Raw genomic sequence first — 230686 nt, 5'->3', positions numbered from 1 at the left:
CCTTCCCGTCCTCTCCCTCCTCCTCCCGCAACGGCGTCCACCCGAATCCCATCGCGCTGCCCGCGATGCCCAGTCCCATGCCCAGCAGGAACCCGCCCAGGTTGGTCGCCGCGAACGACAGGACGGACAGGATCAGCGCGTGCAGGCTCACGTAGTGGTGCGCGGCCGGGCGCAGCCACAGGAACAGCCCGGCCACGATCAGCGCCAGCCCGATGCCGATCGCGGCCAGTCCGCCCAGGCCGAGGCTGATCAGTACGGTCAGCGGCGACAGCGGTACGAGCAGCAGTTCCGCGCCGCCCAGGACCAGCAGCAGCCCGGCCCAGAACGGCCGGGTCCGCCGCCAGCCGCGGAACGCCGCCCGCCGCTCGGGCCAGGGGAGCCTGACGGCCGGACGCCGGGTCGTCAGAAGCACTTCTTGCCGTCCAGACTCACGTCCAGCCGGAGGCCCTTGAGGCGGAAGTTGCCACCGGTGGCGGACCACGCGTGGGATCTGACCCCGGCGACCTCGATGTCCCCGGCCTGGAGGCCGAACTTGCCCTTCTCGCCCTGGACGCCGGGCACCTGGTCGAGGGTGGAGGCGTCCCGCCCGATCTGCGCCGTGCCGAAGCGGGCGTCGCCCACCAGGTCCTCGGCGTCGATGACGAGGCTGTCGGCGGTGACCTGTCCGGCGTCGCCGCCCGCGGTCAGCTTGAACACCACGGTGCCCAGCGGCGTCTTGACCTCGGCCGCCTGGCAGATGTCGCTCAGGGTGGCCCTGCCGAGGCCGAGCAGCGCGACGGAGTGTCCCTTGCCGCTCACGTCGCGGTCGGTGTGTACGTACGAGGCCAGCCCCTGGCTGGTCAGCTTGCCCGATGAGACCTGGAAGTTGGTGCCCGAGACGGCGAACGACGCGGCGAGTGCGCCCTCGGCCATCACCGAGGCCATCGCGCCGACCGCGAGCACCGCGGGGATCGCCGTGACCGCGGTCTTCTTCCAGGAGGTGCGTCCCTGCGGCAACGGCCGCCTTTTCTTGCTCACTGCTTCCTCCCCGGGGCAGCGATGGGACGGCTGCCGGCGCAGCCGTGGACACGTGCGAGCGCGCGAGGGAAGTGCCTGGTGGAGCTGCCGCAGGACGAACCCGCAGGTGGCGTACGTCTGCCATACTGCGGAAAATCCGCGGCAGTTGGAGACTAGGGCTCGAATTGAATAAGAGTCAACAGCGCGGACCCGGTGTCCCACGGGTCGCCCGCGTCACCGAGCGTTCGCAGGCACGTCGTGCCGAACTGATCGCCACCGGAAGGAGACTGTTCGCCGACACCTCCTACGACGCCCTGTCCATGGACGACATCGCCCGCCAGGCCGGTGTCGCCAAGGGCCTGATCTACTACTACTTCAAGAGCAAGCGCGGCTACTACCTCGCGATCATCGAGGACGCCGTCGCGGAACTGGTCCGGCGCGCCGCGAGCACCCACGACCTGCCGCCCGTGGAGCGGGTGCAGCACACGATCGACGGCTATCTGCGCTACGCCCAGCACCACCAGGCGGCCTACCGCGCCATCGTCACGGGCGGTGTCGGCTTCGACGCGCAGGTGCTCGCCATCCGGGCGGAGGTACGGGAACGGCTGCTCGGCACCATCGCGCACGCGGCCTGGGGGCGCGAGGACATCCCCGCGCTGGCCCGTACGGCGCTGGTCGGCTGGCTCTCCAGCGTCGAGGGCGTCACTCTCGAATGGATCGCGCGGCAGGAGCTGGACCGGGAGACGGTCGGATCGCTGCTGGTCCGGGGGCTGGGGGACACCCTGCGGCTGATCGAGGAGTACGAGCCCACCTGCCCTGCGCCCAGTCGGCCGCCCGTCAGCTGAGGGGTACGGGGGCGCGGCCTCGCTCCGGGGGCGGGAGTGGGCGAGCGGGAGGGGCAGGGGAGGGGGAAGGGGGCGCGGACGCGGGCGTGTCGTACGGCGGGTCGCGCCCCCCCGTGCGACGGGCGCCGTGCCCCGTACCCCGAATGACGCCGCGGGCTGCCCCCTGCGCGGGCGGTGCAGGGCCGCTGCCCGTGGCGCGGTACCGCTTCGCGTTGAACAGTGACCGGGAATGGCCGAACGCTGCCCGCTGACGGGCCAATTCTCGTGCAGAACTGTTGTTTTGCGGTGCTCGTTGTGCCTAACTGTTTGACTATGTTTCCTTCTTCGTGTCGTCTGAGCCTGCGTGCCAGAGGTGTCCTGCACCGAAGACACCGCGTGAGACGCCCCCGGCACTCGCCCCCTCAACTGCTCCTGCGGGCCCTCCTGTTCGCCCTCGCCGTAGCGCTGCCGGTCAGTAGCCTCAGCCTCGCACCGCCTGCGCGTGCGGTGGGGGAGGGGGCCGACCGCGTGACAAAGGCTGCGAAGGGAGACGGGCGCGGCCTCAAGGGCGAGTACTTCCGGATGTCCGAGCCCGGTGCCCGCGACTTCGCCGAACTCGGCGGGACGACCCTGGAACCGGCCGTCGACTTCCCCGACCTGAGTTCCGTCTTCCGGCTCACCACCGGGCGCACGGAGCACACCACGGCGCGGTGGAGCGGCAAGATCGAGGTGCCCAGGAGCGGGAAGTTCACCTTCTTCGCCAAGGGGGACAACGGCTTCCGGTTCTTCATCGACGGCAAGCCGGTCATCGACCACTGGAAGCCCGATTGGGACGTCGAGGTCAAGAGCGAACCCCTCGAACTCACCGCCGGCCGGCAGTACGACTTCCGGTACGAGATGTTCCAGGACACCGGCGGTTCCAACATGGTGCTGAGCTGGCAGAGCCCGGACGTAGGGAGGCAGCCGGTCCCGGAGTCGGCCTTCACCCTGCCGGACGGCTTCGAGCCGTACCCGGTGGACCTCACCGTCGGTGCTGACGGGCGCCGGCTGCGGGCGACGTTCGAGGGAGAGGCTCGTGGGACCGAGGCGCTCAAGGAGCACCTGATGCTGGCGGTCGACAGCACGCAGATGCCCGTGGAGTCGGTCGTCAGGGACGGTGACGACCCGCGCTCGGTGGTCCTCACGCTGGCCGGGCCCGTCCAGAAGGGGCAGCGGGTACGGTTCGGTTACGACGGCAAGGGCGGGCTGACCAGCGGTGGGAAGCCCGTGCCGGTGGTGATCCGCGCGGCCGGGAATCTCTCCACCCACCGGCTCACCACCGAGTGGGGCGACAGGGTCGACCCGGACAACCCGCTGCCCGAGTACCCCCGGCCGCAGGAGAAGCGGACCCAGTGGAAGAACCTCAACGGACGGTGGGAGTTCGCAGGCGCCCGTAAGGGCGAGCAGCCCGCGTTCGGCAAGCGGCTGGCTGAAAAGATCACGGTGCCGTTCCCCGTCGAGTCGCAACTCTCGGGGATCGAGCGGCACGAGGACCACATGTTCTACCGCAGGCTCGTCACCGTCCCCAAGAGCTGGCACGTCGGCAACGCGCGGCGCCTCAAGCTCAACTTCGGTGCCGTCGACTACGAGGCGCGGGTGTGGGTCAACGGCAAGCAGGTGACCCGGCACACCGGCGGCTACACCGGGTTCAGTGCGGACATCACCGACGCGCTCAAGAAGGGCGGCCGGCAGGAGATCATCGTCGGCGTCACCGACACCGGCGGCGCCAACCAGCCGAAGGGCAAGCAGACACCGCGCCCCGGGGGCATCTTCTACACCCAGTCCTCCGGTATCTGGCAGACCGTCTGGATGGAACCCGTCGCCAGGAAGGCCATCGACAGGATCGTCAGCACCCCAGACATCGGCAGCAGCACCCTGAAGGTGACGGCGGAGTCCCGCAACGCCTCCTCACGGGCGAAGGTCACGGCCGTGGCGCGGAACAAGGACGGCAGGGTGGTCGGCAGGGTCACCGGGCCGGCCAACGCGGAGCTGAACCTGCAGGTGCGGAACCAGCACCTGTGGTCGCCGGACGACCCGTACCTGTACGACCTCGAAGTCACCCTGCGCGACGGCGGGCCGAAGGACTCCGTCAAGAGCTACTTCGGGATGCGCTCCATCGGCGTACAGAAGGTCGGCGGTCACCCCAAGCTCGTACTGAACGGTAAGCCCTTCTTCTCCCTCGCCATGCTGGACCAGGGCTTCTGGCCGGACGGCCTGCACACCCAGCCCAGCGACGAGGCGCTCCGCTTCGACCTGGAGGGGCAGAAGCGGCTCGGTTTCAACGCGGTGCGCAAGCACATCAAGGTCGAGTCGCCCCGCTGGTACTACCACGCGGACCGGCTGGGGCTGCTGGTGTGGCAGGACTTCGTCTCCGGCACCATCACCGACGAGCGGGGGCAGCGGGCCTTCACGGACCAGGGCAGGGAGATGATGCGGCAGACGCACAACTCACCGGCTGTCGGCGGTTATGTCGTCTTCAACGAGGGCTGGGGCGAGTGGGACCGTGTCGCCACCGGCCGGCTCGCCGAGACCGTCAAGGCCGCCGACCCCTCGCGTGTCGTCAACGCGCACAGCGGCGTCAACTGCTGTGACTCCAAAGGCGATTCGGGCAAGGGTGACATCATCGATCACCACGACTACAACAACGTGGACCCGCCCGCCCCCGACGACCGCCGGGCCGCCATGGACGGCGAACACGGCGGCTTCACCCTGCGCACCCCTGGCCACATGTGGCCCGGCACCCCCACCGTGATCTACAGCGGGGTGGCCGACCCGGAGGCGCTGACCCGGAAATACGTCGACAACACCCGGAGGTTCTACCTGCGCCAGGCAGGCGAGGAACTGTCCGGCTCGGTCTACACGCAGGTGTCCGACCTGGAGAACGAACTCAACGGTTTCTGGACGTACGACCGGCGGAAACTCAAGGTCGATCCGGCACGCGTCAGCGCCGTCAACCGCGAGGTCATCGCCGCTGGAGCGGCGGCGGGAGGGTGACGGTCCCGCGCGTCCCGGGCGCTGTGGCCAGCCGGGACGCGCGGGAACCCCCGAAGGGTGGTGCTGGGCGCCGCCGACGGGCCGGGACCTGCACGGCGTGCGCCGAAACGCCGTCGGCACCGTTCGTTCGGGGCAGTGCAGGGACGTTTCTCCATCACTCGTGAGGGTGATGCATGGGTGCGCGTCCGCCGGGGTGGGCAGAGGTGCCTGCGGCAACTTTCCCACCTGCAGAAAGACCCGCTGATGCGTCTTCGCTCCGTCATCACCGCCGTGCTCGGCGCCGCCGTACTCCTGGCCGCCACCCCTGGTTCGGCTGCCGCAGCGACAGGGCAGTTCCGGTACTCCTACGAGACTGTGGAGGGATACGAGGCCAGCGGCTTCCTCAACAACCCGCCCAGCGGTCGCTGTATCAACCTCCACGGCGTCGGCCAGGAGAACCCACAGCCAGGCCATTCACCGAAGAACCGCACCGATGCCTGGGCAACCGTCTACACCGGCACCGATTGCCGGGGCGACTCCTTCCGCCTGCGGCCACACACCGGTGGTGCCTCAGAGCGCCTCAAACTGCGGTCGGTCATCTTCAACTGACCCGCACAAAAAGACTCGGACCGCTTCGTGTGACTGAGTGCTTCAGTTGGCGAGTGAGCGCGCGAGTTGGCAACTGAAGGGGGCGGCGTCGACGGCTCGGGCGAGCTGGACGGTGTAGGCGGCAGGAAGCGGTTTGAGCCGACGGCGGTTGAACCGGCAGTTCACCGTGCAGGAGTCCCGCCACGAGCTCACCCGGGGCATGCGCCACGGCAAGCGCGGCGCCATCCACCAGGTGTACCCCGACGGTATGGCGGGCCCGCTCGGCGCACGCTTCGCCTGGACCGAGTCTCGGTGCCCGGAGGGGCTTCCGCGGAGGCGGCCCTGTACCGCTCGTCCCGAGGGTCGGGTGTTGCGGGTCGGCGGCGCCTCCTTTACATTACGTGTCGTAACGTAAAGGAGGTGGAGATGCGCCATACCCCGCTCGGAACGCTCCAGGTCCCGGGCAGCCCGGAGCACGTGGCTGTGAACCCGGCCGCTCTTACGATCCCGCTGAACGACGCGGTACTGACGCGACTCGATCCGCTCGCTCGGGAAGTGTCCGGCGAGCGGCACGGCCCATTGCGGGCTGTCCGATCCCGAGCTCAGCTGTGACCGGCCCGCAGGCCCGCGGGCGGGGACGGCCTCGCGAGGCCGCGCACGAAGAGCGCGTACTCACCGCCGCCGCGCAACTGCTCCTGGAAGGCGGCGTCGCCGCCTGCACGGTCGAGGCGGCGAGCCGCCGCAGCGGGGTGAGCAAGCCCACGATCTACCGGCGCTGGCCGCACCGCACTGCGCTGGCGATCGAGGCCTTCGCCGCGCACATCGACCGCCTGGTGCCGCTGGTCGAAACCGGCGACAGCGCGCACGACCTGGTCCAGGCCGTCGCCCACCTGGCCGAGTACTACCAAGGCCGCGACGGCATCGTCTTCGCCCAACTCGTCGCCGCCGCCGTACTGGAACCCGGCACCGCCGAGCTGCTCAACGCCCGGTTCTTCGCCCCACGCCGCGCGGCGCTCCGGGCGCTGTGGGAGCGCGGGGTCGCGCGCGGCGAGCTCGACCCGCACGTCGAGCCTGACGCGGCGATCGATCTGCTGTTCGGGCCGGCGGCGTTCCGCCTGCTGCTCGGCCACCAGCCTGTCGACGTGGACTCCTGCGTGCACCTGGCCCGCACCGCCGTACAGGGCTTGCTCCTCACCCGACCGACCACCCCGCCCCCGCCGACGGCAACCGGAGGTTAGAACCATGCTTCCCCTCACCGACACTCCCCAGCAGCCCCATGCCAAGCATCCCGGGCGCACCCTGGTGACCTCGCATTCGTTCAGCTTCGCCCGCCGTGAGTGGATCGAGGCGAGCGCGCCACTGTCGGAGCAGTTCCGGGTCGTGGCGGTGGACGCACCCGGCCACGGCGAGGCCCACGCGATCCCGGGCTACACGATGGCCGAGATGGCCAGCGCGTTCGCCGCCACGATCAACGAACTCGGCCTGACCGACTACGTACTGGTCGGCCACTCGATGACCGGCAAGGTCATGCAGATCCTTGCCAGCCGGGCCGGCGCCGGGCTGGGGCTCGCGCATCCGCCGGCGAAGCTCGTGCTGATCACCCCCACGCCGCTCGGGCAAGAGGTCGGCGGCGAGGACCTGCCGCGCGAACTGTTCGAGAGCCGCAGGGACCGCACAGACGCCAGGAAGTTCGTGCTGGACCGCACCGCGCTGCCGCTGGAGCCGAAAGTGTTCGACCGTGCCTGCGAAGACTACGCGCGGATGAACCGCAAGGCCTGGGACGCCTGGCTGAAGGAAGGGATATACGAGGACTGGACCGAGCGCGCCGCACCGATCGACGTCGAGACCCTGCTGATCGTCGCGGACGGCGACCCGACCTGGGGCCTGGAGATGCAGAAGAAGCTGACGGTGCCCCACCTGACCAACGTCACGATCGCGTCCATCGACTGCGGCCACCAGGTACCGATGGAGGCGCCGCAGGCCCTGTCCGGCCTGATCACCGCCTTCGCCGCGTCATGACCGGCGCCGCTCAGCCCTCGGCTGAAGACCGGGACTGGGGCGGGCGACTGCCCCTGACCTCTTCGCGACACTACGCCGTTCAGCTCACCTGAGCCGTCGACGCCGCATGCTCCAGCCGCCGACTCGCGCGCTCACCCGCCAACTGAAGCACTCAGTCACACTTCGGCGCCCCGGCTCGTGAACACCTTTACAGCCGTCCCGACTGCATCGACGGGAGGTGGCGCGCTGGGGCGGAACGGCGCCTGCGCGGGGAGATGCTGGTAGAGCCCCGCACCCGCGGGGACCACTCCGTGGAGTTCATACGCACGCGAGATCCGAGGGGAACACCCCCGCACCCGCGGGGACCACGGTGACTCCGCTCGTGCCCCTGGCTGAGGGGTCGGAAACACCCCGCACCCGCGGGGACCACAGGCCCTGACCAGCAGCTTCAGCAGGCGGAGCTGCTGATTTTGCTTACTTCCGCTGAATTCGACATAGCCGGCATATGTGCAGGCGTCGACGGGCTGCTCCGATCGTGCGTGTGTATGGGTGTGATGTATGGAGATGAAGCCGAACCCGTGGAGAACGGGCCCGGCTTCATCGTCATTTCCTGACCTCGCGTTTGCAAGGGGACGCGCCCTGTCCGGGCGCACCGGCCCTGCCTGTCGTGACCGCCTACTTGATGGACTTGATCAGCTCACCGTTCGCCGTGTCGCCGCTCAGCTCCCAGAAGAATGTGCCGCCCAGGCCTTGCTGGTTCTTGTACGCCATCTTGGTGCCGATGGTCTCCGGGGTGTCGTAGCTCCACCACTGGCTGCCGCACTTGGCGTATGCCGTGCCGCCGACCTTGCCGGTTGCCGGGCAGCGGGTCTTGAGGAGTTTGTAGTCCTCGATGCCGGCCTCGTACTTGCCGGGCGCCGCGCCGGTCGCCGTGCCGCCCGGTGCGTCTTGCGTCACGCCCTGCCAGCCGCGTCCGTAGAAGCCGAGGCCCAGCAGGAGCTTGTTGGCCGGGACGCCCAGGCTCTTGAGCTTCTTGATGGTGTCGGTGGTGTTGAAACCGGCCTTTGGGATGCCGTTGTACGAGGTCAGTGGCGAGTGCGGTGCCGTCGGCCCCTTGGCGTCCCAGGCGCCGAAGTAGTCGTACGTCATCGGGTTGTACCAGTCGAGGTACTGCGCGGCGCCCTTGTAGTCGGCGGCGTCCAGCTTGCCGCCGGCCGAGGCGTCGGCGCTGATGGCCGCCGTCACCAGCTTGCCGCCGAACTTCGAGCGCAGCGCCTTGGCGAGGTTGGTGAACGCTTCCCGGCCGCTGGTGTCGCAGGTCAGACCGCAGGCGTTCGGGTACTCCCAGTCGATGTCAATGCCGTCGAAGACATCGGCCCAGCGCTTGTCCTGGACGAGGTCCAGGCAGGACTGCGCGAACGCGTTGGGGTTCTTGGCGGCCTGGGCGAAGCCGCCGGACCAGGTCCAGCCGCCGAAGGACCAGATCACCTTGAGGTTCGGGTGCAGCTTCTTGAGCTTGCGCAGCTGGTTGAAGTTGCCGCGCAGGGCGCCCGCGTCCCAGGTGTCGGCCTTGCCGTCGACGCTCTGGTCGGCGGTGTAGGCCTTGTCGTAGTCGGCGTACGCGTCGCCGATGGTGCACTTGCCGCCCTGGACGTTGCCGAAAGCGTAGTTGATGTGGGTCAGCTTGCCGGCGGACCCGGACGTCTGGATGTTCTTGACGTGGTAATTGCGGTCGTAGACGCCCCAGTTGGTGAAGTAGCCGACCACTTTGTTTCCGGCGGCCTGGATTCCGGCCGGTTGAGCGGCCGCGGGGGCCGCGGGGGTGGCGCTGCCGGTGGGGTCGGCGGCTGCGGTGCCCGCGAACAGGGTGCCGGCCAGGGCGGCCGTACACAGTGCGGTGGTGGCGGCGATCAGCCGGCGCGGTGATCGCGTACGGACGGGTCTGGGCATGTCGTCTCCTCGGAGGGGGGTCGAGGGCGGGACGGACACGCGTTCCGAATTGGCATGAACGCGTTGAGTATTGCGGGGAGAACGTAGAAGGACTAGACCAGTGCGGTCAATGGTTTGGACCAATTTCATGGTGCGTACAGCTCCCGGCCGCCGGGGGGCGTACGGGAGGACGTAGGGGGATGTAAGGAGCCGTAAGGGGCTTGCGGGGGGATGCGCGCGGAAGGGGGTGCGGGGGAGGCGCGGGTGGCGGGGCGGGGCTCTGGCCGGGGCTGATGACGGTGGGAGCCCGTCGGTTCCGGTGCTGACGAAGTTCCGGCCGCCCGGAACAAGATCTCGATCAACCAGTGACGTGACGCTGTCGATCGGGCATACTCACAGCGCCACAGCTGCAGGTCACCGCCCTCCGCGATCCGGTGGGGGATCATCTGCTGAGCACTGTGCGAACTACCGGCGGCGCCGCCTCACCCTCGCGGGCGCCGTCGCAGCGCCCGACAGGGAGGAGAGCGCCGCCATGACCGAGTACGGCCCCCGGCCGGTGGACCGCAGGCTGCCCACGGAGGAGGCCCGCGATCTGCTGACCTTGGTGCGGGATCTCCTCGACCGTGAGATCAAGCCGGTCGCCGCCGAGCAGGAGGAGGCGGGGCGGTTCCCCCGGGAGACCTTCGACCTACTCTCCGAGTCCGGTCTGCTCTCCCTCCCGTACGCGGAGGAGTTCGGCGGCGGGGAGCAGCCCTACGAGGTGTACCTCCAGGTGCTGGAGGAGCTGGCGGCCGCGCGGCTGACCGTGGGCCTCGGCGTCAGTGTGCACACCCTCGCCTGCCATGCGCTCGCCGCGTTCGGCACCAAGGAGCAGCGCGCCACCCACCTGCCCGCCATGCTCGGCGGTGGCCTCCTCGGCGCCTACTGCCTCTCCGAGCCCGCGTCCGGTTCCGACGCCGCCTCCCTGACCACCCGGGCGGTACGCGACGGGGACACCTGGACCCTGGAGGGCACCAAGGCGTGGATCACCCACGGAGGCGTCGCCGACTTCTACACCGTGCTCGCGCGCACCGGCGACAAGGGCGCCCGCGGCATCACGGCCTTCCTGGTGCCCGGCGACGCGGAAGGGCTGACCGCCGCCGCGCCCGAGCGCAAGATGGGCATGAAGGGCTCGCCCACGGCCCAGCTGCACTTCGACGGCGTACGGATTCCCGACGCCCGCCGTATCGGGGACGAGGGGCAGGGGTTCACCATCGCCCTGTCCGCGCTGGACTCCGGCCGTCTCGGGATCGCCGCCTGCGCGATCGGCATCGCCCAGGCCGCCCTGGACGAGGCGCTGGAGTACACCGCCTCCCGGCAGCAGTTCGGCCGCCCGATCGCCGACTTCCAGGGCCTGCGCTTCATGATCGCCGACATGGCCACCCAGATCGAGGCCGGCCGTTCGCTCTACCTGGCCGCCGCCCGCCTCAAGGACGCCGGCCTGCCGTTCGCGAAGGAAGCGGCGATGGCCAAGCTGTTCTGCACGGATGCCGCGATGCGCGTCACGACGGACGCCGTCCAGCTGCTCGGCGGGTACGGCTACACGCTCGACTTCCCGGCCGAGCGCTACATGCGGGAGGCCAAGGTGCTCCAGATCGTCGAGGGCACCAACCAGATCCAGCGCATGGTCGTCGCGCGGCACCTGGCGGGGCCCGAGTCCCGCTGAGGTGCGTGGCCCGGGGGCACCCGCGGGAACCCGGGGGAAGAGTTTCCTTACGGTGGACGGGCAGGAAGCCGTCCGCCGCCCGGGGCGGCGGGCCTGGCGCTGTGGTGCCGTCACTCGCCTGCCGACGCCAGCTCCTTCATGCCCGTCGCCGTACCGATCGCCACCACCAGTTCCGGCAGCTCGCGCAGCATCCGGCGGGCCACGGAGACCGCTACGGCGGAGGACGCCTCCAGCAGCAGGCCCTGTTCGGCGAGGCGCCGCTGTTCGGCCACGAACTCCTTCTCGGCCACGGCGACGGCCGTGCCGCCGGACCGCCACAGCGCGTCCAGCCCCTGCCAGCACGGGCGTTCCTCGCCGAGTGAGAAGGCGGCGGTGGGGCGGCTCTCCACGCGCGTACGCTCCTGAGCGGCGCGGTCGGCGTGGCGCAGGGCGGCGGTGAAGGGCGCCGCCCCGGCGGGCTCGGCCGCCACCATCCGGGGCGCCGCGGACACCAGACCGGCCGCGGCCAGCTCCCGGAAACCGCGCTCGATCCCGGACAGCAGGTCGGCCCGGCAGGTCGGTACGACCACCGCGCCGATCCGCCGCCCGGCGAAGTCGCGTGCCAGCTCGTACGCCACCGATTTGTAGCCCTCGTCGGCGTACGGATTGCCGCCGGGGGAGGGGGCGGAGAAGCTGGTGAGCGGATACCAGCCGTGTTCCTCGACGGCCCGCGCCATGGCGGCGTTGCGGGCCAGGAAGCCGCCTTCGCAGCGCACCAGTTCGGCGCCCAGCTGATCCATCTGCGCGGCCAGCGCGGGCGGCAGGCCCTCGTCGGTGAAGACCACGCACCGCAGCCCGGCCCGGCCCGCGTAGGCGGCCGCCGCCGCGCCCGCGTTGCCGGACGACGCGGCGACCACGGTGTCGGCGCCGGTCTCCAGCGCGGCCGCCACACCCACCGCCATCGCCCGGTCCTTGTGCGAACCGGTCGGGTTGCCGCCCTCGTACTTGACCCACAACTCGCTGCCGCACTCCGGTGCGAGCCCGTCGCCGAGCGCGGCCGCGTCGGTGCGCAGCCGTATGTTGGGGGTGTCGCCCTCGCCGAGCGTCACCGGCGGGCCGCTGACCGGCAGGGTTTCCGGCCAGCCCCACGGGCCGCCCGGGTACGAGGACAGCTCCAGGCCCTCCAGGTCGGCCAGCGGCGGCATCGCGTTGGCCCCGATGCCCTCCGCCGCGCACCGGGGGCAGCCGGTGAACCCTCTCACCTCCAGGCCGCAGCGCAGGCAGTGCAGGCTGCTCGGGCCCTGTGCGGAGCCGGCCGTCGTCATGGTGCCCCCTCGTTCCGTCACCGTTTCGTCGCCGGTGCCCGCGATGGCTTACGCCTCCCACTGTACGGCGGTGTGTCCGCCGTACAGCGCAACGGGAGGCGCCGTGTCCGCCGGAGCTGGAACCGGAGCCGGATCTGGAACCGGAGCCGGCTCTGGAGCCGGAACCGGATCTGGAGCCGGAACCGTAGCTGGGGCGACCGGAGCGGGCGTTGCTTCCGTGGCGTGGTGCCGGCCGTCCCGGTCCGGGGCCGCCCGGACGGGCACGGGTACGGCCCCCTGCCCGGCCGGACGCCGGTACGGCTATGGTCCCGCGCGTACTCCTGACGTACCGTCAATTCCTTCCGCGGAAACGGTCGCCGCCGAGGCGGAACCGCACGCCCCCGTGGCCACCGGACCGTGCCCGCCCGCGCGTCCAGGAGGTGTCCCGTGACCGACCGGCCGATCGCGCTCGACGAATACCCGGTCCATCAAGTGCCGCTGTCCATGCGGTACGTCGCCACCGGCGACCGCAACGCCTACGACCGCTGCATCTTCCACGTCATGGACCACACCGGCCGCGCGCTGCTCGTCGCCGGCCTCGGTGTCTACCCCAACACCGGTGTCATCGACGCCTACGCCACCTTGCGGCTCGGCGACCGCCTGCACGCCGTACGGGCCTCCGACGCGCTCACCGACGACCGCCTCGCCCTCGCCGTCGGACCGTTGACGATCACCGTCGACCGGCCCCTCGAACGGCTCCGGCTGCACTGCGCCGCCGACCCGGCCGACCCCGACGGCCTCTCCTGCGACCTCGTGTGGCACGCCGCCTTCCCCGCCGTCTGGGAACCGCATCACACCCAGTACCGCGGCGGACGGCTCGTCCTCGAAGGGCGCCGATTCGTCCAGGCGGGAACCTGTACCGGCACCATCCACGCCGGCGGCGAGCGGCTGACCGTCACCGCGGGGGAGTGGACCGGCACCCGGGACCGCAGCTGGGGCGTGCGGCCGATACCCGGCGAGGACGGCGGGCGGGCCGCCGAGGAAGCGCGGCCGGAGGGGTTCCACTGGATCTGGTGCCCGGTCCGCTTCGACGACCGGTTCGTGATGGTCGTCGTCCAGGAGGACGCCGACGGGCACCGAACGCTCAACGAGGCCCTGCTGGTACGCAACGGCACCCACGACGTCCAACTCGGCTGGCCGCACGCCGACATCACCTACCGGCCGGGCACCCGCCACCCCGAGCATGCCGTGCTGCACCTCACCGGCCCGTCGCGCGAACCGCTCGAACTCTCCGCCGAGATCCTCACCTCCTCACCCCTGGCCGTCGGCGCGGGCTACCCGCCCGCCGACGACTGGCAGCACGGCACCTGGCGCGGACGCGGCTGGACCGACCGCCGCACCTACGACCTCGCCGACCCCGCCGCCCATCCGCGGGCGGCCTACGGGGTCACCGACCACGCGGCCCGCTTCACCCTCGACGGCCGTACCGGATACGGGATCTTCGAGCACGGCAGCTTCGGCCGCCACGATCCCAGCGGCTTCACGGGGCACGCCGATGCGGCGGCGGCCGTCGGGGCATCGCCCGATGAGGCACCGGACCGCTCGGAGGGCCCGGCCTCCCCGAAGGAGCGGTCATGAGCGGCGCGTCCCGGCCCCGCACCACCACGCGCGACCCGGGCGAGCTGACCCGGCGGCTGTCGGCGTGGCTGGCCACCCGCCTGCCCGGTGCCCGTGCGGTCTCCGCGACCGTCCCCGCCTCCAACGGCATGTCCAGCGAAACCCTGCTCTTCGACATCGACCACCCCCGTCCGCCCGTCCACTCCTGTGCCTTGCGCCTGGCTGCCGACCCTGCCGCTTACACGGTATTCCCCACCTATGACATGGCCCGTCAGTACCGCACGCTGCGCCTGGTGGCCGAGCACACCGACGTGCCCGTGCCGCGCACGCTGTGGCTGGAAGAAGACCCGGGGCCGCTCGGCGCACCGTTCTTCGTGATGGAGCGCGCCGAGGGCCGCGTACCGCCGGACGTCATGCCCTATACGTACGAGGGGAGTTGGCTGCACGCCGCTACCGACGCGGAGCGCGCGGAACTGGAAGCGGGCACGGTCTCCGTCCTCGCCCGGATCCACGATCAGGTGCCCGTCGGAGAGACGGACTTCCTCGCCCTGCCCGGCAGCGGGAGCGCACTGCGGCGGCACGTGGCGGCCCAGCGGGCGTACTACGCCTGGGTGGTCACCGGACGGGAACCGTCCCCGCTGATCGAGCGCGGCTTCGCCTGGCTCGCCGAGCACTGGCCGACGGAGTCCGAAGAAGCCGACGAGACCGTACTGACCTGGGGCGACGCGCGGATCGGCAACATCGTCTACGACGGTTTCACGCCCGCCGCCGTGCTGGACTGGGAGATGTCCGTACCCGGACCGCGCGAACTCGACCTCGGCTGGATGGTCTATCTGCACCGGTTCTTCCAGGACCTGGCGGAGAGCGGCGGCCAGCGGGGCCTGCCCGGCCTGCTGCGCCGCGACCGGGTCGAGGAACGCTACGCCCGGCTCACCGGCCACACACCGCGCGCCATGGACTTCCACACCCTCTACGCGGCCCTGCGGCACGCCGTCGTCATGCTGCGCGTGGCCTACCGCCAGGTCCATTTCGGCGAGGCGCCCGTACCCGCCGACCCGGACGCGCTGATCATGCACCGGGCCACACTGGAGGCGATGATCGAGGGCCGTTACCGGCGCTGGTGAGGACCGTTACGGGGGGCTGTGACGGGGAGGCCGTTACGGCAGAGAAGCCGTTGCCGGCGGGGGCCGCGTCACGGGGGCGGGCCGGGTCCTCCGGCATTCAGCCTGGACCGTTTGCCCGGTGAACTTGGACGGCCAGGCATGATCACCACATGGAAAAAGCGGAACAGTTGACACGGGCCGCCAAGGACGGCGATGTGGCTGTGGTGGCGCGGTTGTTGAGCGAGGGTGCATGGGTGGGTCCCCCGAACGCGGCCCTGCACACCGCACTGGATCTCGCGGCGGGGGAGGGGCACGCCAAGGTCGTCCGGCTACTGCTCGCGGCGGGGGCGGACCCGCAACAGCAAACAGGTGAGTACGAGGAGACGACGCCTCTGTGCCAGGCAGCGATGCACGGGCACACAGAAGTGGTGAGGGCCCTTCTGGGTGCCGGTGCCGCTCCCTGTGCCCAGGGCAGGCTGGGTTACGTGCCGATAGTGCTGGCAGCGACCTCCGGCGACCACGGTCACCCGCAGACTGTGGACCTGCTCTTGGAGCATGGGGCGGACATCGATGCGGTGATGAAGGGCAGGACGCCACTGGAGTGGGCGGCCCTCTTCGGACAGGTGCAGATGGTGCACCATCTGCTCACTCGCGGCGCAGCACCGACGGGGAAGGCACTGCGGGAGGCACGCCACCGCGCGCAGCGGTTCCCGGAGGCCGCAGAGCGGTACGCGCTCATCATCGATGCCCTGCATGCCGCCGGTGCCGAGGGCTGAACCACCCGCGGTCCAACCTCGCCGGCAAACGGTCCAGGTTCGTTGTCAGCGGACACCGGGAATGGCCCCGCGGCGCTCCGCAAGCGGTGCCGGGACGGCGCGGGAGCGGCCGCCCGCTCCCGCCGGTCGGGCGCGGGCCTCAGGGCCGGCGCATCCGTGGCACCCGCGACGGCCGCGTACCCGGCCCGCCCACGTGCGAGAACGGCTGTCGGCGCCAGTCCAGCCCCTCCGGCAGGTTCAGCAGCACACCGGCGTCCTGCTCCTGGGCCTCCAGCGAGTCGTCCGCCGAGGAGGCGTCGGCCACCGGCCGCCCCGAGCCCTCGCACACCGACAGGCAGAAGGGGTTCCAGGGCGTCGGGCACAGCGCGTGCTCGGGCAGGGTGTCCTCGTCGGCCAGCATCGCGATCGGCTGGGCGCAGTCCGGGCAGGTCACCCGGAAGATCTCCATGGTCTCGAAGGAGTCGTACGGATCGTCCTCGCCGGCGAAGCCGGGACTGTCGCCCTCCTGGGCATCGAGGCCGAGCAGCGCGGATTCGGTCTTCAGACGTCGCATGATGGTCATCCCCCTCGGGTGGGCCGCACGGCCGCCGGCTTCCGATGTCGGGCGGCTCCGGCCAACACGAGCAATTCCCCTCATGCCCCGCGCATAATCGCCGAGCCCCGCGGGATACGGGAGCACGTGTGTGGCATTGGTCACACAAGCCGCGCGAGCGCGTCCACGAACCGGCGTACGGTGCGCACACGCGCCCGAGCACAGTAGGTTGATCGGGTGGAGGAGTTGGACCGACAAATCGTGGATCTGCTCGTCAAGGACGGGCGGATGAGCTACACCGACCTGGGCAAGGCCACCGGCCTGTCCACTTCGGCGGTGCACCAGCGGGTGCGCCGTCTGGAGCAGCGCGGCGTCATTCGCGGCTATGCCGCCATCGTGGACCCGGAGGCGGTGGGGCTGCCGTTGACCGCGTTCATCTCGGTGAAACCCTTCGACCCCAGCGCCCCGGACGACATCGCCGACCGCCTGGCCGAGGTGCCCGAGCTGGAAGCCTGTCACAGCGTCGCGGGCGACGAGAACTACATCCTGAAGGTGCGGGTGGCCACGCCCCTGGAGCTGGAACACCTGCTGACCCGGATCCGCACACTGGCCGGGGTCTCCACCCGGACCACGGTCGTGCTCTCCACGCCGTACGAGGCCCGGCCGCCGCGCATCTGACCTCCGCCCGGCGCGCACCGGCACCCGTCCGGCGCACGCCCCGAGTGTCCCGCCCGGCGCACGGTCAGGGCACTCGAAGCGTGCGCCCCCGGCGTGCGCCGTGTCCGGGCGCTCCGGCGCGCGTGCGCCGTGCGTCGAGATCCCGACCCCGCGCGCGGGCCCGCCGCCCGCAGGGGCCAAACTGTCCGCTATGAGTGAGCGCACCCCCGATCCGGCCCGGCCCCGAACCGTCCTGCTGCGCGGCGGAGAGGTCCACAGTCCCGCCGACCCCTTCGCCACCGCCATGGTGGTCGAGGGCGACAGCATCGCCTGGGTGGGCGAGGAGGGGGCCGCCGACTCCTTCGCCGACGGCGTGGACGAGGTCGTCCACCTCGACGGCGCGCTCGTCACCCCGGCGTTCACGGACGCACACGTGCACACGACGGCCACCGGCCTCGCGCTCACCGGCCTGGACCTGTCCGGAGCCCGCGCGCTCCCCGACGCGCTGGCCCGGGTACGGGAGTACACGGCGGCCCGCCCTGCCGACCGCGTCCTCCTGGGGCACGGCTGGGACGCCACCGCCTGGCCCGAGGACCGGCCGCCGTCCCGCGCCGAGCTGGACGCGGCCACCGGCGGCCGCCCGCTCTACCTGACCCGGGTCGACGTGCACTCCGCGGTCGTCACCACTGCCCTGCTCGACCTCGTACCCGGCATTCGTGACCTGCCCGGATTCCACGCCGAGCAGCCGCTGACGGGCGACGCGCACCACGCCGTGCGGGCCGCCGCGTACGCCACGGTCGCCCCCGCCCAGCGCGACGCCGCCCAGGCCGCGGCGCTCGCGCACGCGGCCTCCCGGGGCATCGGCACCCTCCACGAGTGCGCGGGACCCGACATCTCCAGCGAGGACGACCTCACCGCCCTGCTGGCCCGCGCCGCCCGTGAGCCGGGACCGCGCGTCGTCGGTTACTGGGCCGAAACCGTCACCAACGCAAAGGACGCCGACCGGATCCGCGCCCTCGGCGCGATCGGCGCCGCCGGTGACCTCTTCGCGGACGGCTCCCTCGGCTCGCACACCGCCCACCTGCACGCCCCGTACGCCGACGCCGGCCACACCGGCACCGCCCACCTGGACGCCGACGCCGTCGCCGCCCACGTCGCGGCCTGCACCGAGGCCGGACTCCAGGCCGGGTTCCACGCCATCGGCGACGCCGCGCTGACCGCCGTCACCGACGGCGTGCGGGCCGCCGCCGACCGCGTCGGCCTCGGCCGGATCCGGGCCGCCCGGCACCGCGTCGAGCACGCCGAGATGCTCACCGGGGCCACCGTCGCGGCCTTTGCCGAGTTCGCCCTCACCGCTTCCGTACAGCCCGCCTTCGACGCGGCCTGGGGCGGCGAGGACGGCATGTACGCCACCCGGCTCGGCGCCGAACGCGCCCGCACCCTCAACCCGTACGCCGCGCTGCTGCGGGCCGGCGTCCCGCTCGCCCTGGGCTCCGACAGCCCCGTCACCCCGCTGGACCCGTGGGGCACCGTCCGGGCCGCGGTCTTCCACCGCACCCGCGAGCACGGCATCTCCGCCCGCGCCGCCTTCACCGCGCACACCCGCGGTGGCTGGCGCGCGATCGGCCGCGACGACGCGGGCGTCCTGGTGCCCGGCGCGCCCGCCGACTACGCGGTCTGGCGCACCGGCGACCTCGTCGTACAGGCCCCCGACGAGCGGGTCGAGCGCTGGTCCACCGACCCCCGCTCCGGCACCCCGGGCCTGCCCGACCTGACCCCCGGCCGGGAGCTGCCGGACTGCCTGTGGACGGTGGTCGGCGGTCGCACGGTGTACGGACGGCCGAACGAGTGACTTCACGCGGGCGCGTACCACCGCGGGACGCGCCCGTGGGCGCCTGCCCCACCTGGGAGAGCGGGCGCCGGCCTGGGGCGACGCGAAAACCACGCGGTCCGGGCAACTGTTGACAGCAGACGGTCGGCGGCCGGTAGGTTCGGCCGGGTCCACCACCAGGACGTCAGACCGGGAGACCGCCGCGCAGTCGTCGAACGCAGCTGGGCCATGGGACGTGTGCCGCACCGGCACACCGTCACTGGGAGCCAGGTCCAGCACCTGCGGAACGGGGACGACGGAAAGGTTTCGTCCGGATGGGGGTCCCTCCCTGCTCGTCACGAGCCAGGGGGAAGGTGCGACCCGGGTGGGGCCCGGTTGCTCAGTAGACAACGGCTTTCGGTCGACCCGCAGCCAGCGGGTCCCAGGTCGGCCCGAAGGGCGCCGGGCCCCGATCCGCACCGCTGGGCGGTGCCCGCTCTCTCCCCCCGCCGCGCGCGGGCGGCGCAGCTTATACCCGTCGGCACCCCCGGTCCGCAATCGCGCAACCCCGTTGTACGGTCTGCACACCACCGCATGACCTGCAAGGAAGGCCGCGACCGTGCCCGACACCACCGCACGACCTGCAAGGAAGGCCGGGACCGTGCCATCGGGCTCCGACACCGCCGCACCAGCCGTGCCAGGGCGCGGCCGCCGGTTCGCGGCGCTGGTCCGCCGCGAGGTGCCGCGTACGGCGCTCGCCGTGCTCAGCGGTCTCGCTCTGGCGCTGGCCTTCCCGCCGTACGACCTGTGGCCGCTGTCCCTCGTCGGTGTCGCGGCCCTCGGGCTGCTCACCCGTGGCAGGACGGCCCGTCAGGGTGCCTGGACCGGCTTCGCGTTCGGGCTGCCGTTCTTCTTCATGCTGCTGAAGTGGCTGCACGTCGTCGGCTGGGACGCGGTGTTCGGGCTGGCCCTCGTGCAGGCGCTCTACACGCTTCTGCTCGGTGCGGGCCTCGCCGTCACCTCCCGCGTGAAGTACGCGCCCGTATGGGCCGCCTGTCTGTGGGTCACCGAGGAGTGGGTCCGCGACCGGGTGCCCTTCGGCGGCTTCCCCTGGGGACGGCTCGCCTTCGCCAACACCGGCTCGCCCTTCACCCCGCTCGCGGCCCTGGGCGGCGCGCCGCTGGTGACGTTCGCCGTCGCGCTGAGCGGCGCTCTGCTGGCCGCGGCGGCCGCCGTCCTGTGGCGGCTGCGCCGCGGGCCCGGCAGGTCGGTGCGGGCGGCTCTGCCCGCCGTGGAGGCCGTCGGCCTGGCCGCCGCGGTCACGGTCTCGGGACTCCTGGTCCCGGTGCACACCGACGCGGACGACCGCGTAGACATCGCTGTCGTGCAGGGCAACGTGCAGCGGCCCGGCATGGACTTCCTCGGCCGGCCGATGCAGATTCTGGACAACCACGCCACCGCCACGGAGCAGCTGGCCGCCGACGTGAAGGCGGGCAAGGCCAAGAAGCCGGACCTGGTGATCTGGCCGGAGAACGCCTCGGACCTGGACCCGTTCCGCTACCCGCAGGCGTACGACCGGATCGACGAGGCGGTCAAGGCGATCGGCGTGCCCGTCCTGGTCGGCGCCCTGGTCGACCACCCGGACAAGCCGGGCTACGTCTTCAACCAGGGCATCGTCTGGGACCCGAAGAAGGGCCCCGGCGCCTCGTACACCAAACAGCACCCGGTGCCGTTCGGCGAGTACGTGCCGTTCCGTGAGCAGCTCAGCAAGATCATCACACGGTTCCAGCGGGTGCCGCGCGACTTCTACCCCGGCGACCACACCGGCGTCCTCGACGTCGGGTCCGCCCGCCTCGGCGACGTCATCTGCTTCGAGGTCGCCTACGACGAGATCGTCCACGACACCGTGAACGCGGGCGCCCGCGCCCTCGTCGTCCAGACGAACAACGCCACCTACGGGCGCACCGGACAGCCCGAGCAGCAGCTCGCCATGTCCAAGCTGCGCGCCGTGGAACACGGCCGTGCCGTGGTCACGGCGGCCACCAGCGGCATCAGCGCGGTGGTCGCCCCGGACGGTACGGTCACCCACAAGATCCCGGAGTTCACCCGGGGGGTGCTGCAGGCGAGCCTGCCGCTGCGTGACGAAAAAACCGTGGCCGACCGCGTCGGTGCCCTTCCCGAGTGGGTGCTCGCTATCGTGGGACTTCTGTCCTGCGTGGCCGCGGCAGTGATCGGCCGGCGCGGGCGTACGAAGGACGAGAAGGGGCAGCAGTGACAGACGGCGGTCAGCGGAAGTACGGTCCGCTCGGGACCACCTTGGTGATCATTCCGACCTACAACGAGGCGGAGAACATCAAACCGATCGTCTCGCGGGTACGGACCTCCGTGCCCGAGGCGCACATCCTCGTCGCGGACGACAACAGCCCGGACGGTACGGGCAAGGTCGCCGACGAGCTGGCGGCGGCGGACGATCACGTCCAGGTGCTGCACCGCAAGGGCAAGGAAGGGCTCGGCGCCGCCTACCTGGCGGGCTTCCGCTGGGGCATCGAGCACGGCTTCGGCGTCCTGGTGGAGATGGACGCGGACGGCTCCCACCGCCCCGAGGAGCTGCCGCGGCTGCTCACCGCCCTCAAGGGCGCCGACCTCGTGCTCGGCTCCCGCTGGGTGCCCGGCGGCCGGGTGGTCAACTGGCCCAAGCACCGCGAGTACCTCTCCCGCGGCGGCAGCACGTACTGCCGGGCCATGCTGGAGGTGCCGCTGCGCGACGTCACCGGCGGCTACCGGGCCTTCCGCAAGGAGACCCTGGAAGGGCTCGGCCTGGACGAGGTCTCCTCGCAGGGCTACTGCTTCCAGGTCGACCTGGCGCGCCGTGCCGTCGAGGGCGGCTTCCACGTCGTCGAGGTCCCCATCACCTTCGTCGAACGCGAGCGCGGCGACAGCAAGATGAGCAAGGACATCGTCGTGGAGGCCCTGTGGCGGGTCACCGGCTGGGGAGTCGGCTCCCGGGTCAACAAGCTCCGCGGGCGCTGAGGGGAGCGCCGGGCCCCGGACGGGCCCGGCCCTCGCCGCCGTAGCCGGACAAGGGGCGGCGGGGTGGCTGTCGTTCGCGTGCGCACACGCTAGGCCGGTCGGGCGGAGTCTTCCGGGCCCGGCCGGGCATCATCGCAAGGACCGAGTTTTGCGGTCGCATGATCGGGAAACTCGCGCCATATGGTGCAAATCGGCTACACGATGATGACTGAGCAAGCCGGCCCGCGTGATCTCGTCGACCACGTCGTCCGGGCCGAGGAGACCGGGTTCGACTTCTCGGTGACCTCCGACCACTACGCCCCCTGGCTGGAGTCCCAGGGCCACGCCCCGTACGCCTGGAGCGTGCTGGGCGCCGCGGCGCAGGCCACCTCCCGCATCCCGCTGATGACGTACGTGACCTGCCCGACCGTGCGCTACCACCCGGCGGTCGTCGCGCAGAAGGCCGCGACCATGCAGCTGCTCTCCGGCGGCCGCTTCCGCCTGGGCCTGGGCGCGGGCGAGAACCTCAACGAACACGTCGTCGGACACGGCTGGCCGGGCAAGACCACCCGGCACGAGATGTTCACCGAGGCCCTGGAGATCATCCGGGCGCTCTTCGAGGGCGGCACCGTCAGCTACCACGGCAACCACTTCGACGTGGACTCCGCCAAGCTCTGGGACCTGCCCGACCAGGCCCCGCCGATCGGCGTCGCCGTGTCGGGGGAGCGGTCCTGCGAGATCGCCGGCCGCCTCGGCGACCTGGTCATCGCGACCGAGCCGAAGGGCGAGCTGATCAGCTCCTTCGAGCAGCACGGCGGCCAGGGCAAGCCGCGGGTGGGCCAGCTGCCCATCTGCTACGACCCCGACCGGGACGCCGCGGTACGCCGCGCCCACGACCAGTTCCGCTGGTTCGCCGGCGGCTGGAAGGTCAACTCCGAGCTGCCGGACCCGGCCGGTTTCGCCGGGGCGACCCAGTTCGTCCGGCCGGAGGACGTGGCCGAGACGATTCCCTGCGGCGACAACGTGGACGACTTCGTCGAGGCGGTGCGTCCGTACGCGGAGGCCGGTTTCACGGAGGTCGCCGTGGTCCAGGTCGGCGGCGACCATCAGCGCGAGTTCTTCGACTGGGCGGAGAAGAAGCTGCTGCCCGCGCTGCGGGAGCTGTGACACGGGCTCCGGGCGCGCCGGGAGCCCCGCGGGTCCGATGACCGCGGGGCCCCGGCCGCCCGGCAGGGAGCGCGCCCCTGGGCGCACGGGCCCGCCGCATCAGTCGGCGGGCTCGTCCGGGGTCGGCTCGTCGGTCTGCGTGTCGCGGTCGTGTGCCGCGCCGCGGCGGCCCGTGCCGGAGACGTCGGTGTCGGGCACGTCGGTGTGCTCCGAGCGGTCGTCCCCGTCGTCCGGGCTCCGGCCCTCCCAGGGGTCCGGCGTGCTGCCGTGCGGGTCCGCCTGCTGGTCCGGCAGATCCCGGGGAACGGCGCCGCCGCCCTGCTCCGGTGTCTCGCTGCGCTTGTCCATCGTGTTCGGCCTCCTGGTGAGAAGGGCGGGTAGGGGTTCCGGTACGGGTGCCCGACGGGGGCGGCCACATGCGTTTCCGCGGCGATCAGGACCGCACCGGAACGGCCGCGCGCGGGGGTACGGGCGAGAGGAGACGGCGATGACAGCGGTGACGTCGAAGGAACTGGTCATGGTGCTGGACTGTGCCGACCGAAAGGCGCTGGCGGACTTCTGGAGCCAGGTCCTCGGCTACCGGATCACGCGCACCACACCGCCGTACACCGCCCTGACGGACCCGGAGGGCGGCGGCCCCGAGCTGCTGCTCCAGCAGGTGCCCGAGCCCAAGCAGGGCAAGAACCGGATGCACCTGGACCTGCGGGTGCCCGCCATGGAGCCCGCGCTGAGCAGGGTGGTGGCCCTGGGCGCGCGGGTGCTGCGCGGCCCCTTCGACGACGCGGGCTGTCCGACCACGGTCCTCGCGGACCCGGAGGGCAACGAGTTCTGTCTGATCGTCTTCGAGGACGCGTGACGTGCCGGGAGGCCACCCGCGGGCGGGCGCCGCGGCCGGGGCCAGGCACACTTGAACCATGACGTTCGCAGCCACGCCGCCGCCCCGGTCCCGTCCGCCCCAGCGCTCGCGCGCCCGCCGGTTCGTCCCCTTGGGCATCGCCGCCTGGCTGGTGCTGGAGATCTGGCTGCTGACCCTGGTCGCCGACGCCGCGGGCGGCCTGACGGTGCTTCTGCTCCTGCTGGCCGGTGTGGTCGCCGGCGGATACGTGATCAAGCGGGCGGGCCGGCGGGCCTGGAAGAACCTCACGGAGACCGTGCAGGCGGGCGGGGGCCCCGCGGCCTCCTCGGGCGCGACCGCGAAGCCGGGGGAGCGGACCTCCTCGGACAGCGGGAACACGCTGCCCATGCTCGGCGGACTGCTGCTGATGTTCCCCGGCCTGGTCACCGACGTCGCCGGGCTGCTCTGCCTCTTCCCGCCCACCCGCAAACTGCTCCACCGCCGCGCTGAGCGCCTCCTGACCCGCCAGGCGCGCCGTACGCCGGGCTCGCTCGGCGACGCCTTCCAGCAGGCCCGTATGCACCAGCCGGACGGCAAGGTCGTCCAGGGCGAGGTCGTGCGCGAGGACGAGGGGCCCGCCCCGCGGCGTGAGGACCCGCCGCTGACGCGCTGAGCGCGGTAACTGAGAGCGGCACAGGGCGGATTGAGCGCCCGGACGTACTCCGTGTGTGCGATCCGTCACGCGGTGTGGTGGCGGGGAGGAGTGGACGGAACCCGCAGGGCGTCGGGACATGCGGAAGCCCCGGCCGATCGGGGGGAACCGGCCGGGGCGGTCTGAGGGTGCGGATACCGGTGGCGGTCGCCTCTCGGCGAAAGGCTCCGTGGGGCTTCAGCCGAACGATCGTCCCCACGGGCGAATGGTGAGGCCCGGGGACACTGTCCCACCGGCACCCGCACCCGTTACAGCGTCCCGGCTGCCCGGATGATTCCGCAGGTGGAGGGTGACCTGACGCACACCCGGGGAGGGGCGGGCGGGGCTGCCGACGGTGGGGTGCGGGGCGCGTCGGCGGCCGGGTGCGTACGGGGTCGAGCGGGGTCGGGCGTGTACCGGGGCGGGTGTGTACGCGGAACGGGCCGTACGTGGGCGCAGAAACGGGCCGGGGCCACTGCGTGGTGCAGTGGCCCCGGCCCGTTCGCGCGTCCGTTCGTCAGGCGGACTTGCGATTGTTGTTGTTGTCGCGCGGATGCACGGCAATGTTCATGGTGCCGGAGCGCAGGACGGCCAGCCGTTCGGCCAGCACTTCCTCCAGCTCCTCGCGGGTGCGCCGCTCCATGAGCATGTCCCAGTGCGTACGCGCGGGCTTGCCCTTCTTTTCCTCAGGGCCATCGCCATCCACCAGGAGGGCTTGTGCACCACAAACCTTGCACTCCCACTCGGATGGAATCTCGGCCTCTACCGAGAACGGCATCTCAAAGCGATGTCCGTTCTCGCATGCGTACTCCACCGCCTGGCGCGGGGCCAGGTCGATGCCGCGGTCGGTCTCGTAGCTGGTCACCACAAGTCGCGTGCCGCGAAGAGCTCGCTCACTCATGAATCGTGCCTCCCGGGCTTGTCGCCCACAGGACAGGTGTCGCTGTCGTCGTCATCCGGTCAACGTCCGGTCGGCGGTGAAGATTCCCGTTCACCGGGAGATGTGCCCACTCGTCGCCCACCACCGCCTGATGGAGGCGCTGCGCGCCGCTGCCTTCCTTCGTGCCGCCCCTTGTTGTACCCACCAATGCCCGGTTTGTCACATCTGGCAGCAGATGTCACCCAGCGCTTTCCACAGTTCAGCGCGCAGTAACGGTCCGCCTGGTGAGCCAAAGGCGTACACTACCGGCCCGCAGCCCCCACGCCTAAATCCGGGTCCCCCTCGGCGCGACCGCCCCACTGCGGTAACGGCTCGTCAGGACGGCGCGGACGGCCGTTCCGAGGGGCGGGCCTCACTCCGCGGGCCAGGATCCCCGGGCGGTGAGCACCTCCCGCAGCGCGCCGATGTCGTCGGTCATGATCCCGTCGACACCGAGGTCCAGCAGGGCTGCCATCCGCCGCGGATCATTCACCGTCCACACGTGCACCTGCAAACGCCACGCGTGCGCGGCCCGGATCAGCAGCGGATCGACCACGCGGATGCCGGACTGCCGCTCCGGCACCTGCACACACACCGCGTTGCGCCGGACCGCCGCCCCCAGCAGCCGGTCCAGGGGCACGCCCCGGCCGTACGAGCGCATCCGCAGTCCCAGCACGCCGCGCGTCCCGAGCGAGGTCGCCAGCCGCGGGCCGGCCAGCCGCTGGGCCCGCGCGACACGGGCCTCCGAGAACGAGCCGACACACACCCGGTCCCAGGCGTCCGTACGGCGCAGCAGGTCCAGCAGCGGCCGGAGCGCCGCCTCCGCCTTGATGTCGACGTTCCAGCGCGCCTGCGGGAACTCCTCCAGCAGCTCCTCGAAGAGCGCCAGTGGCTCCCGTCCCGCCACCCGGGCCCGGCGGACGGCCTGCCAGGGGAGCCGGCCGATCGCCCCGCCCCGGTCGGTCACCCGGTCCAGTGTGGCGTCGTGGAAGGCCACGAGCCGGCCGTCCGACGTGGCGTGCACGTCGGTCTCCAGATAGCGGTAGCCGAGCGCCACGGCGCGCCGGAAGGCCGCGGCGGTGTTCTCCAGCCCGTCCGCGGCGCCGCCCCGGTGGGCGAAGGCGAGCGGGGCCGGGTGGTCGAGGTAGGGGTGCCGTACGGGGAACCCGCGGGTGGTCAACTGCTGGGAGCGCATTGGCCAGAGGATATACAGGGCGGGCGGGCCGGCCGACGGTGACCGGCCACGGGCGCGGCCGGCCTTCGGCGCCGCGCCAAGGCGCCGGTGCGACCGCTGCCCGGCCTGCTGCTCCCCGCGGTCCTCAGCGCAGCGTCTCACCCGGAAGATCGAGGATCCGCTCCGCCGCGGTCTCCAGCTGGGCGAGGTCGTGCCGGGGGCTCTCCTCCGGCGGGACCGGTCCGGCATAGCTGGACAGGTACGTGTCCAGGACGACGTACGGCACGCCCAGCTCCGCCAGCGCCTCCAGGTCGGCGCGGACCTGGTCGACCGTGCCGTGGCCCGGCAGCCGGGACTCCGCCACCACCGGCCGTTCCGTGAGGTGCAGCGCGATCCGGGGTGTCACCGCGGGCGTCGGCCGGCCGGCTGCCTCCGCCGCGGCCTCCAGGACCGGCAGCCGCGCACGGATCGCGTCCGCGCCCAGGGTGTACGGATGCCAGGCGTCCCCGAACCGTCCGGCCCGGCGCAGCGCGGCGTCGCTGAGGCCGCCGACCCAGACCGGCGGATGCGGGTCGCGGACCGGTCCGGGCCCGGTGGTGATGTCCGTACAGGCGACGTACTCGCCCTGGAAGGAGACCACCGGCTGCGTCCAGTGCTCCTTGATGCAGGCGAGGTACTCGTCGGTGATCCGGCCGCGGGACGCGTAGTCGACGCCGAGCGCCGCGTACTCCTGCCGCGACCAGCCGAGGCCCACGCCGAACACCAGCCGCCCGCCGCTGAACCGGTCCAGGTTCGCCGTCACGCGCGCCGTCTGCAGCGGGTGGCGGTACGGGAGGACCACGACCGTCGTGCCCAGCTCGATGGTGCTGGTCCGGCCCGCGAGCCAGGCCAGCGTGGTGAACGGGTCGTAGAACGGCGGCGGGAAGGCGCCCGCGACCTCCGGGGGCAGCGTCACATGATCGGAGATCATCGCCAGGTGGTAGCCCAGCTCCTCGGCACCGCGCACCCATGTCTCGATGCTTTCGGGGGTGGTGCCCTCCCCGTAGTTGAGGACGTTGATCCCGATCTTCACAGTCGCTCCCCTCGGTTGCTGCACCCCTCGACGCCGGGCAGCAAAAGGCCAGGTCAGAGGGGTGATTGAGAGGGCGAGCGTAACAGTTGGCGCGGTCGGGGGCGGGGGCGTGAGGTGATAAATCGGTACAAGGGTAAGGGAGTTGCCCTCGGAGGAGCGGCGAAGGGACGGGAGCCCGAGGGGCGGGAGTCCGAGGGGCGGGGGAGTCAGGAGAGCGGCGCGGGCGCGGAGGCGGGAGCCGGCTCGGACGACGCCACCACGCGCCCGCGCTGCCCGCCGATCGTGAAGAAACGCAGCGAGAACTGGGCCAGCGGCCCGATGGCCAGCGCGTACAGCACGGTGCCCACGCCCACCGAGCCCCCGAGGAGGAAGCCGACGGTGAGCACGGCGACCTCGATACACGTCCGCACGAGCCGCAGCGGCCGCCCCGTACGGCGGTGCAGGCCGGTCATCAGCCCGTCCCGCGGGCCGGGCCCGAAGCGGGCGGAGATGTAGAGCCCCGTCGCCATGCCGTTCAGCAGGATCGCGAAGGCGAGCAAGGGGATGCGGACGGCGAGCGTGGTGATCTCCGGTACGAGGCCGAGCGTCGCGTCCATCACCAGGCCGAGCAGCACGGCGTTGGAGACCGTCCCGAGTCCGGGACGCTGCCGCAGCGGGATCCACAGCAGCAGGATCAGCGCGCCCGAGACGATCGTGACGGTGCCGATCGACAGGCCGACGTGCCGGGAGATGCCCTGGTTGAGGACGCTCCACGGCTCCAGGCCGAGCCCGGCACGCAACTGCAGGCCCATGCTGAGGCCGTACAGGACCAGTCCGGTGTAGAGGTGGACGAGGCGGCGCGGCAGCCGCCGGGCGGGCGTGGGGTCCGCGCGGCGTCCGGACGCCGCGTCCACCTCGCTGTCACTCGCGCCCTCCACGGCGCCGGACCTCCGTGTGCTGAACAAGACCTTCCCCCTCCTGGCATGATTGGACTGGCGCGTGACACTCTGTGGCTCGGAGATGATCAGTTTCCAGGGCCAATCCGGGAAAGGTGGACTGCTTACGATGGCGCAGTGGACTTCAGCAGTGGGGGCGTCGCAACTCGCCCGGCTGCTCCGGTCGCAGGACACCCGCGACGCCGTGGCGCCGGCCGGCCGCCGCATCCCCGCCTACCGCGGCCTCGCGGACGGCGTCCGCCTCCTCGTCCTGGAAGGCCGGGTGCCGGTCGCCGCCCGCCTCCCGGCCGAACGCGAACTGGCCGCCGCGCTGTCCGTCAGCCGCACCACCGTCGCCGCGGCCTACGAAGCGCTGCGCGCCGAAGGCTTCCTGGAGTCCCGCCGCGGCTCCGGCAGCTGGACCGCCGTCCCCGCGGGCAACCCGCTGCCCACCCGCGGCCTGGAACCGCTGCCCCCGGAGGCGGCCAGCTCCATGATCGACCTCGGCTGCGCGGCCCTCCCGGCCCCCGAGCCCTGGCTGACGCGCGGCGTGCAGGGCGCCATGGAACACCTCCCGCTGTACGCGCACACCCACGGCGACTACCCGGCCGGCCTCCCGGCCCTGCGCCAGGCGCTCGCCGACCGCTACACCGCCCGCGGCATCCCCACGATGCCCGAACAGATCATGGTCACCACCGGCGCCATGGGCGCGGTGGCCGCCCTCTGCCGGCAGATCACCCGGCCCGGCGAACGGGTCGCGGTCGACTCCCCGTCGTACGCCAACATCCTCCAGCTGATGCGCGACGCCGGCGCCCGGCTCGTCCCCGTCGCCCTCACCGACCGCCTCGCCGGCTGGGACGTCCCGGCCTGGCGCCAGGTCATGCGGGACGCCGCGCCCCGGATGGCGTACGTCGTCGCCGACTTCCACAACCCGACCGGCACCCTCGCCACCGAGGACCAGCGCCGGCGCCTGGTGGACGCCGCCCGCGCCGCCGGTACGGTCCTCGTCGTCGACGAGACCATGGCCGAACTCCGCCTGGACGACGTCGAGATGCCGCGGCCCGTCTGCGCCTTCGACCCGGCGGGCAGCAACGTCATCACGGTCGGCTCCGTCAGCAAGGCGTTCTGGGCGGGGATGCGCATCGGCTGGGTCCGGGCCGCCCCCGACCTCATCCGCAGCCTCGTCGCCGCCCGCGCCTTCGCCGACCTCGGCTCGCCGGTCCTCGAACAGCTCGCCATCGTCTCGCTCCTGGAGGGCGACGGCTGGGAGCAGGCCGTGCGGATCCGCCGCGACCAGGCCCGCGAGAACCGCGACGCGATCGTCGCCGCGCTCCGCCGCCACCTGCCCGACTGGGAGTTCAGTGTGCCCGCCGGTGGCCTCACCCTGTGGGCCCGGACCGGCGGCCTGTCCGGCTCGCGGATCGCGGAGGCGGGGGAGCGGCTCGGCGTACGGGTGCCCTCGGGGCCGCGGTTCGGCGTGGACGGCGCGTTCGAAGGGTTCGTCCGGCTGCCCTTCACCGTCAGCGGAGCCGTGGCCGACGAGGCCGCGTCCCGGCTGGCCGCCGCCGCACAGCACGTGGCGTCCGGGACGGCCGCCGGAGAGGTGGAGACGCCGCACAGCTTCGTGGCGTGAGGGGGCGCGTGCGCGGTCCCCGGGTGTGGTCAGTGGTCGCCTCGTGCCGGTAGGCCGGTCCGTAGCCACTGGTCGAGGGCGGCGAAGTCCGCCTCCCCGAGGCCTCGTCGGGCATCCACGTGATGGAGGAGGGCGCGCCCCGGATGGTGTGCCGCCACGCATGTCCGGTCGGCGTCGGTGATCTCGTCGTCGACCCAGGCGAACGGACGCCCGGCGGCCCAGTCGACAAGGACGCGGGTCTTCCCGTGCACCCGCCCCGCTCCGCCCCCCTCGGACGGCTCCGGCCAGCTCACCACCGGGAGTTCCGGCAGGCCGAGCCACGGTGCGACGCAGTCGTTCGCGTCGGACATCCACGTCGTCGCCCACACCAGCGCGCACGGCAGGGCCGACAGCCGGGGGCCGTGGGCCGGATCGATCCTGCTGAGCAGCGGGTTCGTGCCGGCTCCCCGGGGCTGCCGCCGCCCCGGGCCGTACGTCGGGTACCCGCCGGGAAGCTGTCGCGGGGACGCCCCGAAGGGGATGAGGGGGCCGTCGACGTCGAGGAAGAGGAGGGGAAGCCGGGGATCGATCACGGGGGCACGGTACCGGGACCGCTCCGGCTCCCGCCGGGGCACGGGCGGCCCGGGATGGTGCACCGCGTGGCCCAGTAGGGTCGTGACCATGGACGCGACCCTGCCGTTACTGATCATCATGGGCTTCTTCGCCGCGGCTCTGGGCGGCTGCACGTGGCTGGCCGTGCACATCCGCCGCCGGGGCCTCGCCGGCGGGGCCATGAGCGGGGCCCTGGCCTCGTACGAGGAGGCGTTCCGCGTCACGGCTCACGAGTCGCACCTGGAGATCCGGGCCCAGGCGGAACGTACGGCACCGGCCCTGTCGCCTGACGGCCCCTGGGGACGGAGCCCCGGCGGGAGCGGGGCGGCGAGCGCGGCGGAGGGCCGGTCGTACCAGCGGCGTCCGCGCCGCGTACGGCGGGGAGCCGGCCACTGGGCGGCGCGGCTGAGGCGCGGTCGCTGACCGGCCTGCAAGAAGCTTCAGCTGCCCCGCGCCTGGCGAAGCTCAGCCCTCCGCGCGCCCCGCGTCGACCGTACGGTGTGCCGGCGCCGGCCCGGACGGCTCGGTGACCGCCTCGGAGCCGGCCGGCGCGGCCGGGCCGACGGCGCCGAACAGGACGTCGACCCCGACGGCACCACCCGCGACGGTTCCGCCCTCCGCGCCCGCGACGACACCATCCGTCCCGCCCGTGACGGTGTTGTCCATCCCGCCGGTGACGGCGCTGTCCACCCCGCCCGCGACGGTTTCGTCCGTCCCGTCCGCGGCGTCCGCCCTGGCCAGGCCGGCTGCCGCGCTCAGGTCTTCGGTCGCGTCCTCCTCCACCGAGGCCGCCGGTTCCGGAAGCAGGTCCAGTACGGCCTGCCGGTGCGCCTCGCTCGTGGCGTCGTCGTACGGGTCGGGTGTGGCCGGGACCTGGAGGCGGAGCACCGGTCCGGTGCCCAGCCGCGCGTAGCCGCGCCCCGGCGGTACGTCGGCAGCTGGTGTGGTGTGCGGCGGCGCGCCGAGTACCGCCTGCACGTCCTCCGGCGTGGCCGGTCCCAGTACGACCCTGGCCCGCGTGTGCGTCAGCACCGGCTCGCTCAGCAGCCCGGCACTGTCGAGCTGGTCGGCCACCACCACCGTGACGTAGGCCGCCCGGCCGTGCCGCAACGGCACGTGCAGCAGGTTCTGCGGGTCGTCCCGCCCCTCGGCCACCGCGAGATGGGCCAGCGCGGAGGGCCGGTCCAAAATGATCCACAGCGGCCAGCGGATGTCGTCCGGGGCCTGCCGCCCGGCCTGCCGCGCCCGGTTGGCGGTGATCAGCCGCCGCTCGGTCTCGTGCGCCGCCCACTCCAGCGTCGCCAGCGCGCCCGACAGCCCGGACTCGACGCCCATGACACCGGTCCGTCCCGCCAGACACGCGTACTCGCCGGTCCCGCCGCCGTCGATCACCAGGACGTCGCCGTACGGCAGGGCCTGCAGCGCGATGGACCGCAGCAGTGTCGTGGTGCCGGCCCCCGGCTGCCCCAGCACGAGCAGGTGCGGCTCGGTCGAGCGCAGACCGGTCCGCCACACGACGGGCGGCACGTCCCGGGTCTCGTCACCGGCCTCCACCGGCAGCGTCCGCTGGACGGCTTCGGGGTCGGTGAACCCGAGGACGGTCTCGCCGTGCGTCGTCACGAACCGCTGCGCCGCGATGTCGGCCGGCAGCGGCGGCAGCACCGCCAGCGTCAGCTGGTTCGACTCCTCGTCCCACGCGAAGCGGTACTCCCTGCCGCGCCCCGACTTGGCGTACAGCACCTGCTCGATACGGGCCCGGGACGCCGCGTCGCCGTCGGTGAAGTACGCCGGGTAGCGCAGCGTCAGCCGGGCCGGGCGCCCGGCCTCGTCGAAGGCGTACTCGGTGAAGGCGCTCTCCCAGTCCCCGTCGTGGGCGTACAGGGGGCTGGGATCACCCTCGATCGCGAAGTACGGCACCAGCGCCTCGTACAGCGCTTGCAGGCGGCCGGTCTCCGCCTCCCCCGGACCGGCGGCGGGCTCCTCGGCCGGCTGCTCCCGGCCCGCCCACGCCGCCGCTGCCATCACCGTGACCAGCGCGAGCACGGGCCCGTACGGGACGAGCGCCACGGCCAGGACGCTGCCGGCGGCGACGAACAGCAGGGAGCCGCGCCGCTCCTTGGGCGTGGCGGACCAGCGCCGGCGTCCGGCGGCCAGCAGCCGGCGCAGCCCGCGGCTGATGGTGATCAGCGGATGGAACACGTCGGCCGCGCCGTCCGCCGCGGTCCGCGCGAACTCGCGCCCGCGCGCGATCGGCGCACTGTCGGTCAGGATGCGGGGCAGTGGACGCCGGGCCACATCATCTCCTGGGGGATCGTGCGGTAGCCGCTCCACCCTCCGGGGACCGCGGGCGACCGGATGCCGCCCGCCAGGCGGGGCGCAAGGGGGAAGAGGACCGGAGGTCAGAGTTTGATGCCGCCCAGGAGGTTGGCCAGGCTCGCCCCGCCGGCCTTGATGCTCGGGGCGATCGCGGAACCCGCGAGGTAGAAGCCGAACAGGGCGCAGACCAGGGCGTGGGACACCTTGAGCCCGTCCTTGCGGAAGAACAGGAAGACGATGATGCCGAGCAGAACGACGCCGGAGATGGACAGAATCATGGAGTTCTCTCCTCGGTGGTGGGGACGGTCACCTTCAGTCCTTCCAGCCTCACAGCACGTATCAAGCCGCAAAAAGCTGCGAACGGGTGATTCACCGGCGAAACCCCCCGGCCGGCGCAACACAACTGCCCGGATGGCCCTCAGGGACCGCATAATTGCAGGTCAGGTCGCTAGTGGCGGGAGCCGCAGAAAGCCCGGCGGACGAGGCCGTCCGGTGGGCGCGGGGGCGCGGGCCCGGGGCGCGCGGTGGTGCGGTTCCGGGCCGGGCGGCGGATCTGGCACCGTGGGGGCAGCGGCGGCCGGTGACCGCCGCGCCGGACCGCAGGAGCTCTTGTGCCAGCTGTGCTCTCCGCGCTGTTCGCCCTGCTGACGGCCGTGGCCAACGCCACGGGCACCGTGCTCCAGCGGATCGCGGCACGCAAGGTGCCGCCGGGCGACGCCTTCAGCGTCCGGCTCTTCCGGCATCTGCTGCGCAGCCCGGCGTGGCTGGGTGGGATCGCCGTCATCGTCGGCGCCGCGGCGTGCCAGGCCCTGGCGCTGACGCTGGGTTCGCTGTCACTGGTGCAGCCCATCCTTGTCACCGAGCTCCCGTTCACGCTGCTCATCGCCAGTGCGGTGGCACGGCGGCGGCTGCCCGCGGCCGGCTGGGCGGCCTCGGTCGCGGTGGCCGCCGGGCTCGGGCTGGGGCTGGCCGCGGCGGCACCGCACGGCGGCGGCACCGACGTACCCGCCGGGAAGTGGGTGCTGACGCTGCTCGTCTCCGGGGGCGTCATGGCCGCCTGCGTGGTGGCCGCCCTGCCGAGGCCCCGCGGCAAGGCCCGTGCGGCCCTGTTCAGCTCCGCCTCCGCGATCGGGTACGCCTTGACCGCGACGCTGATGAAGGCGGCGACCGACATCTTCGCCCGGCACGGGCCCGGCGCGTTCTTCGCCAGTTGGCAGACGTACGCCTTCGTCGCGGCGGGCGGGTGCGCGCTGTTCCTGCTCGCCAACGCCATGGAGTCCGGCCCGCTGGTGGCGTCGCAGCCCGCACTCACCTTGGGCGAGGCGCTGGTCAGCCTGGCCCTCGGGATGGTGGTGTACGGGGAGCGGGTGCGCACCGGCTGGTGGCTGGTCCTCGAAGGGGTCGCGGCGGTCATGGTCACGTGGGGTGTCGTGGTGCTGCCCCGCGCTGACACGGAAGGGGCGGAGGACGAGGAAGGAAAGGGAGTTGAGGAGGGGGAGGGGGGCGAGGGGAAGGGCGGGGTGTCCGCCGGGCGGCCCGGCAACTGACCGGCGCCCGGGGGCTCGCGGAGAAAAACGGTGTCGTGGACCGGGGGCGACGGCTACCTTCCCGTCCATGGACGAACTCGCCTTGCTCAAGCGCTCCGACGGCCCCGTCACCCGTACCCGCCTCGCCCGGGACCTGACCGCGCTCGGCCTCGGCGACGGCGACACCGTGATGTTCCATACGCAGATGTCCGCCATCGGCTACGTGTCAGGCGGCCCGGAGACGGTCATCGGCGCCCTCCGCGACGTCGTGGGCGAGCGCGGAACCCTGATGGTGACCTGCGGCTGGAACGACGCCCCGCCGTACGACTTCACCGACTGGCCGCAGGCCTGGCAGGATGCCCTGCGGGCCGAACACCCGGCGTACGACCCCGCGCTGAGCGAGGCGGACCACAACAACGGCCGCCTTCCGGAAGCGCTGCGCCGTTGGCCCGGAGCCGTCCGCAGCCGCCATCCCGACGCGAGCTTCGCGGCGCTCGGCGCGGCGGCCACCACATTGACGGCTGACCACCCGTGGGACGACCCGCACGGCACGGACAGCCCGTTGGCACGGCTGGTCGCGATGGGCGGCCGGGTACTTCTGCTGGGCGCCCCGCTGGACGCGCTCACGCTCCTGCACCACGCCGAGGCCCTGGCCGAAGCGCCCGGCAAGCGGTTCGTGGACTACGAGCAGCCGATCCTCGTCGACGGGGAACGGGTCTGGCGGCGGTTCCACGACATCGACTCGGAGAACGGGGCGTTCGACTACTCCGCCCTCGTGCCCGAAGGGACGGAAGCCTTCGAGATCATCGGACGGGACATGCGCGCCGCGGGCATCGGCCGCAGGGGGACGGTCGGAGCGGCCGACAGTCATCTCTTCGAAGCCCGTGACGTGGTGGACTTCGGTGTGGCCTGGATGGAGGAGAAGCTGGGCCGGGGACGGCGGCCCGGCAAATGATCACTTGGCGACGGGTCACCGAGGCGGACTTCCCGCTCCTGCGGCACTGGCTGGCGCAGCCGCACGTGGCCCGGTGGTGGAACCACGACACCTCGGAGCAGGGCGTGGCGCGCGACTTCGGCCCGGTGGCCAGGGGCGAGGAGCCCGCCGAGGACCTGCTCGTCCTCCTCGACGGCCGCCCCCTCGGCCTGGCCCAGCGGTCCCGGTTCGCCGACTACCCCGCCTACCGGGACGAGTTGGCCGCCGTCACCGAGGTGACCGGCGAGACGATGACCCTCGACTACCTCATCGGCGATCCGGAACAGGCGGGGCGGGGGCACGGCCCGCGCATGATCCGGGCCGTCCTCCGGGCGACGTGGCGCGACCATCCGTACGCACCGGCCGTCCTGATCCCCGTACCGGTCGCCAACCGGGCTTCCTGGCGGGCCCTGGAGAAGGCCGGACTGTGCCGTGTCGCCGAAGGTGAACTCGAACCGGACAGCCCCGCCGCCGGTCGCGCGCACTATGTCTACCGTGCGACGCGGCCGGCGGCGCAACGGACGTGGCCGGACAGCTGATGACACGCGGCCGGTCAACGGGTGACATGCGGCCGGTCAGCGGGTGACCCGGGCCGGACGGCGGATGGCCCCGGCCGAACAGCAGGTGACGCGGACGTCAGCCCTGGGCCGGTGACGAGCCGGGCAGGTGGCCGAGGAAGTCGAGCAGCGCGGCGTTGACCTCGGCGGGCCGTTCCTGCTGGGTCCAGTGTCCGCAGCCGGGGAGGGTGATGCTGCGGTGCAGCTTCGGCGCGATCGTCTCCAGCGAGGCGAGGAGTTCGCCGATGCCGTGCAGCGACATCACCATGTCGCGGTCCCCGCCGACGTACAGCGCGGGCTGGTCGATGCCGCGGCCCCGGAAGGCGGCCAGCAGCTCGTGGTTCCGCTGGATGTTCCGGTACCAGTTGAGCGGGCCGGTGAACGCCCGCTCCCCGTGGTCCGCGTAGTCGCGGACGAACGCGTCGATGTCGTCCGGGGTGAGCCAGGCGGGCAGGTGCTCCGGTTCGGGGACCGAGTCGATGAGGGTCGTACCGTCGGGAACGATCCACGGGCGCGGAGTGCCGGCGCCGGGGTTGTCGCCCGAGCCGCTGGCCAGGATGCGGCGGAACGTCGAGGCCGGATCGCGCGCCAGCTCCGCGTCGGCGACGCCCGGCTGCTGGAAGTAGCACTGGTAGAAGCCGTCACCGTAGAGCCGTCGGGTGACTTCCGGCGGCGCCATGCCCGCGGGCAGGACGGGCGGCACGCTGAGTCCGGCCACGGCCCGTACGACGTCGGGACGGAGCATGGCCGTGACCCAGGCGACGGGCGCGCCCCAGTCGTGTCCGACGACGACGGCCTGCTCCTCGCCGAGCGCGTGGATCAGGGCGATCACGTCACCGGCCAGATGCAGCACGCTGTACGCGTCGGGGCCCTCGGGCTGCTCGCTGCGCGCATAACCTCGCTGGTCCGGCGCCACCACCCGGTACCCGGCCGCGGCGAGCGGGGCGAACTGGTGGCGCCAGGAGTACCAGCTCTCCGGGAATCCGTGCAGCAGCAGGACCAGCGGCCCCTCGCCCTGCTCGGCGATGTGCAGCCTGACTCCGTTGACTTCCACGGAGCGGTGCTTGACGGTGACGGTCACGTGTCCTCCGGCATCTCGGGGCGGCGGCTGGCGCCGTTGCCTGTCGTCCAGCACGGGAAACCGATCGGTTTCCCGTGGGAGAACGGTAGACCCTGTGATGCTTCCGTACTGCACTCGGGGGTACACCGGGCGGTTTCCGTGAGGCGCGCGGGGCGGTAGTCTCCCCGCATGTCCAGTACAGGCGCGGCGTCCACCCGGGACCGGCTGCTCGACGCGGCGGCCGAACTCTTCTACCGCGAGGGTGCCTCCATCGGGGTCGAGACGCTGTGCAGGACGGCCGGGGTCTCCAAACGCTCGATGTACCAGCTCTTCGACAGCAAGGACGAGGTCTTCGCGGCCAGTCTGCGGCGGCGCGCACCCGCCTACGAGGAGCAGCTCGCCCTGCGTACCGTCGAGGCGGGCCCGCCGCGTACGCGCATCCTGTACGTCTTCGAACGGCTCGAAAAGCTGGCGGAGACGGCCGACTACCGGGGCTGCCCCTTCCTGGCCGCACAGGTCGAACTCAAGGACCCCGGGCATCCGGCGAGCATCGTCGCCGAGGAAGTGAAGCAGCATCTCACCGACGCCTTCCGGGCGGAGGCCGAGCGGGGCGGGGCGCACGATCCCGGGCTGCTGGCGCGTCAGCTGACCCTGGTCTTCGACGGCGCGAGCGCGCGTGCCGGAGCGCGGGTGGAGAGCCTGGCCGGGCTGGCCGTGACCACGGCGGCCGCCCTGCTCGACGCGGCGGGCGTGGCCTGACCGGTGGTGGCGGCGGGGGCGGCGTTCCCGCGCCGGCGCGGCGTCACCAGGCGGCCGGCAGGGGCAGCTCGTTCGCACGACGTCTCATCGGCCGCTGCCCTGGGCCGCGGCCGGGCTCCGGCACAGGTACCGGCGTGGAGGCGGCGCGCGCCTGTGCGAGGTCCGTGCCGAGCGCCGGGTCCGAGCTACGTGCGCCCGTGAATGCGCCCCCTTAACCACCGGTGAGAGGGCACCCGTGGGGTGTCCCGCTCACTCCACCCGACAGAGGTGATTGCTGTGCCCCATGGCGTCGTCAAGTGGTTCGACCACGAACGAGGTGCCGGTCTGGTCGCCCAGACCGGCGGAGGACCGGACGTCCTCGCCTACCGTTCGGCGATCCAGGGGGACGAACCGGCCCGCACGCTGACGTCGGGGGAGCGCGTCTCCTTCAACCTCGTGGAGGACTTCGAGGGCATCCGGGCGGAGAACATCTACCGTCTCCCGGGCCGGTACCGTTCCCCTGCCTGACGGTGACCGTCCGGCTGCGCCGTGCGACTGTCTCACGATTCCAGGCGTAACCGGGCGGAAAGCAGAAAGGTTCAGTCCGGTGTTGTACAAAGGTGAACAAGGCCGGTGATGCCGGGCGGCGCATGCTCCAATGTCCGCACTCTCGCAGGCACGGGTTTGCGGGGCACGGCGGGGACGTACTCGGGCCGGCTGCGGGTGCCGTGACGGGAGGTCGTCACTCTCGTTGCCCGGGGCGTCGATGCGTCATGAAGTGAGGCACGGATGACGGCAGTGGGTGCTCCGCGGAACGGCGCGGGCGAGCAGGAGCTGTTCCGGGGGCTGGTGGAGTGTTCGCAGGACGCGATTCTCACCAAGACGCTGGACGGGCAGGTCACGTTCTGGAACGCGGCGGCGCAGCGGTTGTACGGCTACCGGGCGGAGGAGATGGTCGGCCGGCACATCGGGCGGCTGATCCCGCCGGACCTCAAGGACGAGGAGGCCGGCCTGCTGGAGCGGATCGGCCGGGGCGAGCGGATCGAGCACTACGAGACGCGTCGGGTCGCGAGCGGCGGCCGGGTGCTGGACGTGGACGTGTCCCTGTGGCCGGTTCGTTCCCGGCGCGGGGTCGTGCACGCCGCCTGTTCCATCACCCGGGACATCACCGACCGCAAGAGGGCGGAGGCGCGGATCGACGAGCTGGCGGTGGTGGTGGAATCGGCGCAGGACGCGATCCTCATCAAGACGCTGGACGGAGAGATCACGTTCTGGAACGCGGCGGCGCAGCGGTTGTACGGCTACCTGGCCGGAGAGGTGGTGGGGCAGCACATCGGGCTGCTGATCCCGCCGGACCTCAAGGACGAGGAGGCCGGTCTGCTGGAGCGGATCGGCCGGGGCGAGCGGATCGAGCACTACGAGACGCGTCGGGCCACCAGTGGCGGCCGGGTGCTGGACGTCGACGTGACCCTGTGGCCGATCCGCGACCGGGACGGAGTGATCACCGGCGCCTGCTCCACCATGCGGGACATCACCGAACGCAAGAAGGCCGGACGGGAACTCGCCGAACTGTACGCACAGCAGCGGCACATCGCCCTCGCCCTGCGTCTGATGGGCGCCTCCGAGCAGATCCCCGGAGCCCGCGCGGCCACCCGCTACCTCCCCTCCACCCAGGGGCAGGGCGTGGGCGGCGACTGGCTCGACCTGATCGACCTGGGCGCCGGACGGGTCGGCGTGATCATCGGGGACGTCATGGGGCGCGGCCTGGACGCGGCCGTGGTCATGGGCCAGCTCCGCTCCGCCGCCCGGGCGCTGGCGCTGGCCGGAACACCGCCGTGCGAGCTGATCCAGACGCTCGACACGTTCACCCGTGGGCTGCCGGAACAATTCGTCACCTGCACCTACCTGGAGGCGGACCCGGCGCTCGGCGAGGTCACCGCCTGCTCGGCCGGGCACCTGCCGGTCTGGCTCGTCGCCCCGGACGCGACGGTCGGCGCGCTGCCGGTGCCGACCGGTATCCCCCTGGGGGTGGGCGGCGTACCGCACCAGGAGGTCCGCCTGCCTCTACGGGCGGGTACGACGCTGGCCCTCTACACCGACGGCCTGGTGGAGACGCCGCACAGCGACATCGGGACCCAGCTGGACCTGCTGACCACCACCCTGAGCGAGGTCTTCACCGTCACGACGGACCTGGAGGAGGCCGCCGACCGCGTCCTGCGCACCCTGCTCCCGAACACCGCGACGTACGCCGACGACGTCACCCTCCTGCTGGTCGGCTTCCCCGCCGCCCCGCTGGACACCGCCGCGATGGACCTGCCGGGCGAGCCGTCCTCGGTCCCGGAAGGACGCCACTTCCTGCTCCGCACCCTGCGAGCCTGGGGCCTGACGGCGCTCGCCGACACGGCGCTGCTGCTGTCGTCGGAGCTGCTGACCAACGCCGTGTGCCACGCGCGGGGGCCGCTGACGCTGCGCGTCTGGTACAGCGCCCGGGAGTTGGGTGTGGAGGTCGTCGACGGCAGTACGCCCCGGCCCCGGGCCCGGCTCGCGGACAACGCCGAGGAGAGCGGCCGCGGCCTGATGCTCGTCGAAGCGCTCGCCGACGCCTGGGGCACGCGCCCCGGCGTGGCCGGAAAGACCGTCTGGTTCACGCTGCTGACGGCTCCGGCCCTGGCCGCCGGTGCCCGGCTGCGCGACACGGCTCCGGCTCCGCGCGGCGGCGAAGAGGCGGTGGCGGTGGCCGATCCGGTCTCCTGACCGGGGAAAAACGCTTCACGAAGCGGCCGCACCGCTGCCGCGGCACGGGGGCCGCGCCCGCAGGGGCCGGTGGCCGGGGCGCTCACCCGTGGGAGGCTTCGGCCACGGCGACCGCTTCCAAGCCTTCGCGACGCACCCGCTCGGCACCCCACACGCCGAGCGGTCCGAGCGCTTGATTGAGCGTGTGCCCGTGCTCGGTCAGGGAGTATTCCACCCGTGGCGGCACCTCGGCATGGACCTCGCGGTGCACGAGACCGTCCTCCTCCGTCTCGCGCAGATGCTGTGTCAGCATCTTCTCGCTCACTCCCGGCAGACCGCGCCGTAGCTCGGCGAAGCGGCGTATCCGGTGGGAGTCGAGCTCCCGGACGACGTCGTCGCCGACGGAGCGACGCTCGCGGCGACACCCGGCGAAGCGGTCGAAGCGAGTGACCTGGTGATCCTCAGCCTCACCGACTACCAGGCGATGTACGACATCCTCGGCAGCGCCCCCGCATCGCTCGCCGGCCGGACGCTGGTCAACCTCAGCTCCGACACCCCCGACCGCTCACGCGAGGCAGCGGCCTGGGCAGCGGGCCACGACGCCGCCTTCCTCACCGGAGGCGTCATGGTCCCCGCGCCGATGATCGGCACGGCGGCGGCCCATGTCTACTACAGCGGCCGCGACCCGGTGTCGAAGAGCCACCTGGCCGTGTTGGAACTGCTGGGAGCGCGGAGGCATCTGGGCGAAGACCCGGGCCTCGCCCAGATGATGTACCAAGCCCAACTCGCGCTGTTCCTCACCATCTTGTCCGGACTGTTGCACGCGACCGCGATGCTCGGCACCGCGGGAACGACGGCCATGGAGGCGCTGCCGGAGCTGCTTTCCTCCGCCGACGCGATCGGCGGCATCCTGAGGGCCGGCGAAAAGAACCCGGGCACCGCGCTTGACGCCGGCGAACATCCCGGCGCCCTCGGCACGGTCACCATGATGGGCGCCACGTCCGACCACATCGTCGGGACCAGCACATCACTCGGCCTCGACCTCGCGCTCCCCCTGGCGGTGCAGTCCCTGTCCCACTACCGGCGCGCGATCGAGAAGGGGCACGGCGGCGACAGCTGGACCCGCATCATCGACAGCATCCGGGGACCACGCTGAGCACGTGCGGAGTCGATGAGCAGGGCGACGGACACACGCCCCGGTCGTGAGCCCGCCCAGGCTCCGGAGCGTGGCCGAGCAGAGCGAGGCCGAAGGCTCGGGTTGTGCCGGAACCGGCGCGCCATCAGGTCTCCGGTCATGGCCGCCGCCGGTGCTGCGCCGACCGGGTGATCGTTGCGGTGGTGCGCATGGGGGCCGGGGCGGTGGGCAGTATCGCCTCGCTTCGTTCCTCGGGGAAGATGAACGAGGCCCAGGCGGGCCGGGGTCGTTCGGCGGCAGAAGGCCGGTGACGACGGCGCCCCGGTCCGCCCTTTCCGTGGCGGCGTCGGTCAGGGCCGCCGCCCCGTCGGAAACGTCGGCGGCGCCACCGGAGTCGGGTGAATCGGGGATGCGGGCGGCGTCGTGCAAACAATTCGTTTGCAACGAAGCGTTGACACGCTTCCGTAGTGGTTCCATGCTGCCTCCATGGCATCCACCTCAGAGCAGAACGACGGACCGTCCGGTACGGACCCCTTCTCGCTGCCGGACGCGCAGCAGGCGCGTGCGCAGCGGGTGCACGCGGCGCTCTTCCGTGTCGCGGAGCGGCATGCGGCCACCGAGAAGCAGCGTGCGCGGCAGACGCATCCGGCCGTCCTCGGCCCCCACGAGGCCGTACGGCTGGTGGCGTTCCTGATGAGCGGGGCGGCACGGCTCGACGAGGGCGAGCCGGAGGTGGACCGGGCGGACATCACCGCCGCGTTGAGCCTGCTGCCACTGGTGCGCGGCGAGCTGGACGAGCTGGAGGCCGGGCTGCTGCGGATGGCCCGGGGGCGCGGCATGACCTGGCCCGAGGTGGCTTTCGGGCTGGGCCTGGGCACCCCGCAGGCGGCCCGGCAGCGCTACGAGCGGCTGGCCGGCCGGGTCCGCGCCACGGGGGAGACGGAAGAGGAGTAGCGGACGGCGGCGCGGTCACGGAAGGTTCGGCCGGGACCGACCCTCCCTGAAGGCCGGGCGTCTGCACTAGCCTGACGTGTCATCACAAGCGGTACGGTCGGTGACGCATCGGGGGACCCGTGCCAGACGATCTCGGATTCGACAAGCTGCTCGACGACGACGGCTTGGTGGCCAGGCTGCTCGGCAAGACCCGCGCGGGCCGCAACCGCAAGCTGCTGTACGGCCCCGACCTGCCCGTGGTCCTGCTCGTCGGCGGCCCCGGCACGGGCAAGGGCCGGCTCCTGCAATGCGTACGGGGCGAGTTCGGCCGCCACGTACCGACGGCGCACATCGACTGCGGGCTCCCGGTGTACCGGGAGCAGGCGGAGCAGCACCCGCAGACACGCTCGGTGCCGACGGAGGTGCTGCGCGAGGTGGCCCGGCAGTTCGGCGCCTGGCAGGGCGACGGCGGGGCGGTCGCCACCCCGCGCCTGTACGCGGGCCTCGCGGCGGTCGCGGCCAGCGATCCGCTCGCCGACACCGCCACCCTGGTCAGCGAGGTGCAACGGCACGACGAGCTGCTGCCGCGCGGCTCCTTCTGGCGGGGTGTGCTGAACCGGGCGGGCCGGGCCTACGTCGGTGTCGTCGCGGGGCTGGTGGCCCACCCGGGGGCCGTACCCTTCATCAACGCCGTACTCGACGAACTGCTCGCCCGCACCTCCCAGGAGGGCAAGGCCCTGCTGGCCGCGTGCTACGGCGAGTACACGGGCGCGGGCGGTCACCCGAAGCTGGGGCTGCACTCGCTGGCCTCGCACTTCCAGCAGGGCGGCGAAGCACGCGAGGTCGCCGAGGGCTTCCTCTTCCGCGCGCTGCGGCAGGACATCGAAGCCGCGTACGTGTCACTGCTGGGCCGGCTGTCCCGGGCCGGGCGCCCCGCCCTGCTGCTCGACCACGCGGACAACGCCCTCGGCAGACGGCTGGTGCGGCCGGTGCTGGAGGACCGCGAGCGGGGGCATCACGACCGGCTGGTGGTCATGGCGACCGCCCGGCGGGAGGACGGCGGGCGCTTCCTGTACCACCTCGGCGGCGCCGCCGGTACGGACGACGACGCGCCCGTCAGCTGGCGGCCCTCCGACGGCGGTCTGCCGCGGTGGAGCCGCCCCTCGGGCGGCGTACCCGGTCTGACGCCCTTGTCGCGCGGCGTCCTCCTCGTCCGTATGCCGATGCTCACCCGCGACCAGCAGTCCAGGGAGACGGCCCGCCTCCAGGTCCGGCGGGTACTCGGCGACAACGCCGCCCAGCTCCGCATCGACAGCGGCATCCACCGGCTGAGCGGCGGACGCCCGCTGTTCGTGACCCGGCTGGGCGAGGCGACCGCGGCTCGGACGTTCCGGGAGCCGGGCGCGGGCACCGACTGGGCCCTGCTGGACGCCCGGGTGCGCTCCGGGGAGGACGCGGAGGGCCGCCCGGTGGCGGAACTCCTGCTGGACGACCTCATCGTCCGCCAGCCGCCCGAAGAACTTCCGCCGGAGCAGCGCGGGCACTGGCTCGACCTGCTCAGCCATCTGTCGGTGGCCCACGACGCGGAGTGCGCCCAGATCCTGATGCGCGAGGTGCAGGCGGGCCGGGACGAGCGCCTGTCCGCCTACCGCATCGCCGAGCTGCTGCGGGACAGCGGCTGGCCGCACTGCTCCCGGCACTTCATCGGCGACCTCGGACTGCGACGCCTGCTCATGCGGCGCCTGTACCGGCTGCGCGCGAACGGCGCGGCCTGGCTCGGCGATCACACCCTGCTGCGGGAGCACTACCGCGCTCTGGAGGACGACGAGGCCGACGAACTCTTCGGCTCCGCCGCCGCGCACGGCATGCACCACCACCTGGCGGTCGGTGACGCCGAGGCGGTCACGGACTACCTCGACCGCACTTTCCTCACCCGCAGCGCGCGGGTCTGGTGCGACGAACTCCTGGCCATCGCGGAGGCGCCGCTGCTCGGCCGCACCGACGACCGGCGCGCGCGGGCGCTGGGCGAGGCAGAGGTGACCGGCGACGTGCGGCACAAGCGCATCGACCGGCTGCTGCACGCCGTACGGCTCTGCGAGGACCGTACGGAGCCGCTCGACGAGGCCGTGACCGACACCCTGCCCAAGCTGCTGGAACGGCTGGGGGAGGAACCCGCCGCCGGGGCCGGCACGCTGACGCAGACGGCCCGCGAGTGGGGTGACCGGCTCGCCCACAAGCAGCCGCTCAGACCGTGCACGTGCACGAGACACATCGGATGAGACGAAGGGGGAGGGCGCGGCGGTGCTGAACTTCCTGTACAACACGTTCTGGGCCACCTGGATCCGCAAAGCGTGCACGATCCTCGTCGTACTGGCCGTGGTCGTCCCCCTCGCCATCATCATTCCGGGCCGGATCGGGGCCCCCGAACGCTGCGCCGAGGGAGTCGAGCGGAGCGCCGGTGAATGCATCGGCGTCAACGGATCCGGTTACGACTTCGGGACGGAGGAGATTCATCAGGTGGCCGACGCGATCGGCCGGGAGAACGAGCGCATCGCCGGGGACAAGGACATCGTCAGTGTCGCGATGATGCTGCCGTTGCAGCCGAAGTCCGAAGCCGAAAGCGCCCAGCTCCGCAGCGAACTGCAGGGCGCCTACCTGGCGCAGTACCGTGCCAATCGCTCGGAGAACAAGCCGCTGCTGCGTCTGGTGCTGGCCAACCCCGGCGCCGATTACGGGCAGCAGGAAAAGGTGGTGGACCGGCTCGCGGCGATGGCGGACTCGCCACGCGACAATCTGCGCGCCGTCACCGGCTTCAACCTCAGCCTCGACAACACGAAGAAGGCCGTCACCCGGCTGACCGGCGAACTGCGGATTCCGGTGCTCGCCAGCCGGGTCAGCGCCGACGACCTCGCCAATTCCGACGACCAGAGCGGCTCGCTCCGGTATCCGGGACTGGCCCGGATCATTCCCACCAACCGGCAGCAGGCGGCCGCGCTCGCCGATTTCCACGGTGGACTCCGGGACGCGGAAACCGTCCTGGTCAAGGATCTCCGCCCGAACGACATCTACGACGAATCACTCGCCAAGGCGTTCAGCCGGCCGGAACCCGGGCCGCCCGGCCCGAAGGACCAGCCGTTCACCTCGCCCGGCATCAACGACCTGGGCGACACCGGAAACGACTTCACGACGATTGGGCACAACATCTGTGAATCCGACGCGCGGGTCGTCTATTTCGCGGGGCGCCCGGTCCATCTGCGGCTGTTCGCCCTGAAACTGGCCGAGGTCCCGTGCCACGGGAAGAAGTACACCGTCGTGAGCGGGTCGGGTGCGGCGACGCTGGAGCGGTACATGAGCCCGGGCGACTGGGAGAAACTGCGGGGCGACGACGGGGCGGGCGCCACGATCACCGTGCAGTACGCGGCCCCGGGCCACCCGGACGCCTGGGACGCGTCCCTGCGGACCTGGGAGAAGGAACGGCGGGCGGTCACCGGCAAGGCGCCGGCGGCCGGGGACCGGCCGGCGTACCTGACGGAGCCGCAGGGCGAGTTGCGGGAACTCCGCCGCCTGATCGAGCGGCAGTCCGGCGGCGACATCGGGCCGGTGACCCTGGAGGACTCCCGCACGATGCTGGTCCACGACGGCGTACGCACCATCGCCTCGGCCGTCTTCCTGGCCAACGCGCAGGCCGCCGGCGCGGTGCCGACACGGGAGCGCGTCACCGCCCAGTGGCCACGGCTGGAGGCCCGGTACCGGGTGCCGGGCACGAGCGGCTGGATCTGCCTGACCAACGGGGGCAACGCCTACGACAAACCGGTGGCCGTCGTGAAGCTCGACCCGGGCACCCGCCGGGTGGCGTTCGTGGGGCTGGGCTGGCCGGAGCGGAAACCCCAGCCGGCCGACTGCGCGGTGCCCAGCGGCACCGGCTGAGGAGCACCGGCCCGGCCCGGGCCGGGCTTTCCTTCATCTCCGCAGTTTGTCGGAACGTCGTTCCACCGGCACTCGTCCAGGGCCGGTTCACGGGTTCCCCCGATGGGGCGGGCTGCCGGTGAGCGCGGTGTGGCGGGCCGCGCGCCGGGAGAACCTGGTCCCGGACGTGTCCGCGGTTTTCCGGAAGCGGTGCGCAGGCGATCGGGCGCGGAAAGGCCAGGGGCAGTGCTCATATCCTCCCGTACGGCCCCCTTTTCCGTTTCCGGGGCCGGGGCGGTCGCCGGCGTGGTGCCGGCGGCCGAGCGGAGTCCCCCGGCTGTGCACCGCTGAGTGGAGTGTGACGATGTGACTTCGACTGTTTCCGGGCCCGGCGCGGGCGTCGCGGGCGCCGCCGCGGAAGGCGGCTTCGCCCGTGAACTGACCCGGGATTCCCTGCTGCGGCTGGCCCGCCGGGAGATCGCAGCCCTGCACGTACCCGGATTCTGCGACCGGCGGGTCGCGGCGGAAGTGGCCGGGAAAGCGGTGCGGCACAAGGCGCTGGGAAATTATCACAAGAAATATACGAGTACGGTGGGACGAGTGCACCTGCCGCACATCGACACGGCGTGGAATCCCGAACTGACCGCCCGTTACCACGACGCCGCACTGCCCTCGATCCACGAGGTGCGTGATTTGTTCGCGCCGTATCTGTCCCCGGTGGACCATGTACGGCTGCTGCTCCAGGAATGCTGGCCGGCCGGTGCCGAACTGCTGCGGCTGCGCGGCCGGCCGTGTTTCGTCGGCGCGCTGCGGGTGTTCCGCCCGCGGACCTCGGTCTTCCACCCGCACAACGACCGCATCGAGCAGGAGACGGACGCCCCGGAGGCCGCCGGGGTGAGCGAGCAACTGGTCGCCAACATCTACCTCCAGGTGCCCGAGGAGGGCGGCGACCTCCAGCTGTGGCGGCGTGAGCCCACGAGCGCGGAGTCCCGCACCATCCAGGAGGTCGAAGGGCTGGACCCGGCGACGGTCGAGCCCCCGGACCACGTGATCCACCCGCAGGCGGGCGACCTGATCGTCTTCAGCTCCCGGATGCTGCACGCCGTCACCCCGGCCCGGGGCGGCCACCGCGTCGGCATGGCGGCGTTCATCGCCTGCAAGGGCCCCGACGAGCCTTTGCGGTACTGGAGCTGACCCGGCCCGGGGCCGACGGCCCCCGCGGCTCCCGGCGGCCGCGGCAGGACGCCGCCGCGCCCGGCACCCCTGTGTGGCCCCGCGCCGCCCTGACGCGCGCCCGTAGTGCGACCCGTAGTGCGAGAGGTCTAGGAAAGTGACGTTCGACGAGCAGGACGGCGCACCGCCCGGCGAGGCTCCGGGCAGCGTTCTGGACACCGCCCGGGACAGGCCGCCCGTGACGCTGGGCGAACTGTTCACCCGGCAGGCGCGGTGCACGCCTGGCGCCGTCGCCGTGGCGGACGAGGCTGTACGGATGACGTACGCGCAGGTGGAGGCCGCCGCCAACCGGCTGTCCCGGGTGCTCTTGGGCCGGGGCGCCGGCCCCCGGCAGGTGGTGGCGCTGGTGCTGCCGCGTACGGCGGACCTGGTCGTGGCCGTCCTGGCAGTGCTCAAGTGCGGAGCGGCCTACCTGCCCGTGGATCCCGCATACCCGGCCGAGCGCGTCGCCTTCCTGCTGCGGGACGTGGCGCCCGCCGCCGTACTGACGGTGTGTGAGCTGGCGGACGGGCTGCCGGCCGACGCCGGCGGCCCCGGTGGCGTCCCCGTGGTCCTGCTCGACGACGACCGTACGCAGCGGCTCCTGGACCAGGCCGCGCCCAAGCCCGTCACCGACACCGACCGCGGCGGGCGGCCGGACCCGCGCGACTGCGCGTACATCATCCACACGTCGGGCTCCGCCGGCACCCCCAAGGGCGTCGTGACCACCCACGCCAACGTCGTCCGTCTGCTCACCTCCACCGCCCACCGGTTCGGCTTCGGCCCGGACGACATCTGGGCCCTCTTCCACTCCTGTGCCTTCGACGTCTCGGTGTGGGAGATGTTCGGCGCGCTGCTGACCGGGGGGCGGCTCGTGATCGTCCCGCACCGGACCGGCCGGGTGCCCGCCGACCTCCTGGCACTGCTGGCCCGCGAGCGGGTCACCGTCCTGTGCCAGACACCGACCGCCTTCTCCGCGCTGCTGACCGCGGACGGCGAGCGTCCCGACGTCCTGCGGGACGCGCCGCTGCGCGTGGTCGTCCTCGCCGGCGAGGCGCTCGACCCCGCCCGGCTCGCCGGCTGGTACGACCGGCACCCCGACGACGCGCCGCTGCTCGTCAACATGTACGGCACGACCGAGACCACCGTGCACGCCACCTACGCAGCCTGCGACCGGGCCGGTGCCCGGCCCGGCGCGCCGAGCGCCATCGGGGAGCCGATCGCGGATCTCACGCTGTACGTGCTGGACGACCGGCTGGGCGAGGTGCCGCCCGGCGGCACGGGCGAACTGTACGTGGCGGGCGACGGTCTGGCGCGCGGCTATCTGAACCGCCCCGGACTGACCGCCGGACGCTTCGTGGCCTGCCCGTACGGCCCGCCCGGCGCACGCATGTACCGGACCGGCGACCTGGTGCGGCGCGGACCCGGCGGGCTGGAGTTCGCCGGCCGCTCCGACGACCAGGTCAAGATCCGCGGCTTCCGCGTCGAGCCGGGGGAGGTGGAGTCCGCCCTCGCGGCCCACCCGGACGTCGCCCAGGCCGCGGTGGCCGTCCGCCGGGACGCGGACGGAGGGCCGAGCCTGGTCGGTTACGTCGTACCGCGGCCGTATCCGCGTACGGAGTCACACCACGGGGGCACCGGGCACGCGGCGGGCACCGACGCGGCACTGGCGGCCTGGCGGCGGGTGTACGACGACTTGTACGCCGCCTCCGCACGGCGGCCCACCGCCCTGGGTGAAGACTTCGCGGGATGGCGGAACAGCGCCGACGGACGGCCGATCCCGCTGGAGCAGATGCGCGAGTGGCGGGACGCCACCGCCGACCGGGTACGGGCCCTGCGGCCCCGCCGGGTCCTGGAGATCGGCGTCGGCACCGGCCTCCTCCTGGCCCGGATCGCCCCGTTCTGCGAGAGCTACTGGGGCACCGACCTGTCCGCCGCAGCCGTCACCGGACTGCGCGGCGCGCTCGCGGCCGACCCCGTACTGGCCGCCCGCACCACCCTGACCTGCCAGGCTGCCGACGACATGCGGGGCCTGCCGGAAGGCGGCTTCGACGTCGTCGTACTGAACTCCGTCGCCCAGTACTTCCCCGACGCGGACCACCTTCTCACCGTGCTGCGCGGTGCCCTCGACCGCCTGACGCCCGGCGGCGCCCTCTTCGTCGGCGACGTACGCGACCTCCGGCTGGCCCGCCGCTTCCACACGGCACTGCACCGGCAGCGCGCGGCGGCTCGTGGCGTTGCCCTGGCCGACGCGGAGTTGGCCGCGGCGGTCCGGCGGAGCCTGGCGCGCGAGCAGGAACTGCTGGTCGCGCCCGGCTTCTTCACCGCCCTGCCGCACGGGCCGCTGCCCGGGGTGAGCGCGGTGGACCTCCGCGTCAAACGCGGGCGGCACCACAACGAGCTGAGCCGTTACCGGTACGACGTGGTGCTGCGCAAAGGCCCGGCCCCCGCGGTCTCGCTCGCCGACACGCCCCGCGTGCGGTGGGGGAGCGAGGTGCCCGGCCTGCCGTCGCTGGCGGAGCGGCTGCGCACCGGCCGGCCCGATGCCCTGCGGGTGAGCGGCATGCCCAACGGGCGCCTGGACACGTACGTGCCGGGGGCCGGTCCGGCCGGAACCGGGCGAGGGCCCGCCGTCGACCCCGAAGAACTGCACGAGCTAGCGGACGCCGCCGGTTACCAGGCGCTCGTCACCTGGTCGGAGGCGGACGACGGCAGCCTGGATGCCGTGTTCCTGCGGGGCGGGAGCGCGCCTTCCGGGGCGGTACCCGTCGTGACGTACACCGACGTACACCTCCCGGCGGTACGCGCCCACGGCGACCTGCGGGCGCTGACCGGCGAACCGGCCCGGTGCCGGGCCGACGCCGCGCTGGGCACCGCCGTACGCGACGCCGTCGCAGCCCGGCTGCCGCACCACATGGTCCCCTCCACCGTCCTGGTCCTCGACGAGCTGCCGATGACGGTGAACGGCAAGCTGGACCGGCGGGCACTGCCCCAGCCGGACCCGGAGGCCATCCACCGCGCCCCCGGCGGACGCGCACCGCGCGACGCCCGCGAGGACATCCTCTGCGGTCTCTTCGCGGAGACCCTGTCCCTCGCCGAAGTAGGCCCCGACCAGGACTTCTTCAGCCTCGGCGGGCATTCGCTGCTGGCCACCGGGCTGGTGAACCGGGTGCGGTCGGCCTTCGGTACGGAGCTGGGATTGCGCGCGGTGTTCGAGACACCGACCCCGGCGGGCCTGGCCGCGCGGCTGACCGGCGGACGTTCCTGCCGTCCCGCGCTGACGGCCGGGTCCACGCGCCCCGCCGAGCTGCCGCTGTCCTTCGCACAGCGCCGGATGTGGTTCCTGCATCACCTGGAAGGACCGCGCCCCGCCCACCATGTGCCGCTCACCCTCGCACTCTCCGGACCGCTCGACCGGCAGGCGCTGGAAGCGGCGCTGCGTGATGTCGTGACGCGCCACGAGGCCCTGCGGACCGTCTTCCCGGAGGACGGCGCGGAACCGCGTCAGTCCGTACTGCCCCCGGAGGCTGTGCGGCTCAGGACGGCCGTCACCGAGACGACCCCGGATGCCGCGCCCAGTCTGGTCGCCGAAGCCGCGCGCCAAGGGTTCGACCTCGCGGCCGAGCCGCCCGTACGTGCCTGCCTGTTCGTCCTGGGGCCGGAGGAGCACGTCCTGTCCCTGACGCTGCACCACATCGCGGCCGACGGCTGGTCCCTGGCTCCGTTGTGGCGCGACCTCGCGCAGGCCTACGAGGCGCGCAGGCAAGGACGCCCGCCGTCCTGGGCCCCGCTGCGCGTGCAGTACGCCGATTACACGTTGTGGCAGCGCGACCTGCTCGACGCGGACGACGGAACCGGCCGTACGACGGCCGTCGCCCAACTCGCCTACTGGAAAGAGAAGCTGGCCGGTCTGCCGGACCGGATCGCCCTGCCCTGTGACCGGCCGCGCCCGGACACGCCCACCGGGCGCAGCGGGACCTGCCGCTTCCAGTGGGACAGCGGGCTCGCGCAAGCGGTGCGCGCGCTGGCGCGGGAGTGCGGCGCGACCCCGTCCATGGTGGTGCAGGCGGGGCTCGCCGCGCTCCTGACGCGGCTGGGCGCGGGCGAGGACATCCCGATCGGCACCCCCGTCGCGGGACGTACCGACGAGGCGCTGCACGACCTGATCGGCTTCTTCGTCAACACGCTGGTGTTGCGCGTCGACACGTCGGGCGCGCCGGACTTCCGTACGCTGCTCACCCGCGTACGCGAGACCGGCCTGGAGGCCTACGCCCACCAGGACGTGCCCGTCGAACAGGTCGTCGAGGCACTTCGCCCGCACCGCCCGGGCGACCGCCACCCGCTGTTCCGGACGCTGCTGGTCTGGCAGCACACTCCGGCCGCTGCTCCCGCCCTGTCCGGTGTCCTCGCCGAGGCCCGGGAGCTGGACACCGGCACCCTCGTCACCGACCTGGAGATCAGCGTCACGGAGACACCCGGCGGTCCCGTCGGCACGGGCGCCCTGACCGGCGCCGCCCACTTCGACGCCGACCTCTTCGACCACGTCACGGTGGAAGCCCTGCTGGAACGGCTGCGGAGCCTGCTGGCGGACGGGACAGCCGACCCTGACCGGCCGATCGACGACCTGGACATGCGCACCGCAGGGGAGCGCGACGCCACCACCGCCTTGGACGGCCGCCAGGTCCTGCTGCCGGAGCTGTTCGCGCGCCAGGCGGCCCGTACACCCGTCGCCCCGGCCGTGACCTTCCGCAACACGACCCTGACGTACAGTGCGCTCGACGCCGAGGCCAACCGGCTGGCCAGGGTGCTCATCAAGCGGGGCGCCGGGCCCGAACAGTTGGTGGCGCTGGAGCTGCCCCGCTCGGCCGACCTCGTGACCACCGTACTGGCGGTGCTGAAGACCGGCGCGGCCTACCTGCCCCTGGAACCCGGCCACCCCGCCGAACGCAACAACAAGATTCTGCGCGCCGCCCGCCCGGTGCTGCTGCTCACCACCCGGGCCCCGGTGCCCGCGCCCCCCGTGCCGTACCTCACCTGGGACGGCCCGGAGCTGGCCGATGCCCTCCACCGGTGCTCCGACGCACCCGTACACGACCGTGAGCGCGCCTGCCCGCTGCTGCCCGCCCACCCCGCCTACGTCATCCACACCTCCGGTTCCACCGGCGAACCCAAGGGCGTGGTGGTCCCGCACCACGCCGTCGCCCGCCTCTTCCGCGACGCCCCGGGCCTGGACTTCCGCGCCGACGACGTCGTGGCGCTGCTCCACTCCCACACCTTCGATCTCTCGGTCTGGGAGATGTGGGGGCCGCTCCTGCACGGCGGCCGCCTGGTCGTGGTGCCGTACGAGGAGAGCCGGTCCCCGGCGGAACTGCTGCGACTGCTCGTACAAGAAGGCGTCACCCAGCTTCACCAGACATCGACCGCCTTCGAGCAACTGACGGACGCCCTGCGCGAAGAACCCGGCCTGGCGGGAGACCTGGCCCTGCGCCGCGTCGAAATCGGTTCGGAAGCGCTGCTGCCCCGCACCGTGCGGGAGGGGCGGGAACTGCTGCCCGGCGCGCGCTTCGTGCACGAGTACGGCCCCACCGAGACGACCGTGCTCGTCATCGCCGGATTCCTCGACGGGCCCCTGCCGGACACCCGACCCCTGCCGCTCGGCCGGCCACTGGGCGGCATCCGCGCCTACGTCCTGGACGACGCGCTGCGCCCGGCCCCACCGGACGCGGCGGCGGAACTGTACATCGCGGGCGCCGGGGTGACGCGCGGCTACCTGGGCCGGAGCGCGCTCACCGCCGAACGCTTCGTGGCCTGCCCGTACGGGCCGCCGGGGGAGCGGATGTACCGGACCGGCGACGTGGTCCGCCGGCGCGCCGACGGCTCGCTGGAGTTCGTGGGCCGCGCGGACGAACAGGTGAAGGTGCGGGGCTTCCGCATCGAACCGGGGGAGGTGCGGGCCGCGCTGACCTCGCACCCCGCGGTCGGCGCGGCAGCGGTCGTCGTCCGCGAGGACCGGCCGGGCGACCGGCGGCTGGTCGCGTACGTGGCCCCTGCCGCCGGACGGGCCGCCGACCCTCGGGAGCTGCGCCGGTACGCGGCCGGACGGCTGCCGGACCACCTGGTGCCCGCCGCGGTCGTCGTCCTCGACACGCTGCCGCTGAGCACCGCGGGCAAACTGGACCGCGCCCGCCTCCCACGGCCCGACTACGCGGCGGCCTCCGCACACCGGGCGCCCCGCGACGACCGCGAGCGGACCCTGTCCCGTCTCTTCGCCGAAGCGCTCGGCCTCGGCACCGGCGCGGCAGGCCTGGACGACGACTTCTTCGAGCTCGGCGGCGACAGCATCATCGCCGTCCAGCTCGCCGGCCGGGCCCGCCGGGAGGGGCTCGCCCTGGCCCCGCGCGACGTCTTCCGCCACCGTACCGTCGCGGCCCTCGCCGCACGGGCGGGCTCGGCCGGTCACCCACCGGTCGCCTCCGCCGGACACGACAGCGGCCCGCTGCCCCTCACCCCCGTCATGCACGCCCTCCGGGAGACCGGCGGGCCGGTGGCGGGCTGTCACCAGTCCGTCCTGGTGCAGGTGCCGCCGGGTCTCGGCACCCGGCACCTGGCCACCGCGCTGCGTACGGTGATCGACCACCACGACGCCCTGCGGCTGCGGCTGGGCCGGGTGGGGGGAGTGGCGTGGATCTTGGACATCGCCCCGCCGGGAACGGCCGGAAGCACCGGAAGGGGCGGTGGTGCCGGCACCGTTACCGACACCGTCACCGACGCGGATTTCGTCCGCAGCGTCGACGCCACGGAGCTGGACGACGCCGCACTCGACGCAGCCGTACGCCGCCACAAGGACGCCGCGCGGGACCGGCTCGACCCGGAGTCGGGCCGGGCCGGGGGCCTCCTCCAGGCCGTCTGGTTGGACGCCGGTCCCGACCGGGCGGGGCACCTGCTGCTGGTGATCCACCATCTCGCAGTCGACGGCGTCTCCTGGCGCGTACTGCTGCCCGACCTGCGCGCCGCCTGGGAAGCCGCCGCGGCCGGCCGCCGCCCCGTGCTCGAACCGGTGGGCACCTCCCTGCGCGCCTGGTCCCACCGGCTCACCGACCTCGCCCAGCAGCACGACCGGGTCGCCGAACTCCCCCTGTGGACCGGCATGACCGGCACCGCCGAACCGCCCCTGTCCCGCCTCCCGTACGACCCGTCCCGGGACCTGACGAGCACGGTGCGGCGGCTGACCCTGACCCTGCCGCCGGAGCGGACGGCCCCGCTGCTCGGCCCGGTGCCCGCCGCCCTCCACGGCAGGACCGACGACATTCTGATCACCGCGCTCGGTCTGGCCGTGGCCGACTGGCGCCGCCGTCGTACGGGCTGCCCGGACACCGCCGTCCTGCTCGACATCGAACGGCACGGCCGCGAGGACCTGGGGGACGGGAGGGAGGCGCTCCCCGGTACGGCGCCCCCCGGTACGGCGGACACCAGTACGGCGGAGACCGTCGACCTGGCGCGGACCGTCGGCTGGCTCACCTGCGTCCACCCCGTACGCCTCGACCCGGGCACCACCGACGCCACCGGGCTCCGCTCCGGCGGACCCGCGCTGGACCGGGCCTACCGGCGCGTCAAGGATCAGCTGCGCGCCGTACCCGGCAACGGCCTCGGTCACGGCCTGCTGCGCCACCTCAACCCCCAGACGGCCCCGACCCTCGCCGGCGGCACGCGCCCCCTGATCGCCTACAACAACCTCGGTCGTTTCCCGCAGCAGCCAGGGGACTGGGCGCCGGTCCCGGGCTCCGGCGGCATCACCGGCGGCGCCGACCCCGCACAGCCCGCCACCCACCTCCTCACGCTCGACGCGCTGGTCGAGGGCGGCCCCGGCGGTCCGGTCCTGACGGCGGCCTGGTCCTGGCCCGGCGCCCTGTTCTCCGAGGACGAGGTACGCGACCTCGCGGACACGTGGTCCGGTCTGCTCACCGCGCTCACGGAACGTGCCGCGGCACCGGACGCGGAGGGCCGCACGCCCGCCGACTTCCCGCTCGTCGCCCTCACGGAGGACGAGACCGCGCGGCTGACGCACGACTGCCCGGACCTGGCCGACATCTGGCCCCTCACGCCGCTCCAGGAGGGGCTGCTTTTCCACGCCCTGTACGACGAGCAGGCCCCGGACGTCTACACCAGCCAGCTCGCCGTGGACCTGCACGGCCCGCTGGATCCGGGCGCGTTGCGCGCGGCAGGACAGGCCGTACTCGAACGGCACCCCGCCCTGCGCGTCGCCTTCCGGCACGACGGCCTGCGCGCCCCCGTCCAGGTGGTGCCGCACTCACGAACCGTGACCCTCCCCTGGACCGAGCACGACCTCGCGGACCTCACCGGCGACGAACAGGCTGCCCGTGCGGACCGCATCGCCGCCGACGCCCGCGCCACCCGCTTCGACCTGGCCGACGGCCCGCTGCTCCGGTTCGCCCTGCTGCGCCTCGGGCCCGCCCGGCACCGGCTGCTGCTGACGGTCCAGCACCTGATCCTGGACGGCTGGTCCGGGCCGCTGGTGCTGCGGGACCTGTTCGCCGTCCACGCGGCGGGAGGCGACCCCGCGGGCATGGCCGCCTCGGCGCCGTACCGGGAGTATCTGCGCCGACTTGCCGCACAGGACCGTACGGCGGCCGAGACCGCCTGGCGGCAGGCCCTCGCCGGTGTGGACGGTCCGACCCTGGTGGCGCCCGGACGTGCCGTCGGCGCGAGCGCGCGACACGGACAGGTCCGAGCCACGCTGTCCACCGGGCTGACCGCATCCCTGCGCGCGCTGGCCCGCCGCCACGGTCTGACGCTCAATACCGTCCTGCAAGGAGCCTGGGCCGTGGTCCTACGCGGCCTCACCGGCCAGGACGACGTCCTCTTCGGCGCCACGGTCTCCGGACGGCTCGCGGACGTGCCGGGCGTCGAGGACATGGTCGGGATGTTCAACAACACCCTGCCGGTACGGGTGCGTCTCGACGCGGCCCGGCCGTTCACTCAAGTTCTGGCCCGCCTCCAGGACGAACAGACCGGACTGTTGCCCCACCAGCACATCGGACTCACCCGGCTCCACCGGCTCTGCGGGCACGACCGGCTCTTCGACACCCTCCTGGTCTTCGAGAACCTTCCGCCCGGCGTCCTCGGCACCGGTACCGGCCCGCTGCGGTGCTCGGCGCCCCGGATCACCTCCGGCACCCACTACCCGCTGAGTCTCGCCGTCCTCCCCGGCGAACGGCTGGGCCTCGCACTGGGCCACCGCTCCGACACGTTCGACCCGCGCACCGCGACAGCCACCCTGCACCGCCTGGCGCGGGTCCTCAAGGCAGTGGCGGACGACCCGGACCGGCCCGTGGGAGACCTCCCCGTCCTCTCACCCGGCGAGCGCACCCGCGTCCTGCACACCTGGAGCGCCGCCCCGGAACCCGCCCCCGCTCCGCGGACCTGGCCTGCCCTCTTCGAGGCCCAGGCGGCACGGACACCCCGTGCCACGGCGGTACGGAGCGCCGGGACCACCCTCACCTACGCCGCACTCGACGCGGCGGCCAACCGGCTGGCACGGCTGCTCGTCCGGCACGGCGCGGGCCCCGAACGGACGGTGGCCCTCGCCCTGCCACGCTCCGCCGGACTGATCGTCGCGGTCCTCGCCGTCCTGAAGGCCGGAGCCGCCTACGTACCGCTGGTCCCGGCCCACCCGGCCGAGCGGATCAGCTGCCTGCTGCGCGACACCCGGCCGGTGCTGCTGCTCACCGACAGCGCCACCGCCGGAACCCTGCCGCCGGGCCCGGAACCCCGCCTCGCCCTGGACGACCAGGACACCCGGACCCTGCTCGGCAGCCTCCCGGACACTCCCGTCCAGGACTCCGAGCGCACCGCCCCCCTGCGGCCCCGGCACCCCGCCTACATCATCCACACGTCCGGCTCGACCGGCGGACCGAAGGGCGTGCAGGTCCCGCACGAGGGCATCGCCGCACTCGCGGCAGCACAGACCGCGCGCTTCGGCGCCGGGCCCGGCAGCGTCGTCCTGCTCTTCGCCTCGCTGAGCTTCGACGCCTCCGTGTCCGACCTGTGCACCGCACTGCTCTCCGGGGCCACTCTGGCAATCGCCCCCGCCGGCACGCTGCTCGCGGGCGAGGAACTGGCCGACGCCGTGGCGCAGTTCGGCGTGACCCACCTGAAGCTGCCGCCGAGCGTCCTCGCCGGGCTGCCGACCGGTGCGCTGCCGCGGAGCGTCGCCCTCGCGGTGGCCGGTGAGCCGTGTCCCGTGGACCTGGTGGCCCGGTGGGCCGCCACGCACCGCCTGGTGAACGTGTACGGGCCGACCGAGACGACGGTGTGCGCGACGATGACCGCGCCGCTGACGGACGGTTGCGCACCGGCTGTCGGTACGCCGATCGCGGGCACCCGGGTGTATGTGCTGGATGCGGGGTTGCGTCCGGTGGCGCCGGGTGTGGTGGGGGAGTTGTACGTGGCGGGGGTGGGGCTGGCGCGCGGTTATCTGAACCGTCCGGGGTTGACGGCGGAGCGTTTTGTGGCGTGTCCGTTCGGGGTGGCGGGGGAGCGGATGTACCGGACGGGTGATCTGGTGCGGTGGCGTGCGGACGGTCAGGTGGAGTTCGTCGGGCGGGCCGACGGTCAGGTGAAGGTGCGGGGTTTCCGGATCGAGCCGGGTGAGGTGGAGGCGGTCCTCACCACCCATCCCGGTGTCGCGCGCGCTGCCGTCGTGGCGCGCGAGGACCGCCCGGGCGACCGCAGGCTGGTGGCGTACGTGGTTCCCGCGCCCGGGCACGCTCCGGCTCCCGGCGCGCTGCGCGAGTACGTGGGCGAGCGGCTGCCCGCGTACCTGGTGCCCTCGGCGGTCGTCGCCCTGGACGCGCTGCCCCTCACCCCCAACGGCAAGCTCGACCAGCGTGCCCTTCCGGCGCCCGGCAGGCACGCAACCGGGCGCGGCCCGCGCGACGCCCGCGAGGAAATTCTGTGCGGCCTGTTCGCCGACGTGCTCGGTCTGCCGGAAGCGGGCGCCGAGGACGACTTCTTCGCACTGGGCGGTCACTCCCTCCTCGCGACCCGGCTCGTCAGTCTCGCCCGCGCGGCGCTGGGCCGGGAGCTGACCCTCCGCGCTCTGTTCGAGGCGCGTACCCCGGCCGCCCTGGCGCGGCGCGTCGGCGGGGCGGCGGCCGCCCGGCCCGCCGTCGTACGGACCGAACGGCCGGCCCGGCTGCCGCTGTCGCCCGCGCAGCGACGCCTGTGGTTCCTGCATCGGCTGGACGGGCCGGGCGCCGCGTACAACGTGCCGTTGGTGCTGCGGCTGCGCGGCGCGGTGGATTCCGGGGCGCTGAATGACGCGCTGGGGGACGTGGTGGGGCGGCACGAGGCGTTGCGTACGGTGTTCGCGGAGGCGGCGGACGGTGAGCCGTACCAGGTGGTGCGTGACCACGACGCGGAGCGGCCGTACCTGACGGTGACGCCGGCCGGCCATCCGGCGGCCGACGCGGCCGAGGTGGTCCGGTCCGTGCGGTACGCCTTCGACCTGACCCGCGAACCACCCTTCCGCGCCGAGCTGTTCCGGGGCCCCGGGGGCGAGTCGCTGCTGGTGGTCGTCGTGCACCACATCGCGGCGGACGGCTGGTCGCTGGCGCCGTTGTGGCGGGACGTGGTGACGGCGTACGAGGCGCGGAGGAGCGGGGGAGCACCGGACTGGCGCGCGTTGCCGGTGCAGTACGCGGACTTCGCGCTGTGGCAGCGGGACGCGCTGGCGTCCGGCAGTGACGTGATGGCGCGGCAGACGGCGTTCTGGCGGCGGGAACTGCGCGGTCTGCCGGAAGAGCTGGCATTGCCGTACGACCGCCCGCGCCCGGCGGTCACCGACCACCGGGGCGCGGTGGTCCGGTACCGGTGGGACGCGGAGTTGCACGGCCGGGTGGTGAAGCTGGCCCGGGAGCGCGGTGCGAGCGTGTTCATGGTGGTGCAGGCCGCACTGGCGGCGCTGTTCACCCGGCTGGGGGCGGGGACGGACATCCCGCTCGGGGTGCCGGTCGCGGGCCGTGGTGACGCGGCGCTGGACGAGGTGGTCGGGTTCTTCGTCAACACGCTGGTGCTGCGTACCGACACGTCCGGCGACCCGTCGTTCCGTGCCCTGGTGGACCGGGTGCGGGATACGGGCCTGCGGGCCTACGCCCATCAGGACGTGCCGTTCGAGCGGCTGGTCGAGGCGCTGAACCCGAACCGCTCGGCCGGCCGCAACCCCCTCTTCCAGGTCGCCCTCACGACGAACGGTGCGGACCGCGCCGGGTACGGCCTGCCGGGCGTCCAGACCGAGGAGGTCCATGTCTGCACCGGCACCGCGAAGATGGACCTCACCATCGCCGTACGGGAGCGCCGGGACGCCGGGCGGGCTCCGGCCGGAATCGAGGGCGAGACGGAGTTCCGCACGGCCCTGTTCGACCCGGCCACCGTCGAAGGGCTGCTCGCGCGCCTGCGCAGACTGCTGGAAGCGGCCGTCACGGACCCTGACCGGCCCATCGGCAGCCTGGAGATCCTGACCTCCGCCGAGCGGCACACACTGCTGAGGGCAGCGGACCACGCCCCGCGCGCGCTGCCCGCCGCGACGCTTCCCGAACTCTTCGAGGCCCAGGCGGCCCGCACCCCCGACGCGCCCGCGGTCACCTCACCGGACGTCCGGCTCACCTACGCGGAACTGGACGCCCGCGCCAACCGCCTGGCCCGGCTGCTGGCCACCCGGGGAGCGGGCCCGGAGGGCGTGGTGGCCCTGGCGCTGCCGCGCTCCGCCGACCTGGTCACCGCCGTGCTCGCCGTCCTCAAGACGGGCGCCGCCTACCTCCCCGTCGATCCCGCCTACCCGCCCGCGCGCATCGCCTTCCTGCTCCGCGACGCGGCCCCCGCCCTCCTGGTCACCGACCACCCGACCGGCGCCGTGCTCCCCAGCACATCCGTACCCCGGCTCCTCCTCGACGCGGACGCCACGGCGCGTGCCCTCGCGGACCTGCCGGACACCGGCCTCACCGACGCCGACCGGACGGCTCCCGTCTTCCCTGACGGCCCCGCCTATGTGATCCACACCTCCGGCTCCTCCGGGAAGCCGAAGGGCGTGCTGGTCTCCCACCGCGGCATCGCCTCCCTCGCCGCGACGCAGCGCGAACGCCTCGGCGCCGGGGCGGGCAGCCGGGTACTGGCCTTCGCCCCGCCCAGTTTCGACGCGTCGTTCTGGGAACTGTGCCTGGCCCTCCTGACGGGCGCCTGCCTCGTCACCGTGTCCCCGGACCGCCTGCTGCCGGGTGCGCCGCTGGCCGCGGCCGTGGCCGCGCAGGGCGTGACCCACCTGACCGTGCCGCCCTCGTCCCTGGCGGCGCTCGACCCCGGCAGCCTTCCCGAGGGCGTCACGCTCGTGGTGGCGGGCGAGCCCTGCCCCGCCGGGCTGGTGGCACGCTGGGCGCCGGGCCGCTCGATGGTCAACGCGTACGGGCCGACGGAGACGACGGTGTGCGCGACGATGACCGGGCCGCTGACGGGTGGTTCCGCGCCGGCGGTCGGTACGCCGGTGGCCGGCACCCGACTGTACGTGCTGGACGCGGGACTGCGGCCGGTGCCGCCCCGAGTGGCGGGGGAGTTGTACGTGGCCGGGGCCGGGCTGGCGCGCGGCTATCTGAACCGTCCGGGGCTGACGGCGGAGCGTTTTGTGGCGTGTCCGTTCGGGGTGGCGGGGGAGCGGATGTACCGGACGGGTGATCTGGTGCGGTGGCGTGCGGACGGTCAGGTGGAGTTCGTCGGGCGGGCCGACGGTCAGGTGAAGGTGCGGGGTTTCCGGATCGAGCCGGGTGAGGTGGAGGCGGTCCTCACCACCCATCCCGGTGTCGCGCGCGCTGCCGTCGTGGCGCGCGAGGACCGCCCGGGCGACCGACGGCTCGTGGCGTACGCGGTGCTCGTCGGCGCCACTCCGCGGCAGCCGGGTAGCAGCGCGCCGGACCACTCCGACGTACGCGCCTTCCTCGGCGCCCGGCTGCCCGGCCACCTGCTCCCGGACGCGATCGTGTTCCTGGACGACCTGCCGCTGACGGCCCACGGAAAGCTGGACCACCGCGCCCTGCCCGCCCCGGACACCGCCGACCGTGCCTCCCGCCCGCCCCGCACTCCCGAAGAAGAAGTACTGAGCGGCCTGTTCGCCGAGGTGCTCGGCGTGTCCGAGGTCGGCGCCGAGGACGGCTTCTTCGCGCTCGGCGGCCACTCCCTGCTCGCCACCCGGCTGGTCAACCGGGTCCGGGCCGTCCTGGGCGCGGAACTCGGACTCCGCGCCGTCTTCGAGACGCCCACCCCCGCCGCCCTGGCCACCCGGCTCGGCACCGCGGCCCGCCCGCGTCCGGCGCTCCGCCCGCTGCCCCGGCCCGCCCGTGTGCCGCTGTCGTTCGGCCAGCGCCGGCTCTGGACGCTGCACCGCATGACGGGGCCGGACGCGACGTACAACGTGCCGCTGGTGCTGCGGCTGCGCGGCGCGCTGGACGCCGACGCGCTGGACGCGGCGCTGGGGGACGTACTGGAGCGGCACGAGGTACTGCGGACGGTGTACGCCGAGGCGGCGGACGGCGAGCCGTACCAGGTGCTGCGCCCGGCAGGCGGCCCTCCCCTCGTCCGGACGCCGTTCGCGCACCGGTCCGCCGACGCGCTGGCGCGAGCGGTGCGCCGCGCGGTGCGCCACGCGTTCGACCTGGCGACGGACCTCCCGTTCCGCGCCGAGTTGTTCTCGTGCGCCGGAGACGAGGCGGTGCTGGTGGTCGTCGTGCACCACATCGCGGCGGACGGCTGGTCGCTGGCGCCGTTGTGGCGGGACGTGGTGACGGCGTACCAGGCGCGGGCTGCCGGCCGTGCCCCGGACCGGGACGCCTTGCCGGTGCAGTACGCCGACTTCGCGCTGTGGCAACGGGAGGCGCTGGGCGACGCGGGGGACACGGCACGGCACGTCGAATTCTGGCGGGAGGAACTGCGCGGTGCGCCTTGCCGGCTGGCACTGCCGTACGACCGTACGCCTCCGGCTGCCACCGGCCACCGGGGCGCGGTCGTGGCGTTCCGCTGGGACGGGGAACTGCACGGCCGGATCACGGAGCTGGCCCGGCAGCACGGGGCGAGCGTGTTCATGGTGGCGCAGGCCGCCGTGGCAGCGCTGCTGACCCGGCTCGGCGCAGGGACGGACGTGCCGCTGGGCGCTCCCGTCGCAGGCCGGACCGACGCCGCGCTGGACGACGTCGTCGGCTTCTTCGTCAACACGCTGGTACTGCGCACCGACACCTCCGGCGATCCGTCGTTCCACGAGCTGGTACGGCGGGCACGGGAGCGTGACCTGCGGGCGTACGCGCACCAGGACGTGCCCTTCGAACGGCTCGTCGAGGTGCTGAACCCGGACCGTGCGGCCGGCCGCAACCCGCTCTTCCAGGTCGCCCTGGCCGTGGACACGGCGTCCGGCGACGCGCTGACCCTCCCCGGAGTGACGGTCCGGCGGGAAGAGGCGCACACCGGCACCGCCAAGTTCGACCTTTCCTTCCGCTTCACCGAACGGCGGGGCCCCGGCAGGCGGCCCGCCGGGATCGACGGCTCGGTGGAGTTCGCCACCGCCCTGTTCGACCGCGACACCGTCGAAACCCTGGCCGTACGGCTGCGACGGCTCCTGAGGGCGGTCCTCGCGCGGCCCGACCGGCCCATCGGCGAGGCGGACATCCTCTCCGCGGGCGAGCGCCGTCTGCTGCTGCACCGGTGGAGCGGCCCCGCGCGCGGCCTGCCGACGGGACTGCTCCCCGCGCTGTTCGAGACACGCGCCGCCGGGGAACCCGGCGCGCCGGCCGTCGTCGAAGGAGACCGGACGACGACGTACGCGACGCTCAACACCGGTGCGAACCGTCTCGCCCACCTCCTGACCAGCCGTGGCGCGGGCCCGGAGCGCGTCGTCGCCCTCTTCCTGCCGCGGTCCGCCACGGCCGTCCGGGCCGTCCTCGCCGTGGCCAAGACGGGCGCAGCGCACCTCCCCGTGGACCCCGCGCTGCCGCACGAGCGGATCGCGTACCTGCTCCGGGACGCCGCTCCCGTCCTCGTCGTGACCACCGCCGACGCCGCCCGCAGGCTGCCGCCGGACGGGCCGCCGTGCCTGGTCCTGGACGCCGGCACCACACTCCGTGCCCTCGCCGGGCAGCCGGACCACGACCCGGGCGACGACGACCGGCTCGCGCCGCTCCTGCCCGCGCACCCCGCCTACGTCATCCACACCTCCGGCTCCACCGGCCCGCCCAAGGGCGTCGCGGTGACCCACACGGGCCTGCACGCCCTCGCCGCGGCCCAGGCGGCCCGCTTCGGCCTGCGCCCCGGCAGCCGGGTGCTCCAGCTCGCCTCGCCCGGCTTCGACGCGTCGGTGATGGAGACACTGATGGCCCTCGCGTCGGGCGCCGCGCTGGTCGTGCCGCCGGCCGGGCCGCTCGGCGGCGACGCGCTCGCGGAGTTCCTGGCCCGGGAGCGTGTCACCCACTGCCTCGTCCCGCCGACGGTGCTGGCCACCGTCCCGCACGCCCCGCTGCCCGACCTGGAGACCCTGGTCGTCGGGGGCGAGGCGGTCACCGCCGGGCTGGTGGCCCGCTGGGCGCCCGGCCGCCGCATGATCAACGCGTACGGCCCGACCGAGGCGACGATCTGCGCCACCCTCAGCGAACCCCTCCGCGGCGACGGCCCCCCGCCGATCGGCGCGCCGGTCACCCACAGCCGGGCCTATGTGCTGGACGCGACGCTGCGGCCGGTACCGCCGGGCGTCGTGGGGGAGCTGTACCTGGCGGGCGCCGGACCGGCGCGCGGGTATCTGCACCGTCCGGGGCCGACGGCGGAGCGTTTCGTGGCGTGTCCGTTCGGGGCGGCGGGGGAACGGATGTACCGGACGGGCGACCTGGTGCGGTGGCGCCTCGACGGCCAGCTGGAGTTCGCCGGACGGGCCGACGACCAGGTGAAGGTGCGGGGCTTCCGGATCGAACCGGGCGAGGTGGAGGCCGTCCTCGCCGCCCATCCCGCCGTCGCCCGCGCCGCCGTCGCCGTCCGTACGGACACGTCGGGCACCGCGCGGCTCGTCGGATACGTGGTCGCCGCGCCTCGGGTCCCTGAACCGGAGTCCGTACCGCGGGCCCCGGCCCTTGAACCGGAGTCCGCGCCGCCGTGCCAGGCCCCTGGACCGGACTCCGTACCGCGGTCCCCGGCTCTCGCACCGGACTCCGTACGGGAGTTTCTGCGCGCCCGGCTGCCCGAGCACCTGGTCCCGGCCGCCGTCGTCCCCCTGGACACGCTCCCGCTGACGGCCGCCGGCAAGCTCGACCGGAACGCCCTCCCCGACCCCGCCTTCACCCCGGCACCGGCCGGACGCGCGCCGCGCACCCCCGAGGAAGAGGTGCTGTGCGGCCTGTTCGCGGAGGTGCTGCGGCTGCCCTCGGCCGGGCCGGACGACAGCTTCTTCGACCTCGGAGGTGACTCCCTGCTGGCCACCCGGCTGGCCGGGCGCATCCGCACCGTCCTCGGCACCGAACTCGACCTCCGCGCCTTCTTCGCCTCCCCGACCGCCGCCGGTACCGCCGGGCGGCTGCGTACCGCCCGGCGCGCCCGGCCCGTACTGTGCCCGGCGCCCCGGCCGGAGGTGGTACCGCTGTCCCCGGCCCAGCGCCGCCTGTGGTTCCTGCACCGCATGGAGGGACCGAGCGCCACGTACAACGTTCCGCTGGCCATGCGGCTCACCGGCCCGCTGGACGCCGGCGCGCTGCGCACCGCACTGGTGGACGTGGCGGACCGGCACGAGGTGCTGCGGACCGTACTGCCCGAGACCGGGGGCGTACCGCGGCAGACGGTGCTCGGCCGGGACGCCGCGCTCGCCGTCGTGACCGTCACGGACGCGAGCGGCTGGGAAGAAGCCGAGGTGACGGAGCGGGTCCGCGCGGCGGCCCGCCGCTCCGCCGACCTGACCCGCGAACTCCCGCTCCGCGCCGACCTGTTCGTCCTCGGCCCCGAGGAGCACGTACTGGTTCTCGTCGTCCACCACATCGCCGCCGACGGCTGGTCCCTCGGCCCCCTGTGGCGCGACCTGGCCCACGCCTACGCCGCCCGCCGCGACGGCCGCCCGCCCAGCCTGCCGCCCCTGCCCGTCCAGTACGCCGACTACACCCTCTGGCAGCACAAACTCCTCGGCGACCCCGCCGACCCGGACAGCCTCCTCGCCGAACAGCTCACGTACTGGACCCGGCACCTGCGCGGCCTGCCCGACCAGCTGCCCCTGCCCACCGACCGGCCACGCCCGGATGTCCCCGCCGGGCGCGGCGAGGTGCTGGCCTTCACCTGGGACGCGACCGCACACCAGCGGCTCACCGCGCTCGCCCGGGACTGCGGGGCGAGCGTGTTCATGGTCGTACAGGCCGCGCTGGCGGCGTTGCTGACCCGGCTGGGCGCCGGGACCGACATCCCCCTAGGCACCCCGGCCGCCGGACGGACCGACGCGGCGCTCGACGACGTCGTGGGCTTCTTCGTCAACACCCTCGTCCTGCGGACCGACACCTCCGGCGACCCGGCCTTCCGCGAACTGATCACCCGGGTACGGGACGTGAACCTCGCCGCGTACGCCCATCAGGACGCACCCTTCGACCGCGTCGTGGAAGCGCTCAACCCGCCCCGCACGGCCGCCCGCCACCCGCTCTTCCAGACGCTGCTGACCTGGCGGTCCGCCACCGGCCGCGGGCCGGCACTGCCCGGCGTCACCGTCACACCGCTGCCCGCCGACACCGGTACCGCCCGGCTCGACATGGAGATCAACGCCACCGAACACCGCGCACCGGACGGCACCCCCGCCGGTGTCGAGGCGAAGGTCGAATTCAGCACCGACCTCTTCGACCGCTCCACCGTCGAAGCCTTCGTGGCACGGCTGCGCCGGATCACCGACACCGCGGCGGACGACCCCGGTCTGCGGATCAGCCGGGCGGACCTCCTCACCCCCCGCGAACGGCACACCCTGCGCGCCCTGAACGACACCGCGCACGGCGTCCCCGACCTGGTCCTGCCGCGCCTCTTCGAGGACCAGGTGGCCACCACCCCCGACGCACCCGCCCTGATCTGCGACGACCGCACCCTCACCTACGCGGAGCTGAACACCTCGGCGAACCGCCTGGCCCGCCTGCTCGTCGCCCGCGGGGCCGGGCCCGAGAACGTCGTCGGACTGGCGCTGCCCCGCACCCCCGCCATGGTCACCGCCGTCCTCGCCGTGCTCAAGGCGGGCGCCGCCTACCTGTTCCTGGACCCCGGCTACCCCGCCGGACGCCTCGCCCACATGCTCGGCGACACCCGGCCCGTCCTGCTGGTCACGGACCGCGCCACCGCACCGGCGCTGCCCGCCACAAACGTCCCGCGCCTGGTCGTGGACGCGGTGGACGGCGACCGCCCCGCAGACCCGGTACGGGACACCGACCTCACCGACGCCGACCGCCCCGCGGCCCCGGTACGGGACATCACCCTGACCGACGCCGACCGCCCCGCGGCCCCGGTACGGGACACCAACCTGACCGACGCCGACCGGCGAGCCCCCCTCAAGCCGCTGCACCCCGCGTACGTCATCTACACCTCCGGCTCCACCGGCACCCCCAAGGGCGTCGTCGGCCTGCACCGGGGATGCGTCAACCGCCTGCTGTGGTGCGGCCGCGCCTACCCCTGGCACGCCGGACAGCCGGTGCTCGCCAAGACCACCCTGAGCTTCATCGACGGCACCACCGAACTCCTGGGCGCCCTGCTGCACGGCGCGCCCGTCGTCCTCGCGGACTCTTTCACCGCCCGCAGCCCGGCCGGACTGGCCACCCTCGTCGCCCGCCACCGCGCCACCCGCATCACCGTCGTGCCCAGCCTGCTCGCCGCCCTCCTGGACGGCGACATCGGACCGCTGACGACCTGCCGCCTGTGGGTGACCAGTGGCGAGGCCCTGCCGCCCGCCCTCTCCCAGCGGTTCGCCGAAGCCCTCCCGTACGCCCGTCTGGTCAACCTCTACGGCGCGTCCGAAGTCAGCGGCGACAGTCTGCACGCCGTCGCGCACGGCCCCGACGTGGCCGCCGGATGGCCCGTCTGGAACACCCGCGTACACATCCTGGACGCCACCCTCCGCCCGGTGCCGCCGGGAGTGCCGGGCGAGATCCACCTGACCGGCACCGGCCTGGCCCGCGGCTACCTGCGCCGTCCGGCGCTCACCGCCGAGCGCTTCGTCGCCGATCCGTACGGCCCGCCCGGCGCACGGATGTACCGGACCGGCGACCTGGGGCGGTACCGCCCGGACGGTGTCGTGGAGTACCTCGGCCGGGCGGACGACCAGGTGAAGATCAACGGCGTACGGATCGAACCGGGCGAGGTGCAGGCGGCCGTGCTCGCCCACCCGGACGTGGACCGCGCCGCCGTGGCCGTCCGTGAGGACACCCCCGGCCGCAGGCAGCTCGTCGCGTACGCCGTGTCCGCTCCCGGTGCGGACCCGGACCCCGCCCGGGTACGGAGCTTCCTGCGGGAACGGCTGCCCCGGTTCATGGTCCCGGCCGCCGTCGTCCTCCTGGACGCCCTGCCGCTGACCGCCAACGGCAAACTCGACCGGCACGCGCTGCCCGCCCCCGTCTTCGCCGCGGCGGAGGGCGGCCGGGCGCCGGGCACCCCGCCCGAAGAGCTGATGGCCGCGCTCTTCGCCGAAGTGCTCGGCCTGCCCTCCGTGGGCCCCGACGACGGCTTCTTCGACCTCGGCGGCGACTCGCTGCTGGCGGCCCGCCTCACCAGCCGCGTCCGCGCGGTCTTCGGCGCCGACCCGGGCCTGCGCGCCCTGTTCGCGGCCCAGACGCCCGCCGGACTGGTCCGAGCCCTGGACGCGGCGGGCGACGGGGACAGCGCGGTTCACGGGGGCACCGCGGCCGACGGTCGTGCCGCGGCCGACGGTCGTGCGCCCGGCAGGGGCGGCTCGACCGCCGACGCCCTGGACGTCCTGCTGCCGCTGCGCCCGCGCGGCAGCCGTCCGCCGCTGTTCTGCGTCCACCCGGCGTCGGGCATCAGCTGGCCGTACGCCGGACTCATGCGCCACCTGGACGACCGTCCCGTGTACGGGCTCCAGGCACGCGGCCTGACCGAGCCCGGCGCCCGCCCGGCGACCATCGCGGACATGGCCGCCGACTACCTGGAGCAGATCCGCACCGTGCAGCCCACCGGTCCTTACCACCTGCTCGGCTGGTCCTTCGGCGGCGCCGTCGCCCACGCCATGGCCGTCCGCCTCCAAGAGCAGGGCGAGAAAGTCGCCTTCCTGGCCCTCCTGGACTCCGCGCCCCTCCAGATCGACCCCGGCCGCGTGCTTCCGCGCCACACCGCACACGACGTGGCCGAACTGTTCGTCGACTCGGTCGGCCGTGCCGACAACGGGGAGGCTCCTGGCCCCGACACCGCCCGGGCGGCGGAAATCCTGCGCGAGCAAGGCAGCGCACTGGCCGCCCTGCTGGTCGAACCCCAGGTGACGGCCCTGGCGGAGACCCTGACCGACAACACCCGGCTGCGCTGGTACACCTTCCGGCCCGCCGTCTTCGAGGGTGACCTGCTGCTCTTCAAGGCGGAGCCCGAACGCGGTGAACCGCACTGGCCCGCGGAGGCCTGGCAGCCGTACGTCTCCGGTGCCGTGCTCACCCACGACGCGTGCTGCGAGCACGGGCACATGATGCAGCCGCACGCCCTCGCCCGGATCGGGCCCGTGATCGCCGCCGTACTGGACGGGACGGCGCGACCGGACGACGCCCTGTCTCCGAGAACGGCCGGAACGGCCGGCCCGTGACCGCTGTCCCGGACAGCGCTCCGTTCGCAGCCGCTGCCCCAGGTGACGACCAGTCCGTAACCACTGCAACCACCACCCCGACACACCCCCAAGGAGCCGCACGTCATGACCAACCCGTTCGAGAACCCCGACGCCGCCTACCTCGTCCTCGTCAACGACGAGAACCAGTTCTCCCTGTGGCCCGCCGCGGCCGGGCTGCCCGGCGGCTGGACCGTCGTGCACGGCGAGGACACACGGCAGGGCTGCCTGGACCACGTGACGGAGCGCTGGACGGACATGCGCCCGAAATCCCTCGCCGATGCGATGGACACCCCCACGCCGGACTGACCGAGTATCCGTCCCTGCTGGCGGCGCCTCATGAACGCCATCTTGTCTGCCGGCGCCGACCGCACCGGCATTCCCTGGCGCTACCTGCCCCATGACTTCCCGCCTCATCGGAGGGTCTACGGCTACTTCGCCCGCTGGCAGCAGGACGGCATCTTCGCGCAGCTCACCGGCCTGCTGCGGCGTCTGGTCCACGAGGCGGAGGGCCGCAGCGGCGAGCCGTGCGCAGGCGTGCTGGACTCCCGGACAGTCAGAGCCTCCGCCAACGTACCCCTGGCCGACCAGGGCTCGGTCTCGGTCTGGGCGGCTTTGCGGAGCGCGCAGATGCCGTCCCGCTCGCCGTGAATCTTCATGGCCTGGGTCCGCCGGGCATCGTGGACGGGGATGAACTTGCCTGCCGCCCAAGTTTGCGGCGCAGGAGCCGCACCGGTTCGGACGGCAGGCGGAAGACCGCCACGGCTTCTTCCAGGTCGTCCATCGTCTGCCGCAGACGATGGGCGGCCGGCCCGGCGCGCAGAATGCTCTCCAGCGTCTGCCCGGCCTTCGTCCAGTCTTGTAGAGCGCACCGGATGATGAACAGCATCGCCGATTCGCCCGTGCGGCCGGTGAAGCCGCCGACGCAGAGATCACGGTACAACCGCTCGGATCTCACCAGCTCTTCCTCCCAGTCGGACTGGTTCGTCACACGCCGCACCAGGGCGATCTCATAGCGTCTCCAGGCCTCGGTCGGACCCGGCCGTCCCTGGGGCAGCAGATCACCGAGGGCGTCGTCGTAGCGACCCGCGAGCCGGTGGAGCCTGCCACGGTGTAGCTTCGTCCAGCCGTCGTCAGGGGCGAGCTCGACGGCGCGGTGGAGGTCGGCAAGTGCTGCCTCGTAGTGCCCCTGGAGCCGATGGGTCTCCCCGCGGCCGACGTACAGCAAGGAGTAGTCGGGTCCCAGCTCGATGGCGCGGTCGAAATCCGTGCATGCTTCCTCGAACCGGCCCAGGTACCGGTAGGCCTCACCGCGCATGGCATACGCCCAGACGTCATGGGCATCAAGTTCGACGGCGTGGTCGTGGTCCGCGAGGGCTTCTTCGAAGCGCCCTGATCTGGCGTACACCCGCCCTCTGGCGGAGTGTGATGAGGAGCTGTCAGGCGCGAGGGCAATGGCGCGGTGGTAGTCGGTGAGGGCCTCTTCATACCGTCCCATGCGCATGTACAGACCGCCTCGGTTGCTGCGAGGAACGATGGCCCCTGGGGCGAGTTCGATCGCCCGGGTGTAGTCGGCGAGGGCGTCGCCGTAGCGCCCCATGACCGTGTAGGTGGTACCGCGGAACTGGTAGGCATCGGCCTGGTGGGGTTCGAGTTCGATGGCGCGGGCGAAACCGGCCAGAGCGTCGTCGGAGCAGCCTTGCCACATCTGCATCCAGGCGCGGCCCACGTGCGCACGGACCAGGTGGGGATCCAGATCCAATGCGGCGGTGTAGTCGGCCAGAGCAGGTTCCACGTCGCGCACATCGTGGTGTTCGCGTCCGCGCAGGGCATGCGCCAGCGCACGGTCGCCGGAGTCGAGCTTCCCGTCGGCAAGCAAACGGCTGAGCACGCCGGCGATGCCTTCCTGCGGACTCTCCAGGGCGGCCAGCACCTCTTCTCCCCACTGGCTCAATGCCGGTGCGTCGGCGTCGCGGCCCGCCCGGTAGAGGGTCTGGGCCCAGCGGCGCAGGGTGACGGGGCTGTGGGCGTAGGCATGCAGGAGTTCGGCGAGGGCGGCGGGCAGGGCGCGGTGCGGGTGTGCGCACAGTCGGTGATAGGTCTCCCGCAACCGGCACTCGCGCCACCACTGCTCTTGCCACCACTGCCGCGGCGTACGGTCATCGCCTTGTTCTTCGCGCAGGCGCCGCCGGGCGCAGGTGTCGGCCAGGAGAATGTGCAGGCGCTCCCACCGCTGGGGCGATTGCGCACGTTGCAGGCGCAACATGGCGTCGCGTACGACATCGTGGTAGCGGCAGCGTCCGGACCGGTCGGTGACGAACGGCCGCCGGCGCAGCCAGTCGAAGACCTCCGCACCACCCTCCTCACCGGTCAGCAGCCGGCAGATGTCCTCGTCCAACTCCAGCGGAAGGGCGCACGCCAGTGCCGCTGCGCGCCGAGCCGGGGCGCTTTCCCAACGCAGGAACCGTTCGATCGCGGTGCCGCTGGGATCGCCGACGTCCTCGACGGAGGCCGGGCGGGACTCTGCCAGCAGATGCACCAACACCGGCAGCCGCCCGGACAGGCGCAGAATCACTTCGATGACCTGCTCATCTTGAATTCCCTTGGCGCCCAGCAACTGGCGCGCTTCAGCCTCGGTGAAAACCTCGAGTTCCAGCTCGTGCACCAAGTCCAGATGGTCGCCCCAGACGGCAGGGGAGAGGCGGCTCTGCCCGGACGTCACCACCATCACGCCGACAGGCAGTTCCCCGTACCGCGCCTCGATGAGGACATCTCGCAGCCATGTGTCCAGGAAGGTGCCGGTGTACTCATAGGTGTCGAAGAACAGCACCACCCGCCCCGCCCGCTGCGTCGCCTCTTCGACAGCCCGCACGAACAGTGGCGTGAGCACCTGAAGCGGAGAGAGCACCAGGTGGGCGTCGTCGCGGTTGCGAAAGCGGGCGGCGAACACCGAGCGGACCCGGTCGGCGCCCAGCGCCACCTGGGCGGGATCGACCGCCCCGACGAACGGGCCCGCTCCCGGCACCATGCCCAGCCCTGCCAGGCCGACCTGCGTGGCCACCATGCTCACCGGCGACGGCACCGGCTGTTCACCGCCACCGGCTGCCTGTAGCGCACCCTCCGGGGCGGTGGCAGTGGCTTCGGCCTCGTGAGCCGCTGCCGATAGGAAGCCAGCACCTTGTCGAACTCTTTCGCCCCGTACCCCTGCCGCGCCAACTGGATGATGACGGCTTCCATCGCCTCCACGGCATCGGCGACCGTATCGCCCACGTAGGCCGTGGCCGCGCTGTGCTCGCCGGCGATCGCCTCCCAGCGCCGTACCAACGTCGTCTTTCCTACGCCCGCAGGACCGCAGACATGAAAGAAGAAGTCCGCTGTCTCGTCCTCCGGCGAGCGCTCCACGTTCTCTCGGAAGACCGACAACTCGCTGCGCCGGCCCACGAACCCGTCACGCCGCCGACGCCGGATCAACTCCCGCCGCGACACACCCCGCTCCGCCACACTCCGCTCCCCTCCCTGCGGCAGCATCCGAGTCCATCCTGGCCCTCACCGAGCCTCTCGCAGACTCGTCGCGCGACACCAGAAGCGGTTTTTCCGGCCGGCGCGGCGACGGGGCCCCGCATGCCGGGTCACGGTGGGCGTGCTCGTCCCCCAGGAGCGGCCCCTTCGGCCACGACCTCCACGACCTCCTCCTGCGTCTGGAGGACAACGACGCCAAAGCCCGTGGCGGGGCCGTGGTACCGTCCAAGTAGGTCAAGTGACTCAGTCGGGCTCACGGAGGCTTGGATGCCGTATGTGCCAGCGGACACGCGGCGAGAGCAGGTGGTCGAGGCGGCTGTGCAGGTGATCGCCCGCGAAGGTGCCGACGGAGCCACCACCCGGAAGATCGCTGACGAGGCGCGGGCGCCTCTCGCCTCCCTCCACCACCGCTTCCGGAACGAGGAGAACCTCCTGTCTCGCCGTCTTCACACGTCTCGCCGAAGAGACGCCTGTCACGGTTGATCTGCTGGACGGGAACGAAGGCTTGGGCGCGCTGCCGAGCAGGCCCTGACGCGAAGCACGCAGTAGGACGGACACCCACCTGAAGGAGATCAGGACAGCATGAGGACCGACAGCACGAAGTACAGCAACTTCACCGGCTGGATCGACCGGCCGGACGACGTGCAGCCTGCACTGGACGGCGACCTCACCTGTAACATCGCCGTCATCGGCGGCGGCATGGGTGGCATGGCGGCTGCGCTGCGCCTCGCGGAGCGTGACCAGGACGTGGCCCTGCTGGAGGCCGAGTTCTGCGGCTACGGCTCGGCCTCGCGCAACGGCGGTCAGATCGCCGGGGCGCCGGGGGGCGACCTGCGGATGCTCAGCCTCCAGTCCCCGAAGAAGATGCCGGTCATGGTCAAACTGGCGGAGCACGCGGGCCACTACGTGGAAGACCTCATGAAGACGCACGACATCGACTGCGACTACGTGGCGAACGGCCTGGTGTGGGGTGCGGTCTCACCCGTCATGATGCTCAGGGTGCACACCCAGGCAGCGATCCTGCGCGCCTTCGGCGGGCAGGGGACCGTCGGCAGCAGGGAGGAACTCGGCCTCCCTGCCGGCTTCGTGGGCGGTATGCGGGAATCCATCGGCGGGATGCTGAACCCGGGCAAGCTCGCTCGGGGTGTGCGTCGCGCGCTGCTCGCCTCCTCGGCCAAGGTCTTCGAGCAGTCGCGGGTGAGCGATGTCCGGCGGACAGGCCGCACCGTCGAGCTCACGACACCGCACGGCACCGTGCGGGCCAACAAGGTGGTGCTCGCAACCAGCGTCTACGGCGGTGAGTGGGACATCACGCCCAAGAACCTCGCGACGCCGCTGTACGTCATCGAGATCGAGTCGGAACCCATCGCGCCGGAGCGGCTCGCCGAGCTGGACTGGACCAGTCGGTCCGGCATCATCACCCAGCACCAGTTGATGACCCACTACCGGCTCACCGAGCGCAACACCATCGTCTGCGGGGTCCGCCAGCCGCAGCGAGGCCAGACCTACCCGCTCCCGGACCGGGTCCCGGACCCCAGTGTCGTGCAGGACATGGGGAAGGACCTGGCCAACCGGTTCCCGTCGCTGTCCGACGTGGCCATCGAACGGGCCTGGGGCGGTTGGATCGGCATCAGCCCGGACTGGCTGTCGATCGCCGGGCAGGTGGGCGACAACGTCTTCTACTCGATGGCCTGCAACGGCCACGGCCTCTGTCAGGTGCCGTACGTGGCCCATCAGCTCGCCGACTACATCGTCGACGGTGAGATGTCGGAGGACCTCGCCGGCATCTGGTCGGACGCCTCGAAGTACCCGCCGTCGATGTCGCTGCTGATGCAGCCGCTCGTCCTCCGAGCCGTCTGGGGGCTGGACCGGTGCAACGACTTCCTCAACGGCAGCAAGACGCTGGCGCGACGGACGCTCCGTCGTCGCAGGCGCGGGGTCTCCTGAAGGTGTGGGCGGCGCCCGAACTGTGAGGGCGTGGCGCTGTCACTGGCCGGGAAGGTGCCGACGGCCAGCCCAGGCGGGTGCGAGCGACATCTGAACGCCTCACTCCCGCCGCCCCGACGGCTCATGGTCCTCCCGGGGGGCGAGCCCCAGGGCGTCGATCAGCATCGCCAGGTCCGCCGCGCTCTCGGCGCGCCCCGCGAGCACCAGCCGTGCCTGCCGGCGCTCCCGGTCGTGCGTACGGCGCGCCGCGTCCGGCGCCGGACCGGTGGTGTGGAGGTCCTCGTCCATGCGGGCCATGATCGGTGCTCGGGCTCCTTCGGGGCATGTCGGACGGGTCACTTTGGCCAGGACTCTTCTGCGGCTCATGTCCGTCGGTCACCTCATCCTTCCGCGGTCCCCGTCCCGCATTCCCCCCGGCCACTGTGAGACACGACTCGGCGCGACCGCTGGCCCGGACCCGCACCCGGCTGTTAGGGAGGGAACATGAGTACGGAGAACGAGAACACGACGGGAACCGCCATACCGACGACGACCGACATGACGACCGCCGCCGCGCCGACGGCCAGCGGCTCACCGACGACTGCCGACGTGCCGCCCACCCTGACCGTGACCGCCGTCAGCACCATCGAACCGACCGCCCCCGACGACCGCGGTTCCGACGCGTGGATGGTCATCGAGACCGCCGAACAGGGCCAGCTCCTGCTCAACCTGCCGGGTCCGCTGTCCCAGGCCGTCAAGCAGGCCACCTACCTTCCGTCGCACCTCGCGGGCGACGGCCGGCTGCCGCTGAGCCAGGAGGACAGCGCCGCCTACCGTGCGCGCGTCGCCGCCCTGGTGTCACCGAACTGAGCGGTGGGCCCCGCTCGCGGCCCGGCTACGGCAGATACCGTTCGATCGCCGCGGCCCCCTTCTCCTCGATCAGCCTGCGGGCCTCCTCGACCCGCTCCGGCGTCGGTTCCAGTCCCCTGGCCATGACCAGGTCCTCCGGATCGAACGGGCGCTCACCGCCCGTGTACAGCTCCCGCAGCCTCGCCGCGCGGGCCTCGTCGGAACCCGGAGTGTTGTCCTTGCCCATGGCGCCTCCCGAAAGATCGCTCGGGTCCGGAGAGTCCCGCCGGGCCGGCAGTGCCTCCGCTGCTTCCATCATGGGGCCGGTCCGGCAGCGCCGCACGGCGTGCCGGTCAGGACCGGCCCGGGACCGCGCAGGGGAGAGACGCCCGGCGGGCAGTGCCCGCCGCCGCACCCGCGTCACCGGCCGGCAGGCCGTCGGCCCGCACTGTCCGCACCCCCGTACAAGGGCGCCCTGACTCCGCTCCGCGTTCCCGGGCTCCCCGCCGACATTGCCGACTCCGTACCCGTGCCGTCCACGGATGAGCTGTCCGGACTTGTCCGGGACAGGTCCCGCACGATTCCGGACACGGCACCGGACGCCCCTGCACGGTCAACCTCCCGCCTCCTCCCCGGCGTCACTGACGCCACAAGGGGCGAACGCCCCTCACCGGCTCCCGGAGGCTGACCGATGACACAGCGGACCGTACGCACCGTTCTGACCGCCCTGGCCACCACCGCGGCGATGGGATTCACGACCCTGGCACCCGTGTACGCGGCGGAGCCCGCCGCGCGGGGGCACGGGCACGCGGCGACCCAGGAGGCGCTGCGCCGGCTGGTGGACGTGGCCGGGCTGCCCGGCGTGGCGGCAGAAGTCCGGGACGGCGGACAGCGGTGGTTCGGCTCGGCGGGCGTCGCGGACACCGGTACGGGGCGCGCCCGCACGGCCGACGACCGCTTCCGGGCGGCGAGCATCACCAAGCCGTTCATCGCCACCGTCCTCCTCCAGCTGGAGGCGGAGCGGAGACTGCGCCTGGACGACACCGTGGAGAAGTGGCTGCCGGGCCTGGTACGGGGGCGAGGGAACGACGGCCGCGCGATCACCCTGCGCCAGTTGCTCCAGCACACCAGCGGTCTGCCCAACTTCACCGAGGACCCGGACTTCCAGGCCAACTCCTCCGGCAGCCGCTTCCCCGAACACCGCTACGACCACCACACGCCCCAGGAGCTGGTGGCCATGGCGATGAAGTACCCTCCGACGTCCGCGCCGGGGACGCGGGCCCGGTACTCGAACACCAATTTCGTCCTCGCGGGCCTGGTCATCGAGAAGGTGACGGGCCGTTCGTACGCCCGCGAGGTGACGCGCCGTGTCATCGAGCCGTTGCGGCTGCGCGGCACGTCGTTCCCCGGGAGCCGGGCCACCATGCCGGACCCGCACCCTGTCGCGTACTCCCGGCTGCACGCCCCGGCCCCCGACGCGCCGGTCCACGACGCCACCGAGCAGAACATGACCTGGCTGGGCGCGGCGGGCGACATGATCTCCACCCTCGGCGACCTCAACCGCTTCCACCGGGCCCTGCTGCGCGGCGCGTTGCTGCCCCGCGCGCAGATGACGGAACTGCTCACCGAAATGCCGGCGGGGGAGGGGCTCGGCTTCGGGCTCGGTGTGGAGACCGCCGTCCTGTCCTGCGGCGTACGGGTGGTCGGCAAGACCGGCGGGACCAACGGCTCGATGTCCGCCTCGTTCGGCACACGGGACGGCGGCCACCAGCTGACGTTCAACATCAACGGTGACTGGCTGACGGACCAGACGCTGTACGTGAACGTGATCGAGGCGGAGTTCTGCGGCAAGGCGCCGGCACCGGCACCGGCCGGGCGGCGGCCGCACCTCCGGTAGAAGCACCCTGGCGGTCTTTTCCCGCGCGGCGCGGTGTGCTTGTCTGGTCTGCCCGTGCCGGTGTGTAGTGCACCTGACATGAGCCACCGGCCGTACGCGCGACCAGGGGCGGCCCGATGACCCGACGCTGGGTGGTACCGCTGCTCGGTGTGCTGGCCCTGGCCCTGGTCGGCGCCCTCGGCTGGAGCGTCGTCTTCGCGTCCGACCCCACGGACACCCCTACCGGCCCGCGCCCGGCCGCGACCGCTCCCGCGCCCGGCGGCAGCGCCTCCACGCCACCGCCGGAGGAGGCGGTGGAGAGCCCGGCCCCCCGACCGTCCGCCCGTGCCGCCCCCGCGATCTACCTTGGTGACTCGCTGGCCATGGAGAGCCAGACGGCGCTCGCGGAACGGCTCCGCGCGACCGGCCGGGTGACGCTGCACAGCGCGCCGCACTCCGGCACGACACTGTGCGACTACTTGACGTCCTGGCGGGGAAAGTCGCTGGTCCCCGCCCGCGACAAGGCGGCCGCGCTGGTACGGACGGTGCGCCCGCGCGTCGTGATCCTCCAGTTCTGGGGGAACGCCTGGGGCTACACGCCCTGCATGGCGGGCGCCACCTACGGTACGGCGGGCTACTACGACCGGTACGCGGCGGACGCGCGGGCACTGACCGAGGAGATCGCCGCGGCCGCCCGGGCCGCCGGCCTCGCCCGCCCGAAGATCGTCTGGGCCTCCCAGGCACCCGACGCCTTCCACCCGGACCGCGTCCGCAGGGTGAACGCCGTCTACGCGGACCGGGCCACCGCCTCAGGCGACCTGTACGCGGACGCGGGCCGCGCGCTCAGCCCGGCAGACGACCGCTACCGGTGGACCCGCCAGCTGCCCTGCGACGCCTACGAGCGCGCGCACCCCGCGTACTGCACCCACCCGGCCCCCGGCGGCGGCACCACCGACCTGCACCGCACCGACGACGCCCTGCACTTCTGCCTGGCCCCGACGACCACCACACCCCGCCCATGTCCCGTACGGTCGCCGGGCATCGACCGCTTCGCCCGCGCCGTGACGGCCACGGTCGACGGCTGGCTGCGGAGCGCGGCCGACTGACGGGCGGAGATGCGCAGAAGGGCGGTGCGGGCCGGCCCAGGGGGCACCGGCCGTACGGTCTCCCGTAACGGTCACAATCTAGGAGTGTCCAAAAACCACGCGCGCCGACGAACGGCGATCGACCCCACCGCCCCTTGCCCCTGCGGCCTCCAGGCGTCCTACGGAGAGTGCTGCGCCCGCTTCCACCACGGACAGGCAGCAGCCCCCACCGCCGAGCGGCTGATGCGCTCGCGCTACAGCGCCTTCGCAGCCGGCGACGCACCGTACCTGCTGCGCACCTGGCACCCCGCGACCCGCCCGGCGGACCTGGACTTCGAGCCGAAGCAGCACTGGACGCGCCTGGAGATCGTCGCCACGACGGGCGGCAGTGCCTTCCACAGCGAGGGCACCGTCCAGTTCCGGGCGCACTACACACTGCACGGGGAGCCCGGTGTGCAGGAGGAGAACAGCCGCTTCGTGCGGGACGAGGGCGCCTGGGTGTACCTGAGCGAGCTGTGAGTGCGCCGAGCGGCCGTACGGGAAGCCGCTGAGGCACCCCGTACGGCCGCTCGGCTCTCCGGCTCAGCGGCCTCCGCGCAGCTGCTCCAGCTCGCGCCGGTCGCGCTTGGTGGGCCGTCCGGCGCCGCGGTCGCGGTGGCCGACCGCGGCGATCTCCTCACGGGGCGGCGGCGGAGGACTGTTGTCGACGAAGCACTCCGCGGCGACCGCGGCGCCCACCCGCTTGCGGACCAGGCGCGAGACCACCACGACACGCTCGCGCCCGGCGTGCCGCAGCCGGACCTCGTCGCCTGGCCGCACCGCCTGGGCGGCCTTCGCCCGCTCTCCGTTGACCCGTACATGCCCGCCGCGGCAGGCCGTCGCGGCCGCCGAACGCGTCTTGGTCAGCCGGACGGACCAGATCCAGCTGTCGACGCGCACCGTTCCCTCGTCTGAAGCCATGCACCGACTTTAAGGCCACCGGTGGCCGCGCGAGGACCCATGCCGAAACCGCCCGCACGGGGTGTCTCAGGCCGACGCCTTCTTCCCGCTCCGCTTGGCGGTGCTCTTCTTCGCGGCGGACTTGGCCGTGGACGTCTTCGCCGCGGTCTTCTTGCCGCCCGAGCTGCCGCTCCCCGCCGTCTTCTTCGCGCCGGACCCGCCCGGCGCCTTGCCCGAAGCGGTCTTCTCGGCGGCGGCCCCGGACGTCTTACGGGCCGCTGCCGTCTTCTTGGCGCCACCGCCGGACGCGGTCTTCGCCGCGGTCTTCTTCGCGGTCTTGCGGCTCCCGATCGGCGTGACCGACGCCGACTCCTCGTCCTGCTCCACCCCGCCGCCACCGTTCTCCCCGCGCGACTCGCGCGCCGCGCGGACGCTGTTCTCCAGCGCGGCCATCAGGTCGATGACCTTGCCGCCGGCGCCGGGCGCGGTCCGGGGCGCGGCCGGCTCGCCGCCCTCCAGCTTCGCGGAGACCAGCTCTTCGACGGCCTCCCGGTAGTCGTCGTGCAGCTCGGACTCGTCCAGGTCGCCGAGCGAGTCCATCAGGGTCTCGGCGAGGGTCAGCTCGTTCTCCCGGATCTCGACCTTGTCGGCCGGGGCGACGGTGCGCGCCGAGCGGACCTGGTCCGGCCAGAGCAGGGTGTGCATGGCGATCGCCCCGTCGTGCGACCGGAGCATGGCCAGCGTCTCCCGCCCGTGCATGGCGACCTTGCCGATCGCGACCTTCTCCTGGTGCTCCAGCGCGTCCCGCAGCAGGGCGTACGGCTTGGCGGCGGCGACGCCGTTGGGCCCCAGGAAGTAGGACTTGTCCAGCTGGAGCGGGTCGATCTCGTCCGCGCCGACGAAGGCCAGGATGGTCAGGGTCTTGGTGGTCGGCAGCGGCAGCTTGGCCAGGTCCTCGTCGGTGATCGGCACGATCGTGTCGTCCGCGGCCTGGTAGCCCTTGCCGACCTCCTCGTTGGGGACCTCCTCGCCGTCCAGCTCGCACACCTTGCGGTAGTGGATCCGGCCGCCGTCCTTCTCGTGGATGCGGACGAACGAGACGGAGGCGGTGCGCTCGGTCGCGCTGTAGGTCTTCACGGGGATGCTGACCAGCCCGAAGGAGATAGACCCGTTCCAAACAGATCGCATGTCTCATCCTTGCCGTGGCATTTGTATGGGATGGTCATCGTATGTCGCCAATCACCGTCGTGGAGGGGCGGCGGCTGTCGCTCACCAACCTGGACAAGGTCCTGTATCCGCGGACCGGCACCACCAAGGGCGAGCTGCTGCACTACTACGCCACCACCGCGGGCGCCCTCCTCGCCCACGTCCACGACCGGCCCGTCTCCTTCCTGCGCTATCCCGACGGGCCCGACGGCCAGCAGTTCTTCACCAAGAACGTGCCGCCCGGGACGCCCGCATGGGTGAAGACCACCGAGGTGCCCGGCAGCACGGCGAAGTCCCGGCAGCAGGTGCTGGTCCGCGACGTACCGACCCTGATGTGGGCCGCCAACCTCGTCGTCGAGCTGCACACCCCGCAGTGGACCGCCGCCGCGCCCCGCATCGCCGACCGGCTCGTGTTCGACCTCGACCCGGGGGAGCCGGCCACGATCGTGGAGTGCTGCGGGGTGGCCCGGTGGCTGCGCGAGCGCCTGGCGGCCGACGGCCTCAACGTCTACGCGAAGACCAGCGGCTCGAAGGGCCTGCACATCCTCGTACCGATCGAGCCGACGCCCTCGGACGACGTCACGGCGTACGCCAAGGCGATCGCCGTCGAGGCCGAGCAGACCCTGCCCGGCCATGTCGTGCACCGGATGACCAAGGCTCTGCGGCCGGGGAAGGTCTTCATCGACTTCTCGCAGAACTCGGCCTCCAAGACCACCGCCGCCCCCTACACGGTGCGCGCCCGTGCGCTGCCGACCGTCTCCGCCCCCGTGACCTGGGACGAGGTCGAGGCCTGTACGGACCCGGAGCAGCTCACGTTCCTCTTCGACGCCGTCGCCGAGCGCCGTGAGCGCCACGGCGACCTGCTCGCGCCCCTGCTCAACCTCAACCGGGCGCGGCCGCTGCCCGGCTGACGTCCGGGCCCGCACCTCCGTCGAACGCGTACGGAATACGTCATTCGACGTAGTCGGTGATGACGCGGGCAGGTGCCGCGTTCCCGTGCCAACGGTGTGAACGGGACCTTCGCCGCGTCATGAACCTTGCGTGACAAGGGAGTTGCGGAGGGCTGGGCTCCGGACGCCCGGGGCGATGTCACGGCCCTATCACCAAAAGCTGTCATCCGCAGCGGACCTTGATTCCTTCACAATCCGGGTACCAAATCCCTCCCACGGATGACGAGGTTCCCCCATGAGACCCACCCGTACGGTCCTCACCGCCGTGCTCGGCCTCGGTCTGGCCGCCTCCCTCGGTACCGTCCCCGCCACCGCGGCTTCCGCGCCGGCCGCCCCCGCCGCCGCGAACGTCTCCACCCCGGCCTCCATAGCCAAGTACGCCGGCTCGGCCGAGGAAGCCACGGCCAACAAGGCGTTCTTCCAGGCCGTCATGAAGGCCGCCGCCGCCAAGCGCGCGGCGACGCCCGGCATCAAGGCGGTCACCGTCACGTACAACGCGAGCAGCGCTCCCACCTTCCGCAGCCAGATAGCGCGCAGCACGCAGATCTGGAACAGCTCGGTGACCAACGTGAAGCTCCAGGAAGGCTCCAGGGGCGACTTCTCGTACCGCGAGGGCAACGATGCCCGCGGCTCCTACGCGAGCACCGACGGCCACGGCCGGGGCTACATCTTCCTCGACTACCGGCAGAACCAGCAGTACAACTCCACCCGCGTGGTGGCTCACGAGACGGGTCACGTCCTCGGCCTGCCCGACCACTACTCGGGCCCGTGCAGCGAGCTGATGTCGGGCGGCGGCCCCGGCCCCTCCTGCCAGAACACCAACCCGAACGCGCAGGAGCGCGCCCGGGTGGACGCCCTGTGGCGCAACGGCCTGGTGGCGCAGCTCGCCCCGGCCTCCTGACCTGCTGATCTCCTGATCTGCTGACGACTGCCGCGTGGAGGGGAACGGCCCCTGCCGCGCGGCAGTCGCATGCCTACGCGCGTGCGGTGCCCGTGCGCACCGGGGGTGACCGGCGGGGAGCGATATGCGTCACATCGATCTGGTTTGGTGTAGAGGCCATCAATGGTTTATCGTTCAATTGATCACGGGTTGTGCGGACCCTTTCGTCGACTCGTCGGCGAGGGCGGCGTCCCCGCCCGTTCCGGACCGCCCCGGCCAGCTCCCCCCGTCTGGCCGGGGCTTTCTCCGTTCCCGTACGGATGCCCCGGACCCCACCGCCGCGCGTGTCACGGACCGGCCGCCGCCCGTCCGGCGTGGTAAGGATCATGGCGATACGTCCCGGTGCGGAGTCGGCGGCCCGGAAGGCGGCCCCGGGACCGGTGGAACCCGGCCGGGCGGGCACACGCAGACGTGGCGGACCCGTCGGTCCGGTGCCGGGCGGTACGGGAGGGAGTCGGCGTGTACGACACGGAGGTGGCCGTCGTGGGCGGTGGCGCCGCCGGACTCTCCCTCGCCCACCGGCTCTGCGCCCCGCCGCCCGGCGCCCGCTGCCCCCAGGTGACCGTCGTGGACGCGCCGCCGGGACCGCTCAGGCCCCCCGAACGCACCTGGTGCTACTGGGAAGGGCCGGACGGCGAGTACGACGGCGTCCTCGCGGCCTCCTGGGACCGGCTCCGCGTCCACGGGGCCGACGGCTCCCCGCTGACCGGACGTCCGGCACCGCTGCGGTACAAGATGCTGCGCTCCGGCGCGTTCGGGGAACTGGTCGGTGACCGGCTCGCGGCCACCCCCTCCGCACACCGGGTGACGGCCGTCGTGGACGACGTGCGCACGCTGCCGGGCGGCGCCGAGGTCCGCGGCACGACTCCGGAAGGCGCCCCCCTGCGGCTGCGGGCCCGCTGGGTGTTCGACTCCCGGCCCCTGCCCGCCCTGCCGCCCGCCCGCACCACCCTGCTCCAGCACTTCCACGGCTGGTTCGTCCGCACGGAACGGCCCGAGTTCGACCCCGCGACCGCCGACCTGATGGACTTCCGCACCCCGCAGCCGGACCACGGGCTCTCCTTCGGCTACGTCCTCCCGCTCGGCCCGCACGAAGCGCTGGTCGAGTACACCGAGTTCTCCGCCGCCCCGCTGGACGAGGCCGCCTACCACCGTGCGCTGCGCCACTACCTCACCGAGGTCCGTCCGCTCGGCCCGTACCGGATCACCGCCTCCGAACAGGGCGTCATCCCGATGACCGACGCGCGCTTCCCCCGCGGCGCCGGGCCCGGCGTCTTCCGGATCGGCGCCGCGGGCGGCGCCACCCGTCCGTCGACCGGCTACACCTTCGCCGCAGTCCAGCGCCAGACCCGGGCCATCGCCGCCGCCGTCCACCAGGGCCGCTCCCCGGCCCCGCCGCCCCCGCACACCGCGCGCTCCCGGCTGATGGACGCCGTCCTGCTGCGCGCCCTCGACCGTGGACGCATCGACGGCGCCGACTTCTTCACCGGGCTGTTCCGCGGCGTACCGATGGAACGGCTGCTGCGCTTCCTGGACGGCGGCACCCGGCTGCACGAGGACCTGTCGATCGGCCTCCACACCCCCGTTCTGCCCATGCTGCGCACCGTGGCCGAGATGCCGGGGCTGCGCCGTCGTCCGTACGTACGCACGGTCCGTACGGAGAGCGGCGTGCCGACGACCGCACCGGCCGTTGCCCCGGCCACCCCGGCCCCGAACAGGAACGGACCGTCCGATGACGACCCTCCCGCGTGAAGCTGCCCTCCCGGCCACGCTCCCGGCCGCCGCCCGGCGCACCCCCACCGCCCCGTGCCGGGGCCGGGACCGGCGCGCCCGTGTCGTGCCGCCACCGCCGGGCCGGGCCAGGATCACCGGCGAGCCACCGCACGTCGCGGTGCTCGGCGGCGGCATCGCCGGACTGGCCGCGGCCACCGGACTCGCCGAACGGGGCGTCCGGGTCACGCTGTACGAGCGGGAACCGGGGCTCGGCGGCCGGCTCGCCGGACGGCGGATCCAGCTCGCCGACGGCTCCGGGGCGACCATGACCCGCGGCTTCCACGCCTTCTTCCGCCAGTACTACAACCTGCGCGGCCTGCTGCGGCGCGCCGACCCGGCGCTGGCCGCGCTCACCGGACTGCCCGACTACCCGCTGCGCCACAGCAACGGCCTCCAGGACAGCTTCGCCCACGTCCCGCGCACGCCGCCGTGGAGCGCCCTCGGTTTCGCCGCGCTCAGCCCTACGTTCACCCTGCGCGAGATGGCCCGGATGAACCCGCGCGCCGCCCTGCCGCTGCTCGACGTACGCACCCCCGACGTGTACGAGCGCCTGGACGGCGTCAGCGCGCGCCGACTGCTGGACCGCATCCGCTTTCCCGAGGCCGCGCACCACCTGGCGTTCGAGGTGTTCTCCCGCAGTTTCTTCGCCGACCCCGGGGAACTGTCGGCCGCCGAGATGGCCCTGATGTTCCACATCTACTTCCTCGGCTCCAGTGAAGGGCTGCTGTTCGACGTCCCCGGCGAGCCGTTCCCGCAGGCACTCTGGGAACCGCTGGGACGTTACCTGACCGGGCACGGTGTCACCTTCCGGACCGGCTGCGCGGTGGAGTCCGTGGAGCCCGCCCCGGGGCACGGCGCGGGCGTGACCGTACGGGGCGGCCACGGCGCGGCGCGCCACGACGCGGTCGTGCTCGCCCTCGACGTGACCGGGCTGCGCCGCGTGGTCGCCGCCTCACCGCGACTGGGCGACCCGGAATGGCGCGAACGGATGCTGCGGCTGCGCACCGCCCCGCCGTTCCTCGTCTCCCGCCTCTGGCTCGACCGGCCGGTGGCCCCGGACCGGCCGGGATTCCTCGGCACCAGCGGCTTCGGCCCGCTCGACAACGTCAGCGTGCTGGAGCGATGGGAAGGGGAAGCGGCCCGGTGGGCCTCCCGTAACGGCGGCTCGGTGGTGGAACTGCACGCGTACGCGCTCGGCACGGACACCGCCCGGCAGGCGCAACAGGACCGGCTGATCGGCCAACTCCAGCGCGTCTACCCGGAGACGGGCGAGGCGAAGATCGTCGACGCCCAGCACGAGTGGCGCGCGGACTGCCCCCTGTTCCCGGTGGACGGCTTCCGCGACCGCCCCACCGTACGCACCACCGACCCGGCCGTGACGGTCGCCGGCGACCTCGTCCGTACCGACCTGCCGGTGGCCCTGATGGAACGCGCGGCCACCACCGGCTTCCTCGCCGCCAACACCCTGTTGGAGCGGTGGGGCGTGCGCGGCCAGACCCTGTGGACGGTCCCGGACCGCGGCCGGTCGGCGGTGCTGCGCGGACTGGCTCGGCTGCTCGGCACCTGAGGCACGCGTGCGGTCAGGAGTCGGTCTTGATCTTCTGCATGGTCAGGTGGGACTCCACGCGCAGGATGCCGGGCAGGCCGGTGAGCTTGGAGGTGAGGAAGGCGCTGTAGGCGTCGTGGTCGGCGACGGCGACGCGCAGGAAGTAGTCGGGGCGGCCGAACATCCGGCGGAACTCGACGACTTCCTCGTACGAGGAGAGCGTCTCCTCCAGTATGCCGATGGTCTTCAGGTCGTTGGCGGACACCTCGACGTCGACCATGACCTCCAGGCCGCGGCCGACGGCTTCGGGATTGACGACGGCGCGGTAGCCGGTGATCACGCCGGTCTCCTCCAGCCGCTTGAGGCGGCGCAGGCACGGTGGCGGGGTCAGGCCGACCCGCTTGGCCAGTTCCACGTTGGTCAGCCGGCCGTCCTGGCTCAGGTGAAACAAAATGTCGCGGTCCACGGCATCGAGGGAGATTTCGTTGCTCATGACGCCACCATAAGCGAATAATCGGAAACCAAATAAGGTGGAAATCTTTCTAGGATTTCCCTGTGCCCATGTTTCCGGTCGCGGTGAGCGACTCCCTTTGCCCTGCCCCCATACCCCCGGCCCGGCGGCGGACCGAAGCCCTCGCGGCTCTGAAGGACTCCGCCTCCGTCGGGCTGGGCCTGCTGCCGCTCGGCCTCGCCCTCGGGGTCGTCATCACCCACGCCGGCCTGCCCCGGTGGTGCGCGCCGCTGTTCGCCGCCGTCGTCTACGCCGGATCCTTCGAGTTCCTGCTGGTGGGCCTGACCGTCGCGGCCGCGCCGCTGGCCACGATCGCGCTGACCGGCTTCATGGTCAACGCCCGGCACGTCTTCTACGCACTGTCCTTCCCCCTGCACCGGGTGCGCGGACGCTTCGGCAAGGCGTACAGCACCTTTGCCCTGACCGACGAGGCCTACGCCATGACCACCGGCGGGCAGGCCCGGTCGTGGTCCGGCGCGCGCATCCTGTCGCTCCAGGCGATCCTCCAGGTCTACTGGGTCGGCGGTGCCACCGTCGGCGCCCTGCTCGGCTCGCTGATACCCGACCGCGTCACCGGCCTGGACTTCGCCATGACCGCCCTGTTCGCCGTCCTGGCCCTGGATGCCGTCGCCGAACGCCGCGGCGACCTGCCCACCCCTGTCCTCGCACTGCTCAGCGCCCTGGCCGCCCGGGCCGTCCTCCCCGGCCAGCTACTGCCCGTGGCCTTCGCCCTGTTCACCGCCGCGCTCCTGGTCCGTCACCTCGCCACCCGCAAGAGGCCTTCACATGACTGACACCCGCTACCTGCTGCTGGCCGCCGCGGTCTCGGCCGCCGTCAACTGGACCCTGCGCGCCGCGCCCTTCACCGTTCTGGCCTCCCTGCGCGCCGGCAAGACACTCCAGTACCTCAGCACCACCATGCCGTCCGGCATCATGGTGATCCTGCTCGTCTACTGCCTGCGCGACCTGCCGCTGCCCCAGGCACACGCCTTCGCGCCCCTGGCGGCACTGGCCGTCACTGTCGGACTGCATCTGTGGCGCCGCAACGCCTTGCTGAGCATCATCGGCGGCACCACCGTCCATGTCGCCCTGGCCAGCACTGTCTTCGCGAGCTGAAGGCCGGTGTCCGGGCCCGGACCCGTCTCCCGCTAATGAGGGGCGACGGCCTTGACCCAGTCGTCTACGGTGACGACGTCGGCCCACTGCGGGAACAGCTGCTCGACGAGGACCCGGTGCAGCTCCGGGTCGGTGTCCAGGCAGGCGTCGGGCAGGACGGTGAGGCCGAAGTCCAGGTCGTTGGCCTGGCACAGGGTGGACAGCACCACGGCGCTGGTGGCGATACCGGTCAGCACGAGACGGTCGATGCCGCGAGCCCTCAGCACCACGTCGAGGTCGCTGCCCGAGAACGCGCTCGCCCGCCTCTTGGTGACCACCACATCGCCCTGCCGGGGCGCCACGTCGGGGTGGATCTCGGTGCCGGGTGCGCCTTCCACGAAGAGGCCGGCCTGCGCGATGGCGGCCAACGGCCGGTTCCGGGAGCCGACTTCGGGGAAGCCGGGGCGCAGCGCGATGACCACGTAGATCACGGGCATCTTCGCCGCCCGGGCGCCGTCGATCGCCCTGCGCAGGCGCGGGAGGTACCCGGAGCCGTCATCGGCGATGTCCACGATGGCCCGTTGGACGTCCATCACAAGAAGAGCGCTGCTCATGTCGTCTCCGGAAACGAAGTCGGTCCGGCGTCGGTCCGGTGTCGGAACAGGCCGGCGGGGTACTGGCGTCGCATCCTATGCGGCCCCCTGCACGGCCTCCCAGGAGATTTCCTGTGCAGCCTCCTCAACCGGGAAAGCGCCCCGAACTGCGCAGCTCCCACCGCCGTTCCGCATACGCCATGTCGTCGCGCCACAAGCGTCCCGCCGTCGCCCGCATCAGCGGACGCAGCAGGGGAGCGGCCGCGCGGGCCACCGCGAACCCCGGGCGGGCGGAGGCGGCGACGACCGCTTCCACGACGGCGGTGCGCGGGCGGCCGGAGGCGTCCGTACCGAGCGGGGTGGCGTGGGTCTCCACGACCGATCCCACGCCCTCGCCCTCGGTGATGCGCATGACCACGGTGCGCGGCCCGGGCGCCGTGAACTCCGCGCGGACCGGGACGACCAGCCGCCCGGCGACCTTGAAGGAGACATCCACCGTGAACGCGTCCTGCGGGCCCGCCGGGCCGTCCGCCACGGTCAGATCGACGAAGGAGTACGGGTGGAACCAGGCGCCGTGCCACGGGTCGAGCCGGTTGGCGACCACGTCGTCCGGCGCACAGCGCCCGACGCCGGTGTAGACGGCCGCGACGGCGTCGGCCGCCGCCGGGCGTACGGGGACACGGGGCCGCGCCAGCGGCTCCTCGCCGCCCACCCGGTCCAGGCGCACCCAGACCAGCACCCCGTCGTCGTACACCGGGTACGGCTCCCACCCGGCGAAGGGGCCGCCGTCCAGGCCGAGTCCGTGCCAGTGGCAGACGAGGGTGCCGCACCGCACCGGACTGTCCTTCAAGGGCGCGCCCAGATGCGGGCAGGCACCGGGACCGCCGCGCAGCCGCCCGTCGGTGGCGCGCCACAGCACCACCTCCGTTCCGGCGACGGTCCGCCCCAGCGGCCGGTCCCGGCCGACGTCACGGGAGGCGCCCACGGCGTACCAGTTGCCGGACGGCCGGGACCTGGCGCGTTCCAGCGCACCTGCGATCACGCTGGGCGCGGCGTCCCGCCAGGTGGGCCGCTGGCGTTCCCACGCGACGGGCCGCCGGCGCAGGCTCAGCGGGAAGCGGCCGCGCCCAGCGGGGCGGCGGGGAGCGTCCACGGTGCTTCCTCCCGGGCGTGGCGCGGTGCGTTCTGCGGTGCGGGCCGCCGTCACCCGTACCAGCCCGTCCAGGGCCACGGTCGCGCGGACCGGGCGCGACACCACGGCGCGACGGTGCAGGACCGCGTAGCCGTCGGCTTCCACGGCGTCCAGGATGCCGCGGTAGAGGATGAAGGCGGTACGGATGCACGGCCGGGACGCCGGGTCGAGCATGGCGACGCCGGGTGCGGCCCGCCGGTAGACGCCGCGGGTGAGGTCGGCTGCGGCCCGTAGCGCGGCGGTGATCCGGAGGTCCTCGGCGCCCGTCAGCCTGCTCCACCTCAGCAGTTCCCGGTCCACGCCGTGCTCGGCCAGCAGGTCGGCGGGGAGGTAGACGCGGCCCCGGTCCAGGTCCTCGCCCACGTCCCGCAGGAAGTTGGTGAGCTGGAAGGCCGCTCCGAGGGCGGCGGCGTGCGGCGCGGCCTCCTCGCGGGGCGTGACCGTGCCGAGGACCGGCAGCATCTGGAGGCCGATCACCTCGGCCGAGCCGTACATGTACCGGCGCAGGTCGTCGTAGGTCGGATAGTCGGTGACCTCCAGGTCGGCGCGCATGGAGGCCATGAAGGCGGTGAAGTACGCCGGGTCGATGCCGTAGACGGCGCTGGTGTGCGCCAGCGCCCGTACCACCGGCTCGTCCCCGCCCCCCTGGGTGAGGCCCGCGTGCAGCTGCGCCTCCAGGGCGCGCAGAGCTGCCGCGCGCTCCTGGGGCGTGGCGCCGTCGTCCAGGCTGTCGACGATGTCGTCCGCCCAGCGGGCGAACCCGTACAGGGCGTGGACGGCGGGACGACGGGCCACCGGAAGCAGCCGGGTGGCCAGGAAATACGTTTTCCCGTGCCGGGCGTTGAGCCGGCGGCAGTGGCTGTAGGCGGCGCGCAGCGCGGGCTCGGTGACGCCCGCGGCGTCCAGTTCCCGGGCGGTCACGCGCTGCCGCCCCGGGGACGGGCGGGGCGCCGCGCGCCCAGGTCGGTCACCCTGGCGGACCGCGCGGACCCACCGCCGGTCACCCGCGCCGCGGCCAGCTTCCCCGAGACCAGCACGGTGGGCACCCCCACGCCCGGGGTGGTGCCGCACCCGGCGAGTACGGCGTTCTCGGTGCCGCGCACCAGGTTGCGCGGGCGGAACGGCCCGGTCTGCGCGAAGGTGTGGGCGGCGGAGAACGGGGTGCCGGCGCCGTGCCCCTGACGGCTCCAGTCCGCCGGGGTGACCAGGCACTCCTCCTCGGCCGCCGCGTCCAGGCCGGTGAAGCCGCGCCGGTCCAGTTCGGCGAGGAGCGCGGTGCGGTAGCGGGGGCCGATGTCGCGCCAGGCGTGCACGCCGGGCCCGATGTCGGTGTTGGGGCAGGGCGCGAGGACATAGTGCAGGTGACGGCCCGGCGGGGCGAGCGACGGGTCGGTGGCGGTCGGCCGGGTCAGCAGCAGCGAGGGATCGCTCATCAGCCTTCCGGTGCGGGTGAGTTCGTGGAAGGTACGGTGCCAGGCGGCGCCGAACGAGAGGGTGTGGTGACCCGGTTCCGGCCAGGTCGCGGACGTGCCCGCGTGCAGGACCACGGCCGAGGGGGAGCGGCGCAGCGGCACCGGGCGCCGCGGGGTGCGGCCGAGCAGCCGGTACGCCTCGGGCAGGTCGGCGGTGAGCACCACCGCGTCGCACGGGACGCGCCCGGCATCGGTGACGACGGCGGTGACCCGGCCGCCGGAACGTTCCAGCGCGCGCACCTCGTGCCCGTACCGGAACTCCCCGCCCGCCTCGGCCGCGGCGTCCGCCATGGCGCGGGGCAGCGCGTGCATCCCGCCGCGCGGGAAGTACACACCGGCCACCGTGTCCATGTAGGCGATGACGGCGTACGCGGCGAGCGCGCGGGCCGGCGGCACGCCCGCGTACAGCGACTGGAAGGAGAAGACGCGGCGCACCCGCTCGTCGGCCAGGAACCGCCCGATACGGGCGTCGAGCCGGCCGAAGCCGCCGAGCGCCGCGAGGCGGGCGAGGTCGGGATGGAGCAGGTGCAGCGGCGAGTCGAAGTTGGCGTCGATGAAGCGCCGCATCTGGACCGTGTACAGCCGGCTCAGCCAGGAGCGCAGCCGCCGGTAGCCCGCGGCCTCCCGGGCCCCGGCGAACCGTTCGATCTCGGCCTCCATGGCCTCCGCTCCGGTGTGCACGTCCAGCGTGCTGCCGTCGGCGAACCGGGCGCGGTAGGCGGGGTGCAGGGGCACCAGGTCCAGCCGCCCGGCCATCGAGGCGCCGACCGCGGCGAACGCCTCCTCGGCCAGGTCCGGCATGGTCAGCACGGTCGGTCCGGTGTCGATCAGATAGCCGCCGCGTTCCAGACGGCCGCACCGGCCGCCGGGCCGGAGCCCGCGCTCGACCACGGTCACCCGCCGCCCGGCGCCGAGCAGATGCAGCGCGGCGGAGAGTCCGGACAGCCCGGCGCCGATGACGACGACATGGTCGGTACGGCCGGGTACGGACTTCACCGTTCACCTGCGCGGGCCGTCACGCCGGGCACCGTCGGGGGACAGCCGCCCGGCGGGGAGTGCGGGCGGGCGCCGGCCGTGGCACGGAGCAGCGCGTGCAGCTGGCGGAGGGCGGCCGGATCGGCGGTGCGCATGTCGGACAGATGCGCCACACTCCGGTCGGCGAGCACCTCGACCTTGTCCTCCAGGGCGGCGCGGGCCCCGGTCGAGACGAACACCTCCCGTACGCGGTCCACGGCGGCGGCGGAGAGGTCCGGGTCGCCCAGCGCCGCGTCGAGGACGCCGAGGGCCCCGTCGTCGCCGGCGGCTTCCGCGCGGGCGCGGGCGACCGTGGTGAGGTACGTCAACTTGCCTTCGCGAAGGTCGTCACCGGACGGTTTTCCGGTCTCCTCCGGGTCACCGAACACCCCCAGCAGGTCGTCGTGGAGCTGGAAGGCGAGCCCGGCGCAGCGGCCCGCCGAGCGCAGCGCACCGGCCGCCCGGTCATCGGCGCCGGCCAGCGTGGCGCCCATCAGCAGCGGCCGCTCGACCGAGTAGCGCGCGCTCTTGAGGCGGGCGGTGCGGACCGCGCGGGCGGGGGAGCGGCACGCGGTGACCTGGCTGTGCAGGTCGAGGTACTGGCCGGCGACCATCTCGGTCCGCATGGTCCGCCACAGAGCGTGCACCGCGGACCGCGCGGTCGCGGGGAAGCCGGTGTCCATGACGGTGTCGTCGGCCCAGGCCAGTGCGAGGTCGCCGGCCAGCACCGCCGCGGACCGGCCGAACGCCTCGGCCGACCGGGCGGAGCGGCCGTTCCCGGGCTGCCGGGCGTACTGCCCCCGCATCTCGGCGTGCAGAGCGGGTCTGCCCCTGCGCAGCTCGGCGCCGTCCATCACGTCGTCGTGCACCAGCGCGCAGGTCTGGACGAGTTCGAGCGCGGCGGCCAGCCGCAGCGCGGCCCCCGCCGTCTCACCGCCGCCACCGCAGACCCGCAGGCCCCACCACACGAACCGGCCACGCAGCCGCTTGCCGCCGCCCAGCGTGAAGCGTGCGACGCGTTCAGCGATGTCACGGCGGAACAGGGCGTCGGCCGCCGAGGCCTCCGCGAGCCGCGCGCCGAGCACCTCGTCCAGCACCCGCTCGACGGCGCCCGCGACGTCCGCGTCCACCGCCCGGGCCCGGTCCGCGCCCGGGTCGTCCGCTGCCCGGATACGGCGCATCACACATCCTTCCGTAGAGCCGGCCGGTGGGCGCTGACCGACATGGACCGCGGCCACCCCTCGGACGCGTCGCCGGACGGCCCGGGCGCGTGTCCGGTGCCGCCGGCGCCCGTGCCCGCAGTTCACCACGGGACCCGCGTGTCGTCGGGGCGCCACGTCCGGGCCTGGTCCCTTCGGGGGACGCCGCTGGCCGCCGTGGGGCACGGCGGTCCGGGGCGGGCCGTGGCCGCCGGCGCGCGTACGCCGGCTCCCCCTTCTCCGTCCGGCCGTGCCGGTGATGAGCAACTCATGATCAACGGGCGCCCTTCGCTCGGCTGCGGCGTCCGGCGGCGGGTACCCGCCGCCGTCCCGCGCAACCCGGTGGCGCCCGTCGTCCGCCCGCCGGCTCGGACGGTCGGCGTTTCCGTGATGTTGTCCGGATACCGGCCATTGAATGGGCGGGATTCAGCCAACGCGGGAGCGTCGCAGCGGACCCGCTCCGGACCGCGGGCCGTCAGCCGCTGTTCTGCGCCAACTGGAGACGTACGAGATGGGCGAGGGTCGGAGCCGGGTGCTTCGCCCGTATACGGCGCAAGTAGGTGCTGACCGTATGGACGCTGATGCCCAGACGCCTGGCCGTCTGGTCGTACGTCAGGCCGTCCGCGATGTGCGACAGTACCTCTCGCTCCCGGGGGGACAGCAGCGGCGGCATGGTGGGCGCGCTGTGGTCCGACATCTCTTCCTCCAAGGGGGTGATGGTGGAGCAGGGAAGATCCGGCGGCCCGCGGTGTCAGGACGATCGGTCCGGCGGCGCGGGCGGAGCGGATGGAGCGGGGCAAGGCCGTTGTACGGCCGCCGCGCTGCGCGGTGCTCGTCGGCTCAACGCCGGAAGGACGGCCCGAGCGGGACCGGACATGGTGCGCCCTCCCGCGGGTACGGAGCGGAACTGCCGACGGTGCCGCGGGGGCAGCACATCCCCCGTGACATGCGGCTTGATCTAACCACGGACGCGGCAAAACGCAAGAAGGCCGCGGCCGTCCCCGCCCTGCCACTACACGCGCGGCCGAGCGCGGGTCAAGTCACCGGATGATGCGTCTCCAGGCGTACCGCGAACCGGGTGACCGTAAGTGCGTACTTACGTCCTCCGCCGTCCGTGTGGTGGACCAGGCCGGCACGGGGCGTTAAGGGGGAACAGGAGAGTGGGGCACTTCCGGCTGCTCGTCGTCGGCAACGCCGTCTCGGCGTACGGCAGTTACCTGAACATGGTGGCGCTGAACGTCTTCGTCTACCAGGTCACGGGCAGCGCGCTGACCGCGGGCCTGTTCATGGCCGTACGCCTGATCACCAGCGTACTGTCGGGATTCGTCAGCGGTCGGCTGGTCTCGCGTTACGACCGAAAACGGTTGATGGTGTGCGCGGACCTCACCCAGGCGGTCGCCCTGGCGCTGCTGCTCCTGGCGCCCGGCGGCGCCCGCGTCACCCTGCTCTTCGCGCTCGCCGTGGTGACCGGCGCCTGCTCGACCCTCTCCCAGGTGGCGCTGCGCAGCAGCGTCCCGGAGATCGTCGGCGCCGACCTGCGGACCAGGGCCAACGGCCTGCTGGTCACCGGACGTTCACTGGCCATGATCGCCGGTTTCGCCTCGGCGGGCGTGGTCGTCGCGGAGTTCGGCTACACCACCGCCTTCGTGCTGGACGCCCTCACCTTCACGGTCTCCGCGACGGTCCTGTTCCTGCTGCCCATCCGCACCCGGTCCACTGCCGCGCAGAGCACGGCCGACGGCGCGACGGCGGACGACGCGGGCACCGGCCGCTGGGCCTCCTTCGCGCTGCTGAAGGCGGCACCGCTGCTGGCGGTCATGGTCGCGGTCCGCGCGGCCGACGGCCTCGGCTCGTCCTCGCACAACGTCGCGCTGCCCATCTACTCCAGCGCCCTGGACCCTTCACATCCGGCCACCTTCATCAGCCAGTTCTGGGCGACCTGGGCGATCGGCAACATCGTGGCGCAGCAGGTGTGCTCACGGCGTACCAGCAAGACCGGGTGGTCACCGGGGGAGCGCGCCTTCGCGATCGGCTCCATCGTGATGTCGGCGGCGTTCATCGTGGTCTTCAGCGGCCTGCCGGCCGTCCCGGCCGCCATCGCCGCGCTCGTCGCCGGCATGGCCGACGGGTTCACGGAGATCGCGTACGTCTCCCGGCTGCAGGCCGCCCCGGACGAGCAGCGCGGACGCCTCTTCGGCCTCTCCGCCTCGGCCGAGAACAGCGGCTTCGGCCTCGGCATGATCGTCAGCGCGGCGCTGCTGGAGCGCTACTCGCCCCTGCAAGTGGTCACCGGGTTCCAGGGGCTGGCCATCGTGCTGTGCGTCGCCCTGCTCGTCGTGCTGGCCAGGGGACGCACCCTGTTCCCGAACGAACCACCGGCCCGGGAGAGCGGCGGCCCGGCGCCCGGCCGGGAGGTCTCCTCCGCCGCGGAGGGCGGCACCTCATGAACGTACCGGCCGACTCGCGCGTCGCGGTCATCGGCATGGCCTTCCGCTTCCCCGGAGCGGACACCCCCGAGGAGTTCTGGCAGGTCGTCCGGGACGGCCGGGACTGCGTACGGCGCTTCACGGAGGAGGAGCTGGCCGCGGCCGGTGTCCCCGCCGAGAAGTACCGGGCGGACGACTTCGTCGGCGCCAGCGGCATCCTGTCCGGCATCGACCGGTTCGACGCCGGGTTCTTCGGCATGAGCGTCCGGGAGGCGCAGCTCACCGACCCGCAGCACCGGATGTTCCTGGAATGCGCCTACCACGCCCTGGAGGACTCGGGATATCCGCGGGAACGGGGCGGTCTGCGCACCGGTGTCTTCGCCAGCACCGGCTACCACCTCTACACCCTGGAGAACTACCTGCTGAACAACGTCCTGAAGGGGCCGATCGGCGACGACTGGCTCTCCAGGATGCAGGTCCTGGTCGGCAACTACGCCGACTTCACCGCCACCCGCGCCTCCTTCCGCCTCAACCTGACCGGCCCGGCCATCAGCGTCCAGACCGCCTGCTCCAGCTCCCTGGTCGCCGTGCAGCTCGCCGCGCAGTCGGTACTGGTCGGCGACAGCGACATCGCGCTGGCCGGCGCCACGGCCGTCCATGTGCCGCAGGTACTGGGCTACCAGTACGTCAAGGGTTCCATCCTCTCCAAGAGCGGCTACCTGCGTGCCTTCGACGCCCGGGCGGACGGCACGGTGGGCGGCACCGGCGTCGCCGCCGTCGTCCTCAAGCGCCTGGACCGGGCCCTCGCCGACGGCGACACCGTCCACGGCGTCATACGCGGCTGGGGCGTCAACAACGACGGCGCGGACAAGCAGACGTACACCGCCCCGAGCGCGGCCGGCCAGCGCGGCGCCATCCGCCGCGCGCTGGACCACGCCGGCATCGGCGCGGACACCGTCGGCTACCTGGAGACCCACGGTACGGGCACGCTGAAGGGTGACCCGATCGAGTTCGACGGCGCCGTCTCCGCGTACCGCACCGACACCGACCGGACCGGGTACTGCGCGCTCGGCTCGACCAAGGCCAACATCGGCCACCTCGACGTGTGCTCGGGCATCGCCAGCTTCATCAAGGCCCTGCTCGTCCTCAAACACGGCGTCATCCCGCCGATGGCCAACTTCGGCGAGCCGAACCCCGCCCTCGACCTCGAACGCAGCCCCTTCTACATACCCGAAGAGGCGCGCCCGTGGCCCCAGGGGGACACCCCGCGCCGCGCGGGCGTCTCGTCCCTGGGCGTCGGCGGCACCAACGCCCACATCATCGTGGAACAGGCCCCCGAACCCGCGCCCCGCGCCGCCACCGTGTCCGCACCGGACGTTCTGGTCCTGTCCGGCCAGTCCGCCGAGGCCCTCACGGCCAACGCCGCCGCCGTACGTGACCACTTGACCCGGCACCCCAAGGCGGACCTCGCCGACCTGGTGTCCACCGCGGCAGGCCGGGCCCACCACCGGCACCGCCTGGCGGCCCGAGGCACGAACCCGGCGGAACTCGCCGCGGCCCTGGACGGCTGGCTCGCGGGCACCGGCGGCCCCGTCGCAGCCGCCGCCGTGACGACCGGCGAGGCACCCCGGGAGGGACGGCCGGGCATCGTCTTCCAGTTCACGGGACAGGGCAGCCCTTACCCCGGCATGGCACAACCTCTATATGAGCGCTTCGCCGTGGTCCGCGACCTGCTCCACACCTGCGACCGTCATCACCAGGAGCTTTACGGCAGCTCCCTGCTCGACATCCTGCTCGACCCCGGTGCGGACCGCGCCACCACGGAGAACACCCGGACTGCCCAGCCGGCCCTCTTCGCCCTCCAGTACGCCCTCACCGGACTGTGGCGACACGTCGGCCTCACCCCGGACATCGTTGCCGGGCACAGCGTCGGCGAGTACGCCGCCCTCTGCGCGGCGGGCGCACTGTCCGTCGAAGACGGCCTGCGCATCACCGCGGAGCGCGGGCGCCTGATGCAGGACCACTGCGCGCGCGGCGCCATGGCTGCCGTCTCGGCGGACCTGGACACCGTCCAGAACCTGGCCGCCGAGGTCCCCGGCCTCGAACTGGCCGTCGTCAACGGGGCGCAGCGGCACGTGCTCGCCGGCCCCGTCACCGCCGTCGACCGGCTGCTGACCCGGCTGGAGGAGCGCGGCATCCCCGCGGAACGGCTGCCGGTGACACGCGCCTTCCACACCGCGCTCACCGACCCGATCCTGGACAAGTTCCGGGACCTGCTCGACAGCGTCACCTTCCGCCCGGTCACGACCGGCTTCGTCAGCTGCCTCGACGGGCGCCCGTACGAGCCGGGCTGGACGCCGGACGCCGACTACTTCGTACGGCAGACACGCCGGCCGGTCCGCTACGACGCCGTACTGCGCACGCTCGGCGAGACCGGCTCCGCCGCGCTGGTCGAGATCGGCCCGCACACCACACTCAGCGGACTGACCCGTGCCGCGCTCCCCGGCGTGCGGGCGGTACCGACGCTGCGCCGCGGCGCCGGTCCCGGCGCCTTCTGGGGTGCGGTGGCCCAGCTCCACTGCGCGGGCGCGGACCTCGACTGGCCGGCGCTGACCGCCGGCAGCGGAGGCCGCAGGACCTGGCTGCCCGGATACCGCTTCCAGCACAAGTCGTTCTGGACCGGACCGGCGCCGACAGCCGTCCGGGCCGTCCGGACCGGCGAACCAGCGAGAGAACCAGCGAGAGAAGAGGAAGACGTGGCACAGGACGAGGCAGTGTTCGAGAGGGTGCTCGGGCACGTCATCGAGTTGGTCGCCAAGCACCTCGGGCACGACGCCGACGCGATCACCGGCGACACATCCTTCTTCGACCTCGGTGCGGACTCGCTGCAGATGATCAGCGTGCTGCGCGAGCTGGAGCAGGACCACCAGGTCAAGGTCGCGATGCGGGAGCTGTTCGAGGAGGCGAGCACTCCGGGGCAGCTCACGGAGCTGATCGTGGGGCGGATGCCGGGCGGTACCGCGGGTGGTACGGCGGCTGGTACGGCGCGTGGTGCCGCGGACGGTGCCGCCGCGCGGCCCGCGCCGGTGGCGGCGGAGCCCGTACGGTATGAGCCGGTCGCCGACGCGCCCGTACGGTACGAGCCGGCTGCCGCCGAGCCCGTACGCGCGCCGGAGCCCGTCGCCATGCCCGAACCCATCGCCATGCCGGAGCCCATCGGCATGCCTGAGCCGGTCCGTGCGCCCGCGCCCGAGCCGGTCCGTGCGCCCGAGCCCACGCCCGCGCCCGCCGAGGCGAACGGCTCGGCGCAGCCCGTGACGCGCGCCGAACTGACCGACCTCGTCCGCCAGGTGCAGCAGCTGTCACAGATCCAGCTGCAGATGATGTCCCAGATCAACCAGCTGTCCCAGCTGCTGACCGCGCAGGCGACGAGCGCCCTGACCGGCGGCGGCGTGGTGGCCAACGGGAAGGCGGGCGGGAAATGACCGGGCTGAGCGCCGCCGCCGCTGCGGTGGACCAGGACCTGGCCGCGATGTCCGACCTCTCCCGGCGCATCGCGGAGCGGATCGAGGCCGCGGCCGGGGTCGGGGCCGGGGGTACGGACGAGGCCGGGGGTACGACCGAGACCGGGGCCGGGGGTCAGCCGACGACCGGTGCCGCGGACCAGCCGGCGCCTGGCGATCAGGCTGTCGCTGCCGCCCCGCCCCCGAACGGCACCGCGCAGGAGCCGTCCGCCGAGCGGCGGCAACGCGTGCACGGCCCCCGCGTGACCGTCTCCCGCGCCTCCGGCATGGTCGGCGGCTCCGCCTCCGAGGCGCAGCAGGCCCACCTCGACGACCTGGTACGCCGTTACACGGCCAAGACCGCCACGTCCAAGGAGATCGCCCAGCGCTACCGCCGTGTGCTGGCCGACAGCCGGGCCGTCGTCGGGTTCCGCAGCAAGACCAGGGAGATGCTGTACCCGATCGCCGGACGCCGGGCACACGGCTCCAGGCTGGAAGACATCGACGGCAATCGCTATGTCGACATCACCATGGGCTTCGGCGTGCTGCTCTTCGGCCACGAGCCGGACTTCGTGAGCGAGGCCGTCCGCGAACACCTCTCCCGGGGCATCCAGCTCGGCCCGCGCAACGTCGAGACCGGCGAGGCCGCCGAACTGCTGGCGGAACTGACCGGTATGGAACGCGTGGCGTTCGCCAACTCCGGCACCGAGGCGAACTCCGCCGCGATCCGGCTCGCCCGCGCCGCCACCGGCCGCCGCCGCATCGTCACCTTCCACGGCGCCTACCACGGCCACGCCGACAACGTCCTGGGCCGCTCCGCCGGCACCGGCGCCGACCGGATCACCGTCCCGGTCTCCACCGGCATCCCGTCCGCCAGCGTCGCCGACCTGCTGGTCCTCGACTACGGCAGCGACGCGAGCCTGGAGGTCATCGCCGAGCACGCGGACGACATCGCCGCGGTCATCATCGAACCCGTACAGAGCCGCCACCCGTCGCTGCGGCCCGTCGGCTTCGTACGGCAGCTGCGGGAGCTGACCCGCCGCCACGGCATCGTGCTCATGTTCGACGAGATGCTGACGGGCTTCCGTCCGGCGCCGCGCGGCGCCCAGGAACTCTACGGCGTCACCCCCGACCTCGCGACGTACGGCAAGCTGCTCGGCGGCGGCTTCCCGATCGGCGCCATCGCGGGCCGCGCGGACATCATGGACGGTGTGGACGGCGGCTTCTGGCAGTATGGGGACGCCAGTTACCCGCCCGCCGACACCACCTTCTTCGGCGGTACGTACATCCAGCATCCGGTCTCGATGGTCGCCGCGCGGGCCGTGCTGACGCACCTGAAGGAGCACAGCCCACGGCTCCAGGAGCGGCTGAACGCCCGCACCGCTGAACTCGCGGACTCGCTGAATCGTTTCTTCGATGACGAGGGTTTCCCGCTGAGCGTGAGCCGCTTCGGCTCCCAGTTCCGCTTCGAGCACCGCGCGGACATGGAGCTGCTGTACCACCACCTCATGCTGCGCGGGGTGCACGTCTGGGAATGGCGCAACTTCTTCCTGTCGACCGCCCACTCGGACGGCGACATCGAGTTCATCGCCGACGCGGTCCGAGGGTCGCTGCGGGACCTGCGCGCGGCGGGCTTCTTCCCCGGCGGACCGACCGGCGGGCCGAAAACGCTGCCGACGGCGGGCGCGCAGGCTCCGGCGGCGACGCAGACTCCCGCAGCGCCGCGCACGTCGGCCACTAAGGCGCAGGCTTCGACGCAGGCACAGATTTCCGTGGCGACGCAGGGGCCGGCAGCCACACAGGGGCCTGGGATCGTGCGGCTTCCGGAGGTCGCGCAGGCTCCGGCAGGTGCGCAGGCCCAGGAGGTAACGCAGGCTCCGGTGCCGAGGACCGGGCCCAGCAGCAGCACCGTGGCCGCACGCCGCGCTCCCGACTTCAGCATCTACTTCTTCGGCGACTATCCCCAGGACGAAGCCGAAGCCGAAGCCGGGGCCGGGGCCGAATCCGGGGCCGGCGCGGGCTCCCCGGCCGCCGCGCAGGGCAAGTACGACCACATCCTGGAGACCGCCCGCTTCGCAGACCAGCACGGATTCCACGCGCTCTGGATGCCCGAACGGCACTTCCACTCCTTCGGCGGCCTGTTCCCCAACCCCGTCGTGCTCGCCGCCGCCCTCGCCCGCGAGACCCGGCACGTCCGCCTCAACGCGGGCTCGGTCGTCCTGCCCCTGCACGACCCGGTCCGGGTCGCGGAGGAGTGGTCGATGGCCGACAACCTCTCCGGCGGCCGGGTCGGCATCGGCTGCGCCAGCGGCTGGCACGCCAACGACTTCGTCTTCTTCCCCGACCGTTTCGGCCGTCACAAGGAGATGATGTACGAGCAGGTGGAGCAGGTCCGCCGGCTCTGGCGCGGTGAAGCCGTGCGGCGCACCGGCGGCGACGGCGAGACCGAGGTACGCCTCTTCCCGCGCCCCGTCCAGGACGCGCCGCCCATGTACACGGCGGTGGTCGGCAACCCCGCCTCGTACGTGGCCGCCGCCCGCAACGACGTCGGCGTGGTCACCAACCTGATGACCCAGAGCGTCGAACAGCTCGCCGAGAACATCGCGCTGTACCGCCGCACCCGCGCCGAGCACGGCCTGGACCCGGACGCCGGACGGGTGGCCGTCCTGCTGCACACCTACCTCGCGGCCGACCACCGCACCGCGCGCGCCGAGGCGTACGAGCCCCTGGCGCGCTACATGCGCGCCTCGCTCTCCCTGTTCGGCAACGTCGCCAACAGCCTCGGCCACAACGTCGACCTGTCCGCGCTCACCGAGGACGACCTCGACGTGCTCTTCCGCCGGGCCTACGACCGCTACTGCGACCAGCGGGCCCTCATCGGTACGCCGGACACCGTCGCGTCCGTGGTGGACGCGGTGCGCGCGGCGGGCGCCGACGAGATCGTCTCGCTCGTCGACTTCGGAGTCCAGCCGGGCGCGCTGCGCACCGGCCTCACCCACATCGACGCGCTGCGCCGCCGCTACCACGCGCCGGGCGCGGACACGGGCGCGGACACCGGCGCGCAAGCGGGAGTGCACGCGGGCGCGGATACAGGCACGAGCGCGGGGACGAGCGCGGACGCGCCCACGTCCGCGCCGTACCCCTACGAGAACGTCGCCCCGCTCTCACCCGGACAGCAGCGCATCTGGTTCCTCGAACGGATGCTGCCGGGCCGTACCGCCTACAACGAGACCAAGGCCATCCGCCTCGACGGCCCGCTCGACGTACCGGCGCTGCGGACGGCGCTGCGTGACCTGGTGGCGCGGCACGAGGGACTGCGGACCGTCTTCCGGGAGATCGACGACGAGCCTTGCCAGCTCGTCCGGCCGCCGTCCGCACCCGATTTCGCGGTGCTCGACCGCACGGGCGCGGGCGCCGACGGCGAGGAGGCCGCGGACGCCGCGGTCCGTGCCGTCCTGGCGGAGGAGAGCGCGCGGCGCTTCGACCTCGTCGACGGGCCGCTGTTCGTCACCCGGCTGGTCAAGCTGGGGGAGGAGCGCCACGTCCTGGTCTTCTCCCTGCACCACATCGTCGTGGACGCAGCCTCCGCCACCGTCCTGGCCCGCGACCTGTCCGCGCTCTACCGGGCCGCCCACCACGGCTCCGACGCCGGACTCCCCGCGCTGTCCGGCACGTACGCCGATCACGCCCGCGCCCAGTTGCGTACGCTGGACGACCCGGCGCGCGCCGCGGACCTGACGTACTGGCTCGACACGCTCGGCGGCGAACTCCCCGTACTGGAACTGCCCTGCGACCGCCCCCGCCCCGCGGCCATGACCTCCAACGGGCGGGCCGTCTTCCACCGGATCGACCCCGAACTGTCCGACCGGCTTCGCGACCTGAGCAGGCAGCGGCGCGGCACCCTCTTCATGACGCTGCTAGCCGGCTTCACCGCGATGCTCCACCGGGTCACGGGCCAGCGCGACATCGTCGTCGGCACCCCGATCTCGGACCGCCCCCAAGGCACCGAGGACCTGCTCGGCTTCTTCGTCAACACCCTCGCGCTCCGCTTCGACCTGTCCGGCGACCCGGAGTTCGCCACGTTCCTCGACCGGGTGCGGGGCGTCGCCCTGGACGCGTACGACCACGCGGACGTGCCCTTCGAGACGGTGGTGCGGGAGCTGGCTCCGGCGCGCACCACCGACCGTACGCCGGTCTTCCAGGTGCTCGCGGAGTTCGAGAGCAGCGACCCGTTCCGTTTCGACCTGCCCGGCGTCCGGGCCACCGTGATCGACGCGGGGCCCGACAAGGCCCTCACGGACCTCGCCGTGTACTTCACCGACCAGCCCGAAGGCATCCGCTGCCACCTGGAGTACAACACCGACCTGTTCGACGCGGGCACCGTGGACGGCTTCTTCCGTACCTTCCGTGACCTGCTCGAAGCGGCCGTGCAGGAGCCGGGGACACCGCTGTCCCGCCTCGGCGCCACGCCGGTGCGGCAGGAAACCGCGCAGGCTGTGACGCCCGCGCCCGAGCGGCAGGCGATGGCAACCGCGGCAAGGCAGCGGGGCATGGTCGCCGTCCCGCCGGTGGAACCGGCAGCGCAGCCGGTGCCCGCCGCATGGCAACAGGGCCCGGTCCGCCCGGTGGCGCGCGTCACCGTCCACGAACTCGTCGCCCGGCGCGCGGCGGACGCCCCGTACCGGACCGCCGTCCAGCACGGTGACGACCGCCTCAGCTACCGCGAACTGGACACGCGGGCCGAACGGCTGGCCGCCGTCGTCCGCGAACGGTCCGGCACCGCGGCGGCAGCGACCGCGGACGGTGCGGACGACGTGGTGGCCTTGTGGCTGCCCCGCTCCGCCGACCTCGTCGTCGCCATGCTCGCGGTGCTCAAGTCCGGCCTGGCGTACGTCCCCCTGGACCCGTCGCTGGGACGGGCCAGGGCCGCTACGGTGATCGCGGAAAGCGGCGCCCGTCTCCTGCTGAGCACCGGCTCCGGGGCCGACGAACTCGACCTCCCCGACGGCTTGGCCGTCATTGACGTCACCGCCGCCGGGGATGGTGCCACCGACCGTCCGAAGAAGAAGGCGCCGTCGGACGCCGCCGGACCCGAGTCCCTGTGCTACGTCATCTACACCTCCGGCAGTACGGGCAAGCCCAAGGGCGTCGCGGTGCCCCACCGCGCGGTCGTCGACCTCTGCCAGTGGCATCACAAGCGCTTCGCCTTCACCTCGGCCGACCGCAGCGCGCTGGTGTGCAGCCAGAGCTTCGACGCGTCCGTCCTGGAAATCTGGCCGGCTCTGACCGCCGGAGCGTCACTCGTCATCGCCGACGACACGGTCCGTGCGGACACTGCGGAACTGGCCCGCTGGTACGCCCAGCAGCACGTGACCTTCTCGATCCTGCCCACCGCCCTGGGCGAAGCACTGCTCACCCTGCCGCCCGCCGAACAGCCGCCGCTGCGCCACCTGCTGCTGGGCGGTGACGTGATGCGCACACGGCCGCACCCGGACGTGGCGTATGAGACGGTCAACGTCTACGGACCGACCGAGACGACCGTGCTGTGCACCATCGAGACCGTCGGCCCGCGCACGCCCGACACCGGCTCGGGGCCGATCCCGATCGGCCGCCCCGCCGACAACGTCAGCCTGCGGGTCCTCGACACGTCCGGCGCGCCGGTGCCGCTCGGCACGGTGGGCGAGCTGTACGTCGGCGGGCCGGGCATCGCCCGGGGCTACCTGGGCGTACCCGTGTCGGCCGACGACCGTTTCGGACCGGATCCGCTCGGCGCGGAGTCCGGTACGGGTGCGGCCACGGCTGAGACGCCCGGGGCGTCCGGCGACGGCGCTCGGCCGGCCGGACACCGCTTCTACCGCACCGGTGACCTGGTGCGGTGGACCGAGGACGGCGCGCTGGAGTTCCGTGGCCGCGCCGACGACCAGGTGAAGGTCCGCGGCTACCGCGTCGAACCGGAGGAGGCGGCCCGCGCGCTCAACGCCCTGGACGGCGTGCGCGAGGCCGTCGTGGTGGCCCGCCGCGACAGCCGCGGCGAGGCCTACCTCGCCGCCTACGCCGTACCGGCGGACCGGGACGCGGACGCCACCGCCACCGCGGCCGGCCGCCGGACGTACGCCGACCGGCTGGCCCGCGAACTCGCGGCCCGGCTGCCGGAGTACCTCGTACCGCGGTCCTGGGCGGTCCTCACCGCACTGCCGCTCGGGGGTAACGGGAAGCTGGACCGCGCCGCGCTGCCGGACCCGGAGATCGTCACGTCGGCGCGGCCCGCTCCCGCTTCGGAAAAGCCGGGGCAGGACGCCCGGCAGACGGCATCCGTCCCTGCCGCTGCTGCCGCCGCTTCCGCCGACGGGCCCGAACCCGGCCTCCGGGACCGGATCGAACACCGTCTCCGGGCCCTGTGGGCCGACGCCTTCGGCCTCACGGCCGACGCCATCGGGCCCGACGCCTCCTTCTTCGACCTCGGCGGTCACTCGATCGCCGCGATCCGGCTGGTGAACCGGGCCCGGGAGGTGTTCGGCCAGGAGTACCCGATGGTGCGCTTCTACCAGGAGCCGACGGTACGGGCCATGGCGGCGTACCTGGCCGGCGACACCGGAACCGACGGGTCCGCCGAGGGCACCGGGGCCAAGCGCTCCGAGGACACCCGTACGGGCGCCGGGACCCGCGCCGGTGCCGGAGCGGGTGCCGGGGGCCGGGGCGGGGCCGCCACCGGCACCGATACCGGAACGCACGGGGAACCGGACGGCGCCACGGACGTGGTGGACCGGGCGCCGGCCACCTACCAGCAGCAGGGCTTCATCGCCCAGGACCACCACCCCACGCCGCACGTGTTCAACGTCGCCCTGCGCATCACGCTCACCGGCGGCCTGGACCTGCCGGCGCTGCGTACCGCACTCAGCCAGCTCATCGCCCGCCACGAGTCGCTGCGAACCCGGTTCGTGCAGGAGGACGGGCAGTGGTGGCAGGAGATCCTGCGGCCACGGCCGGTCGACCTCCAGGTCGAGGACCTGACCACCGGCCGGGGTACGGGTGCCGGAACGGCGGGCTCCGCCGGGACCGTGGACGCCGAGATCGAGCAGATCAGCGCCCAGGCCGCCGCCACCCGGTTCGACTTCGGCGAGGGGGTGGCGCCCAAGCTCCGGCTGGTGCGCAGCGGCCCGTCGACCTGGGTGCTGTTCTTCGTACTGCACCACTCCACCTGCGACGGCTGGGCGGTCAGCGTCCTGCTGAGCGACTTCGCCGCCCTCTACGGCGCCGCGGCGACCGGGACGCCGCACACGCTGGCCAGTACGGTGCCGCAGCCGACCGAGTACGCCCGCTGGCAGCGGGAGACCGCACCGGAGCGGCCCGACCAGCGCATCCTGAAGTACTGGGCCAGGGAACTGGACGGGGCGCCCTTCGAGCTGGGGCTGCCGCTGGACCGGCCGCGCCCGGAAACCCTCAGCGGACAGGGCCGCGTCGTGCTCTTCTCCGTGGACACCGATCTGCTGGCCGACGTGGAACGGCTGGCCAGGAAGTGCGGCACGACACCGTACGCGGTCACGACCGCCGCCCTGGGGCAGCTGATCGGCACGCTCTCCGGGCGGACGGACGTCGTCGCGAACGTCGCCTACGCCAACCGTGAGCGCCGAGCCTTCGAGTCGCTGATGGCCTGCACGGCCGTGGGCCTCCCGCTGCGTATCCGGCTCGACGGGGACGGCACCTTCACCGACCTCGTGCGGCAGGTCGCGCACACCTCGATCGAGGGCATCGACCACATCATGTCGCTGCGCAGGCTCGTCGAGCCGCTGCGCGAGGAGATGGGGGTCGAGGTGCCGGACCACGTGCCGTTCGGGTTCGCGTACCAGAGCTCGCTGCAGACGGACATCGAGCTGCCCGGTGTGGCCGCCGTGGTCGAGGACCTGGCCGTCCCGGCCGCCCGTACGGACCTCAGCGTCGGGCTGATCCCGGCGGGCGACACGCTGACCGGGTACATGGAGTACTCGACCGATCTGTGGGAGCAGTCCACGGTCGAGGGCTGGGCCGACGCTTACGTGACCCTGCTCGCCGAGGAGGTGCGGGCCGCGCTGGAGGACTGACCCGTCGCGTCGGTACGGCACCGTTCCGTCGGGGCGGTGCCGTGCCGACGAGCCGGTACCGTACCGACGAGCCGGTACCGTACCGACGAGCCGGTACCGTGCCGGCCCGTCCGGTGCCGCCCCGACGGCCGCCCGCGTACGCCGGTGCCGCGCGGGGGCGGGCACCGGGCTGGACGTTCCGCCGCCGCTCGGCAATAGTATGGGCGGGACATCCACCGAATCGTCTCCGCCTTCGGCGATAACCTCTGCCGGCCCAGCCGGTGGGAACGGGGCGCCGCCGGGACGACGGCGACGGGGTGCGGAATTTGCGGGCAGTTGTGGAATTGGGGTCTGGGGCACAGTGATGGTTTCTGGCAAGGTCATTCGGTTCGACGAGGTGCGCGGCTACGGATTCGTCGTGCCGGACGACGGCGGAGAAGACGTCTTCGTGCATGTGAACGACCTGGAATTCGACAAGGGGCTGATGGCCCCCGGCGTCAAGGTCGAATTCCTGGTGGACGAGGGCGACCGGGGTCCCAAGGCCTCCGAAGTGCGTTTCCTGGAAGGCGCCCCCGGCCGCTCCGGCGGTGCGCACCGCGCGCAGAGCGCCGCGCACGACGGGAATTTCGAGGACGGTGTGCTGTGCGACACCCTCTCCGCCCAGGAGTTCCTCGACGAGGTGACCGAACTGCTGGTGACCGGCGTGCCGAGCATGACGGGCGAGCAGATCCTCCAGGCCCGGCAGCGTCTTCTGAAGCAGGCGCAGTCCCACGAATGGGTCGACGCGTAGAACGCTTCCGGCAAAGCACCGGGCTGCCGGTCAGCCGGATCGCCGGACCGCACCCGTCGTGAACCGTCGGATCCGTTCCGTCCGCACGGCAGGCACCGGACAGTGGACACCGACCGCACGGCAGACACCGCACGGTGGTGAGCCGGTGAGGTGAACATCGCGGGTATACGCGCGGTCGTATGCCGCGCCGACGGCAGTCCGCGATCACCATGGCGGACGGAGGGCGGCGCGTTGTATCCCGCCGCCTCCGCCGCCACGAAGAATTGCCCGCACCTCGTCGCGGTACCGATGACCCCGGCATCTGACAGTCGGCACCCAACAGCGATGTGCCACGCAATTCCCCCCGGACACCGTCGAATATCCGCATTACGGCAGCCAGGGAGTTCGTGCGGAACGCAGCTCCGGAAAGCCGGTCAACCATGCGGCGGAAGTCGCGGGGCACGGGCACCTGAGCCCCCGCCACGGTGGCATCAGGACGCCACGCGCAACACCAGCTTCCCGCGCGTGCGGCCCTCCTCGCCCCGGCGGTGCGCCTCGGCGGCCTCGGCCAGCGGCAGTACGTCCTCGACCTCCACCGACACCGCCCCCTCGTCGACGAGGCCACCGATACGCGCGAGCGCGGCCCCGTCCGGCTCCACCAGGAAGCCGCTCGCCCGTACTCCCCGGGCGCGGGCGGCCTCCAGCAGGTCGGGCGAGGCCCCGGAGGGAACCGCGATCAGCGTGCCGCCGGGCCGCAGCGTACGCAGCGAACGGGTGCTGGTCGCGTCGTGCTCGTCCCCCACGAGGTCGATGACGACGTCCACGTTACGCACCGCCTCCTCGAAGCGCTCCTGGGTGTAGTCGACCAGTTCGTCCGCGCCGAGCGAGTGCAGCCAGTCGTGCTTGGCCGCCCGGGCCGTACCGATGACGTGCGCGCCCAGGTGCTTGGCGAACTGCACCGCGAAGTGGCCGACACCGCCCGCGGCCGCGTGGATCAGCACCCGCCCGCCCGCCTCCACGTGCGCCGCGTCCACCAGGCACTGCCAGGCGGTCAGCGCGGCCAGCGGCACGGCGGCCGCGTGGTCGTGGTCGAGCGCGGCCGGCTTGCGGGCGAAGTGCCGGGAGGGCGCGGTCACGTACTCGCCGTAGGCCCCGGCCTGCCGCGGGAACCACGGCATCCCGTACACCTCGTCGCCCACCTTGAGCGTGTGCACGCCAAAGCCGACCTCCTCCACGACCCCGCTGACGTCCCAGCCCACCGAGAACGGCGGATCCCCGAGGACCCCGGCCATACCGCCGCCCTGGCGGGTCTTCCAGTCGACCGGGTTCACCCCGGCGGAGCGCACCCGAACGAGCACCTCGGTGGGCAGCGGCGCCGGCCGGGGAGCCTCGGTCAGGTACAGCACCTCGGGACCGCCGATGGTGTCCTGAGTGATGATGCGCATGGTCGGTTCGCTGCTCATGCCGTGTCTCCTGGAAGCGGGCCGGGCCGCACGGCCGGCCGGGTCGGTTGATCATCGCCGTACGGAACGTACCGGAGTAGCCGCGAACGGGCGCCCGCACACCTCCGTGATCCTCACGTCCGCTCTTCGGGGGCCCTCACGCCCGCTCTCCGGCCCCTTCGGCCCGTTCAGCCGCGCTCCGGTAGGCGAACCGCGGGACGAAGAACTGCGTGACCGGCCCGACCGCGAGGGCGTACAGCACGGTGCCGGCCCCCACGCCGCCGCCCAGCAGCCAGCCCACGGCCAGTACGGCGACCTCGATCAGCGTACGGACGGAGCGGAGGGAGCGCCCGGTCGCGGCCGCCATGCCGGTCATCAGGCCGTCCCGGGGGCCGGGACCGAACCGCGCGCCTACGTAGAGGGCCACGGACAGGCCGTTCAGGAGGATGCCGCCCACGAGCAGCCCGATGCGTGCGGGAAGCTCCAGATGCTGGGGGAGGAGGTGCAGCCCGAGGTCGGACGAGCAGGCCAGGACGACGATGTTGGCGCCGGTGCCGAACGTCGGCCGCTGTCTCAGCGGAATCCACAGCAGCAGTACGAGCACGCCCACGACGGCGCTGATCGTGCCGAAGCTCAGCGACGTGTGGCGCGCCACCCCCTCGTACAGGACGCTCCACGGATTGACGCCCAGCGATGCTCTGAGCAGGACCGACAGGCTGAAGCCGTACAGGGCTAGGCCGGTGAACAGCTGGGGCAGGCGCCTCAGCGGACGCTCGCCGAACGGCACGTACGTGAGGGAGCGCGGGGGTCTGCCCGACCTCGCCCGGGGCCCGAGGGGCGAGCGCGTCGGTCGCTCCTCCCCGGGCCGACGCCGCCCAGTGCGCACCTCTCCCGCCGCGCCCACCGATTCCGTCTGCTCAAGCCGCATGCCCGGCCGCCTCCGCCTTCTCGTCGTGTGCTGACCCGAATGCTTTCCGGGCCACCGGGGCGACTCTGTACAGTGATCGGCTGGCAGAACATGGCCATTGCCGGGGAAGTGGTCTGGCTGAGCGGAGCGGTGGGCCGGGTACCGCGAGGCGCGGGGGAGACGAGAGGGAAGACGTGGCGGAAACCGGGCCGTCCCAGCCCCTGAACGGGACAGGGCTCGTGGGCCGCACTCTGGGGAGCACGCAACTGGCCGCGCTGCTGCCCGACCCCACGCGTGCGCGGCCCGCCTACCGCCACCTGGCGCAGACGATCAGTGAACTGACCCTGGACGGGCGTATCGCGCTGCACGTCAGGCTCCCCGCCGAACGTGAACTCGCCACCGCCCTCGGCGTCAGCCGGGCCACCGTCACGGCCGTCTACGACCTGCTGCGCGAGAGCGGGTTCGCGCACAGCCGCCGGGGCTCCGGCACCTGGACGGCCCTGCCCGCAGGCCGTACTCCCCGCGGCGTGACACGGCTTCTCGGCGCCCGGGACACCACGATCGACCTGGCCAGGGCCGCCCCCGCCCTGCCGCACGGGACCCTCGCCGACGCCCTCACCAGGGTGTCCCCCCAGCTGGCCGAACACGTCGGCACGCCCGGCTACCACCCCTACGGCCTGCCGGAACTGCGCGCCGCCATCGCCGAACGCTTCACCCGGCGGGGCCTGGCCACCGTGCCCGACCAGATCCTGGTCACCTCCGGCGCCCAGCACGCGCTCACGCTCGTCCTCGGGCTGCTGTGCCGCCCCGGCGACCGCATCCTGGCCGAGAACCCGTCCTACCCGAACGCCCTGGAGGCCATGCGGCGCGCCCGGTTGCGTACCGTGCCGGTCCCCGTGACCGACACCGGCTGGGACACCGAGACCGTCGCGTCGTCCCTGCGCCGGTCCGTGCACCGGCTGGCCTATCTGATCCCCGACTTCCACAACCCGACCGGCTGCCTCATGCCCGCGGAGCAGCGCGCCTGCATCCTGCGGTCCGCGCAGCGCTCCGCGACCTGGCTGGTCGTCGACGAGACCCTGACCGACCTCGCCCTCGACGTCCCCGCGCCCCGGCCCTTCGCCTCCTTCGCCGTGCCGGGTGGGAGCGGCCGGCTCATCACCATCGGCTCGATGAGCAAGACCCACTGGGCAGGTCTGCGCATCGGCTGGCTGCGCGCTCCCGCGCAGCTCGTCACCGAACTCGCCGGCCAGCGGGTCGCCACCGACATGGGCGGCTCGGTGCTGGACCAACTTGTGGCCCTGGACCTGCTGGACCGGTCGGCGGATCTGCTGCCCACGCGCCTGGAGCAGCTGCGTACCCAGCGTGCCGCCCTCACCGCCGCCCTGGCCGAGCACCTTCCGCACTGGACCTGGCGACAGCCGCCCGGCGGCCTGTCCCTGTGGGCCGACATGGGCGAACCTCTCGCCGCGGAGCTGGCCGAACGGGCACTGGACCACGGGGTACGGATCGAGGGCGGCACCTACTTCGCCACCGACCCGGGCGTCTTCGCGCAGCGCCTCCGCATCCCTTACACCGCGCCTCCCGAAACCCTCCGCGACGCGGTGCACCGCATGGCCGCGGCACTGGCGGACGGCCTCCCGCCCTCGGCGGCCGACCGCCGACCGCACTGGATCGCCTGAGTCGCGTCGTCGGACGAGGCGTCCAGCCGCTCGGTCGTCACCGGCTTCCACGCTCACGGGGCGGCGCCGTCTTCCCCGGCGCTCGAAGAGCAGTCCGCGTGAACACCGCCGTCGCCGACGGCTCTTACCGCGACGGCCCATGCCGCACGGCTCATCCGCCGACATCGCCGTTTTGACTTGCCTGCCGGGAAAGTCTGCGCTAACTTTCCTAGTGGGAAAGTCGGTGGCCGGGCTCGGCCGCCGCTGATTCGGCACGCCGAATTCTTAGGGGGCGATGCGCGTGGGCGCACCGATGATGGACGCCGAGCAGGCATGGGCGGATCTGCAGCGAATCCGTGTCCCGCAGGAGCGGGTCTACGACGAGTTGGAACGCTGCACGGTGACAGGGCGTCGGGGGTACTTGCCGATCGCGGCGGTGATGTGGCTCTACCTGGCCGTCAGTGGGCTCGACCTCCCCAAATGGTCGCTCTGGGCGACCCTGGCGGCCTACGTGGGCGTACTGGCCGCCATGGGGGTGCGGTCGAGCCGCAAGTCGCGGGTGCGGCTGCACCGCTCGCGCTACACCTGGCGTGTGTACGCCGTGTTCGTCGTGGCCGCCGCCCTGGGCGGAGCGAGCATCGGGCTCAGCTCCTGGCTGGTCGCGTGGGCGGAAGTGCCGTACGGCAGCCTCGTGCAGGCCACGATATGCGCCGGCCTCTTCCTGCTCGTCACCGCGCCCGCCAACCGCTGGGCCTTCGCCCCGATGCGCCACTACGGGGGACGTGGATGAGTACCCCCACCGGATTCGACGAACTGATCCACCCGTCCACCCGGCTGTCGGTGGTCGCGCTGCTCGCCGCCACCGAATGGGCGGACTTCCCGTTCATCCGGGACAGCCTCTCGCTCAGCGACTCGGCGCTCTCCAAACAGCTCCACACGCTGGAGGAGGCCCGGTATCTGGAGATCCAGAAGGAGGGCGGCGGGCGCAAGCGCCGGACGAAGGTCCGGCTCACCGACCGGGGCCGGACCGCTTTCGAAGGGCACGTGGCAGCGCTGCGGGCGATCGTCGAAGGGGCCGCCAAGGGTCCGTCCTCCGGGGGAGGGGCGCCTCCGTCCCAAGCCGCCACGCCCCGCGCCCACACTGTCGGCAGGGGCCCCGCGAGCACCCGGCCGACGCGGACGGAGGCCCGCCGATGACTGGGCCCGAACCCGTGGTGCAGATCCGCGACCTGCGCATGTCCTACGGCTCCAGGGAAGTGCTGCAAGGCGTCGACCTGGACATCCACCGTGGCGAGATCTTCGCCCTGCTCGGGCCGAACGGCGCCGGGAAGACCACCACCGTCGAAATACTCGAAGGCTTCCGCCGGCGCTCGTCGGGTGACGTGCAGGTGCTCGGCACGGACCCGTTGCGCGGCGACGACTCCTGGCGCGGACGGCTCGGCCTCGTCCTGCAGTCCTGGCGCGACCACGGCAGGTGGCGGGTGGGAGAGCTGGTCGGCCACTTCGCCGAGTACTACCCCGACCCGCGCCCCCCGAAGGAACTGCTCGCAGTCGTCGGCCTGACCGGGCAGACGGACCAGCTGGTGAGCAGGCTCTCCGGCGGTCAGCGCCGCCGCCTCGACGTCGCCCTCGGCATCGTCGGCCGCCCCGAGCTGCTCTTCCTCGACGAGCCCACCACCGGCTTCGACCCGGAGGCGCGCTACGACTTCCATGTCCTGGTCGAGAAGCTCGCCGCCGACGAAGGCGTCACGGTCCTGCTCACCACCCACGACCTCATCGAGGCCGAGCGCCTCGCCGACCGTATCGCCGTGCTGGTCGACGGGCGCATACGCGTCTGCGGCACCCCGGCCGAACTGGCCCGGCAGGCCGCCGCGCGTGCCGAGGTGCGCTGGACGGCCCAGGACGGGACCCCACGCAGGGAACGTACCGAGGACCCCTCCCAGCTGGTGTGGGAACTGCACCGCGCCATCGGCGGTCCGATAGCCGACCTGGAGGTGCGCCGCCCGACGCTGGAGGACACCTACCTGCACATGGTGAACACCGAGAAGCGACACCCGGCGGACTCCGGGGACCGAGAGGACAGTGCCGTATGAGGGGGACGGGACCGCAGCGCATCCTGCGGGCGGGGGTCCGGCGCGGAGGCATCGAGCTGCGCCAGCTCGCCCGCAACAAGAAGGAGCTGAGCGGCCATCTGGCGAACGTCGTGGTGGCCCTCGTGCTCGCCACGACCATCAGCGGCACCGTACCCGGCACGGAACTGTCGATGGGCCATCTGATGATGGTCGGGTTCTGCGCCTATCTGCTCTTCCAGCTCGGCGTGCTGACCGTCCCGCAGATGCTCGTGACGGAGCGCGAAGAGGGCGCGCTGCTGCGGCTGCGGGCCACACCGGGCGGCATACCGGCGTACCTCGTGGCCAAGGCGCTGCTGATCCTGGGCACGGCCGTCGGCAGTCTCGTCCTGCTGCTCGCGGCCGGCGCGGTGCTGGCCGACGGCCCGCTGCCGGCCAGTCCGGCGCAGTGGCTCACCCTGCTCTGGGTCACCGGCCTCGGACTGCTCGCGGTCGTGCCGCTCGGCGCCGCCATCGGCGCGGTCCTGCCCAACCCGCGTGAGGCGCTGGCCCTGGTCGTGCTGCCCTCCATGGCGCTGCTCATCATCTCCGGGACGATGTTCCCGCTGTCCCGGATGCCGCAGCTGGTGCAGCAGACAGCCTCGGTGTTCCCGCTCAAGTGGATGGCCCAGGGGCTGCGGTCGGCTTTGCTGCCGGACAGCGCGGTCGCTGCCGAGGCGTCGGGCTCCTGGCAGCTGCCCACGGTCGCCCTGGTCCTCACCGCATGGGCCGTCGTCGGCTTCCTCCTCGCCGTACCGCTGGTGCGCAGGACCACCCGACGTGAGTCCGGTTCCCGCCTGGCGGGCCGTCAGCACAAGGCGGCCATGAGTGGATCGGGTACGCCGGCGGCGCGGTAGCGTCGGCCCGCCACCTGCCACGACACCCCGCGGGATGATTGCGTACGCCCCCGGTGTTGAGAAAGGGTCAGGTCGGTTCCGCCCGCGGACGGGACCGTACGACACACGCCCGTTCGGGCGGACGACGATGCGACGATGGGACGGATGCCATGCCACTTGAGGGCGAGTACGAGCCGAGCCCGGAGAAGTGGGTACGCGACCAGGTCGAGCTGTACGAGAGCAGCGGCGGCACCAAGGGGACGACGATGCGGGGCCTGCCGGTCATCGTCCTGACGACCCGGGGCGCCAAGTCGGGCAAGCTCCGCAAGTCCCCGCTGATGCGGGTGGAGCACGAGGGCAGCTACGCCGTCGTGGCCTCGCTGGGCGGGGCTCCCAAGCATCCGGTCTGGTACCACAACATCGTGGCGGACAACCGGGTGGAGTTGCAGGACGGGCCCGTACGCATGGATCTGGTGGCCCGCGAGGTGACGGGCGAGGAGAAGGCGTTGTGGTGGGGACGCGCGGTCGAGGCGTTTCCCGACTACGCCGACTACCAGCAGAAGACCGACCGTGAGATCCCCGTCCTGGTCCTGGAGACCCCGGACCGGAGCCACGGCTGACGGTGCACGGTGACGGCTGACCGGCGCCGACGCCCGGACAGCGGAGCGGCCCCCGCCGAAAGCTTCCGGCAGGGGCCGCTCTGTCTGCGTTCCGTCGTCCGCCACGGAGTGCTGGTGCCGTGCGGCAGGCTTGGTGCGTGGCAGCGGCCGCCGTCGGGATTTCCCGGTGAGGGGCATCCGGACACGTGCGTGAAGGGGAGGTGACAGCCGGTGCCACGGGCCGTCGGCGGGCAACCTGACGACGCCTACGCGCCCCCGCGCCGTGGAAGGACGCGGGGCGCGGCCGTCGGCGTGCCGACGCGCATCCGGGTCAGCGCCAGACGGCCTTGAAGTAGCGGCCGTAGTCGAACTCGCCGCTCGCCTTGCTGTGGGCGTAGGCAGCGCCGGTGGCGGTGACACCCGAGGGCCCGCCGACGTTGTAGTGGCGGTACCCGCCGAGCGTGTTCTCCGACGAGTAGCCGCCGGAGCCGTACGCGCCTGCCGCGGCGGCGCCACCGCCCGAGTCGGCGGCGGCGGGCCCGGCGGCCAGGAAACCGGCCGCCGTGACACCGGCGAGGGTGATCGCGACGTTTCGAAGCATGTGACTCTCCTGAGACTGAGGTGGGTGGACCTGACGAGATGACCTTGACCCAGCCTTCGCCGGTCCGCACGCCGGGATGGGCGAACGGGGTGACAGTGCCCTCGCGGCCCCCTCCCGACGGCCTCGCCTCACCATCCGTCAGGCCTCATCACCCGTCAGGTCTGGAACTCGTCCCAGGGACAGCCGCGTACAGGCCCCGTCACCGGCGGGCGCGTCCGGTCGGACGACCGTGCCGCCCGCGACGAAAACGACGTCGGTGATGGCGCCCCCGCGAGTGTCCTCCGTCAGCACCCTTCGCGCATGCCTTCCGCGACCGCGCCGGGCATCCGGCTGCGGGTGGTGGACGTACACCTGGAAGGAAGCGTCGCGCTCGGGCTCCCGGCCCGGTTCCCGGGTGGCCGCGTCCAACCGGGCGAGCCGGGTGAGGCGGAGCACCGGCCCGCGCATCCGGCCCGTGGTCCCGCCCCGCGCCCCCGACCCGTCTCCGGCCGCATCCGCCCAGCCCGCCTCCGGCGGCTCGCGCCCGTTCCCGATCCCGTTTGTCCCGCCCGTCCCGTCAGCCCCACCCGCCCCCGGTCACCCCCACCCACCCCGTGTCCAAGTGTCCGACGAGCCGGAGCCGAGCCCCGACGCCCTAGGGTGTACGCCATGTCCGCGCCTGAACTGATCCGTATCGTCTCGCGTTCCTCTCCCATGGCGCTCGCCCAGGTGGAACGCGTACGCGGCGAGCTGGCCGCCCGGCACCCCGGAACCCGTACGGAGGTCGTGCCCGTCACGACTTCCGGTGACCGCTGGATGGGCGACCTCTCCGAACTCGGAGGGAAGGGCGCCTTCACCAAGGAGGTGGACGCCGCCCTGCTGGCCGGGGAGGCGGACCTCGCCGTGCACTGTGTCAAGGACATCCCGGCCGACCGTCCTCTGCCCGCCGGGACCACCTTCGCCGCCTTCCTCGAACGTGACGACATCCGCGACGCGCTCATCCATCCCGGCGGCCTCACCCTCGACGAGCTGCCCGACGGCACGCGCATCGGCACGTCCTCCGTACGCCGTGTCGCACAGCTCGCCGCCTCGTATCCGCACTTGGAGTGCGTGCCGATGCGCGGCAACGCCAACCGCCGTCTGGAGAAGCTGCACGCGGGGGACGCCGACGCCCTGCTGCTGGCCGTCTCCGGGCTGGAGCGCATCGGCCGCCGCGACGTCATCACCGAGATCCTGCCGGCCGAGACGATGTGCCCGCCCATCGGCGCCGGCATCCTGGCCCTCCAGTGCCGCGAGGACGACACCGGCACCATTGACGCGGTCAGCGCCCTCGGCGACCGCGACGCCTTCCGGGAAGCGACTGCCGAACGTATGTTCCTGCACGTGCTGCAGGGCCACTGCAACTCGCCGATCGCCGGGTACGCGAAGACCGAACGCAGCGGCGAACTGTCCCTGCGGGCCTGCGTGTTCACCCCCGACGGCAAGACCGTGCTCAACGCACACGAGTGGGCCGGGCCGCTCGACCCGGCCACCCTGGGCACGTCCGTCGCCGTCGCGCTGCTGCGCCAGGGAGCGCGCGACCTCATCGACTCCATCGCGCACTGACGGGCCGTCGGCGTACCGGAGGCAGGCCCGTCCGTAACTCCAATGGGTCTGCTTTTGGCGGATCGGGTCATGTATGGGACCAGCCGTCCCTACGGTGCCGTTGTACGCACACGGCACGGGAGGACCGCCATGACCCACTCCATCGACCTGGAAGAGCTGGCCTTCGTCGCGACCGTCATGGAACGGGCGCACCGGCTGCTCGACGCCGAGGAGAAAAAGCTGCCGCCGCGCACGGCGGACGGACTCGAAGGGCCTGGCAGCCCGCACCAGACGCTCCTGGGCGCGGGTGAGCTGACACGCGGGGTGGACGACGCGGTGCGGCGGATCGCCCTGGCGGTCGGTTACGCGTGTGCCGGCCTGCAGAGCCACGCGCTGCGGGCGGCGCACCACGCGCACACCGCCCCGCGCAGTGTGCCGGGCGGCACCGACCGGATGGCCAGGCCCCTCAGCTCGGGCACCATCGAGGCGCTGAAGCTGGTACGGCAGGTGTCCGACTTCTTCGGCGAGGGACTGCGGGAGCACATCGACCGGTCGCTCGCGGCCCCCGAGGCGACCTGGCCGCCCGCCGACTGGAAGCAGTACGACGAGGAACGGATGAAATCCGCTGCCTCCGTCGCCTCCGCCCGCCGCGGCCGCCACGAATCCGTGACAGCCGCTCCCGACCAGTGACAGCCGTCCCCGGCCGGTGACGACCGCTCCAGGCCAGTGACGGCCGCCCCCGACGACCAGTGACAGCAACCCCCGCCCCTGACGGCTACACCCCGCCTCGACACCCGAAGGCACGACAGCACCGCCCCCGCACAGGACGGGAGCGGTGCGAGGCCCGGCGCCAAGGGAGTGGTGCGGACCCCGGTGCCTACGCGAAGGCGCTGTGGCCGGTGATGGACTTGCCGACGATGAGGGTATTCATCTCACGGGAGCCCTCGAAGGAGTAGACCGCCTCCGCGTCGGCGAAGAACTTCGCGATCTCGTAGTCGAGGACGATGCCGTTGCCCCCGAAGAGCTCGCGCGCCCAGGCGACGCACTCGCGCATCCGGGTCGTGGTGAACGCCTTGGCCAGCGCGGCCTGCTCCGCGCCGGCCCGTCCCGCGGCGGTGAGCTGGTTGAGGCGCACGACCATGCCGAACATGGCGGTGACGTTGCCCAGTATCTTGACCAGCAGGTCCTGGATCATCTGGAAGGCACCGATCGGCTTGCCGAACTGCACGCGCTCGACGGCGTACTCGCGGGCGAGTTCGTAGGCGCGTACGGCCACACCCAGGGCCTGCCAGGCCACTCCGCCGCGGGTGCGCGCCAGGACGGCGGCGGTGTCCCGGAAGCTGTTGATCCGCTGAAGGCGGTCGGCCTCCGGTACGCGGACCTCGTCCAGCGTGATGTCGGCGTTCTGCACGGTACGCAGCGCGATCTTGCCCTCGATCTTCGTGGCGGTGAAGCCGGGGGTGCCCTGGTGCACCACGAATCCCTTGACGTTGCCGTCGGCGGTGTCGCGCGCCCACACCACGACCACGTCGGCGAAGGTGCCGTTGCCGATCCAGCGCTTGGCGCCGTTGAGCACCCAGGTGTCGCCGTCGCGCCGGGCCGTGGTGCGCATGCCGCCCGCGACGTCCGAGCCGCCTTCCGGCTCGGTCAGGGCGAAGGCGCCGATGGTCCGCATCGCGGCCATGTCCGGCAGCCAGCGATCGCGCTGCTCCTGGTCACCGCCGCCGTGGATGCTGCCCATCGCCAGACCGTTGTGCACCCCGGCGAAGACCGCCAGGGACGGGTCGACGCGGTTGAGTTCCAGGTTGAGGAAGCCGGAGAACAGCTCGCTGCGCGGGCGGCCGTCACCGTACTCGGGGTAGTGGTAGCCGGCCAGGCCCAGCTTGGCGATCTTCTCGATCGCCTCGAAGGGGAACTCCGCCCGGTCCCAGGCGTCGTTGGCCAGCGGCTTGATCTCGGCCTCCAGACAGTCGCGCATGGCGGCGAGTTCGGCGCGTTCGCCGTCGTCGAGGAGGTCGGCGAAGCCGAAGAAGTCGGGGGTGGGGTTGGCGGGCTTGGGCATGGTGGGCTCCTGGCTGTGCTGGGGGTGCGTGAGTGCGTACGAGCGGATCGGCGGCTCCGGACCGGACCGGGAACGGAGAACCAGACCTGGCCCAGGCCGCCCTGGGGCATCAGGCCTGTTCGGCCCGGTTGAGCGCGTCGTTGAGGGCGAGCTGCTTGCGGTCGCGCAGCGCGGCGCGCTCGCGGTAGGCGTCCGGGCCGTGCCCGTACGCGGCTTCGGTCTGGGAGACGACCGTGGCCATGGCGACGTCGTCCAGCTCCGGGCGGCCGAGGTGCTGCCAGCCCTCGACGAGCCCCGGGCCGAGGTGGTCCATCATGTGCCGGATACCGCCCGGTCCGCCGCCGAGGTGGAAGCTCTCGAACGGGCCGACGGTGGCGTACCGGCCGCCCAGCGACGCCTTCATCACGGTGTCCACCTCGCCGGCGTCGAGCACGCCGCTGAGCACCAGGTGCACCGCCTCCTGGAGGACGGCGCCCTGCAAACGGTTGGCCGCGAACCCGGGCAGCTCCTTGTGCAGCCGCACCGGCGTCTTGCCCAGCGCCCGGTAGAAGGCCGTGGCGGTCTCGACGGTTTCCTCGGAGGTGCGTTCGCCGGGCACGATCTCCACCAGCGGCAGAAGATGCGGCGGGTTGAAGGGATGCGCGACCAGCAGCCGCGCGGCGGTCGCGTCCGGCAGGGGCGCGGCGATGGCGGTGGCGACGATGCCGGAGCTGGACGTGGCCAGCACGGCCCCGGCGGGGGCGTGCCGCGCGATGTCGGCGAACAGCCGCTGCTTGAACTCCAGGTTCTCCGGGCCGTTCTCCTGCACGAGGTCCGCGTCCGCGACGGCCGCGGCCAGGTCGTGCGTCATACGGATACGGCCGCGCAACCCCTCGGCATCGGCATCCGGCAGCCCGTAGGCGAGCAGCGGCAGCGCCTCGGCCACGGCGTCGTCCAGGTCCTCACGCGGATCGGTGACGGTCACGGGCAGACCGTGAGCGGCGAACAGGGCGGCCCAGGACAGGCCGATGGTGCCGGCTCCGACGATGGCCACGGTACCGATGGGGGACATGAGATTGTGGTGGGTGGGGGACATGGCAGTGCTCCTCAGGCGTGGGCCGGGTAGCGGGCGGTGAGCGGCGCGCGGAGATCGCCGAGGCGCTTTCCTCCGTTCATCGGGCGCTCCAGCGGGGCGCCCGCTTCTCGCCGAAGGCACATATCCCTTCGGCGAAGTCCTCCGAGCGGACCAGCCTGCCGATCGCCTCGGCCTGTGCGGCGAAGGCCTGGGACTCCGGTACGCCGTCCGCCTGCCGGACGACCTCCTTCACGGCGGCCAGCGCCAGCGGCGCGTTCCGCGCCACCTCCGCGGCGAGTGCCAGAGCGGCGGCCAGGGCCTGGCCGTCCTCGCTCACCTGGTTGACGATGCCGAGCGCGCGGGCACGTGCGGCGGTGACGGTCCGGCCGGTCAGCAGCAGTTCCATGGCCAGGTGGTACGGGATGCGCCGGGGCAGCCGCAGCGCGCCGCCGCCTCCGGCGATCAGACCGCGCTTGACCTCGGGCAGCGCGAAGCGCGCGCCGTCCGCCGCGACCACCAGGTCACAGGCGAGAGCCAGCTCGAAACCGCCGCCCATGGCGAAGCCCTCGACCGCCGCGATCAGCGGCTTGGTGGTACGGGCTTCCACCAGCCCGGCGAACCCCTTGCCGGGTATGTTCACGCGCTCACCGCGGGCCGCCGCCTTGAGGTCCATCCCGGCGCTGAACGTGCCCTGCGCACCGGTGAGTACGCCCACCCGGAGGGCGGGATCGGACTCCAGGGTGTCCACGGCGGCGGCGACGCCCTCGGCGACCGCCGCGTCCACGGCGTTTCGGGCCCGGGGCCGATCGATGGTGATCACCAGGGCGCTGCCGGCGTGTTCCTTGCCCGCGTCTTCGTCCGTGCCGAGCGGCTCGTACCGGACCTGCACCGGCCCGTCGCCCACCGTGGCCTCCTGGGAAACCGGGGTGCTCATCGCTGCTCCTCCTTTGCGACGGCCTCGGACTGCGTGCGCTGAGCCGTCGTCGTGGCGGTGGCTTCCGTGGCGCGGGCCAGTTCGGCGAGGACCTCCTCCGTGTGCTGACCCGGCAGCGGCGCGTGCCGGCGTATCGAGGCGGGCGTGGCGGAGAAGGCCAGCGGCACGCCCACCACGCGGTAGGCGCCCTCGCTCGGGTGTTCGGCCACGTCCATCAGGTGCCCTTCACGGATGTACGGGTCGTCCGGCGCCTCGTCGAGTCGCAGCACCGGCCCCACGGGAATGCTGTGCTTGGTGCACACCTCCGTCCACTCGGCGGTGGTCAGCCGCGGCGTCACCGTCTCCAGCAGTTCGGCGAGCGCTTCCCCGTCGCGTACGGAGTCGATGAACTCGCCGTTGACGCGCGGGTCCCCGGCCAGGTCGGGCCGGCCGGCGGCCGCGAACAGGTCGCGGAAGTTCTGCGGGCCGTACGGAATGATCATCGCCAGGCCGTCCTTCGTGGGCCGCGCCCGGTGCCCCTTGTTCATGGACAGCGGAAAGCCGGTCGGGCCCATCGGCGGTTCGTAGATCCGCCCCTGCAAGTGCTCGACCAGGTTGAACGCCAGCAGCGTGTCCACCATCGGCACCTCGACGTGCTGCCCCTGGCCGGTCGCCCGCTGGTGCACCAGGGCGGCCAGCGTCGCGTACACGATCGACAGCGCGGCGACCTTGTCGGCGAAGATGCTCGGCAGGACCACCGGGGCGCCCACGTCACCGGAGCGTTCCGCCAGGTCCAGCAGCCCGGAGGCCGCCTGGACGGTCTCGTCGTACGCGGCCAGCTGCGCCCGGTCGGAATCAGGGCGGAAACCCTGCGCGTGGGCGTAGATCAGGTGGGGGTGTGCGGCGGCGAGACTGTCGTAGTCCATGCCCAGGCGGCGCAGCGCGCCGATGCGCATGTTGGTGACGAGGATGTCGGCCGTGCCGATCAGCTCCAGGGCCCGGTCCCGGTCGGTGTCGTCCTTGAGGTTGAGGGTGACGCTGCGCTTGTTGCGGTTGACGTTGAGGTTCAGCGGCGTCATACCGGGCGTGCGATGCATCGCGCCGACGCGCACGGTGTCGTTCGGGGACTCGATCTTGATGACGTCGGCGCCGAGGTCGCCGAGGATCTGGGCGGCGTACGGGCCCATCACGACCGTGGCCATGTCGATGACGCGGACCCCGGCGAGCGGGCCGCCGGCGATGCGGTCGTCGCTGCCACTGTTGCTGCTGTCGCCTTCGCCGCTGCCGCTTTCGACGGTGTCGCCGGTGTCGGGACGTACCGCGGTGTCCTCCGGGGATGCTGCGGATGTTACGGGTGCCATCACCACTCCAGGTCGGAAAAGCCTCAGGTAGGAAAAGCTCCGGGCCGAATGCGGGAAACGCACTGCGTCCCGCGTCCTTTGTCCCCTCTTCCTTCTTCCTTCGTCCATCGGAAACGCTAGACCCGGGCCGCGCGGATACTCAATCCGTGGGTGACACCAATACGCGAAGAGCGGCGTGACCGCAGTGGTCACGCCGCTCTTCGCGTCTTTCAGGAAGACGGATGACGGAGACTGGGGCGCCGTTACGGAGCGGGCGTCACCGGGTACGTCGCCCGCTCAGTCCGTACCGGCCGTATCCGGCAGCGCGCACCGCGCTTCCCGTACCAGGACGTGCAGGTCACCGTCGGCTTCGCCCCGGTCGCGCCGCCAGATCAGCCCGGTCGTCAGCGACGGGGAGAAATCCCGGAACGGCAGCACCACGTTGGCGTCATTTCCATAGGAGTTCGCGTTGTTCTCCCGCTCCAGCAAGGTGATGCCGAAAGTCGAACCGTTCGCCACCATTTCCGCGACGCTCGCATAGTCGCCGATGTTCAAGGTGATTTCCTTGTGGATGCCCGCGGCTTTCAGTCGTACCTTGAGCTGCTCGAAATAGGTCGGCAGGGTTCCGGGTGCGGAACAGACATAGGTGTAACCGGTGAGTTCGCTCAGCGACACCGAGGCGCGGCCGCGGAAGTCGGTGGCGGGCAGCACCGCGCCCAGCGGCTCGTGCAGCAACTCCACCACCTCGATGCCCTCGGCGTGCACGGGCAGATGGACCAGGGCCATGGCCAGGTCGCCGCGCTGCACCGCGTTCAGGAGGTTGCCGCTCTTCCCGGGCCAGCGTTTGACGTCGAACTGTTCGGAGCAGCGCTCCTCCAGCCGCGTCAGACGCTCCCGCATCCGCGGGTGCAGCGCGGGCGGCACGCCCACGTACACGGCACGCCGTTCGGGTCCTATCTCCCGGCGCAGCCGCCAGGGAATGTCGTCGAACCGGCCCAGCACGTCCTTGGCGATGGGCAGCAGGGTCCGGCCGGCGGGGGAGAGCGCCACATGGTGGGAGTCCCGGTCGAAGAGTTTCTGCCCGAGTTCGCGTTCGAGATCCCGCACCCGCTGGCTCAGGGGGGAGGTCGCCATGTGCAGATGGCGGGCGGCCTGGGAGAAGCTCAGGTGCTCGGCGACCGCCACGAAGTAGCGCAGGTGGAAGATCTCCATCGCACGGAGCCTACTCGCCGGGTCACGGCGGCTCCGGCACCCGGGTACGGGCGGGGCGTTGACGGTGCCGGCGGCCGCCGGGGGCGTACGCGGAGGGCCGGAGGCGCCCGGTCAGCGCGAGGAAGACGACGAATGCGGCCGTCACGATCCAGCCGGGCCACCCGGTCAGCCCCATGTGCAGGGGGTCCAGGGGAGCGTCCGGCGCGGCGAACACCGTGACCATGCCCACGCTGGCCGTGCTCACGAAGGTGTGGCCGAGGACCGCGGGCACCACCGACGCGGAGCGCAGCCGCAGCCAGGTGAAGACCGGCAGCAGGAGCACGCAGCTGATCACCATGGCCGGTACGGACATGTACCAGGGCCGGCCGGGGTACTGCCCGCCCATCAGCAGGGTGGGCAGGTGCCACAGCGCGAAGGCGGCGCCGGTGCCCACGTACGCCCACACCAGGCGCGCGCCCCCGCCGCCTCGTGCCAGACGGGGGAAGAGGTAGCCCTGCCAGCCCAGTTCCTCGCCGAAGAAGAGCGGCAGGGAGAGCAGCATCTGGAGCAGCATGGCGGCGGCCCAGGCAGCCAGTCCCTGCCACCGCACACCGAGGGGATAGTGCCCGAACGCGCCCCCGACGCCGAGCGCGACGGTGGTCAGCGCCGCCGGGACCGCGAGGGCCAGGAGACAGGAGCGCACGGTGCGGCCGTGGGGCCGGGGCCACCGCAGGGCGAGGACGTCCCGTATCCGGCCGGTGCGGTCCACGTACCGGACGACGAGGAGCGCGGCGAGCGCCGGGGCGAACATCGCGGCCGAGATGCACACCTCCTCCAGCGTGCCGGTCTCCGACCGGGCGCTCTCCCGCCGGAAACCCGTGAGCAGGAGAGGAGCCATGGCGGCCCACATGCCCAGGTTGGCCACGGTGAGGAACACCAGGAGTCCGCGGCGGCCCGGAGCCGAGGGCTGGGCCGGGGACGGAGGCGGGCCCGGGGGCGGGAGAGGGGGCGTCCGTACGGAGTGGGTCATGAGCAAGGACGCTAGAAGCGCACCCCGGCGCGGAGAATGCGGCCGGCCCCCGTCCCCGGCCTGGGGACACCCCCACCACGGGGGCTACCGGGGCCTGCCGTCCGGAGGACGGCAAGAGAAAGGGCCTGCCCGCGGCCGGTTGCCGCGGGCAGGCCCTCTCCGTGTGTCACACCGCGAAGCCGTAGTCCAGTAGCTTCTTCGCGTCGGCGGTGCGGTTGGCCACCGAGGAAGAGGCGAGGACCGTACCGATGACCGTCTTGCCCTTCCGGGTGGCGGCGAAGACCAGGCAGTACTTGGCCTCCGGGCCGGAGCCCGTCTTGACGCCGATGGTGCCGACGTAGCTGCCGAGCAGGTTGTTGGTGTTGGTCCACGACATGTAGCGGTAGCCGCCGCTCTTCGTCGTGACCTTCTGCTTGGTGGACTTGGTGCCCACGACGCTGCGGAACGTGGCGTTCTTCATCGCGCTGGAGGCCAGCTTCGTCAGATCACGCGGCGTCGAGTAGTTCGCACCGTTGCCGATGCCGTCGAACGAGTCGAAGTGGGTGTTCTTCAGACCGAGGTTCTTCGCCGCGGTGTTCATCTGGCCGATGAACGACTTCACCCGCGCCGCCCGCGTGGATCCGCTGCCGAACTTGTCGGCCAGCGCGTACGCCGCGTCGCAGCCGGACGGGAGCATCAGCCCGTACAGCAGCTGGCGGACGGCGACCTTGTCACCGACGATGAGCCGGGCCGACGAGGCGGTCTTGGCGACGATGTAGTCGCTGTACGCCTTGTCGACCGTGACCTTGGTGTCCAGGTTGAGCTTCTTCTGGGACAGCACCACCTGAGCCGTCATGATCTTGGTGGTGGAGCCCATGGAACGGCGGCTGTCCGCCGCTTTGGCGAAGGCCGTCTTGCCGTTGCCGTTGTTCATCACGAAACCGCCCACCGCGGTGATCGCGGGGGCCTTGGGAGCCGCGGCCTTGACCGCGGCCTTCGCCGGGGCGGCCTGGGGCGCCGCGGCCTGTGCCGGAGCGGCGAACGTCCCGGTCAGCAGAACGGCTCCCGCGGCGGTGACGGCCGTCGCGGACAGGCGACGTACGCCCTTGATGCCAGTTTTCAACGTGTTTTCTCCAAATGCCGCTCTAGTACGGCCACATGAGAGGGTGGCTTGCTCGTGAGACGCACGAGTCACGCCGAAGGATGCACCCGGCGGCGCACTTCCCCCAACTCTTCCCCCGACATTTCGGGAACGGGCGGGGCGAGGCCGTCCCGGGAGCCGTACCTCTGGCGCATCCCGTCGCCGGTTCCGGAGGGCTTCGCACCCGCCCTGCACGAGCTTGTACGAATCTGACGGACGGTTGCTCGATTTCTGTTATCGGCTCCGCCCCCGCAGCATCTCCTGTGTGTGGGACGGAACAAGCCCGAGCCGAAAGAGAGTGGACAGAGCGTGAGCAGCGAACTCGATCCTGCGGTGATTGCGGCCGCGCAGGCGGGGGACGGGCAGGCCAGGGACCAGCTCGTCACCGCGTCCATGCCCCTGGTGTACAACATCGTGGGACGCGCGTTGCACGGCCACGCGGACGTGGACGACGTGGCGCAGGAGACGATGCTCCGGGCCCTCGGCAGCCTCGGCGACCTCCGTGACCCGGGCAGCTTCCGGTCCTGGCTGGTGGCCATCACGATGAACCAGATACGGGCGCACTGGCGGCAGGACCAGGCCGTCCCCGTCGCCGGTGGCCTGGACGACGCCTACGACGTCCCCGACCCCCGCGCCGACTTCGTCGGACTGACCATCGTCCGCCTCGGCCTGTCCGGACAGCGCCGGGAGGTCGCCGAAGCCACCCGCTGGCTCGACGAGGGTGACCGCGCGCTGCTGTCCCTGTGGTGGCTGGAAGCGGCCGGCGAGCTGACGCGCGCGGAGGTCGCCGTCGCGATGGAGCTGACGCCCCAGCACACGGCCGTACGGGTTCAGCGGATGAAGTCCCAGCTCGAAGCCTCCCGCGTGGTCGTCCGCGCCTTGTCCGCCGAGCCGCGGTGCGTCCTGCTGGACACGGTGACCGAGCAGTGGGACGGGGTGCCCTCCGCGCTGTGGCGCAAGCGCATCGCGCGGCACGCCCGCGAATGCACCGTCTGCTCCTCCTTCTCGTCCGGTCTGGTACCCGCCGACCGGCTGCTCGTCGGCCTGGCCCTGGTGCCGCTGGCCGCCGCCCTCGCGCCGGACACCATGGAGACCCCGGTCCTCGCGGCCGCCGCTTCCCAGCAGTCCGTCTCCGCCATGTCGGCGGCTGTAGGCGGCGCGGCGCCGGCTCCGGCCACCGGACCGGCCACGGGGGGCGGCCGCGCCCAACTCCGTGACGCACTGCGGGAGAGCCGCCGGGTCCGCCGCCGTCGTGCCGTCACCGCGGCCGCCGTGGCGGCGGCCGCCCTCGCCACGGTGGGCGGCGCGCTGCCGCTGTTCACCGGCGGCCCGGACGACGAGCCCGGCACCCCACGGGCCGCTACGGAGCCCGGGTCGGCGCCCCTCGCCACGCCCTCGGCGACGCCCCCCACCCCGTCCCCTTCCAGGACGAGCAGCAGCCCGAGCCCCACTCCGTCACCGTCCGCGTCGTCCTCCAAGGAGCCGCACACTCCGAGGAAGAAGCGGGCGCCCTCCGAACCGGCCGCCCCGGCACCGCGCCCGTCCTCCGCGGCCCCCGCCCCCGCCCCGGCCTCCGGTTCCGGAAGCGGCGGATCGGCCTTCGCCCAGCAGGTCACCACCCTGGTCAATGCCGAGCGCGCCAAACAGGGCTGCTCACCCGTACACGCCAACAACCAGCTCGTCACCGCGGCCCGTCGCCATTCCCAGGACATGGACGCCAGAAACTATTTCGACCACACCAGCCCGGACGGCACGGACCCGGGCGACCGCATCACGGCCGCCGGATACCGGTGGAGCACTTACGGCGAGAACATCGCCAGGGGACAGCGCTCAGCCGACAACGTGATGAAGAGCTGGATGAACAGCCCCGGTCACCGGGCGAACATCCTCAACTGCGACTTCAAGGAAATCGGCATAGGCACGCACGACACGTCGGGCGGGCCGACGTGGACGCAGGTGTTCGGCGCGCGGGGCTAGCCGAGGACGGGGACGTATCCGTACGGGCGTGGAGCCGGCCGGCTCCACGCCCGTACGGCTCCGGAAGAATTCAAGGGAATTCTCACCGGACAAATTTCCCACAGTTGTCCGGAAACGGGGCTGACCCCCGCCCTGAGCAGGCCGGACAAGTGCTGGACAAGTCCTGGACAAAAGCCCTCTTCCCCGCCCCGGCGCACCGGCCCAGCATCAGCAGCACAACGGCACCTTCGAGCCACGGACGCCCGGCACGGGAAACCGCCGGGCTCCGGCCGGGAATGCCGTTCGACCACGGCCACCTGGAACGACCCGGCCGTGGCGGCGCGGCGGCGGGCCATCGGCTTGGGGACGGGCCGCCGGTTTCCGGACCGCCGCGTCGAGCGGGGCCGGAGCGGGGGAGCGCATACGAGCGGATGCGCTGCGCCGCTCCGGAACCGTTACCGCTCTCTCTCGAATTCCGAAAGCCGACTGGACGGAAGGCGTAAAGCGCTGGGGGGGCGTATGGGAAATACGGACCGAGGAGCATACGGACCGAGGAGGGGCAAGTGGAACCCGGGCAGTCGCAAGTCGACCTGCACACGGTCGTCGACGTCGAGATCAGTGCCTTGTCGGTGAGCGATTCGCCGAGGATTTCGGGGGAGAACCAGGAGCACATCGAACTGCTGGCGGTCGCCGACGCGCCGCTGCCCCCCATCATCGTCCACCGTGGCACGCTGCGCGTCATCGACGGCGCACACCGGTTGCGGGCGGCCGAGCGACGCGGCTGGTCCACCATCCCCGTACGATTCTTCGACGGCGACGACGCGGACGCCTTCGTCCTCGCCGTCGAGTCCAACACCGGCCACGGCCTGCCGCTGACCAAGGCCGAACGCAAGCGCGCGGCCGAGCGCATCATCGCCTCGCACCCCATCTGGTCGAACCGGATGATCGCCTCGATCGCGGGAGTGGCACCGGCGACGGTGGCCAAGGTCCGCCGGCGGATGCCGGGCGACGCGTCGGCCGAAGGGGGACGCGTCGGCCAGGACGGCCGCTTCCGCCCGCTCGACGGTGCCCAGGGCCGCAGGCTGGCCGCCGAACTCATCGCCGCCGACCCGGACCTGTCACTCCGGCAGATCGCGCAGCGGACCGGCATCTCCCCGGAGACCGCGCGCGACGTGCGCAACCGGATCAGCCGCGGGGAGGAGCCCCTGCTCGCCGCACGCGGCAAGCGCGGCGGGCAACCGGAACGCGGCCCCGGCAGGCCCCCGGGGCCCCGCCCGGCATTCGGCGGCTCGGCAACCCGTACCCGCATGCCCGTGGCGGACCGGCGCCGGGTCTTGGACCGCCTCAAGGGCGACCCGGCCCTGCGCTACAGCGACACCGGCCGCACCCTGCTGCGGCTGCTCGGCATCCACACCGTCAGCCCGGAGGAGTGGGAGAAGATCACGGACGGCCTTCCGCAGGGACATCGCCGGACCGTCGCCCAACTGGCCCGCGCGTACGCCGACAACTGGTCGGAACTGGCCCACCGCGCCGCCGAACGCGAGACCGCAGCGCCGGTCGGGGTGCGAGAAGTGCAGGCCCTGGGCGGGAACCGAACGGTGCCGAACGGGAACCGAACGGTTCCGGGTGGGATGTGGTAGGCAGGCCACCGACCACCGGCATCAAGGACTACGACGTCTTCTCCTTCGACGACACGGACCTCTCCTGGGAGACGGAGAACGCCGTCATCGAGGCCGGACGTGAGGTCTTCACCGGACTCGGGCAACGTTGATCGCCATCTCCCAGTTCACCACCCTGCCGCTGATGTTCCTGAGCTCCGCCGTGATGGGCCTTCGCCTCGCCCCGAGCCGGGCCGGGAACGTCGCCGCACGCAACCCCGTGGAATGGGCAGTCGCCGCCCGGCAGGCGATGTCGGCCCATGCCGGCTGGAGTGCGATCGGGGCGCGCCTGGCCCTGCTTACTGCTGTGGCTCTCGTGATGAGCTTCCTGGCCACGTGGGCGTTCCGGGGCTATCGCAGGTCGGCGTAGGGGGCGTTCTGCGGTAGGGACGGGAGGGAGGGGGCGAGGGGAGGGGCTGGGCTGCCGTACGGCTTTGCTTTGTACATTTGTTCTTAGGGCTTGTACATTTGTACGCATGCTGCACAGTGATCCGCCGCCGCCCGGTCCACCCGAAGAGGAGACGCCTGAGGAAACGGCCGGTGGTGAGTGCCGGGCCGCCGGGCCGGGTGGCGGGCGGCGGCGGACCCGTCGTAACGATCCCGACCGCCGGACGCGCATCCTGGACGCCGCCCTCGACGTCATCGCGGAGTACGGGGTGGCGGGGACGACCCACCGGCACATCGCCGCCCGTGCGGGTGTGCCGCTCGGGTCGGTCACCTATCACTTCGCCAGCCTGAACGATCTCCAGGCGCAGGCGTTCGCCCGGCACGTCGAGCAGCAGGCCACGGTGTTCGAGGACCTGTTCAAGGACGTCGCGACGCACGAGCAGTTCGTCGACGTTCTGGTGGATCTCGTCCACGGAGGCCCCGCCCGGCACCGCAGCGCGGTCCTCGGTTTCGAGCTGCACCTGGCCGCGCTCCGCGACCCCGGACTGCGATCCCTGACGCAGACGTGGACGGAGGGCAGCCGTGGCGTTCTCGCCCGTTTCACCGGCCTTGACGGCGCCGCCCGGCTGGACGCCCTGCTGGAGGGAATGATTCTGCATGCGCTGCTCACGACCGCGCCGGAGTCGCGCGAGGCCACGCGTGACGCGATCGACCGGACTCTCGGCCCGCCCGGCTGACCAGGACCGAGACCGGGGCGCTCGCCGTCACCCTGCCCCGGGACGCCCAGGCCAGGGGCACCCCCCCCGTCATGTGAGAACGAAGCCATGGAGACCCCTGTGACCCGCCACACGCCCATGCTCGCCGTCACCGAGGCGGAACTGAACGAGCTGCGCTCACGACTTCTCCACACCCGCTGGCCGGCCCCCTGGCCCGCCGACGGAGGGGAGGCCGGTACCGACCCCGACGAACTGCGACGCCTCGTCGCCCACTGGGCCTCCACGTACGACTGGCGGACCCACGAAGCCGCCATCAACGCCCTGCCGTCCCACCTCGCGGACATCGACGGCACCCCCGTCCACTACCTCCGCTTCGACAGCGAACGCCCCGGCGCCCTGCCGCTCGTCCTGACCAACGGGTGGCCCAGCTCCTTCCTCGAACTGACCGCCCTGGCCCGCCGTCTGGCCACGCCGTCGCGGTACGGGGGCGACGCCGCCGACGCGTTCACCGTCATCGTCCCCTCGCTGCCCGGATTCGCCTTCTCGCCCCAGCGGCCCTCGCTCACCGGGCCCCCGCAGACACACGAGATCTGGCACCGTCTCCTGCACGACGAACTCGGATACGAGCGCTATGCGGCGCACGGGAGCGACCTGGGCGCAGGCGTCACCTCCCGGCTCGGCGAGGCGCACCCCGAGGCCGTGGTGGGTATCCATCTGACGGCGGTCGCCGCCCCGGTCGCCTACGACGCGGCCGGCGTCACCCCCGAGGAACAGAAGTACCTCGATTCCGTCGCGGCGTGGTCCACGGCAGAAGGCGGGTACATGCACCAGCAGAGCACCCGCCCGCTCACGCTGAGTTACGGTCTCGCCGACTCGCCGACCGGACTGCTCGCCTGGCTCGTCGAGAAGTACCGTGCGTGGAGCGACTGCGGGGGAGACCTGTCGTCCCGGTTCAGTGACGACTTCCTCCTCACCCAGGCATCGCTCTACTGGTTCACCCGTACGATCTCGACGTCCTTCCGGCCCTACTACGAGTACGCCCAGGGCCTGACGAGGAGGGTCGAACGGGTCGACGTCCCCACCGCCGTCGCCCTGTTCCCGGCCGACCTCACCCAGCCGCCCCGCAGCTGGGCCGAGCGCACGTACCACGTCACCAGATACACCCGTATGCCCCGCGGCGGACACTTCGCCGCCCACGAAGAACCCGAACTTCTCGCGCACGATCTCACCGAGTTCTTCCGCCCTCACCGGTGAATTGGGGGGGGCGGCTGGCCCCTATTGCGGTCACCGGGTGAGCGTCGTATGACGGGCCTTTCCGCGGTATGTGAGCGGCAGATGACAAGCGCCGATATCGCCTGTGCGCCGTGATTGCCTCGAAGCATGCACAGCAAGCACATGGACCAGACTCCGTCCCCCTCGCAGCAGTCCGCCCCGACCGCCTCGTCCGCCCTGTCCGCCACACCCGGCCCCTCCGCCACGCTCGCAGCCCCGGTGCGGCGCTCCGGAGGACTGAAGACACCGGGCATGGCGGCCGGGGCCCTTCTCGTCGTGGGCACCTCCCTCCTCGCCCTCACCGGCTGCGGCAACGCGCAGTCCGGCAAGAGCGGGAACGACGGTGGCGCGGCGTCCGCCGCCGCGTCGCCCGCGGAGAACAAGGGCGGTAAGCAGCTCTCCAAGCTGCTCTGGATGGGCGACTCGATAGCCGAGGCGGAGGCTCCCGCGCTGGGGGCCGCCATGAAGGCCGGCGGCGTGGAGTTCAAGTCCATCGCTTCCGCGGGCGGCGGTACGGTCGTCAAGGGCGACGGCCCCACCGCCGCATTCGCCGACGGCACCTTCAAGGACCTGTCCAAGGCGGTCGGGTCCTTCCACCCGGACGTCATCGCCTACCAGGTCACCACCTACGACTGGGGAACACCCGCCCAGCAGAGCAGCTCGTACGAGCGCCTCGCGAAGGTGGCTGAGGACGCGGGCGCCGAACTCGTCATCGTCTCCGCCCCACCGTTCAAGATCGACGAGTTCTACAAGGGCCACGAAGCCGCCATCGCGTCGGCGCCGAAGGCGGCCGAGGAAGCGGCCGGGAAGAACGCGGGGCAGATCCGTTACCTCGACGCCTCCGCGCTGTGGGGCACCGACAGCGCCGCGGCCAAGGCCCAGCGCAGCAAGGACGGCATCCACTCCTGCCAACAGGGCTCCGCGGCGTTCGCCAACTGGTTCGGGCAGCAGTTGGGCAAGCAGTACTCCTTCACGCCCGCTGCCGCCGACCGGTGGGCGAAGGGCTCGTGGACCGGCGACAAGGTCTACGGCCAGCTCAAGTGCGGGTGAGCCGTACGCCTCATGCGTGCGGCTGTCGTTGTGGCCCCTGCCCGTGCCCGTCGCCCGTGCCCCTTGTCTGTCCGTGGCCCCTGTCCGCGCCGCCGCCTCTGCCGGCTGCCGTAGACCGCCGCCCGTGTAGCAGCTGAAACTGCGGCGACGGCCGGTGCGCTGCCCCGAGCGACAGCCCTACCACCGGTCGCCGCCGCCTGTCCCGGGCGACATCTCCCGCCCCCTGCTGTTGCTTCCTCTCGCCGCCCCCAGAAGGACCGTTCATGCCGACGTCTGCGGCCGCGCCGCCCTCCCCACCGCCCTCCCCGCTGCCTTCCCGCCGCCACGGCCGACCCGGACCGCGCGCGACCGGGCGGCACATCACCCCCCTGGACGGTCTGCGCGGCGTCGCCGTCCTGGGGGTGCTGATCTTCCACGCCGGGCACTTCGGCGGCGGCTTCCTCGGCGTGGACCTCTTCTTCGTCCTGTCCGGCTTCCTCATCACCGGCCTGTTGCTCAAGGAAGCCGCGGACCGGAACGGTACGGTCCGCCTCGCGGCCTTCTGGGAACGCCGGGCACGCCGCCTGCTGCCCGCGCTGATCGTGCTGATCGTCGCGGTGCTGCTCCTGGTCCGGGCGGCCGGGCCGGCGTATCTGCTGGGCTTCGCCCTGGAGGACGGCCCGTGGGCCGCGCTCCAGGCGACGAACTGGCACTTCATCAGCGACCAGGTCGGCTACTGGAACGACGGCGACACCCGTGTCTTCAGCCACCTGTGGAGCATCGGGGTGGAGTGGCAGTTCTATGCAGTCTGGCCGGTGGTGGTCGCGGTCCTCGCCCGGAGGCGCGTCACACGCCGTCTCGTGCCGGTGATCGCCGCCGCCGGTGCGGTCTCCTCCCTCGTTGCCATGATCGCCCTCGCGCACGGCCCGGACACCACGCGCGTGTACGAGGGCACCGACACCCGCGCCTTCTCGCTGCTGCTGGGCGCCTTGATGGCGACCGATCCGGTACGCCGCCTGCTGTCGAGGACGCCCGGGCGCCTGGCCGATGGCCTCTGTGCTGCCCTGATGTGCGGCCTCGGCGCGTACTGGTGCCTGACCGGTGGTCCAGGCGACCCCTTCCTCTTCCGCGGTGGCCTCTTCCTCCACGCCCTGGCCGCGGCCCTGCTGATCGCCCTGCTCGCGCACCACCCGGCCGGACCGGTCGGCCGTCTCCTGGGAAGCGGGCCCCTCCGTTCGCTGGGCGCCGTCTCCTACAGCCTCTACCTCTGGCACTGGCCGGTCTACCTGCTCCTCTCCGAGGACGTGCTCGGTTTCGGCGGCTGGGCCCGTACGGCGGTCCTCCTTGCGGTGTCCCTCGCCGCCGGGTGGCTGTCCAAGGTGCTGGTGGAGGATCCCGTACGGTTCAACGCCCGCTGGGCCAAGGGGCGTACGGGTGCGCTCTGCCTGGTCGGGGCGCTCGCGGCCGTAGCCGCTGTCTGCCTCCTCGTCCCGGCACCGGACCCGGGCGCCGACTCGGTGGACCTCACACAACTCACCGCCGGCCCCGGCTGACCGCCGCACCCCGCTGTCACCTGTCACGGCAACTCACCTCCTTCCCCGGCACTTTCGACGCCTCGCGTACCGATCGGTACTACGGCGAAAGCGGTGCCCTCCCGCGTCTGGCTGGAGACGGCACGCGCCGCCTGCCCGGACGACCCGGCGGCGCAGCTCCGTCACGTCATCGCCGCCATCGCCGACCAGAACAGTGAGCCCGGATACCGGGGCTGCCCGCCGGCGAACGCGTCCGTCGAATTCCCCGACCGCACCCACCCGGTACGCGTCGCCGTCGACGAACTGAAGGCCGATTACCTGGAACTGCTGACGGAACTTGTCTCACAGTTGCCTGTCCGTCTTCTCCCTGGCCGGCGTGGCTCCTTCCAAGACGATTTGTACACCGGTGCGTACGCGCGGCGTCGCCGCGAGACGGGCGCGACGATGTACGGCGCACTGGGCATCGGTCGCGACGAGCATGAAGAGCGCGCGGCATTCAACGCCGAGCGCCTGAATTTCTACGGGGCCTAGGTCTGCTGAGCTTCTACGTCGATACCGTCCGCGAGTCACTGGGCCTCACCGGCGACAGCAACGGCACGACTCACAACAAGCTTCTGTTCGGCATCTCCTTCGGTTACGCGGACACCTCCGCACCCATCAACAACATCACCGTCCGCCGCGCCGAACTGCACGAGACCACCCGCTTCCACGTATAGTCACGTGGGCGTGGCCACCGCGTATTCCGCGGCCCTGGCGAGGAGTTGCTGGTCGTACGCGGCATCCTTGGCAGGCTTGCTGGACATGATCGAGACGACGACCGGTGGCGCGGATTCCGTAGGCCACGCGATGGCGATGTCGTTGAGTGTGCCGTAGTCCCCGGCCCCGGTCTTGTCGGCCACGGGCCGGCCCTTCGGAAGGCCGACCCGTTACGGTGCAGAACCGCCGCGGCCGCCGGCCCCTTGAACGCGGAACAGAACGCGAAGCGCTCGTCCGCCCGGTGCGTCACGCTCGCCCCCGTCCCGGTGGCGAGCGCGTACACCCCCAGACGCGCGCCGTACTCCCGCTCCAACTCGCTCAGACGCCGGTGCCGTCGCGCTTCGGGAGTCGCGATGGTACGGCTGCGACGGGGCGGCGGCCCGGCCGCGGCGATCGTTTCCGGAACGGGCGGCACCGGCCCAGCCGTTGGGCACGGCCGCCGAGCAACAGGTGTGAGCAGGTACGACGGTCATCGGCTCGCCGCCGGCCGCCCTCGCGGAGCATGGCAGATCGTCACGACCGACGGCACTCCCGCTTGATCGGAAATCGAGGCCGCACAAGGAAATGCGGGCATTCACCTCGCAATCGCCACGCCTCCACGCGATTCCTTTGAACGGCTAGCGCCAAACGATTCTTCTGATATTCGTACGTAAGTGCATTCAGGTGTTGTGTGCACATGCCCCTCCGAGCCAATCGCGCCCCGCTATGCTCACAGCCGCGCAGCGAGTTGTGAGCAGTTGCGGCACGTCGCCGGTAACTGTCGTGAGGTCGCCGCCGCGCGAGGCGTCCGGGGTTCTGGAACCCGGTTGACCGTGCGCGGCACGTCGGCCTGGCGTGCACTGCGGTGATTGTTCGGTGTGTGCGAAGCAACGGTCGCCCACCGCGTCTTCCGCCGCCTTTCCTGCGTACGTGCATTTCCGTGTACGACGTCCTGTCCCTTCCCTTCATGCTCCGAGGCTGCCGATGGTTCGTGCTGATGCGTCACCCGGAAGGCCGGGGCCGGCCTCCACCGCAAGGTGGCCGCTGCCACCCGTGCTCCTGGCCATATGTGTGGCCGTGGCTGTCCCTCTGCTGCCTTCGGCGGCCCGTGCCCACGCCGTCTGGATCGGCGTCCTCGCGACCGCGGCCGTGGCCGCCGCGGACTTCAAGGCCGCGCGCCGGGGCCGCGCGATGGACGCGCTGCGCGAGCAGTACGCCGAGAGAGAGGCCGCCCTGCAACGGCAGTTGGCCGAGCAGGAGGTCGAGACGGTACGGATGGCCAAGGAGATCCTGCCGGAGGCCATGGCGCGGCTCCAGCAGGGCATCTCGGTCGAGGACGTACTGCGCAGTACCGGCCGTCCCTCACGGGTGAGCCCCCGGTTCGAAGCCGCACACCACGCGGTGCTGCGCTATGTCCTGCAAGCCGTGGAGGCCGAGGAGGACCTGCGTGACGCCGCCCAGCGAGCCTTCGTCAACATCGCCCGGCGCGTCCAGGCCATCGTGCATCAACAGGCCCTGGAGCTACGCGAGATGGAGGACCGGCACGGCCAGGACCCACAGGTCTTCGGCGACCTGCTGCACCTCGATCACCGGACCGCGCTGATCGGCCGGCTGGCGGACAGCATCGCCGTCCTCGGCGGTGCCCGGCCGGGGCGCCAGTGGCAGAAGGACATCCCGCTGTTCAACGTGTTGCGCGGCGCCATGTCCCGGATCACCGACTACCAGCGCGTCGAGCTGCACTCGGTGGCCGACGTCGGCGTTCTCGGCCGTGCGGCCGAGCCGCTGATCCATGCCGTGGCCGAGCTGCTGGACAACGCCACCCGCTATTCACCGCCCCAGACCCGTGTCCATCTGACCGCGGCCGAGGTGCAGTCCGGCGTGGCCGTCGAGATCGAGGACGCCGGGCTCGGTCTGACCGACGAGGCCCGCATCCGCGCCGAGCGGGCCCTGGCGCAGCACGCCGCCGGCGGACTGGACCTGGACGACCTGGGGGAGTCGCCGCGACTCGGTCTGGCCGTGGTCGGCCGGCTGTCCCACACGAACCACTTCAAGGTCTCCCTGCGCGTCTCCGCGTACGGTGGCGTACGGGTGGTGCTGGTCGTACCGCCGGAACTGATCACCGTGACCCCGGTGCCCGGCGGAGCTTTGGCCAAGGCGCCGGTCCTGCCGCCGCCCCGCCGCCCCAGCGGCCCGAAGCACCGGGCCGAAGCGGTCGCCGAGGAGCCGGTGCCCGCCGACGGTCCCCGTACCGCCAACGGGCTCCCGCAGCGCAGGCGGCGCACCCGCGCCGTGATCCCGGCCGTCCGGCCGCAGCAGACGACGCCGTCCGCCACCGCCCCCCGCCCTCCGGCGTCGGACGGCCACTCCGCGCCGGCCGGGTTGTGGATGTCCGCATTCCTCGACGGTGGCCCGGAGGAGGACTCCGGCACGTCCTCGGGGGAGGCCCCGGCGCGGCGCCCCCGGCGTCCGAGCGATGAAGAGCCCGAGCAGTGACCGAGCCGGCAGATGAGCCAGCAGACAAGGATGAGTGAGCAAGTGGCGACAAAGCAGCGGCTCAACATGGACTGGATGCTGGAGGAGTTGGCGTCCAGCGTCCCGCAGACCCGTAATGTCGTGGTGCTGTCCTCGGACGGCTTGTGCATGGCGCAGTTCGGTACGGAGACCGACACCGCCGACCGCCTCGCCGCCGCCTGTGCCGGACTGCAGAGCCTGTCGGCGGCCATCGCCTCGGAATTCCCGCGCGGTGACGGCCGGATGAAACTCGTCGTCGTCGAGGTCGACGGCGGCTTCTTCTACCTGATGGCGGCCGGCGCGGGAGCCTATCTGGCGGTGCTCGCCGACGACGACGTGGACGCCGGCCTGATAGGGCAGCGGATGCGTGATCTGGTCGCCCGGATCGGTCAGCACCTCAGCAGCCCGCCGCGGGCGGACCGGCAGGCCCCATGAGCGATCCGGAGCAGGACCAGCACCGGGCCTGGGAAGAGGGCGGCCCCGAGCGGCTCTACGTCATCACGTCCGGCCGGCAGGTGCCCGAGCGGCACTCCTCCCTGGACATGGTCACGCTGATCGTGAGCCGCAACGAACCCGGCCCGGGCATGCAGCCCGAACTCGCCGCCATCGTCCGTATATGCGGCTACCCGCTGTCCGTCGCCGAACTCTCCGCCTACCTCCATCTGCCGGTCTCCGTGATCACCGTACTGCTCACGGACCTCCTGGCGAGCGGACACGTCGAAGCCCGGGCGTCGGCGCTGACCCAGTCGCTGCCCGACGTCGAACTTTTGGAGGCGGTGATGCATGGACTACAGAATCTCTGAACCCGTCGTCGGCCCCCGGCGCGAGGACACCTTGCCGGCCTCGGTCACCACCGCGGTGAAAGTGGTGATCGTCGGCGGCTTCGGGGTCGGCAAGACCACCCTGGTCGGATCGGTCAGCGAGATCAGGCCGCTCACCACCGAGGAGATCATGACGCAGGCCGGCGCCGGGGTGGACGACATCGCCGGTGTCGAGCGCAAGAACGAGACCACCGTGGCGATGGACTTCGGCCGGATCACCCTCAGCGACGAGCTGGTGCTCTACGTCTTCGGCACGCCGGGCCAGCAACGGTTCTGGTTCCTGTGGAACGGGCTCTTCGAAGGGGCACTGGGCGCCGTGGTCCTCATCGACACCCGGCGGCTGGAGGACAGCTTCGACGTGATGGGCCGGCTGGAGGAACGGGGGGTGCCCTTCATCGTCGCCATCAACGCCTTCCCGGACGCCCCCACGTACCCGGCGTCCGAACTCCGGCAGGCCCTGGACATACCCGACGGGGTGCCGGTGATCGACTGTGATGCCCGCGAACGCGTCTCCAGCCGCGACGGCCTGCTGACCCTCATGCGCTATCTGCACGCCCTCACCACGACGAACCCGGAGCGACGGTGACCTCCTCTCCCCACGAACAGTCCCGCACCGCGTGGGCACCCACCCCGCCGCCGCAGTGCCCGGCCCACGACCGGTTCGGCGCCACGGACGGACTGGCGCGGCTCTTCGGCCCCGAGGCGGCCGAGGACCCCATGGGCCTGTACGAGCGGCTGCGCGCCCGGCACGGGCCCGTCGCGCCCGTCCTGCTCGACGGCGACCTGCCGGCCTGGCTCGTCCTCGGGTACCGCGAGATCTTGGAGGTCGCCGGTACCCCCGCCCGGTTCAGCCGCGACTCCCGCAACTGGCGCTGGTTCAGGGAAGGGCGGGTCCCACCGGACTCCCCGCTGCTCCCGATGATCGCCTGGCAGCCGGTCTGCCTGTTCCTGGACGGCGAGGAGCGCAGCAGGCTGCGCCTGGCGGTCACCGACAGCCTGGAGCGCTTCAACCGCCGCGGGATCCGGCGGCACATCACCCGGTTCACGCACCAGTTGATCGACGGCTTCGCCGAGCGGGGGGAGGCGGACCTGGCCGCGGAGTTCTGCGAACACCTGCCCATGCTCGTCCTGACGCAGCTGCTGGGCATGCCCGACGAGTACGGGCCGCGGCTGGTCGCGGCCAGCAGGGACATGGTGGCGGGCACCGCGACCTCGGTGGCCAGCAACGCGTTCATCGTGGAGACCCTCACCGATCTCGTACGGCGCAAGCGCGGGAGCCACGGCCACGACATCACGTCCTGGCTGATCGAACACTCCTCGGGGCTGACCGACGAGGAGGTGTGGAACCACCTGCGGGTCATCCTCATCGCCGCCAACGAGACCACGGTCAACCTCCTCAAGAGCACCCTGCGGATGGTGCTGACCGACCCCCGCTGCCACGCGTCGCTGGCCGGCGGGCAGATGACCTTGCCCGACGTGGTGGAACAGGTGCTGTGGAGCGAACCGCCGCTGATGACCGTCCCGGGCCGCTGGGCCGCCGTGGACACGGAGGTCGGCGGTCAGAAGATCGAGGCGGGGGACATGCTGCTGCTCAGCCTGGCCGCCGGGAACCACGACCCGGCCGTCCGGCCGGACCCTGCCGTACCGCTGCTCGGGAACCGCTCGCATCTCGCCTTCAGCAGCGGTCCCCAGGAGTGCCCCGGGCAGAACATCGGCCGTGCCATCGCCGACACCGGCATCGACACGCTGCTGGCGCGGCTCCCCGACGTACGGCTGCGCATCCCCGAGGAGCAGCTGCGGTGGAAGTCGGGCTGGATGACACGGCACCTGACCAGCCTTCCGGTGACGTTCACCGCGCCCCGGTCGCCGAGTTCCGCCGCGTCTGCCGGCCCGGGCCGTGCCCTCGCGGAGACCGAGCCCGAGCACGGGAGTGGCCCGGTCGGCGGTGTACCGCCCGCCGCCGAGCCCGCTGTTCCGATGCCGTCGGTGGTGTCCCTGCCGGTTCCCGCCCGGCGGAGGCGTACGTCGTGGTGGTACGCGTTGAAGGCACGGCTGCGAGGCTGATGCCCCCGGGGTAGGGGAGGGGACGCACGGTTACCGCGTTCCGGTGGTCGGGAGAGGGGCCGGGCCACCGGTGACGTGTTCTTCGACGGCCCTCGCGATGCGGGCCAAGGCCTCTTCCATGACCCCCAGGGACGTGGCGTAGCTGATACGGACGTTGCCCTCGGCGGCCGGGCCGAACCACTCCGGTGTACCGGGCACCACCGCCACCCGGGCGCGCGACAGGAGGAATTCGGCCATGGCCCGGCTGCTCATTCCGGTGGCGGACACATCAGGGAACAGGACGTACGTTCCTTCCGGGCGGCTGCACGTCATTCCCGGAATGGCGTTCAACCGGTCCACGCAGTAGTCCCGTACCTTCTGCAGATGCTCCAAGAAGGCATCTTTCCAGGGCCAGCCGTGCCGCAGGGCGGCCAGGGCGCCGGCCTGGGTGAAGGGGGTCATGCTGTACGTGGCGCCGAGACGCTGGAAAGTGAGCCGCAGCGCGTCGGCTTCCCGCCGGGTCGGGGCGATCACGAATCCCATCCGCAGCCCCGGTAAGGCGAACGTTTTGGACAGGCCGGTCACCGTGTAGACGCGTGGGCCGTTCTCCGTGTCCAGGCTCGCCGTGCTGACGTGTGCGGCGGGCGGATACACGATCTCGTTCCACACCTCGTCGGACAGGATCGGTATGCGATGGGCACCCGCCGCCTCCGCCACTGCCCGGAGAATTGCCGCGGGGAAGACCGTGCCCAGCGGGTTGTGCGGATTGCACAGGCAGATCAAGGCGGTGCGCGGAGTGATCAGAGAGGCGAGCCGGTCCGGGTCCAGGCACCCCGTGCTCTTGTCCACCGGACAGTGGACCGGCCGGGCCCCCGCGGCTTCGACGGCTTGGCCGAACAGCAGGTCGACCGGGTCCAGCACGATGCACTCGTCCCCCTTTTCGCACAGCAGTCGCACCACGCCCCAGAGCGCGGCAGCGGTGCCCGGGGTCGGCACCACGAGGTCGGGGCGGTTGCCGATTCCGTAACGGGTCGCGGCCACGTCGGAGAAGACTTCCCGGAGCTCACCGCTCTCCGGGGGCGACGCGTAAGGGAAGTACCCGTCGGCGACGGCCGACATGACGGCGTCCGTGACCACCGGGGGGCCGGGAAAGTCCGGCTCGGCTGCCGTCAGCGGGATGACGCCGGGCGGATGAGCGCCCCAGCGCAGAGGCGACCGGCGGCGCAGCAGGCCCGGCCGGACCTGCGCGTCGTCGAACAGCGGACGGTACATGCCGGGCAGCGCCATGGCGCTCACCCCCGTTGGTATCGGGCCGGCGGATACCGGTCGTAGAGTTCGGGCGACCAGTACGTGGTCAGGCGGGGACGGCCGTGCTGCACACGCGCCGACGCGTACGTGTGGATGCCCCGGCCGGACGCGAGCGGACGCCGGGCCATGTGGTGCAGCAGCGACCGGTAGCGGCCGACGGGCAGGCCCATCCCCCGCATGACCGAGCTGATGCGGTCCCGGACGGTCCGGTCGCTCGCCGTGTGCAGCCACAGCGGGACGTACAGCGTCGCGGACACCGGCTGGTGTCCGCCGGCGGTCGTGAACGTCAGATTGCTGACGAGCGGCTGGGCCCGTACCTCACTGTCGCTGCCGGTCAGCTGACGGCAGAAAGCCCCCAGGAGTCCGGACTCGTGCTGGAGTGAAATCTCCATACGGGTGTCGAGTTCCGCCGGAGAAGCGTCGTAGTGGCGGAAGTACACCTTCACGCGGGAACCGGGGCCGTCGACCAGATCGAGACCGAAATAGACGATTCTGTCGAGGTCGAACCCCCGGCCCGCGTATTCCGTGACCGCCGTCCAGGCCTTGGCGAATCCCAGGCGGTCCAGGGCCGCACGTGTCCGCTCGATGCCGGTCATACCGGCATTGGCGTTCGGATTGAGGTAGACCTTGAATTCGGGCCCACCGTTCGGCGAGAGGGCGGCGGCGTGCATCATGGCGAAGCCGGTGGGATTCTCGGCCGGCAGGAACAGGTCCGACACCTCCGCCAGCCGGTCACCGGCGGCGCCGAATTCCTGGGTCAGCCCGCGGGTGAGAGCGAGCGCGGCTTTCTGTGCGGACGACGAGCTCAGCCGGTCCGGCAAGGCCTCCACGAGCGCCCGGACCTGCAGACCCTCTCGGGAAAAGGCCGCGGAGAACTCGATCGGCGATCCGTCGGCGCATACGTCGGAGTGCCAGCCGGGACGCGTTCCTATCCGCCTCGCGCCCCACGGCGACAGCATCGTCCGCAGCGCCCTCGTCCCCTGGCCGGCATCCACGCCCGCGCTGCCCAGAAGACGTGTGGCGGTGGTGACCGCATAGTCCGAGAAGGTCGTGCTCGCAGAAACTCGGGGCGCCGACCGCGAAGACGACGCCGACCGCAGAGACGACATGGATGTGCTCCCCTACCACTCGCCGGATCCCGCCGTACCGCACGCTTGCTCCGCCGGCCGATCGGCCAGTACCAATAAGGGGAAAAGCTCCTGACTACCCGTCCGACAGGAATCGACGGCCCGATCAGCCGCCCGTGTACCCCGGCACCTCTCTTCGCCCGGGGGCGGCGCCCGCATACCGCCCCGCGCCTCTCCATAGGCCGCCGGCGTTTACCGGTGCCCGGGGTACTTTCACCATTAACTATCCTTCCGCCGGCCGCCACCGGCGCACAAGGGGCGTGCGCGGCGTCCGTACCGCGATGGCGCACGCCTCCGACGGACGGATGCGCACGCCGGCGCTCAGGAGACCGAACAGGCGGACGGGGGCGGGCAGCCGGCCGTCGGAAGGACGTCCGGCTGCCCGCCCGTGCCTCCCCGGGCCCGGCCGCCGAGGCCGCCGGAGCCGGGTTCAGCCGGGACCGGTGCCGCCTGCGAGGGCTTCCGCCCGTAGGGCCGCCGTCCGGGCGGGCTGCCACAGGGCGGAAGCGAGCCAGATCAAGGTGGCGCCGACCGCGATGTGCAGGGCGCTGGTAAGCGCGGATTCGGGCAGGGCGGTCAGGAACGCTAATTGGGGCGGCACGGTCGCGTACGCCCATGACGGGACCCGCGGAAACACCCGGGCCCGCACCGTCGCCGCCCCGAACAGCGCGCAGCCCACGGCGAAGACGGCCGCGCAACCGATGAGCGCGGGCACCGTGGGGCCGGTCAGGGTCTTCTTGACGACCGCATCGTCGAAGTAGAACAGCACGAGGTTCGAGGCGAACGCGGCGCCGCCGAACAGGCCGAGGCCGATGAGGTTGATGACGTAGGCCGTCTCCCCGAAGCGGCCGGTGACCGTGCTCTGACGCTGGTGCATCGCGGCCAGCAGCGGCAGCGCGAGCGCGGGGGCCAGGGCGAGGAAGAAACTGGTCGTCGCGGTCTCCCCGGTGAAGATCTCGACGAACGCGGGCAGGGCGGTGAAGAGCCCGGACAGGGTGCCGGACAGCACGCCGGTGCAGGTGAGCCGACCGTACTGGGGTGTGGGCATGAGACGCTCCCATGCGTCGAAGGGCCGCCCCGGCCCAGGGCTTGGCGGGCCGGGGCCGAGAACGCTAAAGAGCCGCCGGCCGTTCCCGGCAGATGTGGAACGGCGAGAACCGCCGCCGGGAGTCACCTGCCGTACGGCTGGCCGGCACGTGCCGCCCGGCCACATTCGCCGGCGCCCGCCCCGTGCCCTCGCTCCCCGGCCGCCGCCCGCCTAGCCTGGGCGGCAGGCAGGAGGGGGGTGGGCGCATGGCGGCGTACGTACCGGTGCCGTGGGTGTCGCCCCTGCTGTACGCCGCGGTGCTGGTCGGCGGTCTCTACTACACGGTGGCCGGCCTCGCCCCCGGCCCCGGTCCGCCACTCTGGCGCACGGCTGGTTTCGCAACGGGGCTCGCGGCGCTGGTCGCCCTGGAGACGGTGGAGCGGCGCGGCCTCCCCGTCCGGGCTTGCGTGCCGATGCTCGCGCGGGTCGGACTGATCGCCGGGGTGGTCGCTCTCGACGAGTCGGGGCTGGCCCAGGCCCTCTTCGTCCTCCTGCCGTTCACCGCCTACTTCGTGTGCGGGCGCGGTGTCGCACTCGCGCTGGCGGCGCTGTGCGTGGCCGGACTCCTCACCGGATACGCGCTGACCGAGCCGGGCTGGCACCGCGACGTGGAGCGCGTGGCCGACCTGCTGATGCTCTGCGTCGGCCTCATCCTCGCCCTCTCCATGGCGGCTGTCGCCATCGGTGAACAGCGCGGACGGCGCGCCCTGGAGCAGTACGCCGCGCAGGTCGCGGACCTGTCCGCCGCGGCCGAGCGCAACCGCCTCGCGCGGGACATCCACGACAGCCTCGGGCACCACCTCACCGCGGTCTCCGTACAGCTGCAGATCGCCTCCGAGTTCCGGATTCTGCAACCCGACTCCGCGCAGCGCGCGGTCGACGAGGCGCGACTGTCGGTGAAGCGCGCGCTGGGCGACGTACGGCAGTCGGTGCGGGCACTGCGGGACGAGGAGCCACACAGGCCGCTGACGGCGATGCTCGCGGGGCTGGCGCGCGACGGCGAGGACCGGCCCCAGGTCACCGTGCAGGTGGACGGTGCCGAGGACGGCTACGGCCCGGCGGAGCTGACCGCGCTCTACCGGGCCGCGCAGGAAGGCCTGACCAACGCGCGCCGCCACGCGCGGGCCTCGCGGGTCACGGTGGCGGTCCGCCTGACAGCGGACGCGGCACGCCTCGTGGTGTCCGACGACGGCCACGGCTTCACCCCGGACGGGGCCGCCACCGGGTTCGGGCTGGTCGGCATGCGGGAACGGGTGCACCTGGTGGGCGGGAGCGTGCACATCGACAGCGGCCCGGGCAAGGGGACCCGGCTGACGGTGACGGTGCCGCGGGGCCGCCGTGAGGAAGGCGTGAGATGAGCGAGGTGGCGGCGTCGGTACGGGTACTCGTCGTGGACGACCAGCGGCTCATCCGGGACGGCATCGCCTCGCTGCTCGCCATCCGGCCGGGCATCACGGTCGTCGGCACCGCGGTGGACGGCCGCGAAGCCGTCGCGAAGGTGCTCGAACTCAGCCCGGACGTCGTACTGATGGACGTCCGGATGCCGGGAATGGACGGCGTCGAGGCGGTCGCCGTCCTGCGGGGCGAGGCGCCGGAGTGCCGGACGGTGATGCTGACGACGTTCGACGACAAGGAGTACGTCGTCCAAGCCCTGCGCGCGGGAGCCTGCGGCTATCTGCTCAAGGACCTGCCGGCCGGCGAACTCGCCCACGCGGTCCGGCTCGCGCACGCGGGCGTCACCCAGCTCGACGCCTCCGTGACCCGCCACCTCACCGACTCCCTGCCCACCGCGGGCCCCGGGGCGGAGCCGGGCGTCGCCCTCAGCCCGCGCGAGATCGACATCCTGCGCCTCGTGGCACAAGGCCGCACCAACCGGGAGATCGCCGCGCAGCTCTACCTCAGCGAAGGCACCGTGAAGAACCACATCTCCCGCATCCTCGGCCGCCTCGGCCTGCGCGACCGTACCCAGGCCGCACTGCGCGCCCGGGATCTGGGCCTGCTGTGACCACACGTCCGCCGAGGACCGACCGGGGCTCGGACCGGCGTACGGTCCAGCGCCTGGGTGCTCAGCACGCGCCCCCGTACCCGCGCGCGGGGGCCCGGTTCGGGAGTGCGCCCCCCTGAAGGTCAACAACAGCGGGAACATGATCTCGAACAGGCCGCCGGGCACGAGGAACGCGCTTCCGGCACCGGAACCTAGGTCGGCCGCTCCCAGCGCATCGGCCACGACTCCTGCCAGGAGAGCGGCGTAGCCCGCCGGCCCCAGCAGCGACAGCCACTTGGCGATCAGCCCGGAGCGCTGCGGCAGGCAGGACGGGACGAGTCCGGCGGTGCCGGACAGGGCGTGGACGAGCAGGTCGTGGTCCTCGAATCGGTGCCGGCTCGCCAGGAAATGGATTCCCACCGCGAGAATGGCCGCGCCCTCCGTCACCCGGAGCACGAGATATCCCGTCGACAGGTGTTTCCCGTACGGCTTGAGGACGGGAAACAGGGAGATGCCTATGGCGGCGACCGCGAGAGCCGTGTACCACTCCAGGAACACCCCGCCCACCAGCTTCCCGCGATCCGACTCCGCACCGGAGAAGACCGAAGAGGGCACGCCGGATTCCGGCACGCCGCGCAGCAGGGCCTGGATCAGCTGGTCGTGCTGGTGCGTGCGGATGACGAGGCGCTTGAACGAGCCGCTGCGGCGGTCACGGACCTCGATGAAAACCGGGGCCGTGGCGGTAGCCGCACTTGGCGGCGTGGAAAGAGGCGCGCCACTGGACGGTGGTGCCGTGGCTGGGGTCGCTGGAGCCGGCACGGAACACGGCGGTGGGTGGGTGGAGGTGGCTGAGTGGCTGCCAGCCGCCCGGTGTGCTGGTACTCGTACCGGTACCAGCGTCGGCACCGGTACCGGGCAGGCGCAACGTCCAGTCGACGGCGACGGCGACGGCGACGGCGACGGCGATGGCGAAGGCGGTGAGTTCGCGTACGGCGACGAGGGCCGTCACCGCGGCGGCGCCGTCGCGATTGGTGAGATCGACGGTCCGGGGCAGCCGGGCGAACTGGACGTGACGGGCGGCAAGGTCCGCCACGGCGCCCTCGACCTGATCGCCGAGCAGGTCGAGGGCGCCGGCGTACACCCCCGGGATGTCCCTGGCCGCCGGGTCGCGTTCCCGCCACAGGGACAGGGCCACCGGCGCGCAGGGTCGGGCGCCGGGCGGGCTCATCGGGCCCCTCCGGCGGCGAGGGCCGGGGCCAGGGGCTCGGCGCTGAGCAGGCGGCTGCCGTCCAGCCGCATCAGGTCCTGGTTGGCGACCTCCGGTACGACATGTTCCGGTCGCACTGGAGCGGGGCGTGCTGCATGCCCCGCCGCGGATGACGGACCGGCGGCGCTTCGTCGCGGCGATGGCGCGAGTCAGCCGTGCGGGCGGCCTCTGGATCCACGTAGGCGCGAGCGCTCCCACCGTGGAGACGGAACTCTGCCGGGCGCGAGGCCCCTCCTGTATGGCCGAACCGACGTTTCTCGCTCTGGTCGCACCCCTTTTCACCGTCCTGAAGATCGACTACGCGCCCTTCGGCAGCCGCGAGGCCACCTGGCAGGCGTGGCACGCCGTACTCCGCCGCCATACTTCTCAGGAGCCGCTCGCGCACGGAGGGGGGTGGTCGAACCGCGGATGAATCTCTTCATCTGCGCGGTCCGCTCCGCTCACACCACGCCTTGCCACGCGTCCGGGCCGAAGGAGCCCTTGATGTCGGAGGCGAGCGTGGCCGGATTCACCATGGTGTGGAGCTGGTAGACGATCGTCTTCTGCACTCCGCGCACCGCGAGGTGGACGGGGTTGTCCCCGGGGTGTGCCCCCATGATGCGCTTGAGTTCCTTGAGGGTGGGCTCGTTGACGCGGTGGTAGGGCAGGCTGAGCTGCACGGGTGCGGCTCCGGTGCGTTCCGCCGAGGTGATGTCGAGTACGTTCAGCTCCTGCCCGAAGATGCTGACCGTGCCGTCACGGTCGTTGATGCGGCCCTGGACCGACACCACGCTGTCCTCGACCAGGGCGCCCACCACGAGCTGGTAGGTGGCGGGGAAGAACAGGACCTCGATGGTGCCGTCCCGGTCGGCCAGGTTGACGATCGCCCAGGCGTTGCCCTGCTTGGTCGTCTTCGGCTGGACGCTGGTGATCAGTCCGGAAAGGCGCACCACGCCTTCGGTGCGGCCGGAAGCCACCAGTTCGGGAATGGTGGTGTCCCGGTTCGCGGAAAGGATGTGCTCGGTGCCGTCCAGCGGGTGCGCCGAGACATACATCCCGAGCATTTCCCGCTCGGTGGAGAGCAGCTGTTTCCGTGGCCATTCACTCTCGTCGATCTTCACGTCGAGGCCGAATCCGGACGCCTCGCCGTCTTCGGTGCCCCCGATCCCGGCGAACAGGTCGTCCTGCCCGTACGCGGCGGCCTTCTTCAGTGGCACGACCGCGTCGATGGCCGGTTCGTGCGCGGCGGTCAGGCCTTTGCGGGTGTGGCCGAGGGAGTCGAAGGCGCCGGCCTTGATGAGGGACTCGACCGCCCGCTTGTTGAGCGCGGGCAGTTCGGCCTTGTCGAGGAAATCGGCGAAGGAGGCGAACTTTCCCTTGGTCTTACGGGCCGCGATGATGGTTTCGATGACGTTGTCGCCGACATTGCGTACCGACCGGAGGCCGAAGCGTACGTCGTCGCCGATGGCCGCGAACTCCGCGACGGACTCGTTGACGTCGGGCGGCATGACGGTGACGCCCAGCTTGCGCGCGTCGGCCAGGTAGATGCCCGCCTTGTCCTTGTCGTCTCCGACGGACGTCAGCAGCGCGGCCATGTATTCGGCCGGGTAGTTCGCCTTGAGGTAGGCGGTCCAGTAGGAGACCAGACCGTACCCGGCGGTGTGGGACTTGTTGAACGCGTATCCGGAGAACGGGAGCATGACGTCCCAGATGGCCTTGACGGCCTCCTCGGAGTAGCCGTTCGTCCGCATGCCGGCGTGGAACTTCTCCCACTCCGCCGCCAGCACTTCCGGCTTCTTCTTTCCCATCGCGCGGCGCAGCATGTCGGCGCCGCCGAGGGTGTATCCGGCGAGGGTCCGGGCGATGGCCATGATCTGCTCCTGGAAGATGAGCAGATGGTGGGTGGAGCCCAGGATCGGGTCGAGGATCTCCTTCAGCTCAGGATGGATCGGGTCCGGATCCTGCTTGCCGTTCTGCCGCAGCGCGTAGTTGGTGTGCGCGTTGGCGGCCATCGGGCCGGGCCGGTACAGGGCGAGGGCCGCCGCGATGTCCTCGAATCGTGAGGGTTCCATCAGTTTCAGCAGGGCGCGCATGCCGCCGCCGTCGAGCTGGAAGACGCCGAAGGTGTCGCCGCGGCCGAGCAGTTCGAAGGTCCTCTCGTCGTCGAGGGGGATGACGACCTTCTCCGGGTCACCGTCCATCGGGTCGACGGTGGCCAGCTTGGTGCCGCGGTTCTCCCGGATGTTCTGCAGGGCGTGGTCGATGACGCCCAGGTTGCGCAGCCCCAGGAAGTCCATCTTGACCAGGCCCATGGCCTCGCAGGACGGATAGTCGAAGCCGGTGATCTTCACACCGTCCGCGGCGCGCATGTGCAGCGGGATACGGTCCGTCAGCTTGGTCTTGGAGAGAATCACCGCGGCCGCGTGCACGCCGGTGCCGCGCGTCAGGCCCTCCACGCCTTTGGCCGTGTCGATGACCTTCTTGACGTCCGGCTCGTTCTCGTACATCTGCCGGATCTCGCCGGCCTCGCCGTACCGCGGGTGCCCGGGGTCGAAGATGCCGTCCAAGGGAATGGACTTGCCCATGATGTCCGGGGGCAGCGCTTTGGTGATCCGTTCGCCGTGGCTGAACGGATAGCCGAGGATGCGCGAGGAGTCCTTGATCGCGTTCTTGGCCTTGATCTTGCCGAACGTGTTCACCATGGCGGTGTACGCGTCGCCGTACTTCTCGGTGACGTAGCGCACCATCTTGTCGCGCTGGCGGTCGTCGAAGTCGAGGTCGACGTCGGGCGGGTTGATGCGCTCGGGGTTCAGAAATCGTTCGAACAGCAGGCCGTGCTCCAGGGGGCACAGCTCGGTGATACGGGTGGCATAGGCGACGAGGGAACCGGTGGCCGAACCGCGGCCCGGGCCGACCGGCACACCGTTGTCGCGCGCGTATTTGCAGATGTCCGCGACGACGAGGAAGTAGCTGGAGAAACCCATGGGCCCGATGACCGTCATCTCGGTCTCGAAGCGCTCCATGACCTCGGCGGGAACGGGGTCGCCGTAGCGCGTGGTGAGGCCCTTCAATACTTCCGTGCGCAGCCACGACTCCTGGGTTTCCCCCTCGGGCACGTCGGGGTATTGCGGCATCTCGTCGACGTAGTCGAAGACCTCGTTGTACGACTCGATGCGTTCCGCGATCAACAGGGTGTTGTCGCAGGCCGCGGGAAGTTCGGAGAACAGGGCGCGCATCTCCTGCGCGGTCTTCAGGTAGTAGCCGCCGCCCTGGAACCTGAAGCGTTTCTCGTCGGCCTTGTTCTTTCCGACGCCGATGCACAGCAGGTTGTCGTGCGCGTCCGCCTGGTCCTCGTGGATGTAGTGCGCGTCGTTGGTGGCCAGCAGGGGGATGCTCAGGTCCTCGGCCAGGCGCAGCAGCCCGTTCCGGACGTCCCGTTCGATGGACAGGCCGTGGTCCATCAGCTCCAGGAAGTAGTTCTCGCGGCCGAAGATGTCCTGATAGGCGGCGGCGACCTCGCGGGCCTCGGCGTACTGGTTCAGCCGCAGCCGGGTCTGGATCGCGCCGGAGGGGCAGCCGGTCGTCGCGATGATGCCCTCGGCGTGCTCGCCGATCAGCTCCATGTCCATACGGGGTTTGCCGGCCGGGAATTGCCCGCTGTAACTGGCCTCGGTGGACAGGTAGAAGAGATTGCGCAGGCCCTGCACGTTCCGGGCCCACATCGTCATATGGGTGAACCGGCCGCCGCCGGAGACGTCTTTCGAGCCCTCGCCGTCGTCCGACATGGCGCGCTGCCCGCCAGGGCCCCAGAATTCCTGTTTACGGTGGCGGCGGAAGGAGGGGGCGACATAGGCCTCGATGCCGATGATCGGTTTGACGTCGTCGAAGCCTTTGGACACCTGGTGGAACTCGTAGGCGCCGAACATGTTCCCGTGATCGCTCATCGCGACGGCGGGCATCGACTGGCGTGCGACTTCGGCGAACATGGGTTTGAGTTTCTGTGCGCCGTCGAGCATGGAATATTCGGTGTGATTGTGCAGGTGAACAAAGCTGTCGGGCACCGTCCGGGCACCTCCACGAGACGAAAGGGAGCCCCAACCCTAGCCGCGCCCGGCGTTCGAGAAATCGTTACTGCACGCCCCGGTGAAGATCTTTTGCCGAGGCGAATTGGTGACCTGCGGGGTCTCCGGAGAAAGATCTTCCAGGACGGCGTGGCGCCGTTCCGTCAGCACCGTGCACCTCGGGACGGCACTGATTCCACTGCCCGGGGACTCGCTGTTCCGGGGGTGCCGTGCCTCGTCAGGGCGGGATCCCCTGCAACAGAATCGAACTCGCGTATGTGACCAGGGGTACGCGGCGAGCCTCATGCCGGCCCGTCGCACGGGGGGCTACCCCGCACGCGCGGGGACGACAGGGCGTGACCAGCGGTGTTGTCAGGCGAGGAGGCGGTTTTTCTTGCCTTTCGGTGATTGGGTCGGATGAGTAGTCGTTGATGGTGCGATAATTTTGGCCACTTGGCCACTTGGCCACTTGGTCGCTCGACGGCCGGTGTGGCTCGGGCGTTTTGGTTATGGGCCCCTGCTGGCGGCGGGTGTGGGAACCTCAGATTCCCGTCAACAAGATATCTTCATGGCCCCCGACAGAAGTTCCTATTTGACCTCTGCTGCGGTCACTGGTTCAGTTGAGACGCTGAGATTGCCGTGCAGCCCTCAGGTGGGGTTTTCGGTAATTGGCGACATGCAAACGGGGGAAAGAAAAACATGGCGATCACGCCTGCGACAACCATCGTTCAGAACTCACCCGATGACGGACAGGACCGGCTCGTCCGTCTGGATGCGGGGCCCGCGGACATCACCGAACTCAAGCGGCTGCTGCGCGGCGGAGCCCGCTTCGGGAACGAGCAGTTCGACGAGGACTCGCACCTCGACGAGGTGATTCCGAAGCCCTGGGGCTACGAGTACCGGGCCTACGTGGACGAGCTCTTCGACTGCTGGGCACTGCACATCGACGCCCCGCACAGCACGTCGATCCATCTGCACCCGCGCAAGCTCACCTACCTGCTCTGTCTGGGCGGCCAGGGTGTGACGACGGGACTGGACGGCACCTCCATTCCGCTCCGGCAGGGCAGCATCGTGCGGATCGCACCCGGAGCGTTCCACGGAACGCGGAACGCAGGGGACGAGCCGCTGGAGCTGATCGAGGTCGAGTCTCCGCGGAACAAGTTCGACCTGATGCGGCTGAGGGACGACTACAACCGGGCCGGGACGGCGTACGAGACGAACTCGCTCGACGCGTCGAAGCACCCGATGCGGAAGGTCCTGTCCTTTCCGCACACGCGGATGCGCGCGCGCACCCCGGACGGGCGGTTCCGGTTCGAACTGCGGACCGGCATGGACGTGTTCTACAGGCGGCGGGCGGAGGACCTGTTCCACATTCCGCTCTGTGCGTCCGGTGCCGTCTACGCGGACCTGGAGATTCTGACCGGACGCCCGGAGGACACCGGCCGGGTGCGCACCGACATGCAGTATCTGAGCGTCAGCGTCGCGACCGCACGGGCCCGGACCGCCTGACGCGGAAGCGAGTGGCGAAGAAACAAAAAGCAACGAAGTAAGCGGAAGCAGCCAGCAGCGAGAACGTCAGATTCACGGGGGAGTCGCAATGTCGCAAAGTGCTGTCATCATCACCGGTCAGGGTTTCCAGGACCATGACGTCGTCTTCACCTACTACCGCCTTCTCGAAGAGGGCTGGCACGTCGACATCGCCACGAAGAACGGCGACCCGACGACCGGCAAGTACGGTGTGCCGCTGCCGATGGACAAGACGGCGCGGCCGCTCATCGCGTACGAGGACCTGTCGGTGGACCTGTACGACGCCGTGATCCTCACCGGCGGTCACGAGGCGCCGGACCGGGTGCGACAGGTCCGTAGCGTGCTGGACTTCGTGGCGGGCATGGCCGAGGCGGGCAAGGTGGTCGCGGGGCTGTGTCACGGGCCATGGATCATGGTGAGCGCCGGGGTGCTGCGGAACCGGAAGGCCTGCGCGTACATCGGGTTGCGCGACGACGTGGTCAACGCGGGCGCCGAGGTGGTCGACAGCGACGTCATCGTGGACGGCAACATCATCACGTGCTCGTACTACGGCTACATGGGAGCGTTCATGCGTGCCGTGTTCGAGACCGCGCGGAAGATCGCGGAGAAGGACAGCGCCTGATGGAGCGCCACACCGCCGTCGGGACGGACCCGTACCGTCCCGGCCGCGCCGGCACCCGTACGGGCCTGCTGGCGCTCGACTTCGACGGGGTCATCTGTGACGCCCTGGACGAATGCGCCCTCGTCACCTGGCTCGGGGAACGCCCGCACAACCGGACCGTGGCCGGCCCCGGGCAGCTGGAGCAGCTGCCCGGGGTGTTCACCGAGCGGTTCCACACCGTGCGGGACTACTCGCAGCTGCTGGACCACTTCCTGGTGGCTCATCTGCCCGAGGCCGACGGCATCACCTCGCAGGCGGAGTTCGACCAGCTCTTCGGCTCGCTGCCGGGGGAGCGTGTCGAGTGGTTCACGGCGGCGGCGTCCGAGGCCCGGGAGTGGTTCCGGGCGGCGGAGCCGGACTTCTGGCTCGGCCTGCACACGCTGTATCCCGGCGTGCCGGAGCTGCTGCGGCAGGCCGGGGCGGTGGTCATCGTGACGGCGAAGGACGAGCCCTCGGTCCGCTCCATCCTGAGGCGGAACGGCCTGGAGCAGACCGTGGCCGAGGTCTTCGGAGAGTGCCGTCACAAGGCAGCGGCCATCCAGGAAGCGTGCGCGCGGCGGGGTGTGCCGCTGGACGCCGTGACGTTCGTGGACGACAACCTGTCCAACGTACGGAAGGTGGCGGCGGTGGGAGTCCGGGCCCGATGGGCGCAGTGGGGATATCAGACGCCCGAGCATCGGTCGGAAGCGGCCCGGTACGGGGTCGAGGGGCTGGAGTTGGATGAGATCGGCGCCCTGGTGAACGACTTGTGAGGCCCTGCGCCACAGGGGTGCCGGCCAAGAGGGCGGCTCCAGGCCGGTGAGACAGCCGGGGGCCGCGCTCCGTTTCCGGCGCGGCCCCGTACGGCTCGTTGCGCGGTATGCCGCCTCGCACGTTCGACTCCAGCCGCCCAGCCGCCCAGCCGCCCAGCCGCCCAGCCGCCCAGCCGCCCAGCTACCCAACCGCTCGGCTCTCCCCAGAGGACCAGAGGACCAGAGGACCAGAGGACCAGAGGACCAGAGGACCAGAGGACCAGAGGACCAGAGGACCCGCATGCCCACCGCCACCACCACTCGCCCCACCGGACCCACTCCCCGTCACCGCAGACGGCCCGGATTCTCCGTTCAGCTCGCCTTACTGGTCGCGATGGCCTTCGCCATCCCCGCACAGCTCTACCTCGCCATCCCGATCGCCGGCCGCGTCCAGACCGCCTACGGCATCGACGCCGCGTCCGCCGCCTGGACCGGCGCCGCGTTCTCCTTCGCCTACGCCATCGGTTTTCTGGTCTTCGGGCCCCTGTCCGACCGGGTCGGGCGGCGGCCCGTACTCGCGATCGGCGCCCTGGCCACCGCCGTGATCACCGCGCTGGTCGCCGCCGCCCCGGACTTCGGCTGGTTCCTGACCGGCCGTGTTCTGCAAGGATTCGCGGCCGCGACCTTCGCGCCCGCCGCGCTCGCCCACGTGACCGAACGGGCACCTGCCGCCCGACGGCCGGTCGCACTCTCCCTCCTCACGACCGGCCTGCTGGGTGCGGGCATCACCGGGCAGGTGTTCGGCCAGCTGATGGCGGAGCACGCCGACTGGCGGGCGGCGTTCTGGCCCGCGGCGATCGGGTACGCGACGGCCGCCGCGGTCTTGTGGCGGCTGCTGCCACCGGGCTCGTCAGGTTCGGCGGGCTCGGCGGTGTCGGTCCGCGAGGTCGCCAAGGCGGCGACGGCGCTCATCCGTACGAGAGGGCCGGCGGCGGTGTTCGGATCCGCGCTGGCCGTGTTCGGGAGCTTCGTCGCCTTCTACGCGGTTCTGGAACGGGAGTTGCGGGAGACGTCCGGGCTCGACGCGGACCAGTTGCTGCTGGTGCAGGCGGTCGGGGCGGTGGGGTTGCTGGCGGGGCCGTTGGTGAACCGGCGGTTCGGCGCCAAGGGACCCCGTACGCTCGCCGTCGCCGGGTACCTGACGGCGGCGGCCGGACTGCTGCTGGCCTTGCTGGCGCAGGCCGCTGCCCTGACCGGGGTGCTGATCGGTGTCAGCGTGATCTTCGTGGCCGGCACGAGTCTGATCGTGCCGGGGCTCGTCGGGCTGCTCCACGAACTCGCGCCGCATGCGCGCGGGACAGCGGGCGCGGTCAACACCTTCGTCCTGTTCGTCGGCGCGTCGACCGGGCAGCTCGCCGCCGCGCAGCTCGGCTACCGGCCCATGCTGACCGTCCTCGTCCTCGCCACCCTCGCCGCGGGTCTCACCGTGGCCGTCTTCACCCGGAGTTCGTCATGCCCGTAATGCCGACCATTAATGCTGCGAGAAAAGTGCTGTTCGTCCTCACCAGTCACGATGTCCTCGGTCGTACCGGCTCTCCCACGGGATTCCACCTGGGGGAGACCGCCGTCCCCTGGCACCGGCTGCGTGCCGACGGCCACACCGTGGACTTCGTCTCCGTACGGGGCGGCCGGCCACCGGTCGTCGGCCACGATCCCGCTGATCCCGCCCAGCGGGCCTTCCTGGCGGACCCGGACGGCGGCGGCCGGCTCTCCCGGACGCTGCGGCCGGAGGAGGCGGACCCGGGTGCCTACGCGGGTGTGTTCTTCGTCGGCGGGCACGGCACGATGTGGGACTTCCGGGGACACCCGGTACTGCACGCCATCGGCCGGCAGGTGTACGAGTCCGGCGGGGTCCTCGCGGCGATCTGCCACGGCCCGGCAGCGCTCGTCGGCCTGACGCTCTCGGACGGCAGCCACCTGGTGGACGGCCACGAACTGACAGCGTTCTCGAACGCGTCCGAGACCATGCGCGGACTGGCCGACGTCGTACCGTTCCCGCTGCAGACCGCGCTGGAGGAGGACGGTGCGAGCTTCTCCGCCGCTCCCGACCGGTCGCCGCACGTGGTGGTCAGCGGGCGACTGGTCACCGGACAGAATCCGCAGTCGTCCGCCGGGCTCGGGGACCGCATGGCCGAATTGCTCCTGAAGCATCCGGAGCGGTGACCGTAGACCGTAATCGGGCAGCTCCACCGGAGTTGTCGCTCCTTGGGACATATCCGATGGCCGCTTTCCAACGGCTCATGGTCCATACCCGAGCGAAGTCCTGATGTCCCGAAGAATGTGCACCTCGAAGAATGTGTACCCCGCGCCGCGTCCGCCCATTTCTTTGATGTCCGCGGGGGACCGCCCCGCCCAGCCGCAGCACACCTCAGTGCACCTCAGCGCATGTCAACGCCCCTCATGCACCTCCCTATGGGAGGCATACGCCACGCTATTGGCGACCGGGTTGCCCCGATGCCTACATTCGAACGGATGCGAGCCGGACGCGTTCGCCGGCTCATCCGTAACCTCTCGTCAACCGGAGAAAATGTCATGACCAAGAAGGTACTGTTCGCGCTCACCAGCCATGGCGACCTCGGCGACACCGGCCGGAAGACCGGTTTCTACATCCCTGAAGTGGCGCATCCCGCCGCCGTTTTCCGCGAGGCGGGACACGACATCGACTTCGTGTCCGTGCAGGGCGGTGCCCCGCCGCAGGACGGCTTCGACCCCGGGGACCAGGTGCAGGCCGACTTCCTCGCCGACCCGAGGATCGAGACCGCCCTGTCCACCACCGCGGCTCCCGGCGATCTGTCGGCTGCCGACTACGACGTCATCTTCTACGCGGGCGGCCACGGCGCCATGTGGGACCTCGCCGATTCGGCGGAGCTGGCCGAGCTGGCCGCCGGGGTCTACGAGCAGGGCGGTGTCGTCGCGGCCGTCTGCCACGGCCCGGCCGGACTGGTCAATGTCCGCCTCGGTGACGGTTCGTACCTGGTGGACGGTAAGCAGGTCTCGACCTTCACCAACGAGGAGGAGGCCGCCGTCGGCCTCACCGACGTGGTGCCCTACCTGCTGGAGAGCAAGCTCGCCGAACGCGGCGCGAAGATCACCAAGGCCGGGAACTTCACCGAGCACGCCGTCGCCGACCAGCGACTGGTCACCGGCCAGAACCCGGCGTCGGCCGTGCGGGTCGCCGAGCTGGTGCTGGAGCAGCTGGCGGCCGCCTCCTCCTGACCTCGGTGTCCGCCCTCACCGTCGTCACAGTGGTCCGTACGGGTACGACCGCTTCTCATGCTCCCGGGCACGCGGAGGTAGTCCCATAGACGTATATTCGTCGCCCTGCGCACCGACTTCCCGTCCGTCGCCGACGCGGCCGCCCCTTGTGCCGCACCATTGCTGCGAGGCTCCAGGCAGCCCCCCAACGCCCAGCCTGGCGTCCTCGCACACCACGTACCGCCACGCAGCAAGGCCGTTCCAGTCATCTGCCGAATCCGCTCCGGGGGACGAAGGCATCAGCAGCGCGAGCGCGGGGGGCGCTGAGCATGGTCGTGCAACTGAGCTGGCTCAGGACGTTCGTGACCGTTTACCGTCTCGGTTCCTTCACCAAGGCGGCGCAGAGTCTGGAGCTTTCGCAGCCGACCGTCACTCATCAGGTCCGCAATCTTGAACGTACGTTCGGCAAGGTGCTCTTCGAACGCGTTCCCCAGGGCGTCGTCCCGACCTGCGCCGCCGATCTGCTGATCCGCGACGTGCAGGGGCCGGTCGACGCCCTCGGGGGCGTGGTCGAGCGGCACTTCGGCGGCGGTTCCGACGGCCGTCCGCTGTGCGTCGGCGGGCCGGCCGAGCTGATCACTTCCCGCGTCGTGCCGGCGGTCAGCGATCTGATCAGCGACGGCCTGCGGATCAACTTCCGCTTCGGTCTCGCCGACGACCTCCTGGACCGCCTGACGAGCGGTGACTACGACCTCGTCCTGTCGACCGTCCGGCCCCGGCTGCGCGGCATCAGCGCCACGACGCTGGTCGACGAGGAGTTCGCGATGCTCGCCTCCCCCGAACTGGCCGACGGCGTCCCGACCGGGCAGATCATGAAGGAGGGCCCGGCGGCCGTCCTCGACAAGTACCCGCTGATCGCATACGCCGAGTCGCTGCCGATCATCCGCCGGTACTGGCTCACCGTCTTCGGGATCCGCCCCACCGCGGCCCCCTCCGTCGTCATCCCGGACCTGCGGGGGGTACTGGCAGCGGTCAAGGCCTCCGCCGGGATCTCCGTGCTGCCCACCTACCTGGCAGCCGACGCGCTCCGGCACGGCGAGGTCGTCAAACTGCTGGAGCCCGAGATCCCGCCCATCAACACCTTCTACCTCGCCACCCGGGACGGCGGCCTGTGCCACCCCGACCTGGCCCTGCTCCACGGTCACCTCCTGATGAAGGCCCGGACGTGGGGGTAGCCGGCACCGGACCGCCCGGCTCCCGCCGCAGGCGGCCGTCCGGACGGGACGCGTGGCCGAGGCGTGTCCCGTCCCGGGCGGCACACGCTCAGGGGGCGTCGTCCTCCTGGTCGTGGTGGATGGTGCCGTTCTCGTCCATACGGGGGTGCATACGCTCCGGATCATGGCTGTTGGTGTCGGACGGGCGAGCCCCCTCCGGCCCGTCCGGGCCCCAGCGCAGCAGCCGCCGGGCACGGCAGATCCGGTGGACGGTGCCCCGGGCCTCGACCTGGTTGACGCGTTCGGCCCGGAGCCGGTCGGCGGCCCGGACGTACTCGGCCAGGGCCCCGGCGGCAGGGTCGGTGCCCTCGGCGGCCACCGTACGGGCGTCGGCGCTCATGTTGCCGGCTTCCCACGGGATGAGCCCCTTCAGCCGCGGCTGCAGCCACGTCAGGGCGAAGTCCAGCGACCTGCGGGCCGCGTGCGCGCTGGCGTGCAGGCCACTGCTCGATTCCCACCCCGGGTCGTTCTTCTCCACGACCCGGAAGGCCGTGGGCAGCAACATCACGTCGGGATGGGTCTCCAGCGCCTTGCGGGAGTCACTTCGCACGTCCCCGGGGAACCGGGCGCCGCTGTACGCCAGGCCGCGCAGCATCAGGCGTTCCGCGGCCTGGGTGGGCGTGACCGGCGCCTTTGGGTCCAGCACCAGTCCACCGTCGATCGGGTTCCTGGCACTGCGGCTCCAGTCGGGCGCGGTGGGCTCGGGGTCGGTCGGGCGGGGCTGCTCGATGCCGTCCGGCCCCGTCCCCGCGTACTCCTCCGCTCGGACGATCCGATAGCGGGTCGTGAGGACGGTGAGTTCGTCGACGCATTCGCTCTCCAGCCGGGCGACCGCCGCCAGCAGGGCCCGCCGCTCCTCCCGGTCCCGGGCTTCGTCCTTCGCCCGGTGCCACAGCAACGAGTTGAGGCTGTCCCGGGCCTGCTGCGGGCAGCCGGCGTCCACCGCGACGACCACCCGCCACCGCGGTGCCTGCCCGGCGTCCTGCGCGACCACCCCGAACAGGGGGCCCCGCACCAGTATCGCCGCGGTCTCCAGCTTGGCGTCGAGCGCGTCGGCCTCCATGACCGCCTCCACCGGATCCTCCGGATGCCGCACCACGATCGGCCACATCCGGCCCCGCCTCACGTCCTCATGACCCATGCCCTCATCCTGTCGACCGCGGCGGGAGCCCGGCAGGGTTTTCCTGATTCCCGCCCGTCGTCCTGCGGCGCGAACTTTCGTCCGTACACGATCACGCCGGGGTGATCTCGACCGGCAGCGTCTTCAGGCCGTGGACGAAGTTGGAGCGGACGTACCGGGGCCGGGCGGTGAGGCGGATGTCGGACAGGCGGGGCAGGAGTTCCTCGAACATGACACGCAGCTCCAGGCGGGCCAGCGAGCTGCCCAGACAGAAGTGCGGGCCGCCCTTGCCGAAGGTGAGGTGGTCGTTGACGGTGCGGGTGACGTCGAAACGGTACGGGGCGTCGAAGACCGTCTCGTCGCGGTTGCCGGAGGCGAACCAGAGAACCACCTTCTCGCCTTCCGCCATCCGCCGGCCGCCCAGCTCGGTGTCGCGTGTGGCGGTGCGTCGGAAGTGGTGGACGGGGGAGGACCAGCGCAGGAACTCCTCGACGGCGCCCGGCATCAAGGTCGGGTCCTGGCGCAGTTTCTCGCGCTGTTCCGGATGGTTGATCAGGGCGAGCATGGTGTGCGCGATGGCGTGCCGGGTGGTTTCGTTGCCCGCGACGACCAGCAGCAGGAAGTAGTTGTCGAAGTCGCGCGCGGACAGCGGCACCCCGTCCGACGGCGACTGGTTGACGAGCCGGCTCACCAGGTCGTCACCGCCGGCGCCCCGGCGCCGCGCCGCCAGCTCCCGCCCGTACGCGAAGACCTCCAGCGCGGCGGGGCTGCGGAAGGGCAGATCGCGGTAGAGCTCGCTCTCCTCGGTGCCGAGCAGTACGTCCGCGTAGTCCGGGTCGGTGTTGCCGATGATGCGATTGCCCCAGTCGATCAGCCGTCGGGTGTCGTGCTCGGGGACGTCGAGCATGCGGGCGAGGACGTTGATCGGAAAGTCGGCCGCGACCTCCTGGACGAAGTCGAAGCGGCCCTTGGCGAGCGCCGCGTCGAGCGTCCGCGCGGTCAGCCCGCGCAGGAACACCTCGTACGTGGCGACTGCCCGCGGAGTGAACTGCTGCTGCAACAGCCTGCGCATGGCCCGGTGGCGCGGTCCGTCGGTCTCCAGGAGGGAGCGGCGGGCCGCCCGGTGCTGCTCGTCGACCTCTTCGAGGTTGGTGAACCGGGTGGAGGTGAACGTCTCGGGGTCGCGGCCGGCGCGCACGATGTCGGCGTGCCGGGTGAGGGCCCAGAAGCCGCTGCCGGGCGCGGCCTCCGGCTGCCAGTGGACGGGGTCCTCGCGACGCAGGGTGTCGAACATCCGCCAGCACAGGTCGCCGTCGGTGAAGTTGTCGTGGTCGGTGAGGTCGACTGCGTCCAGGGGCAGCGGGTGGGAGGCGGATTCGGGTGCGGACTCGGATGCGGGCTCGGGTTCGGGTGTGGGTTCGGGTGTGGGTTCGGGTGCCGGGGAAGCGGTGGAGGCGGTCGAGGAGGTGGTCATGGGGGCTGTCCTTGCGAAGAAGGCGAGGAGGAGAGCACGGGAAGGAACCCGGTGCGGGAGGGTGTCGTTACAGGAGAAAGGCGTATTCCTTGAACTCCCAGTCAGTGACGTACTGCTGGAACCGCTCGACCTCGTTGCGCTTGTACGTGAGGAAGGAGAGGGTGAAGTCGGCACCCAGCATTTCCGTCAGTTCCGTGTCGCCCTCCAGCGCGTCCAGCGCCTCGGCGAGTGTGCCCGGCAACCGCGCCGCGGTGTCTTCCCGGTAGCCGTAGCCTTCCAGCGGTTCCGGTGGCTCACGCTTCTCCCGCAGGCCGAGTCCCACGGCGGCGATCGCGCCCGCGACGGCCAGGTAGGGGTTGGCCGTGGCGTCACCGAGGCGCAGCTCCAGGCGGGTTCCGCCGCCACGCTCGGGCGGTATGCGCACCATCGCGCTGCGGTTGTCCAGTCCCCAGTCGATCAGCCACGGGGCGAGACTGTGCGGGCCGAAGCGCTTGTAGGAGTTGACGGTCGGGTTCAGCAGCGCGGTGAGCGCCGGCGCGTGGGCGAGGACGCCGGCGGTCGCGTGCCGCGCGGCGGTGGACAGGCCGTGCGGGTCGCTCTCGTCGTGGCCTTCGAAGACGTTGCGCCCGTCCGCGTCCACCATCGACAGGTGCAGGTGGAAGCCGGAGCCGCCCTCCTCGTTGAAGGGTCTGGCCATGAACGTGGCCAGCCGTCCTTCCGTGCGGGCGATCTCCTTGACGGCCGCCTTGAAGCGGAACGCGCGGTCGGCGGCGTCGAGCGCCGCAGAATGGTCGAGGTTGATCTCGAACTGACCGCTGCCGAACTCGCGGTTCCCGGCCGTCGCGCCGATCTCCAGTTCCTTCAAGTGCCTCAGCGTGCGCAGCAGATGGCCGTCGGGGTCACCGCGCAGCCCCGCGCTGTAGACGTTGCCGGGCGCCCGCCCGTAGGGCGACCAGCCGTTGACAGTGCTCTCGTCCCGTTCACACAGGTAGTACTCCAGCTCGGGGCCGACCACCGGGTGCAGTTCCGCGCCGATCCGGTCCAGTACGCGGCGCAGCAGGTCGCGCGGGGATTCGGGGGCCGGGCGCCCGGTCGCCGGGTCCAGGGCCTCGCCCAGGCACCAGGCGACGCCGGGCTCCCAGGGGAGTCTGTGCAGGGTGTCCAGGTCGGGCCGGACCGAGATGTCCGGCATTCCCGCCGACAGGCCCCCTGGCATGGGAACGGTGTCACTCTGCGGGCTGGTGTGGTAGACCGCGCGGCAGAACGCCAGGCCGTGGTGCACGGCGGCCGGCAGGTGACTGACGAGGATGTCGCGGGCGCGGTCGGCGCCGAGCAGGTCGGGGTAGACGACGCGTACCACGTCGATGTCCTGCGCTCGCAGCGCCGCGACGGCCTGCCGGGCCTGGTCGCTGAGTGCCGGGCTCTGTTCGCTCACCCTGTCCAGCCTTCCTGCGGGGACTGTGCTCGGGCTCACTCGGGATGTCGTTTGGGGTCGAACCATATGGAGAGGGGTGGGGGCGCGCAAGAGGGGGTGGGGTATCGGTGGCCGGTCCGGCGCGCTCGTGACAACCGGGGAGTGAAGGCATACCGTACGGACCCAAACGACATGCAGGGCGACCCGAGGAGCCACTGTGCCGACTGAGCCCACTGCATCGGCCACATCGGCCGTGCCGACCGTCCGGGGCTTCTTCCCGCCCAGGACCGCCACGGGCCGGGCCGCACTGATCCCGCCCCCGCCCTGGTACTACTCGGGCGACCTGCTCACCGTCGAGTACCGTACCGATCCCGCCCGGGTCCGCGAACTTCTCCCCGAGCCGCTCGTCGCCGCGGACGAGGACCCGGGGGCCGTCGCGCTGATCTGGGCGGACTGGCAGTCCTGCGGCGCGGGGAAGGAGGAACTGCTCGACCCGGTGCGCAGCCAGTACAAGGAGTGCTTCGCGGTCGTACGCTGCGGCTACCGCGGCCGTACGTACTCGCGCTGCGTCCACATCTGGGTCGACAAGGACTTCGCCCTCGCCCGCGGGATCCACCAGGGTTACCCGAAGAAGCTCGGTTCCATCCACATGACCAGGCCGCACCCGTACGGCCCCGCACCCCGTATCCGACCCGGCGCCGTCTTCGGCGCGACGCTCGCGGCGGGGGACCGGCGGCTGGCCCAGGTGGTCGCCACCCTGCGCGAGCCGTCGGCGACGGGCGGCTTCGTGAACGGCCACCCGATGGCGCACCACCGCGTGCTGCCCTCGATCGACGGAACTGGACTCGCCCTGGACGAGCTGGTCGAGAGCGGAGCCGCTTCCTTCGAGGGGGGCCAGGCGTGGGCGGCGGATGCGGAGCTGGACCTGTTCGCGTCGCCCACGGAGGAGCTGGCGACCCTCGCCGTCGCGGAGCCGATCGGGGCTTACTACCGGCAGGTGGGGGTGTGCTGGAACGGCGGGACCGTGCTGGAGCGGGGCGCGAGCGCGTAGCGGTACGCGCCCGGGCTCGCGGAGTCACGGGAAGGCCGGCGGCCGGGAACGTCCGCGGTACGCAGTCACCGCGGTGTCACGTCGAAGTCGAACGGCACCCGCCCTGCGTCGACCGAGGTCAACCCGCCGTCCACGGTCAGCGTCGCCCCGTTGACGTACGACGCCCCAGGCCCGAGGAGCCACAGCACGGCATCCGCGACCTCCTCGGCCGCCGCCGCGCGCCGCTGCGGCACCAGCGCCGTGGCCTGCGCGTACGCCGCGTCCAGGGAAAGCCCGCCGGCGAACTCCCGCATCTCCTCGTCGGCCATCTCCGTGCGCGTCCAGCCGGGGCACACCGTGTTGGCCCGTACTCCGTACGGCCCGAACTCCGCGGCGATGACGCTCGTCAGCATGCCGGCCCCCGCCTTGGACGCGGCGTACGCGCCCGCGCCCGCGGCCGCGCGCAACCCGGCGACGGAGCCCACGGTGACGAACGCGCCCCCCGCGGCCGCCAGGTGGGGCAGGGTCGCGCGGGCGAGCAGGAAGACGGAGGTGAGGTTGGTGCGCAGCGTGACGTCCCAGTCCTCGTCGCTGAGTTCCAGCAGGCTACCGGGGCGTATCGTTCCGGCGTTGGCGACCACGCCGTCCAGACGGCCGTGGTCCCGCACCACGGCCGCGACCAGTTCCTCGACCTCGCCGCGTACGGTCAGGTCGGTGACGTAAGGTGTGGCGCCGCACGCGTCCGCGACCCCGCGCAGCGCACCGGCGCGCCGGGCGCACACGGCGACGCGGGCACCTCCGTCCGTACCGCGCGCGGCGACGGCCGCACCGATCCCGCTGCTGGCCCCGGCCACAAGCAGGACGGGCTGGTCGGGCTGGTCGGGCTGGTCGGGCTGATCAGGCCGGTCGGGCCGGTCGGGCCGTTCGGGTAGTTCGGACTGATCGGGCTGACCGGGTCGGGTGAGCTGATCGTTCTGGGCTGGTGCGGCAGGCCGGGTCATGCGGAACTCCCTTTTGCTGGAGGGCAGTGCAACGGTGTGCCGGGTGCGGGGAGCAAGCGGTTCCAAGGGCGCTGACGGGATGTCGCAGGAACGCTCCCGTGAGAGAGCTTCGTAAGGAGCGTCTCCGGAAGAATGCTTCCGGGTGAGGGCGGATGGGCCAGGACGGGGCGGGTTATCGTTTGAGTCCGTAAGGATCGCGAACGGCAACGGTCTTACGGGGGCGCACGGAACTCGGCAGGGGATTGCCGGCAACGGCGAGAGACGCGGGAGAACACGACGTGACGGAGCACCGTTCCATCCGGGAGACCGAGAAGGCCGTACAGGCCAAGCTGGGCGACACGCCGATCCGGCACGTCCAGATGGTCGCAGTGGCGAACATCTACCGCGCCGCCGCGGCCGTGCGGCAGCACTTCGAGAACTCCGTGCTGCGGGGCGCCGAGCTGTCCTGGACCTCGTTCGTCGTGCTGTGGGTCGTATGGATCTGGGGCGAGACGGAGACCCGCCACGTGGCGGCGGAGGCCGGCATCTCCAAGGGCACCCTGACGGGGGTGTGCCGCACGCTGCAGAGCCGTGGCCTCCTCGAACGCAACAGTCACCCCTCCGACGGGCGCCTGGTGCTGCTGCGGCTGACGGACCAGGGTGAGCGGCTGATGGCCGAGGTCTTCCCCGCCTTCAACGCGGAGGAGGTCTTCGTCTCCGAGCGGCTGACCGACGAGGAGTGCAAGACGCTGGCCGACCTGCTGCGGAAGATCGTGGTGCAGACGGAGGAGAACGGGGAGGAGCGGCGGCTCGCCCTCCTCGACGGGGCCGACCCCCGCCCGCGACGCAGCGGACGCCGCCCTTCCCGGAGCTGAGCCGCCCCTCAAAAGCCGGCGTCCTGGAGGCGCGGTGTCACGTCGCCGCCTTCCCGTCGTCCTCATCATTTCCGCCACCTCCGTCCTTCCGGTGTCTCCGCGTGCGTGCCTCCGGCGTGACGTTTGGGGTCAAAGGATAGCCACGGGGCGGCAACGGGGGAGGGGTTGACCGCCCGAAGCCCGGCCGCCTATTTTGTTTGGCCTCAAACGAATTGGAGGCTGTGATGGCTCCCTCCGCGCCCGCACCGGGCTCCCCGGCGCACCCGGCAACCCCGGCCAACTCGGAGCGCCGGGACCATCCGCCCACCGCCACCACGGCCCGAACCACCGCTACTACAGCCCGAACCATCGCCCCGGCGACCAGAAAAGCCTCCCCGACAGCCGGGGACACCGTCACGATCGCCGGAGTCCCCGTCGACACCCGCCACTGGATCGGCGGCGAACGCCGCGCCTCCGCCGGTGCCTTCACCGACCGCTCACCCATCGACGGGGCGCCACTCGCCGAGATCGCCCGGGGCGGCGCCGAGGAGGCACGGGCGGCCGTCGCCGCCGCCCGTGCCGCCTTCCCCGGCTGGGCCGCGACGCCGCACCGGGAGCGCGCCCGGCTGCTGCACGCCGTCGCGGACGGCGTCGAGGCGCGCCTCGAAGAGCTCGCCGCCGTCGAGACGGCGGACAACGGCGCGCTGCTGCGCTCCCACCGCAACGGTGTGATGCCCCGCGCGGCCCACAACCTCCGCTTCTTCGCCGACCGCCTGCTCGCCCTCGGCCACGAGGACTTCGCCACCCGCGGCCACACCCACCACGTGACCTGGGACCCGGCCGGCCCCGCCGCGCTCGTCACACCGTGGAACGCGCCGCTGATGCTGGCCACCTGGAAGATCGGCCCCGCGCTGGCCGCCGGTGATCCGGTGATCCTCAAACCCGCCGAGTGGACGCCGCTCACCGCGTCGCTCTTCGCGGACATCGCCGCCGAGGCCGGGCTGCCCCCGGGCGTCCTCAACGTCCTCCAGGGGTACGGGGACGAGGCCGGCGCGCCCCTCGTGTCCGACCCGGGTGTGCGCCGCATCAGCTTCACGGGCTCCGTGCCCACGGCGCGGCGGATCGCCCGTGCCGCGGCCGCGCACCTGGTGCCCACCAGCTTCGAACTCGGCGGCAAGTCACCCCTGCTCGTCTTCGCCGACGCCGACCTCGACCTGGCCGCCGACCTCGCCGTCGAGCAGTACGACAACGCGGGCCAGGTCTGCCTGGCCGCGACCCGGCTGCTCGTCGAGGACTCCGTACGGGACGCCTTCCTGGAGCGCTTCACCGACCGGGCCCGTGCCCTCGTCCAGGGCGACCCGCGCGAGGAGCCCACCGACATCGGCCCCCTCATCCACCCCCGGCACCTGGAACGGGTGGACGGCTTCGTCCGGCGGGCACTGGCCGACGGCGCCACCGCGCTCCTCGGCGGCGGCCCGCACACCGAACTGAACGAGCGGACCGGCGGCACGTACTACCGGCCGACGCTGCTGACCGACGTCGCACAGGACTCGGAGATCGTCCAGGAGGAGGTCTTCGGCCCCGTACTCACCCTTCAGAGCTTCGGCACCGAGGACGAGGCCGTGGCCCTGGCCAACGGCACCCGCTACGGACTGGCCGCCACCCTCGCCACCGGGGACCGCGAGCGCGCGGCCCGCGTCGGCGCGCGGCTCGTCGCCGGGACGGTCTGGGTCAACTGCTTCTTCGTCCGCGACCTCGCCGCCCCCTTCGGCGGCTCCCGCGCGTCCGGCCTGGGCCGTGAGGGCGGCGACTGGAGCTTCGACTTCTACTGCGACCTGAAGAACACCGTCACGGCACCGAAGGGCTGGCAGCACCATGGGTGAGATCGTCGGCGCCGGTCTTCTCGCCCACGTCCCCACCATCGTCCTGCCCGAAGCGGGCCGGCGGGAGCTGAACGGCGGGCGGGAGGTCAGCCTCGTACCGGGACTGCGCAGGCTGCGCCGGGACGTCTTCGAGACGCTCGACCACGACACGGTCGTCGTCCTGGACTCGCACTGGGCGACCACCGTCGAATTCGTCGTCGCCGCGCAGCACAGGCGGGCCGGGCTCTTCACCTCCGACGAACTGCCGCGCGGCATGTGCCGCATGCCCTACGACTTCCCCGGTGACCCCGAACTCGCCCACTCCACCGCCGCGTTCGCCGATCAGCACGGGACCTGGATCACTCCGGTCGACGACCCCTGCCTGCCGATCCACTACGCCACCGTCAACCTCTGGACGTACCTGGGGCGGGGGCTGCCGGACAAGCGGTGGGTCTCCGTCGGCGTGTGCCAGACCGGGGACGACGAGGACCATCTCCGGCTCGGCCGCGCGCTCGCCGACGGCATCGCCGCACTGCCGGACCGCAAGGTGCTGCTGATCGCCTCCGGCGCGCTCTCCCACACCTTCTGGCCCCTGCGTGAACTGCGCGACCACGAAGCGAGCGACCCCGCCCACCTCCGCACCCCCGAGGCGCGCGCCGCCGACGAACAGCGGATCGCATGGTTCCTGCGCGGCGAGCACGCGCGCGTGCTGCGCACCATGCCCGAGTTCGCCGCCCACCGGCCCGAAGCGGGCTTCGGGCACTACCTGATGCTGGCGGGCGCCTTGGGGGAGGACCGGCTGACGGCGCCCGCGCGCGCCTACAGCGCGTACGAGAACTCGATCGGAACGGGACAGATCCACCTGTGGTTCGACCGCCCGGCAGGCGGCTGGACGGCGTAAGGACGCTCCCCCGAGGGCGCCGTGCCTCAAAGCGGGGAACGGCGCGACAAGCCACAACACCCCCCCGTACCCCGCGTCGCGCAAACACGGGCACCCCGTGCCCGGAAACGGAGGCGCCATGAACCCAACACGCACTCCCCGACAGGACGGCATCCGCGAATACCGCCGCATCCTGCTCGACGGCGCCACCGTCCACGTCGTACGGGAGGGCGAAACCCTCGTCGCAGGCGACGGCCGCCGTGTGAACGTGGCAGTCGCCAATCACCTGCCACCTGTACAGCCCTCCAAGGTGATCGCGGTGCACCTCAACCATCGCAGCAGGGTCGAAGAGTTCCAGGCAGCGCTGCCGCCCGCACCCACGTACTTCCACAAGCCCGTCTCCGCACTCAACGCGCACGGCGGCGCGGTGGTGCGCCCCGAGGGCTGCCAGTACCTCAACTACGAGGGCGAGATCGCGCTCGTCATCGGCCGCGTGTGCCGCAACGTCGCACCGGACGACGCAGGCCACTACATCGCCGGATACACCGTCGCGAACGACTACGGCCTGCACGACTTCCGGGACACCGACGCCGGTTCGATGCTCCGGGTCAAGGGCTCCGACACACTCTGCCCGCTGGGTCCCGGGCTGGTGACGGGGTGGGACTTCCGCGGCAAGTACCTGCGTACGTACGTCAACGGAGAGCTGGTGCAGGACGGTTCCACCGACGAGATGACGTGGGACATGCACTACCTCGTCGCCGACATCGCCCGGACCATCACCCTCGTCCCCGGCGACGTCCTCCTCACCGGCACGCCCGCGCACTCGCGCCCCGTACGGCCGGGTGACGTCGTGGAGGTCGAGGCGGAGGGCCTGGGACGGCTGACCAACCACATCGTGGCGGGCCCGGCACCCGTCCGGGGCGACTGCGGCGCTCAGCCGACGGCCTCGGAGGAAGTCGTGTCCACGGCCCTCGGCGGTGACTGGGAATACCGCGGCGTCCGGGCTCCTCGCCGGTCCTAGACCCTCGCGGGCCTCGGATCCTTCGCCGTGCCTGGACCTTCCCGCCGTTCCTACACCTCCTCGGCGGCCCTGCCCCGCGTCGCCGGCGCACCGGACACGGACGTGGCGGCGAACAGCTCGGCGACCCGCTGCCTCTCCTGCGCCCCCTGCGGGAGCAGATACGCACAGGCGACGTACACCGCGAGGTTGACGGCCAAACCCACGATGCCCGAGGTCAGGCCGTTCAGCCAGGGGATGAAGGTGGGGTAGACCGCCGAGAGCCCGGCTGCGGTGACGAAGCCGGCCACGGTTCCGGCGACCGTGCCGGTCCGGTTGCCGCGCTTCCAGAAGAGGCCGAGGAACTGCGGCACCGCGAGCTGCACCACTCCCTGGTACGCCATGATCGACAACGTGATGAGGTTGCTGAGCCCGATGTTGGCGACCAGCGCGGCGGCCACCGTGTAGACGGCGATGGACACCTTCGCCGCCAGCAGCCGCCCCTTGTCGTTCATCGGCCGGTACACGGCCACCAGGTCGTTGGAGATGAGCGTGCCCACGGACTGGAGCACTCCGTCGGCCATGCCGATCTGCGCGGCCAGGACGCACAGGGCGATCGCGATGATGACCCACGGGCCGCCGATGTGCTGGGCCAGGGTGAACAGGGCGCGGTCGGGGTTGTCGGAGACGCCGGGCAGCGTCCCGGACAGCAGGGCGGCGGTCAGCAGCAGCCCGGCGAAGACGAGCGAGGCGGGCATCACGAACACGGCGGAGCGCTTGACGCTCCGCACCCCGTCCGCGGTGAAGAGCCGGACGAACATCCCCGACAGACACCAGCCGCCCACCGACCCGGTGAAGGTCAGCGCGAAGAGATAGAGCCCGCCGCTGTCGCCGCCCGTCGGCAGCGTCAGCCGCTCCAGGGGCAGCCGCGCGAACCCGTGACCGTGTACGGCCAGGTAGACGATGAGACCCACCAGCAGGACCGACCCGAAGACATACGCGATCATGCCTTGGTAGAAGTCCGTGACGACCACGCCGCGCATGCCCATGCGCACCGTCCAGAACTGGCGGGCCACCAGGACCAGCACCCCCGCGAGCACCGACTGGGAGTAGCCGAGGTGCCCGAAGGAGATGTAGTAGAAGATCAGTCCCATCGCCTGCATCCCGAGCACGGTCATCGGGAAGTTGACCAGGACCTGGATCAGCGCGGGCACGGTGCGCGACGCCGTTCCGCCGTAGCGCAGTCCGAACAGGTCGGACTGGGTGCGCAGCCCGTGGCGCTCGCCCCACATCCACACCCGCCGGGACATCAGATACATCAGCAGGTAGGCGAACAGGCCGTAGACCAGCAGATGGAAGCCGATCACCCCGCTGCCCGCCGCCATGCCGGCGTCGGCGATGAACACCGAGCCGGGGAACCAGGTGTTGAGGACCGACATGGTCTGGTAGCCGCTGCCGAAGCTGCGCCCGCCGACGGCGTAGTCGGTGAAGTCGGCGTCGCGCCTGCGGTGCACGTACAGCGTGCAGAGCACTCCGCCGAAGAAGAGCGCCACCATGCCGTAGCCGAGGAAGACATTCACCGGGGTGAGCCCCTCTCCGTGCCGATGCCGAGCAGGTGTCAGTCGATCTCGCCGCGGGCCGACTCGACGCAGTACAGGGCGACGACGCCTGCCGAGATGTGCGCGCCCAGGACGAGGAAGTAGCAGACGGACAACGGGATTCCGGGCCCGCTCTGGAACCGCGGATCGCCCGCCGCCCAGTACACCGGCGGTGCCAGCGCCAGTACGGCGTCGAGCGCGAACCAGCAGCCGAACAGTGCCCATTTCCCCCGCGGGGAGAGGGCGACGGCCCAGCGGGCGAAGCGGCCGGAGAGCGTCCCGGCGGACCGCCGGGTGAGCGGCGGGGCAGCCGACTGCGCGGTCGGTCGCACCGCGTCACCGGGCGTCATGGACGGTCTCCCCGTCGAAGAGCGTCATTGCCACCGGCATCGCCGCGATCCCGTGCGGATCCGCGTGCGCGAGATCACCGTCCACGACGCAGATGTCGGCCACCTTGCCGGGCTCCAGCGTCCCCTTCCAGCTCTCCGCGAAGTCCTGCCACGCGGCGTTCGAGGTGTACGCGCGGACCGCGGTCTCCAGGTCGACACATTGCTCGGGGCCGCTCTGCCGCCCGCTCGCCTTCGCCTCCCGCAGCATCATCGAGGCCACACCCCGGCGCCAGTCGGGATAGGTGATGGGCGCGTCCGAACTGGCGGTGACCGGAATGCCGGCCGCCACGGCGCTGCGTACGGGCCACTGGTAGGCCGACCGCTCGGGCCCCACGATCGCGTCCATCGCGTCCGCGGTGGCGTCCTTGACACCGGGGTTCATGTTGATGCCCCAGCCGTGCCGCGCGAGCGTGGCGAGCGAGCGGGCCGAGGCGAAGTCGCCGTGGATGACGTAGTGGCGTGCGTCCGGGCGCGGGGTCTCGGCCTGCGCCGCCTCGAAGGCCTCGACGACCGCGTCGATGCCGTGGTCCCCGGTGATGTGCACACCGAGCTGGTGCCCCGCGGCGTGGGCGTACCGCACGATCGTGTTCAGCTCCTCGACCCGCTGGGCGTCGCTGTGGCCGTGCAGACAGAGACTGCCGTACCCGCCGCCCTCGTACTCCTCGTGCATCCAGGCCGTACGGCTCGGCGGGATGCCGTCGGCGAACAGCTTGACGCCGAGCACCCGCAGCCGCCGCGGGTCGGCTGCCGCGCACACCCCTTCCAGCTGGACCAGCCGGTCGGGCAGATGCCGCGCCGCGCCGCCCATCTCCAGGGGGAGCAGCAGCACACTGACCCGCGCCCGCAGCTCACCGGCCGACTCCAGACGCGCGTACACGTTGAGCGTCTCGGTGTCCGCGACCCCCAGGAAGAGCGAAGTGCCGCCGGGCCCGAGCCCCGGCTCGGTGAAGCTGGTGATGCCCTCGGTGTGGCAGACCGCGATCGCGGAGCGGACGGCGGCCTCGCGCGCGGAGTCGTCCATCAGCGGGACCACGGCGTTCACCAGGTCCTGCGCGCCCTCACGGAGAATGCCTGTCGGGGCGCCGTCGGCGTCGGTCTCGATGACACCGCCGGGCGGTACGGGCGTGGTGGCGGTGATGCCCGCGGCCTCCAGGGCACGGGAGTTGAGCCAGGAGGTGTGCCCGGAGAACTCGTAGAGCAGCACGGGGTGTTCCGGCGACACCTCGTCCAGGTCCTGGCGTCGCGGGGTACGGCCCGGCTCGGCCAGACACTCCTTGAGGTAGCCGGTGTCCCATCCGTTGCCGAATATCCAGTCACCCGCCGGAAGTTCACCGGCCCTGCGGCGCACGGCCTCACGTACCCCGGCGATCGACGACACGGCGGGCCAGGCGACGTCGAGAGCGAGCGGTGGCCGGGTGGCGCCGAAGGCGGCGGCGTGCAGATGGGAGTCGTTGATCCCGGGGAGCGCGGTGCGCCCTTCGAGATCGACGACCTCGGTACGGGGGCCGATGAGCGCACGGATCTCGGCGGTGCTTCCGGTCGCGGCGATCAGGCCGTCGCGTACGGCGACGGCCTGGGTGCGGCGGAACGCGGCGTCGACGGTCAGCACGGTGCCGTTGACCAGCACGAGGTCTGCGGGTCCGGGCATGGAGGACCTCTTTCCGTCCGATGTCGTTTGGGCCCAAACATATGCCCGGGAGCTGTCTCCGGCGCAAGAGGGCTGCATCAATTACCGGGAGGGGCTCACAGTGGGGCGGTCGGCAGCGCACCGCTGGGGTGGAGTTCCCGCGGTGCCCGTGCTGGGCGGCGGTTCCCGCCGCGTCGCCGGGTGGGGGCTCTCGCCCTGTTGCCGCCGCATCACCCGGCGAGCCGCTCCACCCGCCGCATCACCTCGCGGCAGAAGCTCCCAACCCCCTTCGGGTCGTCCGTGAACTGCGAAGGCTTGATGCAGAAGGTCGTGAAGCCCTGCTCCATCTGCTCCGGTACGGACTCCAGTGCTCGCCCGAGGTCGGCCACCGACGTCCCGTCGGGGAAGACGGCGCGCGTCCCGCCGACCATCTCCAACCCGGACATGTCGCGCCCGGCCTCCGCCATCGCTGCACGCAGCTTCTCCAGTTCGCCGGGCGCGGGGCGTCCCAGCGGGTTGAAGCCGTGGCCGTACGCCACCAGGCGCCGCAGCACCGCGCCGTGCAGCGACGAGCCGCCGAACCACAGCTCCGGGCCGCCCGTCCGGTACGGTTTCGGCTCCAGCCAGGCGTCGCGGAAGCGGTAGTGCTCGCCCTCGAAGGTGGCAGGGCCGGGCTGCCAGAGCAGTTTCCAGGCGGCCAGGTGCTCGTCGAGCAGCCTGCCGCGCCGCGCGAACGGGACCTGGAGCGCGGTGTATTCGTCCTCGCTCCAGCTCACCGTCGGCAGCACGACGAGCCGGCCCTTGCTCAGGAGATCGAGGGTGGCCAGCTCCTTGGCCAGGAGGAGGGGATGGCGCAGCGGCGCCAGTACGGCCCCGGCGGCGAGCCGGATCCGCTCGGTGACGGCTGCGATGGCGGAGAGCAGGACGACGGAGCTAGGCCATGGTGTGTCCGGGGCCTGGTTTCCCGGAAGGGCGTACTCGCGCGGGTTGGGCATCGGGCCCTTGGCGCCGGAGTCCGGCCCGAGCACGATGTGTTCGCTGAGCATGACCGAGTCGAATCCGGCGTCTTCCGCCTCGCGGGCCCAGCGCACCAGGGCGCCGAGGTCGCACCGGCCGCCGGTCATGGTCCAGTTCTCGGTCAGGACGAGCGTCATGCGGGGGTGGGGCTCGGTCATCCGGACTCCCGGCCGTGTTCACGTTCGCGGAGTGGTGTCTGACGTTTGGCCCCAAACGTTATGCCGGTCCGTCGGCTTCCTCAAGACCCTGGAGCGCGCAGGCTACGCCGTCGGAGGCGACACGGGTGACGCCACCGGAGGTGACACGGGAGACGCCAGCGAAGCCGTCACGGCCACCGGCACCGACCGCCCCAGCCCGCGCAAACCGTCCACCACCATCTCCGTCAGCCACACCGCGATGTCCGGCGACCACTCCCGCGTACGGCAGTCCCAGCGCATCACCTCGCGCATCCCCACCGTGTGCACCCCCCTGTCGAGATCGAGGTCCAGCCCCGGCAGAGCACCTTGGTGCCCGGACCCGGAAGAGTTCGCGGATTCGGATTCGGAAGAGTTGGCGGGTTCGGAGGAGTCCGCGAGTGCGGCGGAGTTCGCGGGCCCGGGGGAGTCAACGGATACGGAGAAGTCCACGGCCCCCTGCGCCATCCCCCGTACCGCCTCGCACACGGCCTCGGCATCGCCCGCGCGCAACCCGCCGTCGCCCACCCCGCCCGTGCCGGTACGGCAGGAAACGGTGACCACCACCTCATGCCGGGCGTCCGGGTCCGCCAGACCGAACCACGGCGCCAGTTCGGCCTGATGGAAAGCCGTGTTCCGCTTGACCGCCGCAAGCGGCAGCACGGCATGCACACCGGTGAATTCCATCGTGCCCACGCGAGTGAGTGTCTCGGTCAACACCAGGGCGATCGGCCGGAGGGGGAGCGCGGGACGCGGTGAGTCCGTGAGGATTCCGGCCTGCAACCAGCCCAGCTGGTGCACCTTCCCGTCCTGCGCCCAGTCACCGCCGACCTCCTCATGAGCCCACGCGGTGGGCTCATGAGCTGCCGTGGTCGCCCCGTCCTCGGTCAGCCAGCTGCTCACGGTCTGCCAGCCGTAGGAACCGGCCCGGTCGATCGCCGAGCCGAGAAGATCCTCCTCGACAGAGCCTTCGACTCCTTCGGGACCTTCGACTCCTCCGGCGCCTTCGACACCTTCAGCGTCTTCGTCATCCCGCTCGACCACTCGGTCGAACCACGGGAAGGGCGTGAAGACCCCGTGCAGCCCGACGATCAGGGTGGGGGAAAGCACATGCACTCCAAAGAACAGAAAGAACAAACGGCGCCGGCGGGGGTACCCCACCGGCGCCGCTGTCAGAGCCCAATCACGTGCCGCAGTACAGCGTCTGCGGGTCGGTGATCTTCTTGTAGGCGTCGTCCGGATACCCGATGAGGTCGACGTCGATGATGCTGCGGAAGGTGTGCTTCTGTATCAGGTTGGTGCACTTCCACGCCGCCGCCGTCCGCTTGTTGCTCCCGCCACCGGGCCAGACGGTCTTGTCGTTCTTCTTCAGGGTCTTCCAGCCCGACCCGGTCTTGACCTGGAGCCAGACCGTGACCTTGGCCTTGGCCCGCGGCCCGCGCAGCAGCTTCCACCAGCCGTGCGCGTTGATGTTCCCTCGCACCGTGTGCGAGTAGTGCACCCGGTCACCCAGGGTCTGGAAGGCCCCGACCCCGGCCGCGGCACGGGCGGACTCGCTGCTGTAGGTGCTGCGGTCCTGCGCGGCGCCGGCGCTGTCGGCCTGCGCCGGGACAGCCACGCCGACAGCGAGCAGACCGGCCAGGGCGGCGGACGCCACCCCCGTACGGATACGCACGTGAAGTTCCCCCTCGACGTCGAGCCGTGTCACATCCGAAGCACGGCCCGACTGGATTTTCGGTTGTCACGATCGACCGTGATCATAGCCCGCACGCGCTCTTGGAGCACCCCTTGGGCAGCTTGGGGAAGAGGGCGCTCCGCGGTGTGACTCCACCCGTGCGACGACGGTCGAGCAGCGTGGGCCGGCCGCTGAGGACGTCGGTCATCTTCAGGCCCGGCGTGGCAATCTCCGGGTGGTGGTAGTTGACGCCCCCGAGCACCACGCCGTACTTGTTCCTGAGGACGGCCTGCGGGCCGTTCTGGATCCAGGGGACGACATTGCCGTCATTGTCCAGGGCAGTGTACATCCCGTTGAGGTTGCCCGCGGCGTACGGCCGGTCCGGCCGGGCCTCGATGGAGCCGAAGGACGTCCCGTCCGCGAAGCCTTGCGCACGGTAGTGATGGTCACCGAGCTTGTAGATCTTCGCGATGGAGACACCGTCGGAAAGATCGACCGAGCGGACGTACTGGCCGCCGCCCTCCCCCCGTGACTCCACTCGGTGAGTTTCCGGGAGTGAGGCTGGGGGGCCGGAGAAGGGTGCGCGCCGCCCGGCGGCGTGGCCCGAGGGGCGGAGCCGGGGAACAAATGGACCCCATCTCATCGCATGTCCCCGGCGAGTCCGCCGGAGGTGCGTCATGGCGGCGATCGCGGGGCGGGTGGGACGTGGCGGAGCCGTACTCCAGCCACTCATCGGTGCACAGACAGCCCGGCCCCGTACGGGCGCCGCCACATGGCGCCGTACGTGTGCAGGGCGGCAGGGCGGCACGCCGTCAAACCCTCAGCCCTCCGTCGGCACGGAAGTGACCCGAGCGACAGCACCGTATAAGAGACCCCTTACGGGGTATTCGGGAGCGAACCGGCCCGGCACGAAGCTGCAGGCCGTAACCGTTCCCGGAAGGCGACAGCCGAACCGGTGAAGCTGCGCGAAAGGTAAGACCAGAAGTGACTGTGGGAACTGCGAGAGCTGCGGGAGCTGTGGGAACTGCGGGTACGGGGGGAGAGGGAAGCGGACTCGTCCCGGACGCCGAGGACCTGCAGCGGTCGGTGGCCGCCCGGTTCCGCGCCTGGGTGGACACCGAAGCCCATGCCCTGCCGCTGCCGGGAGCGGGGCGGACCCAGGAGCGCTTCGCCGCCCTGTACGCACTCGGCCGCACCGACCTGTCACTGGCCCGTCTGGCCGAGGGCCACGCCGACGCCACGGCCATCCTGCACGAACTGGGCTCCGCCCCGCCCGGCCCGGGGGAGTGCTGGGGCGTGTGGGCCGCCCAGCCACCGAACACCGGCCTCCTCGCCCGTGAGGAGGGCGGCCAGTGGCTCCTGGACGGGCACAAGGCCTACTGTTCCGGCGCACACTCGTGCACCCACGCCCTGGTCACCGCCGACACTCCGCACGGGCGCCGGCTCTTCGCCGTACGCACCGACCACCCCGGGTACGCGCCTCTGGAGGGAACCTGGCAGGCCATCGGGATGGCCGGCAGCGACACCCCTGACGTGCGCTTCACGGCGGTGCCGGCCCGGCCCGTCGGCGCCGTGGGGGCCTACCTGGACCGGCCGGGCTTTCAGCACGGCGGCATCGGGGTCGCCGCCTGCTGGCTCGGCGGTGCGCGGGCGGTGGCCGACACTCTTCAGACCTCCGCCGGTTCCGCCGGCACTCCGGACCCGCTGACCGCCGCGCACCTGGGCGCGGTGGACATGGCGCTGCACGGCGCGCACAGCGTGTTGCAGCAGGCGGCGCAGGCCATCGACGCCGACCCGTCGGACACCTCGGGCACCGCCCGGCTGCGCAGCCTGCGCGTCAGGGCGATCGCCGAGCAGGCCTGCCGTGACGTCCTGGACCGGGTCGGGCGGGCCACCGGCGCGGGGCCTCTGTGCCACGACCCGCGCCACGCCCGCCACGTCGCCGACCTGACCGTCTACATCCGCCAGCATCACGCCGACCGCAACCTCGCCGAACTCGGGTCCCTCGTGGCGCAGGAAGGCGGGCCGCGCCGATGACCGAAACCTTCGACCGCGAGACGGCCGCCGCGGCCATCGAGGCCCCCGGCACCCCGGAGGAGCACTGGGCCGCCTGGGACGGCCTGGCACAGCTGCCCGCCGTACCGCCGCCGACCGGGCCCGTCGTGGTGGTCGCCGCCCACCCCGACGACGAAGTGCTCGGCTTCGGCGGCACGATGGCGCAGCTCACCGGCGCCATCCAGCTCGTCACCGTCACCGACGGGGAAGGCTCGCACCCGCACCTTCCCGCGGGCCGGATCGCCGCACTGCGCGCGGCCGAACTCGAACGCGCCCTCGGCGCCCTCGCCCCGCGCGACTGCCGTACGCACCGGCTGCACATCCCCGACACGGACGTCGGCGCCCACGAGAAGCAGCTGACACGACAGCTCGCCACGGTGCTGCGGCAGACCGGAGCCCGGCTGTGCGTCGCACCGTTCACCGGCGATCTGCACGCCGACCACGAGGCCGCCGGACGCGCCGCGGCCGCCGCCGCCCGGCAGGCCGGCATCCCCTGCTGGCACTACCCGATATGGATGTGGCACTGGGCTTCACCCGGCGACCCGCGCGTGCCCTGGTCCACCGCCCGCCGCCTGCTCCTGCCCCCTTGGGCGCAGGCCCGCAAGCAGGCAGCGATCCACCACTTCACCAGCCAGATCACCCCGTTGCGCCTCGACACCGACGCAGACACTCACGCGGGCACCGACACCGACGCAGACACGCCGGCCGACACCGACACCGGCCCTGCCCCCGGCACCGTGATCCTCCCTCCCACCGAACTCGCCCACCACACCCGCCCCTTCGAGACGGTCTTCATATGAGCACCAGCCAGGCAACACCCCCGTCCTACTTCGCGGACATGTACGCCCACGCCGCCGACCCCTGGCACCTGGCGGACCGGTGGTACGAACAGCGCAAGTACGCCCTGACCGTCGCCGCGCTGCCCCGCCGCCGCTACCGCCGGGCCTTCGAGCCGGGCTGCTCCGTCGGCGTCCTGACCCGGCTCCTGGCCGAACGGTGCGACGAAGTACTGGCCACCGACCGGGTACCGTCAGCCGTCCGTGCGGCCGCCGACCGCAACCGGGACCAGCCGCACGTCGAGGTACGTCCCCTGGCGATTCCGGACCAGTGGCCCGACGGGACCTTCGACCTCGTCGTCCTCTCGGAACTGCTCTACTACTTCGACGACGCCACCCTGCACACCGTCCTCCACCGCACCGTCGACAGCCTTCAGCCCGGCGCGACCCTGGTCACCGTGCACTGGAACCACCCGGTCGAAGACCACCTGCGTACCGGAGCCCAGCTCGCCCCGCTGCTCACCGCCGTACCCGAACTCGCCCCCGTCACCCGGCTGGACGACCCCGACTTCGTATTGCAGACCTTCACCCGGCGCCTGCCCGACGGCAGCGCCGCCCCCACTCCCGCGGCAGCCGAGGGACTGGTGTGAACCACCCGCCCCTGCCTCCCACCGCCCTGGTGGTCGCCGTCCCCGCCCACAACGAGGCGGCGACCCTGCCCGCCACCCTCCGCGCCCTGCACACCGCCACTCAGCACCCACGGCTGCTCGCACACGACCTGCCGGTGGTCACCGTCGTCGCCGCCGACGCCTGCTTCGACAACACCGCCGCTCTCGCCCGGCACCACGGTGCCCATGTCGTTCAGCTGGCCCGGCGCAACGTCGGAGCGGCCCGGGCCGCGGCCGTCGCACACGGTCTCGGCCTGCTGGGGCCCGCGGCGGACCGGGCCTGGATCGCCACGACCGACGCCGACACCCTCGTTCCCGCCACCTGGCTGTCCTACCAGGTCGAGCAGGCGATCGCCGGATGGGACTGCGTACTGGGCACCATACGCATCGCCCCTCACCCTTCCCTCAGCAATGCCACCGCCCAGCACCACCACACCCTCTACTTCGCCGGACGCCCCGAGCGCAGCCATGCCTGGGACCACCCCCACGTACACGGCGCCAACCTGGGCGTCGCAGCCCTCGCCTACCATCGGGCCCACGGCTTCCCTGCCCTCACCCACAGCGAAGACCACGCGCTGGCAACCGCGCTGCAACGCACCGGTGCCCGCATCCTCAGGACCGACCACTGTCCGGTCCTCACCTCAGGAAGAACCACCCCCCGAGCCCCCCATGGCTTCGGCACCTACCTGCAGAACCTGACCCCGTCCCCAGTCACCTGACCCCACAGGCCCCACAGCCCCCACCCCCAGTCATCTGCTTCCCACCACTGACTTCAACCAGCTGCCTCCCGGTCACCTGGCCGGTCACCTGGCTGGTCGCCTTGCCGAGGCCTGTGGCTCAGGCCGGCCGGGCAGGAGCAGGCAGAGCGGTACGGCGACGACGCTGAAAGCGATCGACCACCAGAAGGCGTCGCCGAAGCCGCCGGCCAGAGTGTCCGGGGTACGGGCGTCGCCGACGGTGCACTGGAGGACGACGGCGAGTACGGCGGTGCCGACCGAGCCGCCGAGCTGCTGGGCGACCCGGGCGATGATGCTGGCGTCGGGGATCTCCTGGTGGGTCAGCCCGATGTAGGCGGCGCCGTTGAGCGGGACCATGGCGGCGCCCATGCCGATACCGCGTACGAGCAGTGCGGCCATGAGCCACACCTGGTCGGTGTCGGCTCCCGCGAGGGCGAACGGCACGGTGGCCACGGTGGCGAGGGCGAACCCGGCGCAGGCGACCCAGCGGGGGCCGATGCGGTCGGTGTAGTGACCGGCCCGGGTGCGCGCGAGGAAGGCGCCGATGCCCTGCGGGACGAGCAGGAGCCCGGCGCCGAGCGCGTCCTCGCCGCGGACCTGCTGCCAGTACAGCGGCAGCAGCAGCATCGCCCCGTACAGCGTGACACCGCCCAGGAAGCTCAAGGAAGCGGCGGAGGCCAGCGGACGGTGACGGAAGAGCCGCAGGTCGACCAGCGCACCGGCACGCGACAGCGCCCAGGCGGTGAAGCCGCCGACCAGGGCGAGACCGCCGGTCAGCGGCACGAGCACCGCGGCGCTGACGAAGCCCGCGCTGCCCTCGACCCGGGACAGCCCGTAGATGACGGCGGCGACACCGGGGGAGAGGAGGAGCAGGCCGACGACGTCCAGGCGGGCGCGGGGGCGGTCGGGGGCGGGCCGGTCGTCGGGCAGGTTGCGCCGGGCGAGCCAGGCGCCGACGAGGCAGAAGGGGATGTTGACGAAGAAGATCCAGCGCCAGTCGGCGAGGCTCAGGATGACGCCGCCCAGAACCGGGCCGAGGACGGGGCCGAGCGCGGTGGGCAGGGTGACGGTGGCCATGACCTTGCCGATGTTGCGGCCCTTGGCGGCCTGGACGACCAGAGTGGCCATGAGCGGCATCATGATGCCGCCGCCGATGCCCTGGACGACGCGGAAGGCGATGAGGCTGGTCGCGTCCCAGGCCAGCGCGCACAGCACCGAGCCGAGCAGGAACGTGCCCAGCGCGGTGATCCACAGGCGCTTGCCGCCGAGCCGGGACTGGGCCCATCCGGCGAGCGGGACGGTGACGAACACGGCCAGCAGATAGCCGGTGCTCACCCACTGGATCGTGGACAGCGGAGCGCCCAGTTCCGCTGCGAGGTCGTTGAGGGCGACGGTGACGATGGTGGTGTCGAAGACGACGGCGAGGGCGCCGACGATGACGGTGAAGGCCAAGCGCCACACGGCGGGATCGACGCGGTCGGGGTCCGGCGGCGCGGAACCGGCTCCGGCAGCCGCCGTGGGCCTGGTCTCGGCCGCTGCCGCGGTCGCGGCCTCGCCCCGCTCCGGGTGGGAAGAACTCATGGAACAACCGCCTTAAGATATAGAATCGTATCTTGCGGTCGCCAGAGTAGGGCGCCCAACATAAGATAGGCAAGTCTATCTAAGGGAGGTTCGGATGCCCGAGAGGCGCCGTGGAGCGGCACTGGAGAAGGCGCTGCTCGATGCGGCCTGGGAAGAGCTCACGGCCAACGGGTACGCCAGGTTCACCATGGACGCCGTCGTCCAGCGCGCCGGAACCAGCCCGCCCGTGCTCTACCGCCGCTGGTCCGACCGCGACGAACTCGTCCGGGCGGTCATCACCCACGTCCTGGAACAGTGGCGGGTCGAGACCCCCGACACGGGGAGTCTGCGCGAGGACGTCCTCACCCTCATGCGGACGATCAACGCCACCCGTGTCCAGCACATCACCGTCATGAGTGTGCATCTGGCCGGCTACTACCAGGAGACGGGTGCCGGCCCTGGCGACCTCCTCACCGCAGGGCGCGAGGAAGCCGCCGACGTACTCTTCGACCGAGCCGTCGACCGCGGGGAGATCACCCGCGAACGCCTCACCGGGCGTATCAAGTCCCTCCCCTTCGACCTGCTGCGCCACGAGATCCTCACGACCTTCGCCCCCGTGCCCGACCACGTACTCGAAGAGATCGTCGACACGGTCTTCCTCCCGCTCGTGCGCTGACCGCGGCACCCCTCGTCAACGATTCCGGCAGCAATCGCCAGCAGATTGACTCTGACGAGTGAGCTGAACCTGGACAAATGCGCCGGGACCTAGTGATCAAGAAGCGGGGTGGGGAGACTCGTCGTCGTAGAGCGCTTCAACGGGAAAGGCAGGCCCATGGGACACCGACAGGAGGCCGACGGCCAGGTCGGCGGCCCGTTCTCAAGCCCGGGCGACCCGGGAAACCCGGCGCCGCAGGGTGAGGACGAAGGCGAGGATGACGACGAAGGCCGCTCCTGAGAGCCCCCCTCGACACCTGGATGCGGCCGAGCTGCGCCGGCGGTGCGCAGCGACGATCGACACCTACGGGCCGGGCTACTTCGACGACCGCCCGTGGCTGCGGCAGGCCTTCCTCGACATCCCGCGCGAACACTTCGTCCCCGACCGTTACTGGTCCACCGCCCGACGCGAGGACCGCTTCCCGGTGCTGGACCGCACCGAGCGCCCCCACGCCTGGCTCAAGCGGATCTACCGGCCGCTCGCCCCGCTCATCACCCAGATCGCCCTCGGCGAGATCCGGCCCGAGGACGGGCCCACCGACTGCGGTGATTTCACCAGCTCCGTCTCGTGTCCCGCCGCGGTCGTCGGCATGCTGCACCACCTCAACCCCCGGCCCGGCGAGCGCATCCTGGAAATCGGCACGGGCAGTGGCTACAACTCCGCCCTGCTCGCCCACCGCATCGGCGCCGCATCCCTCGTCACGGTCGACATCGATGCGGCCCTCGCCGCCCGGGCCGAGAGCAGACTGGCCCAACTCGGCATGACGCCCACGGTCGTCACCGGCGACGGGGAACAGGGCTACGAGCAAGCAGCGCCCTTCGACGGCATCCTGTCCACCGCGGCCGTCCGCGAAATCCCCCAGGCCTGGCTGCACCAGGTCCGCCCGGGGGGCGTGATCGTCACACCGGTGGACACCCCGTTCAACTGCGACGGCCTGTGCCGCCTGGTGTGCGACGGACAGGGCAACGCCACCGGCCGGATGGTGGGGGGCCTGGACTTCATGAAGGTGCGCGGCCAGCGCGAGCGCCGGCCGTACAGCGAACTGGGCTGGCCCTTGTGGAGCGACTACCACGTCACCGCGGGGCCCGCAGGGCAGCGCATCCGTACCCCCTGACAGACCGGCACCCCCGGCGCCAGGCGCGTACAGCCTGCCCTGAGGGGAGGGGCCTGGACGGCACGGGCGGGTACAGGCAGACGTGCCGACTCGGGACATGCCGGCCCACGGCCCCGTGGCCCTGACCGTCCCCGGTGACACAGCGGATGCAGACCTGTTCGACGCCGCCGTTCCAGCAGTCCGGCAGGTGCAGGTGCAGGTGCAGTGGCTTGGCGACCGTGGCGTACGCCTGTCGGACGGGCGCCCGGGAGGACGTCCGTCAATGTGCCGGGCCCCGCCGGCACGCACCCGACATCCGACCGACAGGTCTCGTACGCCCCCGCACGCGAGCCGACGGCACGACACCGCAGATCGTCCAGCCTGCGCGTCGAGCTGGCCGTGTGTTGTACGGGAGGCGATGGTGGGCACGTGGATCACATGAGTGACATCGGATTCTTCGCCCGCAGATACGGACCCCCGCCACGCGAGGGCCGTCCAGTCATGGTGCTCGTCCACGGACTCGGTCTCTCGGGACGGTACTTCGTGCCGCTCGCGCGGCGGCTGGCCGAGAGCGGGGCGACCGTCGTGGTGCCGGACCTGCCGGGCAACGCGCGTTCGCGGGCCGCCGCCCGCCGCGCACCCGATGTCGAACAGCTCGCCGATGCCCTGGCCCGCCTGCACCAGCGGCTGTCGTCGGGCCCGAGCCTGTTCGTGGCCAATTCGGTCGGCTGCCAGGTGGCCGCGGCCCTGGCTGCCCGCCATCCGCACCTGGTGAGCCGCCTGGTGCTGGTCGGCCCGGCGCTCGAACCGAGGGTTTCCGGTTGGCGCCAGTTCGGTCGGCTCGTCGCGGACGTCCCCGGAGAACCCTTCAGCCTGCTCTGTCTGGCGGTGTTCGACTACCTGGTCACCGGCCTGCTGCGCTGCGCCGCCTCCTTCCACCGCTCACTGCGGGACGCGGCCGAGTCATTCGAGGTGAACCTGTCCCACGTCCGCGCGCCCACGCTCGTCGTACGGGGAGCAGGTGACACCATCGCCTCCGGCACATGGACCCGGCGCGTGGCAGGTCTGGTCGCCGACGGCCGCGCGGAGGAGCTTCCGGGCGCGGCCCACGCGGCCCATTACAGCGCGCCGGACGCCATGGCCGCGCTGATCGAAAAGTTCACGGTGGGAGGGACCGGATGAAGTCCTCGAAGGCGTCCGGCCACGCACCGTCCGGGCACACGAAACGTCCCTCGCCCTGGCTGCGCCTGCTGCCAGGCATCTCCCCGAAACGCCGGGGCTTCATCCTGGCCTGGTGGGGGTTCGCCGTCACCTTCGGCGGAATGCGTCTGCTCACCTGGCTCATCCACATCGACGTGGCCGGGGTCGGCGACATGCAGGCCGGCGGCGTGCACATCCACCACTACGTTTGGGGAATCCTGCTGCTCGCGGTGGTGGGCGCGGCGAGCCTGGCCGATCGCACGGCACGGGCACGCGCCTGGATGGGACTGGCCTACGGAGTGGGCCTGGCCCTCGTGGTGGACGAAGCGGCGCTGCTGATCAGCCTGGAGGACGTGTACTGGGACACGGAGGGCGGATTCAGTATTGCCCTGGCCATCGCTGTGATCGCCGTCGCCGGCAGCGTCCTCGCGATGACGCGGGGGCGGCGCGCCTCGAAGAACGATCCGGAGGACGACGGGTGACGCTGATGGCCGGCACTTGCGGGCCCTCTGCGGGAACACAATCCGTAGCACCGAGTCCGCGGCTCAGAGATGAGCCCGAATCTGCTTGACGGGATGCCCCAGCCCGTCCGCCAGTGCCGCCAGCTCGTCCTCGCTGAACCAGACGCGCTCAGGGTTCCAGATGGCGATTTCGAAGCGGGCGAATCCAACAGGCCAGTCGTAATTCAGTGCGTCCAGGCTGGTTGTTCCCCCACAGCACGGAACATCGGCCGTGAGGGTGGTGAAGCCGTCGTCGTAGCGGTCCGTGAGGGCGTCGCTCCACCACTTCGTGTCGAGCGCTGCCTGGCACAGGGGGCAGCTGATCGTCTCCAGGTTGCTCCCGCAGTCGACGAAGGTCACCGCGTCGTGCCACCGCACGTCCAACTCCACGCCCCCACCCTGGCCTGCGCCGGGGACCAGCTTCTCCACGAGCGACACGACGCGCTCAACCGCATCGTGTTCCGGCTGCCACTGCGGCTCCACCGGAATGATCGACAGGATGTCGTCGCTCATGGCTCCCTCTCCTGGTCAGGCACAGTGCAACGTCTCCACCTGATGCTACCGAGCGCCCGTCTCGGCCCTGCGTCCACCTGAAGCCTTGCGCCCTCCCGAACACGCATGCCCTCCTGAACGACAGGAACCCCGCACCACGGATACGCGGCCTTGCAGGCGCCAGGCAACAGCCCCCGACTTGTCGATTATCGATATGCCGTTCTAGTCTTGGGGGTATCGAAAAACGATAGGGGAGGCTGCGATGGACACGCGACTCACGAGGGCCCTGACCTCGGTCACCTTTGCACTGGCGGTGCTCTGCGGGCTCGCCTTCATCGGCACAGGGGTCACGCACATGCTCGATGACGGGGAGGTCTGCGTGCAGACGGACTTCTGGCGCAATGCCTTCCTGTCGGACGACCTGCCGGTCGGCGAAGGGGTGAAAGCGTCCGGCAGCGCCACGCGCCTCTGCCAGGCCGGCCCCTCGGCAGGGCAGCGCGCCGCGGACCTCGGCGGCGAACTGCCCTGGCTGCTGTTCGGCTCCCTCGCGCTGCTGCTCTTCTCCCGACTGCTGAAGGCTGTCGTGCAGCAGGGGCCGTTCACTGACACGGTGTCACGACAGCTCTCCGTACTCGGCTGGTTCGTCACCGCGGGCACGCTGCTGGCCGGCCTTGTCGCCGGGTGGTCACAGTCCTGGCTCGTCGGCAGTATGGCGCCGGTCGTGGGTTCCGGGCCGACGGTCACCGGACCGCTGGTGCTCGTCCTCGCCGGACTCGCCGCTGTGATCATGGGTAAGATCATGCGCGAGGGTGTGCACATGAGAAAGGACCTCGAAGGGACCATCTGATGCCCGAAGAGGAGTTCCACGCGATACGGATCCACCTCGACCGACTCCTCGCCGAGCGCGGCATGACGCTCACGGAGCTGTCCGCGCAGGTGGGCATCACCGTCGTCAACTTGTCCGTGCTCAAGAACGGCCGGGCCAGGGCCATCCGCTTCTCGACCCTGTCGAGAATCTGCGACGTCCTCCAGTGCCAGCCGGGCGACCTGATCACCCACGACCCTACCGACTCCACCGGGCCGGCCGCCCCCGTGGATCCTGCTTGAGGCTCGGCGGGACGCGACCCACCGCGACGACTTCGCGGAACCCGCGCGGCGGACACTCGCCGAAGTGCAAGCCTACCGGCGCCTCGCCGGTAGGCTTGCACCCCATGCCAAAAAGCCGCCAGCCGTCGTCGGGTTTTTCGGATCCGGAACCGCAGCACAGTCCCAGCGGCGCCGGATGGCTGCCGCACGGCTATCACTTGGCTCCCCACTCCCACGTCCAGGGACAGCTCGTGTATGCCGCGGCCGGCACACTTGCCACCACGACCGAACGCGGCACCTGGGTCGCACCGGCCAACCGTATGACGTGGACACCGCCCGGCTTTGCCCACTCCCACCGTTTCTACGGCGGCACCGACGCACGCCTGTTGAACATCCCGGTCGCCCTGTGCGGTCAACTCGTGGAACATCCCAGCGTGTTCGCCGTCAGCCCCCTGCTGCGAGAGGCCGTGCTGGCGTTGACGGGCGACCGGCCCGAGTCCCGCCCCGGCGCTCACGAGCGGCTGCTCGCCGTGGTCATCGACGAACTCTCCGACACCCCCGAACAGTCACTGCACCTGCCCGCACCCAGCGACGACCGGCTCCGGGCCGTCACCGACCTCCTCCACGCCGACCCTGCTCAGTTCGCGACCCTGGCCGAGCTGGGACGCGTCGTGGGAGCCGGCGAGCGCACCCTGAGCCGTCTGTTCCACACCGAACTCGGCATGAGCTTCCACCGGTGGCGCACCACCCTGCGCATTCAGCACGCCCTGGCCCACCTCACCAACGGCATGTCGGTCACCGACACCGCGATGGCGTGCGGGTGGTCGAACCCCACCAGCCTGATCGAGGCGTTCACCGAGATCGTCGGGCAGACACCCGGAAGCTACCAAGCGGACCTGCGTAACGAACGACGGTGAGGGACGGCGCACGTCGCGCCGGGCAGAAGACGGGCTCCGCCAAGCTGGACGGCGTCAAGTTGGCGGCTTTCCGGTATCCCGAGTGCATTCGCCGGTGGTCGACATCAGTTGCCGGGTCCAGTGTGGAGGTCAGCGCGCCGCACCACCCGGGCGGCACGGCCGTTCACGCTCTCCCGCGTTCGGCCCCGCATCGCACTCTGCAAGGAGCTGGAGACCACATGACCAAGACCGGCAAGGACACAGCCGTCGTCATCGTCGGAGGCGGAGTCGCCGGACTGGCGCTGGGGAATTTCCTTTTGCGGAAGGGGATCGATTGCGTCGTCCTGGAAAAGTACAGCCGCGCATACGTGGAGCAGCGGCACCGGGCTGGATCTCTCGACGCCTACGGGGTACGCGTGTTGCACGCGTGGGGGTTGGGCGACGTCATAGAGGGCCACAGCCACGGTTCCTCCGACGCGGGTATGCCGCTGCTGATCGACGGAGAGAAGCGGCAGTGGAAGACGGGCGGCACCGTGGACGGTGACGACGGCGTGTACTGCCCCCAGCGGACCCTCGTCCGGAATCTCGTCAAAGTCTTTCTCCGCGACGGCGGCGACCTGCGCTTCGAGGCCGAAGACATCTCACTCCACGACATCGACACCGAGCATCCCCTCGTCCACTACCGGGACGCCGACGGCGTGACGCGGACCGTCAGCTGCGACTTCGTCGCCGGCAGCGACGGCTACCGCGGCGTCAGCAGGACAGCCATCCCCGCCGACGTCCTCACCTGCTCCACCCATGAGTTCGGATATGCCTGGCTGTCCGCCATGGCGGAGGTCCCGGCTGACCCCCTGGCCGTGCTGGCAGTGCACTCCCGCGGTTTCGCCGCGCAGATCACTCGCGGCGCGGACACAAGCCGTCTCTACCTCCAGTGCCCGCTCACCGACACCACCGGACAATGGCCGGACGAGCGGATCTGGAGCGAGTTGGAAGCTCGATTCGGTGCGCCCGTGGCACCCAAGGGCCCGATCACGAGCAAGCAGGTCGTGCCGCTCCGCGGGGTGGTCTTCAGCCCCATGAGTTACGGCAGGCTCTACCTGGTCGGGGACGCCGCGCACCTCATCTGCCCGATGAGCGCGCAAGGGATGAGTCTCGCCCTGCACGACGCCGATGTGCTCGCCCACGCGCTGATCCAGCAGGTCGAGAAGCACGATTCCCGTCTGCTCGACAGCTACTCCGACACCTGCCTGAACCACACGTGGGAGCGGCAGGCGTCCGCGGTCTGGGTGACCGAGACGGTGCACGACTCCGGGGACGCTTCCTACGAAGGGGAGTTCCGCAAGCAGATCGCCCGAAAGAGCCTGGAAGCCCTGCTGGAGCCGGTGGTGATGTCCGGCGTGGCCGGGTGATACCGGCTGGCTCTGACAGGCTGGCCTTGACCGGGAGGCCGACGGTCAAGGCCAGCCCTTCGCCGTTACGCCGTAGCAGGTCAACCTGGCTACGGGGACGTGCGCCAGACATCTCGTGGTGGGACCTGTCTGCGACGTCAGGGAACCCATGGTGCTCGACATGTTGACGATGCGTGGTGAGCGTCCAAGACCGATCCGGTACGCCGTGATACCTGCCAGGTATCAGCCGACCGGCATGCTCCAGCCGTGGACGACCTCGCGGGCTTCGACACCGAAGCACTCTGCGTCGAAGGCCAGGTCGCGCTCCCACGGCCCACGGGCCGTAGGCGCATCCGTCATTCATCGCGGGACGCCCCAGACCCGCAACCGCGCGCTCGCCCTGGAGCTACCTGAAACGACCGAACTTGCCCGCCATGGAACGCGTAGCGGCCCGCACGGCGTGCGCGGTGTCCATGGCGTGAGTGCGTGCGCGAAATCCAGCCTCCCGCCCGAAGCCGATCGAACGACGTCCAGGGCCGCGCCGCAGCAGATCCTGATAGAGATCCTGGTGCCGCTCAGCTATCAGCGAGGGATCGAAGCGAGCGGAGTTCTTCAGCGCCGCCTCACCCATCCTCCGCCGCAGATGGTCGTCGCCCACGAGCTTCAGCAGTGCCTTGGCCATGGCGTCGACCTGGCCGGGCGGCACCAGGTAACCGTCGACACCGTCCTTGACGATTTCACGAGGCCCCACAGGGCAGTCCGTGGAGACCACGGGCAGACCACACCGCATCGCCTCGACGATGGTCATGCCGAACGACTCGCGATCAGAAGCGGAGGCGGCGATCGAACCTTTCACCCATTCCGGTTCCAGCGGATCGACCTTGCCCATGAGCTGCGTATGCTCACCCAGTCCGAGTTCATCGATCAGATGGGTGAGCGCATCCTTCTCGTCGCCCGTGGTGTCACCCTCGCCGAAGATACGGAGACGCCAGTCCGGGTATGTCTCGGCCACCTCGGCGAAGGCCTTCACCAGAACGTCGTACCGTTTGAGCGGGATCAGTCGTCCCGCGGCGACGATGACCTTGCCGCTACCGTCAGCCGACGCGACGGACGTCCGGGGAACGCTGTTCGGTATCGCCTCCACCCGTACCCCCGGCAGATCGAGCTGCCGATACGACCGGGCGTCGCATTCGGAAACGGTGGTGATGGCGTCCAGCAACTGATAGCGATGGCGTATCTCGTGCCGCAACCGGAAACCATGCCCCGAAAAGGTCAGGTGCTCCTGCCCCACGCGGACACCGGCCGGGCGGGCCTGGCGCGCGATGTGTGCGTTGAGGCCAGGCCTGGTACCGACGATCACGTCGGCCTCCAGCCGCGACAGACAGTGACCGATACGGGAGTCCGTGAGACGGCTGTACTGCCTGTGCCGTCCGTCCGTGCGCGGGAAGATCCTCGCCGGCTCCGCATGACGGGGGTCGTCGCCCTCGAAATCGGCAGACGCGGCACGCAGATCCACGAGCGGGGTGAGCCCCACTTTCGCCGGAACACCCATGACCGGAACATCGCGGTGCCGGAACACCGAGACGATTTCCACGTCATGCTGCTCGGCCAGAACCGAAGCCAGATTGTACGTGGCTCGAATCGTGCCTCCGATGCCGTAAGCGTTGTGAATGAGAAAAACGATGTGCATGAGTCGTTCAACCTTAAAAGCAACGTGAGTTCAATTCGGCCGTATCCGTCCTGGCCGTGCGAGGAGAAGACGAGGTGGCCCGGCACGAAAGAAGCTCTTGTCGGCAGTGCACTCGAAATGACCGGGTGGCACCGACGGGCCGGTCGGGCCACCTTCCCTCCCGCCCGGGCATGGCAGGCGGAACGGCAGCAGCACGCGCAGCGGTGCTTCCCGGTGCGGTACCGGAAGGGCTGGACGGCCGCATTCTGCGCACACCGACCCGAAGAAAACCTGAAGATCCGGAACCGGCTTCCGGCCTACCGGGAAGCTGAAGTTTCCTTAAGAAACCAGAACGAACGGTGTGCCAGGCTTATAGGCATGCGCCGCATCCTGCTCGTGGAGGACGATCCCCAGGTCGGCCCCGCCCTCCGACGGGGGCTGATCGCCGAGGGGTACGCCGTGGACAACGACGAGACCCTCAGGCAGACCGCCCAACTCGCCGCGGTGCAGGCCCACACCACCCACGGCGACCGAGGCGACCACGGACCAGAGCCATGCCCGGGAGCAGGTCCGCCAGCGCATCGAACGCCTGCTCCACCGGGATCTGACCGCGGTCGCCGCCCGTTACACCCTCCCCGACCACCGCTGTACGGACCCGGCCGATGCGCCCGGCAGGTGCCGGCGCACGGTCTACCACCTGGTCCCGCCCGAAGACGCCGATGCGGCGGTCGCCACCCCCGACGTTCCCCTGAAGGCCGGCGACCCGGCAGCGTCCCTGATCGTGGCGGCCACCGCCTGGCTCACCACCCGCCGTTCCCTCAGACCCGTCGAGGCCATCCGGGCGCAGGTGGCGGACATCACCGACACCACCGATCTGCACCGGCGGGTCCCCGTCCTCGTGGCCCGCCACCGGATCCGCGCGCTGGCCGAGACCACCAATACGACCTTGAACCACCTCGAAGAAGCCGCCGAACGGCAGCGCCGTTTCGTCGCCGACGCCTCCCACGAACTCCGCTCTCCCCTCACGGCCCTGCACGCTCAGCGAGAAGTCGCCCTCGTCCACCCCGCACACCGCACCGACGCCGTCCACGACGCTCTCACAGCCACCCACCGGCTCCTGCGCAACCTCCTCGACAACGCCCACCGGCACGCCACCCACCACGTCACCCTCACCGTCACCCGGCGCGGACCCGGGTGGGACATCTCCGTGCACAACGACGGCACCCCACTCGCCCCCGAAGACCTGGAACGGGTCTTCGAACGCTTCACCCGCCTCGACGAGGCCCGCGGCCGCGACACCGGCGGCAGCGGCCTGGGCTTGGCCGTCGCCCGCGACATCGCCCAGCGCCACCACGGCACCCTCACCGCCCACACCCACCACCCCGACCCCGGCACCACCTTTACCCTGCACCTCCCCGCCACTCACGACGCCGACTGAGGCGTGCCCCGAATAAGTGCGTGAGCTGGGGGTTTGCCTGACGGTACGGTCGTCGGGTGGAGGCGAAGAGAGTGAGCGAGTGTCCGTTGCACGGAGCCGGCGTACGTCCTGATCACTTGGTCGGGCGGCGGCTTGAGCAGGTGGTCGCCTCGTGGCACCGGTACGGCGAGGAGGCCCCGTCCGGACCGCTGGACGTGTGGCTGATCGACAGCGAGGCGGTCGCCACGCACGTCACGACTGGTTCGGACTGGTGCCTGACCGTGGAGACGTCGGCTCCCGTCGCGGGGTACGACATGGCGGAGTCGGGCCGCGTCGAGGTGGCACCGATCAGCGGCGAGACCCCGTTCGCCGCTCACCTTGGCGGCACGGTCCTGGCCGTCAGCGAAGAAGGGGACCCACGCAGCGGGCGGCTCGCGTTGGAGATCACCTTCGGCTCCGGCCGCGTCCGGTGCGAGAGCTGGTCCGGAGCCCTTCGCCTGTCCAGCACGTGATCGGCAATCGTGGCGTCGGCGGCCTGCCCGGCCCTGAGCACTCACCCGCAGCCGGGCCTGCCTTGCCGCGAGGACCCCGCCCCTACGGGGCCGGCCCTCCGAACCGGTCGCTCAGCGCGAGCGCATCGCGGTCTCGATGTGGGCGAGTTGGGTGGCGAGGATCTCCTCGAACGCCGCGTGGCGGTCTGCACCGAGGGGGCGGACGTCGCGGGCGAAGTGCGACAGGGCGGGGAAGCGTCCGGGGTCGGCGCCGAGGACCGCGACGCGGAAGAGCTCCATGCCCTGTTCGTACTCTTCGGGGGTGATGGCGCTGACTCCGGCCTCGGCGGCGATCAGCGCGGCGAGGAGGACCGCGATCCGGTGGTACCGCGTCGGAATCTCCTCGTCGGGCAGTCCCGACGCGCGCAGGGCCTGCAGTATTTCTTCCATGACCAGCCGGGAGCCGGTGCCGCTCGACGCGTGGCGTCCCCAGACCGCGGCGAGCTGGGGCTGCTGTCCGAAGGCCTCTCTCACCCGCTGGGCCAGCGACATGATGCGCTGTTTCCAGTCGCCCTCGGGGCGGTAGCTGTCCATCGCGGCCAGGAGGATCCGGTCGGCGACCGCACGCAGCAGTTCGGTCTTGCTGCGGAAGTGCCGGTAGAGGCTGGAGGAGTCGGTCCCTAGGGCCGCGGCCAGCTTGCGCACGCTGAACGACTCGGCGTCGCTCGTGCGCAACAGTTCCGCTGCCGCGTCCAGGATCTCTTCGGTCGACCAGCGCCTTCGGGCTGTCATCTTGCTCCTCTCGCCGGGTCTCATGCTAGCTGTGCACTTGGTGTTGCACGCACCGCGTGCATAATGAGGACAAGAGGATGCCGGGCGAGCCGGCATACCACTCGTGCCCTGCTGCCCAGGGCCGGGCGACCGTCACGGCGCTCGCGCCTGGGAACGCGAAAGGACGCATGACGTGAAGAACCCACTGGACCCGGCGATGCTGAGCGCCGCCTTGGAGAATGTCCACCGCGCCGGGATACCGGGCCTGTTCGCCGAGGTGCGAGACGGCGACCAGGTCTGGCGCGGCGCCGCCGGGGTCGCCGACGTCGGCACCGGCCGCCCCGTCACCGCCGGCATGCGGCACCGTGTCGGCAGCATCACCAAGCCCTTCACCGCCGCCGCGGTCCTGCAACTGGTCGACAGCGGCCAGGTCGGTCTCGACACGCCGATCGGCCGATACCTTCCGAAGCTCGTCCCCGGCCAACGCGGTGACGCGATCACGGTCCGGATGCTGCTGAACCACACCAGCGGCCTCGCCGAGTACCTTCCGTACGCCTACCCCTCCCTCAAGGCGTTCCCCGCCCTCGGGGACACCGGACCGCAGAGTCTGGACGACCACCGCTTCACACGGTTCGACCCGGTCGACCTGATCGGGATGGGGGTCACCGCACCTGCCGTCGGCGCCCCGGCCGGTCCGTCGGGGGTGTATTCCAACACCAACTACCTGCTCCTCGTCCAACTTCTGGAAGAGGTGACCGGCACCACGGCCGAGCGGTACATCACCCGGAACGTCATCGAGCGCGCCGGGCTACGGAACACCGGGTTCCCCGCCGGACCGTACGTCGAGGGACCGCACTCGCGGCTCTACGAGGCATGGTTCGGCATGATCGACCCGCCGCGCGACTACAGCGTCTACGACATGTCATGGGTGGGGCCGGCGGCCTCGCTGACATCCACCGTCGCGGACCTCAACCGCTTCTTCGGCATGCTGCTGACCGGGGCGGTCGTCAGCCTGTCGGCGCTGGCGGAGATGCAACGTACGGTCCCGATCATCTCCCAAGAGGGACGGACGATCGACTACGGCCTCGGCCTGCACCCGATGGAGGGGCCCGGACAAGGCACCTTCTGGGGGCACGGCGGCACGGTCTGGGGCGGTGGAGCGCTGGCCATGACCCGTGCCGACGGCAAGCGGCAGATGGCGGTGGCGGTGAACATGCAGAGGTGGAACAGGCTCGACTCCTCCGGCAAGCCGCAGCCCCACCCCATCGATCACGCGCTTGCGGCCCTGTTCCGCGTGGCGTTGTACGGCTGACCGGGCCGGGGGAGCCGGACCGGCAGGGGCAAGAAGCCCGGTAAGCGGCCGGAGCAACGAAGGGCTGGCCGGTGGCACGCCCCTGCAATTCCGGGTACGGCCACCAGCCAACCTGTCGCGTCATCCGGACCACCCGCAGCTCACAGACAGCCTTCGACCACCCTCGCCCCCGTACTTCCTCGGTGGCTCTCTCAACGTGGCAACCACACGGGGCGGGAGCTGCCGAGCCGAGGAGTGGGCTTCGACCAGCGTGGTGTGGTTTCGCTCATCCGGATGACGGGGCCGAGACTCTTGAGAGCCCCGTAGACAGTGCCGTCGTCGGTTACGGCGTAACGCTCGAACTCGTCGGCGGTCAGGCGACCCGGGGCTCCGGTGAAGTCGTCGATCAGGCCCTGGCGTTGCAGGAGGGTCGCGGACTGGCAGAGCGAGACCTGCACGTGATACGAGCCGCCTTCGCGCGTGCGCCGGGCGAGGGCGAGCAGGGCACCGTAGCCGGCCAGGTACCCGGTGAGGAAGTCGCAGAGGTATACCGGCGTCAGCTGCGGCCGGCCGTGGTTCGTCGCATCGCCCTGGACGGCGCATGCTCCGGTGACGGCCTGGGCGACCTGGTCCCAGCCCGCACGCGTCCCGAAAGGGCCGCCCGAACCGAAGCAGTTGACGCTCACATACACCAGCCCGGGACGGAGTGCCGCGAGAGCGTCGGGACCGAACCCGTGTGCCTCCATGCGGTGGGGGCGATAGCCCTCCACGAAGACATCGGCGCCGGCGGCCAGTGCGCGCAGCCGGGCCGCTTCCTCCGCCTTGGTGTAATCCAGGTGGGTACTGCGCTTGCCGTGGCTGGTGTCGCGCACGAAGGGCGGCACCTGAGGCAGCTGCGGTGCCGTCACCATCAGTACGTCCGCTCCGTGCTCGGCCAGACTGAGTGCGGCCGTCGGGCCTGCGAGGATCCGGGTCAGGTCGAGCACCCGGACTCCGGACAGCGGCTCGGAGACACGAGCGCCGCCGGGCAGTGGCTCGGGGGCGCTGTCGCCGATCTTGGTGATCTCCACGACCGGCCGTGCGGCGAGGTGGACGCCGTGCGGGTGCGCCAGCCATTCCTCCGGCGTGCGCACCACCCCGCCGCACGCCTCGGCGGCGGCGACCGCCTCTTCGAGATCGTCCGCCTTCCACCTGCCGACCGCGGCCCGCACCGACTCGGGCGTGGGTTCGCAGTGCAGGACCTCCAGCACCCGCCGTTCAAGGTGCGGAAGGTTGAAGTGCGGCAGGAACCAGCGGTCGTCGGCGGTCCGCCAAGGCTGGGTGAGCGAGACCATGTGCTCGACGTCGGGTGACAGCGGCGCGGGCCGGTACCCGCCGTCGGCGCCGCGGACGAGCGTCATGTCCTCACCTCCGAGGGCCGTCGCGGCCGCGGCGCGCACGTCGACCGCGATCCGCTGGCGGCGGCCGGTGCGCGACTCCCAGAGATCGTTGGCCGCGACCGCGCGGGCCGCCAGTGCGTCGGCGAGCGTCCCGTCGATCCGGAAGGGCGAGGCGAAGAGCGGGTCAGACCCGGTGATCGTGACCTCGCCGGCGGCCGGTCGGGGGCCGGCGCGCAGCGCCATGAGTTCGTCGAACGCGCCTGCTTTCCTGGGTGTGGTACTCATTCTTTCTTCCCTTGCCGGCGTTTTCAGGCCTGTTGGATCGCGTCGACCACGATGCGGCCGGTGCCGTTCCCGGCGAGGAGTTCGGCTGCCGCGTCCTGGGCGTCGGCGAGCGGTACGACGCGGGTGATGGTGTCGAGAAGCGCGGGGCGCAGGTGGCGCGCAAGGCACTGCCAGGCCGCTTCGCGACGGCTGACGGGGGTGCGGACCGAATCGATCCCGACCAGGGAGATGCCGCGCAGAATGAACGGCAGGACATTGCCGGGGTACTCGGCGCCCGCGGCGAGTCCGCAGGTGGTGGCGACACCGGAGTGCTGGAGGCCGGCCAGCGCCCCGGAGAGGACGCTCCCACCGGCCGCGTCGACCGCGCCCGCCCAGCGCTGCTTGCCCAGGGGCCGGCCGGCCGAGGTGAGCTCCGTCCGGTCGACGACGCGGCCGGCTCCCAGCGCCGTGAGACGGCCGCCGAGCGCGTCAGGGCGTCCGGTGGCGGCGATGACCTCGTAACCTGCTCCGGCGAGCAACGCGACGGCGATCGAGCCGACACCGCCACCGGCGCCGGTCACCAGCACCGGTCCGTTCCCGGGGCCCACACCGTGCCGTTCGAGTGCGAGCAGGCTCAGAGCCGCGGTGAACCCGGCCGTGCCGATCGCCGCCGCCTGCCGCGGGCTGAACGGGTCGGGTACGCGGACGAGGTCGTCGCCGTTGACCACGGCAAGGTCGGCGAGCCCGCCGTGCAGTTCTTCACCGAGCCCGGCACCGTCCAGGGTCACCAGGTCGCCTTCCCGCCAACGGGGGTGCCGGGAGGCGAGTACTTCCCCGGTGACGTCGATGCCGGCCACGAGCGGGCGGCGGCGGACCACGCCGGGCCTGCCTTGCAGGGCGAGAGCGTCCTTGTAGTTGATGCTGGAGTAGTGCACCCGCACGCTCGTGTCGAGATCATCCAGCATCTCGGTTTCGAGCTGGTCGAACGTCGCGCGTGGCCCGTCCGCCGTGTCCCGCACGATCCAGCCGGTGAATGACGTCATGCCGCATCCCGTCCTCTCCTGGTCGGTCATCTGTCGCCCTTGCCACGGTAGGAAGACGGGACGCGCGAGGGAAATGCCTGTCCCAGCCTGGCCATGCGCACTGGGCATAGCGGCTGAAAGCCCCTTAGGCTGCGGGACATGGAGGTAGAACTGCGGCACCTGCGCGCGTTCGTCACGGTCGCGGAACGGCGTACGTTCACGGCCGCGAGCCGCGAGCTGCTGATCACTCAGCCGGCGCTGTCCCGTACCGTCCGGCAACTGGAGGAGACGGTCGGGGCACGGTTGCTGGACCGCACACCGCACGGCGTCGAACTCACCGAAACGGGAGGCGAGTTGTGCGAGCGCATGCGCGGTGTACTGCGCGACCTCGACGCGGCCCTGGCCGCCGCGGGTGGGCATGCGGGGCTGCGGATCGGCTTCCAGTGGGCCTTGCCCGACCCGTGGACCAGCGACCTGCTGGCTGCGTTCGAAACCGCCACAGGCGCGAGGGCGACCCTCCTGCGGCGTGACGACATCGTCGCCGCCCTGCACTCGGGCGATGTCGATGCCGCACTGGTACGCGGCGACGTCCATGCCTCCGGCGTCACCGGCACGCTGCTGTTCGAAGAGGACCGGCTGGCCGCAGTCGCCGCCGGCTCGCCACTCACCACCGGCGACGAGCTGGACTGGTCGGAGCTGTCCGCGCACCCCCTGGTCGTCAACACCGTCAGTGGAGCGACGAGCCCGGATGACTGGCCGCCGGAGAAGCAGCCTGCCCAGGTGGTCGAATGCGGTAGTTACGACGAATGGCTCGCCATCATCGCCGCTGGCCGTGGCATCGGCTCCACCACGACCTCAGCCGCCCGGGCCCACACCCACGCCCGTGTCACCTACCTGCCCCTGCGCCACGCCCCGCGAGTCGCCCTTCACCTGCTGTGGCCGACCCGCCGCACGAGCGACCCGCTCCTGCGGCGCTTTCGCGAGCTGGCCCACTCCTTGGTGTGACGCTGTGTGTGAAATCCGTCCGCACTGCTTCGTTGAGGAGTGGCAGCTACGCCGAGGCCAATCTCGACGGCGCCCTCGCCTCTGCGTGCCCTGGAGATGTTGGAAGCCAGCCGGACCGTACGGATTCGGGAGACCGAGGCGTTCGCCGAGCACCGCCGCGCGGAGAAGGCCAGGCACCGGTGCACTCCGCCGCGGCCGCAGGTACGTTACGTGTACGGACCCCGGTGGGCGGGCCCTCAGGGCAAGCACGCGATGGTCGGCGAGGTCAGGCGGTTGTGGACCGACTTCGCCCACGAACCGTTCCCCGACATTCCCCGCACGGACAAGAGCGTCCTGGCCGAGCTGGACACGTGGCTGGCCGGATGCGTCTCGACGTACCTCGCACACGGAAGCCTCGATGCCGTCCGTCGGCGCGTCGTCACCGAGGGGGCGCCCGCACTGCGTCGGCACCTGGCCAGGCTGGGCTACCCGGCGGGCTTCCCCGAAGCGTTCCAGTACTTCCGGGTCCTGCTCACCATGACCGAGCTGGTGGCCAACACCTGAGTGAGTACCCATTCAGCGCGCAACGGCGTTGACAAGGCCGTCGTCTTCGGCCTCGGCGGCCGGGACGGCGGCCGCCGCACCGAGGAACCAGTCGGGGCCTTCGGCATTCTCGGCGATCCAGGCCAGCTCGGCGGGATGCAGCGCGTGGAGGGCGTCGGTGACGGCGGCGTGCGGCGCGTGCGGGTTGGCGGCGAGGGCGGCCAGGGCCTGGACTCTGCGGTGTTCCGAGTGGCGTTCCAGGAGCTTGGCCGGTCGGTCGTGGTCGGGACCGGCACTGTCGAAGACGCGGATCAGGGTGGGGTTCGGTGTGGGGGAGACGACGGCCGGTTGATCCAGGGAAGCGAGCCGAGCGCAGGCTCCCGCGAGGTGGTCGGGGTTGGCGCTGAGCAGGGCCAGGTCCTGAGCGAGGGGCAGAATGTGGCCGTCGGACCCGTGGTCGTCGGCTTGCTTCTGGGGAAGGCTGAGCAGTTGGCCGCGAGTCACGAGTGCGTCGGCGGCCGCATGCAACTGCGCAGCGGCGAGGTCGGACAGGCGTGGGTTGTTGTGGACGCGGTGGGCGATGTGGTGCAGCGTCTTGCGTGCCGTCAGATGCGGGCTGGGCAGCTCGGCCAGCTCGGGGAGGCACAGGGCCGGGAGACAGGCCAGCAGCAGGTCCTCGCTGAGGGCGGGGGCGGGGGCCGGGGGAGCGCCGGGAAGTTCTTCGCCGGCCGGGTCGGTGTCTGCGGCGCGGCTCCGGGCGTCTTCCTGAGCGCGGATCTCGGCCTGGTCCAGCAACATGTGCTGCACGGCAGTCCCGAGTGTGGGGTGTGCGACGAGCTCCGCCCACCGCTCGGGGCACCTGGCCAGCATCGCCCAGGCTTGGTGGCTTCCCAGCTCCAGTGACCAGTCCTTCGAGAACACGGACACAGCTTCCCAGCCCTCTTCGAGGTGGGGGAGAAGCAGGTACGCGGCGAGCGGAGTCAGACAGGCTTCCAGTACGGCGTCGAACAGTGCCTGCGGCAGGGGCGGAGCCGGCGTGGTCCCTCCGGCGCGGACGCTGAGGCCGGGATCCCAGTCTCGGACGACCCGCTCCACCTCGTGGCTGGGAAGGCGGGGCAGAAGAGCGACCGCTGCCTCGACCTGGTCAGGGTGTTGTGCCAGACCGCAGACCAGCCCGGCCCAGGCACCTCGGGTGCGGAGAACGGCGGGCAGATCGGCGGCGGACACCGTGCCTTCGACAGCCAGGGCGGACAGCGTCTTCTCGTCGGCCTGCGCCAGGAGCCGGTTCCGCAGCCGTTTGGCCGAGGTCCGGGCCAGCAGCGCGGGCAGCGCGGCCTTGAGAGCTTCCTCCCGCCACCGATCAGTCCGGGAATCAAACCCGTACGGACGCCTCGCCGGGGTGCACAGTGCCTCGACCACCGTCTTGAGGGCTTCCTTGGGGAGGTCCTCACGCATCGCGAGATCACGCCACAGCGGATACGTACGCGGATTGACCATCCTCGGACCTCCCTGCCTGACCTGGCGCCACCGCCCGGCCGCTACCGTGGGGCGACCGTACGGCGCACCGGACCCGAGCGAGGCGCGCTTCTCGAAATCGACCGGCCTTGGTCTTGTCGGGACTGCTGCGCAGGGGAAAATTCTTCGTTACGACAGCAATCGGCCGAGCAGCGGTGTGCCCCGTTCGAACGTCCACTGCACGTACGGATCTCTGCGGGCCGCCTGCCGGGCAGGAAACGCCGCCGGCGTGGGTACGGTCATCAGGAGCTGATGGCCCGTAACTTGTCGCGGATCCAGTCACCGGCCCGCACCGTTTCGTACTGTCTGCGTCCGACGGGCGCGGCCAGCGAGGTGATCGGAGTGTCGGGGGCGCAGGCGTGGAAGTAGACCAGGGAGGTCAGTTCCTCGGCCGGGGCCTCGACGGGCGGCGGCAGGACACGGTGGCGCCCGGAGCGCCAGCGGTCGCCGCTCCAGCGCTGCATCAGGTCGCCGATGTTGAGTGTGAGGGCGCCCGGCTCCCACGGTGCGTCCTGCCAGCCGGCCACATCGTCATGGATCTGCAGCCCTCCTCTGCCGTTCTGCCGGTCCAGCAGGGTCAGGAGCCCGAAGTCGGTGTGCGGTCCGATGCGGAACTGACCGGGCGCGGCGGGCCCGGTGGTGTGACTGGCCGGGTACCAGTTGATCAGGACGTTTCCGTTCGGGCGCGTGGTGTGCCGAGTGAAGAAGTCCTCGGGCTCGCCCAACGCGGTGGCCATGACCTGCAACAGCGTGTCGGACAACGCGCGCATACGGTCGGCGAACTCCGTCACGTACGTACGCAGAAGCGGTACTTGGGCCGGCCAGTGGGAGGGCAGCAGGTCCGCGTGGGCGGGGTCGGTGCTGGACTCGAACCCGGCTGCCCATGACTCCTTCAGATCGGGCGGAGTCATGGTGCCCTCGGACGCCGCCGTGGTCACCTGGTCGCGGCCGAACCAGCCGGACCGGATGTCCTGCCGGGCATGGCGGGCTTTGACCTCCCCGGGCAGCGCGAAGAACGCGCGGGCCGCCGCCCTCAGCCGCTCAGGCAGCTGCGGGTCGAGGCCGTGGCCGCGGACGAGGAGGAACCCGCTGGTCTGCAAGGAACGGTCGACGGTGGCCGCGAGCCGGTCCCGGGCGCCACGGCCCTCGGACCACCAGGTGAGATCGATGACGGCAACGGCCGGACGGTGCATGGCAAGGTGCTCCTTTCCCCGCACGGGAGCGCGGAGGCCGAAGGCCGGGTGGTCCGGCCGCTCCCGGTCACCTTCCGCCGCTTGCTTCCCGGCTGGAAGCCGTACGCTCGGATACGGGAAGAACCGGCGACGGAACGGGGGAGCGCGGTGGATTCCGGCAGCCCGGACGATCTCGACCAGCGCCTGCTGCACGCCCTCCAGCTCGACGGGCGGGCCCCTTTCAGCCGGATCGCCCGCACCCTGGGCGTGTCCGAGCACACCGCCGCCCGCCGCTACCGCCGCCTGCGCGGCCTCGGTCTGCGGATCGTCGGCCGGCCCAGTCCGGTTCGACTGGGGCACACCCGCTGGCTGCTGCGCCTGCGCTGCGCTCCCACCGCGGCCGGCCCCCTCGCCGCCAGCCTCGCCCGCCGCCCCGACACCAGCTGGGTCACCCTCGCCGCCAGCGGCACCGAGGTCTACTGCGCCATCGACGCCCGCACCGCGGACGAACGCAACGCCCTGCTGCTGACAGCGCTCCCGCGCACCCCGAACCTCATGTCCGTCAGTGCCCACTGCATGTTGCAAATCTTCAAAGGCGCCAGCAGCACCTGGCACGCCACCCGCTTCCGCACCGCCGCCCCTGCGACAGCCTCCCCCGACAGCGACTTCCCGCTCCGCCTTGATGTCACCGACCAGGCCCTGTTCGCCGAACTCGCCCGCGACGGCCGGGCCACCCTGCCGGTGCTGAGCAAGGCCGCCGCTCGCTCACCCTCCAGCATCCAGCGTCACCTCGACCGCCTGCGCCACCACGGCGCACTCAACCTCTTCGTCGACTTCGAACCCCAACTGCTCGGCCACCACATGAGCACCCAGCTGTGGCTGACGGTGGCCCCCGCCCACCTGCGGAGCGTCGGCGAAACCGTTGCCGCCCACCCCGACATCGCTTTCGCCGCCGCCGTCACCGGCTCCGCCAACCTGGTCGCCAACGGCATCTTCCGCACGCCGGCCGACCTCTACACCTACATCGACCAGGACCTCGGCGCCCTGCCAGGCATCCACAGCATCGACACCGTCCCCACCCTTCACGAGGTCAAACGCCTCGCCGTTCCCTTCTCCCCGGTACACGCCCGTGGACGCACGTGAAGGGGCTTGGGTCGCCGAAGTACGAGGCGTCGTCAGATGTCTGTCCGGCGCGTTGAGGGCACATGTCGCGTGGCCGGGCATCACTCGTGCTTCCGGCCAACCAGTTGGAAGAGGCGGGCAGTGTGCATATAGGGGTGGCGGTCCGTCAGGGCGAGTTCGAGGCGTTCAAGGTCCTCGTAGAACGCGGGGTCGCGCTTACGAGCATCGTCGATGATGTAGTCGCAGACGCTGCGGATGCCGTAATGGTGCGGGTCCTGGCAGCCCAGGTCGGACAGGTGACGGGCAATCTCCTCGGCCGTGCGGAGCGTCAGCGCCGAGTCGAACATCTGCGTTCGTGCCTGGTCCGTGTCGAGTGCGGCCACTGCGGCGGCCAGATCCATTTCACGGACGGCAATGGTCAGCGGCACCGAATGCCGGTTGATCGCCATCGCCGAGAACAGGCCGCCTGGTCGCAGAGGGGCCAGGGATGCGGCGAGTGTATGGCGGACATCGTCCACGTACTGGAGGAGGCTGTGGCACAGCACCACGTCGAACTCCCCGTCGGTGATCTCGGCAGGCAGCGCGTTCACATCCGCCTCGACACAGGCGATCAGATCCGTCAGCCCGGCCGCACCAGCCCGCTCTGCTGCCGCGGTGAGCATCGCGGGTGCGTAGTCGACGATCGTGACATGATGGCCCCGCGCAGCCAGGCGCAGGGCGTCGCCGCCGTCTCCGCCCGCCAAGTCGAGAACACGCAGGGGCGCGTCGGCCGGCCCGTCGAAGTGCCGGACAAGATTCGCCTCGGCGATCGTGTAGCGCAGCCGACCCCAAGGAGCCTCCTGCCACTCCCTCCAGGCGGACATGGCGGCGTCGAACTTTTCCGTGGCATCAGACATCTGGTGACGATAGCGGCCTCACCGCAGGACACGTACCCGTCTGATCGAAGTGGCCTCAGCACCAGCCCTCGGAACCGAGGACACACCGCACATGACGGATCCGGTGCGGTCGCACTGCTCGTACACCAATACTTCAACAGCAGCGTCCTGTATGACCTCGGTTGGCTCCTGGAAGGCACCATCTGGTTCCACCAGGCGCTGCACGTGCGCGCCTGCATCGTGGACCTGGTGGGCGGAGGCTCCCCTCACGTTTCGCCGGAGGACTGGTGACATCGACCGCCACGTCCACGTCCTCGTCGATCAAGGCCCAGCTGGAGCGCGCACGTCGGACAGTGTGGTCCGCCTACGGGAAAAGTACCGCCGTACTCTCAGGTGACGCGCTGGCCGCGGCCGCGATCACCCACCTCTCGGCCGTCGGCAGCGCGCCCAGCCGACAGGCGACTTCGACCGCACCGTGCGCAAGGCCCCGCTCGACGAGCGCGAGGAGCGCAACCTGCGGGAGATGCACCGTATGGAAAGCGAACAGGTCGAGCCGATATTCGACCTCCGGCCTGCGCGCCGGCGTCGAGACGCAGTTCCTCGACGGTTACCGGTCCCACCGCCTCAACTACCTGGTCATCGTCGCCGAACGCGCCAACACCAGCGAGCGGGTGACCCCCTGTTGCAAGTCGTTGAGTTTCAGCTTTCACTGACCGACGCGCCGGCCGAGGCCACCAGGCAGGCCCTTGCCAAGACGAAAGCGGCTCAGGAGGCGACCGGAAACGCGAAACGGGTGGAGGTCAGTTGTTCCGACAGCTCCCACAGCCGGTGGCCGATCTGAGGGTCGGACGCCGCGGGGGACAACTGCACCCGTGTCGGCCCACCGCGCAACTCGGAGAAGCCGTCCGGGCCGATGAATTCACCACCCTGCGCCTCGTGGGCGGTGGCCGCGTACAGCTGAGGCAGTGCACCCTGCTCCGGAGTCTGGGCGAGCGGGAGGAGAACGCGGCCGAAGAGTAGCTTCACCATGCCGACCGGCGAGCTTGTCTGCAGGTTGGTGGCGGTGTAGCCGGGGTGGGCGAGCACGCTGCGCACCGGACTGCCGGCCGCGGCCAGCCTCCGGTGGAGCTCCCGTCCGAAGACGGCGTTGGCGAACTTCGACTGGTTGTAGAACCCCATGGGCGAGTAGGTGCGCTCACCGGAGAGGTCGTCGAAGTGGAGGCGCCCTTGCCGATGGTTGGCCGAACTCACCGTGACCACACGGGGATCGGTACCCGCGGCCAGCAGGTCGAGCACCAGGGCGGTGAGCGCGAAGTGGCCGAGGTGGTTGCAGGCGAACTGCAGCTCGTGGCCCTGCGCACTCAGTGAACGGGGCGGCGCCATCACGCCGGCGTTGTTGACGAGGACGTCAAGCCGCGGATGCTCGGCACGCAGCTGGTCGGCGAAAGCCCGGACCGAATCGAGATCGGCCAGGTCGAGGTGGCGCACCGCGAGGTCGGCGCCGGGCTGCTCCGCGGTGATCTCCGCGACGGCCTGGTGGCCCTTTGCCATGTCCCGTACCGCGAGGATCACGCGTCCGCCCTTGCGGGCGAGTGCCCGGGTGGTCGCCAGGCCGAGGCCGCTGTTGGCTCCGGTGACGACGAACACCCGTCGGGCCTGGTCCGGGATGTGTTCGGCGGTCCAGCGCTGCTTCTTCATCATGTGGCACACGTTGCCTCGATTGACACTCGGTGTCAAGACGCCTCCGAGTGTCATGGGTGGCATGGAGGTACGATGGCGCGGTGAGTTCTGATATCCCCGTCTCCATGGCCCAGCGCAAACGCCAACTCGTCTCGGACGAGCTGAGCGAAGCGGCCCTGCAGCTATTGGCGCTGAAGGGGTTCGACGCGGTCACCATCGACGAGATCGCCGCCACCGCCGGTGTGTCCAAGCGGACCTTCTTCCGGTACTTCGCCTCCAAGGAGGACGTGGTCGTCCAGTTCCTGGCCGACATGGGCACCGGCATCCGCACAGAGCTGGCGGCGCGTCCCGCCGAGGAACCTCCCTCCGTGGCTCTACGGCACTCCGTCTGGGTCTCCATGGCCGCCTGCGCCGCCCCGCCCGGTCACTCCGACCGGGCCCTGCGTGTGGTCCAGCTGATTCTGCGCACCCCCGCCTTGCGCGCACGCTTTTTGGAACGCCAGGACCAGTGGCGCGGCGACCTGGCGGCAGAGCTGGCGCAGCGTCTGGACCTCGCCCCCGACACCGCGTTGTACCCGCAGCTGGCCGCCGGGATGGCGCTCACCGCCTTCGATGCCGTGCTGCAACGGTGGAGCGGCAGCGACGGTGTCGAGGACCCCGCCGAGCTGATCGACCGGGCCTTCACCACCATCGCCCCGGCCCTGGACGCTGTGCCCTCGGAGAGTGTCGGAACGGGCAAGGGCGGCAACGAGGCGTCACTGTCCGAACGGCGGCAGCCGCCCGGAGCGGGCAGTCGGTGACGTCCGCGGCTCCATCCGCCGAAGGGAGCAGGTAGCGGAGCGGACGGACCAGCGGATTGGTGGCCTCCGGCCTTCGCCTTTACCCCCGGTGCGGAGGGGGCTGGCTACACCATGGACCGTCCCGTTGTCCGGATGGTCCGACGGCCTTCGGGCAGCGAAGCTGAATGCATACGGATTCACCAGCACCAACCAGCACCAATCAGTGCAAAAGGGAAGCCTCTGTGTTCAGCTCGAAGCCGTCACGCCGCCGTACCGTCCGCACCGCTGCCGTCGGCGTGCTCACCGCTGTGGCCTGTGCCACCGTGATGGCCGGCAGTGCCGGAGCCATCGTCAACGGGGCGAACTCGACCGAGAGTTACCCGTTCATGGCAACCATTCCGGAGTCGGCCCCGAAGGACGGTCTGCTCGACGCGAACTGCGGAGCGTCGCTGATCGATCCGCAGTGGGTGCTGACGGCGGCACACTGCCTGAAGGTCGAGGGGATCGAACTGGCCGGCATCGTGCGGGTCGGCAGCGACCACCGTAAGTCCGGCGGCACCGTCCGGAAGATCGACCGGACCTTCGTCCACCCCGGCTATGTGAACGGCGACAACAAGACCGCCAACAAGGACGACATCGCGTTGGTACGCCTCGACCGCCCGGTCACTCAGCAACCCATCAAGATCGCCAAGCAGGCGGGGCCGCCCGGCACACCGACCCGGCTCCTGGGGTACGGCACCACCGTCGACGGCGCGTTCACGTTCCCGGCCCGGCTGCAGGAGCTGAACACCCGCAGGGGCGCCGAGTCCGAGTGTGCTCCCGGCTACGCGGACCGGACCCGGCTGTGCACGATCACCACCGTGCCCCGGGCCATGGCGTGCTTCGGCGACTCCGGCGGACCGCAGGTGCAAAAAGGCCGGAACGGCCGCTGGGAGCTGATCGGCGTCACCTCGGGGCCCGGTGCCCCGAATGTGCCGTGCTCGCAGGGCCCCGGTCTCTACACCAGCGCACCCGCCTACGCCGGCTGGATCGACAAGACCATGAAGGCCAACAGCGCACCGCCGACTGCTGCCAAGGGCTCCGACCTCGCCGAGACAGGCACGAACGACAACATGCCAACGATCGTCGGCGTGGCCGCCGCGTTGGTCGCTGCCGGCGGTGGCACCGTGCTCGCAGTGCGTCGCCGTAGGACGCGCCGTGCCGCCTGAGTCTGTCGGTTGCGGTGCGAGGCCGAAAGGGGCCTCGCGCCAGGCCGTCCACCTGGGGCATCCGCTCAACGTAGCGGCGGCCTTGAGCTTGGCGAGCAGCCCGTGCGGGCACGCCGCAGTAGCGAGACCTCAGCACCCCGCTCACGCAGGAGCGCGGTCGCCACGCCTGTGCCCGCGCCGACGTCGGCGGCGCGCACCTCGGCCCAAGGACGGTGCAGGAACGCCTTGACGGCGTTGAGGAGCGCCGACGGATACGAAGGGCGGCTCGCCTCGTACTGGGCGGCAGCGGAGTTGAACGCATGAGCACGTGAGGTGACAGCCATCTGCTCATCATCGTCCCCGAGCCCTGGTTCCGGTGCTCCATACCGACCGTGACCACACGCACCCGCCCGGTGCCGAACGTGGGACCGGGCGGGTGCGTCAGGGACGCACCTGCGCGGTCAGCTCGGGGATTCGTAGAGTGGCCGCATCGGCGGAACGGGGGAGGGGCCATGCAGATCGGGGAGCCGGCGCAGTGTACGGGGGCGAGCCGACGCTCGATTCGCCACTACGAGCAACAGGGTCTGCTGGAGGCGCAGCACACGGACAGAGGACGGCGGAGCCACGACGAACACGCGGTGCACCGGGTGCTGAATGTACGAGACTGCTCGGAGCCGGGCTGCGGGTGGAGGGCATCCGTCAGATGGCGCCCTGCCTGGACATGAAGGCAGCGGACTTCCCGGCCTGCCCGGACTGCCCCGCCGAGATACTGGCGATGTATGAGAAGCGCCTGGCCGCGGTGGAGGCGAAGGCCGCGGAGCCCGCGTAGAGAGGATGCTGCATAATTTTGCAGGTGGGGTTGCGGGCCGGTGGGGCCCTGTCGTTGTGGGGGCTTTTGAGCATGGGTAGCGGTACACCGGCCGTGGGCGACTTCGGCGCGCTCCTGCACAGGCTGCGCACAAGCGCCGGGCTCACTCAGGAGGAGTTGGCGCACGCCGCAGGGGTGAGTGTGCGGGCACTGTCGTACATGGAACGCGGACGGTCCCGCGGGCCGCAGCGCCGCACCGTCCAAGCCCTGGCCGCAGCCCTGCGTCTGGACGCCACAGGCACGCGGCAACTGGAACACGCCGCCAGTCTGGGCCGCCCCCGCCCCACCACCGAGCCCGCCGACGAGCCGGGCACCGAGCCGGAATCAGCACCCACCACGGGGCACACCGCTCACCACACACTCGCCCTGCCCCGCGACCTTCCCGACTTCACGGCCCGCGGCCCGGCCTTGGACCGGCTCCTGGCCCTCGCCGACGACCTCGGCCCCGCCCGTCCGCCGGTCGCCGTGATCTGCGGGCAGCCAGGCCTGGGCAAGACAGCCTTCGCCGTGCACGCGGCCCACACCCTCGCCCCGCGCTTCCCGGACGGGCAGTTCGCCGTTGACCTGCGCGGCATGGACGCCGAGCCCGTCCAGCCGCGCGAAACTCTGGCCCGGCTGCTGCGCGCCCTGGGCGTGGCGGAGACCGCCGTTCCCGCCGGCACCGACGACCGCTCCGGCCTGTTACGGTCCGTGCTGCGTGAGCGGCGTGTGCTGCTGCTCCTCGACAACGCCGCCACCGAAGACCAGGTCCGACCCCTGCTGCCCGGCCACGGCCCCTCGCTCACCCTGGTCACCAGCCGCCACGCCCTGGCCGGCCTCGAAGCCGTCCACCGCACCGAACTCGCCCTGCTGCGCCGCGAGGAAGCCGTCGAACTGCTGACCCGGATCGTCGGGCCGGAGCGGGTACGGCGCGAGGCCCAGGCCGCCCGGGACCTCGCCGACCTGTGCGGACACCTGCCGCTGGCCGTGCGCATCGCCGGACAGCGCCTGGCTTCCCGACCCGGCGAACGCCTCGCCAAACTCGTCACCCAACTCGCTGCACAAGAAGGCCGCCTCGACGCTCTGCGCGCCGGATCCCTACAGGTGAGGGCCGCCTTCGCCCTCTCATACCGGCAGTTGGACGCGGCCGCCCGTACCGTCTTCCGCCGCGCCGCGCTCGCCGACGGCCCCGACTTCAGCCCTCAGACCGCCGCCCTCCTGGCCGGCCTGCCGCCGCGCCAGACACTCCAGCACGCTCAGGACCTCACCGACGCCGGCCTCTTCCAGCCGCACCCCACCACCGAGCGGTACCGTTTCCACGACCTCCTCCACCTGTTCGCCACCGAACAAGCCACCGAAGAGGACACACCGGCCGACATCGCCACCGCTCGCACCCGCACCGACGCCTGGATGCTGCGTCGCGCCGCCGCCGCGGCACAGCTCTTCAACCCCGAGCATCCCACCGACACCTCCGGCGAAGACCCCGACCCGGCCACCGCGCCCGCCGGCCACGAGCAGGCCCACGCCTGGCTGGAGGACGAACGAGCCCAGTGGCTCGCGGCCCTGCACCGCGTCCACGCCGCCGGTCGGCACCGGCACGTCCTCGACACCGCCGAGGCGATGCACTGGTTCTCCGACCGCACCTCGCACTGGGAGCTGTGGAGGGAGGTCTTCGAGCAGGCTGTCCGATCCGCCCGCGCCCTGGGCAGCCGACGCGACGAAACCGTCCACCTCAACTACCTTGCCTGGGCCCACAACACCTGCCTCCACGACCACACCACCGCGTTGAGCACCGCGCAGGCCGCCCTGGTGCTGGCACGCAAGATCGACGACCAGCTTCAGGTCGGTTGGGCCCACAACTACGCGGCACTGGCACTCGACGCGCTCGGACGGACCGACGAGGGCATCGTCCATCTCCACCAAGGCGCCGAGTGCCTCCGCCGCCAGACCGGCGCGCAGAGCCGTCTCGTCGAACTCTCCATCCTCAACACCCTCGGCCGGCTCCTGCGCCAGACCGGCCGCCCGGACGAGGCCCTGTCCGCCCACCGGCGCAGCGAGGCCCTGTGCAGTGCCGGCATCCCGGGAAAGCCGCACGAACTGATCGACCTCTACCGGGCATCGGCCCAGCAGCACATCGGCAACGACCTCACCGCCCTGCACCGCTGGAACGAGGCCGAAGCGCCGTTCCGGCACGCCGTCGCCCGCTTCGAGGCGGCACGTATGCCTGCCTGGAGCGAACCGGCCCGCCTCGGCCTCGGCATCGTCCTGCGCCATCTCGACCGGACCGAAGAGGCCCGCGAGACCCTGACTGCCGCCCACGAGGGTCTCGTCCGACTGAACCACCCCCGCCGGCTCGAAGCCGCCACCCAACTGCGCCTGCTCGACGAAGCCGGCGGAGCCGACAGCCACAGCCCCACCGCCGAGCACATTCGGAGCCAGTAGCCGTCCCTGTCGGAACCGCGATCGAGAAAGTCTGCTGGCAAAAGCCTGGGGGCGAACGCTCTGGAGAAAGGCGGGTAGCGTTGCGCGATCCTCATCGGATCCGGGCGCAACATGCCCTGCCCGACGAGTTCGAAGTCGATCGTTCCGGACCTGCGCGAAGCCTCACGCGGCCCGTTCGATTCGCTCACCATCCGCCGAAGGACGACGCCTGCTCCCGGAGAGCCCGGATCAGCGTCGCGACCGGGGGATGGTGGCGGCTGCGCGCGGTGGCGACGCCGATGTGGCGGGCCGGGGCCCGGCGGCTTGATGGGAACGACGCGGAGATCTGCCGGCGCCGGGGCGAACGCGATGGCCGGGACCAGCGAGATCCCCACACCCGCGACCACGAGCGAGCAGGCGAAGAAGTAGTCCGTCGTGCTCCCTCGTACGAGGGTTCGAAGCCGGCGAGTTCGGCATAGCGCCGAAGGTACGTCTCGGTCTTGCGGCAGCCGAGCACCCAGGGTTCGGCCGCGACTTCGCAGAGGCCCAGGGAGCCGCGCCCGGCCAGCCGGTGGCTCTGGGGCAGGACGACGTACAACACGCGGGCGAAAACGGTCACAACGAACTTCTCGTCGCCCGCGCCCTCGCCCGCTACAGCGGCGACAGCTCGGACGTCCTCGTCGCCACCAAGGGAGGACGGGGCCGGCCCGGCGACGGGAGCTGGACGGTCACCGGCAGCCCCGAACATTTCAAGCGCGCAGCCGAGTCCTCGCTCAAGCGGCTCGGTGCCGAGGCGATCGGCCTCCACCAGCTGCACAAGCCGGACCCGGCCGTGCCCTGGGCCGATTCCGTGGGCGCGCTGCGCGAGCTGCTCGACGCGGGGACGATCCGCGCCGCCGGGATCTCCGACGTGGACACCGCGCAGATCCACGAGGCTCACGCGATTCTCGGCGACGCGCTGGTCTCCGTACAGAACCGGTACTCCCCGGCCGTCCGCGGCAGCGAGGCCGAACTTCGGCTGTGTACGGAGCTGAGCCTGGCCTTTCTGCCCTGGAGCCCGCTCGGCGGCATCTCCCGCAGCTCCCTCGACGGAGCTTCCGGCCCGACCTCCGAGGGTACGGCCTTCCACCGCATCGCGGCCGAACGCGGCGTCAGCCCGCAACAGGTCGCGTTGGCCTGGTTGCCGGCGCGCTCACCAGTGATGATTCCGGTACCGGGGGCCAGCCGCCCGTCATCCGTCCAGGACTCGGCCAGGGCCGCCGAACTGGAGCTGAACGAGGCGGAGGCCAGGGAATTGGACGGCATGCTGCCGGAGCAGGGTGGGGCGTCAAGCGGGTCTCGGCCGGAGCAGGAGTGACCTCGGTAGTGATGGTGGTGGTGATGCGAGTGTGATCGCTGCTCCGGAGGGGGCCCCCGCGAGCATGGGACGGCTGTCCAGCAGGGCGAACCGCTGGAGCCGGACCAGCGCCCAGGACATGCAGGCCGCAGCCAGCTCCACCCGCAACGCCACCGCTGCCGACGCTTTCGTCACATGTCTACGTGCCGGTCGTCTCGTAACCGAAGCGTCGGGCAACGTCGGCGATCTTTCCGGTGCTGAATTTCCGGTGCAGGCCGGGAGTCATCCAGCCGTGCCATTCGTTTGGAGTCCCGCTGCGCATGATGCGGGTTCTGGTTCCGCCTCCGCTGCCTCCGTCACTCCCACCGCCCGAGCGCTTTTCTTCGTGTGCTCGCATGCTTTCAAAGCTGCTTCGCTCGATCGCCTGCAGTAAGTCGGCGTGCTTGACGTCCACTTCGAGGTCTTCAAGGCTCTTTTGCAGGGCCGGTACCGGGTTGGTCTTGAGGTCTTCGAAAGTTGTCACGGTGCTTCGTTGAAAGGCGCCGCGTGCCTTGTCCCACGCGTCATAGAATGATGACCAGTCCTCAAGCCGGCTGACCCCGGCAGGCCCTGCCTGTTCCAGCCATTGCTCGAAGGTGCGGGGGAGGAGATCCAACGGATCTTTCGCGAAGTTGGTGCGGAACTTGTGCCAGGAGTAGAGGGAGTCACGCGGGTCCCTGATCAGGATCCACGCCCCCAGCAGAGGGCGGTTTGCCAGGAAATCGGGAGTGAGGTGTGTCTTCACGAACCGAGGCCACCGGGGCCTGGCTCGGGCATCTTCGTGCCAGTTGCTCCGGTCGGTGGCAGCCAGCCTGCTGCGGTATTCGGCGTACGCAGGTACGGGCCTGCTCGTGCCGTCGGCGTTCAGGGCATCGATGTAGGGGTCTGCGTAGTTGAGCCCGAGCTCCAGAAGAATGTTGCCCAGGAGCGACTGGCCGGAGCCTCCGATGCTGGCGACGGCAATGTCCCGGTCACCGAGCTTCTCCATATTGTCCTGGTAGAGAGCGTTGTAGCGGTCCTGTATACCGTGGAGCAGGTAGTAGATCTTCTCGCTCATCGCTTTCCCTTGTCTGCTTGGCCGGGAGGGCATGCTGAGGGGTGCGCGTCGCTTGTGCTGCCGGTGGCTGCCGAGGCCGGATCCGGACGGTTCCTCTTCGGCCCCGACGAATCACCCAGCACCGCGACCAGGATCCCGCCGACAACAGCGATGCCTGCTGCGACAAAGAAGGCACATTGATAACCGGTTGCCAGCGCCGCGGTCTGACTGGCGGCCTCCGCTGAACTGGTTCGGGCCGCGGCGATACTGCCCAACCCCGCAACGGCGAAGACGCCCGCGACGTACTTGGCAGTCTCGAAGACGCCGTAGCCCACGCCCTTGTCATGGGGGGAGATGTCCTTGCCTGCGGCGACATTGAACGAGACAGCCCCCACTACCGTTCCCAGTCCCAAAATGAGCATGCTCGGCAGGATGTGCGGCAGATAGGCGCTCCCCGGACCGGCCAGGGCGAGCAGCGCCAGTCCCACAGCGCTGACGAACTGGGCGCCGGCTGCCACTACCGTCCAGCGAAAGCGGTCAAGGAGCCGGTTGGCGACGGACGAGCCGGCCAGAACGACGAGCCCGAGAGGGCTGAAGGCCAGCCCCGCACCGAGGGGACTGTAACCGAGGGCCTGCTGGAAGAAGAGCAATCCGATGAAGACACTTCCTTGGTAGGCAAACTCATTGGCCGGCATGGCGAGCACCGCGGTACGAAAAGATGGCACGCGAAGAATCCCCAGACGCAGCAGGGGGTCCTTCGTTCTGCGTTCGTGAAGGAGAAAGCCGGTGAATGCGACAGCAGACAACCCCAAAGGGCCCAGCGTGCCGAAGGAAACCGCACCCGCGGACTCCGTGTTCGTGATGGCGAAGACGAGCAGCATGAGACCGGCCGTGGAGAGCACGACGCCGGGAAGGTCCAGTCCGGCGGCCGTCGGGACCGGCGGCCGGCGCTCCAGGACCCTGGGCGTCACCAGGGCGGCGAGGAGCGCGACCGGTACGGAGAGCAGGAAGACGTACCGCCAGCCGAGCCCCTGCGTGACGACGCCACCGATGATGGCGCCGCCGGCCGCCCCCAGCCCGCCGGCCACCGCGACGGCGGCGAACAACCGGTTACGGTCACGTGGCGACCGCTGCGCGCTGATGACCGCAAAGGACGTGGGGACCGCGAGCGCGGCGCCCACACCCTGCAGCATGCGACCCGGCAACAGCAGCCACAGTGCCGGGGCGAATCCCGCCAGCAGCAAGCCGGTGATGAACAGTCCGAATCCGGTGATGAGTACCGGACGGCGTCCGTAGCGGTCGCTGCATCGGCCGCCCAGCAGCAGCATGCCGCCCAGCGGGAGGGTGTAGGCCGTCATGATCCATTGCGCGCCGGCCTGGCCGAGACCCAGACTGTGCTGCACCGCAGGAAGTGCAACGGTGACCACCAAGCCGTCGAAGACGACGAGGAAGTTTGTGGTCGTGAGCAATGCGGTGAGCAAAAGTGTTCGGTGACGACCAATCCGCTCAGCACACCAAGAACCAGTCATGTTCTACAACCTGCCCGGACGCAAGGGGTCCATCACGCTCACCCGCCTGTCCCCGGCCTGGTGAGAAAACGGTTCAGGCGCTGACGCGGCGGGCCGCCCAGGCGCGGGTGAGATAGGTGGTCCGCACCGTCTCCGCGTCTCCGATGCGCCGTCGCGCGTAGTCGAGGAACTGCTCGAACTTCTCCTCACCGAGCTGCACCCGGACATCGTTGACCGAGCGCCATACGCCTATGTACTGATCGACGGTTTGCTGCACCTCGTGACGTCCCTCCAGGAGGATGACATCGTCGAAGTGCTCGCTCGCCGCCAGCCGGTCGGAGAGTTCGTCCATGAGACCTTGCCGGGCCGATGAGACCCGCTTCATGCCCGGCTTCAACCGGTCCAGTTCCGCTTCGATGTCCGTAAGCAGGGGACTGGCCTGGATGTAGCGAGGATTCCACAGCGCGACGAACCATCCACCGGGACGCAGGACGCGGCTGAACTCCTTCGTGCCCTTGTGGAAGTCCACCCAATGGAAGGAGGAGGCCATCGTCACCAGGTCGGCCGACGCGGTGGCCAGGCCGGTGTCCTCGCCGCTCCCCGCACGCCAGGTGATGTCGTGGTGCGCGGAGTCCCTTTCCCCTGTTGCCCGCATGGTGTCGTTGGGATCGACAGCCGTCACCGACCGGAATCCGGCTTCCGCGAGCATGCGGCTCCAGATTCCCGTGCCCGCCCCCACGTCGACGGCATCGCACGACCCGGCGGAGCCGCCGAGCAGGCCGGTCAACGCGGAAACGACTGAGGGCGCGTACCCCTCACGGTACCGGGAGTAGTCCTCGGCCAGGCTGGTGAAGTCGCCGTGCTTGAGGGTCGCAGTCACGTGAATTCCTTCCTCCGTCGCGCTAGGTTGTCCGAGCAACAGGTCGCGGCCGGCAGTCAGCGGGCTGTTCCCGCCATGCATTCCCCAAGAATGCGGGACGCCGCCGACTCGGGATCGGTGTCGGAGAAGTTCGCTATCCGCAGGTCGGGGTTCTTCGGGAATTCCGGCCTGACGCCGATCCCGACCACTTCTTTGTGGTCTGCTGTGCTGTAGACCCCCTTGCTGTCTCGTTTCTTCAACTCCTCCAGCGGTACATCGAGGAACACCTCGTAATATCGCTCGATGTTCTCCCGGTTCCATGCCTGCACGTCGTGGAACAGGGAGATGGTTGAGCAGATCACCACTTGGCCCTGACCGGCCAGCATGCGACTGAAGCGGGCGTACGTGTAGGCCATGTTGCGCCTGCCCTCGCGGTCGAACGACCTGGTCTCGCCAAGGGCCTCACGCATGACGTTCCCGTCCAGGAGTACGGGCCTGATACCGATCTGCCGGAGTTGCCGGGCCAGAATGTTGGCTACTGTGGTCTTGCCGGACTCCGCGAGCCCGGTGATCCAGAAGACACCACCTTCACGCAGGATCGCAGCAGCGGAAAAACGGTCAGGCGTAGCCATAATGCCGTCCTCTGGGCGCAGGAGAAGGGTCGGTGGGCCAGGCCGAACGTTCCGTTCGGGCGAATCCCGTCACCAGGCGAAAGTTGGCCCCGCTCCACCCGGGTCGTGAAGACCGGCTTGCGGCGCCACGAACGTGAGATGAACTCTAAAATGACCTGCGTCGTGGATCAAGATTGACAGGCAAGAGGGCACAGGTGCCTCATCGGGTTGCCCGACCTCCTGCTCGCGATGTGCGCCGATGCGGCAAAGTCCACTTCGCGTCACCTCGAGGTGGCACATCGAACCGCTAAAGCCGCAAAAGGTATATGTGCACAACCAAGCGCTATGTTGGATTACTGTGAGTCGATACGCGAGTGACGCAAGAGATGTGAGTGATGTGCGTCACGCGATGAGGGGATTGAATCCCGCCACGCCCCCGAGGCGCGAGCCGGAGACTGCGCCACGCATGCCGGCGCGAGGCGAAGCGCAGTGCCCGTCGTTGCCCATCAACCGCAACGCCTTGTCGCCAGCCGCGCGCAGCTGGCGACAAGGCCGCCCGGGACCCCTACGGTCGGGGGAGCAGGGCTGAAGGGCGTTCAGTCGTGGTCGGCCGCGGTTCGGCTCACCACCGTGATGGCGTCCGCCACTACGAAACAGGCGAGCAGCCCGATGCCGAACCGACCGATGAACTCGCCCCGGGCGGCGTCGAGCCCGGCGCCGTCCAGTGCTCCGCCGGCGGCCCGCTTGGAGCTGCGGCCGATGGTGGCGAGGAACTGGTGGACGTCGGTCTCGGTCAGCCTGCCGGCGCCGTGAGCGGCCCAGGCAGGGGTACTGGATAGGAACGGGAGAGGGTGAGCCACGGTGTGTTGCCGGCCGTAGGAACTGGCGCGCAGCGACGCGACCGGGCTTCTACTCGATTCCGGGTTTCGGGGCGGCCCGCTCGGGCCAGGCCGTTCGGGTTGGCCTGCTCGGCCAGGCTGCCGACGAATGAAGACGTCCCTCGCAGATGTAGTAACTATCACGGGTTTCCCTATGGCCGCACACCTGTTTCCCGTGCAGCGCCATGGGTTGCTGGTCCGTAAGTGTCGTGGTTCCGGGCGCCTTCGGCCGGGGGAGGAGCCGTACCGTGAGGTGCGGAACTTCGGCTGCTCATGGCGATACGCCGTCCGTTGTCAGCACGAAACGGGTCGTAAAGATCCGAACAGGACCATACGCTCGATGTGTATTGATGTGTATTGATGTGTATTGATGTGTATCGATGTGCATGGGCGGATGCGGGTGGGGCCGGAGGGCAGGAAAGTGGTGGCTGTGAGGCTGTACGAAGGTGAGGTCACTGCGACGGTTGACCCTGACGCAGGGGCAACCTTTCAACATGGTCGGCATGTATGCGAAAGCCAATGGAGTCGAGGGCGTCGACGTACGCAAGACGAACGGCAGCCGAGGAGTTGGCGCCGCAGTCGGCCAAGGACCTCGCCAACGCGCGCTCACCGGCATGCCGGCCGACGATGGACAGCGGCCCGAGAGGCACGACAGGACGGTGCGCCACTTCACGGTCCACCACGAAGGCGTCACGATCCCGGTATCCCGCGGCGGCCGGGGACGACCTCTGGTCCTGTGCCCTGGACTCAATGCGACACAGGCCGACCTGCACGAGCTGACAGAGCTTCTTCGACGCGACCACGACGTGGTGACCTTCGATCTCCGGGGCCATGGCCTCGCCTCGGCCGCCGACCGGTACTCTTTCGACGCTTTCCTCAGTGATCTGTTCGCCGTACTCGCGGAACTCGACCTGCTCACAGCACCCGTACTGGTGGGCTACTCGCTGGGCGCGGACCTGGCTGTGCACTACGCCGCCGAGCGTCCTGACCACGTCGCCGAACTTGTCCTCATCGACGGGGCCAACCCACTGCCCGAACCGTTCATCACCCAGACCGACCTGGCGGAATTCCGCGCCATGGCGGAGGACCTGGCGAGGCGGCAAGAGGCCCAGCAGGCACCGGGCTCCACGCATCAAGTGCTGCTGACCGCACAGAACATTCTCGACCTGAACCTCGAAATCGATGTGGTGCGGTCCGCCATCCTCGACCGGTACCGGAAGCTCGATCACCCCATCCACATGATCATGTCCAACTTCATCGCCGGCACCGGTGGCGAAGGACGTACGCCACGGCACAATCAGCTCTGGCGTGCCGGCATCGAGCGACTCACCCGCGAGCGCCCGCACATCTCCGCATCCTGGCTCGACACCGGCCATCGGTTGGTCTTCACACACGCCTCGGAAATCGCGGAGATCATTCGAAGGACGCCACTCGGCCGGCAGGCCCACTTTTAGGAGACTGGTCCGGTGCTGACCATTGGCGAACTGGCGTCGTATGCCGGGGTGACGGTGCGCGCGGTGCGGCATTATCACGCCAAAGGGCTGTTGCCGGAACCGGAGCGAGACCGCGCCGGCTATCGGAGGTACGACGCCGGCGCCGTGGTCGCTCTCATCAAGATCCGGACCCTCGCCGGGGCCGGGATTCCGTTGGGGCGTGTACGAGAACTGCTGCATGCCGACGAGGAGGAATTCACCGCGGCGATCACCGACATCGACAAACGGTTACGGGCGGAGATCCTAGAGCGGCGGCGCCACCGGGAGCAGATCGCCCGTCTGGTCCATGGGGACGGTCTGGCGCTGCCACCTGAGGTGGTGGAGTACCTCGATCGGCTGCGGGCGCTCGGCGTCGACGAGCGGATCGTCCAGGTCGAACGCGACGGCTGGATTCCGCTGGCCGCGCTTTCGCCCGAGCGCATTCCGGAGTGGATGGCACGCAAGCGGGAGCAGATCACCGATCCGCGATGCGTCGACTTCTACCTCACCCTGGGGCAGGCTCTCGACCGCCCCGACGACGACCCGGCGCTGTCGGAACCGGGTTCTGGCACAGATCTTGGGGAGGCGTCGCGGAGCGTTACCTTGATGTTCGATTGTGAGAGGGCGGTTCGCGTGAGACCGCGTACGCCTTGTCGTCAGGCGATCAGAATTGACACTCCAGCAGGGGTCTGCCGGCCGCTATTGCGGTCACTCGTCGACGGTGATGGTGCTGGTCATGCAGACCGATGCACCGTTCTGGGACTCGCTGGTGTTCGCCGGGATGGATGATGTGGATGTCGAGGCGGTTACGGCCGGGTTCGGCACGGTCGAGGTGGTGGCGAGAGGCCGCGAGGCCGCAGCATCATGCCCGGACTGCGGTCGCGTCTCGGGCAGGGTCCACGACCGCTACCAGCGCCGACTGAAGGACCTGCCGCTCGCTGAGCAGGGATTTTCGATCCGGCTGACGGTCCGGCGCTTCATCTGCGGGTCGACGCACTGCCCGCGCCGGACGTTCGCCGAGCCGTTCTCCCGGCTGGCCACCCCGCACGCAAGGTTCACCACTCGACTCAACCACGCCTTGGAGCGCGTGGGGCTCGCGCTGGCCGGGCGGGCCGGAGCTCGGCTGGCTGCCCAGCTGGGCTTCGGCACGGGACGGATGACGTTGTTGCGCAGGGTCATGCCACTGCCTGATCCGCAGTTCAGTACTCCGCGTGTGCTCGGCGCGGACGACTTCGCGATCCGTCGCGGTCATACCTACTCCACGGTCTTGACCAGCGTCGAAGACCATCGTGTGGTCGATGTGCTCCCCACCCGTGAAGCCGGACCGCTGGCCGCCTGGCTGGTCCGTCACCCCGGCGTGGAGATCATCTGCCGAGACCGGGCGGGCGCCTACGCCGAAGGAGCTCGCCTCGGCGCGCCCCCGACGCCGTGCAGGTCGCCGACCGGTTCCATCTGTGGCAGGGCCTCGGCCGGACCGTGGAGACCTGCGTCGCCGCCCACCGCGACTGCCTGCGCCATCCGTCACCCAGCGGCATGCTGCCGAGGGCCATCCCGGATCCTGGCCGGCCGCAGGACGGCTCGGAGCCCGTCAGCCGGCGAGCCGAGCGGAAGAAGGCAGCTCACGCCTTGGTCCACGACCTCCTTGCCCAAGGCCACTCACGTCGGGCGATCGCCCGGCACCTGGGCTGGGGCCTCAACACCGTCCTCCGGTACGCGAACGCCCCAAGCTGGCAGGACACCCTCCGCGAGAACCGGCCCCGTCCCAGCAGGCTGGACCCCTACAAGCCCTACCTGGAGCGACGCTTCGCCGCGGGATGCACCAGCGTCACCCGCCTCCACAATGAACTGCTCGCCGACAACGTGCCCGTCACCTAGCAGATGGTCCGCGCCCACATCGGCCACCCTCCGCGGGACGCCTGTCGGCACGCCGACGAGGCCTCTGACGGTGCGGCAGGTGACCGGCTGGCTCACCCGGCTCCCCACCACGCTGAGCGAGGACGACCAGGCCGCTCTCAAGGACCTCCTGGCACGCTGCCCCGAACTGGACATGGCCGCCGGACATATCCGCGACTTCGGCGAAATACTCACCGACCTGCTCGGGGCCACACTCCCCACCTGGATCGACACAGTCGACGCCAGCCAACTACCCGGCCTCACCAACTTCGCACTCCACATGCTCCGAGACCTCGACGCCGTGACCGCCGGACTCACCCTCCACTGGAGCTCCGGCAGCATCGAAGGCGCCGTCAACCGCATCAAAAAGATCAAGAGGCAGCTCTACGGACGAGCCGGCTTCCACCTGCTCCGGAAGATGGTCCTGCTCCGGTAGCAGCTTGTAGTGTGGGGAAACTGTCATGAGGGGTGATCGATATAAGCAGGCGACGGTACGTAGCCAGGGGGGTACCCGGCGGGTATCGCATTTGGGACAACAAGGGGCAGCGGTGGTGGGGTGACCACTACGAGCTCTGCCCTGACGCTCTCCTGACGGAGTTGAACGGCGCTGCCGAACCCGCGAAGCTCACCGCTCTCCTCAAGCAGTACCGAGCACAGAAACGCTGACGGAGCGAGCGACCGGTTTGGAGCATGGTCGGGTGGGCGTGGCCGAACTGGCCTCGGCCGACTTGTTTGACTGCTCGATGAGTGGCGGCAGCGTCCAGCTCAGCACTTCGCCCCTTGGACGGCCGACCCGCTCGCCTGATGTCCAGGAAGCACCTCCTCGAACATCGAGGTGACACTCCGCGACGGCTCCCCAAGATCTGTGCCAGAATCCGGAACTGGCCGACAAACTGACCGCCTACATCACACAGATGGCCGACGAACAGGGCGAACGCTATGTCGACGACATCAACGTCGAACCAGCGTTCGCCAAGCTGATGGACAACCTGGCGTTCGACGCCGTGCCGCCGGCCCGGAAACTGATCGAGCTGCTCAAGAAACGGGGCTGGACCGGCTGGACCAAGCTTGAGCGTGTAGCTCCCATGCCGGGTGCGGCCGGAATTCGTCAGGAAGACACCGCGGCGCAGTATTCCCCACATGAACGGTAACGGCGGGCGGGGGCCTGCTGAGCGGAGACCGCAGTGCCCCCGCCTGAGACGGTGAGGCCGGCGACGGCTCGGGCGCGCCGTGTCGCGGCAGGCTTCAGGAGCGGGTGGCGGTCGCGCAGTCGGCGCCCGTGGCCGTCGTACCGTTGCCCGTGTCGATCGGCTTGCTGCGGTCGTACGGGTCGACCCGGTGAGCCTGATCAGCGCGCTGCTTGTCGGCCGAACCGAAGGGCGGCGCGAAGTAGCCGGTCGGTGCGGAACAGCCGCCGTTGGTCATGTCGAGCGCGTACGAGACGAGGGTCATCGTGCCTGGCTCGGTGTCGACCTTGGACGGGTCGTCCCAGCTCATCACGATCTTGCGCCGTACGATCGTACGGACGACCTCGGCGTCCGGCCCGCTGTCGCCTGCTGAGGCGACCGGGTAGACGAAGGTGACGTCCGCAGTCACCTCGACCGCCCCCAGGTCCCCTTCCCGGTACGTGAGCCGGCCGCGCGTCTTGACCTGGTCGCCGACCAGCCGGGTCTGCTCCGGCCTGAAGCGGCTGAACAACAGCAGTGGGTCGGTCGCGCCGGTGGGCGCGGACGAGGACAGGGCGGTACGGAGATACTTCTGGACGTCGTCCTGGTGCGGATTCAGCAGCGCGATCGCCTTCGTGGGCCGCTCACCGCGCAGCACACGGGCATCGAGCCCCGCAGCCACCAGGAAGTCCCGGCTCTGCCGCAGCGCCCCCTCGACCTGGGCGGCGTTCATCCAGCCGGTTGCCTTGGCCGGTGGCACCGTGATTCCCGCCGCTCCATCGGCCCAGTGGGCGGCGGGCGAGCCCCGGAATGGCTCGGCGAGGGTGGGACGCAGAGCAGGCTCGGCGCCGGGCGCCTCCCGCGGGCTTTGAGACTCGGCAGCCAACGGCGTCCCGCCCTGCCCGCCGTCGTCGTCGCCGAACCAACCTACGACCTGCTGCGGAAAGAGCCCCACGACCAAGAGAGCCACGGCCGCCACCAGCCCGGCCACGTACCAGCCTGTTCTGCGCCGGGGCCGGGCCGGCGAGTACGTACGCCAGCCCGCTGGCTGCCCGGGGCGCTCCCGCAGCCGCCGCTGCACTTCACGGGCGCGCGCCGACGGCTCCACGGGAGCCCCGGCCGCACCCGTCACCGATTCCCGTAGAAACCGTTCCCACTCCTCGTCAGACACGGACGACCCGTCCTGCCCCCCAGCCCCGCTCACACCGCACTCCCGCACTCGTTCACATTCCGATGACGCGACCACTCAACCGCCTGGTCGCCTGATCGCCTGATTGTGCACCGGCCCGTCAGAGGCGCGGCACCTGGGGGGCTGCCCCCGAAGGCACCCTCGGCAGCGCTCCCGAGCCGCCCCTCCAACCTGAAGCCATCACCATTCCAGCCATCGCCACAACGCCACAATTCAGGCAAGTCTACGGCCACCGCTTCGATCGCCAGCACGAACAGCTCGCAGCCCTTGTCGCAGTCGCTGTGCTGATGCGCGTCAGTCCGGTCAAGGCGTTGTGCCGAGTCTGAGTGTGCCGTCGGGCTCGTCGTCATCACCGATGTGCCGGCCGATGACGGTCCAGCGCTCGGTGGTGTCCGTCTGGGCGGGTGCCGCGGTGCTGGCCATCAGCCCGCACGTGGCCGTCAGCGCCAGGACCAGCACGCCCAGACGCCTGCCGACGCGGCGCAGAATGGATATCGGAAGCAGGAGAAGCTTTCTCCACCACGCTTCAGTACGGAGTTTCACGCCCCGCCCGAACATGCCAGCAGACGCCGAATGCGCGGCTGCGAGGGGAATGGTCGTCGCCCGGGCAGCCGGCACGTCACCTTGGGATGCGGAAGTCACCGGTCCTCGGCAGCCGGAGCCTGCGGCGGTACTGCCGAGGGGGAGGGACCGAACCCCCGCGACCAAGCAGCAGGAATGGGTGCGGATGCGGCCCCTCCCGCGAAAACGAGGTCAAGAACGTTGCGATATGCGTTCTACGAGTGTTGCAGGCGTTCTTGAGCGGCAGCTTTTGCAATCCTGGCGTGGTCGTATCGACCACCCTGGAGCACGTGCATGCGTCATTCCGTCACTGCAGCAGCCTTCGTCGCGATTCTGGCCCTGTCCACGCCGATTGCGGTTGCAGCACCGTCGACACCGATCCAAGGGGACGGCAAGGTGTGCTTCTACGCGGAGCCCGGGTACCGAGGTACGTCCTGGTGCTACCGCCCATCGGGCTACGCGGAGGTACCGGATCGGCTCCATGGCCGGGCTCGGTCGTTCAAAGCCACATCGAGCGTCATCGTGTACGCGATCGACCACGGGCCCGGCGGCAGGTGCTACGCCCGGAAGATCTGGGTCGACGACCGGTCCGCCGACTGGGCGTGGGGCAGCAGAATGGATGGCGTCAGTACGGGTCATCAGGGCTGCGCGGTCAGCTGAGGCACCGGCTCTGGCTGCGACAGCGAAGGCACCTGCGAAGACGCACAGCACAAAGGAGACCCGTTGCCGCCGGTGCAGCCAGCGAAGGCTTACGTCCCCCGCCAGGCTGCCCGGCATGGCACACCGACTGCCGGTCAGCCCTCGCACATGGGCGTGCCGAGGTTGGCTGCCGTCTCAGCGGCATCCGCATGCGTCATGGCCGTGGCGGCTGCCGCCAGGACGACCAGCAGGCTGGCGATGATGAAAGACAGGGTGGGCAGGTTGCCGCGCCGCTGCGTGTTCGGTGTCAACCGGCGGCGGTTGGCCTCGCGGAGGACCACGATGTACGCGGTCACCGCCAGTACGGCGGCGCCCAGACTGCCGTAGGCCAGAGCGAAACGGGTCCACGGCATGGCGATGTACCGGCAGGCGGCGGACTGATGATGGACATGCTGTGTGGACACGCTCGGCGTCGCGATGGAGTCGGCGACGGCTGCGGCGGTCAGCGGTAGTACGGACAACATCGCGGTACGCCAGCGCACCGGTTGACGCTGTGGCTGCTCAGGGGCCTGTACGGGGGGGGCTCGGCCACGGGCTCACCAGCAATCCGAGTGCGGGTGGACGACGCGGACCTTCTGCTGGCCTTCGGCCATTTCCGTACGGGGCAGGGGTCTGTCGAGACTGACGTTGCGATGCGGGTCACTGTGCGGGGCGCACGTGTTCTCGCGTCCAGCATGACGCAGGTGACGATGGCAGCGTGGTGGGTGGTGCCTTTCTCGATCTGGTTGTTGTTGCCGGCCTGCTCGTATTCGGCCTGTTCGTATTCGGCCTGTTCGGCGTCGGCATCAAGCTGTGAACGGGTATGGATCGAGGAGCCGCTCGTGGCCCGACCCCTCCGGCGCGGGTGGTAGGCAGGCGGCGGGGCCGCCGTCAAGCCCGACATCGAACTAACGGGCGGTCGAAGGATAGGAAACTACTGGCGGGCCCGGCGATTGATCCACACTATGATCGCGGCCCACAAAACAGTAGCGCCGACGATGACCAAGGCAGCCGTTGCCGTTCCCTGGTACACGCTCCAGGCCTTGTGCTGCAGGCTGGTGCCTATAGCTTCGCCAGGCGTGTTGGTATCGCGGTCATGATTCCCGCTCTGCATGTGGTCAGAGGCGAGTACCCAGCACACAGCGCGCACAAGAACGGTAAGGACCAGTAAAGCCATTCCTGTTGCGAACGCGGGCCACAGATGCTTGGGCCGGTCTGTCAACGCATAATCCTTTCAATGTCGCTCGGTGCGGTTACGGGTCGATGAGTCAGCCGGTCAGCGCGCCAGCACGGGTGTGGACCGGTGCCCGTCAGGATCAGTACACCAGGTGTTGGGTAAGTTCCCTGCACAAAGCCGAGGAGGGCCAGGAACTGGTCGACAGCACGTCTCAGATGGGAAACCGCCCGTGTGGGCCACCGAACGCGGCGCCTGGATCGCCGAAACCAGTCGGAGCGAACCGTGGGCACCAGGCGAGCGGCTACTGCATCGCCTGGCCCGCACGGACGTCGGGCACTTTCTGGAGGTCGATGGGTACGCCGTGTTCACCGAAGGCGAGGTGCGCACCGCCGAATCCGTCGGGGTGCCCACCGGCGCCTGACTCGGCGGATTGCTCGGGGGGGGGCGGCCGGCGCCCCCCCGGGGCGTCTGGTGGCCTTTGCGGTCGAGCTCACGCCGAAAACGGCCAGCGCGCTGCGCGCGATCCTGCGGGCCTGTCGCCATGCTCGCGTTGAGCTCGACATCGACGACCTGCCCGACCGGTCGCTGGGCCGTGAACCATGATTGCCTGCTCGCTCACGCTCGAAACTCCACCGACCCGAGCCGCATGCCCTATTTGCCCTACTTGTCTTCAAGCTCAACAAGCTGGCCAGCCAGTCCGGACAGGGCTGTCGGATGCGTAGGCTGAGGGCCGTGACTGAGCAGATACAGAAGATCGTGACGGAACTGCCGAGCCTGGAGGACGTCACCGGCGTGTGGGCGGCGGTCGACGACCGGTTCGCGCAGGGGGACGCTGCCTTTCCTGCGGACCTCGGCATCGCTCTCGCCAGGACGTACGGCTCAGAGGGACAGATGTGGCAGTACTCAAGCGTCTTCGACCATCTGCTGCGGCTGCTGGCCACGACCGCCGGTCCCGAGAGCGCCGCCCAGGCGTTGCGGTTGGTCTCCTCGGCTGAGGTCACCGGCAGAAAGCTGGATCGCTACACAGCCTCGTTGCTGGCCTCCAACCACAAGGCAAGGGATTTGACCGTGGCGTTCACCGGTCACGCCTCGGAGGAGCTTCGGGCCTGCCTGGTCCACGAACTGGTGCTCCGGGGCGTCGTCGTCGAGGAGGCGCCGGGGATTGCGGGGTGGGCGACGTCGCCGCATTGGAGGCATCACCCTCTGGGTTGGCTGCCACTGACGCTGTCCGACGTGGAGGGATTGGCGGATTTGCCGAGCTACGGTACCCGCGGCAGTAGCCACTCAATGCCGTACGGACCGTCGGAGAGCCGCGACCTGGTGGTGAGCGCCAACGCGCGTGTCCCGTCGGTGGGGGAGACGACAACACAGGCCACTGCCACAGCGATGGCCAAGGCCGTGGCGAACTGGGCCGATGAGTCCAACGGACGCATCGAGGCGCGGATCTTCGACCTCGCAGAGCCACTGGACGCCGGATCGGTCCCGAACACGCTCTTGGGACTGGGGCTGGAGTGTCTGCACGGCGCAGGGAAGAAGACCGCTCTGTCGGTCGCTGTCCGTTCACCGGTCCAGGCATGGCGAGTGCTCTTCGCCGCAGCATCCACGGGAGGGGCATACAACTCCGGGTCCTACGGAGCCTATGGCCGCCTGGCGGCCTGGCAGTCCCTGGCCGCACTGGCCGGAAGCCCGGCATGTGCTACAGCCAGCGAAGTCCAAGCACGTGTACGGAACTGCACCTGGCACGTCTTCGATGCCGATACGAAGTGGTTCGAGCAAGTGGCCTGGGACATCGGTCTGGCCGCCCTCGCACCAGGACATCGGCAGTTGGCCGTGCTGGCTGCGACTGACACCGACTGACGTCCCACGGTCCGCGGCATCCCGGACACCGACGGCTGTTCACATCGACTGCGAACCGGCCGTACGGATTGGCATGGGTTCAACACGGCAGGGGAAGCGCCCGGCAACTGTGTCGATGGGCTTTTCCGCTCGCAGCCGGAAGGCCGTCGATGTTCCCCCGGCAGCTTGCTTGTCGGCCGGTCGACATGCCGGGGCCGGGGTCGGTTGGTGGCCGGGGCCGGTGGCCGTCAACGCGCGGGACAGCCAGGGGGTGTTGACTGGACTGACTGCTGTCACGCGGGGTTGTTGCTGTCACCGGCGGTCAACTAGTGTCGTGGTGACGGCGAGGTGCCGCCCACACCAGTGGGCCCCTCGCGTGCGGGCCCGGGCCGGGGGGAGGCCCATCGCTTTGCTCCAGCACAGCAGCTTGTCCGGCCGTGCCCTGGTGCTCCGGCCCGGGCTGTGAGGCGGCGCGACGGCGTCCGTCCGCCGAGCCCGCCCAGCCGGGTGACCTGCATCAGGCCGACCCGGCCCGCATCGGCCTGCCACAACGCCGCCGGGGCCGTGCACGAAGAGCGCCCCGCCGCCCACGCCCAACGCCTCCTCGAAGGCGGCGAGTTCCTTCTTGCGTCCGGTGAAGGCCCGCTTTTGCGACCCTGCAGCCGCCTGTGCAGCCACCCGGCTCCCGGGCCCCGTCAATGCGCGGGCACCGCATCACAGGCCTCCGGAGGCATCGACGGCTTCCCGGCGCCCAGGCGGTACGCGAGATGCCGCCACCGGTGGGCGCAGCGGCGATGCCGACTGAAGCGGGCACCGCGCTGTTGCAGCCGGTTTGCCTGTGAACGGGCGCGCCTCCAGCGCGGCGCCCTCACATACCGGACTCGCGCCAGCGCCAGCCGGAGGACCGCGGCCGGCGCGCCGCGCCCCGCATCGAACCGCCGCCGCTGCCCCGGCAGTTCGCCGTCTCCCCGCAGGAGGCCGGTCAGCTGCCCGTGGCGCCGCAGTGCGTGCCTCAGCGCGCGCCACACCGAACGCAGCCCGGGCCGCGGTGGGCAGCCCGGGAAGCGCCTCGCCAGGAAAGCGAACCCCCCCCGGCGCCCGCCCGCGGGCCGGCTCGCGGGCGCGGCCGGGGCGCCGGAGCAGCGCAACGGGCGACAGGAGCACGGCGGGGGCCATCGTCAGGGCGGCGGGCACCCCGCTGGCCGGGCCCGGGAGGGGACGTGAGGTTCGTTCATGCCCCCAAGAAGGCGTGGTGGCGCCGGCCCGTATTCACTTTTCGATACACCGGCGATATACGTCGGCTCGTAGGATCTGCGTATGCGTGTGTTGGTCGTCGAGGACGAGCCCTATCTGGCCGAAGCCATCCGCGACGGGCTGCGCCTGGAAGCCATCGCGGCCGACCTCGCCGGTGACGGCGACAGCGCCCTGCAGCTGCTGAGCGTCAACGCTTACGCCGTCGCCGTCTTGGACCGGGACGTCCCCGGCCCGAGCGGCGACGAGATCGCCCGGCACATCGTCGCCCGCGGCGACGGCATGCCGATCCTCATGCTGACCGCGGCCGACCGGCTCGAGGACAAGGCCAGCGGGTTCGAACTCGGCGCCGACGACTACCTCACCAAACCCTTCGCCATGCGCGAACTCGTGCTCCGGCTCCGCGCCCTGGACCGCCGGCGCGCTTACAGCAGGCCGCCGGTGCGCGAGCTCGCCGGGCTGCGCGTGGACCCCTTTCGCCGCGAGGTGCACCGCGAGGGCCGCTACATCGCGCTGACCCGCAAGCAGTTCGCCGTGCTCGAGGTCCTGGCCGCCGCCGAAGGCGGGGTCGTCAGCGCGGAAGAGCTGCTGGAGCGGGCCTGGGACGAGAACGCCGACCCGTTCACCAACGCCGTACGCATCACGGTCTCGGCCCTGCGCAAACGCCTCGGCGAGCCCTGGCTGATCGCCACCGTGCCCGGCGTCGGGTACCGCATCGCGACCGAAGCGGACCCCACGGGGCAGGCAGCGCAGCGTGGGTAGGCGCCCGGGGCCCAGCGTGCGCCTCAAGCTCACCCTCAGCTACGCCGCCTTCCTAGTGATCGCGGGCGCCCTGCTGCTCGCCGCCGTGTGGGTCTTCCTGCTGCGCGGACGCTCCAGAAGCCTGAGCATCCCCGACCCGTCGGACTTCCTGCGTGTCTTCGACCCCAGCAACTTCGGCCCCGTCGTCTTCGTCCCGGCGGGCATCCTGGTGCTGGCGTTCTTGCTGGTGTTCGGCCTGGTGGGCGGTTGGATCCTGGCCGGCCGGATGCTCACCCCGCTGATCCGCATCACCGACGTCACCCGCAAGGTGGCCAACGGGCCGCTCTCCCACCGGATCCGCCTGCCGGGCCGCCGCGACGAGTTCCGCGAACTCGCCGACTCCTTCGACACCATGCTCGCCCGGCTCGAAGCCCACGTCGCCGCCCAGCAGCGCTTCGCGGCCAACGCCTCCCACGAACTGCGCACCCCCCTCGCGGTCACCCAGGCGCTGCTCGAGGTGGCCCGCGACGACCCCGACGGCGACACCCGCGCCCTGTTCGAGCGCCTGCGCCAGGTCAACACCCGGGCCATCGACCTCACTGAGGCACTGCTGGTGCTCAGCCGCGCCAACCAGCGCTCCTTCACCACCGAGCCCGTCGACCTGTCCCTGATGGCCGAAGAAGCCATCGAAACGCTGCTGCCCCTGGCAGAACAGCACGGCGTCACCCTCGAAACCTGCGGCGAAACGAGCACCACCCTCGGCTCACCGGCCCTCCTGCTGCAGCTGACCACCAACCTGGTGCACAACGCGATCGGCCACAACCTGCCGCACGCGGGCACCGTGTGGGTGACCACCAGCGCCCGCACCGACACCGTGGCGCTCACCGTCGAAAACACCGGCGAGCAGCTCACCGCGGCGCTGGTCGCCACCCTCACCGAGCCGTTCCAGCGCGGCACCGACCGCCTGCACACCGGCCACGCCGGTGTCGGCCTGGGCCTGGCCATCGTCAACAGCATCACCCAGGCCCACGACGGCACCCTCACCCTGGCCCCCCGGCCCGCCGGCGGGCTGCGCGTGACGGTGTGCCTGCCCGCCGCCCCGGCCCGCACACCACCAGAGCGGCCCGGCCCGGCCAGCGTCCGCACCGCACCGGCCCGGCCCGCCGCCCGCCCCCGGCCGGAGCGCCCGCGCGGGATCC

The 230686-nt window shown here is 71.5% G+C and carries 188 protein-coding genes and 10 pseudogenes (1 of these 198 cut by a window edge); 122 read left to right on the top strand and 76 right to left on the bottom strand.

The window, feature by feature from the left end; all coding sequences use genetic code 11:
- On the bottom strand, positions 1-412 hold the 5' end (the start) of the coding sequence (locus JXZ78_RS00970; protein ID WP_030019592.1) for a DUF6114 domain-containing protein. Its footprint begins 593 nt before the window's first position; the window shows 412 of its 1005 coding nt (coding positions 1-412); the start codon lies at positions 410-412; the stop codon falls past the left edge of the window.
- Positions 403-924: a DUF6230 family protein gene (locus tag JXZ78_RS00965; protein WP_275127355.1), complete on the bottom strand. Its 522-nt coding sequence runs from the start codon at positions 922-924 to the stop codon at positions 403-405. Before JXZ78_RS00965 ends, JXZ78_RS00970 begins: the two co-directional genes overlap by 10 nt.
- 257 nt (positions 925-1181) lie before the next feature.
- Between JXZ78_RS00965 and JXZ78_RS00960 the strand changes: the two genes are divergently transcribed.
- The 5 genes and pseudogenes from JXZ78_RS00960 to JXZ78_RS00940 all read left to right on the top strand — a co-directional run bounded on the left by JXZ78_RS00960 (position 1182) and on the right by JXZ78_RS00940 (position 7439).
- Positions 1182-1841 carry a TetR/AcrR family transcriptional regulator gene (locus JXZ78_RS00960; protein WP_030019594.1) on the top strand — a complete coding sequence of 220 codons (660 nt, stop codon included), beginning with the start codon at positions 1182-1184 and terminating at the stop codon, positions 1839-1841.
- A 312-nt stretch (positions 1842-2153) separates the two neighbouring features.
- A pseudogene (locus JXZ78_RS00955) lies at positions 2154-4847 on the top strand (PA14 domain-containing protein); the annotation flags it as partial.
- Between the two features lie 249 nt (positions 4848-5096).
- On the top strand, positions 5097-5441 hold the full coding sequence (locus tag JXZ78_RS00950) for a hypothetical protein (RefSeq protein WP_030019596.1): 345 nt from the start codon (positions 5097-5099) through the stop codon (positions 5439-5441).
- 587 nt (positions 5442-6028) lie between these two features.
- Positions 6029-6658 (top strand): TetR/AcrR family transcriptional regulator, encoded by a 630-nt coding sequence (locus JXZ78_RS40605; RefSeq protein WP_050502363.1) that lies wholly within the window; start codon positions 6029-6031, stop codon positions 6656-6658.
- 4 nt (positions 6659-6662) lie between these two features.
- Complete coding sequence (locus tag JXZ78_RS00940) at positions 6663-7439, top strand: alpha/beta fold hydrolase (protein ID WP_030019599.1); 777 nt, start codon at positions 6663-6665, stop codon at positions 7437-7439.
- A gap of 654 nt (positions 7440-8093) precedes the next feature.
- Here JXZ78_RS00940 and JXZ78_RS00935 read toward each other — a convergent pair.
- Positions 8094-9368, bottom strand: coding sequence for a glycoside hydrolase family 18 protein (locus JXZ78_RS00935; protein WP_030019600.1), 1275 nt, complete (start codon positions 9366-9368; stop codon positions 8094-8096).
- 511 nt (positions 9369-9879) lie between these two features.
- On the opposite strand from JXZ78_RS00935, the gene JXZ78_RS00930 reads away from it, so the two are divergent.
- Positions 9880-11052, top strand: a complete 1173-nt coding sequence (locus JXZ78_RS00930; RefSeq protein WP_030019601.1) for an acyl-CoA dehydrogenase family protein — start codon at positions 9880-9882, stop codon at positions 11050-11052.
- A 110-nt stretch (positions 11053-11162) separates the two neighbouring features.
- Here JXZ78_RS00930 and JXZ78_RS00925 read toward each other — a convergent pair whose 3' ends face one another.
- Positions 11163-12356, bottom strand: coding sequence for a pyridoxal-phosphate dependent enzyme (locus JXZ78_RS00925; protein WP_030019602.1), 1194 nt, complete (start codon positions 12354-12356; stop codon positions 11163-11165).
- Positions 12357-12782: 426 nt separating this feature from the next.
- Here JXZ78_RS00925 and JXZ78_RS00920 point away from each other — a divergent pair, with 426 nt between their 5' ends.
- The 3 genes from JXZ78_RS00920 to JXZ78_RS00910 all read left to right on the top strand — a co-directional run bounded on the left by JXZ78_RS00920 (position 12783) and on the right by JXZ78_RS00910 (position 15831).
- Positions 12783-13973, top strand: a complete 1191-nt coding sequence (locus tag JXZ78_RS00920) for an Rv3169 family protein (protein WP_030019603.1) — start codon at positions 12783-12785, stop codon at positions 13971-13973.
- The gene (locus tag JXZ78_RS00915; protein ID WP_030019604.1) at positions 13970-15076 is read left to right on the top strand and encodes a phosphotransferase family protein; all 1107 of its coding nucleotides are present in this window, start codon (positions 13970-13972) and stop codon (positions 15074-15076) included. The genes JXZ78_RS00920 and JXZ78_RS00915 overlap by 4 nt, the downstream gene beginning before the upstream one ends.
- Before the next feature lie 149 nt (positions 15077-15225).
- Positions 15226-15831, top strand: coding sequence for an ankyrin repeat domain-containing protein (locus tag JXZ78_RS00910; protein WP_030019605.1), 606 nt, complete (start codon positions 15226-15228; stop codon positions 15829-15831).
- Between the two features lie 139 nt (positions 15832-15970).
- On the opposite strand, the gene JXZ78_RS00905 is transcribed toward JXZ78_RS00910, so the two are convergent.
- Positions 15971-16393 carry a hypothetical protein gene (locus JXZ78_RS00905; RefSeq protein ID WP_030019606.1) on the bottom strand — a complete coding sequence of 141 codons (423 nt, stop codon included), beginning with the start codon at positions 16391-16393 and terminating at the stop codon, positions 15971-15973.
- A gap of 207 nt (positions 16394-16600) precedes the next feature.
- Here JXZ78_RS00905 and JXZ78_RS00900 point away from each other — a divergent pair, with 207 nt between their 5' ends.
- The 5 genes from JXZ78_RS00900 to JXZ78_RS00880 all read left to right on the top strand — a co-directional run bounded on the left by JXZ78_RS00900 (position 16601) and on the right by JXZ78_RS00880 (position 23006).
- A complete protein-coding gene (locus JXZ78_RS00900) occupies positions 16601-17041 on the top strand; it encodes an Lrp/AsnC family transcriptional regulator (RefSeq protein ID WP_026170119.1) in 441 nt (146 codons plus the stop codon).
- Between the two features lie 190 nt (positions 17042-17231).
- A complete protein-coding gene (locus tag JXZ78_RS00895) occupies positions 17232-18872 on the top strand; it encodes an amidohydrolase (protein WP_030019607.1) in 1641 nt (546 codons plus the stop codon).
- Positions 18873-19491: 619 nt separating this feature from the next.
- Positions 19492-21105, top strand: a complete 1614-nt coding sequence (gene lnt / locus JXZ78_RS00890; protein ID WP_030019608.1) for an apolipoprotein N-acyltransferase — start codon at positions 19492-19494, stop codon at positions 21103-21105.
- Positions 21102-21860 carry a polyprenol monophosphomannose synthase gene (locus tag JXZ78_RS00885; RefSeq protein WP_030019609.1) on the top strand — a complete coding sequence of 253 codons (759 nt, stop codon included), beginning with the start codon at positions 21102-21104 and terminating at the stop codon, positions 21858-21860. The genes lnt and JXZ78_RS00885 overlap by 4 nt, the downstream gene beginning before the upstream one ends.
- 180 nt (positions 21861-22040) lie before the next feature.
- A complete protein-coding gene (locus JXZ78_RS00880; protein ID WP_030019610.1) occupies positions 22041-23006 on the top strand; it encodes an LLM class F420-dependent oxidoreductase in 966 nt (321 codons plus the stop codon).
- 99 nt (positions 23007-23105) lie between these two features.
- Here the strand turns inward: JXZ78_RS00880 and JXZ78_RS00875 are convergent, their stop codons facing one another.
- Positions 23106-23354 (bottom strand): hypothetical protein, encoded by a 249-nt coding sequence (locus JXZ78_RS00875; RefSeq protein ID WP_030019611.1) that lies wholly within the window; start codon positions 23352-23354, stop codon positions 23106-23108.
- A gap of 139 nt (positions 23355-23493) precedes the next feature.
- Between JXZ78_RS00875 and JXZ78_RS00870 the strand changes: the two genes are divergently transcribed.
- Both JXZ78_RS00870 and fxsA read left to right on the top strand, forming a co-directional pair.
- On the top strand, positions 23494-23862 hold the full coding sequence (locus tag JXZ78_RS00870; RefSeq protein ID WP_030019612.1) for a VOC family protein: 369 nt from the start codon (positions 23494-23496) through the stop codon (positions 23860-23862).
- Between the two features lie 58 nt (positions 23863-23920).
- The gene (gene fxsA, locus JXZ78_RS00865) at positions 23921-24514 is read left to right on the top strand and encodes an FxsA family membrane protein (RefSeq protein WP_030019613.1); all 594 of its coding nucleotides are present in this window, start codon (positions 23921-23923) and stop codon (positions 24512-24514) included.
- 535 nt (positions 24515-25049) lie between these two features.
- On the opposite strand, the gene JXZ78_RS00860 is transcribed toward fxsA, so the two are convergent.
- The 4 genes from JXZ78_RS00860 to yczE (JXZ78_RS00845) form a co-directional block, all read right to left on the bottom strand.
- On the bottom strand, positions 25050-25433 hold the full coding sequence (locus tag JXZ78_RS00860; protein ID WP_030019614.1) for an RNA polymerase-binding protein RbpA: 384 nt from the start codon (positions 25431-25433) through the stop codon (positions 25050-25052).
- Positions 25434-25824: 391 nt separating this feature from the next.
- Positions 25825-26646 (bottom strand): glycerophosphodiester phosphodiesterase family protein, encoded by an 822-nt coding sequence (locus JXZ78_RS00855; protein WP_050502364.1) that lies wholly within the window; start codon positions 26644-26646, stop codon positions 25825-25827.
- Between the two features lie 124 nt (positions 26647-26770).
- Positions 26771-27697: an LLM class F420-dependent oxidoreductase gene (locus tag JXZ78_RS00850; RefSeq protein WP_030019616.1), complete on the bottom strand. Its 927-nt coding sequence runs from the start codon at positions 27695-27697 to the stop codon at positions 26771-26773.
- Between the two features lie 206 nt (positions 27698-27903).
- Entirely contained in the window at positions 27904-28590 is a 687-nt protein-coding gene (gene yczE / locus JXZ78_RS00845) for a membrane protein YczE (RefSeq protein WP_033037491.1), read from the bottom strand.
- A gap of 151 nt (positions 28591-28741) precedes the next feature.
- On the opposite strand from yczE (JXZ78_RS00845), the gene JXZ78_RS00840 reads away from it, so the two are divergent.
- Positions 28742-30244, top strand: coding sequence for an SCO1417 family PLP biosynthesis transcription factor (locus tag JXZ78_RS00840; RefSeq protein WP_030019618.1), 1503 nt, complete (start codon positions 28742-28744; stop codon positions 30242-30244).
- A gap of 29 nt (positions 30245-30273) precedes the next feature.
- Here JXZ78_RS00840 and JXZ78_RS00835 read toward each other — a convergent pair whose 3' ends face one another.
- A complete protein-coding gene (locus JXZ78_RS00835) occupies positions 30274-30816 on the bottom strand; it encodes an HAD domain-containing protein (protein ID WP_372498382.1) in 543 nt (180 codons plus the stop codon).
- Between the two features lie 88 nt (positions 30817-30904).
- On the opposite strand from JXZ78_RS00835, the gene JXZ78_RS00830 reads away from it, so the two are divergent.
- Positions 30905-31258 carry a hypothetical protein gene (locus JXZ78_RS00830; protein ID WP_050502365.1) on the top strand — a complete coding sequence of 118 codons (354 nt, stop codon included), beginning with the start codon at positions 30905-30907 and terminating at the stop codon, positions 31256-31258.
- A gap of 42 nt (positions 31259-31300) precedes the next feature.
- Here JXZ78_RS00830 and JXZ78_RS00825 read toward each other — a convergent pair whose 3' ends face one another.
- Positions 31301-33130, bottom strand: coding sequence for an ABC transporter ATP-binding protein (locus tag JXZ78_RS00825; RefSeq protein ID WP_238782593.1), 1830 nt, complete (start codon positions 33128-33130; stop codon positions 31301-31303).
- A gap of 104 nt (positions 33131-33234) precedes the next feature.
- The gene (locus JXZ78_RS00820; RefSeq protein ID WP_030019622.1) at positions 33235-33429 is read right to left on the bottom strand and encodes a hypothetical protein; all 195 of its coding nucleotides are present in this window, start codon (positions 33427-33429) and stop codon (positions 33235-33237) included.
- A 333-nt stretch (positions 33430-33762) separates the two neighbouring features.
- On the opposite strand from JXZ78_RS00820, the gene JXZ78_RS00815 reads away from it, so the two are divergent.
- From JXZ78_RS00815 to JXZ78_RS00805, 3 genes are all read left to right on the top strand, one after another.
- The gene (locus JXZ78_RS00815; RefSeq protein WP_050502366.1) at positions 33763-34698 is read left to right on the top strand and encodes a DMT family transporter; all 936 of its coding nucleotides are present in this window, start codon (positions 33763-33765) and stop codon (positions 34696-34698) included.
- Between the two features lie 67 nt (positions 34699-34765).
- Positions 34766-35632 (top strand): aminoglycoside 3-N-acetyltransferase, encoded by an 867-nt coding sequence (gene aac(3), locus JXZ78_RS00810; protein WP_030019624.1) that lies wholly within the window; start codon positions 34766-34768, stop codon positions 35630-35632.
- Positions 35629-36189, top strand: coding sequence for a GNAT family N-acetyltransferase (locus tag JXZ78_RS00805; RefSeq protein WP_030019625.1), 561 nt, complete (start codon positions 35629-35631; stop codon positions 36187-36189). The genes aac(3) and JXZ78_RS00805 overlap by 4 nt, the downstream gene beginning before the upstream one ends.
- A 97-nt stretch (positions 36190-36286) precedes the next feature.
- Here the strand turns inward: JXZ78_RS00805 and JXZ78_RS00800 are convergent, their stop codons facing one another.
- Positions 36287-37288, bottom strand: coding sequence for an alpha/beta fold hydrolase (locus JXZ78_RS00800; protein WP_030019626.1), 1002 nt, complete (start codon positions 37286-37288; stop codon positions 36287-36289).
- A gap of 168 nt (positions 37289-37456) precedes the next feature.
- On the opposite strand from JXZ78_RS00800, the gene JXZ78_RS00795 reads away from it, so the two are divergent.
- The 3 genes from JXZ78_RS00795 (at position 37457) to JXZ78_RS00785 (ending at position 40759) form a co-directional block, all read left to right on the top strand.
- Positions 37457-38026 (top strand): TetR/AcrR family transcriptional regulator, encoded by a 570-nt coding sequence (locus JXZ78_RS00795; protein ID WP_030019627.1) that lies wholly within the window; start codon positions 37457-37459, stop codon positions 38024-38026.
- A 276-nt stretch (positions 38027-38302) separates the two neighbouring features.
- Positions 38303-38533 (top strand): cold-shock protein, encoded by a 231-nt coding sequence (locus JXZ78_RS00790; RefSeq protein WP_030019628.1) that lies wholly within the window; start codon positions 38303-38305, stop codon positions 38531-38533.
- A gap of 261 nt (positions 38534-38794) precedes the next feature.
- Positions 38795-40759, top strand: coding sequence for a SpoIIE family protein phosphatase (locus JXZ78_RS00785; protein ID WP_238782592.1), 1965 nt, complete (start codon positions 38795-38797; stop codon positions 40757-40759).
- A gap of 82 nt (positions 40760-40841) precedes the next feature.
- Here the strand turns inward: JXZ78_RS00785 and JXZ78_RS00780 are convergent.
- Positions 40842-41129: pseudogene (locus JXZ78_RS00780) on the bottom strand (winged helix-turn-helix transcriptional regulator); the annotation flags it as partial.
- Here JXZ78_RS00780 and JXZ78_RS00775 point away from each other — a divergent pair.
- The 9 genes and pseudogenes from JXZ78_RS00775 to JXZ78_RS00740 form a co-directional block, all read left to right on the top strand.
- Positions 41106-41894, top strand: coding sequence for an imine reductase family protein (locus JXZ78_RS00775; RefSeq protein WP_050503123.1), 789 nt, complete (start codon positions 41106-41108; stop codon positions 41892-41894). The pseudogene JXZ78_RS00780 and the gene JXZ78_RS00775 overlap by 24 nt on opposite strands.
- Positions 41895-42359: 465 nt before the next feature.
- Positions 42360-42827, top strand: a complete 468-nt coding sequence (locus JXZ78_RS00770; protein WP_030025286.1) for a hypothetical protein — start codon at positions 42360-42362, stop codon at positions 42825-42827.
- Between the two features lie 119 nt (positions 42828-42946).
- Positions 42947-45085 (top strand): hypothetical protein, encoded by a 2139-nt coding sequence (locus JXZ78_RS00765; RefSeq protein WP_030025287.1) that lies wholly within the window; start codon positions 42947-42949, stop codon positions 45083-45085.
- Positions 45086-45107: 22 nt separating this feature from the next.
- The gene (locus JXZ78_RS00760) at positions 45108-46733 is read left to right on the top strand and encodes an ABC transporter substrate-binding protein (RefSeq protein WP_030025288.1); all 1626 of its coding nucleotides are present in this window, start codon (positions 45108-45110) and stop codon (positions 46731-46733) included.
- Positions 46734-47078: 345 nt separating this feature from the next.
- Entirely contained in the window at positions 47079-47906 is an 828-nt protein-coding gene (locus JXZ78_RS00755; protein WP_030025289.1) for a 2OG-Fe(II) oxygenase, read from the top strand.
- A 136-nt stretch (positions 47907-48042) separates the two neighbouring features.
- Positions 48043-50118 (top strand): annotated as a pseudogene (locus tag JXZ78_RS41230) (amino acid adenylation domain-containing protein); the annotation flags it as partial.
- A 369-nt stretch (positions 50119-50487) separates the two neighbouring features.
- Positions 50488-69765 carry a non-ribosomal peptide synthetase gene (locus JXZ78_RS00750; RefSeq protein ID WP_443735630.1) on the top strand — a complete coding sequence of 6426 codons (19278 nt, stop codon included), beginning with the start codon at positions 50488-50490 and terminating at the stop codon, positions 69763-69765.
- Positions 69766-69870: 105 nt separating this feature from the next.
- Positions 69871-70092 (top strand): MbtH family protein, encoded by a 222-nt coding sequence (locus tag JXZ78_RS00745; protein ID WP_030021545.1) that lies wholly within the window; start codon positions 69871-69873, stop codon positions 70090-70092.
- Positions 70093-70113: 21 nt separating this feature from the next.
- Positions 70114-70377: pseudogene (locus JXZ78_RS00740) on the top strand (transposase); the annotation flags it as partial.
- Positions 70378-70438: 61 nt separating this feature from the next.
- Here the strand turns inward: JXZ78_RS00740 and JXZ78_RS00735 are convergent.
- Both JXZ78_RS00735 and JXZ78_RS00730 read right to left on the bottom strand, forming a co-directional pair.
- Entirely contained in the window at positions 70439-72847 is a 2409-nt protein-coding gene (locus JXZ78_RS00735; RefSeq protein ID WP_238782629.1) for a tetratricopeptide repeat protein, read from the bottom strand.
- Positions 72848-72849: 2 nt separating this feature from the next.
- The gene (locus JXZ78_RS00730) at positions 72850-73284 is read right to left on the bottom strand and encodes a P-loop NTPase family protein (protein ID WP_157851637.1); all 435 of its coding nucleotides are present in this window, start codon (positions 73282-73284) and stop codon (positions 72850-72852) included.
- Between the two features lie 120 nt (positions 73285-73404).
- Between JXZ78_RS00730 and JXZ78_RS40965 the strand changes: the two genes are divergently transcribed.
- Positions 73405-73785, top strand: coding sequence for a TetR family transcriptional regulator (locus JXZ78_RS40965; RefSeq protein WP_372498381.1), 381 nt, complete (start codon positions 73405-73407; stop codon positions 73783-73785).
- 99 nt (positions 73786-73884) lie between these two features.
- Complete coding sequence (locus tag JXZ78_RS00725; protein ID WP_030021547.1) at positions 73885-75249, top strand: NAD(P)/FAD-dependent oxidoreductase; 1365 nt, start codon at positions 73885-73887, stop codon at positions 75247-75249.
- Positions 75250-75348: 99 nt separating this feature from the next.
- Here the strand turns inward: JXZ78_RS00725 and JXZ78_RS00720 are convergent, their stop codons facing one another.
- The gene (locus JXZ78_RS00720) at positions 75349-75537 is read right to left on the bottom strand and encodes a hypothetical protein (RefSeq protein ID WP_157851638.1); all 189 of its coding nucleotides are present in this window, start codon (positions 75535-75537) and stop codon (positions 75349-75351) included.
- A 195-nt stretch (positions 75538-75732) separates the two neighbouring features.
- Here JXZ78_RS00720 and JXZ78_RS00715 point away from each other — a divergent pair, with 195 nt between their 5' ends.
- On the top strand, positions 75733-76098 hold the full coding sequence (locus JXZ78_RS00715; RefSeq protein WP_157851639.1) for a hypothetical protein: 366 nt from the start codon (positions 75733-75735) through the stop codon (positions 76096-76098).
- A gap of 25 nt (positions 76099-76123) precedes the next feature.
- Here the strand turns inward: JXZ78_RS00715 and JXZ78_RS00710 are convergent, their stop codons facing one another.
- Positions 76124-76324 (bottom strand): hypothetical protein, encoded by a 201-nt coding sequence (locus tag JXZ78_RS00710; protein ID WP_030021550.1) that lies wholly within the window; start codon positions 76322-76324, stop codon positions 76124-76126.
- Between the two features lie 444 nt (positions 76325-76768).
- Between JXZ78_RS00710 and JXZ78_RS00705 the strand changes: the two genes are divergently transcribed.
- The 3 genes from JXZ78_RS00705 (at position 76769) to JXZ78_RS00695 (ending at position 79557) form a co-directional block, all read left to right on the top strand.
- A complete protein-coding gene (locus JXZ78_RS00705; protein ID WP_030021551.1) occupies positions 76769-77974 on the top strand; it encodes a serine hydrolase domain-containing protein in 1206 nt (401 codons plus the stop codon).
- A gap of 116 nt (positions 77975-78090) precedes the next feature.
- Positions 78091-79059 carry an SGNH/GDSL hydrolase family protein gene (locus JXZ78_RS00700; RefSeq protein WP_030021552.1) on the top strand — a complete coding sequence of 323 codons (969 nt, stop codon included), beginning with the start codon at positions 78091-78093 and terminating at the stop codon, positions 79057-79059.
- An 84-nt stretch (positions 79060-79143) separates the two neighbouring features.
- Positions 79144-79557, top strand: a complete 414-nt coding sequence (locus tag JXZ78_RS00695) for a YchJ family protein (protein WP_030021553.1) — start codon at positions 79144-79146, stop codon at positions 79555-79557.
- Positions 79558-79620: 63 nt separating this feature from the next.
- Here JXZ78_RS00695 and JXZ78_RS00690 read toward each other — a convergent pair whose 3' ends face one another.
- Together JXZ78_RS00690 and ku are read right to left on the bottom strand one after the other, a co-directional pair.
- Positions 79621-79998, bottom strand: a complete 378-nt coding sequence (locus tag JXZ78_RS00690) for an RNA-binding S4 domain-containing protein (RefSeq protein WP_030021554.1) — start codon at positions 79996-79998, stop codon at positions 79621-79623.
- Between the two features lie 66 nt (positions 79999-80064).
- Positions 80065-81165: a non-homologous end joining protein Ku gene (gene ku / locus JXZ78_RS00685; RefSeq protein WP_030021555.1), complete on the bottom strand. Its 1101-nt coding sequence runs from the start codon at positions 81163-81165 to the stop codon at positions 80065-80067.
- 41 nt (positions 81166-81206) lie between these two features.
- Here ku and ligD point away from each other — a divergent pair, with 41 nt between their 5' ends.
- The 4 genes from ligD (at position 81207) to JXZ78_RS00665 (ending at position 86413) form a co-directional block, all read left to right on the top strand.
- On the top strand, positions 81207-82094 hold the full coding sequence (ligD, locus tag JXZ78_RS00680; protein WP_030021556.1) for a non-homologous end-joining DNA ligase: 888 nt from the start codon (positions 81207-81209) through the stop codon (positions 82092-82094).
- Positions 82095-82368: 274 nt separating this feature from the next.
- Positions 82369-83034: a snapalysin gene (gene snpA / locus JXZ78_RS00675; RefSeq protein ID WP_030021557.1), complete on the top strand. Its 666-nt coding sequence runs from the start codon at positions 82369-82371 to the stop codon at positions 83032-83034.
- Between the two features lie 498 nt (positions 83035-83532).
- The gene (locus JXZ78_RS00670) at positions 83533-84825 is read left to right on the top strand and encodes a lycopene cyclase family protein (protein WP_078624414.1); all 1293 of its coding nucleotides are present in this window, start codon (positions 83533-83535) and stop codon (positions 84823-84825) included.
- Positions 84806-86413, top strand: coding sequence for an FAD-dependent oxidoreductase (locus tag JXZ78_RS00665; RefSeq protein WP_078624410.1), 1608 nt, complete (start codon positions 84806-84808; stop codon positions 86411-86413). Before JXZ78_RS00670 ends, JXZ78_RS00665 begins: the two co-directional genes overlap by 20 nt.
- Positions 86414-86426: 13 nt before the next feature.
- Here the strand turns inward: JXZ78_RS00665 and JXZ78_RS00660 are convergent, their stop codons facing one another.
- Entirely contained in the window at positions 86427-86885 is a 459-nt protein-coding gene (locus JXZ78_RS00660; protein WP_030021560.1) for an Lrp/AsnC family transcriptional regulator, read from the bottom strand.
- Positions 86886-86953: 68 nt separating this feature from the next.
- Here JXZ78_RS00660 and JXZ78_RS00655 point away from each other — a divergent pair, with 68 nt between their 5' ends.
- Together JXZ78_RS00655 and JXZ78_RS00650 are read left to right on the top strand one after the other, a co-directional pair.
- Positions 86954-87697, top strand: a complete 744-nt coding sequence (locus tag JXZ78_RS00655) for an AzlC family ABC transporter permease (protein ID WP_030021561.1) — start codon at positions 86954-86956, stop codon at positions 87695-87697.
- Positions 87690-88019 (top strand): branched-chain amino acid transporter permease, encoded by a 330-nt coding sequence (locus JXZ78_RS00650; protein ID WP_030021563.1) that lies wholly within the window; start codon positions 87690-87692, stop codon positions 88017-88019. Before JXZ78_RS00655 ends, JXZ78_RS00650 begins: the two co-directional genes overlap by 8 nt.
- Positions 88020-88051: 32 nt before the next feature.
- Here the strand turns inward: JXZ78_RS00650 and JXZ78_RS00645 are convergent, their stop codons facing one another.
- The 6 genes and pseudogenes from JXZ78_RS00645 to JXZ78_RS00620 all read right to left on the bottom strand — a co-directional run bounded on the left by JXZ78_RS00645 (position 88052) and on the right by JXZ78_RS00620 (position 94165).
- Positions 88052-88612: a cysteine hydrolase family protein gene (locus JXZ78_RS00645; RefSeq protein WP_030021564.1), complete on the bottom strand. Its 561-nt coding sequence runs from the start codon at positions 88610-88612 to the stop codon at positions 88052-88054.
- A 124-nt stretch (positions 88613-88736) separates the two neighbouring features.
- Positions 88737-89744, bottom strand: coding sequence for a DUF5914 domain-containing protein (locus JXZ78_RS00640; RefSeq protein WP_030021565.1), 1008 nt, complete (start codon positions 89742-89744; stop codon positions 88737-88739).
- A 15-nt stretch (positions 89745-89759) separates the two neighbouring features.
- Positions 89760-90704 (bottom strand): annotated as a pseudogene (locus JXZ78_RS00635) (phytoene/squalene synthase family protein); the annotation flags it as partial.
- Positions 90701-92251 (bottom strand): phytoene desaturase family protein, encoded by a 1551-nt coding sequence (gene crtI / locus JXZ78_RS00630; RefSeq protein WP_030021566.1) that lies wholly within the window; start codon positions 92249-92251, stop codon positions 90701-90703. The gene crtI and the pseudogene JXZ78_RS00635, both read right to left, overlap by 4 nt.
- The gene (locus JXZ78_RS00625; RefSeq protein WP_050502666.1) at positions 92248-93450 is read right to left on the bottom strand and encodes a polyprenyl synthetase family protein; all 1203 of its coding nucleotides are present in this window, start codon (positions 93448-93450) and stop codon (positions 92248-92250) included. Before JXZ78_RS00625 ends, crtI begins: the two co-directional genes overlap by 4 nt.
- 493 nt (positions 93451-93943) lie before the next feature.
- Complete coding sequence (locus JXZ78_RS00620; RefSeq protein WP_030021569.1) at positions 93944-94165, bottom strand: helix-turn-helix domain-containing protein; 222 nt, start codon at positions 94163-94165, stop codon at positions 93944-93946.
- Positions 94166-94628: 463 nt separating this feature from the next.
- Here JXZ78_RS00620 and JXZ78_RS00615 point away from each other — a divergent pair, with 463 nt between their 5' ends.
- From JXZ78_RS00615 to JXZ78_RS00600, 4 genes are all read left to right on the top strand, one after another.
- The gene (locus tag JXZ78_RS00615; RefSeq protein ID WP_033038421.1) at positions 94629-95915 is read left to right on the top strand and encodes an MFS transporter; all 1287 of its coding nucleotides are present in this window, start codon (positions 94629-94631) and stop codon (positions 95913-95915) included.
- Positions 95912-99379 carry a type I polyketide synthase gene (locus JXZ78_RS00610; protein ID WP_030021571.1) on the top strand — a complete coding sequence of 1156 codons (3468 nt, stop codon included), beginning with the start codon at positions 95912-95914 and terminating at the stop codon, positions 99377-99379. The genes JXZ78_RS00615 and JXZ78_RS00610 overlap by 4 nt, the downstream gene beginning before the upstream one ends.
- Positions 99376-107475, top strand: coding sequence for a non-ribosomal peptide synthetase (locus JXZ78_RS00605; RefSeq protein WP_238782590.1), 8100 nt, complete (start codon positions 99376-99378; stop codon positions 107473-107475). Before JXZ78_RS00610 ends, JXZ78_RS00605 begins: the two co-directional genes overlap by 4 nt.
- 343 nt (positions 107476-107818) lie before the next feature.
- A complete protein-coding gene (locus JXZ78_RS00600; RefSeq protein WP_030021573.1) occupies positions 107819-108244 on the top strand; it encodes a cold-shock protein in 426 nt (141 codons plus the stop codon).
- 470 nt (positions 108245-108714) lie between these two features.
- On the opposite strand, the gene JXZ78_RS00595 is transcribed toward JXZ78_RS00600, so the two are convergent.
- Both JXZ78_RS00595 and yczE (JXZ78_RS00590) read right to left on the bottom strand, forming a co-directional pair.
- Complete coding sequence (locus JXZ78_RS00595; protein WP_030021574.1) at positions 108715-109686, bottom strand: NADP-dependent oxidoreductase; 972 nt, start codon at positions 109684-109686, stop codon at positions 108715-108717.
- 136 nt (positions 109687-109822) lie between these two features.
- Positions 109823-110452 (bottom strand): membrane protein YczE, encoded by a 630-nt coding sequence (yczE, locus tag JXZ78_RS00590; protein ID WP_033038423.1) that lies wholly within the window; start codon positions 110450-110452, stop codon positions 109823-109825.
- A gap of 359 nt (positions 110453-110811) precedes the next feature.
- On the opposite strand from yczE (JXZ78_RS00590), the gene yczR reads away from it, so the two are divergent.
- From yczR to JXZ78_RS00560, 6 genes are all read left to right on the top strand, one after another.
- Positions 110812-112254, top strand: a complete 1443-nt coding sequence (yczR, locus tag JXZ78_RS00585) for a MocR-like transcription factor YczR (RefSeq protein ID WP_238782589.1) — start codon at positions 110812-110814, stop codon at positions 112252-112254.
- Between the two features lie 274 nt (positions 112255-112528).
- Entirely contained in the window at positions 112529-113023 is a 495-nt protein-coding gene (locus JXZ78_RS00580; RefSeq protein ID WP_030021577.1) for a hypothetical protein, read from the top strand.
- Positions 113020-113430: a transcriptional regulator gene (locus JXZ78_RS00575; RefSeq protein ID WP_030021578.1), complete on the top strand. Its 411-nt coding sequence runs from the start codon at positions 113020-113022 to the stop codon at positions 113428-113430. Before JXZ78_RS00580 ends, JXZ78_RS00575 begins: the two co-directional genes overlap by 4 nt.
- A complete protein-coding gene (locus tag JXZ78_RS00570) occupies positions 113427-114326 on the top strand; it encodes an ABC transporter ATP-binding protein (RefSeq protein WP_030021579.1) in 900 nt (299 codons plus the stop codon). Before JXZ78_RS00575 ends, JXZ78_RS00570 begins: the two co-directional genes overlap by 4 nt.
- Entirely contained in the window at positions 114323-115198 is an 876-nt protein-coding gene (locus JXZ78_RS00565; protein ID WP_030021580.1) for an ABC transporter permease, read from the top strand. Before JXZ78_RS00570 ends, JXZ78_RS00565 begins: the two co-directional genes overlap by 4 nt.
- A gap of 149 nt (positions 115199-115347) precedes the next feature.
- Positions 115348-115797, top strand: a complete 450-nt coding sequence (locus JXZ78_RS00560) for a nitroreductase family deazaflavin-dependent oxidoreductase (protein ID WP_030021582.1) — start codon at positions 115348-115350, stop codon at positions 115795-115797.
- Positions 115798-116107: 310 nt separating this feature from the next.
- Here JXZ78_RS00560 and JXZ78_RS00555 read toward each other — a convergent pair whose 3' ends face one another.
- Positions 116108-116377, bottom strand: coding sequence for a hypothetical protein (locus JXZ78_RS00555; protein WP_050502668.1), 270 nt, complete (start codon positions 116375-116377; stop codon positions 116108-116110).
- Between the two features lie 648 nt (positions 116378-117025).
- Here JXZ78_RS00555 and hemC point away from each other — a divergent pair.
- Together hemC and JXZ78_RS00545 are read left to right on the top strand one after the other, a co-directional pair.
- On the top strand, positions 117026-117961 hold the full coding sequence (gene hemC / locus JXZ78_RS00550) for a hydroxymethylbilane synthase (protein ID WP_030019770.1): 936 nt from the start codon (positions 117026-117028) through the stop codon (positions 117959-117961).
- Between the two features lie 129 nt (positions 117962-118090).
- Positions 118091-118630 carry a hypothetical protein gene (locus JXZ78_RS00545; RefSeq protein WP_050502394.1) on the top strand — a complete coding sequence of 180 codons (540 nt, stop codon included), beginning with the start codon at positions 118091-118093 and terminating at the stop codon, positions 118628-118630.
- 187 nt (positions 118631-118817) lie between these two features.
- Here JXZ78_RS00545 and JXZ78_RS00540 read toward each other — a convergent pair whose 3' ends face one another.
- The 7 genes from JXZ78_RS00540 to JXZ78_RS00510 all read right to left on the bottom strand — a co-directional run bounded on the left by JXZ78_RS00540 (position 118818) and on the right by JXZ78_RS00510 (position 126632).
- Entirely contained in the window at positions 118818-120002 is a 1185-nt protein-coding gene (locus JXZ78_RS00540; RefSeq protein ID WP_030019768.1) for an acyl-CoA dehydrogenase family protein, read from the bottom strand.
- 109 nt (positions 120003-120111) lie between these two features.
- Positions 120112-121077 carry a 3-hydroxyacyl-CoA dehydrogenase NAD-binding domain-containing protein gene (locus JXZ78_RS00535; RefSeq protein WP_238782588.1) on the bottom strand — a complete coding sequence of 322 codons (966 nt, stop codon included), beginning with the start codon at positions 121075-121077 and terminating at the stop codon, positions 120112-120114.
- A 76-nt stretch (positions 121078-121153) separates the two neighbouring features.
- The gene (locus tag JXZ78_RS00530; RefSeq protein WP_078624195.1) at positions 121154-121990 is read right to left on the bottom strand and encodes a crotonase/enoyl-CoA hydratase family protein; all 837 of its coding nucleotides are present in this window, start codon (positions 121988-121990) and stop codon (positions 121154-121156) included.
- Complete coding sequence (locus tag JXZ78_RS00525) at positions 121987-123330, bottom strand: CaiB/BaiF CoA transferase family protein (protein ID WP_078624194.1); 1344 nt, start codon at positions 123328-123330, stop codon at positions 121987-121989. Before JXZ78_RS00525 ends, JXZ78_RS00530 begins: the two co-directional genes overlap by 4 nt.
- A gap of 276 nt (positions 123331-123606) precedes the next feature.
- Positions 123607-124521, bottom strand: coding sequence for a LysR family transcriptional regulator (locus JXZ78_RS00520; RefSeq protein WP_030019764.1), 915 nt, complete (start codon positions 124519-124521; stop codon positions 123607-123609).
- 22 nt (positions 124522-124543) lie between these two features.
- A complete protein-coding gene (locus JXZ78_RS00515) occupies positions 124544-125530 on the bottom strand; it encodes a CPBP family intramembrane glutamic endopeptidase (protein ID WP_208870141.1) in 987 nt (328 codons plus the stop codon).
- Positions 125531-125696: 166 nt separating this feature from the next.
- Entirely contained in the window at positions 125697-126632 is a 936-nt protein-coding gene (locus JXZ78_RS00510; protein ID WP_030019762.1) for a D-alanyl-D-alanine carboxypeptidase family protein, read from the bottom strand.
- Between the two features lie 327 nt (positions 126633-126959).
- Here JXZ78_RS00510 and JXZ78_RS00505 point away from each other — a divergent pair, with 327 nt between their 5' ends.
- The 9 genes from JXZ78_RS00505 to JXZ78_RS00465 all read left to right on the top strand — a co-directional run bounded on the left by JXZ78_RS00505 (position 126960) and on the right by JXZ78_RS00465 (position 135731).
- Positions 126960-128627: a sigma-70 family RNA polymerase sigma factor gene (locus JXZ78_RS00505; RefSeq protein ID WP_030019761.1), complete on the top strand. Its 1668-nt coding sequence runs from the start codon at positions 126960-126962 to the stop codon at positions 128625-128627.
- A gap of 542 nt (positions 128628-129169) precedes the next feature.
- Positions 129170-130246 (top strand): ParB/RepB/Spo0J family partition protein, encoded by a 1077-nt coding sequence (locus tag JXZ78_RS00500; protein ID WP_078624193.1) that lies wholly within the window; start codon positions 129170-129172, stop codon positions 130244-130246.
- On the top strand, positions 130240-130377 hold the full coding sequence (locus tag JXZ78_RS00495) for a nucleotidyltransferase family protein (RefSeq protein ID WP_372498380.1): 138 nt from the start codon (positions 130240-130242) through the stop codon (positions 130375-130377). Before JXZ78_RS00500 ends, JXZ78_RS00495 begins: the two co-directional genes overlap by 7 nt.
- Positions 130374-130634 (top strand): hypothetical protein, encoded by a 261-nt coding sequence (locus JXZ78_RS00490; protein WP_030019759.1) that lies wholly within the window; start codon positions 130374-130376, stop codon positions 130632-130634. Before JXZ78_RS00495 ends, JXZ78_RS00490 begins: the two co-directional genes overlap by 4 nt.
- A gap of 106 nt (positions 130635-130740) precedes the next feature.
- Positions 130741-131388 carry a TetR/AcrR family transcriptional regulator gene (locus JXZ78_RS00485; protein ID WP_078624192.1) on the top strand — a complete coding sequence of 216 codons (648 nt, stop codon included), beginning with the start codon at positions 130741-130743 and terminating at the stop codon, positions 131386-131388.
- 99 nt (positions 131389-131487) lie between these two features.
- Positions 131488-132621, top strand: coding sequence for an epoxide hydrolase family protein (locus JXZ78_RS00480; RefSeq protein ID WP_238782587.1), 1134 nt, complete (start codon positions 131488-131490; stop codon positions 132619-132621).
- 126 nt (positions 132622-132747) lie between these two features.
- Positions 132748-133689, top strand: a complete 942-nt coding sequence (locus tag JXZ78_RS00475) for an SGNH/GDSL hydrolase family protein (RefSeq protein ID WP_238782586.1) — start codon at positions 132748-132750, stop codon at positions 133687-133689.
- 263 nt (positions 133690-133952) lie between these two features.
- Entirely contained in the window at positions 133953-135221 is a 1269-nt protein-coding gene (locus JXZ78_RS00470) for an acyltransferase family protein (RefSeq protein ID WP_030019755.1), read from the top strand.
- A 93-nt stretch (positions 135222-135314) separates the two neighbouring features.
- Positions 135315-135731, top strand: coding sequence for a TetR family transcriptional regulator C-terminal domain-containing protein (locus JXZ78_RS00465; RefSeq protein ID WP_238782585.1), 417 nt, complete (start codon positions 135315-135317; stop codon positions 135729-135731).
- A gap of 185 nt (positions 135732-135916) precedes the next feature.
- Here the strand turns inward: JXZ78_RS00465 and JXZ78_RS00460 are convergent, their stop codons facing one another.
- Together JXZ78_RS00460 and JXZ78_RS40960 are read right to left on the bottom strand one after the other, a co-directional pair.
- Positions 135917-136099 (bottom strand): hypothetical protein, encoded by a 183-nt coding sequence (locus tag JXZ78_RS00460; RefSeq protein WP_030019754.1) that lies wholly within the window; start codon positions 136097-136099, stop codon positions 135917-135919.
- Positions 136100-136125: 26 nt separating this feature from the next.
- A pseudogene (locus tag JXZ78_RS40960) lies at positions 136126-136416 on the bottom strand (class A beta-lactamase); the annotation flags it as partial.
- Positions 136417-136919: 503 nt separating this feature from the next.
- Between JXZ78_RS40960 and JXZ78_RS00450 the strand changes: the two are divergent.
- From JXZ78_RS00450 to JXZ78_RS00430, 5 genes are all read left to right on the top strand, one after another.
- Complete coding sequence (locus tag JXZ78_RS00450) at positions 136920-138428, top strand: ATP-binding protein (protein ID WP_238782584.1); 1509 nt, start codon at positions 136920-136922, stop codon at positions 138426-138428.
- Positions 138429-138494: 66 nt separating this feature from the next.
- Entirely contained in the window at positions 138495-138881 is a 387-nt protein-coding gene (locus tag JXZ78_RS00445; protein ID WP_030019752.1) for a roadblock/LC7 domain-containing protein, read from the top strand.
- A complete protein-coding gene (locus JXZ78_RS00440; protein ID WP_030019751.1) occupies positions 138878-139249 on the top strand; it encodes a DUF742 domain-containing protein in 372 nt (123 codons plus the stop codon). The genes JXZ78_RS00445 and JXZ78_RS00440 overlap by 4 nt, the downstream gene beginning before the upstream one ends.
- Positions 139230-139853, top strand: a complete 624-nt coding sequence (locus tag JXZ78_RS00435) for a GTP-binding protein (RefSeq protein ID WP_030019750.1) — start codon at positions 139230-139232, stop codon at positions 139851-139853. Before JXZ78_RS00440 ends, JXZ78_RS00435 begins: the two co-directional genes overlap by 20 nt.
- Entirely contained in the window at positions 139850-141331 is a 1482-nt protein-coding gene (locus tag JXZ78_RS00430) for a cytochrome P450 (protein ID WP_030019749.1), read from the top strand. The genes JXZ78_RS00435 and JXZ78_RS00430 overlap by 4 nt, the downstream gene beginning before the upstream one ends.
- 30 nt (positions 141332-141361) lie before the next feature.
- On the opposite strand, the gene JXZ78_RS00425 is transcribed toward JXZ78_RS00430, so the two are convergent.
- The 3 genes from JXZ78_RS00425 to JXZ78_RS00415 all read right to left on the bottom strand — a co-directional run bounded on the left by JXZ78_RS00425 (position 141362) and on the right by JXZ78_RS00415 (position 144793).
- Entirely contained in the window at positions 141362-142597 is a 1236-nt protein-coding gene (locus JXZ78_RS00425; RefSeq protein ID WP_238782627.1) for a pyridoxal phosphate-dependent aminotransferase, read from the bottom strand.
- A 5-nt stretch (positions 142598-142602) separates the two neighbouring features.
- Positions 142603-143727 carry a tryptophan dimethylallyltransferase family protein gene (locus JXZ78_RS00420; RefSeq protein WP_078624191.1) on the bottom strand — a complete coding sequence of 375 codons (1125 nt, stop codon included), beginning with the start codon at positions 143725-143727 and terminating at the stop codon, positions 142603-142605.
- 448 nt (positions 143728-144175) lie between these two features.
- Complete coding sequence (locus tag JXZ78_RS00415) at positions 144176-144793, bottom strand: hypothetical protein (RefSeq protein WP_050502393.1); 618 nt, start codon at positions 144791-144793, stop codon at positions 144176-144178.
- Between the two features lie 245 nt (positions 144794-145038).
- On the opposite strand from JXZ78_RS00415, the gene JXZ78_RS00410 reads away from it, so the two are divergent.
- Both JXZ78_RS00410 and JXZ78_RS00405 read left to right on the top strand, forming a co-directional pair.
- Positions 145039-146190, top strand: coding sequence for a sensor histidine kinase (locus tag JXZ78_RS00410; protein ID WP_030019745.1), 1152 nt, complete (start codon positions 145039-145041; stop codon positions 146188-146190).
- Positions 146187-146837 carry a response regulator gene (locus JXZ78_RS00405; RefSeq protein ID WP_030019744.1) on the top strand — a complete coding sequence of 217 codons (651 nt, stop codon included), beginning with the start codon at positions 146187-146189 and terminating at the stop codon, positions 146835-146837. Before JXZ78_RS00410 ends, JXZ78_RS00405 begins: the two co-directional genes overlap by 4 nt.
- 387 nt (positions 146838-147224) lie before the next feature.
- On the opposite strand, the pseudogene JXZ78_RS40955 reads toward JXZ78_RS00405, so the two are convergent.
- Together JXZ78_RS40955 and JXZ78_RS00400 are read right to left on the bottom strand one after the other, a co-directional pair.
- Positions 147225-147635, bottom strand: a pseudogene (locus tag JXZ78_RS40955) (DUF5825 family protein); the annotation flags it as partial.
- Entirely contained in the window at positions 147526-148044 is a 519-nt protein-coding gene (locus JXZ78_RS00400; protein WP_238782583.1) for a DUF5825 family protein, read from the bottom strand. The pseudogene JXZ78_RS40955 and the gene JXZ78_RS00400, both read right to left, overlap by 110 nt.
- A gap of 277 nt (positions 148045-148321) precedes the next feature.
- On the opposite strand from JXZ78_RS00400, the gene JXZ78_RS00395 reads away from it, so the two are divergent.
- Positions 148322-148495, top strand: coding sequence for a hypothetical protein (locus JXZ78_RS00395; protein ID WP_167745415.1), 174 nt, complete (start codon positions 148322-148324; stop codon positions 148493-148495).
- Between the two features lie 28 nt (positions 148496-148523).
- Here JXZ78_RS00395 and dnaE read toward each other — a convergent pair whose 3' ends face one another.
- Positions 148524-152123 carry a DNA polymerase III subunit alpha gene (gene dnaE, locus JXZ78_RS00390; RefSeq protein WP_238782582.1) on the bottom strand — a complete coding sequence of 1200 codons (3600 nt, stop codon included), beginning with the start codon at positions 152121-152123 and terminating at the stop codon, positions 148524-148526.
- Between the two features lie 699 nt (positions 152124-152822).
- Here dnaE and JXZ78_RS00385 point away from each other — a divergent pair.
- From JXZ78_RS00385 to JXZ78_RS00355, 7 genes are all read left to right on the top strand, one after another.
- Positions 152823-153632 carry a cupin domain-containing protein gene (locus tag JXZ78_RS00385; protein ID WP_033037513.1) on the top strand — a complete coding sequence of 270 codons (810 nt, stop codon included), beginning with the start codon at positions 152823-152825 and terminating at the stop codon, positions 153630-153632.
- Between the two features lie 88 nt (positions 153633-153720).
- Positions 153721-154272: a type 1 glutamine amidotransferase domain-containing protein gene (locus JXZ78_RS00380; RefSeq protein ID WP_030019737.1), complete on the top strand. Its 552-nt coding sequence runs from the start codon at positions 153721-153723 to the stop codon at positions 154270-154272.
- On the top strand, positions 154272-155063 hold the full coding sequence (locus JXZ78_RS00375; protein ID WP_050502391.1) for an HAD family hydrolase: 792 nt from the start codon (positions 154272-154274) through the stop codon (positions 155061-155063). The genes JXZ78_RS00380 and JXZ78_RS00375 overlap by 1 nt, the downstream gene beginning before the upstream one ends.
- 280 nt (positions 155064-155343) lie before the next feature.
- Positions 155344-156564, top strand: a complete 1221-nt coding sequence (locus JXZ78_RS00370; RefSeq protein WP_078624190.1) for an MFS transporter — start codon at positions 155344-155346, stop codon at positions 156562-156564.
- Positions 156564-157265 carry a type 1 glutamine amidotransferase domain-containing protein gene (locus JXZ78_RS00365; RefSeq protein ID WP_030019734.1) on the top strand — a complete coding sequence of 234 codons (702 nt, stop codon included), beginning with the start codon at positions 156564-156566 and terminating at the stop codon, positions 157263-157265. The genes JXZ78_RS00370 and JXZ78_RS00365 overlap by 1 nt, the downstream gene beginning before the upstream one ends.
- 369 nt (positions 157266-157634) lie before the next feature.
- The gene (locus JXZ78_RS00360; RefSeq protein WP_030019733.1) at positions 157635-158318 is read left to right on the top strand and encodes a type 1 glutamine amidotransferase domain-containing protein; all 684 of its coding nucleotides are present in this window, start codon (positions 157635-157637) and stop codon (positions 158316-158318) included.
- 308 nt (positions 158319-158626) lie between these two features.
- On the top strand, positions 158627-159532 hold the full coding sequence (locus JXZ78_RS00355) for a LysR family transcriptional regulator (RefSeq protein WP_030019732.1): 906 nt from the start codon (positions 158627-158629) through the stop codon (positions 159530-159532).
- Positions 159533-159620: 88 nt separating this feature from the next.
- On the opposite strand, the gene JXZ78_RS00350 is transcribed toward JXZ78_RS00355, so the two are convergent.
- The 3 genes from JXZ78_RS00350 to JXZ78_RS00340 form a co-directional block, all read right to left on the bottom strand.
- Positions 159621-160712, bottom strand: coding sequence for a DUF5954 family protein (locus JXZ78_RS00350; protein ID WP_050502390.1), 1092 nt, complete (start codon positions 160710-160712; stop codon positions 159621-159623).
- A gap of 91 nt (positions 160713-160803) precedes the next feature.
- Positions 160804-162165 (bottom strand): cytochrome P450, encoded by a 1362-nt coding sequence (locus JXZ78_RS00345; protein WP_078624189.1) that lies wholly within the window; start codon positions 162163-162165, stop codon positions 160804-160806.
- Between the two features lie 67 nt (positions 162166-162232).
- Entirely contained in the window at positions 162233-163600 is a 1368-nt protein-coding gene (locus tag JXZ78_RS00340) for a glutamine synthetase family protein (RefSeq protein ID WP_030019729.1), read from the bottom strand.
- A gap of 232 nt (positions 163601-163832) precedes the next feature.
- On the opposite strand from JXZ78_RS00340, the gene JXZ78_RS00335 reads away from it, so the two are divergent.
- On the top strand, positions 163833-164630 hold the full coding sequence (locus tag JXZ78_RS00335) for an acetoacetate decarboxylase family protein (protein WP_030019728.1): 798 nt from the start codon (positions 163833-163835) through the stop codon (positions 164628-164630).
- 65 nt (positions 164631-164695) lie between these two features.
- Here JXZ78_RS00335 and JXZ78_RS00330 read toward each other — a convergent pair whose 3' ends face one another.
- Positions 164696-165610 carry an SDR family NAD(P)-dependent oxidoreductase gene (locus JXZ78_RS00330; RefSeq protein WP_078624187.1) on the bottom strand — a complete coding sequence of 305 codons (915 nt, stop codon included), beginning with the start codon at positions 165608-165610 and terminating at the stop codon, positions 164696-164698.
- Positions 165611-165888: 278 nt separating this feature from the next.
- Between JXZ78_RS00330 and JXZ78_RS00325 the strand changes: the two genes are divergently transcribed.
- The 4 genes from JXZ78_RS00325 to JXZ78_RS00310 all read left to right on the top strand — a co-directional run bounded on the left by JXZ78_RS00325 (position 165889) and on the right by JXZ78_RS00310 (position 170206).
- Positions 165889-166464, top strand: a complete 576-nt coding sequence (locus JXZ78_RS00325; protein ID WP_030019726.1) for a MarR family winged helix-turn-helix transcriptional regulator — start codon at positions 165889-165891, stop codon at positions 166462-166464.
- A 224-nt stretch (positions 166465-166688) separates the two neighbouring features.
- A complete protein-coding gene (locus tag JXZ78_RS00320; RefSeq protein WP_238782580.1) occupies positions 166689-168326 on the top strand; it encodes an aldehyde dehydrogenase in 1638 nt (545 codons plus the stop codon).
- The gene (locus JXZ78_RS00315) at positions 168319-169206 is read left to right on the top strand and encodes a DODA-type extradiol aromatic ring-opening family dioxygenase (protein ID WP_030019724.1); all 888 of its coding nucleotides are present in this window, start codon (positions 168319-168321) and stop codon (positions 169204-169206) included. Before JXZ78_RS00320 ends, JXZ78_RS00315 begins: the two co-directional genes overlap by 8 nt.
- Before the next feature lie 151 nt (positions 169207-169357).
- Positions 169358-170206, top strand: a complete 849-nt coding sequence (locus JXZ78_RS00310; protein WP_030019723.1) for a fumarylacetoacetate hydrolase family protein — start codon at positions 169358-169360, stop codon at positions 170204-170206.
- Between the two features lie 50 nt (positions 170207-170256).
- On the opposite strand, the gene JXZ78_RS00305 is transcribed toward JXZ78_RS00310, so the two are convergent.
- From JXZ78_RS00305 to JXZ78_RS00275, 7 genes are all read right to left on the bottom strand, one after another.
- The gene (locus JXZ78_RS00305; RefSeq protein WP_050502389.1) at positions 170257-171762 is read right to left on the bottom strand and encodes a sodium:solute symporter family protein; all 1506 of its coding nucleotides are present in this window, start codon (positions 171760-171762) and stop codon (positions 170257-170259) included.
- 38 nt (positions 171763-171800) lie between these two features.
- Positions 171801-172130: a hypothetical protein gene (locus tag JXZ78_RS00300; protein ID WP_238782579.1), complete on the bottom strand. Its 330-nt coding sequence runs from the start codon at positions 172128-172130 to the stop codon at positions 171801-171803.
- Positions 172117-173817, bottom strand: a complete 1701-nt coding sequence (locus JXZ78_RS00295) for an amidohydrolase (RefSeq protein ID WP_030019720.1) — start codon at positions 173815-173817, stop codon at positions 172117-172119. The genes JXZ78_RS00300 and JXZ78_RS00295 overlap by 14 nt, the downstream gene beginning before the upstream one ends.
- A gap of 209 nt (positions 173818-174026) precedes the next feature.
- Positions 174027-174971, bottom strand: coding sequence for a TIGR03619 family F420-dependent LLM class oxidoreductase (locus JXZ78_RS00290; protein ID WP_030019719.1), 945 nt, complete (start codon positions 174969-174971; stop codon positions 174027-174029).
- A 102-nt stretch (positions 174972-175073) separates the two neighbouring features.
- A complete protein-coding gene (locus tag JXZ78_RS00285; protein WP_030019718.1) occupies positions 175074-176096 on the bottom strand; it encodes a hypothetical protein in 1023 nt (340 codons plus the stop codon).
- Between the two features lie 73 nt (positions 176097-176169).
- Positions 176170-176661, bottom strand: coding sequence for a hypothetical protein (locus JXZ78_RS00280; RefSeq protein ID WP_157851550.1), 492 nt, complete (start codon positions 176659-176661; stop codon positions 176170-176172).
- An 82-nt stretch (positions 176662-176743) separates the two neighbouring features.
- Complete coding sequence (locus tag JXZ78_RS00275) at positions 176744-177199, bottom strand: hypothetical protein (protein ID WP_030019716.1); 456 nt, start codon at positions 177197-177199, stop codon at positions 176744-176746.
- Between the two features lie 479 nt (positions 177200-177678).
- Between JXZ78_RS00275 and JXZ78_RS00270 the strand changes: the two genes are divergently transcribed.
- The 4 genes from JXZ78_RS00270 to JXZ78_RS00255 are packed head-to-tail and all read left to right on the top strand — an operon-like array spanning position 177679 to position 180879.
- Positions 177679-178698, top strand: coding sequence for an acyl-CoA dehydrogenase family protein (locus JXZ78_RS00270; RefSeq protein ID WP_208870139.1), 1020 nt, complete (start codon positions 177679-177681; stop codon positions 178696-178698).
- The gene (locus tag JXZ78_RS00265) at positions 178695-179516 is read left to right on the top strand and encodes a PIG-L deacetylase family protein (RefSeq protein ID WP_030019714.1); all 822 of its coding nucleotides are present in this window, start codon (positions 178695-178697) and stop codon (positions 179514-179516) included. The genes JXZ78_RS00270 and JXZ78_RS00265 overlap by 4 nt, the downstream gene beginning before the upstream one ends.
- Positions 179513-180142 carry a class I SAM-dependent methyltransferase gene (locus tag JXZ78_RS00260; protein ID WP_030019713.1) on the top strand — a complete coding sequence of 210 codons (630 nt, stop codon included), beginning with the start codon at positions 179513-179515 and terminating at the stop codon, positions 180140-180142. The genes JXZ78_RS00265 and JXZ78_RS00260 overlap by 4 nt, the downstream gene beginning before the upstream one ends.
- Positions 180139-180879 (top strand): glycosyltransferase family 2 protein, encoded by a 741-nt coding sequence (locus JXZ78_RS00255; RefSeq protein WP_238782578.1) that lies wholly within the window; start codon positions 180139-180141, stop codon positions 180877-180879. The genes JXZ78_RS00260 and JXZ78_RS00255 overlap by 4 nt, the downstream gene beginning before the upstream one ends.
- An 84-nt stretch (positions 180880-180963) precedes the next feature.
- On the opposite strand, the gene JXZ78_RS00250 is transcribed toward JXZ78_RS00255, so the two are convergent.
- Positions 180964-182478 carry an MDR family MFS transporter gene (locus tag JXZ78_RS00250; RefSeq protein ID WP_078624186.1) on the bottom strand — a complete coding sequence of 505 codons (1515 nt, stop codon included), beginning with the start codon at positions 182476-182478 and terminating at the stop codon, positions 180964-180966.
- Between the two features lie 94 nt (positions 182479-182572).
- Between JXZ78_RS00250 and JXZ78_RS00245 the strand changes: the two genes are divergently transcribed.
- The 4 genes from JXZ78_RS00245 (at position 182573) to JXZ78_RS00230 (ending at position 185947) form a co-directional block, all read left to right on the top strand.
- Complete coding sequence (locus JXZ78_RS00245) at positions 182573-183133, top strand: TetR/AcrR family transcriptional regulator (RefSeq protein WP_030019710.1); 561 nt, start codon at positions 182573-182575, stop codon at positions 183131-183133.
- A gap of 256 nt (positions 183134-183389) precedes the next feature.
- Positions 183390-184286, top strand: a complete 897-nt coding sequence (locus tag JXZ78_RS00240) for a methyltransferase domain-containing protein (RefSeq protein ID WP_050502387.1) — start codon at positions 183390-183392, stop codon at positions 184284-184286.
- A 417-nt stretch (positions 184287-184703) separates the two neighbouring features.
- Complete coding sequence (locus JXZ78_RS00235) at positions 184704-185447, top strand: alpha/beta fold hydrolase (RefSeq protein WP_030019708.1); 744 nt, start codon at positions 184704-184706, stop codon at positions 185445-185447.
- A complete protein-coding gene (locus JXZ78_RS00230) occupies positions 185444-185947 on the top strand; it encodes a hypothetical protein (RefSeq protein WP_050502386.1) in 504 nt (167 codons plus the stop codon). Before JXZ78_RS00235 ends, JXZ78_RS00230 begins: the two co-directional genes overlap by 4 nt.
- A 63-nt stretch (positions 185948-186010) precedes the next feature.
- Here the strand turns inward: JXZ78_RS00230 and JXZ78_RS00225 are convergent, their stop codons facing one another.
- Positions 186011-186478, bottom strand: coding sequence for a hypothetical protein (locus tag JXZ78_RS00225; RefSeq protein WP_030019706.1), 468 nt, complete (start codon positions 186476-186478; stop codon positions 186011-186013).
- 241 nt (positions 186479-186719) lie between these two features.
- Between JXZ78_RS00225 and JXZ78_RS00220 the strand changes: the two genes are divergently transcribed.
- The 4 genes from JXZ78_RS00220 (at position 186720) to JXZ78_RS00205 (ending at position 189848) form a co-directional block, all read left to right on the top strand.
- Positions 186720-187304 (top strand): DUF2975 domain-containing protein, encoded by a 585-nt coding sequence (locus tag JXZ78_RS00220; protein WP_030019705.1) that lies wholly within the window; start codon positions 186720-186722, stop codon positions 187302-187304.
- Positions 187304-187564 carry a helix-turn-helix domain-containing protein gene (locus tag JXZ78_RS00215; protein WP_030019704.1) on the top strand — a complete coding sequence of 87 codons (261 nt, stop codon included), beginning with the start codon at positions 187304-187306 and terminating at the stop codon, positions 187562-187564. Before JXZ78_RS00220 ends, JXZ78_RS00215 begins: the two co-directional genes overlap by 1 nt.
- Before the next feature lie 104 nt (positions 187565-187668).
- Complete coding sequence (locus JXZ78_RS00210) at positions 187669-188460, top strand: helix-turn-helix domain-containing protein (RefSeq protein WP_030019703.1); 792 nt, start codon at positions 187669-187671, stop codon at positions 188458-188460.
- A 218-nt stretch (positions 188461-188678) separates the two neighbouring features.
- On the top strand, positions 188679-189848 hold the full coding sequence (locus tag JXZ78_RS00205; RefSeq protein WP_030019702.1) for a 4-hydroxybenzoate 3-monooxygenase: 1170 nt from the start codon (positions 188679-188681) through the stop codon (positions 189846-189848).
- 385 nt (positions 189849-190233) lie between these two features.
- Here the strand turns inward: JXZ78_RS00205 and JXZ78_RS00200 are convergent, their stop codons facing one another.
- Positions 190234-191517 (bottom strand): glycosyltransferase family 4 protein, encoded by a 1284-nt coding sequence (locus JXZ78_RS00200; RefSeq protein ID WP_030019701.1) that lies wholly within the window; start codon positions 191515-191517, stop codon positions 190234-190236.
- Positions 191518-192277: 760 nt separating this feature from the next.
- On the opposite strand from JXZ78_RS00200, the gene JXZ78_RS00195 reads away from it, so the two are divergent.
- Together JXZ78_RS00195 and JXZ78_RS00190 are read left to right on the top strand one after the other, a co-directional pair.
- Positions 192278-192934 carry a sensor histidine kinase gene (locus tag JXZ78_RS00195; protein ID WP_050502385.1) on the top strand — a complete coding sequence of 219 codons (657 nt, stop codon included), beginning with the start codon at positions 192278-192280 and terminating at the stop codon, positions 192932-192934.
- Positions 192935-192990: 56 nt separating this feature from the next.
- Positions 192991-193425: a hypothetical protein gene (locus tag JXZ78_RS00190; protein ID WP_030019698.1), complete on the top strand. Its 435-nt coding sequence runs from the start codon at positions 192991-192993 to the stop codon at positions 193423-193425.
- A gap of 111 nt (positions 193426-193536) precedes the next feature.
- On the opposite strand, the gene JXZ78_RS00185 is transcribed toward JXZ78_RS00190, so the two are convergent.
- Positions 193537-194196, bottom strand: a complete 660-nt coding sequence (locus JXZ78_RS00185) for a TetR/AcrR family transcriptional regulator (protein ID WP_030019697.1) — start codon at positions 194194-194196, stop codon at positions 193537-193539.
- A gap of 172 nt (positions 194197-194368) precedes the next feature.
- Between JXZ78_RS00185 and JXZ78_RS00180 the strand changes: the two genes are divergently transcribed.
- A complete protein-coding gene (locus JXZ78_RS00180; RefSeq protein WP_030019696.1) occupies positions 194369-195487 on the top strand; it encodes a serine hydrolase domain-containing protein in 1119 nt (372 codons plus the stop codon).
- A 191-nt stretch (positions 195488-195678) separates the two neighbouring features.
- Here the strand turns inward: JXZ78_RS00180 and JXZ78_RS00175 are convergent, their stop codons facing one another.
- Positions 195679-197130 (bottom strand): CoA transferase, encoded by a 1452-nt coding sequence (locus JXZ78_RS00175; protein ID WP_030019695.1) that lies wholly within the window; start codon positions 197128-197130, stop codon positions 195679-195681.
- A gap of 23 nt (positions 197131-197153) precedes the next feature.
- Entirely contained in the window at positions 197154-198152 is a 999-nt protein-coding gene (locus JXZ78_RS00170) for an MDR family oxidoreductase (RefSeq protein ID WP_030019694.1), read from the bottom strand.
- A 138-nt stretch (positions 198153-198290) separates the two neighbouring features.
- On the opposite strand from JXZ78_RS00170, the gene JXZ78_RS00165 reads away from it, so the two are divergent.
- Complete coding sequence (locus JXZ78_RS00165; RefSeq protein ID WP_030019693.1) at positions 198291-199136, top strand: LysR family transcriptional regulator; 846 nt, start codon at positions 198291-198293, stop codon at positions 199134-199136.
- 210 nt (positions 199137-199346) lie between these two features.
- On the top strand, positions 199347-199679 hold the full coding sequence (locus JXZ78_RS00160; RefSeq protein ID WP_157851549.1) for a hypothetical protein: 333 nt from the start codon (positions 199347-199349) through the stop codon (positions 199677-199679).
- A gap of 12 nt (positions 199680-199691) precedes the next feature.
- Here JXZ78_RS00160 and JXZ78_RS00155 read toward each other — a convergent pair whose 3' ends face one another.
- Together JXZ78_RS00155 and JXZ78_RS00150 are read right to left on the bottom strand one after the other, a co-directional pair.
- Positions 199692-201155, bottom strand: a complete 1464-nt coding sequence (locus tag JXZ78_RS00155) for a hypothetical protein (protein WP_033037509.1) — start codon at positions 201153-201155, stop codon at positions 199692-199694.
- A gap of 260 nt (positions 201156-201415) precedes the next feature.
- Positions 201416-202366 carry an isopenicillin N synthase family dioxygenase gene (locus JXZ78_RS00150; protein WP_030019690.1) on the bottom strand — a complete coding sequence of 317 codons (951 nt, stop codon included), beginning with the start codon at positions 202364-202366 and terminating at the stop codon, positions 201416-201418.
- A gap of 147 nt (positions 202367-202513) precedes the next feature.
- Between JXZ78_RS00150 and JXZ78_RS00145 the strand changes: the two genes are divergently transcribed.
- The gene (locus tag JXZ78_RS00145) at positions 202514-203488 is read left to right on the top strand and encodes an Lrp/AsnC family transcriptional regulator (protein WP_030019689.1); all 975 of its coding nucleotides are present in this window, start codon (positions 202514-202516) and stop codon (positions 203486-203488) included.
- An 80-nt stretch (positions 203489-203568) separates the two neighbouring features.
- Here JXZ78_RS00145 and JXZ78_RS00140 read toward each other — a convergent pair whose 3' ends face one another.
- Together JXZ78_RS00140 and JXZ78_RS00135 are read right to left on the bottom strand one after the other, a co-directional pair.
- The gene (locus tag JXZ78_RS00140) at positions 203569-204363 is read right to left on the bottom strand and encodes a class I SAM-dependent methyltransferase (RefSeq protein ID WP_030019688.1); all 795 of its coding nucleotides are present in this window, start codon (positions 204361-204363) and stop codon (positions 203569-203571) included.
- A gap of 744 nt (positions 204364-205107) precedes the next feature.
- Positions 205108-206043, bottom strand: a complete 936-nt coding sequence (locus JXZ78_RS00135; protein ID WP_030019687.1) for an oxidoreductase — start codon at positions 206041-206043, stop codon at positions 205108-205110.
- A gap of 104 nt (positions 206044-206147) precedes the next feature.
- Between JXZ78_RS00135 and JXZ78_RS00130 the strand changes: the two genes are divergently transcribed.
- Both JXZ78_RS00130 and JXZ78_RS00125 read left to right on the top strand, forming a co-directional pair.
- Positions 206148-206822: a TetR family transcriptional regulator gene (locus JXZ78_RS00130; RefSeq protein ID WP_078624182.1), complete on the top strand. Its 675-nt coding sequence runs from the start codon at positions 206148-206150 to the stop codon at positions 206820-206822.
- 221 nt (positions 206823-207043) lie between these two features.
- Positions 207044-208009: a S1 family peptidase gene (locus tag JXZ78_RS00125; RefSeq protein WP_030019685.1), complete on the top strand. Its 966-nt coding sequence runs from the start codon at positions 207044-207046 to the stop codon at positions 208007-208009.
- 125 nt (positions 208010-208134) lie between these two features.
- Here the strand turns inward: JXZ78_RS00125 and JXZ78_RS00120 are convergent.
- Positions 208135-208332, bottom strand: a pseudogene (locus JXZ78_RS00120) (SAM-dependent methyltransferase); the annotation flags it as partial.
- Between the two features lie 168 nt (positions 208333-208500).
- On the opposite strand from JXZ78_RS00120, the gene JXZ78_RS40950 reads away from it, so the two are divergent.
- From JXZ78_RS40950 to JXZ78_RS00100, 4 genes are all read left to right on the top strand, one after another.
- Positions 208501-208713, top strand: a complete 213-nt coding sequence (locus JXZ78_RS40950) for a MerR family DNA-binding transcriptional regulator (RefSeq protein ID WP_078624181.1) — start codon at positions 208501-208503, stop codon at positions 208711-208713.
- Positions 208674-208817 carry a MerR family transcriptional regulator gene (locus JXZ78_RS00115; RefSeq protein WP_167745414.1) on the top strand — a complete coding sequence of 48 codons (144 nt, stop codon included), beginning with the start codon at positions 208674-208676 and terminating at the stop codon, positions 208815-208817. Before JXZ78_RS40950 ends, JXZ78_RS00115 begins: the two co-directional genes overlap by 40 nt.
- A gap of 72 nt (positions 208818-208889) precedes the next feature.
- Positions 208890-211277 carry a helix-turn-helix domain-containing protein gene (locus tag JXZ78_RS00110; RefSeq protein ID WP_030019684.1) on the top strand — a complete coding sequence of 796 codons (2388 nt, stop codon included), beginning with the start codon at positions 208890-208892 and terminating at the stop codon, positions 211275-211277.
- A gap of 550 nt (positions 211278-211827) precedes the next feature.
- Positions 211828-212613, top strand: a complete 786-nt coding sequence (locus JXZ78_RS00100) for an aldo/keto reductase (protein ID WP_078624180.1) — start codon at positions 211828-211830, stop codon at positions 212611-212613.
- Between the two features lie 178 nt (positions 212614-212791).
- Here the strand turns inward: JXZ78_RS00100 and JXZ78_RS00095 are convergent, their stop codons facing one another.
- The 5 genes and pseudogenes from JXZ78_RS00095 to JXZ78_RS00075 form a co-directional block, all read right to left on the bottom strand.
- The gene (locus JXZ78_RS00095) at positions 212792-213688 is read right to left on the bottom strand and encodes a sulfotransferase domain-containing protein (RefSeq protein ID WP_030019682.1); all 897 of its coding nucleotides are present in this window, start codon (positions 213686-213688) and stop codon (positions 212792-212794) included.
- Positions 213685-215136 (bottom strand): MFS transporter, encoded by a 1452-nt coding sequence (locus JXZ78_RS00090; protein ID WP_157851547.1) that lies wholly within the window; start codon positions 215134-215136, stop codon positions 213685-213687. Before JXZ78_RS00090 ends, JXZ78_RS00095 begins: the two co-directional genes overlap by 4 nt.
- A gap of 133 nt (positions 215137-215269) precedes the next feature.
- The gene (locus JXZ78_RS00085; protein WP_030019680.1) at positions 215270-216055 is read right to left on the bottom strand and encodes a class I SAM-dependent methyltransferase; all 786 of its coding nucleotides are present in this window, start codon (positions 216053-216055) and stop codon (positions 215270-215272) included.
- Positions 216056-216111: 56 nt separating this feature from the next.
- Complete coding sequence (locus JXZ78_RS00080) at positions 216112-216666, bottom strand: adenylyl-sulfate kinase (protein ID WP_050502383.1); 555 nt, start codon at positions 216664-216666, stop codon at positions 216112-216114.
- Between the two features lie 584 nt (positions 216667-217250).
- A pseudogene (locus JXZ78_RS00075) lies at positions 217251-217442 on the bottom strand (HSP90 family protein); the annotation flags it as partial.
- A 545-nt stretch (positions 217443-217987) separates the two neighbouring features.
- Here JXZ78_RS00075 and JXZ78_RS00070 point away from each other — a divergent pair.
- From JXZ78_RS00070 to JXZ78_RS00040, 7 genes and pseudogenes are all read left to right on the top strand, one after another.
- A complete protein-coding gene (locus JXZ78_RS00070) occupies positions 217988-218977 on the top strand; it encodes an alpha/beta fold hydrolase (protein ID WP_238782577.1) in 990 nt (329 codons plus the stop codon).
- A gap of 12 nt (positions 218978-218989) precedes the next feature.
- Positions 218990-219784 carry a MerR family transcriptional regulator gene (locus tag JXZ78_RS00065; RefSeq protein ID WP_078624176.1) on the top strand — a complete coding sequence of 265 codons (795 nt, stop codon included), beginning with the start codon at positions 218990-218992 and terminating at the stop codon, positions 219782-219784.
- Positions 219720-220403, top strand: a pseudogene (locus tag JXZ78_RS40600) (ISL3 family transposase); the annotation flags it as partial. The gene JXZ78_RS00065 and the pseudogene JXZ78_RS40600, both read left to right, overlap by 65 nt.
- A 20-nt stretch (positions 220404-220423) precedes the next feature.
- The gene (locus tag JXZ78_RS40595; protein ID WP_238782636.1) at positions 220424-220870 is read left to right on the top strand and encodes a hypothetical protein; all 447 of its coding nucleotides are present in this window, start codon (positions 220424-220426) and stop codon (positions 220868-220870) included.
- A 79-nt stretch (positions 220871-220949) separates the two neighbouring features.
- On the top strand, positions 220950-221324 hold the full coding sequence (locus JXZ78_RS40590) for a transposase (protein WP_238782626.1): 375 nt from the start codon (positions 220950-220952) through the stop codon (positions 221322-221324).
- A 41-nt stretch (positions 221325-221365) separates the two neighbouring features.
- The gene (locus JXZ78_RS00045; protein ID WP_078624200.1) at positions 221366-221554 is read left to right on the top strand and encodes a hypothetical protein; all 189 of its coding nucleotides are present in this window, start codon (positions 221366-221368) and stop codon (positions 221552-221554) included.
- 248 nt (positions 221555-221802) lie between these two features.
- On the top strand, positions 221803-222039 hold the full coding sequence (locus JXZ78_RS00040; protein ID WP_030019675.1) for a hypothetical protein: 237 nt from the start codon (positions 221803-221805) through the stop codon (positions 222037-222039).
- A gap of 94 nt (positions 222040-222133) precedes the next feature.
- Here JXZ78_RS00040 and JXZ78_RS00035 read toward each other — a convergent pair whose 3' ends face one another.
- The 3 genes from JXZ78_RS00035 to JXZ78_RS00025 all read right to left on the bottom strand — a co-directional run bounded on the left by JXZ78_RS00035 (position 222134) and on the right by JXZ78_RS00025 (position 224985).
- Positions 222134-223225 carry a hypothetical protein gene (locus JXZ78_RS00035; RefSeq protein ID WP_033037507.1) on the bottom strand — a complete coding sequence of 364 codons (1092 nt, stop codon included), beginning with the start codon at positions 223223-223225 and terminating at the stop codon, positions 222134-222136.
- A 321-nt stretch (positions 223226-223546) separates the two neighbouring features.
- Positions 223547-223786, bottom strand: coding sequence for a hypothetical protein (locus tag JXZ78_RS00030; RefSeq protein ID WP_238782576.1), 240 nt, complete (start codon positions 223784-223786; stop codon positions 223547-223549).
- Between the two features lie 812 nt (positions 223787-224598).
- Complete coding sequence (locus JXZ78_RS00025) at positions 224599-224985, bottom strand: hypothetical protein (protein ID WP_030019672.1); 387 nt, start codon at positions 224983-224985, stop codon at positions 224599-224601.
- Positions 224986-225888: 903 nt separating this feature from the next.
- Between JXZ78_RS00025 and JXZ78_RS00020 the strand changes: the two genes are divergently transcribed.
- The 5 genes from JXZ78_RS00020 to JXZ78_RS00005 form a co-directional block, all read left to right on the top strand.
- Positions 225889-226080, top strand: a complete 192-nt coding sequence (locus tag JXZ78_RS00020) for a hypothetical protein (protein ID WP_030019671.1) — start codon at positions 225889-225891, stop codon at positions 226078-226080.
- A gap of 50 nt (positions 226081-226130) precedes the next feature.
- A complete protein-coding gene (locus JXZ78_RS40040; protein WP_275127310.1) occupies positions 226131-226262 on the top strand; it encodes a hypothetical protein in 132 nt (43 codons plus the stop codon).
- Between the two features lie 129 nt (positions 226263-226391).
- Positions 226392-227516 carry a DUF6183 family protein gene (locus tag JXZ78_RS00015; RefSeq protein WP_030019670.1) on the top strand — a complete coding sequence of 375 codons (1125 nt, stop codon included), beginning with the start codon at positions 226392-226394 and terminating at the stop codon, positions 227514-227516.
- A 1296-nt stretch (positions 227517-228812) separates the two neighbouring features.
- Complete coding sequence (locus JXZ78_RS00010) at positions 228813-229508, top strand: response regulator transcription factor (RefSeq protein ID WP_030019669.1); 696 nt, start codon at positions 228813-228815, stop codon at positions 229506-229508.
- On the top strand, positions 229501-230686 hold a 1186-nt coding region (locus JXZ78_RS00005; RefSeq protein WP_238782575.1), incomplete at its 3' end, for a sensor histidine kinase. The genes JXZ78_RS00010 and JXZ78_RS00005, both read left to right, overlap by 8 nt.

This window comes from Streptomyces monomycini (assembly GCF_022271435.1).
Classification (GTDB): domain Bacteria; phylum Actinomycetota; class Actinomycetes; order Streptomycetales; family Streptomycetaceae; genus Streptomyces; species Streptomyces monomycini.
Note: the sequence above shows the minus strand (reverse complement) of the source record. Positions and strands in the feature narration are given on the sequence as shown.

Excerpts from the sequence above, each read along its gene's own strand:
- JXZ78_RS00260 (WP_030019713.1), top strand. The coding sequence starts at position 179,513 with ATGAGCACCAGCCAGGCAACACCCCCGTCCTACTTCGCGGACATGTAC.
- JXZ78_RS00705 (WP_030021551.1), top strand. The coding sequence starts at position 76,769 with ATGACACAGCGGACCGTACGCACCGTTCTGACCGCCCTGGCCACCACC.
- JXZ78_RS00950 (WP_030019596.1), top strand. The coding sequence starts at position 5,097 with ATGCGTCTTCGCTCCGTCATCACCGCCGTGCTCGGCGCCGCCGTACTC.
- JXZ78_RS00370 (WP_078624190.1), top strand. The coding sequence starts at position 155,344 with ATGCCCACCGCCACCACCACTCGCCCCACCGGACCCACTCCCCGTCAC.
- JXZ78_RS00080 (WP_050502383.1), bottom strand. The coding sequence starts at position 216,666 with ATGGCTACGCCTGACCGTTTTTCCGCTGCTGCGATCCTGCGTGAAGGT.
- JXZ78_RS00375 (WP_050502391.1), top strand. The coding sequence starts at position 154,272 with ATGGAGCGCCACACCGCCGTCGGGACGGACCCGTACCGTCCCGGCCGC.
- JXZ78_RS40965 (WP_372498381.1), top strand. The coding sequence starts at position 73,405 with ATGCCGGGTCACGGTGGGCGTGCTCGTCCCCCAGGAGCGGCCCCTTCG.
- JXZ78_RS00610 (WP_030021571.1), top strand. The coding sequence starts at position 95,912 with ATGAACGTACCGGCCGACTCGCGCGTCGCGGTCATCGGCATGGCCTTC.
- hemC (WP_030019770.1), top strand. The coding sequence starts at position 117,026 with ATGTCCGCGCCTGAACTGATCCGTATCGTCTCGCGTTCCTCTCCCATG.
- JXZ78_RS00725 (WP_030021547.1), top strand. The coding sequence starts at position 73,885 with ATGAGGACCGACAGCACGAAGTACAGCAACTTCACCGGCTGGATCGAC.
- JXZ78_RS00365 (WP_030019734.1), top strand. The coding sequence starts at position 156,564 with ATGCCGACCATTAATGCTGCGAGAAAAGTGCTGTTCGTCCTCACCAGT.
- JXZ78_RS00895 (WP_030019607.1), top strand. The coding sequence starts at position 17,232 with ATGAGTGAGCGCACCCCCGATCCGGCCCGGCCCCGAACCGTCCTGCTG.
- JXZ78_RS00940 (WP_030019599.1), top strand. The coding sequence starts at position 6,663 with ATGCTTCCCCTCACCGACACTCCCCAGCAGCCCCATGCCAAGCATCCC.
- JXZ78_RS00355 (WP_030019732.1), top strand. The coding sequence starts at position 158,627 with ATGGTCGTGCAACTGAGCTGGCTCAGGACGTTCGTGACCGTTTACCGT.
- JXZ78_RS00560 (WP_030021582.1), top strand. The coding sequence starts at position 115,348 with ATGCCACTTGAGGGCGAGTACGAGCCGAGCCCGGAGAAGTGGGTACGC.
- JXZ78_RS00290 (WP_030019719.1), bottom strand. The coding sequence starts at position 174,971 with ATGACCGAGCCCCACCCCCGCATGACGCTCGTCCTGACCGAGAACTGG.
- JXZ78_RS00855 (WP_050502364.1), bottom strand. The coding sequence starts at position 26,646 with ATGCGCTCCCAGCAGTTGACCACCCGCGGGTTCCCCGTACGGCACCCC.
- JXZ78_RS00620 (WP_030021569.1), bottom strand. The coding sequence starts at position 94,165 with ATGTCGGACCACAGCGCGCCCACCATGCCGCCGCTGCTGTCCCCCCGG.
- JXZ78_RS00425 (WP_238782627.1), bottom strand. The coding sequence starts at position 142,597 with ATGGCGCTGCCCGGCATGTACCGTCCGCTGTTCGACGACGCGCAGGTC.
- JXZ78_RS00925 (WP_030019602.1), bottom strand. The coding sequence starts at position 12,356 with ATGACGACGGCCGGCTCCGCACAGGGCCCGAGCAGCCTGCACTGCCTG.
- JXZ78_RS00320 (WP_238782580.1), top strand. The coding sequence starts at position 166,689 with ATGGCTCCCTCCGCGCCCGCACCGGGCTCCCCGGCGCACCCGGCAACC.
- JXZ78_RS00650 (WP_030021563.1), top strand. The coding sequence starts at position 87,690 with ATGACTGACACCCGCTACCTGCTGCTGGCCGCCGCGGTCTCGGCCGCC.
- JXZ78_RS00130 (WP_078624182.1), top strand. The coding sequence starts at position 206,148 with ATGGCCCAGCGCAAACGCCAACTCGTCTCGGACGAGCTGAGCGAAGCG.
- JXZ78_RS00170 (WP_030019694.1), bottom strand. The coding sequence starts at position 198,152 with ATGACGTCATTCACCGGCTGGATCGTGCGGGACACGGCGGACGGGCCA.
- JXZ78_RS00450 (WP_238782584.1), top strand. The coding sequence starts at position 136,920 with ATGGTTCGTGCTGATGCGTCACCCGGAAGGCCGGGGCCGGCCTCCACC.
- JXZ78_RS00530 (WP_078624195.1), bottom strand. The coding sequence starts at position 121,990 with ATGAGCACCCCGGTTTCCCAGGAGGCCACGGTGGGCGACGGGCCGGTG.
- JXZ78_RS00210 (WP_030019703.1), top strand. The coding sequence starts at position 187,669 with ATGCCAAAAAGCCGCCAGCCGTCGTCGGGTTTTTCGGATCCGGAACCG.
- JXZ78_RS00235 (WP_030019708.1), top strand. The coding sequence starts at position 184,704 with ATGAGTGACATCGGATTCTTCGCCCGCAGATACGGACCCCCGCCACGC.
- JXZ78_RS00110 (WP_030019684.1), top strand. The coding sequence starts at position 208,890 with ATGGGTAGCGGTACACCGGCCGTGGGCGACTTCGGCGCGCTCCTGCAC.
- JXZ78_RS00470 (WP_030019755.1), top strand. The coding sequence starts at position 133,953 with ATGCCGACGTCTGCGGCCGCGCCGCCCTCCCCACCGCCCTCCCCGCTG.
- JXZ78_RS00360 (WP_030019733.1), top strand. The coding sequence starts at position 157,635 with ATGACCAAGAAGGTACTGTTCGCGCTCACCAGCCATGGCGACCTCGGC.
- JXZ78_RS00230 (WP_050502386.1), top strand. The coding sequence starts at position 185,444 with ATGAAGTCCTCGAAGGCGTCCGGCCACGCACCGTCCGGGCACACGAAA.
- JXZ78_RS00140 (WP_030019688.1), bottom strand. The coding sequence starts at position 204,363 with ATGTCTGATGCCACGGAAAAGTTCGACGCCGCCATGTCCGCCTGGAGG.
- JXZ78_RS00805 (WP_030019625.1), top strand. The coding sequence starts at position 35,629 with ATGATCACTTGGCGACGGGTCACCGAGGCGGACTTCCCGCTCCTGCGG.
- JXZ78_RS00240 (WP_050502387.1), top strand. The coding sequence starts at position 183,390 with ATGACGACGAAGGCCGCTCCTGAGAGCCCCCCTCGACACCTGGATGCG.
- JXZ78_RS00710 (WP_030021550.1), bottom strand. The coding sequence starts at position 76,324 with ATGGGCAAGGACAACACTCCGGGTTCCGACGAGGCCCGCGCGGCGAGG.
- JXZ78_RS00185 (WP_030019697.1), bottom strand. The coding sequence starts at position 194,196 with ATGACAGCCCGAAGGCGCTGGTCGACCGAAGAGATCCTGGACGCGGCA.
- JXZ78_RS00415 (WP_050502393.1), bottom strand. The coding sequence starts at position 144,793 with ATGCCCACACCCCAGTACGGTCGGCTCACCTGCACCGGCGTGCTGTCC.
- JXZ78_RS00785 (WP_238782592.1), top strand. The coding sequence starts at position 38,795 with ATGACGGCAGTGGGTGCTCCGCGGAACGGCGCGGGCGAGCAGGAGCTG.
- JXZ78_RS00440 (WP_030019751.1), top strand. The coding sequence starts at position 138,878 with ATGAGCGATCCGGAGCAGGACCAGCACCGGGCCTGGGAAGAGGGCGGC.
- JXZ78_RS00770 (WP_030025286.1), top strand. The coding sequence starts at position 42,360 with ATGGCATCCACCTCAGAGCAGAACGACGGACCGTCCGGTACGGACCCC.
- JXZ78_RS00930 (WP_030019601.1), top strand. The coding sequence starts at position 9,880 with ATGACCGAGTACGGCCCCCGGCCGGTGGACCGCAGGCTGCCCACGGAG.
- JXZ78_RS00905 (WP_030019606.1), bottom strand. The coding sequence starts at position 16,393 with ATGACCATCATGCGACGTCTGAAGACCGAATCCGCGCTGCTCGGCCTC.
- JXZ78_RS00010 (WP_030019669.1), top strand. The coding sequence starts at position 228,813 with ATGCGTGTGTTGGTCGTCGAGGACGAGCCCTATCTGGCCGAAGCCATC.
- JXZ78_RS00245 (WP_030019710.1), top strand. The coding sequence starts at position 182,573 with ATGCCCGAGAGGCGCCGTGGAGCGGCACTGGAGAAGGCGCTGCTCGAT.
- JXZ78_RS00880 (WP_030019610.1), top strand. The coding sequence starts at position 22,041 with ATGGTGCAAATCGGCTACACGATGATGACTGAGCAAGCCGGCCCGCGT.
- JXZ78_RS00420 (WP_078624191.1), bottom strand. The coding sequence starts at position 143,727 with ATGTCGTCTCTGCGGTCGGCGTCGTCTTCGCGGTCGGCGCCCCGAGTT.
- JXZ78_RS00410 (WP_030019745.1), top strand. The coding sequence starts at position 145,039 with ATGGCGGCGTACGTACCGGTGCCGTGGGTGTCGCCCCTGCTGTACGCC.
- JXZ78_RS00535 (WP_238782588.1), bottom strand. The coding sequence starts at position 121,077 with ATGTCCCCCACCCACCACAATCTCATGTCCCCCATCGGTACCGTGGCC.
- JXZ78_RS00545 (WP_050502394.1), top strand. The coding sequence starts at position 118,091 with ATGACCCACTCCATCGACCTGGAAGAGCTGGCCTTCGTCGCGACCGTC.
- JXZ78_RS00715 (WP_157851639.1), top strand. The coding sequence starts at position 75,733 with ATGAGTACGGAGAACGAGAACACGACGGGAACCGCCATACCGACGACG.
- JXZ78_RS00750 (WP_443735630.1), top strand. The coding sequence starts at position 50,488 with ATGCCCAACGGGCGCCTGGACACGTACGTGCCGGGGGCCGGTCCGGCC.
- JXZ78_RS00475 (WP_238782586.1), top strand. The coding sequence starts at position 132,748 with ATGCACAGCAAGCACATGGACCAGACTCCGTCCCCCTCGCAGCAGTCC.
- JXZ78_RS00150 (WP_030019690.1), bottom strand. The coding sequence starts at position 202,366 with ATGCACCGTCCGGCCGTTGCCGTCATCGATCTCACCTGGTGGTCCGAG.
- JXZ78_RS00315 (WP_030019724.1), top strand. The coding sequence starts at position 168,319 with ATGGGTGAGATCGTCGGCGCCGGTCTTCTCGCCCACGTCCCCACCATC.
- JXZ78_RS00910 (WP_030019605.1), top strand. The coding sequence starts at position 15,226 with ATGGAAAAAGCGGAACAGTTGACACGGGCCGCCAAGGACGGCGATGTG.
- JXZ78_RS00965 (WP_275127355.1), bottom strand. The coding sequence starts at position 924 with ATGGCCTCGGTGATGGCCGAGGGCGCACTCGCCGCGTCGTTCGCCGTC.
- JXZ78_RS00735 (WP_238782629.1), bottom strand. The coding sequence starts at position 72,847 with ATGGTGGCCACGCAGGTCGGCCTGGCAGGGCTGGGCATGGTGCCGGGA.
- JXZ78_RS00570 (WP_030021579.1), top strand. The coding sequence starts at position 113,427 with ATGACTGGGCCCGAACCCGTGGTGCAGATCCGCGACCTGCGCATGTCC.
- JXZ78_RS00265 (WP_030019714.1), top strand. The coding sequence starts at position 178,695 with ATGACCGAAACCTTCGACCGCGAGACGGCCGCCGCGGCCATCGAGGCC.
- JXZ78_RS00175 (WP_030019695.1), bottom strand. The coding sequence starts at position 197,130 with ATGAGTACCACACCCAGGAAAGCAGGCGCGTTCGACGAACTCATGGCG.
- JXZ78_RS00095 (WP_030019682.1), bottom strand. The coding sequence starts at position 213,688 with ATGAGCGAGAAGATCTACTACCTGCTCCACGGTATACAGGACCGCTAC.
- JXZ78_RS00565 (WP_030021580.1), top strand. The coding sequence starts at position 114,323 with ATGAGGGGGACGGGACCGCAGCGCATCCTGCGGGCGGGGGTCCGGCGC.
- JXZ78_RS00215 (WP_030019704.1), top strand. The coding sequence starts at position 187,304 with ATGCCCGAAGAGGAGTTCCACGCGATACGGATCCACCTCGACCGACTC.
- JXZ78_RS00225 (WP_030019706.1), bottom strand. The coding sequence starts at position 186,478 with ATGAGCGACGACATCCTGTCGATCATTCCGGTGGAGCCGCAGTGGCAG.
- JXZ78_RS00655 (WP_030021561.1), top strand. The coding sequence starts at position 86,954 with ATGTTTCCGGTCGCGGTGAGCGACTCCCTTTGCCCTGCCCCCATACCC.
- JXZ78_RS00435 (WP_030019750.1), top strand. The coding sequence starts at position 139,230 with ATGGACTACAGAATCTCTGAACCCGTCGTCGGCCCCCGGCGCGAGGAC.
- JXZ78_RS00405 (WP_030019744.1), top strand. The coding sequence starts at position 146,187 with ATGAGCGAGGTGGCGGCGTCGGTACGGGTACTCGTCGTGGACGACCAG.
- JXZ78_RS00040 (WP_030019675.1), top strand. The coding sequence starts at position 221,803 with ATGGCCGACGAACAGGGCGAACGCTATGTCGACGACATCAACGTCGAA.
- JXZ78_RS00200 (WP_030019701.1), bottom strand. The coding sequence starts at position 191,517 with ATGCACATCGTTTTTCTCATTCACAACGCTTACGGCATCGGAGGCACG.
- JXZ78_RS00860 (WP_030019614.1), bottom strand. The coding sequence starts at position 25,433 with ATGAGTGAGCGAGCTCTTCGCGGCACGCGACTTGTGGTGACCAGCTAC.
- fxsA (WP_030019613.1), top strand. The coding sequence starts at position 23,921 with ATGACGTTCGCAGCCACGCCGCCGCCCCGGTCCCGTCCGCCCCAGCGC.
- JXZ78_RS00625 (WP_050502666.1), bottom strand. The coding sequence starts at position 93,450 with ATGCGCCGTATCCGGGCAGCGGACGACCCGGGCGCGGACCGGGCCCGG.
- JXZ78_RS00400 (WP_238782583.1), bottom strand. The coding sequence starts at position 148,044 with ATGAGCCCGCCCGGCGCCCGACCCTGCGCGCCGGTGGCCCTGTCCCTG.
- JXZ78_RS00745 (WP_030021545.1), top strand. The coding sequence starts at position 69,871 with ATGACCAACCCGTTCGAGAACCCCGACGCCGCCTACCTCGTCCTCGTC.
- snpA (WP_030021557.1), top strand. The coding sequence starts at position 82,369 with ATGAGACCCACCCGTACGGTCCTCACCGCCGTGCTCGGCCTCGGTCTG.
- JXZ78_RS00220 (WP_030019705.1), top strand. The coding sequence starts at position 186,720 with ATGGACACGCGACTCACGAGGGCCCTGACCTCGGTCACCTTTGCACTG.
- JXZ78_RS00300 (WP_238782579.1), bottom strand. The coding sequence starts at position 172,130 with ATGACGCCCGGTGACGCGGTGCGACCGACCGCGCAGTCGGCTGCCCCG.
- JXZ78_RS00135 (WP_030019687.1), bottom strand. The coding sequence starts at position 206,043 with ATGATGAAGAAGCAGCGCTGGACCGCCGAACACATCCCGGACCAGGCC.
- JXZ78_RS00665 (WP_078624410.1), top strand. The coding sequence starts at position 84,806 with ATGACGACCCTCCCGCGTGAAGCTGCCCTCCCGGCCACGCTCCCGGCC.
- JXZ78_RS00830 (WP_050502365.1), top strand. The coding sequence starts at position 30,905 with ATGGACGCGACCCTGCCGTTACTGATCATCATGGGCTTCTTCGCCGCG.
- ligD (WP_030021556.1), top strand. The coding sequence starts at position 81,207 with ATGTCGCCAATCACCGTCGTGGAGGGGCGGCGGCTGTCGCTCACCAAC.
- JXZ78_RS00660 (WP_030021560.1), bottom strand. The coding sequence starts at position 86,885 with ATGAGCAACGAAATCTCCCTCGATGCCGTGGACCGCGACATTTTGTTT.
- JXZ78_RS00520 (WP_030019764.1), bottom strand. The coding sequence starts at position 124,521 with ATGGAGATCTTCCACCTGCGCTACTTCGTGGCGGTCGCCGAGCACCTG.
- JXZ78_RS00935 (WP_030019600.1), bottom strand. The coding sequence starts at position 9,368 with ATGCCCAGACCCGTCCGTACGCGATCACCGCGCCGGCTGATCGCCGCC.
- JXZ78_RS00580 (WP_030021577.1), top strand. The coding sequence starts at position 112,529 with ATGCGCGTGGGCGCACCGATGATGGACGCCGAGCAGGCATGGGCGGAT.
- JXZ78_RS00820 (WP_030019622.1), bottom strand. The coding sequence starts at position 33,429 with ATGATTCTGTCCATCTCCGGCGTCGTTCTGCTCGGCATCATCGTCTTC.
- JXZ78_RS00700 (WP_030021552.1), top strand. The coding sequence starts at position 78,091 with ATGACCCGACGCTGGGTGGTACCGCTGCTCGGTGTGCTGGCCCTGGCC.
- JXZ78_RS00875 (WP_030019611.1), bottom strand. The coding sequence starts at position 23,354 with ATGGACAAGCGCAGCGAGACACCGGAGCAGGGCGGCGGCGCCGTTCCC.
- JXZ78_RS00515 (WP_208870141.1), bottom strand. The coding sequence starts at position 125,530 with ATGACCCACTCCGTACGGACGCCCCCTCTCCCGCCCCCGGGCCCGCCT.
- JXZ78_RS00395 (WP_167745415.1), top strand. The coding sequence starts at position 148,322 with ATGGCCGAACCGACGTTTCTCGCTCTGGTCGCACCCCTTTTCACCGTC.
- JXZ78_RS00720 (WP_157851638.1), bottom strand. The coding sequence starts at position 75,537 with ATGGACGAGGACCTCCACACCACCGGTCCGGCGCCGGACGCGGCGCGC.
- JXZ78_RS00540 (WP_030019768.1), bottom strand. The coding sequence starts at position 120,002 with ATGCCCAAGCCCGCCAACCCCACCCCCGACTTCTTCGGCTTCGCCGAC.
- JXZ78_RS00205 (WP_030019702.1), top strand. The coding sequence starts at position 188,679 with ATGACCAAGACCGGCAAGGACACAGCCGTCGTCATCGTCGGAGGCGGA.
- JXZ78_RS00575 (WP_030021578.1), top strand. The coding sequence starts at position 113,020 with ATGAGTACCCCCACCGGATTCGACGAACTGATCCACCCGTCCACCCGG.
- JXZ78_RS00165 (WP_030019693.1), top strand. The coding sequence starts at position 198,291 with ATGGAGGTAGAACTGCGGCACCTGCGCGCGTTCGTCACGGTCGCGGAA.
- JXZ78_RS00870 (WP_030019612.1), top strand. The coding sequence starts at position 23,494 with ATGACAGCGGTGACGTCGAAGGAACTGGTCATGGTGCTGGACTGTGCC.
- JXZ78_RS00915 (WP_030019604.1), top strand. The coding sequence starts at position 13,970 with ATGAGCGGCGCGTCCCGGCCCCGCACCACCACGCGCGACCCGGGCGAG.
- JXZ78_RS00345 (WP_078624189.1), bottom strand. The coding sequence starts at position 162,165 with ATGACCACCTCCTCGACCGCCTCCACCGCTTCCCCGGCACCCGAACCC.
- JXZ78_RS40950 (WP_078624181.1), top strand. The coding sequence starts at position 208,501 with ATGCAGATCGGGGAGCCGGCGCAGTGTACGGGGGCGAGCCGACGCTCG.
- JXZ78_RS00840 (WP_030019618.1), top strand. The coding sequence starts at position 28,742 with ATGGCGCAGTGGACTTCAGCAGTGGGGGCGTCGCAACTCGCCCGGCTG.
- JXZ78_RS00525 (WP_078624194.1), bottom strand. The coding sequence starts at position 123,330 with ATGGCACCCGTAACATCCGCAGCATCCCCGGAGGACACCGCGGTACGT.
- JXZ78_RS00690 (WP_030021554.1), bottom strand. The coding sequence starts at position 79,998 with ATGGCTTCAGACGAGGGAACGGTGCGCGTCGACAGCTGGATCTGGTCC.
- JXZ78_RS00485 (WP_078624192.1), top strand. The coding sequence starts at position 130,741 with ATGCTGCACAGTGATCCGCCGCCGCCCGGTCCACCCGAAGAGGAGACG.
- JXZ78_RS00350 (WP_050502390.1), bottom strand. The coding sequence starts at position 160,712 with ATGGGTCATGAGGACGTGAGGCGGGGCCGGATGTGGCCGATCGTGGTG.
- JXZ78_RS00605 (WP_238782590.1), top strand. The coding sequence starts at position 99,376 with ATGACCGGGCTGAGCGCCGCCGCCGCTGCGGTGGACCAGGACCTGGCC.
- JXZ78_RS00330 (WP_078624187.1), bottom strand. The coding sequence starts at position 165,610 with ATGACCCGGCCTGCCGCACCAGCCCAGAACGATCAGCTCACCCGACCC.
- JXZ78_RS00445 (WP_030019752.1), top strand. The coding sequence starts at position 138,495 with ATGGACTGGATGCTGGAGGAGTTGGCGTCCAGCGTCCCGCAGACCCGT.
- ku (WP_030021555.1), bottom strand. The coding sequence starts at position 81,165 with ATGCGATCTGTTTGGAACGGGTCTATCTCCTTCGGGCTGGTCAGCATC.
- JXZ78_RS00380 (WP_030019737.1), top strand. The coding sequence starts at position 153,721 with ATGTCGCAAAGTGCTGTCATCATCACCGGTCAGGGTTTCCAGGACCAT.
- JXZ78_RS00250 (WP_078624186.1), bottom strand. The coding sequence starts at position 182,478 with ATGAGTTCTTCCCACCCGGAGCGGGGCGAGGCCGCGACCGCGGCAGCG.
- JXZ78_RS00795 (WP_030019627.1), top strand. The coding sequence starts at position 37,457 with ATGTCCAGTACAGGCGCGGCGTCCACCCGGGACCGGCTGCTCGACGCG.
- JXZ78_RS00295 (WP_030019720.1), bottom strand. The coding sequence starts at position 173,817 with ATGCCCGGACCCGCAGACCTCGTGCTGGTCAACGGCACCGTGCTGACC.
- JXZ78_RS00600 (WP_030021573.1), top strand. The coding sequence starts at position 107,819 with ATGGTTTCTGGCAAGGTCATTCGGTTCGACGAGGTGCGCGGCTACGGA.
- JXZ78_RS00645 (WP_030021564.1), bottom strand. The coding sequence starts at position 88,612 with ATGAGCAGCGCTCTTCTTGTGATGGACGTCCAACGGGCCATCGTGGAC.
- JXZ78_RS00595 (WP_030021574.1), bottom strand. The coding sequence starts at position 109,686 with ATGAGCAGCGAACCGACCATGCGCATCATCACTCAGGACACCATCGGC.
- JXZ78_RS00555 (WP_050502668.1), bottom strand. The coding sequence starts at position 116,377 with ATGCTTCGAAACGTCGCGATCACCCTCGCCGGTGTCACGGCGGCCGGT.
- JXZ78_RS00385 (WP_033037513.1), top strand. The coding sequence starts at position 152,823 with ATGGCGATCACGCCTGCGACAACCATCGTTCAGAACTCACCCGATGAC.
- JXZ78_RS00155 (WP_033037509.1), bottom strand. The coding sequence starts at position 201,155 with ATGGTCAATCCGCGTACGTATCCGCTGTGGCGTGATCTCGCGATGCGT.